This is a genomic window from Candidatus Pelagibacter bacterium nBUS_25, assembly GCF_051200975.1.
GTDB lineage: Bacteria > Pseudomonadota > Alphaproteobacteria > Pelagibacterales > Pelagibacteraceae > Pelagibacter.
On the sequence record NZ_CP172846.1, the window covers coordinates 114,540 to 345,225 of the forward strand.

The following is a 230,686-nucleotide window of genomic DNA, read 5'->3' on the forward strand; positions in this document are numbered from 1 at the left end:
TGCCCTTTGGCCTGGAATAACACGAGGAAACTTGTGCTAATACCGGATAAGTCTTTACGGAGAAAGCTTTATGCACCATTGGATGAGCCTGCACTTGATTAGTTTGTTGGTGGGGTAATGGCCTACCAAGACTGTGATCAATAGCTGATTTGAGAGGATGATCAGCCACATTGGGACTGAGACACGGCCCAAACTCCTACGGGAGGCAGCAGTGGGGAATCTTGCACAATGGAGGAAACTCTGATGCAGCGATGCCGCGTGAGTGAAGAAGGCCTTTGGGTTGTAAAGCTCTTTCGTCGGGGAAGAAAATGACTGTACCCGAATAAGAAGGTCCGGCTAACTTCGTGCCAGCAGCCGCGGTAATACGAAGGGACCTAGCGTAGTTCGGAATTACTGGGCTTAAAGAGTTCGTAGGTGGTTGAAAAAGTTAGTGGTGAAATCCCAGAGCTTAACTCTGGAACTGCCATTAAAACTTTTCAGCTAGAGTATGATAGAGGAAAGCAGAATTTCTAGTGTAGAGGTGAAATTCGTAGATATTAGAAAGAATACCAATTGCGAAGGCAGCTTTCTGGATCATTACTGACACTGAGGAACGAAAGCATGGGTAGCGAAGAGGATTAGATACCCTCGTAGTCCATGCCGTAAACGATGTGTGTTAGACGTTGGAAATTTATTTTCAGTGTCGCAGGGAAACCGATAAACACACCGCCTGGGGAGTACGACCGCAAGGTTAAAACTCAAATGAATTGACGGGGACCCGCACAAGTAGTGGAGCATGTGGTTTAATTCGAAGATACGCGCAGAACCTTACCAACACTTGACATGTTCGTCGCGACTCTAAGAGATTAGAGTTTTCGGTTCGGCCGGACGAAACACAGGTGCTGCATGGCTGTCGTCAGCTCGTGTCGTGAGATGTTGGGTTAAGTCCCGCAACGAGCGCAACCCTCACTTTTAGTTGCCATCATTAAGTTGGGCACTCTGAAAGAACTGCCAGTGATAAGCTGGAGGAAGGTGGGGATGACGTCAAGTCCTCATGGCCCTTACGTGTTGGGCTACACACGTGCTACAATGGTATCTACAACAGGAAGCAAGACTGCGAAGTTAAGCAAATCCCTAAAAGATACCTCAGTTCGGATTGCACTCTGCAACTCGAGTGCATGAAGCTGGAATTACTAGTAATCGTGGATCAGCGTGCCACGGTGAATGCGTTCCCGGGTCTTGTACACACCGCCCGTCACACCATGGGAGTTGGTTCTACCTTAAGGCAAGGTTTCAAACCCTTGACCACGGTATAGTCAGCGACTGGGGTGAAGTCGTAACAAGGTAGCCGTAGGGGAACCTGCGGCTGGATTACCTCCTTTCTAAGGATGAATGAAAGTAAAATTTCATTCTAAATAATATACATCGGTAATGTTGACCGTCCTCATTTCTCTTCTTAAAGTAATGTTTCCTTCTTGTAGGGCCGGTAGCTCAGTTGGTTAGAGCACACCCTTGATAAGGGTGGGGTCGAAAGTTCGAGTCTTTCTCGGCCCACCATACTTAACTGGGGGATTAGCTCAGCTGGGAGAGCGCCTGATTTGCATTCAGGAGGTCAGCGGTTCGATCCCGCTATCCTCCACCAGGAAACATTTAGTTATAAAAACTGTGAATAAATTTAATAATTAATATCAATATCTATATCCGAACATTAGTAATGTTATTAGCTAATGTTCAAAATAAAAATTTGATCACAACATAGATAAATTTTTCTGTAAAAAGAATTTTTTTCTGTGCATAAATCAAGCGTTTAAGGGCGTGTAGTGGATGCCTTGGCACTGAAAGCCGATGAAGGACGTGATATACTGCGATAAGTTTCGGGGAGCTGTATGTAAGTTTTGATCCGAAAATTTCCGAATGGGGAAACCCACCACTTTATGTGGTACTTTAAACTGAATACATAGGTTTAAAGAGACAACCTGGAGAACTGAAACATCTAAGTAACCAGAGGAAAAGAAATCAATTGAGATTCCGTTAGTAGTGGCGAGCGAACGCGGACTAGGCCAGTAGTTTTGTTAAAAAAATTTGAATAGTTTGGAAATGCTAACCATAGAGGGTGATAGTCCCGTATGAGTAATGTTTAACAAAATTCTTGAGTAAAGCGGGACACGTGAAATCCTGCTCGAATATAGGGGGACCACCCTCTAAGCCTAAATACTCTTCAGTGACCGATAGTGAACTAGTACCGTGAGGGAAAGGTGAAAAGAACCCCTATTAGGGGAGTGAAATAGAACCTGAAACTGCATGCCTACAATCAGTCGAAGCTCTTTTTAGAGTGACGGCGTACCTTTTGTATAATGGGTCAGTGACTTAATTTATTAAGCAAGCTTAAGCCATCTAGGTGTAGGCGCAGCGAAAGCAAGTCTTAATAGGGCGATTAGTTTAATGAATTAGACCCGAAAACGAATGAGCTTACCATGAGCAGGTTGAAAGTTGGGTAACACCAACCGGAGGACCGAACCAGTTGACGTTGAAAAGTCTTTGGATGACTTGTGGTAAGGGGTGAAAGGCCAACCAAATTCGTAGATAGCTGGTTTTCCGCGAAAACTATTTAGGTAGTGCGATGAATAAATAGATGCTTAGAGGTAGAGCACTAAATGGGCTAGGGGGAAGAGATTCTTACCAAACCTAATAAAACTCCGAATGCTAAGTATTGTTCTTCATCAGACAGACTGTGGGTGCTAAGGTCCATGGTCGAGAGGGAAAGAGCCCAGACCACCAGATAAGGTCCCCAAATTATGATTAAGTGTGAAAGGATGTGGAAATTCCTTAACAGCCGGGAGGTTGGCTTAGAAGCAGCCATCCTTTAAAGATAGCGTAACAGCTCACCGGTCTAATAGAGTTTCTGCGCCGAAGATGTAACGGGGCTAAAATCATATACCGAATCTGTGGGTTTATAAAACTTTCGAGTTTTATAAGCGGTAGCGGAACGTTCTGTAAGCCTGTGAAGGGATACCCGTGAGGGATCCTGGAGGTATCAGAAGTGCGAATGCTGACATAAGTAACGATAAAAGAAGTGAAAAACTTCTTCGCCGAAAATCCAAGGGTTTCTGCGCAAGGTTAATCCGCGCAGAGTTAGTCGGCACCTAAGGCGAGGGCGAAAGCCGTAGTCGATGGAAATAAGGTTAATATTCCTTAACCAGATGGTAGTGACGGATCTTGTAAGTTGTGTACTCTTAATGGATTGAGTATGCCGCGAAAAGGTTCCAAGAAATAGCTCCATCATTAGACCGTACCCTAAACCGACACAGGTGGATTAATAGAGTATATTTAGGCGCTTGAGAGAATGATGTTGAAGGAACTCGGCAAAATGCTTCCGTAACTTCGGGATAAGGAAGACCTGTTTTTAGGCAACTAGAGATGGGTGGCACAAGCCAGGGAGAAGCGACTGTTTATCAAAAACACAGGGCTCTGCTAACACGTAAGTGGATGTATAGGGTCTGACGCCTGCCCGGTGCTGGAAGGTTAATGCGGTTGGTGCAAGCTAACTTCTGAAGCCCCAGTAAACGGCGGCCGTAACTATAACGGTCCTAAGGTAGCGAAATTCCTTGTCGGGTAAGTTCCGACCTGCATGAATGGCGTAACGATTTCTCCGCTGTCTCCAACATCAACTCAGTGAAATTGAATTCTCCGTGAAGATGCGGAGTTCGCGTAGTTAGACGGAAAGACCCCGTGCACCTTTACTGCAACTTTACATTGGTATTAGGAAAAACATATTTAGTATAGGAGGGAGACATTGAAGCAAAGGCGTTAGCTTTTGTGGAGTCACCAGTGAAATACCTCTTTTGTTTTTCTTGATATCTAACTGATTGCCGTCATCCGGCATCAAGACATTGTATGGTGGGTAGTTTGACTGGGGCGGTCGCCTCCCAAATAGTAACGGAGGCGTGCGAAGGTAGGCTCAGAACGGTCAGAAATCGTTCGTAGAGTGCAATGGCATAAGCCTGCCTGACTGTGAGACTGACAAGTCGAGCAGAGACGAAAGTCGGTCATAGTGATCCGGTGGTTCTGAGTGGAAGGGCCATCGCTCAACGGATAAAAGGTACGCCGGGGATAACAGGCTGATACTGCCCAAGAGCTCATATCGACGGCAGTGTTTGGCACCTCGATGTCGGCTCATCACATCCTGGGGCTGGAGCAGGTCCCAAGGGTTTGGCTGTTCGCCAATTAAAGTGGTACGTGAGCTGGGTTCAGAACGTCGTGAGACAGTTCGGTCCCTATCTGCTATGCGTGTAGAAGAATTGAGAGGAGTTGACCCTAGTACGAGAGGACCGGGTTGAACATACCACTGGTGGACCGGTTGTAGCGCCAGCTGCAGTGCCGGGTAGCTAAGTATGGACGAGATAACTGCTGAAAGCATCTAAGCGGGAAACTCACCTCAAAACTAGTTCTTCCTATAGAGCCGTGGTAGACCACCACGTTGATAGGCCAGATGTGGAAGCGCAGTAATGCGTGCAGCTGACTGGTACTAATAGCTCAATTGGCTTGATTTATGCACTGAAAAAAATTTTAATTTATTTAAGATAGGTGATATTATAATTTCTAACCCCAACCTAACACAGGGTTTTTTTACAAAAATTTATTTTTTAATTAATACAAAGTGATTTGGTATAATTAACAAATCTGCTACTTGATCTCCCTCACTATTGACACGAGTAGATAAAATTTTTTGTTTCTTTTCTATTTTAAGATTTATATTTTTTTTATTATAAAAATTATCTTTAATAAATTTTATTCTTGCTCTTTTTTCATATTTTTTTACTAAACTTTCAAAATAATCTTTTGAATGAACATCAAAATACTCAAAAGCTCTAGGATTTCCTTTTTTATCAAACTCATCTTTTGGATGAACGTTTGTAAACTTAAACCATTTAGAATTAAAAACCATTTGTATCCTGTATGAAATTTTATGAATAGGGGTCCTTATTAAAATAATTTTTCTGGTAACTCTCAATAATTCTTTAATTGGATCTTCTATACTTGGAATATGAGTTAATACATTGCTACAAATACTAATATCGAAGCTATTATTTTTAAAAGGCAATTTTTGGACCCAGCCTTTTTTAAAATTTACATTTTTATCTTTAGACCATATTTTTTTTGCTTCATTAATATGTAATGCCCATGGGTCTATTCCAGTATATTTTAAGTTATGATTTTTAAATTCTCTTAAAAAACTTCTATAAAAATGACCCGTTAGGCAACCAGCATCAAGAATAGCATCATCTTTTTTAATATACTTTTTTAAAATTTTCATGTGAGCTTTAGCAACTTCCATTTCAGGAAATATACCTTTAGATCGCTTTATAGAAGTTTGAAGGTAAGTTTTATTTTTTTCACTTACATCATAGCATTGATTATATTTTTTTTTTATCATTTGACGACTTCTTTTTTATAATTTTGACTTTCTTTAAACCATCTTTTAAAAAATTCTTTAATATCTTTAGCTTTATCAAGTTTTAAATTTTTTTCTTCTATTCTATCAATTTTTTTTGCAATAATTAGTAGATAGTCACTATCTATATATCTATTTATAAATACAGGTCTAAATTTGTTAAGCACAAGTAAATTTGAAAGTGAGTTTTTGGTAAAATGAAATGGGTGAAGGTCTGGGTTATTTTTCCCAAAATACATTTGCAAAGGTTTTTTAAATGGTACTAAAATTCTACTGCTTTCAGCAACTACTATGTACCCATTTTTTTTTATTAAATTTGAGGCATTACTTACAATTTCAAAACAATTAGAAGTATTACATAAGGTCCACATAATTGTACCAACATCAAATTTCTTTTTTTTATTTAACAAATAAAATTCCTCAATAGTCCCATTAAAATTTTTAATTTTATTTTTTGTTAGAAGAGCACAATTCTTTTTTGAGGGCTCAATTCCAAACCCTTTACAATTAATTTTTTTTTTCAACATTGTTAAAAAATCACCTTCTCCAGCCCCAAAGTCACAAACTTCTTTATTTAAAAGGTTTAATTTTGAGAGAATTGTTTCCAAAACATAAGTATGTCTTGCAATAACAGCAGGAATTTTAGCTGTATATTTTGTTTCTGAAAAACTATTGCCAAAAATATTCTTCGACCAATCATCAGCAATTTCTGATGAACTTCTTCTTTTTATGACTGATACTAACCCAGAATATTTTGCAATATTGACTTCTTTGCCTGAGGTAAATTTTTTTGAATATGGAACAACATCATGCTTACCTTTTCCATAAAAATCGTTTATTATTTTTTTTTTATTAATCATATATTTTTTTAGAATCTTTCACCAAAACGCATAATTATTCCAACTCTTGTTTTGTTAGTAACATTTTCTCCAGACTTATGTAAAGTATTTGAGTCAACAAAAATAATGTCACCACTTTTGGATGAAATTTCTTTCTTAGAATATTTTTTTTTAATTTTGCCTAGATTTTTTATATAAATTTCGCCTCTTTTGTTTGGACTAACTTCATATCTTTTACTAAATAAATTTTTATTATGAAAAATATTTTTTTCATTATGTGATTTTGGCATTAAAACCAAAGCTCCATTTCCAGGCCAAGTATCAGTTATTGGTATCCAAGTGAATAAAGAATTATTTTTCTTTAAATATTGAAAATTATTTTCTTTAGGATTTGAATAATAACCAGACTCTTGATGCCAACCAATTGCATTTTTTTTATGATATTTTGTAAATAAAAATAATGAAAATTTAGCTGAAATAATTTGATTTTTTTTTAAATTTAATAGTTTTGATATGACGCTTATTGTTTTATTATAATTTGTTAAATCTCTAAAGATATTTAGTCTGCTTGAAACATCAAAAATATAAGCACCTTTATCTTTGCTATTCTTATAGATCCTAGGTAATATATCATCAATCAAATAGTTAAAATCATTTTTTTTTATATTTAATGACAATGATTTAGCAGTGTCTATTATAATATTTGATAACTCTTCTTTAATTCCAAATATTATTGAATTAGGGATAAAATTTTTTATTTTTATATAACCATCATCAAAATATTTTTTTTTGTTTAAAATCATAAATTACGTTTAAAGATATAATAATTATTACCAAGTCCACCACTTTTTTTAAACAAAATTTTGCAACTATTAATATATTTTTTCATTTCTTTTAAACTATATTTATCAAGATTAAGAATTAGCTTTTCAAGCTCATATATAAATATTTTATGTTCATCAAAAATATAATTGATTAAAGTTATTTTTGAAAATTTTGATTTATATTTTTTTAAATCATATCTAAATTTTTTTAAATCTACCTTCTTACTTTTATTGAAATCTGAAATATTATTAGTTAAATTTAAATTCAAGTTAAAAATTTTTTGCAATTTTTTATTTGCTAAATTATATTTATTCTTAATATGGTCTGAATTACTCATCATTAAAATCTTAGAAACTGCTGTTAGGTTTTGAAACTTAGAAAAAATATTCTCTTTGTAGCTTAATGGACTATCAAAACTTTTAATGATATTTACATCCGGAGCAGAAGAATAATAATCAAATCCTTTTCCAAGACTTTTTAAAATTTCATTAAATGAAATACCTTTAATTTTTGGATTTATGTAGGTGTCATGTATGATTGCTTTTATTGATCTGCCTCCAAATTTTTTACCTCTATACAAGTTTTCACTAAATAGCTCTAAGGCAATTCTTTCAATTTCTTCATGATTATCAAAATCAGCAAATTTACTAATAATAAGTCTTTGAAGATTCCTCTGAAAAAAACCCTCATTTGTTGCACACCCTAATATCAAATATCCATCATTTTTAACAAATTTTGAAATTCTTTTTAAAGCTAATGAAGGATCAGCAGTGTGATGTATAACTCCTATAGATGATACAATATCATATTTTTTATTATTAATTTTATTATCAAAAATTGATGCTTTAACGAATTTATTTTTTGTATTTTTTTTTGATAATTTTTTAAATACTTTCATTGCTCTATTTAAAGCAAGTTGATTCATATCAACCAAGGTGCAATTAGCTCCCCAATTATTATATGAAATGGAAGTATCTCCAGTACCAGCTCCAAAATCTATTAAATCAGATTGTGCAAACATTTTCTTTGGAAACTTTAAATTATTAAATATTAAATTTTCTAAATTCGATTTTCTTTGTTTAAACTTTTTTAAGTCTTCTAAAACGAAATGTATTGAAGGGTTATTTTTTTCATAAACTTTTAAAACATTTTTTTCGATTTTTTTTAATTTTTTCAACATAAGCTATATATATTTTTAAATTTTTATAAAAGCTCAAATGATTTTATTAATTCATTTTTCTTTTTTGTCCAAATTTCGTTATTTCTGTGCATTTCAACTATTTCATTAAACTTAATTAGATTAATATTCAAAAAATTCAAAACTTCATCCAAGTTATCTTCTGGGAATTCTCCATCATATTTATTAACATAGTCAATTGCTTCATTTCTTTTCATGTGATTATTTTGTACCATTCTAGAAACATCTCTTAAACATCTGCCAAAACCGAACTTTATATATTGCATATAGTAGTAGAGGTGATCAATATGATCATCCATGCTATCGTAGTTTTGAAAAGTACCAGTTATTCTTTTTTTACTAGTTTGAAAATTAAAATTTTTTTTACAATATTCAAAATTTTCGAATACATCCCACTTAAAAAAATATGAAAAATAATATGCCTTTATATCTTTTTTTAAGACTTTTTCTGCATCTGGATATCTGTACATATTTAAATCATTAAGTGATATTTTGTCATCAACCCAATTTTCAGGTATATCACCAATTTGATTTTCCAACACTTCATCTAAATCTCTAATTTTATCAGAATCTTTTGTTAGAACATTACCCCCATACTCACTTTCGCCATGTTCTGCAAAAAAAACTAATTTTATATTTTTTTCTGTTGCAACATGAAGAGGCAAAGAATTAACTCCAGCATCCCAAGCAACTTTTGGATTACCTCTTTCAACAAAAAATCTATTAGCAAGATAGCTAGATACATCTCCGTTTGGAGAAAAAAAATAATTATCTAGCCCACATTTTATTAATTTTTGTCTATTAATATACCCTATCTTACTTGGAATTAGTGGCGAGAAAGTTACCAAAAGTGGATTCATTTTATATTTAAATTTAAGTTTGTGAGCTATTGAACTACTATCCTTTCCACCACTCCAAGGTACTATGCAGTCATAATTACCATCTTTTGATCGATTTTGATTACAGATATCTAAGAATTCTTTTTCTCTATCAATCCAATTTATATTTTTTTTATTTGACACATAAATACAAGCATTACATATGCCATCTTTATTAAAGGAAACTCTAGGTCTTGAGTTTGGCATTAAACAAGAATTACAAACTTTAATTTTATCCATTTAACTTCTAATAAATATCGATTTATTTATATGATTCTTCAAACTTATTATACTTTTTTCAGTAAAATGAAAAATGTTAGTTAAAGATGCTGCAGATACATACTCATAAGACAATATTTTTTTAACGTGATCCCAATTGCCTGCTCCACACGAAATAATCAAAGGAATATTAATATGTTCATGAATTTTTTCTAATAGCTCGTTATCGTATCCTGTTAATGATCCATCTTTATTTACTGATTGTAAAAAAATTTCACCTGCATTTTCATCTTGTATTTCTTTAATATAATCAATTAAATTTAAAGAACTTTTTTTTTGACCATATTCTTGCATTAAATGATAATCATTATTTTCAAATTTAGCATCAACACAAACAACTATACATTGAGAACCAAATTCTTTTGCTGCTAAATTTATTATTTTTCTATCAATTATTGAGGCAGTATTTATAATAACTTTATCTGCGCCATTTTTTAAAAGTTTTTCAATATCGCTGAGTTTTCTTATGCCACCTCCAGCAGTAATAGGGATATAAGCATTCTTAGAAATTTTTTTCATTTTATCAAAAAAAATATTTTTTTCTTTATCGTTAAAGCTTAAATTTCTTGAGATATCTAGTATTACAAGTTCATCTACAGACCACATATCTACAAAATTGAGAGTATATCTATAATCTGGAAAAAATTTTTTAGTTCTAAATAGCACCCCATTCTTTAACATTAATGTTGTAACAATCCTTTTGGCAACCATATCAGCTTTCAATAAAATTCTTAATTATTTGCAATCCTTGTCTTTGACTTTTTTCAGGATGAGGTTGAATACCAAAGATATTATCAATTTTTATTGCAGCTATAAATTTTTCACCATAGTCGCATGTCATTAAATCAGATAAATCATTTAATTTGTAATTTTTTATTGCATATGTATGATTAAAATAAAACATTTGGTTATTATTTATATTGTGAAAAAAACTAGAATCATTTTTCATTAGACTTATTCTATTCCATCCAACATGAGGTAACCTTAAATTTTTGTTATTTATTTTTCTTACTTCAAGATCTAGCCACTCAAGACCACTATTTAAACCAAACTCATTACTATTTTTGCACATAAGTTGAAAACCCAAACATATACCTAAAATTTTTTTCTTCTTTACAACAACTTCCTCATTTAAAATTTCAATTAAGTTTAGCTTTTTTAAATTAGAAATACCTTTGTGAAACGATCCAACACCTGGTAAAATTATACAATCAGAATTTGAAATATCTTCTTTCTTGTTTGTAATTTTGCAAATATATCCAAGCTTTTCAACAGCATTTTTGACTGAGAGAGTATTGCCAAGTTCGTAATCAATTATACTTATCATCTTATCTTAATATTTATCTAGAAAAATTTTTAAGCTTATTGCAGAAAAAAGAAATTTACTTGTACTGTTTGTTAATTCATTTTTAAAGTTAATTTTTTTTATTTCCTTCAAGTTAATTAAATTAGCAAGAGTTTTATTTTGATTCAAAAAGTTAAATAAACTGTTTTGATTAAAGTTAGTAATAGACTTAAGATTTGAATTAAATCCAATTTTTTTTCTCTCTAATCTAATATCATCATGTAAAATTCCCTTCATGGCATGTCTTAATGGAAATTTAGTGTAAGAGTTGTTTATATATTGATTAACTGGAATGCTTAGAGCGTATTTAACAAGTTTTTTTGATAAAAATGGAGATCTATTTTCTATTGAGTTGTACATTGAGTTTAGATCATCCTCTTTAAGAATTACAGGTACTGACTCATGAAATAACTCATTTATCATTCTATTTTTTAAAATGTTATTTGAGTATTTCTCTTCATTAAATTTATGAATTTTTAATTTGTATATAAAATTGCTAATAAAATCTTTATCAAAATAAATATGATCTCTAAATTTAGGACTTTTTTCAAAAATTTTTGGGTCTCTTAAATATTTATTTCTAACTAAAGGCTTAATATACTTTTTCCAACTGTTAGTTTCATTTTTAAATATATCTTTTTGTTTTAAGCTACTCAGAAATAATAAAAAATGGTCATAATAGCCTGTAAAAATTTCATCTGCACCTGTACCAGAAAATATTACTTTATAATTAGACTCACTCGCCCTTTTTGAAATTTTTGAGTGAATGTAATAAGAGATAGTTGAAATAGGAGCATTATGATAATTGATCAGTTTTTCTAGGTTACCTAAAAAATCCTCATTTTTTTCTTTTTTAAGTTGAATGAAGTCAACATCACAATTTAAATCCTTTTTTAAAGTATTTATTTTATCTAATTCATTATATCTTTTATCACTATCAATTATTGAATAGCATTTTGGTCTAAGATTAAATTTTTTATAGCATAATGACACCAAACTAGCGGAGTCCACTCCACCACTCAAACAAAAGGCCAAAGGTACGTCTGATCTCAATCTTAATTTCATACTTTCAGTTAAAAGATCTTTAATCTTTTCATAATTTTCTACAGAGTCCTTGGATGTTTTTTGAGAAGTTAATTCATTTATATTAAGATATTTTTTATTTTTTAAATTAAATGAATTTAGATTAAGAGTCAGATTGCTACCTTGCTCTAATTCTTTAATGTTTTTATAGAAAGTATTGCTATCTTTATGCAAAGACTTATAGCCTTTTGCTAAATAATCATAAATTTTATTTTCATTTAAAGATTTTTGAACATTTTTTTTTAAAATCTCATTAATAAATTTTATTTCTGATCCAAAAACTAAATTATTTCCATCATAATAATAGAAAAAAGGTTTTTCACCGAAATTATCTCTTGATAAAAAGATTTTATTTTTTTTTTATCATAAATACAAAACGCCCACATCCCATCAAAATGATTAACACATTTTTCGCCCCAGTATTCGTAGGATTTTATTAAAACTTCAGTATCAGATTTAGTTTTGAATTTAAATTTTTTTTCTATTAAAAATTTTTTGATTTCTAAATAATTATATATTTCACCATTAAAAATTAATATCAAATTTTGTGTTTTAAATGGTTGATTTGATCTTTTATCTAAATCAATAATTCTCAATCTAGATGAAAATAGATTAATGTTTGATTGATTAGTAGTGAATTGAAATGATCCTTGTTGATTGGGACCTCTATTTTTCATTAATTTTTTTAAATTGATTGAAGCTTGATTAAATGAAAAATTTAAATACTTTTTTTTAGTTATATAACCAGCTATACCACACATAATATTCCTATAATTAAATGAAACTAAATTTTAATCAACAAAGAATGGCAATAATAATCTTTGCCCGATTGAATTCAAGAAGATTACCAAAAAAAGTAATGTCAAAAGTTGGATCAAAACCTTTATTATTATTTATTATTGATAGGATAAAAAAAAATTCTAATTTTAAATTACCCATAATTGTAGCAACGTCAAAAAATAAAAGTGACAATGAAATAGAAATATTTTGTAAAAAAAATAAAATAAAAATCTTTCGTGGTGAATTAAATGATGTTTTTAAAAGAAATTTAGATTGTATCAAAAAGTTTAAATTAGAGTCTTTTATCAGGGTTTGTGCTGATAGACCTTTTTTTGATGTAAAACTGATGGATAAAATGATTAAAAAATTTTTGTATTCAAATTTTGATATTATAACTAATCAATATCCAAGGACATACCCCAAAGGATTGGCTTGTGAAATAGCCAAAACAAGTATTTTTCTAAAGAATGAAAAAAATAAGATGTTAAAGAGACATAGAGAGCACATCTTTGAATATTTTTATGAAAATAACAAGAATTATAAAATTTATAATTTTAGGTTAGTTAAAAATTTTAAAAATTTACTTAAAAAAGATTTTAGCATAAATAATAATAATGATTTAATAAAGATTAATAAATTATATAACAAATATATTGATCAAGATTATATAGATATTTTAAAAATATTATGATTATTTTAGGAATTCACGATGGACACAATTCTGGCGCTTCTTTATTTAAGGATGGAAAATTACTAAGTGCCCTATCTGAAGAAAAAATTTCAAGAAAAAAAAATGAGTATGGTTTTCCTATAAAATCAATTAATTCAATCCTGAAGCATAATAATATTTCTAAAAGTCAAATTGATTCAATAGCAGTATCAACAAAAAATTTACCTCCAAAATATTACTTAGTTAAAAGAAACACCTCATTTTCATTACATGATTACATTAAAGAGCAAAATGATTATTGGTATAAAAAAATTTATGAAAATAAAAATGTTAAATATTTAGATGTATTTAAAAAAAAGATTTTAGGTAAAAAAAAATTATTCTATGATTTCTCAAAAATAAAAAATGAAGATGATTTTAGCGGAATGCAGATGGCTAGAAAAAAATTTTATAGCAAATATTTTTCTTTAGATGAAAAGAAAATATTTTTTTTTGATCATCATGAATGCCATGCGTATTATGGTTATTATGGAAGGGGAGTTATTAACAACAAAACTTGTGTAATAACTCTTGATGGAGGTGGAGATGGCTCAAATGCCACCATATGGATTTCAAAAAATGAAATATTAAAAAATGTATATAGAACCAATATTGGAAATCTAGGTAGAATGTATAGATATATAACTTTAATTTTGGGAATGAAGCCAACAGAACACGAGTTTAAAGTTATGGGGCTAGCAGGATATGCTCTTGAAAAAAGTGAATATTACCAAAAATCTTTGAAAATATTTAAAGAAACCCTTGGGCTGAAGGGTATTAAGTTTAAATATAAAAAAAAGATTAAGGATAATTATTTTTACTTTAAAAAAAAATTAAGTGGAGAAAGATTTGACACAATTAGTTATGCAATACAAAAGTATTTAGAGGATATTTTATTAGAGTGGTTTGGCAATATTTCAAAAAAATATAATATAAAAGATTTTATTTTTTCAGGTGGTGTAGCTCAAAATGTAAAAGCAACTAAAAAAATTTTAGAAAGTAAAAATATTTCATCCATATATGTCCCACCTGGTCCAGGGGACGAGTCATTAAGTATAGGTGCTGTTTATTGTTTTCTCTCTAAAAATAGAATTAATCAAAAAATATCCGATATGCAAAATCCATATGTTGGAATAAGTTTTAAAGATAGTGATTTAGATTTTATCAAAAAAATTAAAAATGTTAAAATTAAAAAAACAACTTACAAAGAAGTTGCAAATATTTTAGCAAAAGGAAATCCAATTGCACGCTTTTCTTTAGAGCCAAATGAGTTTGGACCAAGAGCTTTGGGTAATAGATCAATCTTAGCTGATCCTAGAAAGCAGGACATTATAAATTTGATAAACAAAAAGATTAAAGTTAGAGATTTTTGGATGCCATTCGCCCCAAGCATTTTAGAGGGAGATGCTAAAAAAATAATGCATGTTATTAAAAATCATAAAAACCCATACATGACAATTTCTTTTGATGTTAAGCAGAAATATATCGATAAAATTTCAGCTGCAGTTCATCCTTTTGACAAAACATGTAGACCACAATTTGTTTCAAAAAAAATTAATCCTGAATACTATAATTTGATAAAAGAGTTTAAAAAAATTACAAATATAGGAGTTCTTCTCAATACTTCATTCAATCTTCATGGAGAGCCAATAGTTTTTCAGCCAAAAGATGCAATCAAATCGTTTTTAAAAAGTGGTCTCAAATATCTTTATATTGGAAAATACTTAATTAAGAAAACTAACTATAAATAATATTTAAATTATCTTTAAATTTTGTACTTTTAAATTTTCCTCTTGTATCTAAAATAATTTTTGAGTTATTTGCTATAAGGTCATAATCAAAGTTACTGTGATCAGTTAACAAAATAGTTGCATCATAATTTTTTAGATTTTGTTTTGTAAGTTTAATTGAGTATTTAATTTTAGATACATTTCTACCTTTTCTTAATTTAGGAAAATATGGATCACAATAGTCGTATTTAATTTTTTTCTTATTTAAAATTTTAATAAACTCAAAAGATGGTGACTCTCTATCGTCATCTGTATTTTTTTTATATGCAACACCAAGAAGAAGTATCTTAGTTTTTTTTTTAATTTTTATTATTTTATGCAATTGTTTTATTGTCCAATTAGGTATCTGAGAATTGATAATTCCAGCTAATTTTATAAATTTTGGTTCATACCCATTTTTTTTTGAAATCCATGATAAATAAAATGGATCAATTGGTATACAGTGTCCCCCAAGTCCTGGTCCAGGTAGGAATTTTTGAAATCCAAAATTTTTTGTCGAAGCAGCATCAATTGTATTAAAAATATCTATGCCAAGTTTATTACAAATTATTTTCATTTCATTAACTAAGCCAATATTTACTGCTCTATATAAATTTTCTAATAGCTTAGATAATTCCGCCTCTTCTATTTTGTTTACTAATACTGTTCTTTTTACAAATAAGTTGTAAATATTTTTTATTATAATTTTACAATTATCAGAGTACCCACTAATTACTTTGGGAGTCGATTTGTAGCTAAAATTTTTATCACCAGGATTTTCTCTTTCGGGGGAATAACCTAAAAATAAGTTTTTTCCTAAATTAAAATTTTTTTTTATTATTTTATTTCCAAACTCTCTTGTCGCCCCTGGATAAACAGTACTTTCTAAAATAACTACATGATTATCTTTTATAAATCTTTTCAAATTTTTTGCACAATTAAAAACAAAACTCATATCAGGTTTTGTTGAATTAGGTTTTAGAGGTGTGGGTAAACAAACAATAATAACATCACATTTTGAAACAATTTCATAATTAGTGGATAAGTTGTTAGGATTTTTTTTAAAATACTTTGTTATTGATTGATCGCTTGATTGTATGTAGCTTTTTCCCTTTCTTAGTAGATTAATTTTTTTTGAGTCTGTATCTATCCCAAATAATTTAATTTTTTTTTTTAATAATCTGGAAGCTAACGGTAAACCTACATAACCAAGCCCAATTATACATACACTGAATTCTTTTTTTTTTATTTTTAAGATGAAATTTTTTATCATACTTGTATATATGACCTTTATGTTATTTAACTCAAAAGTCAATCCAGTCATGTTTATTGCCGAAGTTGGCTCAAATCATGAAGGTAATTTTTTAGAAGCAAAAAGATTAGTAAAAAATGCATCTAAATCTAAAGCAGATGTTGTTAAGTTACAAATATTTTCTGCAAAAAATATGGTTTCAAAAAAAAATGATGCTCAAAGATATAATCATTTTAAAAAATTAGAACTAACTACAAAACAGAATTTTGAACTTTTGAGAATAATTAAATTTTACAAAAAAAAAACTTCTGCTTCTATTTGGGATGTTGATCAAATAGATATATTCAAAAATTATATTGATATCTTCAAAATCGGATCAGGAGATATTCATAATTTTCAGATAATAAAAAAGGCTATTAAAACAAAGAAACCATTAATTTTATCAACAGGCTTGTGTAATCTTAAAGATATTAAAATAACTCTTGATTTTATTAAAAAAACAGACCGATCCTATATAAATAGGAAAAAATTAGCCATTTTACATTGCAATACAGCATACCCAACCCCCTTTGAAGATAGCAATTTAGGAACAATAAATTTTTTAAAAGAAAAATTAAATCTTACAATTGGATATTCTGATCATACGGTAGGAGATAAAATATTATTTTATTCATATTTAGCAGGCGCTAAAATTATTGAAAAACATTTTTCAAACACTATATCTAAAAAAACATTTAGAGATCATGCGATTTCTTTAAATAAGAAATTAGTAGATGAATTTTTAAAGAATTTAAAAAGAAATTCAATGTGTTATGGAATTAAAAAAAAATTATCAATTAGTGAAATAGAACAAAAAAATTTAATATCATTTAGAAGGTCAATCTATGCAAAAAAAAATATTAAAAAAGGTGAAAAATTTACTGAAAAAAATATAATTTGTTTAAGACCATTTTTGACAAATAGTTCCATGAATTATTATGAATTAATTAACAAAAAATCAAAAAAAGATTATAGCAATGGTGAAATTATATGAAAAAAATAATAGATCCAGTCATAACAGTCTATATTACAAATAAAAATTACGGAAAATATTTAGAAAAAGCAATTAAAAGTGTTCTTAAGCAATCATTTAAATTAAGAGAATTAATCATAATTGATGATGCTTCAACCAACTCTTCGAGGGAGATAATTAATAAATATAGAAAAGATAATTTGTGTAAGGCAATTTTTAATAAAGAATCAAAAGGACTTATAAAGTCTTCTAACATAGCAATAAAAGCTGCAAGAGGTGAATATGTAATTAGATTAGATGCTGATGATTATTTTGATCCAAATGCACTATCAGTACTTTACAATACAATAAGGAAAGAGAAAAATACTGCTTTAGTTTATTCAGATTATTATTTAATTGATGCCAAAGATAATATTTTGTCATTAGAAAAACAACTTTTGAGAAAAAATAATAATTTAGATCATCTACCTGTATTGGCTGCTTGTTGCCTAATAAGAAAAAATGCATTATTTTCTGTTAATTTATATGATGAAAGATTTACAAGACAGGACGGTTATGACCTATGGTATAAATTATTAGAAAATTTTCAATTTAAACATGTATCATTACCACTTTTTTATTATAGAAAACATGGACATAATCTAACTACAAATAAAAAAAAATTATTTACAACAAGAACAAGAATTTTAAATAAATTCTCAAACTTAAAAAAAATTACCAGTAAAATAAAAATTATTTGTGTTATTCCTGTTAGAGGAAAAAAAGCAGATATTAATTGTAATTCATTGGAATTATTCAAGGGACAACCATTATTGTTTCATACGATAAATGAGGCTTTAAAGATTAAACAATTTAAAAAAATAATAATAACGACCTTTGATGATGAATTGATTAAAGTTTTGAAAACAAAATATAAGAAGACGATTTATATTCATAAAAGAAAAGAAATTTTATCTTCAATAAATATGGACTATAAAAAATCTGTTATAAGTGCAATAAATCAATATGAAAAAGTAAATCCAGATATAGTTGTAATTTTGACATTTGAAAATCCCCTTAGGACAAAACATTATATAGAACAAGGTATAAGTAATTTAATCATTCATAATAGTGATCTGGTAATTGGTACTAGTCCAGATTTTGAAAATAATTATTATAAATTTGGTTCAAATGGAATTAAATCTCTCACTAACCAAAAAAATAAAAAACTAAAATTGGAAAAAAATATTATTCACAAAGATGTTGGTGCATTCTCAGTACTAAGATTTATACCTTACCTGAATAATAAAATTAATAAAATTACTAATATTGTTTTAGATAAAGATGATTCATACATAATTAATGATAAACAGGAACTTTTAAATTTAAACAAAATTACAAAAAAATAAATGAAAATTTTAATTACTGGATCAGCTGGATTTATCGGATTTCACTTATCAAATTTTTTACTTAAAAAAAATTATAAAATAATCGGTATTGACACTCTTAATAATTATTATGACAATAAATTAAAAAAAAAAAGACTTTCAATATTAAAAAAAAATAAAAATTTTAAATTTTATAAAATAGATATTAGTAATAAAAAAAAAATTGATAATTTTTTTGATAAATACAAAATAGATATAATTATAAATTTAGCCGCCTACGCTGGTGTGCAGTATTCTTTAAAAAATCCAGATATATATTTTAAAACTAATGAAATTGGTTTTTATAATTTATTAGAAAATGGAAAAAGAAAAAAAATAAAAAAAATAATTTTTGCATCATCATCATCAGTTGCTGGAACAAATGATAAAAAATTTTTTTCAGAAAAAGACAATACCGATACACCAATCTCTCTTTACGGGGCTACAAAAAAAAATAATGAGATTTTGGCTCATTTTTATGCAAGTAACTATCAGTTCCAGATTATTGGTTTAAGATTTTTTACAGTTTACGGCCCATATGGCAGACCCGATTTATCTATTTATAAATTTGCAAAATCAATAGAAGAAAATTCTGGAATAATTATTAATAATTATGGTCAACACTTTAGAGATTTTACCTATATAGATGATGTAGTTAAATGTGTTTTTAGGTTACTAGAGTTGAAAAAATTTAATAAAGTTGACCATAAAGTTAATAAATACTTTCAAATATTTAATTTAGGTGGTGGAAATAAAATTAAAATTACAAAAATAGTTTCACTTTTAGAAAAATATTTAAATAAGAAAACAAAAATTACAATGGGTCCTTTAAAAAAGGGCGATATTATTTTCTCTAGATCAGAAGTTGCAAAATTGAACAGAAATATTAAGTACTTCCCAAATACCTCTATCAAAACAGGTTTAAAATATTTTGTGGATTGGTTCAAAAGTAGAGACACTAACTAAATTTAAGAAATCTTTCGGATTAATCTATTTTTATCTAAAATTTTTGCAATCTTATAAATTTTAGATGGAGAAATAGATAGAATTTGAGCGATATTTGAAATGCTTATCCCATCACCATAATAAAGTAAATTAAACATTATAAATTCATCTTTTGTTAAAAAATTTTTTGAAACATCCCTGTATAAATTTCTTTTTGATAAAAAAGGTTCACATTTTGTTAAACTAAAGATTTTAATCTTATCATATTTTGTTTTTTTCTTTTTTAAATTTTTAAAATTATTAATTTTACTTTTATTAATTACTTTTTTTTTATTTTCAAAATTCACTAACTCAATAATTTTAATTATAAAATCAAAAGATTTCTCTAAATTTTTTGGATTGGTAATACTTAAATTATCTTTAGATGTATGATATTCTTTAAATTTTCCAAATCTAGTTTTTGTTAAAGTTACAACTGGTAAATTTATTCCTGGAAAATTATATTGTCTCTCGTCAGATCCACAATTTTGAAATTTAAATATATTATATTTAGAAAAACTTTTCAAAATTTTTTTTGTAACAAGATCAGAATAACTGTTGTTATATTTAGTTGATATCATTGAAAATTTTCCCTTGTCACCAAAACAAGTTACATGAAATCCTGCTCTAAATTTTTTTTTAATTGTCCTCAAATTTTTATTCAAATAGGCTATTGAACCAATAGTTTCAGGTAAAAATAAAATTCTTAAAGAAAAAAAACTTTCTATTTTTGAAAAATAGTTTGCAACATAAGCTAATATTACTGGAGCACATAATTCATTATTAACCATTGAAGGGTGACAAATATTTGTGCTTAAAAGAATTTCTTTAGTTGATTTTCCTTTTATCAAAATCTCACCTACAGACATGTGACCATTTTTTTTAAAATCTGAGTCAATATATACTTCATAATTTTTAGATTTTTCTAATTTTTGTCTTTTTTGATGCTCCAAACAAAATCCCCATCTTCTTTTATAATAAGATGTTATATATGGAATCGATTTAGGATATTTTTTAATTGAATGAAGATGATTGTTCAATTCTTTAAAAGAAATAGTTTTGTTTACTGGTTCTGAATAAGAAACTAGATGAAGATTATTTTTTTTGAAATCAATAATTTTTTTTCCATTACATTTTACGTAAGCATCCTTTACATTCCACTCACTAGGAATTTTCCAATCAAAAACACTTTGACCAGACTTGTACTCTAAAATTTTAAGTTTTTTTGCAATCTTTTGTAAAATTTTTAATGATTTTCTATTACCATTCCCGGTCAAACTTCTATTTATTGGGAAAAGCTGTTTAATTTTTTTATATATTTTTTCGCCTTGTTGATATTTTCTCATAAATTTTTATAACAGAGTAGGTGTATATAATAGTAATTTTATAAAATGAATAAAAGATTTGAAATAAAAATGAAAATTAATTCCAAGAGTTTTTATGTCGAGGATTGGTGTAAGTCTAAAAAAAGATTGAACAGATTGCATCAAGATAGAGAAATTAATAGTATTTATTTTGATACACACGATTTACAGTCAGCAAGTGATAATATAAATGGTTATGCAAACAGGGTCAAATACAGACTTAGATGGTATGGAAATGATAATAACCATGTAAATTTAGAATTTAAAATAAGATCAAATAGGTTTAATTTTAAAAAGATTTTTCCTTTAGGTAAAAACCTAGAAAATCTTAACCTTTTTGAAACTTTTAATGTTAGCAACAATATCTTTAAAAAAAATTATGAAAATGTTTTCAATTTGATTGGTTATAAAAAACTATTCCCAATACTTAATGTCAAATATTTAAGAAGTTATTATTACTATGAAAATATGATTGTTACTTATGATAGAAACATATCATATGGGCTATTTAATTCTAAAAATGTTGATAGAAAAAATGACTTTGGAAAAGTAATTGAATTAAAAATTCCTGAAAAGGAAATACATCGAACAAGTAAGTTTATTAATGAATTTCCATTTAAAATATCAAGAAATAGTAAATATATTACAGGATTAGCTATGTTGGGTAAAACTAGCTATATATAGAATGTTGTCTTTTTTTAAATCAATTTACTCAATAATTAAAATTAATAAACTTAACTCTATTTGGAAAAAAAGAGTTTTTTTTTCTGAGAATGAAAGTTATTCTTCTCACTTAAGGCCGCTTGTAAATGAATTTTTAAAAAATAGAAAAAAAATATTATATGTAACTAGTCAGATTAATGATCCGATATTTAATATTAAAGATGAAAATTTAACAGCTTTATATATTTCACCTGTATTAGGACAAATTTTATTTTTTAATTTTCTAAATTGTGAAAAATTGTTTTTAACTATGCCTGATATTAATAATTTCCATTTAAAAAAATCAAAAAATTGTAAATCATATATTTATATTTTTCATTCACCTGTAAGCACAAATATGATTTATAGAGACAAAGCATTTTTTAATTATGATGAATATTTATGTGTTGGTAATCATCATATTGAGGAATTAAGTGAATATATTGAAAAATATAGTTTAAAAAACAAAAAATTACACAAAACTGGATATTTTAAACTTGATGAAATTTATAAAAATAAAAATTCAGTTAATATGATTAAAAAAAAAAAAATTTTAATTGCACCTTCCTGGGGTAAAATAAATATCATTAATTTATGTGGAGAAAAGTTAATATCAAAATTGCTAGAGTCTAATTATGAAGTAATATTAAGACCACATATTCAATCATTAAAGTATGATGGCAAATTATTAAAAATTATTGAAAATAATTTCAAAAATTTTCATAAATTTAAAATTCAAAAAGAAAATTTTTCATTTAATGATTTTGAAACTTGTGAATTTTTAATTACAGACTGGTCGGGCATAGGAATGGAGTATGCTTTTGCATTTGAAAGACCTGTGATATACATAAATACTCCAAAAAAAATAATGAATAAAAATTTTAATGACATTTCAACGGTACCTCTGGAAGACAAAATTAGAGATAAAATTGGTCTTATTATTGAGCCCGAACAAATTGAGAACATTACAAGCATTATGAATTGCACAGATGTAAATGACCAGTCATTTAAAAATGCTATTATAAAATGTAGGGAAAAATTTATTTATAACTTTAAGAACTCAGCACTTGAAGCCTATAAATTATTTGCTGGCCAAAACTAATTTAATTATTTTTTTTTTTGATTTTTAAAATTAATCTTTTTATTTTATAAAATATATCTTTAATATAAAAAGTAATTGAAGCTACTATTGCGACTATAAAAGATATTATCATTGATAATGTGCCTGGCTCAATATAAGCATAAGCTGAATTTTGTAATAAAAAATAATAAATAACTACAAAGTAAGTAAGTCTTTTAAATTTCATGGACAAAACATATCAAAATATTTCAAATAAAAAAATACTTATTTCATGCATATCTATTTCAAGTTTAATATTTATTAATTCATGGATAAGATTAAACGTATTTAACATTAATAATAATTATCCTTTAAATGGTTATGATTTAGGATTAATTTTTGTAATTTTTTTTGCTTTTTTAATGTTGGTGACAATAAATTATTCAATAATTTTATACCTAAAAAAGAAAGAGTTTTTATATGTGTTATTTTTATCTTTATTATTAATTTTAGCAATTAATTCTATGCGATCATCTATAAATATGGATTTCATCAGTTTAAAGAATACACGAATACAGATTTTTTTTTTATTAATTATAACAATTATTTTATTCACTATTAAGAAAAATAAAAATTTAATTATAAATTTTTTTGTTAAATTTGGGTTAATTACATTTCCATTTTTTTTAATAATAATTTTTAAAATAATTATTAATTTATTTTTATTAAATCCATATGATAGTCAACTAACCCACAAGTTGTTAATAAATAATGATAACTATTTAATTAAAGAAAAAACTGAAAAAAATAAAATTATTTGGCTTATATTTGATCAATTAGACTCAAGATATTTTACGAATGATGTTTTAAAAAAACATCAATTAGATAATTTTTACAAATTAATATCTAAAAGTAATTATTATAAAGAGTATACTCCTGTTACAGAAGAAACTACGAAAGAAATTCCATCAATATTATCAGAAAAATTTTTCTCTGATTATAGATATTCAATTAAAGATAATAAAGTTAGGTTAGAATTTAAAGAAAAAAATTTAAATGATTATAAATTATGGAATGTTAACGAAACAATATTTAACAAAGTAAAAAATAAAGATTTAAAAATTTATATAAATGGATGGTATCATCCTTATTGTTCTTTATTTAAAGAATTTTATTCCAAGTGTTTTCAATCATTATATGGATATTTTACTACATTACAGTTTAGAGGATTTGTTAGAACATTTCTATATCAATTCATTTCTATTGTGCCCGCTTATGAAACTCTTATTAAAAATTTTAAGATAAATGAATTAAAAATATTTACCCAAGATGGATCGGAATTTTTGGAGAGTAAAATTAATTTTTCAAAATCACGTTTAAACTTTATTAATATATTAAAAGAAAATGATTTAGACTTTTATTTTTTTCATTCCTCTGTTCCTCATGAACCTTTTATCTATAATTCAAATAGTAAAAAATTAATTAATGATTTTTATAGGGAAAAATCATCATATATTGACAACCTTAAGCTTACAGATATCTTTTTAGGTGAAGTCATTAATTCTTTAAAGGATAATAATATTTATGACTCAAGCATAATTATTGTTCAAGGTGATACAGGAATTGGAAAAGATTATATAAATTCAACTTTAAAAGATCGAATAGGGTCCACGCCTTTAATAATAAAAAATAAATACCAGAATAAAAAAAATATTATCCATGATAGATTATACTCAAATGATCTTTACAAAAAAATAAGTGAAATTTATTGAGTCAATTTAATTTTCATAACTAAAATTTATTTTTTTAAATTCTGTGTTATTTAGAATTAATTTGCTGAATTCATCTTTCTGAATTGTTATATCATTTGGTATATAGTTGTTTATCATTGCAGTACCACCTTTTTCATAAAAAGGTTTTTTTAGGTAAAGAGAAATATCATTAATATTATTATTAAATATTACTTCATTTGCACTTAACAAACTATTGTCTTTAACAGCTAAACCAATAAGTGAATTGGAAATTTTTATTTTTTTTACATCAAGCTTGCTTTTTTCACCCACTGATATCGCCTTATCATAAATTTGATCTATCAAACCATTTTCTATATCTACAACTGATCCTGAAGTATCAATGGCATCTCCATTTATACTAAAAAAATTAAAATTTGTGATCTTTCCATTAGAAAAATCTAAATCTAATGCATCAGAAATTGACTTTTCAAACACAACATCATTTAAAAAGAAATTTGAATTTACAATGTTCAACATATCTTCTGCAATAGAGTTTTTAAAATTAACTCCATTTAAATTTACATTACTATTAAAAAAATTTATTGACCCAGTTAAATATATATTGGCAAAAACATCACTATAGTAATCCATATTTTCAAATGAAGTATGTATAATTTTTGATTTTGATGAATTTGAAACTAATATGCCACCCCAGTGATCTTTGAGAGCTTTAAATGTATTAATTTTATTTTTATCCCCTAAACTTATTAAGTTTCCCTCATTGATATAAATAAAAGAATTTTCATTGAAAAAAATTTCTGTTCCATCTTTTATTACCAAATTATGACCTGTAGGTATGATTAAAGGTTTTCTAATTATGTGTGAGCCAATATCAAATATATAATCTTTATTTACTTTTTTTATAAATTGAAGATTATTTAAATAGTTTATGTAATCAATTGAAACATCAGAAAAAATATTTTTTTTATTCAGGAAAGCATTTTCCACATCTATCATATAAGATTCAGTATTTAAATCAGTTTTAATAATCATTTCTAATTGACTTACATCTTTTAAACATAAATTATTATAATTATATTTTTTTAGGTTATGTCTAAATTTATCACCAGGTTTTAATTTTATTTTAATATTAATATTTTTAATACATTCATATTCTAAATTAATTTTATCATTTTTAGTGTTTAATCTAATCTCATCTACAAATATTTCTACTGGAGTAATATTTTCAAAATAAATTTCTCCATCTGAAAAAATTCTATAATAAATTTTTTTTTTTATTTTTGTAAAAGCTTTAATAGCTTGTTTTTGACTATATTTTGAGTTGATTATATTTGAATAATTAAATTTTTTTTTATCAATTAAAATTTTTTGTTTTAAATCCTTAAACAAGTTTTTATTTTTTTTTAAAAAGTGGTAATTATGTAATAAATTATCAAAATTTATTCCTTTATAACATTCATTCGAGTAATTTACACACAATGCTTCTAGGTCTTTGCTCATAAGAGGTAAATCATTTTTAATTTTGGATAAAGCTTGATAAAAAAATTTTATAAAATCTTTGTCATCAAATAAATTTACAAATATTTTATCTAGCCCTTTTAATTTTTCTTTTACATATTCGATATTTTGAATTTTACTAAAATTATTCCAATAATTTGCACCAAGAAAATCAGTTGGTATTGGTTCAATTTTACCCAAATAAGGGTTAAAGTAGTATCTTATGTTAGCATGATTGGTTGAATGCCAATCATTAAACAATGAATTGTATGCTAATAATGTTGCAAATTTTTTTTTGTTATAAAACTTTAATAAATTTTTCTCTTCTATTTCAGTAAGACCCAAATCTTTCGTAAGTAAATTAAATGATCTATAAAAAGAAATAAAATTATTTGAGTTTAATTTTTTTTTATATTTTTTTTTATTATAAATTTTAATGAATTTATTTCCTTGAAGATTTAATAAATCACCAAAATATTCATTTGAATATCGTTCATTCGATAATTCAGATATTATTCGGTCGTTTTCTTGATCAGTAAATCTAGCGATAGGTATTTGTTTAATTTTTCTATCTTCAAAAAAATTTGAGGAAAATTGTTCCTCTACATACATTAGACCCCAGTCATCACCATTAAAAACTACTTTTACTGTTTGAAATTTTGGAGTTATTAATCCTACCCTATTAGTTGAGTTGCTTATAACCTCATTTTGAGGAAAAGACCTTGATTTATGATTTGAAATTGAAAAATTTTTAAATTTAAAAATTGTATTTCCATCTAATAACTCTACGTAGAAGCTAAACCTTTTATTTCTACCCCAATGATCGGCTCTGTCACCTTTTAATCTTATTTTTGATTTGATTTTTTTGTTATCAAATCTTATGTCTGCTTTTACCTTGGTTTTTTTACTTAAATATTGCGAAGTTTGATTTTTGTTCAAAGCCAATTTTCTATCTGATTTAATTTTAAGATAATTATCAAAAGGCATATCAATATATAAAGTCTTATAGTTTGAGGTGTAAATTAGTTTTTGATATATTGATTTAATAATGCCAGTAAGTAAATATTTTTTATCTACATCATTGCTATTGTAAACATGATTAATCAAATAAGGTTGTTTAGTTAATATTATTATTTCATCAATCAAACTTCCTTTAAGACCAGGTGATTTTTGAATTATTTTAACGAAGATAAAAAAAACTATTATTATAAAAAATATAATTAATAATATCTTTCTAGTTTTAATAGTTGAAATTTTCACACCATTCTAAATAAGTGTATTATTTTCAAATAAATTTATGCTATAATTATTTAATTTTTCTTTAATTTTATTCTGAAATTGTTGAACATCTTCTAGTTTTTTTAAAGAAATTTTAAATATCATTACATCTTTCTTGTCTCCAATTTTATCATATTTGATAAAAATTACACTTCCAAAAAATTCATCTAATGTATTCTTAATAAACTCAGAATTTTCTAGAAGGCTCTGATTTTCATCTTCACTTTCAATAATTAAATTGTAATCACTAGATGAATTTACCTTGCTTCTAGATAAGTAGAACCAGATAAAAGCTATTATTGTAAAGTAAATTATTATTGTAATTAATATCTGTCCAGAACCAAAACCAAGACCAAGTGCTATTGATAGAAATAAATAAACTAGCTCCTCAGGATCTTTAATAGGTGTTCTAAATCTTACAATCGATAAAGCTCCAACTAATCCCAAAGACAAAGCTAATGAGGATTTTACAACAGAGATGACTAAAAATGTAGCTATAGATAGAATTGGTATTATGTTAGCTAATTGAGATTTATTTGACAGCGATGTAGACTTTTCTTCATAAACAAACTTCAATATTATTGAGCAAACAATGCATACAAAAAGTGCAATCAATGTATAGATGATATCTATCTCATTTGATACCTCCAATGATTTGCTCAATTTATCCATTTTTAATACTAATTAATAATACGATTGTAATAATTATATCAATTAAAACAATTAATTAATTTCATTATAAATTAATTTATTTAATTTTTGATCTTATTAATGATGAAATATTATCGATCATAAATATAGTTACAAAAATAATTATTATTATTGAAGATACTCTGGTATACTCAAACATTCTGAAAGAAGATTGCAGCTCATAGCCTATACCACCTGCTCCAACAATCCCAAGCATAGTAGCCATCCTGATATTTCTATCCAAAATATAAAGATTATTTGCTACAAATGAGGGTAAAATCTGTGGAATAATTCCAAAAGAAATTATTTGACTTTTTGTTGCTCCTGATGATTTTAGAGCATCTATAGGGCCTTTATTAATATGTTCAATATCTTCTGCATAAAATTTAGCTAGAAAACCCATTGTATGAAGTCCTAATGCTAATACACCTGGCATAGCACCAAATCCCACAGCTATCACTAAAATCATTGCCATAATAAATTCTGGTATTGCTCTAAAAAATATAATTATTATTTTCGATATAAAATATACTAAAAAATTAGGTGTAATATTTTTTGCAGAAAATAAACCAAATGGAATTGATAAGAAAATTGCTATAAACGTTCCTAAGATAGCAATCTCTATTGTCTCAAACATAGCATAAATCAATTCATTAAAATTACTAAAATCGGGGGGTAACATTCTCGATAAGATATCTCCAAAATATTTTGAAGAGTCTGTTATTAATTTAATAAAATCTATTTCTAAATCTTTAATTATAAAGATTAATACTAAACAAAAAAATGATATTGTTAAAACAGTCTTCCAAGACCACTGAGGTTTCAAATATTCTTCTAATTTTTTTTCTTTATTATCAATTTTTAATTTCAAAATATTTTTTTTCATTTTATATGTATATTTTTTTTAAATTATTTTTATTTATATTTTGAGGCTTTTCATCAAAAAATATTTTTCCATCAAGTATACCTACTAATCTATCAGAATATTTTTTTGCTAAATCAACTTGATGTAGATTACATAGAATTGTTGTACCAAATTCTTTATTAATTTTTTTTAATAATGATAAAATTAAATTAGCTGCTTTAGGATCTAAACTTGCTACAGGCTCATCAGCTAACAGTAGTAAAGGTTTTTTAATTATAGCCCTTGCTATTCCTACCCTTTGTCTTTGACCACCAGATAATTCATCTGATCTATTATAAGATTTATTAAGTAGTCCTACTGTTTCTAGAGATTTTAAAGCCTTAATTTTTTGACTTTTTTTGAATAAATAGAATAATGATAAAAATTTATTACTTGAGCTTAAAAGTCCAGTTAATACATTATTTATTGCAGATAAATTGTTAACTAAATTAAATTCTTGGAATATCATCCCAGTTTTTTTTTGAACTTCTAAAATTGAATTATGACCTATTTTTATATTATCAAAATAAATTTCTCCTCCACTAATATTTTCAAGGCCATTGATTGTTCTTAATAATGTTGTTTTTCCAGAACCACTTGGACCTAAAATAGAGACAAATTCTCCCTTATTAATCTTTAAATTAATTCCTTTTAGAGCTGAACTTCCATTTTTAAAAGTTTTTTTTAGGTTAATGATTTCAAGCATTTAAAAATAAAAATTAATTATTATTTTTACTTAGTAGCTTAATAACATCTCTTAAAACATTATAATCTGAGTCTTTAACTTCCATATAATGAGACATCTTTCCACCATAGCCTCCTATTTCACCGTGTAAGTGAGCTTGCAAAACAGCTTTTTTAATTTTCTTTCTATCCTCTTCAGGAATTGATTTTGAATAAGCTAAAGGTGGTGGTGGCACTCTATCAGATTTATGAATAATTCTAACTTCTTCTAATCTAATAGTTCCGTCTTCTATTCTTGCTTCAAAATTCCTTGAGCTCATTCCACAAACATCAGATTGGTTATTTAATACTGCTAGCAAACAAGCATCATGGCTTCCAGAATAAAAAACTTTTTTAAAATGATCTTTGTTTTTAATAGAAAGATTAATTTTATTTAGTTCCACTTGTGGAATTAAATCTCCACTTGTAGATCCAATTGTATTTAAAGATAATATCTTATTTTTTACATCAACAAATTTTTTTAATTTACTATCTTTTTTAACAACAAAATAAGTATAGTAACCAGCATCTTTTTCTCCAGGCCTTACACCTGCGGCAAAAGCTTCTGCATTAGCTATCTCTGCTGCTTTTACATAAGTTTTGCCTCCATACCAAGCTATGTGAGCTCTACCTGCCCTCATGGCTTCAACTGCAGCATTATAATCAGTTACTTTGATCGTTTTGATTGTAAGCCCTGTAAGTTTTTCTGTGATTGAAATTAAGTTAGTATAATCACTTTCATCACCTTTTTCACTAGCGGGAACAAATACCATGCTATAAATTTTCGCTTGGGCATTCATATTCCCAAAAATTAAAATTAGAAACAAAGTAAAAATAGTCTTTTTAATCATCAATATATCCTGTATTTAATTAATTTTGTTCGCTTACAAGTTAATTATTAAACCATTCGTATAGTTTAGTCAATTGCTAAAATACTACTTTTTATTGAATTTTTTGTTAAAACCCACTAAGGCTTTTTTGTAATCTTCAACAGTATCAATCTCTTTCCACCCACTTTCTATAATTACACAATGGACTTTGATACCTATGTCGACAAGTTCTTGTATAAAATCAGTAAGATAAGCTTTTTGAAAAGTTTTTGCTCTTTGGAAAGGTTTGTTCCAATAAATTGTTTTTAATCGATGAAAATGTTGTTTAAAAATATTCGCACCTCGATTTGTTAATTTAATCATACCTATAAATTCGCCATGAACTTCTTCTTTACCAGTGTTAATTTTACCAATTTTTTCTACTTCATTGTTAGAATTAAAAATTACATTTTCAGCCTCTGAAATCGGGTGGTCTTTACGACCCACATAATAACCTCTCCAATCAATATCAACTACTACAGAAATATCATGATTAGATTCAAGCGTTCTTTTTACTACGATTGGCTCAAATAAAATATCTGAATATGAAATTATTATATTTCCATTAATTACTTCCTCAGCATAGAAAATCGAATTTAATATATTGTTATTTTGATAATCTGTATTTTCGAAATATTTTAAACCTTTATAATTAATTTTATTTTTCTTATATCCTCTAATTACAGAAATATCATTAACCCCACATTTTTTATAAACTTCTAATTGTCTTTGAAGTAAAGTTCTTCCACCAAAATCCAACATACATTTAGGTAAATTTTCTGTATGTTTTTTTAGTCTACTTCCAAGACCAGCTGCTATAATTAATGCCTTAGAAGAGTTTTTGTTTATTGTCATTTCAATTTCATTAATTTGGTCATTGCTAAGTTCATTTTTTTTTATAGATCTAATTAAAGAAACTATTTTAGGATTACTCTCTATGTAATCACTAATATCAGGTGCAACAGTTTTTTTTGAAAATCCTGCTAGATCATTTAGGTAATCAATATCAGATTTAAGCAAAAGAGATATTTTTTTAATAATATTTGATTTAGGTGCAGATCGTTTTTCCTTTTCAATATCATTTAAAAAAGAAGCTGCTATTCCAATTTTTTTGGCTAATTCTCTTTGACCAATACCAAGCTGCAGTCTTAATTTTCTTATATAAGACCCAAAACTTTTATTTTTGTCTTCTGATTTTATCACTGATTAATAAAGTCTTTAAAGTATGTTCATTAAAATATTTTAATATTATGGGAATAAAAATATCATATCAATTAAAAAATTCTTAATTTTTAAATAAGCATTATTTTGATAAAATAATTTATATAGTGTTAGTATAAAAATAAAGAGTTAAAAATTAAAAATATGAAAATTTTATGGTTTAGTCCCTATGCAGCAGTTTGGGATTGGAGATATCAAGAGTTTATAATTCAGAAATTTCTTAAAAACCAAAATCATGAAATTCAAACAATCGATTGTTCCAACGCATTAATTAAAAACTGTAATGCAATAAACGCTCACCATGTTGAATATAGTAAAAATAATTACAAATCTAGAATGATATGCAATAGATGTGTTTCTAATAAAAATTTTTTAAATAATAAACTTAGCATTAAAAATCATGATTTAAATAAATTGGTTAGTGAAAAGGATAAGCAAAAAACTAAAAAAATTTTACAAAAAGTAAATAAAAAAAATATCATAGATTACAAATATAAAGGCTTACCAATTGGAAAAATAGCAATGTTTGAAATTATTTTAGAGTTTAAAAAAAGTGACTTAAGTTTAAGCAATCTTGAGTTTAATAAACTCATGAATAATTTAGAAAATTGTATAAATTCTATATGGGCTTTTGAAAAAATAAGTGATCAATTTAAACCAGATTTAGTAATCACATATAACGGAAGTTATGCAATAAATAATTTATTTTTAAAATTTTTTGAACAAAAAAAAGCTACACCTTATTTAATTATAGGATCAACAAATAATTCTGAGAGGTTTTCTAATATTCATTTATTTAAAAAGAGTTATTTTGACTCAATCTTAGAAATAAAAGAGAATTGGAAAAAATTAAAGCACATTCCATTTAATAAGTATCAAGCAACTAGTGTAATTAATCATCTGAAAACATTATTTTTTTCAACTACTTCGCATACTTTTTCTCATTCAATTAAAAATAATTATATAGATGTAAGAAAGTATTTTAAGATTAATAAAAATCAAAAAATTATTCTTGTTTCAATGAGTAGTTATGACGAAGTATTGAGTGCTTATTTGTTATATACTAAAAAAACTTTAGGAGGAATTTTTAAAAATCAAATAGACTGGATTGAAAAGATAATAAAAATTTTTGAAAATAAAAAAAATTATTTTATAATTTTTAGACCCCACCCAAGAGAATTTTCAAAAAAAAATGAAAATGAGTATACAAAAAAAATCAAAAAAATTTTTTCATCTTTGCCAAAAAATATGTGTGTTAATTACCCAGAAGACAAAATATCTATACACAATTTAGGAATGGAAACTTCATTGTTGTTAAATGCATGGTCATCTGCTGGTGAAGATCTTGGTATGCTTGGTATACCTACTATTTCTATTTCTAAAGATTTTATGAATTATCCATCTGATATTGATTTTTACGAAAATAACCAAAAAAAATATTTCGAAAAGATATTGATAATTTTAAAAAAAGATAATTGGTCAATTGAAAGATTAAAATATTTTTATAGATTTAAATCACTAATGTTTCATAAATCTACAATCAATTTAAGTAAATTTATGCCAAAAAATTATTATATATTTAGGTTTATCAAAGCTATTGATAAGATATCTTTATTATTAGGTCTTCCGAGTATAATAAAATATTATTCACACAACTTAAATAAATCAAATAATGACAGAGAATTGAATAGATTTTTAACTACCATAATTAAGAAATTGTCTTCACCAATTAATATTCAACCAGGTTATAGTTCTAAGCATAAGTATAAAAAAGAGAGCTCTAAGGATATTAATTACATAATAGAAGAAATTAAAAATTTACTTTTTTCATCAAATGAGAGTAAAAAAACTTTATTATTTAAAAAATTTACAGAAAATTTAAAAAAATGAAAATTTTAGTAACTGGAGCTGCGGGGTTTATAGGTTCTCATTTATCAAAACTATTAAGTAAAAAAAAACATATTGTATACGGTATTGATAATATTTCAGATTATTATGATAAAAAATTAAAATTAGATAGATTAAAATGGATTAAAGGTAAAAATTTTATTTTCAATCAAATCGATATTCTGGATAAAAAAAGTCTTGATTTATTTATTTCGAAAAATAGTTTTGATTTAGTTATTCACTTAGCTGCTCAACCCGGTGTAGTGTATTCAATAGAAAATCCTTTCGCCTACATTGAAAACAATATAATGGGTTATCTGAATTTGTTAGAAATTTGTAAAAAAAGAAAAATTTTTAATATTATTTATGCTTCTTCTAGTTCAGTTTATGGAAAAAAAAATAAAACACCATTTGAAGAAAATCAAAAAATAGACTCACCTTTGACTATTTATTCCGCAACAAAAATAACAGATGAGTATATTAGTTTTGTTTATTCAAATCTTTTTTCAATGAATTTTGTAGGATTGAGATTTTTTACGGTTTATGGACCATGGGGCCGACCTGATATGAGTCCATATATTTTCTTAAATAAAATAATAAATAATTCTAAAATTACATTATACGATAAAGGTAATGGTATTAGGGATTTTACTTATATAGATGATATTGTAGTTGGAATTTATCAAATTGTTAAAAAATTTAAGAAAGAAAAAAAATTACCCTCACATGAAATCTATAATCTTGGATTAGGTAAACCAATCACCACAAAATATTTTTTATCACAAATAGAAAAAATTTTAAAAAAAAAAGCAAAAATTAAATTAGATAAAAATAGAAAAGCAGATATGAAAGTTACTTATTCAAATAGCTCTAAATTTAAAAAACATTTTAATTATGAGTTTCAAACAAAAACAGATAAAGGCTTAAAAAAATTTTTAAAATGGTATAAAAAATACAAAATTAAATAATGAAAAAAATTAAATTGCTTATACTTGGAGGTGGAATGTATGTATGTGGAAGAGGCACTAATACTGATGGAACCATTATACCAAGCTTGTTATTAAGTGATGTTCAAAAAAAAATTAATTTTTGTCAAATCCTTGGTAATTCAAATATTGGTATTTCACAAACTAGAAAAAAAATTAATAAAATTCTAAAAGAAAATAAAAATACAATTGGATTTAAGTATTCAAAAATAAACAGAATAGATCAAGTATTAAAAAAAACAAAATTTAATTGTGCTATAGTTTGTTTGCCTGATAACTTACATTATAAATATATAAAAATTTTATTAAATAATAAAATTAATGTAATTACCGTTAAACCATTTGTAACAAATTCTAATGAAGCCTTAGAATTAATTAAATTAGCCAAAGATAAGAAAGTGATTTCACAAGTGGACTTTCATAAAAGAAATGATGAGGCAAATTTAATGTTAAAAACTTTGATAGAAGATAACTACTTTGGTAATTTGATTTATTCCACTGTTGAATATAGTCAGCCTAAGATTATACCAGAAAAGTTATTTAAAAATTGGGCAATGAATACTAATGTATTTCAATATCTCGGCATCCATTATGTAGATTTGATATCTTTTTTAACAAATTTTAAACCTATTTCAGTTTACGCTTCAGGAGTAAAGAATTATCTAATTACAAAAAAATTTAAAAATTATGACTCAATTCATGCAATAATTGATTGGAAATCGCAAAACAATTTAATTTTTAAAAGTATAATGAATATAAATTGGATTGACCCAAATAATTCTAATGCATTTTCTGATCAAAGAATAACAATTTTTGGAACTGAAGCAAAATTTAAAAGTGATCAGACAAATAGAGGAATTTCTATATATAAAGATGGAGGTATTCAGAATCCAAATCCATATTTTTCTGGTAAATACAAATTAGATAATAATACTTTTTATAAAGGATATGGAATAAATGTTTACAAAAATTTTATTAATGATGTTTATAAAAAGATCAATGGTATTGCAGTAAATAATGTTGGAAGAGCTACTTTCGAAAGCAGTTTAGATTCAGTACTAGTTTCTGAAGCATTACTTAAAAGTTTAGAAACAGATAAGAAAGTTATAATTGAACAGCCATCTAAACTAAAAGATTATTTGAAATCTTTGCACGCTATTAAAAATTTGAAAAAAGGTAGTGATATAAATTTAAAAAATTTTTATCTCAAGTCAAGTTATTCTGGAATATCAATCAAACAAATTAAAAAATTAAGAGCAAAAAAAATCACAACTAATATTAAAAAAGATGAGCTATTAGACTATTCTAATATTTTTGATTTATAATGATATCTATAATTATAAGAACAAAAAATGAGGAGAAATATTTAAAAAAATGTCTTCTTATATTAAATCAACAAAATTTTAATAACTACGAAATAATTATAATAGATAACAACTCTTCAGATAATACTATTAAAATCGCAAAAAAATTTAAGTGTAAAATAATTTATTATCCAAAAAATCTTAAATTCAATTATTCAAAAGCAATTAACATTGCTATTAATTCATCTAAAGGAAATTTAATATCAATTTTATCGGCTCATTGTATACCATATGATAATTATTGGATGTATAATGCTGTTAAACATTTTGAAAATATAGATGTTGGAGCGGTATATTCTAAACAAATACCAACCAAAAACTCAAAATCATCTGACACTAGAGATTTATTTCAGGTTTTTAGATCGGAAACTATATATCAATCAAAAGATAGTTATTTCAATAATGCAAGTTCTTTCTTTAGAAAAAGTCTTTGGAATTCAAATAAATTTGACGAAAAGATTAATGGTTTGGAGGACTTATGTTGGGCAAGAGAAATTCAAAAAAAAAATTATAAAATTGTTTATGAGCCAAAATCTAAAGTGTACCACTATCATGGCATTAACCAAAACACTGATGAAAAACGTCTTTTAAGACATATTAAAATTCTTAAAGATAGAAAGTTTATATGAAGAATTTGATAGATGTATTAGAAAAAAATTCTAAAGGGAAAAAGGGAGATAAAACTTTTATATTTTATGAATCGAAAGATTATTCATTTAAAGATATTGTAATTCTAATTAACCAAACATGTAATTATTTTGAAAAATCAAACTTAAAATATGGGGATAGAATTGTGTTAATTCTTGAAAATTCTATTGAGTTTGTAATTCTTTATTTTGCATCTATGAAATTTGGACTAATAATCAATTTATCACCAATTTATTTATCACCTTCGGAAGCTTCAAATAATATTAAAGATATTAAACCAAAATTGGTATTTTGTTCAGAAAAATTTAATTCATTAAAAAATATTAAATTTTTTAAAAAAAAAATTCAAATAATTAAGAATAAAAATTTTTTAAATTTTATAATTAAATACAAAAAAGAATATAAAAGAAAAAAAATAAACAATGAAGACATCGCGGTGCTTTACTATTCATCTGGAAGTACTGGTAAATCTAAACTAATTAAAATGTCTCACAGAGCTATATATAACTCTCAAAAGATGCAACTAGACTCTCCTTTAATGGGATCTGGAGACAATCATTTATGCATATTACCTCTTGCACACACCTCATCCTTGAGATCTACACTTAAATTTTGTGCATTTAATCACAGAACGGTTTATTTATATAAAAATTTTTGGTCAATTAGAGGTACAATTCTGGATATCATTGAAAAATATAAAATAACTTTCATCATGACTGTGCCATCGATATTGTCTATGATGAACACTATTTTTTCAAAAGATTTAAATAGACTTCAAAAAATTAAATCTCTTAAATTTGTTGCTTGCGGCTCTTCATATCTTTCTAAGGACGTGGCTGACAAGTTTATTGACACTTTTAATGTAAATATAATAAATATTTATGGCTTATCTGAAACTTGTGCAATATCAATGACAGATTATAAAGACAAAAAGTTTACTTTAAACTCAGTAGGTAAAATACTTAAAAGTATAAAATTTAAAATAATTAATAAAAACAATAAGCTTAGTAAGAATAATGAAGCAGGAGAGCTCTGTGTTAAAACACCTGCAATTTATAGTGGCTACATTAATGATAAAAATCAAATTTTAAACCAACAATACTTTAAGACAGGCGATATATTTACGAGGAGTGATGATGGACATTTGTTTTTTATAGAAAGAAAAAAAAATATTATTATAAAATCTGGAATAAATATATCTGCAAGAGAAATTGATACAACAATTCTAAAATCTAATCGTATAGCTGATACTTTTACAACCTCAACATCTGATATATTTCATGGTGAAGTACCAATTTCATACATAGTTCCATTAAAAAAAAATTTTGATTTATCTAAATTAGAGGTTTTTTGTAAAAAGAGATTAGGAGAATTTAAAGTTCCTACAATATTTAAAATACTAAAAAGTATTCCAAGGTCACCTACTGGAAAAATACGATTTAGTTTATTAGAGAGACAAAATTGAAAATAAAATCAGAAGAAATATTAAAGATTTGTCAAAAATTTCTTAAATCAAAAAAAATTAATTTAAATTCTAAAATTGATGAAATAAGTGACTGGGACTCTATAAGACATGTAACTTTAATTTCAGATTTAGAAAAAAAATATAAGATTAAGATTTCTTTTGAAGATAGTTTATCAATTACTTCTATTAAAGATATTATTAAAGTTGTTAATAAAGTTAAATAACTTCAGGCTTGTGATCAATAATATAATTAGGGTTAACCTTTATTTTTTTTTCTACAAAATTATACAATTTTTTACTTTCACACATTGAAATTGAAAATTTATTATTTGTAATTTTTTTTAATATTTTTGATTTGAGTAGATCTTTTTCAATTTTTGTTGATTTGTTATAATCTAAAAATTTTAATCTTTCTGTTGCTCTGACAAAAAATTCAAAATCTTTATCTTTATAAATTTTATTATTTATTTTTATATTTCCTCTAAAAATTTTAGAGTATCTATAATGTATTCTATTTGATTGTTCAATAAAGTGTAAAAAAGTACATGAATTTATAAATCTTGAACCAAAAAATAAAATTTTACCATCCATAGAAAAAAATTTTTCAAATATAGATCCATTTCCTGTGGCTGAGTTACTATTATTTTCTAAAAAAGTATCTTTGATTTTTCCAAATAATGAAAAAGAAAATATTGGATGATATGACCTTTTAACTTTTACTTGATTCCTAAAATATTCATCAAAAATACCTACTTCACTTTTTGATTTTAAGTTATCAAAATACTGATTTTTGCAAAATGAATATGTGAAAGCAGGAACTAATATGGTTCCATTTTTACCAAAATATTTATCCAAATATTTGTAAAATAATTTACATTTTTCTCCCCAAGAGCCTTTTGAAAAACTTGATAAATCAGTATGAATCATAATTAAATCATTCTGATTAATATTAATTTTTTGTAAAGAATTTTTGAAATTTTTATAATTCATTGTTATTTTATTTTTAAATTTTGATAAGTATAAAGATTATTTTGGTAAATCTTATTATTTATATTTTTTTTTTGAATTTCTTGGGTACTCAGTTCTGTTCCATAATTTGAACTATTAAATTGTATATTAAGAAGACATCTGTAACCTGAATTCAACATAGTTCCTTTGTGCAAACCTCTAGTATCTTCAATTATGAGTGTGCCTCTTTTTTTTGTAAAGTTTTTTACTTTATTATTGTAGTATTTAAATACCAATTCATCTGGTATTCTATCGTATCCATTGGATAGTAAAACTGGTTTTATGCCATTATCTTTGTGTGATCCTTCTACAAATACATGAGGTCCATTATTATAATCAACATCATTAATATATATTAAAAATTTAAGCCATTTGGGCCTGTCTAAATCAAAATGAAATAATTGAGCTGCTTTTTTATCAGGTTGATTAGAAAACGAAGTACTAATACTTAGACTGGTGTGGTCAAATATAGGCATACAACTTAAATATTTTTCACAAATTAACAAAATTTCAGGACTAAATATTAAATTAGATACAATTTTTTCGATAAAAACTTGATCTTTTGGTATTTCATACATTACAGCTTTAATATTTTTTTCATTAAAATATGATTTCTCTAATTCATTATTCCAATTTTCTTTATCATTAGGTCTTATTTCAAATTCTGATTTTAAACAAAAATTCAATATTTTTTCACACTCATCTTGTTGCAGGAAATTTTCATATATAAAATAACCATCTTTTTGAATCTTATTTACAATTTTATTAATTTCATCAACTTTAATATCATTATCTTCTAAATTAAGATTATTTTTTTTTGATGTAAATTTGTTAATGTATTTATTAGAATAACCCCCAGTTACACAGAATAACCTAATCATAGATTGGTAAAAAAAATTATGATTTTTTTTGAAGATTTTAAAATATAAAATTCCAACAAACGTTAAAAAAATATCTAAGGGAAATAAAAATATAAATTTTATTTTTTTATTTTTTATTTTTTGCATATTGCCAATATTGATTTAGTTTGACCTTTTAAAAAATTTGGTATCAATTCAGAAGCATCTCCCCTAAATGGTATTAAACTTCCTAACAAAAAATTATTAGGTATTTTCCAATAAAAGTTTGGTTTTTTAACAAACCATGGCATCACTTGTATCTGATTAAAATTAAACATCTCTAGTATTTTTTTTAAACTATTTTCTGTGTATGGTTTTACATGAGTAGGATCATCGTAAAACTCATCATAAGAAAATCTAAAATTAGGAGTAACTATGATTAAATTTCCATCTTTTTTTAATGTTCTTTTTATTTCACTTAAAAAGATATTTGGATTATAAAGATGCTCAATAACAGAGTTAGTAATAATATGATCTATTGAATTATCATCCAAAGGTAATTTATCTTTTTCAAAATTTATACCATCATCAACATCAAATCCTTTTGTGCTAAGGCCCTTTTCTTCAGCATATTTTATAAAAGATCTGTCACCACAACCAAGATCAATTAATTGCTGATTTTGATTAAAAGAATTAAAATTGAAGTATTTAAGAGCAGAGTTAAAAGTTTCATAAACTCTTTTAGAGTTAATATTTTGTTTAGATGACTTTAAAGACTCGTTTCTTTTTTTAAAGTATTTGGTATATATATTATCTTTCATATTAATAATATTAACATACTTTGATAAAAAAAATTTACAAAACAAAAATTAAGGGCTTAAAGCTGTTCAGCATAAAAAGCTATAAAGATAATAGAGGATTATTTGAAGAGATATTTAATAAAAACGTTTTGAAAAAAAATTTAAACTTCAATTTTGAAAATATGCAAACCTCTGTTTCAATTTCGAAAAAAAATGTTTTTAGAGGATTCCATTTTCAAAGAAAAAAACCTATTGCACAAATTGTGTATGTTTTAAAAGGAAAAATCTTAGACATCATTATAGATATTAGAAAAAATTCTAAAACTTTTGGTAATTATGAGATGTTCACACTATCAGATAAAGACAAAAAAGTTGTATATATGCCAAAAGGGTTTGCTCATGGTTTTTATTCTTTGCATAAAGAAAGTATTATTATTTATCATCAGTCTCAAAATTACATACGCAAATTTGACTCTGGTTTTCATTACACATATAAAAATATTGATAAAAAATTAAAAATAAAAAAGCTAATACTCTCAAAAAAAGATACTAATTTACCTCAATTTAAATATGCAAAATTTTAAAAAAATTTCTTCAAAAAAAAACTTAAAATTTATAATTAATTTTGGAAACATGCCTTTAGGAAATGGTTTTCAAAATAAAAAAAAGAATAGTAAGAGCAAAGAATATAAATTTAAGATGAAATTGGGTTTTAATAAGTTGTTAAGTCTAGTCCAACTATATGAGAATCCTCCACCGAATAAAATGTTTAATAAGAATTATGCCTTTCTTTCTTCAACATCTAATTTTATGAAAGATCATTTTAAGAAATATGCCGAAACAATAAAAAAAATTATAAATAAAAAAAATTTTTCAATTTTAGAAGTTGGTTGTAATGATGGAATACTTTTAGAAAACTTTAAATCTCAGGATCATTTGGGGGTTGAGCCTTCAAAAAATGTATGCGAGATAGCAAAAAAAAAAAAATTGAATGTTATTAATAAATTTTTTAATGAAAAATTGTTGAAAACACCAAGTCTAAAAAAAAAGAAATTTGATGTGATTTGTGGCGCAAATGTTTTTTGTCACATACCAAATCTTGAACAACTTTTTAAAACAGCTGAAACTTTATTAGATAAAAATGGAATTTTTGTAATTGAAGAACCATATTTGGGAGATGTTGTAGAAAAAATTTCTTATGACCAAATTTATGATGAACATATTTATATATTTTCAATTCATTCTATAAATAAAATTGCAAGCTTCTTTAATTTAGAAGCTTTTCATGCTGAAAGACAAAAAACGCATGGTGGATCAATGAGATACTATCTATCAAAAAAAAATATTAGAAAAAAATCTAGTAAATTAAAAAATCTTGTTAAATTAGAAAAAAAACTTGGTTTAAATGATTATGATAAGCTAATTAATTTTAAAAAAAAATGTGAAGAATTTAAACATAATCTTTATAAAAAATTATCAAAACTTTCAAAAGAAAATAACATATATGGATATGGAGCAACCTCTAAAAGCACAACAATACTTAATTATTGTGGTATTGATAAAAATTTTGTTAAGGGGATTTTTGATACATCTAAAACTAAAATAGGCAAACTAACTCCTGGATCGAAAATACCAATATTGGATTATAGTACTAATTTTAAAAAAATTAAGCCAAAGCTATGTATTCTTTTTGCCTGGAATCATTTTAAAGAAATATGTGAAAAAGAAAAAAAAGAATTAAAAAAAGGTCTTAAATTTTTAGTACACATAGATAAAAAGCATATGAAAGGTTATCAAAGATATTTTATATAATTCTTATAATGTGCTAGCTTCAAAGAACTTATGTCCTCGCTAAGTCAATCGACAATATTGCTTACTATATATAATAGATATAATTTCACAAAGAGATGGCTGGATTATGCGAAAGAAAAAAATTTTAAAATAAATATTTTTATTTGTGATGGAGGTAAAGATGGAGAATTTAATAAAATTATAGATCTTAATACTTACAAGTCACTGAACTTAAAATACTATAAAAGTAAATATACAAAAGATTTCGGCCTAATGTTTAATAAGTTTTATGAGGCCGTTAAACAAATCAAGACAAATTTTATTTATTTAGCTGAGGATGATGATTTTATTATTGAAAAAAATATTTTTAAATCAGAAAGATTTTTAATCAAAAATAAGGATTATAGTTCATCTGGTGGTTTAAATGTAAATTTAGAATATTTATTAATAAATAAAAAAAAAGGAAAAATATTTATTAGATTGCCTGAAAAAAATTTAAATATTTTAAGAAATAAACCTGTAGAACGTTTATTAGACGGTTTAAAATTTGTTAACAGCAATTATAACACACTCCATAGAAGAGAAAGTTTAGAAAAAATTTTATTCTTTTTAAAAAACAAAAAATATCAAAATTTATATATTACAGAATTAGTGATTTATCTATATTCACTATTTAATGGCAAATGTAAGCGATTTAATCATTTAGAATATTTAAAATTTGATAATATAAAACATAGTGCAAGTAAAAATTTTTCAAGAGATTTTTTGAATAAAATTGTTCTCAACAAATCTTTTTCTCAAGAAAATTATTATTTTTTAAATTTTTTAAATAAAAAAATAATAAAAGATAAAAATTTTGATAAATTTAAAAAAAGCTATTTCCTACTTTTAGAAGCTGACTTAAAATTTAGACTAAAAAAAAATAATAAACTTGAAACTTTCATAAGAAATAAAATTAAAAATAGTTTTGTAGAAAAATTTGTTAAATTAATTTATAGATATTATAAATTTTATAACTTAAAAGATTATGATATTTATTATGACAAAAGAAATAGTAAAAGTTTATTATTAAATGATATTAAAGATATATCTCAAATATATGAATTTCTAAATGATTACAAAAAATTTTAGATATATTTATAAAGGTATATTTGAGGACTACGAAAGTTGTCTAAAAAAAACAAAGACAAGCTTTTATAACTCTACGGAATATAAAAAAAAACAATTCAAAATTATTGATCAAATAGTTAGATGTTTAAAAGAAAAAAATCCAATACCGGCATTTTATAAACAGCATACCCAATATTTAGCCTTATTAATTTCTATTTTAAAAAAAAAAGAAAATACAAAATTTTAGATTTTGGAGGAGGATGGGGAATTGGATATGCGAATTTGTTGGAAGTTTTTGATAAAAAAACTTTATCAAATATAGATTATCATATCTACGAACTTACAGATTTATGCGACATAGGTGATAAAAAGTTTAAAAAAAAATTGAACTTGAAACATAATCTTAAATATTTTGATAATTTAGAAAGTATTGATAAAAATTATGACATAATTTTTTTTGGATCATCGATCCAATATTTGAAAGATCCATTAGAAACTTTGAAAGAAATTCTACTCAAAAATAGCGAATATATAGTTTTAATTGATCTTTACTTAACAAACTCTAAAACATTTTTTACACGACAACAGCATTATAATTTTGAAGCTCCTCATAGTTTTATAAATTTAAAACAATTTGAAAATATATTCTATAAAAAATATAATATTATCAACAAAAGCTATTCACACACAACTAGATTAAATAAAATTGGAAATCTTGATATGGGAAACTTTGAAAAAAAATTTAGAATAAAGAATAGTTTCAATTATATATTTAAGAGTAAATAAATGTTTTTTAAAAAATTAATTAAAATTTCAAAAAAAGATTTTTTTTTAGATAAAAATTATTCTTATATAAGAAACAATGTTTTAAATGGAAATATTGTAATAATTAAAAACCATTTTAAAGGTAACAATTTAAGAAAACTTTTAATCGACTTAAAAAAAAAACCTAAATTTACAAAAAATACTAAAATGATAGAGGGTATAAAGAATATTTGTTATCGCTCTGTACAAAAAGGAATTGGAGCATATTCTACAAATGATTACTCGTGGTACTTTTTTCCATGGAATAAAGATACAACAGGTTTGATGAAAAAAGTTAAAAAAACTTTTTTTCAGATTGCAAAATTAAATAAATATGATCCTTATAAATTGTATAAAAATACTCCGAAAGATAGATATATTTTGAGAGCTCACTTAATGTTTTATCCTTATAAACGAGGACATATCTCTTTACATTGTGATCCTGTTAAAGTTACAAAAATTACATGTGGTGTTTATATAACCTCAAAATCATTAGATTATGATAAGGGGGGCTTTTATGTTTTAGACAGACAAAAGAAAAAAATTTTTATTGACCATGAGATAAATTCTGGTGATATAATTTTATTTTATAATGGACTTTTTCATGGAGTAGAGCCAACATATTTACTAGATAGCAAGAAGAATAAAGATAAAATTAATGGAAGAGCTTTTTTAAATTTAAGCATCTTGGAGTCGCATGAATTTAAAGATAGACATTACACTCGTGGTATTAAATTAAGTGACATCAAATCAAAATAAAAATTTTTTTAATAAAAAAAAAATATTAATTACAGGTGCTAGTGGCTTTATTGGAAGAAATTTATTAGACCACATATCAAAATATAACTGTAAAATTTTTGCATTGTATAAATCTAGTAAATTAAGATCTTATAAAAAAAATGTCAGTTTAATCAAAAGTGATTTAACAAAAAATATTCCAAAAAGAATATTAAAAATAAAATTTGATATTGTAATTCACTTAGCTGGTTCAAAAGCTGATAGGAAATCTATGATGAAGGAGAAACAGATTTTAAATGGTATCTTAATTGATAGAAATATAATCAATTTTTCAGTAAAAAATGGTGTCACTAATTTTTTTTATGCATCTACTGCAGGTGTTTATGATGTAAATGATAAATTTTATAGTGAAAAAAAAATTTCTATTAATTATGATGCAGATGGAATTTATGGCCTAACAAAATTAATCGGTGAAGATGTTCTTTATAGATCATTTAAAAAAAATGATTTAAATATCTGCCGTTTTTTTTCAATTTATGGAAATGATTCTAAAACGATAATTAATATTTGGGGTAAAAAAATTAAGAATAATCAAAAAGTTAAAATTTGGGGTGATGGAAAAACAATAAGAAGTTGGATACATATAAGTGATGTAATATCAGGTATAATTAAGATACTGATAAATAAAAATAAAAATATTTTTTATAATTTGGGGTCAAATGAAAAATTATCTTTGAACACAATATTTAAAACAATTAAAAAAAGATATCCAAAATCTAAATCTAAAAAGATTTTATACAAAGAAATTAGTAGTGGTCCAAAAAATAGATTTACTAATTCTGAAAATTTAAAAAAGATTGGCTGGAAACAAAAAATTAAATTAAAAGAGGGAATTAAACTTATATAAATAATGATTAATTTTTCATCTCCAAAATTACAAAATACAAAAAACCTGAAAACTTATATAAAAGAAATTCACAAAGTTATAAGTAGTGGTGATTATATTTTAGGAAAAAATGTAAAAAAATTTGAAAAAAATCTTCAAAAATATTTAGGTTCTAAATACGCAATATCAAATAATAGCGGTACAGACTCCTTAATAATGTCACTAATGTGTCTAAATTTAAAAAAAAATGATGAAGTGCTTGTTCCATCTCATACTGCAACAGCTACACTTACTTCACTTCGTTTAATGAATTATAAATATAAGTTTTTAGATGTTGACAACGATTCAATGAACATAAGTTTAAAAGACTTTAAAAAAAAAATAAATAAAAATACTAAAGCAATTATTGTTGTGCACCTTTATGGAAATCCATTTAATGTAAATGAAATAAAATTGATTTGTAAAAAAAAAAGAATACGAATAATTGAAGATTGTGCTCAATCATTTGGAGCTATGATAAATAAAAAAAAAGTCGGCACCATTGGAGATTTTGGATGTTTTAGTTTTTTCCCCACAAAAAATTTGTCTGCAATAGGTGATGCTGGTGCAGTTGTAACAAATAATAATAAATTTTATAAAAAACTTTTAAAAATTAGACAATATGGATGGGATAGAGATAGAATTTCAGAAATTAACGGTATAAATTCTAGATGTGATGAGATTCAAGCAAGCATCCTCAACATAAAAATTAAATCAATAGATATAAATAATAAAATTAGAAATGATATTGCTAATTTTTATAATAGAGAATTAAAAAATTTGCCAATAAGACTTCCAATGTATAAAAAAAATTTTTATCATGTGTATCATCTTTATGTAATTAGAGTCTCAAAATTATTGAGAAATAAAATTATAAAATTTTTTCAATCAAACAATATAAATTTAGGCATACATTATAAAACTCCTTGTCATAAAATGAAAAATTTTTTTTTAAATGATGTAGAATTACCCATTACAGATAAAGTAGTTGATGAAATAATTACATTACCTCTTTATCCTGAGTTAAAAAAAAAATATCAACTTAAAACAGTAAGATTGCTAAAACAATTTTATAAAGAGAATAGTGAAAAATAAAATATTAAAAAAAATTATAATAACAGGAGGATTGGGACATATAGGATCTTATCTATGTGAGAGGTTTTTAAAAACACAAAAAAACCTACATTTAGTAATAATTGATTCACTGCATTCAAAAAGGTACACCTCATTATTTAACTTAAATAAAAAAAAAATAACCGATTAAGTTTTTATGACTTAGATGTTAAGAAATTAGATGATAATGACAAAATTTTTTTTAATGCAAAAATAATAATCCACATGGCCGCAATGGCTGAAGCTGAGAATAGTATAAAATTTCAAAGTGAGTACAGAAAAAATAACTTAGATAGTACAAAAAAGATTATTGGCCTTGCAAAAAAAAATAATTCATTGTTAATTTTTCCGTCTTCAACAAGTGTTTACGGTACTTCAATAAATAATGATATAATTTATGAGTTAGACCAAAAAAAAATATTACCTCAATCACCATATGCTAAAATTAAACTGAGCGAAGAAAATTTAATTAAAAAAAGATTAAAAAATAATAAATTTGTGATATTGAGATTGGGCACCATAATTGGAGTTTCTAAGGGTATGAGATTTGGAACTGCAGTAAACAAATTTTGTTATCAAGCAAGTCTTAACAAAGAAATTACTGTTTGGAAAAATGCTTATTTGCAAATTAGACCATACGCTACTCTTGAGGATGTTTTTAAATCTATTTATATATTTGTGAAATACCCTAAACAAAATATTAATACTGTATATAACATTGTAACAAAAAATCTTAGTGTCAAAAATATAATTGATTTTATTAAGGAAAGAAAAAAAATTAAAGTAAGGTATGTAACTAGTAAAATCATGAATAATATGTCTTATATGATAAGTAATAATAAAGTAATGAGTATTGGTTTCTTACCTCAAAAAAATTTAAAAAATTTAATATTTAAAACCTTAGATTTGTTCAATATTGATAATGAAAGAATTAGATAATATCTTTCTTATCAAAAATATATTCTTTAAGATCAAATTTATAGTTACATAAAACGAGCAAAGAACTTTTTTTATTAATGAACTGTATGTCTACCCAATGATTTTTTGGTACAAATAAGCTCTCATTTTTTTTTAATTTAAAATATTTAATTTTTTTTTTAAAAACAGTAATTTTTGCTGATCCCTCAGTTATAATCATTATCTGGTCACAAATCTTATGTCCGTGACCTCCTCTTTTTGTCAAATTTTTGTTAGCACTAATTGTAAAGAATCTTTTTAGATTAAATTTCTTTTTCTCTAATTTATCAAAAATAATCATTTGACCTTTATTTGTGAATTTTCTTATATTCTTTATTTTTATTGCTTTATTCATAAGTTCATATTATAGAAAACCAATGGAATTACTAGTGACTGGCGGATTAGGATTTATAGGAATTAATTTTATAATTCATGCTTTAAAAAAAAAAATTAAGATAATTAATGTTGATAAAATAACTTATGCTTCAAATAAAGAAAAAAAATTTTTAAAAAATTTTAATAATTACAAATTTTATAAGACAGACATTACAAATAAAAAAAAATTCAAAAATATATTAAAAAAAAATTTACCAGATTTCATAATTAATTTTGCTGCTGAAACTCACGTTGATAGATCAATTGTAAATTCAAAAAGCTTTATAAAAACCAATATTATTGGTGTTCATACAATATTAGAGTGCTGTAAGGAGTTGCAAAGTTTAAAAAAAATAAAACTTATTCAAATATCAACTGATGAAGTCTATGGTTCTCTAAAATATACTGGATCATTTAAAGAGGGTGATATCTATAAACCAAACTCCCCGTATTCTGCAAGTAAAGCTGCGGCAGATCATTTGGTGAGATCTTATAGAATAACTTTTGATGTACCATCTATAATTGTGCATCCTTCAAATAATTTTGGCCCATATCAGAATCCAGAAAAACTAATGCCTAAAACAATTAATAATTGCATTAAAAATAAAATTATACCAGTTTATGGAAAAGGTCTCCAGATTAGAGATTGGTTGTTTGTAAAAGATACTGTAAATGCAATTTATAACATAATCTTGAAGGGTAAAATTGGAGAAAACTATAACATCAGTACCAAAAATGAGTTATCAAATATTAAACTTGTAAATAAAATTTGTGATTATTTTAAAAAAAAACAAATAAAACAAGTTTTTGACAAAAAAAAATTAATTAGATTTGTGCAAGATAGACCAGGGCATGATTTTAGATATAGTTTAAATAATATAAAACTAAAATCTATTGGTTGGAAATATAAAACAAATTTTGAAAAAAAATTATACGAAACAATAGAATGGTATTTAAGTAGATAAAAATGAAAGGCATAATTTTAGCAGGAGGAAATGGCACAAGGTTTAAACCAGCTACATTAAGCATCTCAAAACACTTGTTACAGGTGTATGACAAGCCAATGATTTATTACTCTTTATCATTGTTATTTTTATCAAAAATTCGAGATATACTTTTAATCTGTAAATCAGAAGATCTAATAGCTTTCCAAAATTTACTTGGAGATGGTAGCTATTTTGGAATAAAAATTTCATATGAAGTTCAAGATAAGCCTAATGGAATTGCAGAAGCCTTGATAATTGGTGAAAAATTTATTGGGAAAAACAATTTCTGTTTAATACTAGGAGATAATTTTTTTTTTGGACATCGAGTGCCAATGATTTTGCAGAAAGCTTCCAAAAATATTTTAGGTGCAAATATTTTAACTTTTGAGTCAAATACTCCACAAGATTTTGGTGTGATTTATTTTGATAAAAATCAAAAGCCACTGAAAATCATAGAAAAACCAAAGGATGGAAAGTCAAATTCAGTAATACCAGGAATATATTTTTATACTCCAAAAGCTATTAAGTATGCAAAACAGATGGATAAATCTGCGAGGGGAGAATTAGAAATAAGTGATCTGAATAAGATTATACTTAATAAAAAAAAATTAAAAGTGTTCCAGATGGGAAGGGGTATAGCCTGGCTTGATATGGGTGATCCTGAACGATTGAATGCAGCAAGTAATTTTGTTAGATCTGTTCAAACTAATCAAGGTTTCTTGATTTCATGTTTAGAAGAAATTGCACTAAATAATAAGTGGATCAAACCTAAAAAGTTAAAACAAGATATAGAAAAACTGAAACTTTCTACCGATTATTACAAGTATATAATGAAACTATTAAGTGATAAAAAGTTTAAATAAAATATTTTATATAATAGGAGATAAAAAACTTAAGTTTTTTATTTTGTCTTTGGGCAGTCTTTTGTCTTCATTATTTGACATTGTGGGGATTGGTGTGGTTGGCCCACTTGTTATATCATTCTTAGATATTGACTTGTTATTTAATCTTATAAATGAATATACAAGTTTTGAAACTTCTTCTTTTGAAAAATATGAACATAAAAATATAATTATTTTTTTTTGTATAATTTTACTTCTATCGTTTACTCTAAAATCTTTTATATCTTTTTTGATAACCAGAGAAATAATAAAAACTGGTTTTGTTATTCAAAAAGACTTAAGAAATAAATTTATTAAGATTTTTCAAGACTTAACTTATGAAGAATTTTTAAAAAAAAAGACTAGCGAGCTATTACATGCAATTAATCATTTAACAATTGTTTTTTGTCAAAGTACGATAGTAAAAATATTTGTTTTATTTTCTGAAACTATAATTTTGATTTCAGTAATAATTTTTCTCTTTGCAATTAATGTAAAGATAACATTATTAATATTTCTTACATTAACTCTAATCTATTTATTTTATTTTTATTTTATAAGAAAAAAAATGAGCTTATATGGGACGATTTTAGGTGAAGCAGACCAAAAGTTTTTAGACTATGGAAAGATTACAATGGATGGGTTTAAAGAGATAAGAATTCTACAAAAAGACAATTATTTCTTTGATGAATATAAAAAAGTAAATAAAATTTTTGCTGATATCCATCTAAAATATGACACAAATTTAATTCTACCTAAATTTTTGCTTGAAGTCTTCAATTATTTTTGTAATTATGATTTTAACCATATCAATTGTTATTTTTAGCGGAAACACATCAAACTCAATTGCTCTGATTGGTATATTTACCGTTTCGGCAGCTAGAATAATACCAGTTGTTTATAATATCTTTAATTCAGTCGGTACTATTTTAGGATCAATATATTCAATTAATAAAATTTACCAACTTATTATTAGTAACGAGGTTAAACAAAATTCAAAAAATATAAATATTAATTTAAATGAAATTAATGATTTTAAAAAAATAGAATTTAACAACGTTCGTTTTGGATATGATAATACAGATATAATAAAAGACACTAATTTTAAAATTAACAAAGGTGAAATAATTGGTTTAAGCGGAGATTCTGGATCTGGAAAAACAACATTAATAAATTTAATGATTGGTTTTTTGAAACCTAACAGTGGCAAAATTTTAGTAAATGGATTTGATATTCAAAAAAACTTAATAAGTTGGCAATCAAAAATTTCATATATATCTCAACAAAATTTTGTTTATGGGGCAAGTATCTTAGAAAATATAACTCTTGAAAAAGATATGGATAATATTAATTTCAAAAAATTTGAGCAATCTCTTGTATCAGCACATCTAGATGATTTTATAAATCAGCTAAAAGAAAAAGAAAATACAATAATCTCTGATCAAGTACTTAATATTTCTGGGGGTCAAAGACAGAGAATTGCAATAGCAAGATCATTTTATTTTAGTAGAGATTTTATAATATTGGATGAAAGTTTGAACGCATTACAGGAAAATCTTCAAGAACAAATCATTAATGATTTAAAAAGAAATGATAAAAATTTAACAATAATAATTGTCTCTCATAATAAAAAAAATTTAGATCTTTGTGATTATGTATATGATTTAGATAATGGAATGATAAATAAAAAAATTTAAATTATATAAATTTCTTTAAAATTTTTTTATACAAAGGAAAGTCGTAAACTTTTTTAAATGCATCTTTAATTTCGTTATTCTCTAAAATTAATTTAAATTTTTTTGGAAATTTAGTGTTAACAATTTTATAATGATTAAATTTGTTTGTTCTTAATTTATTATTTGTGGGTTTGGATATAAAACCTTCTTCATTGACCATAGTTTTGAATGGAAAAATACAATATTTATTATTAAGAATATGGTAAATAGTCCATTTAATCGCCCAAGAGTCTATCTTTTTTTGCAATGTATCTCTTAGAATATACGAAAGATCATTTCCGTATTTTGAAATATAGTTTAATTTTGACTTATCTCTATAAATTTTGACGTATGATGAGTCATTAAAGTTAACCTTATTCCATTTTGCTGACCAACTTGCCCAACCCCAAGAATTTGGTCTTTTTGATAAAATAATAGAATTTTTCTTTGTGGCTAGTTTAAATATTTTTTTTGGAAAGGTGTATCCAGTAACTGTGAATATATTTTTATCATTTTCAAATTTATCTAAAATTAATTGTATATAATTTAAATAATATTTTGAAACTCTTAGGTCATCTTCTAGCACAATAAATTTACTATATTTTTTTGTAACGTAATTAATTCCTTTAATTATGTTTTGATTAAGTCCAATATTTTTTTTTCTACAAATAACTTTTATTTTCAAACCGTTTTTAAATTTATTTATAATATTTAATATAGATTTATGTTTTTTTTGGTCTTGAATATTTTTAGGATAATCTACAAAAAAATGATAAGTATATCTTTGATAATCCAAATTTTTTTTTAAATCATTAAGAATATTAGATAAACTTAAATCTCTTTTATAAGCAAATATACATACAGTAGTATCTTTAATTAGTTTCATTAATAAAAATTCTTTTTCTTATTACTATTATGACAAATGTTTTATTAATAAAAGTGATTTATTTTAAAAAAAATATATAAATTTAAAAAATGATTTCAAAAAAAAATATTTTAATTGGATTAATTTTATTTTTAATTTTACTCATAATGTTTTTTCGAGAATATTTGTATACATACAGAATGATGTTGGAAAATTTTGTTCCATACGATTTTTATCAAAATCAAGTTCTATATTTTTCAAACTTCAATGATGACTATAAACTAACTTTACCATCTGCGGTAAGATTAATACCAATTTTATTCTATTTCATAATATACAAAACATTTCCTTGCTTGAAGTTAACTAATATTGAACAAAATTTATCTGAGGAATATGTGTGTGCTACAAATGCTGTCGCTATGGGAAATTATATAATTTTAATAACTATATTAGTTGTTTTCCTTTTTTATCAAATCAAAATTCTCAAGAGGCCAACAGAAGAGGGATATCTTAGTTTGATATTATGTTATGCAGTAATAAAGTACTTAGATCATTTTACAATAGATAGATTTGTTGTTCTATACTTAATTCTCATATTATATTTTATAAATAATATTAAGTTATCAATTATATTAATCTTGTTTTCATTTTTAGTTAGTGAGAAAATTTTTTTTATAACAGGTGTTTTATTTTTTTTGAGGTTTTTTTTCTTTAATGAAAAAAAAAATATATAATTCTTTTTATTACTTCAATTGTTACATGTATTTTTTATTTTATATTAATAAAAATTGGAAAAAGTTATTTTGAATTTTTTGACTTTAGGTTTGATATTATGCAAATGAGTAAAATGTTTTACAATAAATCTGCAATTTCTGGAAGTTTATTACCTCTTTTAATTGCTTTAAGTCCTTATATTTTTTGGAATAATGAAATTAATAAAATTTATAAAAATCAAAGACTAGAATTTTTAATACCATTATCTTTAGTTTTTTTTGGTTTTTTAGGGGGTGTTGAAAATACCGCAAGGTATGTTACTCATAGCTTTCCTATTTGGTTGCCAATTTTAACAAGTAGATTAAACCAGATATTAAAATTTAAAAAATAATTATGAAAATATTAATTCTAGGCGGTGGTATAGCTGCAATATCACTAGCTAAGTTTCTTCAAAACAAAAAAGAGATTGAAGAAATCACAATATTAGAAAAAGATGACAAGATTGGAGGATTATTAAGATCTTATAGGGTTAATAATATATTTTATGATGTGGGCCCTCATATAATTTTTTCAAGAGATAAAAAAATTTTAAATTTAATTTTAAAAACACTTGGAAAAAATAAGAATAAAATTAGAAGATCTAATAAAATACTTTATGATAAAAACACATATATTAAATACCCTTTCGAAAATGAGTTATACAAATTACCAAAAAAGGATTTAAAATTTGCACTTAATAAATTTTTAAATAATAAATTCACTAAATTAAAACCCAAAACAATGAAAGAATTTTTTTTAAAAAATTTTGGGGAAGGTATTTTTAATTTATATTTAGGACCATATAATAACAAAATTTGGAAAATGAATACTGCTAAATTAGACACGCAGATGGTTGAAAGAATTCCAAGACCTCCAGATGAAGATATTATTAACAGTGCAAAAGGAATTATTACCGAGGGATATACGCATCAATTATATTTTCATTATCCCAAAAAAGGTGGAATTCAAAGTTTATTTGATGCTTTTCATAAAAAATTAAATAAGAAGGTTAAAATTTTAACATCAGTCCAATTAGACAAAATTAATTTATCTAATAAAAAATATCTTGTTAAGTCAAATCAAGGAACTTTCGAAAGTGAAAAAATATTTTCAACAATACCATTAAATGAATTTCATTCATATTTTAATAAGAATAAAAAAATAAAAGAAATATCTAAAAAGCTTCAATATAATTCAATAATTATTGCAATGGTTAATATAAAAGGGAATATTGGCGGTAATAACTTTGCATTAATGGTTCCAAATAAAAACATAATATTTCATCGAATATCAAAGCTAGATTTTTTAGGAAAAAATTATTCTGTAAAAAATTCAACAACTTTTCAAATTGAGATTACATATAAAAACAATAGTAAAATTAGTAAAATGAATGATGATCAAATATTTAAAATGATATTTTTGGGATTAAAAGAGTTAAATTTTATTAAAAATCAATCTGATGTTAATTTTAAAGATTTGAAAAAATTTAAGTATGCCTATGTTATTTATAATTTAAGTCATAGAAATAGTGTAGATAAATTATTAAATTTTTATAAAAAAAAAGGTATTGATTTTCTTGGAAGATGGGGAAGTTGGGAGTATTTAAATTCAGACCAAGTTATTTTGCAGGCATACAATATGTCAAAAGATTTTAATCATGAAAAAAAATAAGAAAATAATTTTAATTACCGGAGTTGCTGGAATGATAGGGTCGGAATTAACAAACAAGTTTATTAAAGATAAGAATAATATAATTATTGGAATTGATAATTTTATTTTAGGTACAAAAAATAATATTAAGCAATTTACAAAAAATGATAATTTTAAATTTTTTAAAATTAATTTAGAAAAAAAAATAAAGAATAATAGACTTAATAATTTTTTAGTAAATAAGACTATAAATGAAATTTGGCATTTAGCTGCAAACTCAGACATAAGAAGTGGTGTTTCTAATGCAGATGTAGATTTTAAAAATACATTTTTGACGACATATAATACATTAGAATTAATTAAAAAAAATATTAATCATAATTCAAAATTTATTTTTACATCATCCTCGGCAGTTTTTGGTGATATTAAAATAAACATCAATGAGACAACTCCAGCACTTTATTCATGCAGTAATTACGGATCAATGAAACTTGCCTCAGAAGCAATTATTTCTTCATACTCCTACTTAAATAATATTAAGAGTATAGTTTTTCGATTACCAAATGTTGTTGGAAAAAATTTAACTCATGGAGTTATTTTTGACTTATCAAATAAGATAAAAGATAAAAAAAAAATTATTTGCAGGTTCTTGGAGATGGTAATCAATGCAAGCCTTACTCACATGCAACAGAAATTGTAAATTGTATGATTTTTGTCTCAAAAGTTAAACACAGTAAATTTATAAATTATTACAATATTGGCAATAATGATAAAGGTATTAAGGTAAAAGATATTGTTAATTTGCTTGTTAAAAAATTTGATTTTAATAAAAAAGTTAAGTTTCAAAAACTGATATACGGTTGGAAAGGTGACGTACCAAACTATAAATATTCTACAAAAAAAATTAACAATCTAGGATTTAAATTTTCATTAAACTCATTGGAGACAATAAAAAAAACTATATTAGAATTAAAAAAATAATGCATGCTGTAATTTTAGCTGGAGGTGATGGAAAAAGAATTAAATATTTAACACAAGATAAACAAAAGACTCTTTTAAAAATAAATAACAAGACAATTATAAGAAGACAAATTGATCAATTAAGCAAGATTAATAAAAAAATATTTATATCAATTAAAGAAACTGATACCAGCATCAAAAAAAACCTTAAAAATATTAAAGCGAAAAAATTTATATATTTAAAAGAAAATAAGAAACTAGGAACTGCTGGATGTTTAGAAGTATTATCCAATTATGATATTAATAATTTTTTGGTAATATACAGTGATATACTTTTTAATATAGATTTAGAAAAGTTTATAAAATTTCATAAAAAAAAAAAGTGATTTAACTCTTTTTACCCACCCTAATAATCATCCTCATGATAGTGATTTAATTGAAGTAAATAACTCTTCTCAAGTAGTAAAATTTCATAAAAAACCCCATAAAAAAAAGAATTTTAATAATTTATGTTTATCAGGAATTTACATTATCAATAAAAAATTATTAAAAATTTTAAAAAAAAATAAATATCAAGATTTTAGTAAAGATTTTTTACCAAAAATTATAAAAAATAAATTTAAAGTTTATTCCTACAGAAGTCGTGAATATGTAAAAGATATTGGTACACCAGATAGATTTAAAAGTGGAATAAAAGATTTCAATTCAACAAAATATAAAAAAGGGAATATTAATACAAAGATACCAGCAATTTTTTTAGATAAGGATGGTGTATTAAATACAGATAGATACAACTTTAAGTATCAAAAACCTTTTGAATTTATTGATGGTTACCTTGAGGCTATTAAAAAAATAAATGAAAATGGGTTTCTAGCAATTTTAGTTACAAATCAACCAGCAGTAGCCAAAGGATTTATTACATTAAACCAACTAGAAAATGATTTTAAAAAACTTGAAACAATACTTGGTAAAAATGGTGCATATTTAGATAAAATTTATTTTTGTCCGTGTCATCCAGATAAAGGTTTTAAAGGTGAAGTTAAAAAATTTAAAAGAAAATGTACTTGGCGAAAACCAAATAATGGAATGCTGCTTAGAGCTATTAAAGATCTAAATATAGATAAAAAAAAATCCTTTATGATTGGAGATACAATAAATGATTTTTTAGCAGCAAAAAAGACTGGTATAAAATTTTTAAAGGTTGGTAAAATAGATATAAATAGATCAGCTTTATGTTTTAAGAATTTAAAAACAGCTGTAAATCATATATTTAAAATTTGATTTTTTGTATTTCTTTTAAACTTAGAGCTTTAATTTTGATAAATTGAGATATTATATTAATTAAAGATTGATGATTAGCCTCGATAACACCATAATTTTTTGATTGAATGTGTAAGTTTAATTGTGATATTTTTTTTGCCTGTCCACCATTAAATCCTGTTAAACTGATTGATATCATTTTATTTTTTTTTGCCCATTTTATAGCTTCAATTACATTTTGAGATTTACCAGAAGCACTTATAACTATTAATATATCACCTTTTCTTGCCATTTGTTTTAATTGTTCAGAAAAAATTGATTTATAATTTACGTCATTAGAAATAGCCGTTCCTAAGGCGTGATTAGAAACCAAACTAATGACAAAAGGTCTATATTTTTTTGTTTCATGTAATATTTTTTGATGATCGCAAGCAAAGTGATCAGCTAGGGCTGCAGAACCACCATTACCACATACAAACACTTTGTTATCACCATTTAAATAACTTTTACCTAATACATTAATTATTTTATTTAAATTAGAAAAATTTATAGAAGAAAGACTCAATTTTAGATCTAAAAAATAATCATTAAAATAATCAATTACATTATTATATTTTTTATGCGGAAATTTCATGGTAGTTAGTTATCATTTATTATGATTTTGTCAAAAACACCTTTAAGAATGAGCTTTGTAGGAGGTGGTACTGACTATTTTACTAACTTTGGTATTCCAGGAAAAGTGATTGTCACCTCAATAGATAAATACCTTTATATTTTATTAAATAAAAAACATGATAAAAATATTAGGGTATCTTATTCAGAAACTGAAAATGTAAAAAAAATTAGTCTAATTAAACATGAGTTAATCAGAGAAACTCTTAAATTTTTTGAGATTAGAAATGGCATAGAAGTTGTTACATCTGCAGATATTCCATCATCAGGTAGTGGATTAGGTTCATCTAGCGCTCTTACAGTTGGATTGGTAAATGCAATTAGTAAATTCCACAAAAAAAATTTTAATAAAAATCAACTCGCAAAAATAGCTTGTAAAATTGAAGTTGATAAATGCAAAAAACCTATTGGTATGCAAGATCAATACTCAACATCATTTGGTGGATTAAATAAAATTGAATTTAAAAAAAAAGGAGTTGTTGTATCAAAACTTGAATTGTCAAATCTAAGATTAAATAGTTTTAAAAAAAAAATTATGATATTTTATACGGGTATAAATCGCAAAGCTGATAAAATTTTACTAAAAATTAAAAATAATAAAAATCAATTTAAACATTTTCACAAATTAGTTGATTTAGTTGATGATTTTGAAAAAGAACTTGTTAGTGGAGAGTTACTTAATTTAGGAAATATATTTCATGAAAATTGGACTTTAAAAAAAGATTTGTCATCTAAGGTTTCTAGCTTTCATATAAATGAAATATATGATGAAGCAATAAAAGCTGGAGCATCAGGAGGTAAACTACTGGGGGCAGGCGGTGGAGGTTATTTTATGTTCTTTGTAGAAGAAAAATTTCAAAAAAATGTAAGAAAGAAGCTATCTAAATTAAAACAAATTGAGTTTAATTTTGAAGAAAAAGGATCACAAAGTTTTATAGTTTAGCCTTATCTTAATTAAATTTATTATAGATCCAATAACTATTCCAAATAGTTTATTAGTCGGAATACCTCTTGAATTTCTATTTTTTTTCTCTTTATAGATAATTGGTTGTTGAATAATTTTAAAATTATTTTTTATAAAATACAAAAAAATTTGTGATGTGATTAAGTTTTTATTAAATGAGTTTTCTTTTAAAATTTTTAATAATTTTTTTCGATTAAATATTTTAAATCCACAGTCATAATCTTTATAATTTAAAAAGAATAATATATTTATGAAAATTGTATAAAAATATGTTAATAATTGTCTTAGAATTTTATCTTTTCTTTTAATTCTATAACTAGCAAAGAGATCTGCTTTTTGTTTTTTATATAAGTCATAAAATTTTAAAAATTTTGAGTAATCGTATTTTCCTCCTGTATCAGAAAAAAAAACAACACTACCTTTAGAAAGCTCAACACCTTTTAAAAAGGCATTATAATATCCAAGCCGTTCTTTTTTGTTATACAATATAACTTTTTTTTTAGAAATTTTATTGAGGATTTCATATGTGCCATCTGTGCTCCCATCTTGTACAATTACTAAATTAAATTTTAATTTTTTTTTTAATTCAAAAATTTTTTTAATTTCTTTTTTTATAGTTTTTGATTCATTATTAGCTAGAATTAAAAAAGATATTTTTTCCATTATAATTATTTTTTTATTTTTTTATTGAGATATTCCTTATTTAATTGAATTTTATTTTTACTATCAATTTTAAGCCATTCTTTTAATTTCTTTTCTTTTTTGTTAATAAAAAAACAAAACAGATTTTTTTCTGATGAAAAAATTATAAAATATAATTTTGCTAATATCTCAAGAATATATAATATTGGTTTTATAATACTTGTTTTTTTAACATTCTTATATCCTCCAAAATCGGAGTTATAAAAAAAATTAATTTTATGTGTGTATTGTGGTTCATAACTAGAAATTAGTTTGTAGATTTCTCGTTTGGTCCATCTATATACAAAATTTGGTATAAAAGAGTTATCGACACCTCCTTTATCATGAGAATAATCATCGTTAATAACAGCAGATAGTTCATATTCTTGAGATAAGTTTAAAAAATTAGTTATCTTAATTAAATTACTATCATTGCCTTCTATAACAATAATTCCGTTTTTGGAGACTCTATACATCTCCAATATGGCCTCATGAGGTTTAGATGTGTGATGTATACATGCATTAGCAACAACGTATTCAAAACTTTGGTTTTGATAATTTATTTTTCTAAGATCTTGTAAAGAATGCTTGTGTGGAGAATAATCTGTACTTGAATCAAGGTTGCTAATAGTAACATTTGAAAAACCATTTTTTTGAAATATGTCTGAGTCGTATTTGGTTGCACCTACTACAAGTATTGTTGATTTTTTATCTAAAATAATATCATTTATCATTCTTTCGTAAAAAATTTTTCTATTATTAGACATAAAGATTTAATTGAACATAAATTTAGTTGTAATTTTTAAAATTATTTAGACAAAAATAATTACTATACTTAATTAAATAAATATACTCATTAAATGAAAATTTTATCAATTACTAATATATTTAATTTTTCTGGCACTAGTTTAATTATTATATTTGCTGCTTTTTTAGGATTCGAAGATTTGGCAGCTGAATTGGGTATAATAATAGGATGTTCAATTTTTTTTACACAATTGTTTTCAAGTAATTCAAGAAATTTATTAATAATAAAATTTTCTAAAAAAAATTACAAAAAAAGAATTTTAGTGAGAGTTTTTTTTTCAATATTAATTCTTTTATTAATAAATTTATTTAATTTTTTTTATTTTAAAAGTTTAAATATAATTTCAATAACAATTTCAATTATTATAATATTACAATGGGTGAATGAATTGTACCTACTTAATCTCTGGCAAAATAAAAATGTTATAAAAATTAAACTCTATTTAATTATATGTGCGATTTATTATTTATTTATTCCAATCAATTTTTTGATTGGAAATTTAAAAATTTTTGAAAATATGAATATTTTATTTACAATCATAAATTTAATTTTTCTAAAAGAAATATTTTTTGATATTAAAAATACTAATTTAAAAGAGATAAAAAATTCTGTATTTCGTATTTTTTTTAATGATATCAATAATAGCTCCTTTTATTCTTCATCATCTATAGTTTTGAGCAATTTTGTTTCAAGAATTATTATTTTTGAAAGCATACCTATAAAACTTAGTGGGACACTTTTTGCTTGCTATTCTATTGGTTCAATACCTGGCAGTATTTTTAATAATACTTTTGGTCCATATTTAGTAAAAAATAAAAAGAACCTGCTTTCATTCAAATTTTTTCTAATATTTTTAATGATTGTATTATTTTCTATTTATCTATTGATAGATAAAAGTGAGATTATAGTTTTTTTTCCATCAATTATGATTTTTACATTAGATGCAATTTCTTACAGTTTAATTGGATCTATCTTTATGATAATTGGTTTATATTATAGGCAGCTTGCACTTTTTAAAAATTCTTTAAATATAAAAAATGTATTCAATATAGATATTTTAAATAGTTTAGTTTACATAACCATCGTGTTATCCATAGTTTATGTATCCAAGATTCAGTATTTTGCTTTTATTTTTTTGATTTTTGCAATTTATAATTTTTTTATATTTATTTTATATTTCAATTATTCTAAGGATTATAAAATTAAAAATAGATAGATTTATAATCACGGTAATTTAATGTTAGTAAAGAAAATACTTATAAAATGAAAAAAATTTACGAGTATCTTAACTTTAAGAAAAATTTTTTAACCCATCTTTTTGGGATAATAATTTTTTTGATTTTTGTAAAAGCTTTATTTAACTATGATGGGAGTAAGTTAATTTATATATTATTTTCAATAGTATTTAATTTTACCATTTATAAGATTCTTTTTAAAAAAACATATTTTTTTGAATTAATCTTTGGAGTTTTAATATGGTTGGGATTTTGGCTTAAATTTAGTTTATTTGAAAGTAATATTTTCAGATCAGACCAAATTTTTGATGGTAGGGTTTTATGTAATTTTAATTTAGATAATTTTGATAATGTTTTACTGATATCTAGTATTGGCTGTTTAGGTTTTCTTTTATCAGTCATATTTATAAACTTTTTTCCAAAATTTTTTTTGGAAAAAAAAGAAATTAAATATGAATTAAGAAAAAAAAATCTTTTTTTTATATTATTTATATTATTTGTTTTTTCATATTCGATTCTAGTAATTTCAAACTTAGTATTTGGTATTTATCAAAAAGGATTGTTGACTGATAACAGTATATTTTTTTTTACAAATATTATTTATCCTTATTTTTATAACATTGGATTTGGTGCAGCAATTTGCTTTTTTATTTACAATTTGCATAATTATAATTCAAATTTATTTTTTTATTTAATTGCTGTCATTTTATTAGAAGGATTTTTTACTAACTTTAGCATGCTTAGCAGAAATATGATTTTATATTCTTTATCAATATTTTTAGGTTATTTTGTCTTAATTAATAAATACAAACAATTAAAGATTTTTAAATATAAATTTCTCATTTCTTTTTTTATATCAATTTTGATTTTTTTAACGTCCATCATAGCCACAAACTTTCAAAGAAATATTAAATATGAATTGATCGATAGTGACAAAATTGAAATAGCTACTTACTCTTGCGAAAATAAAGTAAACAAAGGTTATCTTAAAGACGTATTGTTTCTGAAATTGTTAATAACTAGATCTATTGGTATTGAAGGAATTATGGTTACTCAGATGAACAAAAATATTCTTGGATTTGATTTGATTAAACAATCAATTAGTGAAAAATCTAATAATGCTAAAAGTTTCTATGAAAATAAATTTTTAAATAATCAAAAAAGATTAAGACATTTTAAGAATTCTAATCAAGTAATTCTTCCAGGTATATTTGGCTATCTATTTTTTGCTGGTTCAAAAATATTTTTATTTATATCAATATTTTTGATATCAATATTTTGTTTAACTTTTGAAAGAGTTACAATTTTTTTAACAAACAACCAGATACTCGCATCATTTTTGTCTTTTTGTATGGTTTGGAGGTTAGTTAATTTTGGATATCTAGTGTCAAATACCCTGAATTTTATAATATCGTTAATTATTACATTAGCGGTTATTTATGCTATTCAATTATTTTTAAATAAAAATGTCTCTTGAAATTAACTTAAACAAAAAAATTCAATTAATTTCTTTTTCAATATTTATATTTTTTTTTGACTTCTTAAGGGATTATATTGATTTGAGAATATTAATTTTTATTCCCTTTTTTTTTGCAATATATGAGTGTATCGCCAAGTCATTAAGGTTAGATAGTAAAATCATATTAATATTTTTCTTAATATTTGTTTTTTTGATTTGGCAAGGACAATCAAATGAAATGAAGTTTACTGATAGAATTTATAATTTGAAGTCAATAATTTTTTTATTTATTACTATTTTTACAATTTGGCACTTTTCTGATTTAATTTTAGATAATATAGATCTAGTAATAAATTTTTTCCTTATCTTTTTTTTATGCTACTCCTTTTTTTTTGAGTTATATAGATATGAATTGCACGGATATTACAAGCAATGTTACATAGGTTGTTATTCAATTATAGATGATAAATTGGAATTTTTTAAAGAAAATTCGCATATTGGTTTTATATCATCTTTTGTAATTTCTTATCTTATTTTAAAAATAAAAAAGATAGATTTTTATTTCTTTTCTTTTTTGATGTTAATAATTTTTATCTCATTGAATTTTAGTTTAACTATATTTGCAGGAATATTATGTATCTTATCTTATTTTTTATTTTTTTATTTCAAAAAATTTAATTTATATCAAAAATTAGCAATAACATTGGTATTATTAGCTATTCCTCTTGGATTAAGTAATAATTTTAATCAAGTTGATAAATTAGTTAATCTAATTAAGGTTGATAATTGGGATATTCTTGAAAATAAAAAAAAATTGGCAGATGATTCAGTAAAACTAAATAAGCAAAAAAATAAATTTGAAGAGTTAGATTTAATTACCAAAGAAAAAAAGACAGATAAAAAGGAAAGTTTAGTTTTAGATGTTATTTCAACAATAGTAAAACCTTCAGAGAGAAACGGTCAAAAAGAAACAAACATACTAAATATTGTTCCTAACTTGAAACAAAAAATTGATGAAAAAGATTTAATTCTTGATAAAAAATTTAAAGAAAAGACCAAAAAATCCTCTGTAGATACATCAAGGAAACCAAAAAATTTATCAAGTGAAGTATATATTGTATCTTTAAATATAGCTAAATTATCTTTTTTAGAAAATCCATTAGGCTTTGGGTTAAACAATTATCATTTAGCTTTTAGAAATTTTATAAATAAAGTTATTGTAACAAATAAGATGACACAAAAGCTAAATTTTATGGATGGGTCAAACAATTTTTCTAAATTGATTGCAGAATTTGGGATATTTAGCATCATTATTTTTTATATTATTTTCAATTTTTTATTTTCAAAAAAAATTTCTTTTGAGCATAAATTTTTGATTTTTCCTTCATTATTTACACAAACTTTTATCAGAGGTGCAGGATATTTTAATGGTGGATGGATATTATTTTTAGTTTTGGCTTTTTATCTAATCTGCAAATCAAAAGAATAGAAATTTAATTATGCTATATTTTGTTCAATCTTTTTCAATTTTGGCATTAATTTTATCTTTATCAGTTTTTTTGAATAATAATTTGAAGATAAATCACAATATAAAATACATATTATCTATTTTAATTATAATTTTTTTTTCTTTTTCAATTTTAAAATTGATTACCTTTTTGAATTTTCAATTTAAGATTGAACTTAATTATTTATTAATATTCAAAATTTTTTTTTCTATAGCGTTATTATTTTCAATATATCATATTATTTTAAAGAAAAAAAAATTTAACTATCTAGATGTATGTTTTGTAATAACTTACATCACAATAAGTATATTGACATATGATAGATATTTTTTGGATGAAGATGAATTTGCATATTGGGGTCAAAAATTAAAATCGTATTATTATTTTAGTGAAGTTAAAAATTTAAAATTTGACTATTATCATCAACCTCTACTAACTTCATGGCAACTTTTGTTTTCGGTTTATTCTGATTTTTCTGAAAATATAATTATTTTTTCAAATAATGTTATTTTAATTGGTACTTTTTTTTATTTAGTGGAAGATATATTTGAGGATAAAAAAAATAAGTATATTGAAATTTTGATTAGTTTTTCAATATTTTATCTTCTCTTAAATAATTTAAGTTTTGGTTTTGTGTCGATTTATGCTGATCCGATTATCGCTGCTTTATCCGCATGTGCTTTAAAAATAATTGTTCACAATAAATATGATAAAGAAAATATAATTTTATTATTTTTTTTATCTTTTTGCATATATTTCATTCACAGATTAGGTATAATTTTTATAATTCTCCTTTACCCCTATATAGCGTTAAAAAATTATAAATTTTTTTTAAAAAAAAATAAAATTAATTTTATTATAGCATCTCTTTTTTTTGGAGGATTTATACAATTTCTTTTTTTTAAACAATTGACTTATTCAGCAACTGCCTTTGAGTTATTTGACAGAATGGATATTTTATATGAAATTTTTATAAGTTTCATATCAGATCTTCATAAATTACTATTTACTAATATTTATTATTCATCGTTTGGCACTTCAATTAATGTGATTTTAGAATTAATCCTTAATAAAAAAAATGTAATTAATGTTTATGGTATAAATATTATTATTTGGCTATTGATTGTAATTACAATTTTAATTATTCAAAACAAAAAAAAATTAATTATTTATTTTTTAATTTCTACAATTTTTTATTTATTGGTTATTTATATTGAAAAAGCATATTTTCAAAAATTAAGCTTTTTAGTTTTTGGAAGATATTTTTCTATTCTACTTTTAACTTATTTGTTGTTTTTGTCCTTTTATAAAAAAAAAATTTATGTTTTGATTTTATTATTAATTTTTAATGTAGTGATAACACCCTTAAAAAGTTATGGTTTCTTTGTTCCAGATAATATTTATTATGCATATGAGAAAAATCTCAAGTATTTAGAAAGTAGAAAAAAAGTTAAAAAATTTATTAATGATAATCTAAAATGTAATGGTCATAAAAAAGAAATATTTATTTTATACGATAAAAAAAACTTCCCTGAATATCTCTCTGGACATTTTTCACTAATTTTAAACATATTAGATTTTGAATTATCAACATCTAAAACTGTATTTTTAGATGTTGAAGAGTTTTATCTGATGAAGGTAGAACATATTGATTTCAATAATTTTTTTGATTGCATCTATGGAATTAACATAAAGTTAGATAATCAACAACGATATCTAAATTTTGAAAAATCGATTAGAAAAATTAACTTATAGTTATTTATTTCAAATATTTAATACGTATTCCTAAATAAATAAAAAAATAAAAGAAAAAAATTAAAATTGAAACTTCATATAATTCATAATAATTTAAGATTAGTCCATTTAATAGAAAAAAAATTTTTATTAAGCAACAAATAGCAAGAGTGTTTATTTGATTAGTTTTATTATTTAGAATATTAAAGATAAAATTTAAGTCTTTTTCTAAAACATTTTTTCTTTTTTTAATTCTTATTATATTAATTGTTAAAAATTCAAATACATAAAATGACAAGCACCATATAATTATGGAAGGTTCTATATAATTCAAGGTTTGAGTGTAATATATTGAAAATGAAGATAAAATAAAACCTAAACCTAAACTTCCTGTGTCTCCTAGAAATTGTTTTGGTAATATGCCAAAATTAAAAAAAAGAAAAACAATTAAAAAACAAATTATTGGAATTAATGTTATCCATTCATTTTTTGGTATTAATATAAGAATATATGAAAATGATAGTATAGACATCAAGCTAATTAATCCATCCATACCATCCATATAATTTGTTGCATTTATAAGTAGAAGCATACACAGAAAAGTAAAAATAAAACTAAATTTACCTAATATAAGATTGTATTCAAAAAAAATACCAAGACTATCAACAACTGAAATATTTTTTATAAAAAATATTACTGGAACAGAAATTAATATAAGTTTTATTATTGCACTATAATTTTTTATATCATCACTTAATCCTATTATGATTACTGAAATACATAAAATGAATATCAATCTTAATTCATCATTATAATCATAAATAAAAAAAGAAGTTAAAATTAAAAAAATAATTGCTGTTCCACCAATATTTGGAGTTTTAGTTGTGTGAATTTTTTTTTTATCAGGAAAATCAATTAAATTAAATTTTAGAGAGATAAAATAGGCAAGATAGAGACCTATTAAACTGATTAATAAAAAGAAAATTATATTTATATTTATCATATAGTTTACAAAATAATTAATTGAATAAGAACATATTTAATCTATAAAATTAACATTTGAAATAGAAACTACTAATACATAAAAATACTAATATAGATAGAAATTTACTCGTGCAGTATAAAATTCTTTTTTTTTCTGAAATTTTAGGAGCAGGAGGTGGTGGTATAGCATCGGAAAGAATTATAAATAGTTTTAAAAAACATGACATTAAAGTTATTTCAATCTCTAATGAAAAAAGCTTATCATTAAAAATAAAATATTTTATTTTAAGATTATATTATCGGTTACAAAGATTTTTTCTAACAACTTCAGATAAGTTTAATTTTAATTCATTTAATTCAAATATAGGTGTTTATAATAAAAAAAAAATTTACAAAAAAATTGATAAATTTAAACCTGATATAATAGTAATTACTTGGATAGAGTATTTAGTCTCATTAGAAACTATATACGAACTTAAAAAAAAATATAACTGCGAAGTAATTTTTATTGCAATGGATAATCATTTATTTGCTGGAGGATGTAGATATGTAAATGAATGTGAAAATTATATGGATAAGTGCAATAATTGTTTGGCTTTAAAGAAATGGTTTAAATCAACTGCTATTAAAAACTATTCTTATTATAGATTTTATTTTAATAAAATTAAGCCCTTGTTTATGTTACCTTCTCATCATGCAAAATTATTTTATAAAAAATTGAATTTAGATTATAGATTTTTAGAATTTGATTTTTGGCCAATACAATTTGAAAACTTAATAAAAAATAATAATAAAAATAAGAATAAAGATATAAAAAAAAGAATAATTATTTGTCCTATTCAAAAATTTAATGAACCTAGAAAAGGTTGGGAGTATTTATATTATTCTATAATTGACTATCAGAATCAATTAGAGAAAGAAGAAATAAATATTCATTTTATATTTATAGGAAAATTAGAGAACTATCATATTCGATCATTTAAAAATTTTAGAGTTAGTTATGATTATTATAATTACTTGAGTCGAAAAGATTTAGAAAAATTGTACTCAGAGTCTGATTTTGGTGTTATCCCTTCAATTCAAGAGTGGGCATCAATATCAACGAATGAAATGATGACATTTGGATTGCCAGTTATAAATTTTATGACTGGTTCATCCAAGAATATTATAATTGAAGGCAAAAATGGTTTTATTGTAAATCTTAAAAACGTATATGAACTATCAAACAAACTTAAAACAATTAATAATATGGACAGTAGAAATATGCATGAAATGAAGATATTTACGAAAAATTATGCTGAAAAAAATTTTAAAGATGAAAGTTTTGAAAAAAAATTAATAAGTTTTTATGAGTATAAAAAAAGACACATGATTAGTAAGAGAGATTTGATTGTATAAATATTTACATGTCACAAAAAACACTAAATAAAATTAATAGCTTTTTTGTATTTTCTACAGATAATATAATTTTTATTCTAATTTTACTGCTACCACTCAGTTTTTTTTTTGGTTCACTAATCACAAACTTTATTGTTTTATTTATTTTTTTTATATTTTTTTTTAAAATTAAAAAATTTAGACAATTTAGTTTTTTTCATTCTAATGAATTAAAAGTTATAATTTTTTTTTGCTTATATTTAACCATTAATACTATTTATAATGGCGGAAATATTGAAAAAATTATCAAATCTATCTTTTATTTAAGGTTTCCTATATTGACTCTTGTTTTTTTCTATTGCTTTAAATTTATCTCAAAAGAAAAAAAATTTTTTTGGATTAATTTCAACATTCTTTGTTTAGCTTTAATTTCTTTAGATTTATTGGTTCAATATTTTAATGGTACAAACATTTTTGGTTTTTCTGCCGGTATGTGTGGTGAGAGATACCTTAATGACAAATTGATTTGTACTAGGTACGCAGGTTTTTTTAATGATGAATTAATTTTAGGTGGATATTATTCAATAATTTCTCTTTCGATAATTTTATTTATTAATTCAATTAAAAAAAACTGGACTTTAATAACACTATTTATGATTTTCATTTTATATCTATTAATTATGATAACTGGAGAAAGATCAGCAACAATTACAATCTTACTCACATTTTTTTTTATTTTTTTACAGTATAAAATTAAATTTAAAATAAAATTAATGTCAGTTTCGATATTAATAATTCTTACAACTTTAATGATAACTTTAAATCCACATATAAAAGGAAGATATATAGATTTTTTCTCTCATGATATGAATAAAAATAATCAATTGTCAAAATATCAAAAAATTTTAACCACTCCTTGGGGTCTACACGCACAAAAATCGTTAAAATTATTTTTAAACAAGCCATTAACAGGACATGGACTAAAATCTTTTAGAAATAAGTGTGATCATGTATCACTATATTTTGATAGGAGTGAAAAAAAGCATAGAGCTTGCTCAACACACCCTCATAATTTAATTTTAGAACTGCTTGTTGAACAAGGAATAATAGGTTTTACCCTTTTCATTTTATTTTTTTTAATGTTATTTAAAAAATCATTTTTAACTAATGGTTTTTTTAGTAGTAATTTATCTTTAATTGGACTGAGGTCACTAGTTTTTGTATTAATTTTTGTTCCAAAACCATCAGGTTCAATTTTTTCAACTGTTAATGCAACAATGATTTGGTTTTGTATTAGTCTACTTATATATCAAATTTATTCAAAAAAAAAAATGAAATATAATTTTACAATAATCACCGTAGTTAAAAATGATAAGAATGGAATTATTAAAACAATTAGAAGTGTTATGAGTCAAAGTTTTAAAGACTTTGAATATATTGTTGTAGATGGAAATTCCTCTGACGGGACTTTATTTCAGATAAGAAATTTAAGAAAAGATAAAAAAAATTTTAAATTTATAAAGAGAAATGATGTCAGTTATTATGATAGTTTAAATTATGCAATAGGAAAGAGCAAAGGCAAATTTATTGGTGTATTAAATAGTGGAGATGTTTTTGTAAATAATATTATACTAAAAAAAATTAACAAATATGTTAATAAAAATACAAAGCTGTTCTATAATAATTTAGTTTTTACTAAAAACAAAAATATCATTAGATCCTGGTCACATAAAATTTCAAAAATTACAAATTTCAATTTATTTAAGATTCCACATTCGACATTGTTTATAAAAAGAGATATTTATAAAAAAGTTGGGCTATATAATTTAAATTATAAGATTGCAGCTGATTTAGATTTAATCATAAGATTAAACAAAAATTATAGTGAAATTAAACACTTAAATTTTAACAGCATATTAATGGAATATGGTGGTTTAAGTACAAATTTTTCTAATTTCAAACTAAAGCTAAAGGAAGATCTGAGTATTCTTATAAATCATTATAAGTACTATTTTATAATTTTTTATTTCTTTAAAATATATTTCAAAGTAACTGATTTTAAATTTAAAAATTTGATAAAAGATAAATAATTTTTATGATTATACTAGGATTAAATCTATTTCATGCTGATAGTTCAGTATGTTTAATTAAGGATGGTAAAATCGTCCATTCTATGGAAGAAGAACGTTTTAAAAGGATTAAACATTATTCAGGTTTTCCTTTTGAATCTTTAAACCAAATTTTAAAAATTAGTGGAACGCGCATTGAGGATATTGATTATATCACAACTAACAAATCTAGTTATTATAATATTTTAGGTAAGATTAGATTTAATTTTTCAAATCTGGGATATACTTTTATTAATAATTATCTCAGAGAAAAAAGTAACAGAAAAAAAAGTATGATTTCACAACTCAATAAATTTGGTGATCTTAAAAATTTAAAAAAAATAATTGATATACCCCACCATCTATCTCATATTTCTTATTCATATTTTTTGTCTGGTTTTGAGGATTGCTTTGGCTTAACTGTCGATGGGTCTGGAGATTTCTCAACTTCAGAAAGTTTTAAAATTAAATCAGGAAAAATAAAGATGTTAGATAAAATACTTTTTCCTAATTCTTTAGGTATTTTTTATCAAGCATTTACACAATTTTTAGGATTTAGAAGATATGGTGATGAGTATAAAGTAATGTCTTTAGCAAGTTATGGCAAACCTAAATTTACAACCAAAATTAGAGAAATGATTGAAATAGATGGTCAATTTAATTTTAAATTAAATCTTAAATATTTTAATCATCATAAAATTGGATTTAATCTATTTAATGCAACAGGGTATCCTATTTTTAATGATCTATTTACAAGAGAAATTGAAAAAAAATTAGGCATTTCAACAAGATATAAAAATCAAGAATTAAAAGATACTCATTATGATATAGCAGCATCTATGCAATCTGTTTTTGAAGAGACTGTTTTTGATAAGATAAATTTTATTAAAAAAAAAACAAATTTAAATAAAGCATGTTTTTCAGGAGGTTGTTTTTTTAATTCGAAAATGGCGGGTAAAATAAAAGATAATACAGATTTAGAGGATATTTATATAGGCTCTAATCCTGGTGATGCTGGTGGTGCTATTGGATCTGCATTATATTTATCAAACAAACTATCAAAAAATTTTAATTCTTTAAAAAAAGATAAGATTTCTTATGCATTTAATTATGATGAATTATCGACAAATGAAATATTTAAAAAATATGATAATTTAATTACCGTTAAAATTGCAGAAAATAATGATGAACTTGTTGATAAGACAAGTGAACTATTAAAATCTAATAAAATTATTGCATGGTTTCAATCTGGTAGTGAATGGGGACCTAGAGCTTTAGGTTTTAGATCAATATTAGCCAATCCGGCAATGAAAGAAGTTGTAGAAGAGATAAACTTAAGACTTAAAAAAAGAGAAAATTTCAGACCTTTCGCTCCATCTATTTGTGTTGATGATTATAGTCAGTATTTTGAAGATAATTATGACTGCTCATTTATGAATTATGTTGTAAAAGTTAAAGATAATGCAAAAAATAAGGTACCTGCTATAGTTCATGTTGATGGAACAAGTAGAGTTCAATCTGTTTCTGTAAATGATAATAAGCTTTTTTATGATTTGATAAAATCATTTAAAAATAAAACTGGGATTTATTGTTTATTAAATACTTCATTTAACATTGACGAACCTATATGTGAGTCACCTGATGACGCTATCAGCACGTTTTTACGTTCAAATCTTGAATATTTAATAATTAATAAAAATATACTTACTAAAAAGAAAATTTAGTCAAAATCATAAATTTACAGATATCTTATTTTATTTTTTTAAAGTAAGAAATGAATAGCCTAATTTTATTGAGTGATTAATATTTTTTTTCACCGAATACGATGTACAAGGTGATAGACTATACATACATAAATTATCACCATTAATAGATTGATAATAATAAAAATTTTCTTCAATTTCTATTTTGTTTTTTTTATTAATTATTTTGTTTTTGTTAAGAGTATAGATATTTGGCCATTTATCATTTTCATAATTATCATATATTTTTTGCAGTTGTTTTGATAAAAATATAATTAATGAAAATATAAAAAAAAATTTAAATAAATTTACCTTTTTTTTAGATAAAAAATTATCTTTGATTATAAAAATGAAAAATAAACAAATTAAAGTAATTATAAATGAATAACCATAACGATAAATTGGAAATATAAGAAAAAATGAAACAGATCCTAAAAAACTAGTTGAAATTAAAAGTAAAAAACGTTTGTTGAAATCTCTATTTTTTTTTGAACTATTAATTAAATTTTGTTTTAATGAAAAAGTTATAATCGTCAAAATAATAATATAAGGAATTATTATTTTTAATATATAATTTAAATGTTTGTTGTTCCAAGCTTCAATCCAATTAAAATTTTCGTTAAACTCTTCCATACTAATATTTTTATTAGTTCTATCTGGCCAACCTTTAGACCATGCTTGGCTTTCTGTATAAGCTTTGACAACTTTAGTATTGTCCATCCAAGGAAGACTGTTAATACAAGTAAATTTCATTGGGAATATAATACAACCGCTAATGATAATATTTTTTAATAACCATAAGTACAATAGAATAGCTGGAAATGAAAAAGTTACTTTGAGTATTTTTACAAGATTAAAATTTTCTTTAATGAAAAAAGTTATTATTGTTATTATGAAAACTAATCCTAAAGTTGTTTTATTAATGAAAATGAATACTGAAATTAATAGTACTTTATTGAAATTTATTTCTTTAAATTTTTTTTTTAAAAAATATGAAATCAAATAAAAAAAGGTTAAATGAGGTACCGCATCATTTCCAAAACTACTATATCTATTAACTTTATAGGAAATGTAGATTAAAATAAATAATGAAAAAACTTTACTTATATCTATCTCATCCTTTTTTTTAATTACACGCCAAACATCATAAAAAAAATAAATATAAAAAATAGAAACTATGCTTGCTAATGGAATACTAATACCATTTTCCTTAAATAATAAATTATTATTAATTGCTGACAAATATTGGAGTATTGAAGTGTGTCCAAATCTAAAATGAATATTACTAATTCCGAAAATAATCTTATGTTCATTAATTATCGAAATAAACGGTAAATGATACAAACCTGCATCTGGACGATTGACATTACTAAAAATAATTAACAAAAAAGTAATTATTGAAGTAATTAGTAAAAATTTTACATCATCTCTACTAAAGTTAAATTTTTTTTTAAATAAAAAAATTGCAATTATTAATAAATAAACAAAAGAATTTATAGCTGGGCTTAATTTTGTAAAAAAATTTAATGACAAAGAAATAAATGAAACGAATATTAAGCCAAGGAGATATACATAAAACTGACTATTAAAATCTGATTTATTAGTTGATAATACAAGCTTACCTGAACAGTAATATAAGAAATTTGTAAATATTGAAAAAAATAGTATATCCATTTATTACATATGCATGATTTAATACTTTCTATAATTATACCTGTATATAATGAAAAAAATACAATCAATAAAATTTTAAGTAAAGTTATCAAGTTAAAAAATCTTAAAAAAGAAATTATTGTGGTTGATGATGGTTCTACTGACGGAACACGTAAAATTTTACAAAAAAATAAAGACAAAATTGATAGATTAATATTTCATAAAAAAAATGTCGGCAAAGGCGGTGCCATTAAAACTGCAAAAAAATTTATAAACGGTAATGTTGTTATTATCCAAGATGCAGATTTGGAATATGATCCTAGTGACTATTTTAAGATGTTAAAATTTATTAAAAAGGGACATAAGGTTGTATATGGTTCTAGAGTTCTAGGTAAAAAAAGATATTTTTTAAAAAATTTTTCTTCTTTTCTAAGGATATTTTATAATCATGTATTAACTATATTATCTAATGTTTTAAATAACCAAAAATTAACTGATGCACATACATGCTATAAAATGTTTAGGAGTGATGTTTTTAAAAGAATTAAACTCGATGAAAATGATTTTAGTTTTTGTCCTGAAATTACAACAAAAATAGGTATAAAAAAAATTGAGATCAAAGAAGTTTCAATTAAATACTTTGGTAGAAAGTATAGTGAAGGAAAAAAAATTACTTTCATTGATGGTTTTAAGGCAATAAAAACACTTTTTAAATATAGATTTTATAATTAATTTAATTGTTAGTATATTACTTGAAAATATTTTATACGTAGCTTATGAAAAAAATTGCATTAATCTTTGGTGTTACGGGGCAAGATGGAGCATATTTATCTAAACTTTTATTAAAAAAGAATTACGTTGTTCATGGTATTAAAAGAAGAAGTTCTTCTTTAAACACGCAAAGAATTGATGATATTTATTTAGATCCACATAAAAAAACTAATTTTTATTTACATTATGGAGATCTCACAAACTCCTTATCTGTTTTAAAGATTATTGAAAAAATAAAACCAAATGAAATTTATAATTTAGGAGCCCAATCACATGTAGGAGTATCATTTGATGTACCAGAATATACTGCCAATGTAACTGCCTTAGGTACTCTTAGAATTCTAGATGCAATATTAACATTGAAAATGCAAAAAAAAATTAAATTTTATCAAGCAGGTACATCGGAGATGTTTGGAGCATCAAAACCTCCCCAAAGTGAAAAAACTTTATTTTATCCCAGAAGTCCTTATGGTGTTGCAAAAGTTTATTCGCACTGGATTACCATAAATTATAGAGAAGCCTACAATATATTTGCATGCAATGGAATTTTGTTTAACCATGAGAGTCCATTTAGAGGTGAGACATTTGTAACAAAAAAAATAGTTACGGGTCTTTGTGAAATTTTCTTAAAAGGCTCAGGTAAACTTTATTTAGGAAATTTATACGCTAAAAGAGATTGGGGTCATGCTGAAGATTATGTTTTAGCAATGTGGAAGATGCTTCAAAAAAAGAAGCCTATGGATTACGTGATATCTTCTGGAAAACAATATACTGTTAAATATTTCATTCATATTGTTTGTAAAAAACTTGGTATGAAAATTACTTGGAAAGGAAAAGGATTAAATGAGAGAGCATATTGGAAAAATAAAATTATTATATCAATAGATAAAAGATATTTTAGACCGACAGAAGTAACTTCATTAAGAGGTGACTCAAGAAAAGCCAGAAAAGAATTGAAATGGAAGCCAAGACATAATATTTACTCACTAGCAAGTGAGATGATAGATGAAGAATTAAAAAGAATAAAAACTTAAATGCTAAGAAAAAATACTAAGATATTTGTTTCTGGACATAATGGTTTAGTTGGATCGGCAGTTATAAGAAGATTAATAAACAAAGGATTTAAAAATTTATTAACTGTAAGTAAAAGAAATCTAGATCTTAGAGATCAAAAAAAGGTATTTAGTTTTTTCAAAAAAGAAAAGATTGAAGCTGTTATTAATACTGCTGCGACTGTAGGAGGAATTCTTGCAAATGATAAATTCAAAGCAGATTTTATATATAACAATTTAGCTATACAAAATAACATTATTCACGCTTGTTATCAAAATAATGTAAAAACATTGATTTTTCTGGGATCAAGTTGCATTTATCCAAAAAAATCTAAACTTCCTATTAAAGAAAAATATCTATTAACAGGGGAATTAGAAAAAACTAATGAGCCCTATGCTATTGCAAAAATTGCAGGAATAAAAATGTGTGAAAGTTATAATTTTCAATACAACACAAATTATAAATGTTTAATGCCATGTAATATTTATGGTCCAAAAGATAATTACGATCCTAAAACATCTCATTTTTTTCCTGCTTTAATTTCAAAAATTATTAAAGCTAAAAAAAACAATAAAGATAAAATTATCATATGGGGTTCTGGAAAAGTTAAAAGAGAATTGATGTATGTAGATGATTTAGCAGATGCATGTATTTTTTTCTTAGAAAAAAAAACAAAGGAATCATTAATAAATGTGGGCACAGGACATGAAATGAGTATAAGTGATTATGCAAAATTTATATTAAATGAATTAAATTTTAAATGCAAAATAACCTTAGATAAAAAAAAACCAGATGGAACTAAAAGAAAAGTTATTGATAGCAAGTTAGCTTTAAAATACGGCTGGAAACCAAAAATAAGCTTACAAAAAGGTTTGCAGATTACAATAAAAGAATATCTCTATAATTCAAGTAAATGAAAAAAAAATATATTGTAGTAACTGGTGGAGCTGGTTTTGTAGGAACAAATCTTATTGAGTTATTTTTAAAAAGAACAAATTTTTTTATAATTAGTATTGATAATTATTCTAGTGGTTTTAAAAAAAATCATCTTAAACATTCACGAATTAAATATATTAACGGAAATACTTGCAATATAAATATTTTATTAAAAAGATATAAATCAAAGATATTATCACTTTTTCATTTTGGAGAGTTTTCAAGAATTTATCAAAGTTTTAAAAAATTTTCAGATTGTCTAGAGTCAAATACCATAGGGACAAATGAAGTTTTTAAATTTTGTTTAACCAATAATATAAAGTTAGTTTATTCAGCAACCTCAGCAACTCTTGGAAATAGAGGTAACGATAAAAATTTATCTCCTTATGCGTTTACAAAAGCTAAAAATTTAGAATTTTTAAAAAACCTTAAAGAATGGTTTGATTTTAAGTATGAAGTAATTTTTTTTTATAATGTCTTTGGACCTAGACAAATTTGTGAAGGTCAAATGGCAACAGTAATTGGAATTTTTGAGGACCATTATCTCAAAAAAAAACCTTTGCCAGTTGTAAAGCCTGGAACTCAATCAAGAAGATTTACCCACATAGAAGATACAATAAATATTTGCTTTAAAGCTTGGAAAAAAAATAAGTGTAATTATTATAGTATTTCAAGTAAAAAATCTTACACTATAAATCAAGTTGCTAAAATGTTTGGATCTACAATAGATTATAAAAAAGCTAGAAAAGGCGAGAGATACGCATCTGCATTAACTAATATGAGTTTATCAAAAAAAGTTATAAGAAATTATGGTCATATTGACCTCAAAGATTATATTAAGGATTTCATTAAAAGTTCAGAAATTAGCGTAAAAAAGTAGTTAAAAGATTGTTTACAATATTATTATTTTAGGTATAAATCATCCGCCGGTGATTATTGCAAAGGTGTTATACCCGATCCCATTCCGAACTCGGAAGTCAAGACCTTTAGCGCCAATGGTACTTTGTCTTAAGGCACGGAAGAGTAGGACGTTGCCGGCATTTAAAATGAAATTATGAAAATTAAAAGTTCACTAAAGTCTATTAAAAAAAGAGATCTTAACTCCAAACTTGTTAGAAGGAGAGGTAGGGTTTACGTAATTAATAAAACTAATCCAAAATTTAAAGCAAGACAAAAGTAATTTTTATGGATAATGAAAACCATAAAAGTACCTGGAACAATTTTACAAAATTTGTGTTGTGGGGAACTGTCGCGGTTATCAGTGTTCTGGTTTTAATGGCAATATTCTTGTTGTAAGATCAATGTATGAAAATTGCTTCTATCTCAGAAAACCAAAATATTGAAAAAAGAATAGCAATTACTCCTGAGATTGCAAAAAAATATATCTCTCTTGGTATTGAGGTTTCTTTGCCCGAAAATTATGCAAATCATTTAGGGTTTAAGGATGAAGAGTATAAAGCATTTGGAGTTTCTATTTTAAAAGATGAAAATGAAATTATAAAAAATGCTGATGTTATTGTTCAATTAGGCTTCTTAAATAATGACAAAATTTCTTTATTAAAAGAAAATCAAACATTCATAGGGGTGTTAAGCCCATATGATAATAAAGATAAAATTAATAGTTTAGTTGAAAAAAATATTAATACTTTTTCACTAGATTTGCTACCAAGAATAACAAGAGCGCAATCAATGGATATATTATCCTCACAAGCAAATCTTGCGGGCTATAAAGCAGTAGTAGAGTCGTTTGCTAAATTTGAAAAAGCAATTCCAATGATGATGACTGCAGCAGGAACAATTCCTGCAGCAAAAGTATTAGTTGTTGGTGCAGGGGTTGCAGGATTACAATCAATTGCAACAGCAAAACGAATGGGTGCAATAGTATTTGCAACAGATGTCAGGATGGCCTCAAAAGAACAAGTTGAAAGTTTAGGTGGAAAATTTTTAACAATTGAGGATGCAGAAAATTTAGAGACTGAAGGAGGATATGCTAAAGAAGCATCAGATGATTTTAAAAAAAAACAAGAAGAGCTGTTGTCAGAAACATTAAAAAAAATTGATATTGTAATTTGTACAGCTTTAATTCCAGGAAAAAAAGCACCTTTGATTATTAAAGAAAAAATGATTAATAACATGAAGGCTGGCTCAATAATTTATGATTTAGCAGCTATCCAAGGTGGAAACACAGCTCATACTGAAGTTGATAAAGTTGTAGATAAAAATGGAGTTAAAATAATGGGGGAAACCAATATTTTAAATAAACTCCCAACCTCTGCATCAAATTTATATGCAAAAAATGTATTCAATTTTGTTTCAAATTTATACGATAAAGAAAATAAAAAAATGAATATTAATTTAGAAGATGAAATAATTGAGAAAACTTTAATAAAATAAAAAACTATGGAAATAGATCCTTTTATATTCAGATTAAGTATTTTTATCCTTTCAATTTTTATAGGATATTATGTAGTTTGGAGTGTAACTCCATCATTACACACACCTTTAATGTCTGTTACTAATGCAATTTCATCAGTCATAATTGTAGGCGCAATTATTGCAGGTTTAGCTGGAAATTCTGATACTATATTTAACACATCAAGCATCTTTGGGTTTTTAGCAATATCATTAGCAGCAATTAATATTTTTGGGGGCTTTCTAGTAACTCAAAGAATGCTTGCAATGTATAAAAAAAAGAAAAAGGATAAATAATGTTATCAGCAAATTTATCAGCAATATTTTATTTAGTTTCAGGAGTATTATTTATTTTAGCTTTAAGAGGACTTTCTTCACCAGAAACGTCTAGACAAGGAAATTTCTTTGGAGTTTTAGGAATGATTATTGCAATTACAGTTACCTTCTTATCAATCGATAATTTTTCAAATGGATTTGTGGTTGTTTTAATTTTTCTTTTGATAGGTGGATTAGTTGGAGCAATTATTGCATATAAAATTCCAATGACTGCAATGCCAGAATTAGTTGCTGGCTTTCACAGTTTGGTTGGACTTGCAGCAGTATTTGTTGCAATTGCTGCTTTTTTAAATCCAGAAGCTTTTAATTTAGGTTCTCCTGGAAATATTAAACTTGGAAGTTTAATTGAAATGTCAATTGGTGCAGCAGTCGGTGCTATAACTTTTTCAGGTTCAATTATTGCTTTTTTAAAACTTCAAGGGATAATGTCAGGTTCACCTATAACTTTTAAAGGCCAACATCTACTGAATGCTTTGATCTTAATTTCAATAATTTTTATTACTTATTTTCTTTGTTCAACTCAATCTTCTAATTTGTTTTGGATCTTGCTAGCTGTATCTTTTTTAATTGGATTTTTATTGATAATACCAATTGGTGGTGCAGATATGCCCGTAGTTATTTCAATGTTAAATTCCTACTCCGGTTGGGCCGCTGCTGGAATTGGTTTTACCTTAGAAAATACTGCATTAATAATTACAGGTGCATTGGTAGGATCATCTGGGGCAATATTATCTTATATAATGTGTAAAGGAATGAATAGATCTTTCTTTAATGTAATTTTAGGTGGATTTGGTGCAAAAGAACAATCGTCAACATCTCAAAATAAAGAACAAAGACCGGTTAAAAGTGGAAATGCAGATGATGCTGCCTTTCTTATGAAAAATGCTTCATCAGTAATTATTGTACCAGGATATGGTATGGCTGTTGCTCAAGCACAACATGCTTTAAGAGAGATGGTTGATACTTTAAAAAAAAATGACATTAAAGTTTCTTATGCAATTCACCCAGTTGCAGGACGTATGCCAGGTCATATGAATGTTTTGTTGGCTGAAGCAAATGTGCCATATGATGAAGTATTTGAACTTGAAGAGATTAATAATGACTTTGCAAACGCAGATGTAGCTTTTGTTATAGGTGCTAATGACGTAACAAACCCAGTTGCAAAAACAGACCCACAAAGCCCAATTTATGGTATGCCAGTTCTTGATGTTGAAAAATGTAAATCAGTGTTATTTGTTAAAAGAAGTTTGTCTCCTGGCTACGCAGGCATAGATAATGATCTATTTTACAAAGAAAATACCCTAATGTTGTTTGCAGATGCAAAAAAAATGACAGAAGATATCACTAAAAATCTATAGGTATAAATTTGAGTACTAGAATATTTTGTGACATTGCCGAATTAGATCAAATAAAAAGATTTAATAAAAAAAAAATTGTTAAAGGATTTACAACCAATCCAAGTTTAATGAGAAAAGCTGGAGCAAAAGACTATAAATCTTATTCAAAAAAAATTCTTAAAATTTGCAATAACAAACCAGTATCCCTTGAAGTGTTTGCTGATGAATATGAGTCAATGAAAATTCAAGCAATGAAAATTAATACTTGGGGAAAAAATGTATATGTAAAAGTGCCAGTTGTTAACTCTAAAGGAAAATTTATGGGTCGAATTATTAAAGAGTTGAATAATCAGAATGTGAAACTTAACATAACAGCTGTTTATAGTGCCAAACAAACTGAAAAAATTTTAAAACTAATTAATAAAAAAACAAAAGTAATTATTTCTATTTTTGCTGGAAGAGCAGGAGATACAGGTAAAGATCCTGTGCCAGAATTTGTTAAGAGTATTAAATTAGCTAAAAGATTTAAGAATGTTAAGATACTGTGGGCTAGTGTTCGGGAGCCTTATAATTATCTGCAAGCAAAGCAATTAGGTTGTCATATTATAACTATTCCGCCAGTCATTATTGAAAAGATAGAAAACTTTGGAAAATCATTTGATCAACTTACAAAAGAAACAGTTAAAGCATTTCTAGTAGATAGTAAAAAATCTAATTTTAAAATATAGTCTGGAATTGGTTGCGGGGGACGGATTTGAACCGCCGACCTTCAGGTTATGAGCCTGACGAGCTACCAGACTGCTCCACCCCGCGGTATACTTAAATTCTATTTTTAAGTTTATTTAACTTTTTAACTCTCTTAATATTTTCCTGTAGAATTCTTTTTTTCTTCTCAGAAGGTTTTTCGTAAGTATTTTTTAATTTTATTACTTTAAAAAAACCATCGCGTTGTAGTTTTCTTTTAAGAACCCTAAGCGCTTGTTCAATGTTATTATCTTTAACTTCTATTTTCATAAATATTTTTAATGCGTGTAATTATCACTATAAAATTTTGATGTCTATTAAATTTATTCAATGTTTGAAATTTCTTTTGCTTGTTTTGCTTTTTCCTTTTCTTTTTTTTCCCTTTTTATTCTTCTCTCAGCTTTTTCTAGTGCATCTACCAGATCTTTTTGACTGAATAGGTTTAAAGCAACCGGGTCTTTTGGATTTAAGTTATTATAGTTCCAATAGCTTTTATTTCTTATCGAAGTAACTGAATTTTTTGTTATTCCAACTAGCTTTGCAATTTGGGAATCTTTTAGCATATTATGCTGTCTGATTAACCATAGCGCAGAATCTGGTTTATCTTGTCTTTTAGATAAAGGTACATATTTTTTAATTTTTTTTTCACTATTAGAAATTTCAATATCAGTACTCTTGATAAGTAGAGGTCTGTTCTCATCATTTGATGATAATTCAATTTCTTCCCTAGAAAGTTGCCCTGAAATTATAGGATTATAAGCTTTGATTCCTTTTGCAACCTCACCATCAGCAATTCCTTGAATCTCAACTTCATGCAAATTACAAAAATTTGCAATTTGTTTAAAAGTAAGTGTTGTATTTTCAACCAACCAGACAGCTGTAGCCATTGGCATCAAAGGTGCGTTTGACATCTAATTTTTTTTATCTGATTTAAAGTTTTGAAATTTTTTATTAAATTTACTTATTCTACCTTTATCCATTAACTTTTGTTTGCCACCTGTCCATGCAGAATGAGATTTTGGATCAATTTCTAATTTAAGTAAATCACCTTCAGCACCCCAAGTAGATTTTGTTTCAAATTGAGCTCCATCAGTCATTTCAACTTTAATTGTATGGTAGTTTGGGTGTATGTCTTTTTTCATACGGAGACTTATAGCAAAAGAATATTATAACACAATTAAAAGTTAGCTAAATTTTCCAACATTTTATCATTAATTGCAGCACTTGAAGCCTTAATATCAATCTTATTTACATCAAATTTATGAATATCGTTTACTATTCCTCCTGCTTCTCTTACCAATATCTCTCCAGCTGCGATATCCCAAAGGTTAATTTTATTATGAAAAAAACCATCAAGTCTGCCAGATGCAACGTAAGCTAAATCTAATGCAGCACATCCGCTATACCTCATGTTTAAATTGCTAAATTTAACACCCTCATGATTACTTGAGAATAGACAATCATCAATTGAGTTTTTTTTTGAAACCCTCAGTCTTTGATTATTTAAAAAAGCTCCCTTATCTTTTTCAGCAAAAAACATTTCATCTTTAATTGGGTCAAAGATTAAACCACTTATAATTTCTTGCTTGTATTTAAGAGCTATGCAGATGGCAAAGTGGGGTATTCCATGTAAGAAGTTTGTTGTTCCATCTATTGGATCGATAATCCAAATATTATCTTTGTCATTGTTTTTAATTATTCCAGTTTCTTCTGTTATGAAAGAATAGTTTTTTTTTATTTTTGATAATTCTTCAATTAAAATTTTTTCTACATGTTTGTCAGTTTTTGTAACAAAATCATAAGGTCCTTTTTTAGATACCTGTAATTTTTCAACCTCACCAAAATCTCTTATAACAGACTTAGATGCTTTTTCTGCAGCTTTGATCATTATGTTGAGATTTGCTGATATAGAAATCATTTAAATTATATCTTTTTTATATATTCAAGTGTTCTAGTATCAACGATAACTTCATCACCAGAGTCTATAAAAGGCGGAACTTGAATATTTAAACCATTATCTAGTGTAGCAGGTTTATACGATGACGAAACTGTTTGACCTTTAAGAGCTACATCTGTTGTTTCAATTTTACATTTTACTTGATTTGGCAATTCAACTGAAATTGGACTGTCATTATAAAAACTTACTGAGACCTCAAGATTTTCAGTCATTAACTTTCCTTTTTCTCCGATAATATTTTTTTTTAATTCAATTTGTTCAAATGTTTTAGGATCCATAAAAAAATAATTATTTTCATCATCATACAAATAATTAAATATTGTCTCTTCTAGTGATGCTTTTTCAACAGTTTCACTAGATCTAAATCTCTCATTTAATTTTGTGTTTTTACCTACACTTTTCATTTCTACTTGAGCAAATGCTCCACCTTTACCTGGTTTCACATGTTGAGTCTTTAGGACTTGCCATAAATCATTTTTATATTCTAAAAGCATTCCTACTCTTATTTCTCCTGCATTAATTTTCATTTAAGTTTTTCTATAGTTTCTAAAGGTTTATATTTTTTATTATTCCAAACGTAACCTGAGATAGCTAATAAATTAGCATTGTTCAATAACAGTTTTTTATAATTATTAAAATTTATTCCTCCAATAGCAACTACAGGGGTTTTGGTTAACTTTTTTACTTTATTTAAAATCTTTGTTGAAGCCTTAAACTCCACTTTTTTCGTTGTAGTGGAAAAAAAAGCACCAAAGGCAATATAACTAGCCTTTTCTTTGATAGCTACTTTAGCTAATTTAATAGAGTTATGACAAGTAATTCCTATAATTTTATTTCCAACTATTTTTCTTGCCTCACTTAAACTCATATCTTTTTGCCCTAAATGACAACCATCAGCATTAAGTTTTTTTGAAAGTATGGGGTCATCATTTACTAAAAATTTTACCCCATTCTTTTTACAAATTTGATTGATTTTTTTCCCAATTATAATTTTTTGTTTGAATGAATATTTTTTAAGCCTCAATTGAAATAGACTTACCTTGCCAGTTTTTAATACTTTTTTTAAATCCTGATAAAAGTGAGGGTACACTTTGTTTGGGGAAATAAGATAAATAAATTTTTTTTTACTTATTCTCAAGTTCGCTAGACCATTTACCTTGGGCTGCTAAAGTATTCATTTTTGCTCTATGATTAAAAATATTTTGAGTTCCTTTGATATCTTTAATATCTTTTGACCAAAATTTTAGCGCACTTTGTTGTAGAGCTCTTCCATAAGAGTAAGTCATTATAAAATTAGTATCATTATTTTTATTGATTAGGTTTAAGTTTTCTGTTGCCTCTATTTCAGATTGACCTCCTGATAAAAAAGCAATTCCAGGTACTTCATTTGGAACAGATTTTTTAAGGCATTCAAGTGTTTTAAAAGAAACTTCTTCATTCGAGATTTTATTTTTTGATTTATTTCCTGCCAGAATCATATTTGGTTTTAAAATTATTCCTGTTAGATCAATTTTGTGAACAATAAGTTCTTCAAAACATTTTTGAATTACTTCAGATGTTTTTGTTAAACAGTCTTCTGCTGAGTGTTCACCATCCATTAAGACTTCTGGTTCAACAATTGGAACCATTCCACTCTCTTGGACTAAAGCTGAATATCTTGCCAGAGCATGTGCATTCGAGATAATTGCAAGTTTACTGGGTCTTTTTTCTTCAATATTATAAACACCTCTCCACTTTGTAAATCTTGCTCCAAGTTCATAATATTTTTTTAATCTTTCTCTTAGACCATCTAAACCCTCGGTAACTTTTTCATCTAATGAATTTGCCAAAACTTTTGCACCAGTGTCTACTTTAATTCCTGGAACAGCTCCTGTGTCTGAGATAATAGAGGGGATTGTTTTTCCTTCATTTGATATTTGATTGATTGTTTCATCATATAAAATAACACCACCAATGCAGTTTTTCATGCTGTTTGCTGTAAAAAGTGTTTCTCTGAAAAGAAGTCTGTTTTCTGGTGTTGATTGAATGTTTACGGACTCTAATCTTTTAGTCATAGTTCCGTTACTTTCATCTGCAGCTAGTATGCCTTTATCGTTTGAAAGAATTTTTAGAGCGATTTTATTAAGTTCTGACATTTTAGTTTAAAGCTTTTATACCAGGAAGTTCTTGTCCTTCAAGATATTCTAAGAAGGCTCCACCAGCAGTTGAAACAAAATTAAAATCGTTTATCGAATTTAAACCATTTAATAATGAAACTGTATCTCCACCTCCTGCAACTGAATAAATTTTATTAGACTTGTTATTTTCAATAATTTTTTTAGCAATTTTAATACTACCATTAGCAAAGTTTGGGTTTTCAAAATATCCCGCAGGGCCATTCCATAAAATAGTACTACTTTCATCAATAATATTATTAATACTATTAATAGTTTTTGGACCAATATCTAAAATCATTTCATCTGATAAAATTTCATTTAATTCTTTTATCTGAGAGTTTCCATTTAAATCCTTTCCTACCATAACGTCTTCTGGATATACTATTTTACAATCCTCTGTTTCTGAAAGTGAAAAAATTTCTTTAATAATTTGATCAGAGTTTTCTTCTTGTAAGGATTTTCCAATATTGTTACCCATATATTTAATAATATTATTAGCCATTCCACCTACAATTATAATATTATCAAATTTAGGTATTAAATTTTTAATTATATTAATTTTAGTTGAGATTTTTGAGCCTCCAATTATGCAGGTTATAGGTTTTTTAATTTCAGAAGTAATTTTTTTTAAAGCATCAACTTCCAAATTAAGTTGTAATCCAGAATAAGAAGGTAAGAAATTAGTTATCCCATGAATTGATGCATGCGCTCTATGAGAACAGGAAAAGGCATCATTAACATAAATGTCAGCTAAAGTTGAGAGATGTTTTGCAAATTGTTGGTTATTTTTTTCTTCTTCAGGACAAAATCTTATATTTTCTAACATAACTATTTTTTCATTATCACTATGAAATAAATCTTTAGAGGCTATCTCGTTTACATCTTTTGAAATGAGTTTTATATTTTGACTTAACTTTATCTCTAAATCTTTACATATTGGTCTAAGTGAAAGTTCGTTTACAACTTTCCCTTTTGGTCTTCCTATATGAGAAATAATTATTATTTTTGCATTTTGGGAGATTAAGAATTTTAAAGTAGGTAAAATTTTATCAATTCTTGTTGTATCAGTGATTCTGCCACCATCTAAAGGAACATTTAAATCTAATCTTAATAATATCTTTTTATCATTAAGATTTGTTTCCTCTTTTATACTTTTCATCAAGTGATTTTGTGGACATATTCTGCTATGTCACACATTCTATTTGAAAATCCCCATTCATTGTCATACCAGGCTGAAATTTTTCCCATATTTTTACCAACAACACTAGTAAGAGATGCGTCTACAATTGCTGATGATGAATTATGATTAAAATCAATAGATACTAGTTTTTCTGAAGTTATTTCTAGCACTTTTCTAGATTGATTTTTTGTTACTTCTGTAAAAGCATCATTAATTTTTTCTTTGCTTATCTCTTTTTTAGTACAAAAAACTAATTCAATAAGAGATACGTTGGGAGTTGGAACTCTCATAGCGACACCTTCCAGCTTACCTTTCAATGAAGGGATTATTTCTCCGATAGCTTTTGAAGCTCCTGTAGATGTTGGAACAATCGATTGGCTTGCTGATCTTGCTCTTCTTGGATCTTTATGAGAATTGTCCAAAATTCTTTGGTCGCTCGTAAAAGCATGAATCGTCGTCATAAAACCTTTTTCAATTTCAAAATTTTGATGAAGTGCGTTTGCTACAGGTGCTAAACAATTTGTAGTGCAAGATGCAGCAGAAATTATTTCATCATTTTTAGTAAGCTCACCTTCATTTACGCCAAAAACAATAGTTTTATCAGCGTTTTTACATGGAGCAGAAACTATAACTTTTTTTGCACCATTATTAATGTGTGCTAGTAGTTTTTCTTTTGAATTAAATTTTCCAGTACACTCAAAAACATAATCAACACCAAGTTTCTTCCAATTAATATCTTCAATTTTTGACTCTTGGGAAAAAGTAATCTTATTTTTATTAATAATTAAATGATTTTCATCGCAATCAAGGTCTGCATTAAATTTTCCATGTACAGAATCGTATTTAATTAGAGCATAACTTGCTTCAGAATTAGATCTGTTATTGATGTGTTTTATTTTTATATTTTTGTTTTGACTTTCAATGATCGCTCTAATAACCATCCGTCCAATTCTTCCCATTCCATTAATTCCAACATTTATAGTCATATTTTTTTTCTAACTAGTTTTTTTGATTTGTTTGTAATGTTTGCTGCTGTTAAACCAAAATGTTTATAAATTTCTTTGTATGGTGCACTTTTGCCAAATGTATCAATTCCAAAAGTTAAACCATTATCACCAACATACTTTTTCCAGCAATCTGTTGATGCCGCTTCTATAGAAATTTTTATTTTTGTTTCATTAATAATTTTTTTTTTGTATGAATTGGCTTGTAAGTCAAAAAGATCTTGGCAGGGCATCGATATTACTTTTGAATATATCTTATCTTTGGCCAATTTATGACTAGTCTCGATCGCCAAATTAACTTCAGAGCCACTTGCAAGTATTGTTAAATCAATCTTTTTATTTGTTCGTAATACTTCATAGGCTCCAAAAGAACACTTATTGATGTTTGAATATTTTATTCTTATTGGATCAAGGTTTTGCCTAGTCAAAGATAAAACACTTGGTGTTTTTGAGCTTTTTAGCGCATGTTCCCAACACTCAATAGTTTCCATTCTATCTGCAGGTCTAAAAACATTAAGATTTGGAATAGAACGTAAGCCTGACAATTGTTCTATTGGTTGATGAGTTGGGCCATCCTCACCAAGACCAATTGAGTCGTGTGTCATAACATAAATAACTCTTTGCTCCATTAGTGCTGATAATCTTATTGATGGCTTACAATAATCTGAAAATATTAAAAATGTTCCACCATAAGGAATAAAGTTACTATGAAGGGCAAGTCCGTTCATTATTCCACTCATTGCATGTTCTCTCACACCATAGTGAATGTAATCACTATTAAAGTCACCTGGTTTTACTATTTTATGATGTTTTGTTTTAGTATTGTTTGATCCTGCCAAATCAGCAGAACCTCCAATTAAATTATTACTAACGCTAGTCAATGCATTCAAAGTAAGTTCTGAGGATTTTCTTGTTGCTAAACTTTTAAGTTCTTTAATTGTTTTTTGTTTTTCTGTTTTTAAAATTTTTGTAAAATTATTTTTTAGTAAATTATTTACTATTACTTTTTTCTTTTTATAAATTTTGTTCCAATTATTCTCAAGTTTTTGTCCTTTTTTACCAATTTTTTTCCACTCATTTAAAATTTTATTTGGAATTTCAAAAGGTTTGTAATTCCAATTAAGAGCATTTCTTACTAATTTAATTTCATCTAAACCTAGAGGACTTCCATGAGACGATGATTTACCCGATTTATTTGGTGAACCATAACCAATTCTAGTCTTACATGAAATAACAGTTGGTTTTTTTGCATTTTGGACTTTTTTTAGAGCCTTAAAAATTTCTTTTTCATTATGACCATTGATAAGAATGTATTCCCATCCATAACTTTCAAATCTTTTTTTAAAGTTATCTGAAACTGCTAAACTAGTTGGTCCGTCAATCGATATTGAATTATTATCAAAAAGCATTACTAGATTTTTTAGCTTCAAGTGTCCTGCCAAACTCATTGCTTCGTGACTTATTCCTTCCATTAGACAACCGTCTCCTGCAAGAACATAAGTTTTATGATTTATAATTTCCTTACCAAGTTTCTTTTTTAAAACTTCCTCAGCAATTGCAAACCCAACAGCATTTGCAATTCCCTGACCAAGAGGACCAGTTGTAGTCTCAATACCAGTTTTGGAGTGATACTCCGGATGACCTGCACAAATTGAATTAAGCTGTCTAAATTTTTTTATACTACTAAGTGAAATACTTTTATATCCAGTCAAGTATAACAGAGAATAAAGTAGCATGGAGCCATGACCTGCAGATAAAACAAATCTGTCTCTATTAAGCCAATTTGGATTTTTAGGATTAAATCTTAAAAAATTTTTAAATAGAACAGTTGCAACATCTGCCATACCCATCGGCATACCAGGGTGACCAGAATTTGCTTTCTGCACAGCATCAATTGAAAGAAATCTGATGCAATTAGCTAAATCATTATGTAGTTTATTCAAAAATATCCTGACTAGACCTAGAAGAATCTATTTAATAATATAAACATATATATATGAATTCTATAATCGAAAAAGAAAAAAAATTAAACGAGGCCTTATCAAAGTTAAAAAATTTAGATCTAACTAATCCTGATTTGAGAAATAATATTGATGATTTAAATTCTCAAAAAACTCAATTAGAAATTGAAAAATCTCAATTAGAGGATAAGTATAAATCTTTATTGGATGAACACACAAATTTAACAAAAAAACTTGAAGAAATTCAAAATAATGAAAAATTAGAAGAGAAAAAACAGACTGAGTTCTCTGAAAAAATTGATGAATTAAACCAAGAAACAGATACTTTGTTGGAAGAAATAGACAAATGGCAAATGTAAGTATTAAATTTAACAATAAGGAATTTTTATTGTCATGTGAGGATGGTCAAGAGGAGCATCTTGAAGAATTATTAATCCATATTAATCAAAAGTTTAATGATTTAAAAAACAATCTTGGAAATTTAGGAGAAAATAAATTGCTTTTAATTACAGCTGTTAAAATTATGGATGAGTATTATGAAACTAAAAAAAGGGTTGATCAAAAAAAAAATGAATTAAAAGATCTTTCTAATAAATTTAGAGAATTAAAATCACTTATTTATGACTACAGAGATAAAAAGGAGGAAGAGGTTAAAAAGTTAAATGCCAATCATTCAAATTTTAAAAACGAAATTGAGGCAAATCATAAAAAATATGAACAATTAATTGATGAAGCAGCAGATGAAATATCAAATTTTGTTGAAAAAACTAAATTAGAAAATATTTCTCAATAAATTTTTGTGAATAAATCCCAAATTAGAAAAAAGATTTTAAAAATCAGAAAAAAAAAATTTGATAAAAAATTTGAAATTAATTCAGGTAAGTTAATTTCTTATTTAGAAACAAATATATCAAATCTTAAAAATATTGGTGGTTATTATCCATCTAACTATGAAATTGATGATTTAGAAATTTTAGATTTATTAGAAAAAAAAGATTTTAATGCATCATTGCCAAGGATAACAAAAAATAATCAGATGAATTTTTATAAATGGTCAAATAACGATTTATTAAAGATAAATAAATTTGGTATCCCTGAACCTTTGTCATCTAGGGTTTTTTATCCAGATGTTTTGTTAATCCCATTAGTTGCTTATGATAGTAATTTAAATCGATTAGGCTATGGTGGTGGTTTTTATGATCGTTATATTGAAAAAATTGAAAAAATTAAAAAGATAATAAAAATTGGTTTAGCTTTTTCTTTCCAAAAAACTTCATCAATACCTATAAATCAACATGATAAAAGATTAGATTTTATAATTACAGAAAAAGAAATTTTAAGATGAAAATATTATTTTTAGGTGATGTGGTTGGAATTTCAGGTTGTTCAAAACTGATGAACAATCTTATGAATGAAATTAAATCAAAAAAAATAGATTTTGTAATTGTAAATGGGGAGAATGCAGCTTCTCAAGGTGTAGGTTTAACCAAAGAAATATGTAATGATTTTTTTAATTGTGGAGTTGATGTAATTACAACTGGCAATCATGTGTGGGACCAAAAAGAAATAATGGAATTTATAGACAAAGAGCACAAATTGTTACGTCCTAAAAATCTTTTTGAACCAGCTCCAGGTAAAGGCTTTAATATTTATAATACTAAAAATAATATTAAGATCGGCGTGTTAAACCTAATGGGCAATGTCTTTATGAAAAAAAGTGACGACGTTTTTGAAGTTTCAGAAAAATTTATGAAACAGCACAAGTTAAAAGAAGACTATGATTTGCTTATAGTTGATTTTCATGGTGAAATAACTAGTGAAAAAAATGCAATAGGACATTTTTTTGATGGTAAAGCTACATTAGTTGTTGGAACTCACACTCATATTCCGACTAATGACGCAAGAATACTAGAGGGTGGCACAGCATATCAAACAGATGCTGGAATGTGTGGAGATTATAATTCTGTTATTGGCATGAATACTGAAAATTCATTGAATAGATTTTTAAAAAAAAATTCAACTAAACATTTTCCAGCTATAGGTGATGCTACTTTGTGTGGTGTAATTGTTGATTGTAATATAGAAAATGGATTAGCAAATAACATTGAAAGTTACATTTTTGGAGGTCAGTTAAAAAATACTTAGAATAAATTATGTCAGGTCATTCAAAGTGGGCAAGTATTAAACACTCAAAGGGAAAAGCAGATAAGCAAAGATCTAAAATTTTCTCAAAATTGTCTAAAGAGATAAGTGTAGCTGCAAAACTTGGTGATAAAGATCCAGCAATGAATCCAAGATTAAGATCTGCAATTCAAGCTGCAAGATCTGCCAATATGCCAAAAGATAATATTGAGAGAGCTATTGATAAATCTTCTGCAAACGCAGAGTCTAATTTTGAAAATTTAAGATATGAGGGATTTGGCCCAGATAAAATTGCAGTAATTGTAGAGACTTTAACAGACAATAAAAATAGAACTGCATCAAACATAAGAACTATATTTCAAAAAAATGGTGGTAGTTTGGGAACACAAGGTTCTGCATCTCATAATTTCAATCAATTAGGTATCATTAAAATTGATAAAAAAGAAATATCTGAGGAAAACATTTTTGAATTAGCAATAAACTCAGGGGCAGACGAATGTATTTCCAATAATGAATTTCACGAAATTCAATGTGAGTTGAGTGAAATTTATAATGTAAAAAAAAAATTAGAAAAAATTATTTCAAATTTTATTTCAACAGAGATTGAATGGATTCCCTTAAATAGTGTTAATATTGAGAAAGATAAAGAAGAGACTGTGATTAATTTTTTAGAAACATTAGAAGATGATGATGATGTGCAAAATGTTTTTTCAAATGTTAACTTTGGTAATAATTAATGTTGGTAATTGGCATCGATCCAGGTATTTCTGGATCAATTTGTTTTTTTCAAGAAGGTAAAATTATCGATGTGGTAGAAATGCCAACAATGGCTGAAGGGAAAAAAAATAAAAAACAGGTAAATGGATCTCAAATTTTTAATGAAATTTCTGATAGAATTAAAAAGTTTGAAAAAGAAGACATTAAAGTAGTCATAGAGCAGGTATCAGCTATGCCAGGTCAAGGTGTAACTAGTATGTTTAATTTTGGACAGTCATTTGGAGTTTTAAAAGGTATTTGTTCTGCGATGCAATTACCTGTGTATTTTGTAAGACCTGCAAAATGGAAAAAATATTTTAATCTTATTAATTCTGAAAAAGATGCAAGCAGAACAAAGGCAATTGAAATTTTTCCATATTTTTCAGGTCAATTATCAAGAAAAAAAGACTCTAATAAAGCTGACGCTATTTTGATAGCAAGTTTTTATTATGAAACTTACAAAAATAAATAATAGTCAAAAATTTAAGACAAATTCATGACACATTTAAGTGTGAAGAATAACTATGGAAGCTGATATCGCATCACAAGCAGTAGGATTGGGGACTAATACTGATTTTTCTTTAATAAGCCTATTTTCAAGAGCTGATATAGTTGTTAAATCAGTAATTATTATTTTGATAGTTTGCTCAATTTATTCATGGGCAGTTATCATAGAAAAATTTAGATTATTTAAAAGAATAAATAAATCTTCAGAAGAGTTTGAAGAAAATTTTTGGAACTCAAAATCAGCAGAAACATTTTACAATAGTTTGCCAACAAAAGTTGATGATCCAACGGCAGTAGTTTTTCAGGAAGCAATGGAGAGTCTTTTGAAAAAAAAATCCAAAAATAATTTAAGTGAAAAAATGAGTACTTTTTTAGAAGTTGGGATTGAAAAACAAATGTCTAAAATTGATAAGGGTTTTACATTCCTAGCAACAGTTGGATCGACCGCACCTTTTATTGGTTTATTTGGAACAGTATGGGGGATAATGAATTCATTCCAATCTATTGCAATTTCTAGAAACACTAGTTTAGCAATTGTAGCTCCAGGAATAGCAGAGGCATTATTTGCTACTGCCCTAGGACTATTAGCTGCAATTCCTGCTGTTGTTGCGTATAATAAGTTTAACACTGACTTACAAAAATATTCTCAAAAATTAGAAAACTTTTCAAAAAGATTTTTAACAATAATTTAGATGGCATTTAAATTAAATCGTTCATCAAAAGGACCTATTAGTGAGATTAATGTGACACCATTTGTAGATGTCATGCTAGTATTATTAATTATTTTTATGGTAACTGCACCATTGCTTACAGTAGGTGTACAAGTAGATCTTCCAGAGACATCTGCAGACTCCCTTCCAGAGGAAGCTGAGCCATTAACACTTTCAATAAATGCAAAAGGTGAAATTTTTATTCAAGAAGCAAAAGTAGAATATGAAAAAATTATTGCTAAAGTTTTAGCAGTTTCAAAAAACAGAACTGATACAAGGATTTATGTAAGAGGAGACAAGACAATTAACTATGGTAGAGTATTAGAGATAATGGGCTTATTATCTGGATCAGGTTTTACTAAGGTTGCCCTGATATCTGAGCCATATAAACAAAGGTAGATCTGTATGAATAGAAGTATAATTATATCTTCTGTTTTACATACAGTATTAATATTTATCACCGCTATGAGCTTACCATTTTTAACTAAAAAACCCCTAGATATTCCACCAATTGTTTCTGTGGAATTAATTCAGATTGCAGAAAAAACAAATATCCCATTTGCCCCTAAGGCAAAAAAAATAATTGAGAAGGTAAAAGAAAAAGAAAAAAAATTAGTATCAGAACAAGCACCACCTAAAAAGGTAAAGAAAACGAAAACGAAAACAGTTGTTTCAGTTGATCAAAATGAAAAAATTGACAATAAAACACCAGAAGCAATCCCACTCCCAGAAAAAACTGTAAAAAAAATTGAAACAAAAAAGGAAAATAAACAAAATCCAGATAAATTAGATGAAGAGGTAAAACAGGTCTCAGAATTTGAAAAAAAGGAATTTGTTGATTTAGATAATATCGCAAAACTAATTGACAAAGCAAAAGTTGATAGCGCAGAAGTAATAAAAAAAAATAATGATATTACTCAAGATCAGGATAGAAACATTGAAACCACTGGACTAACTTTAAGTGAAGAAGATGCCTTAAAAGCTCAAATCTTTGGGTGTTGGAGTATTCCACTTGGATTACCTTACAATGAAAATTTGTTAGTTAGAATTAAATTAATGCTTGAGCCAGATGGTTCGGTGGCAAAAACTGAAATTTTAGATCATGCAAGAATGAATAAACCAGGCCAAGGTTTTTACAAAGTATTAGCGGAAAGTGCACTAAGAGCTGTAAAATTATGCCAACCATTAAGAGTTCCAACAACAGGCTATGAAAGGTGGAAGGAATTACAATTAAATTTTGATGCAAGAGAAATGCTAGAAGGTTAAGATAAAAGATGAAAAAAATATTTATAATTTTACTTTTTACAGTTTTAGCTCCAATTAAGGCTTTTGCTTTAATTGAGGTAGATATTACTAGGGGAAATTTAAATCCACTCCCATTAGCAGTTTCACCATTGTCAATTGATGATAAATCCAGAAAAAGTTTTGAAAAAATTCTTAAAAATCAAAATATTGCGTCTGAAATTTCAAGTATAGTCGAAACTAATTTAAGAACATCTGGTTTATTTAATCCCTTGAGTAAAGATGCGTTTTTACAATCACCAGATATTGCAAATTTAAAACCTAGATTTGAAGACTGGAATTTAATCAAAGCTCAAGCACTGATTACTGGCAAAGTGACATATGTTGATGAAAAATTAAGGGTTGAATTTAGGTTGTGGGATGTCTTAGCAGCTAAAGAAATGATGGCATTAGCATTTACTACGGTGCCTAATAATTGGAGAAGGGTAGGACATATTATATCTGATAAAGTTTATGAAAGATTGACAGGAGAAAAAGGATATTTTGATACTAGAATAATTTATGTTGCTGAAGAAGGTCCAAAAACACAAAGAAAAAAAAGATTAGCAATTATGGATCAAGATGGTGCAAATAATAAATTTTTAACACTTGGTAATGAACTTGTATTAACTCCAAGATTTAATCCAACAAGTCAAATGGTTACATACTTGTCATACTTCAAAAATTTACCTAGAGTATACCTGCTAGATATTGAAACAGGAACTCAAGAAGTTGTAGGTGATTTTCCTGGAATGACTTTTGCACCAAGATTTTCACCTGATGGTAAAAAAATAATAATGAGTTTTGCTAAAGATGGAAAATCAGACATATACACGATGGATTTAGAAAATAGATTGGTTGAAAAAATTACAAATCATCCTTCGATTGATACTTCGCCATCTTATTCTCCAAATGGAAAATTTATTGCTTTTAATTCTGACAGAAGTGGATACCAACAAATTTATATTATGAAAAGCAATGGAAATGATGTTAAAAGAATTTCATTTGGAAACGGTATTTATGGAACACCTGTGTGGTCACCAAGAGGAGATTTAATTGCTTTCACCAAATTACATAAAGGAAAATTTTATATTGGAGTAATGAGAACAGATGGTAAGGGTGAAAGATTGCTTACTGAAAATTACTACCAGGAAGCACCATCATGGTCTCCAAATGGTAGAGTTTTAATTTTTTATAGAGAAACAAAAACTAACGCAGAAGGTGAAGGTTTTACTGCTAAGTTATGGTCAATAGATTTAACTGGCTACAATGAGCGTTTAGTTGAAACTCAGACTGATGCCTCTGACCCATCATGGTCATCTTTATTGAGTAATTAGGTTAAATAACTTGATTTTTTGACTTGAAACCTCTAATTAGTTGTGAAAAAGTATGAAATTGAAATTAGCAGCAAGGAGCAATTTAATGAATTTAAGCAAAATTTATAAAAATACACTTTTAATATTTGCAGCATGCTTAGTATTAACCGCATGTGCAACAAAAAAAGAAGTAGCAACAACTGAAACACAAGGCCAAATGCAAAGTGATGTTTATACTGGAGATGAAACAGTTAAATATTTAGCTGACGGTGTTCCTGATAGAGTTTTCTTTGCAACAAACGAAACTATTTTAACAACAGCTTCAAGAGAGACATTAAGAGCTCAAGCGGCTTGGTTAAGAAAAAACTCTAGCATCAATGTTGTTCTAGAAGGGCACGCAGATGAAAGAGGAACAAGAGAATATAACTTAGCACTTGGAGAAAGAAGAGCTAATTCAGCAAAAGATTATTTAATGACCTACGGTATATCTTCTGACAGAATTTCTGTATTAAGTTATGGAAAAGAAAGACCAGTTGATGCTGGATCTAACCCATTGGCATGGTCAAAAAATAGAAGATCTGTAACTGTTAAAGCAAATTAAAGAATTAAATTTAAAGACCCTAAAGCGTAAAAGTTTTAGGGTCTTTTTTTTGCCATTTTTATAACCATAAATCTAAATACTAATGAGATTTACATTTAAATTAATATTACTAATTTTACTTAATTTATGTTTTTTACAAAATTCTTTTTCAGATAATCATAATATTTATGAAACTTTAGAAATAATCAAGAATGACCTCAAAACTCTTGAAAGAGCAGTTTATTCTGGTTCAATTGAAATCAATACCTCGTCAAAAGAACAGTCAAATATTGAGCTAGATAGCAATTCAGAAGATGTACTGACGAGACATTTATTAAAATTATCTGAAGTTGAAGATCAATTTCGACAATTAACTAATAAATTTGAAGAAATTAATTTTAAACTTGATAAATTATCAAATAGATTATCAAAAATTCAGGCTGACAATCAGATAAGGTTTCAAGATTTAGAGTCCGCAATAAGTTCTGGTGATAATACAACACAATTGTCCTCTAAACCAAAAACAGACACAACAAAAAGTGAAATATTACCAGGGAGTTCGCAGCCACAAGATCTTGGCACAATATCCTATAAAGATACTGAGACTTCTGAAACATCTCAACAAATTCAATCTGTAGATACAACTGCGTCTGTAGTAACAGAAACTTTTCAAGCAGAAGAAAAAATACTACCACAAGATTTATCTCCAAAAAAACAATATGAATTTGCAACAAGTTTTTTAAAAGTTGGCGATTACAACACGGCCGAAAGAGCTTTTAAAGAATTTGTTGTATCTAATAGTAATCATGAATTAGCGGGCAGTGCTCAATATTGGTATGCTGAAACGTTTAGAATAAGACAGCTTTACACTGATGCTGCATCCGCTTATTTGGAAGGTTATCAAAAATACCCAAAAGGTAATAAGGCACCTATAAATCTATTAAAACTTGGTGTATCAATGGTACAAATTGGAGAAAAAGATCAAGGTTGTAAAATGATTAATGGTGTAGTGTTACAATACCCCAAGGCAAATCAATCAGTAATTCAAAAAGCAAAATATGAGTTTAAAAAATTTGAATGTATCAAAGAAGACTCATAAGCTTTTATTAGATAAATTAAAAGATAGTCGAACTCTTCAAATTTACAAAAAATTTGAAAGTAATTTGCCTGCTACAAAAAATTTTGTAGTAGCAGTTTCAGGTGGTCCAGATAGTCTTGCATTAACTTTTTTAGCAAAAATTTATTCAATTAAAAAATCTAAAAATATTAAATATTTAATAGTCGATCATAAGTTGAGAAATAACTCTACTTTAGAAGCCAGAACTGTTCAAAAAAAATTAAAAAACTTTTCTATAAAATTAAATATCTTAACCTGGAAGGGTATAAAGCCTAGAAAAAATATTCAATCGATTGCTAGAGACAAAAGATACAAGCTATTAACAGACGCAGCAAAAAAGTATCGAGTACAAAATATTCTCCTTGGCCATCACCTAGACGATTTATTTGAAAATTTTTTTATAAGAATTTTAAGAGGTAGTGGTCTAAAGGGATTAATTTCATTAGATAGAGAGACACATAAAAATCAGGTCAATTTGATTAGACCTTTAATTAAAATAAATAAAAAGGACCTGATATATGTAAGTAATTATATATTTGGATCATATATTAAAGATCCTTCAAATGAAGATGATAATTTTAAAAGAGTAAAAATTAGAAATTTTTTAAAACAATTAAGTTTAGAGGGTTTTGATAGAAAAAAGTTTTTTTTAACAATTAAAAACCTAAAATTTGCAAATGAGAATATAGAGTTTTACACTAAAAAAAATTTACAGGACAATGTAACAATTTTAAGTCAAAAAAATAATGTTATTCTAAAAGAAAATTTTTTTTCTCAGTCAAATGAAGTTGTATTTAGGTCTTTAACCGAGGTAATAAAAATTGTAGGTAAAAAGTATTATGCCGTCAGAGGAAAAAAAATTGATAAAATTATTCACTTAATAAATTTTAAATCCTCCTTCAAAGTTACTTTAGGTGGTTGTGTTATTAAAAAGGTTAATGAAACTGTAATTTTGTCTAAAGAGTAACAAAACGTAAATATTTAATGATATTTTGTCACTTGTTAATCTTGTAATAATTCTTATCTTACTATTATGAATTTAAAAAATCTTGCTATGTGGGGAATTATAGTATTCCTAACTATTGGCCTATATAACATGTTTAAGAATCCTCAAGCAAACGTAAGAGGAGGAAATCAAATTATATTTTCAGAATTTTTAACCTCAGTTGAAAACGGAGAGGTTTTAAAAGTTGAGATCCAAGGGAATAATATTAAAGGAGTTTTTTCTAATGGTAACTCTTTTTCTACATACTCTCCAAATGACCCTAACTTAATCGAAAAACTATCTGATAAAGGAGTTAGTATTTCAGCTGCACCTTTAGATGAAAAAATGCCTTCACTGTTTGGAGTTCTTTTATCTTGGTTCCCAATGTTGCTATTAATTGCAGTTTGGATTTTTTTTATGAGGCAAATGCAAGGTGGCAAGGGTGGTGCAATGGGATTTGGAAAATCTAAAGCTAAAATGATGAATGAACTTAAAGGTAAAGTTACATTTAATGACGTTGCTGGGGTAGAGGAAGCTAAAGAAGAAGTAGAAGAAATTGTAGAATTTTTAAAAGATCCAAAAAAATTTAGTAGATTAGGAGGAAAAATTCCTAGAGGAGCTCTATTAGTTGGCCCTCCTGGGACTGGAAAAACATTGCTGGCAAGAGCAATCGCTGGTGAAGCTGGCGTTCCGTTTTTTACTATTTCAGGTTCAGACTTTGTTGAAATGTTTGTTGGAGTAGGTGCCTCAAGAGTTAGAGACATGTTTGAGCAGGGTAAAAAAAATTCACCATGTATTATTTTTATAGATGAGATAGATGCAGTTGGCAGAAGTAGAGGCGCTGGATTAGGAGGTGGAAATGATGAAAGAGAGCAAACCCTAAACCAATTATTAGTTGAAATGGATGGATTTGAAACAAATGAAGGTGTTATTATTATTGCAGCAACGAATAGACCTGATGTACTTGATCCAGCTTTATTAAGACCTGGAAGATTTGATAGACAGGTGGTTGTTTCGAACCCAGATATTATAGGAAGAGAAAAAATTTTAAAGGTTCATGTTAAAAAAATTAAGATGGCGCCAGATGTAAATTTAAGAACTATAGCTAGAGGGACACCTGGTTTTTCAGGTGCAGATTTAGCCAATCTAGTTAATGAGTCAGCTTTACTGGCAGCAAGAAAAAACAAAAGAATTGTGACTTTAATTGAGTTTGAAGAAGCTAAAGATAAAGTAATGATGGGATCTGAAAGACGATCAATGGTAATGACAGAAGACGAAAAAAAATTGACAGCATATCATGAGGGAGGTCATGCTTTGGTGTCATTTAACATGCCAATTTATGACCCAATACACAAAGCAACTATAATTCCAAGAGGTAGGGCGCTAGGAATGGTTATGAATCTACCAGAGAGAGACAAACATGGGTATTCAATTAAATATTTGAAAGCAAGGATGGCTGTATGTTTTGGTGGAAGAGTTGCTGAAGAATTAATCTTTGGAAAAGACAATATATCTACAGGTGCTGGTGGTGGTAGTGGATCAGATATAAACCAAGCTACCCAACTTGCAAGAGCTATGGTAACAAAATATGGAATGAGTGAAGAAATGGGCCCGATAGAATATGGAGAAAATCAAGAAGAAGTATTTTTAGGTAGATCAGTTACTCAAACACAATCGGTCTCAGAAGAAGTAGCTAAAAAAATAGATAAAGAAATCAGAAAATTAGTTGATGAAGGTTATAACGAGGCTACAAAAATATTAACAGAAAAAATTGATGATTTACACAAAATTGCTAAAGCTCTTATTACTTATGAAACTTTAACTGGTGAAGAAATTGAAAATATAATTAATAAAAATTTATACCCAAAAGATAAAGTGACTGAAGAACCCAAAGAAAATGATGATCAAAGCTCAGCTTTAGGTGCCATGGGTTTAAAACCAAAAATAGTTCATTAACATAAAGAAATGAGAAGATATTACACTAGAGCGTGTAATTTCTATTATGGTAGTGAGTCAAAGCTATTAGTAAATAATAATAAAACAATTCCTCTGAATGGAAATAAAAAAATTTCGTTCGATCATATTGAGATAATATCAAGAACTTCTAAAAAAAAAATTTCCATAAATAAAATAAACGATTTAAAAAAATCATTAAAAGAACAAATCAAATTTGATTTAAAAAAAATTAAATCAAAAAAAAAGAATTTTTCAAATTTAAATTTTTTAAAAATACCAAATATAATGGGGGTATTAAACATTACACCAGATAGTTTTTCTGATGGAGGAAAATTTAATAAAGACAATAAAGGATTAAAGCATGCATTAGAGATGTTTGGTTTAGGAGCAAATATTATTGATATTGGTGGAGAGTCAACAAGACCTGGATCAAAAGCAATAAATAATAAAATAGAATGGAAGAGAATAGAAAAACTTATTAAGTTGATAAGTAAAAAAATTCCAATTTCATTAGATACAAGAAAATCTGAAGTTATGAAAAAAGGAATTAAACATGGTGTTAAAATTATTAATGATGTGTCTGGGCTAAATTATGATTTTGAAACTGTTAATGTTTTAAAAAAATATAAAACCCCTTTTGTTGTTCAACATTCACAAGGGACACCTGAAAAAATGCAAAATAAGCCACAATATAAAAATGAATTATTAGATATCTATGATTTTTTTGAACAAAAAATAAAATTTTTAAAAACAATTGGAATAAAACACAATAATATTATTATTGACCCAGGTATAGGCTTTGGAAAAAATTTAAAACACAATATTAGTCTTTTAAGTAATATTTCTATTTTTCACTCCCTAGGATTTCCTATACTGGTAGGTAACTCGAGAAAAAGATTTATTAAAGAAATAGCAGGTAAAAATGACACCAAAAGCAGAATTGGAGGAACAGTTGCTTCGTCAATTTATCTAATGATGCAAGGAGTGCAAATTTTAAGAATTCATGATGTAAATGAATTGCTTCAAAGCATAAAAGTCTTTAAAGAAATAACAAAATACAAATGACAAAAAAATATTTTGGAACTGATGGAATAAGAGGTGCAATTAATAGCAAATATATTAATGGTGATATGTTCTTTAAGTTTGGCCTCGCCTCAGGTACATTTTTTAAATCTCAAAAAAAAATAAAACAAACAGCAATAATAGCTAAAGACACAAGACTGTCTGGCTATACTCTTGAACCAGCGTTAGTTTCAGGACTGACATCAGCTGGAATGCATGTTTACACACTTGGACCCTTGCCAACAAATGGTTTGGCAATGTTAACAAAGGCAATGAAAGCTAATATGGGTATTATGATAACTGCTTCTCATAATCCACATTATGATAATGGTTTAAAATTATTTGGCCCTGACGGCATGAAGTTATCTGATAAAATTGAAAAAAAAATAGAAAATTTGATTGATAAAGGAATTATAAAAAATCTCTCAAGACCAGAAAAATTAGGCAGAGTAAAAAGGTTAGAAAATGGAACAAAAAAATATCTAAAAATTTTAAAAAAAAATTTTCCAAAGGAATTTAATTTAAGAGGATTAAGAATAGTAATTGATTGTGCAAATGGTGCGGGCTACAAAGCAGGACCAGAACTGTTAAAGTCTTTGGGGGCAAAAGTAATAGCAATTGGCATAAATCCAAATGGTATGAATATTAATCAAAATTGTGGCTCTACATATCCAAATAAGATTAAACTTGCAGTAAAAAGACATAGAGCTCACCTTGGCATTTCTTTAGATGGTGACGCTGATAGAATTATAATGAGTGATGAATTAGGAAATATAATTGACGGAGATCAAATAATTGCAGCTTTAGCTACAAGATGGAAGAATAAAAAAATGTTAAGAGGAGGTGTTGTGGGTACTCTGATGTCAAACTATGGTTTAGAAAAATTTTTTAAATCTGAGAAGATAAAATTTATAAGAGCAAATGTTGGTGATAGGTATGTAAAAGAAAATATGAAAAAAAATAATTTTAATCTAGGTGGTGAACAATCTGGTCATATTATTTTAGGCAAGTTTGCAACAACTGGAGATGGACTGCTGGTTGCGTTAGAAGTATTATTTGCATTAAGAAAAGGAAGAAAAGCTAGTTCTTTTTTTAATAAGTTTAAAAAAACTCCTCAAATTTTGGAAAATATTTCAGTAAAGAATAAATCTATAATTAAAAACCTAGAAGTAAAAAAATCTGTAAAAAAAGCAGAAAAACTAATGAAAGGTCATGGAAGAATTTTAGTTAGAGAATCGGGCACAGAGTCAAAAATAAGAGTTATGGGTGAAAGTGAAAACAAACATCTTTTAGATAAGTGCATAAATATTATTTTAAAACAAATAAAGTGAAGCCTAATTCCAAAGTATTAATTATTGCAGGATCTGACTCTTCAGGTGGAGCTGGAATTCAGGCTGACATCAAAACTATTACAGCACTTGGCTCATATGCGATGACAGCGATTACTGCTATTACATCCCAAAATACAACTGGAGTTAAATCAATTGTTCCAGTTCCACCAAAAGAAATTTCAAATCAAATTTTATTTACTTCGAAAGATATTAATCCTGATGCGATTAAGATTGGCATGCTACATTCTACCAAAGTAATTGAATCTGTTATTAATTCTTTAAAGATAATTAAAGTAAAAAGAATAGTACTTGATCCTGTTATGATTGCAAAAGGTGGAACTAAATTAATAGCCGATGATGCAATTAAACTATTAAAAAATAAATTAATAAAAATAGTTACATTGATCACACCCAATATTCCAGAAGCAGAAATATTAACTAATACAAAAATTAAATGTAAAGAAGATATGATCTTTGCCGCATATAAATTAATAGAAATTGGTGCGAAAAATGTGTTAATTAAAGGAGGTCATTTAAATTCAGAAATTGTTGAAGATATATTTGTTTCAAAATCTGATATTAAAATTTTTAAGAGTAAAAGATTTCAAACCAAAAATTCCCACGGAACAGGATGCACTTTATCTAGCGCAATAACTACATTTTTATCTTGTGGAAAACCAATAAAGAAATCTTGTGAGCTTGGCATTAACTATGTAAGTTCTGCTATTAGAACTAATCCCAAATATGGAGAAGGTCATGGTCCAATTAATCATCTTCACACAATTAATATAGAAAGAAAATTTAGATAATGAAAAATATAGTTGTAGTTGGATCCCAGTGGGGTGATGAAGGAAAAGGTAAAATTGTTGATTGGCTTTCAGAACAAGCTGACGTTGTAATTAGATTTCAAGGAGGACACAATGCAGGTCACACCCTAGTAATTGATGGAGTGACTTATAAATTAAGATTATTGCCATCCGGTATTGTGCGAAAAAATAAAATTTCAATTATTGGAAATGGAGTAGTTGTCGACCCATGGGCGTTACTGGAAGAAATTGAAGAAATAAAATCCAAAGGTGTCAATGTAGATGTAAATAATTTCATTATTTCAGAAGCTGCAAATTTAATTTTGCCATTTCATAGAGAAATGGATGAAATAAGAGAAGATGCAGCAGGTAAAAGCAAAATTGGAACAACTAGAAGAGGAATTGGCCCTGCATACGAAGACAAAGTTGGAAGAAGATCAATCAGAGTAATGGATCTCAGGTCTGAAAAAAATTTGGACCAAAGGTTAGAATCTGTTTTAGTTCATCATAATGCAATCAGAAAAGGTCTTGGAAAGAAAATTTTTGAAAAAGAACAACTTAAATCAGATTTATTAAAAATCGCACCTCAAATATTAAAGTTTTCACAGCCAGTTTGGCTCAAAATTGATGAGTTCAAAAAACAAAAAAAGAAAATTTTATTTGAAGGTGCTCAGGGAATTTTATTAGATGTAGATCATGGAACATATCCTTATGTAACTTCTTCTAACACTGTTGCATCAAGTGCTGCAACTGGTACAGGATGTGGTCCAAATTCAATTAATTATGTTTTAGGAATTACAAAAGCCTACACAACAAGAGTTGGCGAAGGTCCCTTTCCAACAGAATTAACAGATGATATTGGAGAATTGCTGGGTACTCGAGGAAAAGAATTTGGTACAGTGACTAGTAGAAAAAGAAGATGTGGATGGTTTGATGGTGTTTTGGTTAGACAGACTATTAAAATTTCAGGTATAGATGGTATTGCGCTTACCAAACTTGATGTTCTTGATGAGTTGGATGAAATTAAAATGTGTGTTGAGTATCAACTTGATGGAAAAAAAATAGATTATTTGCCTGCAGCAGTTGAGGATCAGTTAAAAATAAAACCAGTTTATAAAACCTTTCCTGGATGGAAAACATCTACAAATGGAATCAAGGATATGGATGCTTTACCTGAAAATGCAATAAAATATATTTATGCAATAGAAAATTTTATAGGTGCGAAAGTTTCCAGTGTATCTACTAGTCCTGAAAGAGATGATACCATTTTAGTTGAAAATCCTTTTGATATTTAATTTACAGGTAGTAAATTTTTAGATTTTGCCATAAGTAGCATTTGTTTTTGTAATTTCTCAAATGCTTTATTCTCAATTTGTCTTACTCTTTCTCTACTAATTTTATGTTTTTTGCTCAAATCCTCTAAAGTTGTAGGATTATCATTTAACCTTCTAGAATATAAAATTTCTTTTTCTCTTTCATTTAGAATTTTGATTGAATTTTTTAATAAATCTTTTCTTTGCTCCATTTCTTCTTGATGAGCAAATTTTAGATCATGGTCAAGTTCTTTATCAACTAACCAATCTTGCCATTCATCTCCGTCTTCACCAACTTGAGCATTTAATGAAAACTCTTTACCAGAAAGTCTTCTATTCATTGAGACAACTTCATCTTTACTTACATCTAATTTATTAGCTATTTCATTAACATGTTCGTCTCTTAAATCCCCTTCTGTCTGTGGTGCTATTTGATTTTTTATTTTTTTGAGATTAAAAAATAATTTTTTTTGAGCTGTAGTTGTACCTATTTTGACCAAACTCCAAGATCTTAATATATATTCTTGGATAGAAGCTTTGATCCACCACATCGCATATGTTGCCAATCTAAAACCTTTTTCAGGTTCAAATTTTTTAACAGCTTGCATAAGACCAACGTTTCCTTCAGAAATCATTTCATTTACAGGTAATCCATAACCCTTGTATCCCATTGCAATTTTAGCCACTAATCTTAGATGACTGGTTACTAATTTTTCAGCTGCTTTGATATTGCCTGTAGTTTTCCAATTTTTTGCTAACATGTATTCTTCCTCTGCAGCTAGCATTGGAAATTTTTTAATTTGATCTAAATATGCTGACAGACCTCCTTCATTTGAAAGAGCTGGCACATTGCTATTAAAAGTTGCGTTCATGGAAGTATTTATTTAATTAACTATATTAAATTTTCAATCGTTTATTCGCTAGTATTTTTAAGCATTTTTAATAAATTATTCAGTTCTTGTGGCAAAATCGAGGAAAAAATCATTTCTTCATTAGTTTTTGGATGAATAAAACCCAGAGTTTTTGCATGTAAAAATTGTCTATTTAATTTAGAGATTAAACTTTCTAATCCCATATCAATATTTTTTAGCTTCTTATATTTTTTTTTATATTTATCATCCCCAACAATACTGTTTCCCATATGAGTCATATGAACACGAATTTGATGAGTTCTTCCAGTTTCTAATTTACACTCAACTAAACTTAATGTTGGTGTTTTATCGTTTTCAAAAATTTCTATAGTTTTATAATTGGTTATTGCATGCTTACCTTTAGATCTGCTAACCTCCATTAATTGTCTGTTCTTTGAGCTTCGAGTTATAAACGTATCAATTCTACCAGATGAAGGTCTTAGTTTGCCCCAAATTAATAGCTGATAAACTCTTGTGATTGTATGATCGCTAAATTGTTTCGATAAGTTTTCATGTGTTTCATTATTTTTTGCAATAACTACCAAACCTGATGTGTTTTTATCAATCCTATGTACTATCCCTGGTCTAAGCTCATCTCCAATAGTTGATAGAGAGTTATTATCATAATGCATTAACGCGTTGACAATTGTTTTGTCATAATTTCCAGCCCCAGGATGCATAATTATTCCAGCTGGTTTGTTGATTACTAACAAATTTTCATCTTCGTGAATTATTTCTAGTTTAAAGTCATAGGGTTTCAGTGACGCCACTTCAGGTTCTGGGATATTGAGGCTTAATTTATCACCAGTTAAAACTTTTTTTGAAGGACTTTTAATAATTTCATCATTTAATTTTAGTTTTTCTTTTAAGATTAAGTTTTTAATTCTTGTCCTGCTAATCAACTCTTCTCTTTTGTTGATTAATACATCTACTCTTAGATTGTTTTCATTTTCTTTGACTATAAAATTAATGTTTTTTTTCATAAAATGTAATATTAATACTATATGCGCTTGTAGCTCAACTGGATAGAGCGCCTGACTTCGGATCAGGAGGTTCTGGGTTCGACTCCTAGCAGGCGCACCAATTTATTTGCTAAAATTGATTTAAATACCTTTCTTTCTCTGGTAAATTTATTACTTCACTTGATTTTGTCATTTAATATCTTGAAGCTCTTTTCAATCTATCATTAATTGTTTTGCCAATTCCTTTATTTTGAATTTTTTCAACTGCAATCATTTTATAGCCATCTTTTTTAATTTTTCTTAATAATGAGTATAGATTTTTAGCAGATTGCTTAAGATTATTTTTTTTACTTAAATAGTAGTAATTTTTAAATGTAGTTTTTCTTTTTTTTATCAATACAAAAGCTTCATCTTCTTTTGGTTTTTTTGCATTTGTTCTTAAAGGAATTCCAGGAGAGTAATGTAAAGAAAATTGTCCAGGCGCAACCTTTTTTTTTGAATTAGTTTTGATTAAAACCTTTTTTTTTAATATTTTTTCTATTTTTGAAACATCTAATCCTCCAAATCTAAGTATTGTTGGTTTGCCTAAAAGATTAATAATTGTTGATTCTAAACCAATCTGACATTTGCCTCCATCCAAGACATATTTAATTCTTGCCCCAAACTCTTCTGTAACATCAGACGCTTTAACAGAGCTTAATTTAGTTGATATATTTGCACTTGGGGCAGCTAATGGATAGTTCAAACTTTTAAGTAGTTTTTTAAATAATGTATGTTTGGGAAAACGCACTGCTAGGCTTTTTTGTTTGTTGGTTACAAATTTAGAAATTTTGGAACCTTTTTTCAATTTTAAGATAAATGTAATTGGTCCAGGAGAGAATTCATTATACAGCTTGACAAAATTATCATTAATAACACAATCATCTTTAATCCTATCAATATCTGAATAATGAACAATTAAAGGGTTATTCATCGGTCTTTTCTTCAACTTAAATATCCTTTTTACAGATAAGCTTGAATAAGCATTTCCAGCTAATCCATAGACAGTCTCAGTAGGCACAGCTACACAATGATTCTTATCTAAAAATTTTTTAGCTTTTTTGATATTTGATTGAATAGATTTCATGTATTAATAATTATTATTATATGAAAGATAAAAATTTACTACCTGATAATAATACAAGTTCGCTTGAAGAATTAACAGATCAAGCAAATCAAATAATTGAATCTTTAGAAAATGAAAAAGATCTAAATAATTCTGTAGAAACCTATCAGCAATTATTAAAATTGAACAATATTATTGAAAAAAAATTTCATAAAAATTTTAAATCTATAGGTGAAGAAACCAATAAAAAAGTTAAAGAAATCATTAAAAAAAAATGAAAACTAAGCTTGATAGGATTGCAAAAGAAACAAACCTTTTTTTAGATAGATTTCTTGATAAGCAAAATAATTCTAAATTAATTCCAGCCATGAAGTATGGTTTGTTTCCTGGTGGAAAAAAAATCAGATCTAAAATTTTAATCGATGTTGGTTCATTATTAGCAATAGATCATAAAAAATTAATTGCTATTGGTGCTGCTGTAGAATGTATTCATGCTTATTCACTAATTCATGATGATTTACCATGTATGGATAACGACAAAATAAGAAGAGGAAAACCATCTACACACATTAAATTTGGAGAGTCCACGGCAGTCCTTGCTGGAAACTCATTGCTCACAATGGCATTTGAAATTTTAGCAAGTCCTACTTTAAAAATAAGTGAAAAAATTAAAATTGATTTAATTAAGAAACTGTCTGAATGCTCAGGTCACTTGGGTATAGCTGGTGGTCAATATCTAGACCTTAGTTATGAAAAAAAAAAGATCTCTCAAAGCAAGATTATAGAAATGGAAATTAAAAAAACAGGAAAATTATTTAGTTTCTGCTGTGCTGCTCCTGCAATTATTAAGAAAAAAAATATTAAAGAAATAAAATTTTTTGAAAATATTGGTTCTGAAATAGGTTTATTATTTCAAATAGCTGATGATTTAATTGATTTTAAAGGTAACTCTAAAAAAGCTGGAAAAAAAACAGGAAAAGATCAAAAGAAAGGTAAGGCTACACTAATAGGCTTACTTGGCTATATGAATGCAATTAAATATTGTGATAGGATTATTTTAAAAACAAATAAGAATTTAAAAAAATATGGTTCAAATTCTAAAAATATTAGAGAAACATTGAATTATATTTTACACAGAGAAAAATAATGAAAAATTATAGTTTTTTAAATAATATAAATTTTCCATCTGACTTAAGAAAGTTATCAGAACATGATTTGCAAAAAGTATCTGAGGAGGTTAGGGAAGAGATGATTGGTGCAGTGTCCGAAACTGGTGGTCATTTAGGGGCAGGCCTAGGTGTTGTTGAATTGACTGTTGCTCTTCATTACATTTTTGACACCCCTAATGATAAATTGATTTGGGATGTGGGTCATCAGTCTTATCCACATAAAATTTTAACTGGAAGAAAAAATAAGATAAGATCATTAAGGCAAGGAAATGGACTATCAGGATTTACAAAAAGATCTGAGAGTGAGTATGATCCCTTCGGTGCCGCTCATAGCTCAACATCTATATCATCAGCACTAGGAATTGCTGAAGCAAATAAATTAGCAAATAAATCCTCAAATGTAATAGCTGTAATTGGTGATGGTGCAATAAGTGCAGGCATGGCTTATGAGGCTATGAATAATGCTGGAGCATCAAAAACAAAAATGATTGTTATTTTGAATGATAACGATATGTCAATTGCAAAACCAGTGGGTGCAATGAGAACTTACCTAGCAAAGTTATTAACTGGAAAAATTTATTTTAGTCTAAGAGAAACAATTAAATTGATAATGTCTTCGTTTTCAAAACGGTTTAGCGCAAAAGCAGGCAAAGCTGAAGATTTTCTGCGATCTGCAGTTACAGGAGGCACGTTATTTAACTCATTAGGCTTTTATTATGCTGGTCCAATTGATGGTCATGATCTAACAAGTCTTGTTCCAATTCTTAAAAATGCAAGGGATTTGAAACATGAAGGTCCAATCATGATCCATATTAAAACACAAAAAGGAAAAGGTTATTCATATGCGGAAAAAGCTACCGATCATTATCATGGTGTGTCAAAATTTAATGTTGAAACAGGTGAACAAGTAAAAAGTGGTAGCAATCTACCAGCTTATACAAAAGTATTTGCTAACACTTTAGTCAAGCATGCTCAAAAAGATAGCAAAATTGTTGGTATAACTGCTGCAATGCCTGGAGGAACAGGTATGGATATTTTTGGAAAAGAATTTCCAAAAAGAATGTTTGATGTTGGTATAGCTGAGCAACATGCGGTAACTTTTGCTGCTGGTTTAGCTACAGAAGGTTATAAACCTTATGTTGCAATTTATTCTACTTTTTTACAAAGAGCTTATGATCAGGTTGTTCACGATGTGGCTATTCAAAGTTTGCCAGTAAGATTTGCAATAGATAGAGCTGGGCTAGTAGGTGCAGATGGATCTACGCACGCTGGTTCATTTGATATTACTTATTTATCAACTCTTCCTAATTTTATTGTGATGGCTGCAAGTGATGAGGTCGAGTTAGTAAAAATGATAAACACCTCAATTGATATTAATGATAAACCAAGCGCGATTAGATATCCACGAGGGACAGGAGTGGGTCTTGAATTACCTTCAATTGATGAAAAAATTGAAATTGGTAAAGGAAAAATTGTTCAAGAAGGAAACCAAGTATGTATTTTAAGTTTGGGAACAAGACTTGAAGAATGTAAATTAGCATCTGAGGAATTAAAGAGCAAAGGTGTGTCTGTAACAATTATTGATGCAAGATTTGCCAAACCTTTAGATCAAGAACTTATTTTAAAATGTGCTCAACAACATGAAGTAATGATAACTATAGAAGAAGGATCGATAGGTGGTTTTGGCTCTCATGTTAAAAATCTACTAGCTGAGAGAGGTATATTTGATAAAGGATTAAAGTTTAGATCAATGACATTGCCTGACACTTTTATCGAACAAGACAATCCTAAAAAAATGTACGATGTTGCTGGACTAAATGCTTCTCAAATTTCAAAGAAAATTTTAGATGTTTTATTTACAAAAGACTCAATTAAAGTAGTTAAAAATTAAAAATAGATTTAACCACACTGTGCTTTGTTCATTAAATAATGATCTAATAAAACACAATTCATCATAGCTTCACCAACAGGAACTGCTCTTATTCCCACGCAAGGATCATGTCGTCCTTTAACTGATATAGTGGTATTTTTTCCAAATTTATTAATTGTTTTTCTTGCTGTTAAAATTGATGATGTTGGTTTTACAGCAAATGAAGCAATAATTTCTTGACCACTTGATATACCACCCAAGATACCTCCAGCATTATTAGAATCAAATTTTAACTTTTTACCTTTTTGGGAAATCTCATCTGAGTTTTGTTCTCCAGTTAATTGTGCTGAATTCATTCCTGATCCAATATTTACTCCTTTAACAGCATTTATACTCATCAAACCAGAAGCAATGTCCGAATCTAGTTTTGAATATATTGGTGCACCAAGCCCAGCAGGTATACCTCTTGCTCTCAGTTCAATAACAGCTCCACAGGAAGATCCATTTTTTCTAATATCTAGTAAATATTTTTCCCAGAGTTTGATCATTGATTTATCTGGACAAAAAAATGGATTTTTTGAAATTACCTTATCATTCCATTGATTTTTGTCACATCCCAATATTCCTAGTTGAGTAACTGCGCCTATGACTTTAAATTTCTTACCTAATTTTTTTTGTAAAACAACCTTTGCTATTGCTCCTACCGCAACTCTAGCTGCAGTCTCTCTTGCAGAAGATCTTCCACCGCCTCTATAATCTCTTATACCGTATTTTTTAAAATAGGTTAAATCAGCATGTCCTGGTCTAAATTTATCTTTTATATTACCATAATCTTTGGATCTCATATCTTTGTTAAAAATTATAAGTGATATAGGGGTTCCAGTGGTTTTTCCTTCGAACACACCTGATAAAATTTGAACTTTATCGTCTTCTTTACGTTGAGTAGTAAACTTTGATTGTCCTGGTTTTCTTCGATCCAGTTCTATTTGTATATCTTGTTCATTTATACTTATGTTTGGCGGACAACCATCAACTATACAGCCTATAGCAGAGCCGTGAGACTCACCCCAAGTCGAGAAACGAAATAGCTTTCCAAAAGTATTAAATGACATTATTTATAATATATAGATTATTTTGTTTAAATTATGAATCAAAAAAACTTACTTGGCCTTAATAACTGTTTTTTAGATCTAGATGATCCAATTCAGTTATTTAAAGTATGGATGGATGAAGCCAAAAAACTGGAACCCAATGACCCTAATGCGCTTTCTTTGGCAACTTCTAATAAGGACAATCTACCTTCAGTTAGAGTGGTTTTGTTAAAAGAGTTTAATCAAAATGGATTTGTATTTTATACTAATTTAAACAGTCAGAAAGGAAATGAACTTAAAGAAAATCCTAATGCTGCAATGTGTTTTCATTGGAAAAGCCTTTTAAGGCAAGTAAGAATTAGTGGAGCGATAACGCAGGTAGAAGACAAGGTAGCTGATCAATATTACAATTCAAGAGGATATGATAGTAGAATTGGTGCCTGGGCATCAAAACAAAGTAAAGAACTAAATAGTAGAGAGGAACTTACAAAGTCAATTAAAGAATATAAGCAAAAATTTAATGATGAAAATAATGTACCAAGACCTAATCATTGGTCTGGTTGGAATTTATCACCCACAAGGATAGAATTTTGGCTAGATGGAGATAGTAGAATTCATGAAAGATTAAATTATACTATTGATAAAAATGGAAATTGGATAAAATCTTTATTAAACCCTTAAAAATTTCTCGCCAAACTAAATGAAGTAAGATTTTTAAGAATATCTTTTTCTTTTGAGTCTTTAAATATAGTTAAAGAATTTGAAGCAAGATTAATGTAATGTTGGGCTTTTTGATAGCATTCTTCAATAATATTATATTTTTTTATTAAAGAAACTATTTCATTAAAGTCATATTTGTCTCTTATATCTTTTTTAAAAAGATTAATTAATAATTTTTTTTCATCAAAGTCTATTTTTTGAAAAAGTAAAATGATAGGTAAAGTAATTTTTCCTTCAAAAAAATCTTGACCAATTTTTTTTCCAAATAATTTGAGATCAGAATTATAATCTAGAGTGTCATCTGCAATTTGAAAGGTGAGACCAAGATTTCTTCCGTAAAATTCAAGAGCATCCTTTTTTTTTGAGTCTACATTTGATAAAATTGCTCCTACTTTTGTTGCGGCTGCAAATAGTTCTGCAGTTTTTGCTGAAATAATTTTCAAGTAAGTTTCTTCTAACATGTCAACCTCACCTTTGTGTTGAAGTTGCAAAACTTCTCCTTGAGCAATCTTCGAAGAAGTCGATGATAATAACTTTAAAATTTCTAAATTTCCATCCTCAACCATCATTTCGAAACATCTGCTCAACAAGTAATCCCCAATCAACACTGAAGAATGATTATCCCAAACTTTATTCAGAGTTTCTTTTCCTCTTCTTAAAACACCTTCATCTATTACATCATCATGCATTAATGTTGCGCTATGAATTAATTCTACACACGCTGCTAGATTGACGTCTCTTGATCCTCTGGAATATTCACATAATTTTGCAGCACCTAAAGTTAAAAGGGCTCGTAATCTTTTTCCGCCAGTTTTAATATGATAGCCTGTCATTTTTTCCACCAACTCAACATCACTGGCTAATTTTGATTTAATTTTTTCCTCAGTTAAAATCAGCTTATCCTCAACAGAATCTTTGAGCTGAAAGTAAGAGTCGTTTATTTGTTTTTTAAGTTGTACTACAGTTCCCATAATCAATTTAAGTTAGTATAATTGAGTTTTATATATTACTTATCAATTGACGCACCCAATTCTTCAATTATAAGTAGCCTATATATATTCAATTAATAATTCTATAAGGAATAAAAATGTTCTCTTTTTTTAAAAAGAAAAAGACTGTAGCCCATATAAAACTTAGTGGTGTTATTGGAAATGCAGGAAAATTTAAACAAGGGATTGATTTTGCGGGTCAAGAAGAGATCATAAAAAAAGCTTTTTCCCTTAAAAAAGCTACTTGTGTAGCTATTACTATAAACTCACCTGGAGGGTCACCAGTACAATCACACTTAATTTATAGCTTCATTAGAGAAGAAGCTAAAAAAAATAAAAAAAAAGTTATTGTATTTGCTGAAGATGTAGCTGCATCTGGAGGATATCTTATTTCATGTGCTGGAGATGAAATTTATGCAAACTCAAGCTCAATCATTGGATCCATTGGGGTGATCTATTCTTCATTTGGATTTACAGAGTTGATAAAAAAAATTGGTGTAGAAAGAAGAGTTCACACAGCAGGAAAAAACAAAAGTACATTAGATCCTTTTCTTGAAGAAAAAAATGAAGATATTGAGAGATTAAAAAAAATCCAATTAGATCTGCATAAAGATTTTATTGATGTAGTGGAGAAAAGTAGAGGATCTAAGCTTAACAAGTCTGAGATTGAACTTTTTTCAGGAGAATTTTGGTCTGGTAGTAAGGCAAAAGATCTAGGATTGATAGATGGAATAGGAGATGCGCATAAAATTTTAAAAGATAAATTTGGTGATGATGTTATAATTAAAAAATTTGAAAAATCTAAAGGATGGTTGAGTCAAAAATTATCTTCTTCAAGTAATCAAGTAGATCAATTAGCTAACATCTTAGATGAAAGGTCAATCTGGCAAAGATATGGTTTCTAAAATAAAAAAACCACAAAATAAATTCCAATCATTTCAAGAGACAATTCTTAATCTTCAAAAATTTTGGAGTAAAAAGGGATGCATCGTTTTACAACCATACGATATGGAGGTTGGTGCTGGCACATTTCATCCTGCTACTACACTTAGATCGCTTGGACCAAAACCTTGGAAAGCTGCTTATGTTCAGCCATCAAGAAGACCAACTGATGGAAGGTATGGTGATAATCCCAATAGACTACAACATTATTATCAGTTTCAAGTTTTAATAAAACCTTCTCCAGATAATATAAAGAAACTATATCTTAATAGTTTATCAGTTATTGGAATTGATCATAATGAGCATGATATTAGATTTGTTGAAGACGACTGGGAAAGTCCAACATTAGGAGCCGCTGGTTTAGGCTGGGAAGTTTGGTGTGATGGTATGGAGATAACACAATTTACATACTTTCAACAAATGGCAGGGTTTGAATGTAAACCAGTTTCAGTTGAAATTACATATGGATTAGAGAGAATATGTATGTTTACACAGCAACAGAAAAATGTTTATGATTTAATCTGGAATGATGACGGCGTAAAGTATCATGATGTCTTTCACCAAGCTGAAAAAGAATTTTCTGCATATAACTTCGAATACGCAAATATAGAAAATTTATTTAAAATGTTTGATATGCACGAGTTAGAAGCAAAATCTCTTGTAGAAAAAAAATTATCATTGCCAGCATACGATCAATGTTTGAAAGCAAGTCATGTATTTAACATATTGGATGCTAGAGGAGCAATAAGTGTGGCTCAAAGAGCTGGATACATAGGTAGAATTCGAGACATAACTAAAGCAGCTGCAGGTATTTGGCTAAATAGTCAAAGCTAGATGTCAGAATTTTTTTTAGAATTATTTAGTGAGGAAATACCTTCGTCTCTTCAGCAGAATTTAAGACAAGAATTGTTAAATAGTTTTAATAAACTATTTACTGAGAAATTTATTTCTTTCAAAAAAAGCACTTCATACTCTACTCCAAATAGATTGATAATTGTATTTGAAAACGTACAAAAACAAGTAGTTTTAAAGTCTGAAGAAATAAAAGGACCAAATATAACAGCACCAGAAATTGCACTGGAAGGTTTTGTAAGGTCAAATAATATCTCTAAAAAAGATCTATTTAAAAAAGTAACAGAAAAAGGGGAGTTTTATTTTTTTAAAACAAAATCTAAAAAACTTGATACCCAAGATTTGTTAGAAGAGTTTGTGCCACTAGTATTACAAAAAATCCAATGGAAAAAATCAATGAGATGGGGTGATTTTGAGTTAAATTGGGGTAGACCACTAAAATCAATACTGGCATTATTTGACAAAAAAAAATTAACTTTTAATTTCCATCACCTAACTTCATCAAACTCAACTTTTATTGATAAAGAATACGAAGAAAATAAAAAAACATTTATTGATTTTAAGGAATACAGCAATTTTTTTAAAAAATTTAATATTATTATTAATCACAAACAAAGAAAAGAATTAATAGAAAAAAAATTGAATGAGATTTCAAATAAAAAAAATATAAAGATTGAAAGCAACCCAAAACTACTCGATGAAGTTGTAGATCTAACAGATCAACCAAATGTTATATTGTGTGAATTTGATAGAAAATTTCTTAATATTCCAAAAGAAATTTTGATTATAACAATGCAATATCATCAAAAATATTTTCCAACTTTTGATAAGAGGGGAAATATCACCAATGAATTTTTAGTTGTAACAAATAAAAAAGACTCAAAAGGTTTTATAAAATTAGGAAATGAAAGAGTTGTAGAGGCCAGGTTAAGTGATGCTGAGTTTTTTTGGCAAAAAGATAAATCACAAAATTTAGTTAAAAGAGTTTCAAGACTAAAATCTATGAATTATTTTAAAGGTCTTGGAACATATTTTGACAAAGTTCAAAGAATGAGAAAACTTGGGGGGATGCTTTCAGATGAATTGTTAATCAGTAAAGATATGGTTGAATTATCCGCATCTATTTGCAAAGTAGATTTGGTTTCTGAACTTGTTGGAGAGTTTCCAGAACTTCAAGGAATTATGGGGGGTTATTTTGCAGAGGCACAGGGCTTTGATAAAGATATTTGCAAAGCTATTAGTGAACAATATTTACCAGCGGGATTAAATTCAAAAATACCAAAAAAACCTTACAGTATTGCACTATCGTTAGCCGATAAAATAGATACGCTAGTTGGTTTTTTTGGAATAAATCAAAAACCGACAAGCTCTAAAGATCCATTTGCCCTAAGAAGATTGGCTTTAGGAGTAATTAAAACAATAGTTGAGAATAAAAAAGATTTTAAAATAAGAGACTTAATTATTTATTCATCCAGTTTATATATGGACCAAGGTTTTGAATTTGAAAATAAGTCTATGCAAAATGAGTTAGTTGATTTTTTTATGGATAGATTGAAATTTTATATGAAAGATGAGAAAATTCGTCATGATATTATTCAGGCCTCAACAAGCTTGGGTAGTTTAGATCAATCCGTAGTTATTTTTGGTAAAGCTAAAACTTTAAACAAAATTATTAATAAACCAAATGGAATTGATCTTATTTCATGCTACAAAAGAGCATCAAGCATACTACATAGTGAATTAAAAGATGATAAACTTGATCTATCAAATACAACTGATCCTGGTATTTTTAAAACAGAACTTGAAAAAAATTTGTTTAAAAAAATTAATGAATTAAGAAAATACTTTCAAAGCATCAATAAAGACGAGAATTTTGAGCAATCGCTTGCTAATTTAGCAGAGTCTAAAAAAGTAGTTTTTGATTTCTTTGACAATGTAATCGTAAATGAGGAGGACTCTGCGATTAAGAAAAACAGACTGGAACTAATTCAAATGTTATGTAAAACGTTTGATTATTATGTTAATTTTTCTCTAATAGATTCCCATTAATGAAAAAACTAATTTTAAATTTTAAATCTAAAGATAGTAAAAAGATAAAAAACCCTAAAAATTTTTTAGGGGGTAAAGGTGCCAATTTATCTGAAATGGGAAGAATGGGTCTTCCAGTTCCTCCAGGGTTTACGATTTCAACTAAAGTATGTGAACTTTTTTATAAAGATAAAAAAAAATTGAATAAAAATTTAGTATCACAAATCAAAAAAGAATTAAAAGTAATTGAAAAAGATGTTGGTAAAAAATTTGGTGACTTGAAGAATCCTTTACTTCTTTCTGTAAGATCGGGAGCTAGAGTATCAATGCCTGGTATGATGGATACAATTTTAAACCTTGGCTTAAATGATAAAACGGTAAATGCATTATCTGCAAAAACTTCTAATGGAAGATTTGCTAAAGACAGTTATAGAAGATTTATTCAAATGTATGGTAACGTAGTGATGGGAGTTGAAGGTTATCATTTTGAAGAATTAATTGAAAATTACAAGCTTACTAAAGGAGTACTTTTAGACACTGACTTAGACGAAAATGATTGGGATGGATTAATCGTAGATTTCAAAAGAACTGTTAAGGAAAAAGCTAAGAAAGATTTTCCGCAAGATGTATATGAACAATTATTGGGAGCAATCAGTGCGGTATTTTTATCTTGGGAAAGTAATAGAGCTAAAGTTTATAGAAAATTAAATCAAATCCCAGCTGAATGGGGAACAGCAGTAAATGTTCAATCAATGGTTTTTGGTAACATGGGCGAAGATTGTGCAACAGGTGTAGTATTTACAAGAAATCCATCAGATGGTTTAAATGAAATATATGGTGAATATTTAATTAATGCACAGGGTGAAGATGTGGTGGCCGGCACAAGGACCCCTCAATACATTACCAAAAAAGCAAGACAACAAGCAAAAGTAAAAGCTCCATCAATGGAAGAGGTGATGCCTCGTGTTTATAATCAACTTTATAAAATCTTAAAAAAATTAGAAAAACATTATAAAGACATGCAAGATGTCGAATTTACAGTTGAAAATAAAAAACTATGGATGCTTCAAACAAGATCTGGAAAAAGAACAGCTAAGTCAGCTGTAAAGATTGCTGTTGATATGGTTAAAGAAAAATTAATTTCTAAAAAAGAAGCTGTTTTAAGAATTGATCCTAATTCTTTAGACACTTTACTTCATCCCACTTTAGATGAAAAAAGTTCAGTCAATGTTATTGCAAATGGTTTGCCAGCATCTCCTGGTGCTGCAAGTGGAAAGGTAGTTTTTACTTCAGAAGAAGCCGAAAGATTAACGGGGATGATGCAAGATACAATTTTAGTTAGGGTGGAAACGTCTCCAGAAGATATTCAGGGAATGCACGCTGCCAAAGGTATTTTAACTGCAAGAGGAGGAATGACAAGTCATGCTGCAGTTGTTGCTAGAGGAATGGGTAGACCATGTGTTTCTGGCTCAAGTGAAATTGATATAAATTATGAGAGTAAATCTTTTAAAACTCCATCAATGGAAATTAAGGAAGGTGAAGTTATAACTATAGATGGTTCTACAGGTCGAATTATTTCAGGAAGTGTTGCAACTGTAAAACCAGAAATTTCTGGTGATTTTTCAAAATTAATGTCATGGGCTGATAGTTTTAGAAAATTAAATATTAGAACAAATTCAGAAACAACAAAAGATACAAAAACAGCAAAAGATTTTGGAGCAGAAGGCATTGGTCTTTGTAGAACAGAACATATGTTTTTTGATGAAGAAAGAATTTTATCTGTTCGCGAAATGATTTTATCTAAAACTAAAGAAGATAGAGCTAAAGCACTTGATAAACTTTTACCTCATCAAAAAAGAGATTTTGTAGAGATTTTCAAAATTATGAGTGGGCTACCTGTTACAGTTAGATTGCTTGATCCTCCTTTACATGAATTTTTACCTCAAACGGAAAAAGAAATTAGTGAAGTTGCAAATGTAGTCAGTCTTTCAATTAAAGAGGTAGAATCTAGAATAGAAGAACTCCATGAACAAAATCCAATGTTGGGTCATAGAGGTTGTAGACTTGGTATATCATTTCCAGAAATTTACGAGATGCAATGCAGAGCTATTTTTGAAGCGTTAGTAGAACTTAAAAAGAAAAAAATTAAATCAGCTTTTCCAGAAATTATGATTCCTCTAGTTTCAACAGAAGCTGAAATTCAAATAATGAAAGATTTAGTAATTAACATTGCCAGCAAAGTTCAAAAAGAACATAAAATTAAAATAGCATTTATGGTTGGCACAATGATTGAGCTTCCAAGGGCTGCGATAAAAGCAAAAGAAATAGCAAAACATGCTGAGTTTTTTAGTTTTGGTACTAATGATTTAACTCAAACTACTTTTGGAATTAGTAGAGATGACAGTGGAAAATTCTTAAATGATTATTTGGATAATAAAATATTTTCAATTGATCCATTTGTTTCGATAGATGACGGGGTTGCTGATTTAGTTGAGATCGCTGTTGAAAAAGGAAAAAGCCAAAACAAAAAATTAAAACTTGGAATTTGTGGTGAACACGGTGGTGATCCTAAAAGTATTGAGTTTTGTTCTAAAGCAGGTTTAAACTATGTTTCTTGCTCACCTTATAGAGTTCCAATTGCAAGATTAGCTGCTGCTCAAGCAGAATTAAAAAAATAAGTAAATATTTAAGAATTGTTAGGGACGTTCTGTTGTCCGTCCTCAACCAATTTATATGAAAATAAATACGTTTTTAAAGGCACATAGTTGGGTGCATAGTCTTTTGGGATTTTTCTTGTAATAGATTTGTGATTAGGTTTAAAATTCATCTATCTGATGCATAAATTAACAGCATTTTTATTCTGCTTCATATTTTTTATAAATTTTGCAAATGCCAAATCAAATGTTTGTAAGAAAGAGAAAAAATATAGTCAGATTTGGTATTATAATAATTGTGATGGTAAAAAATTAGAAATTAAAAAAGAAGAAAAAAAAGAAACAACTAAAAAAAAATCTCAAAAAAGTAAATTATATATAAGTACATCTAAAAACGAATTACCTGAATGGGCAAATCCAACAGATAAAGTATTGAAATACTATGCAAATAGATACTCAAAACACTCTAATACAAGAAAAGGTTTTAAATTTAAAGTAAAGGCAGACGGCGATTATAAAAAATTTAATTCAAATTTAATTACAGATGATTTTGTAACAGAACAATTAAGTACTACAGCATTGTTGAGTTTTATTATGTATGCCAATGGTGAGATTATAATAGATCAGAAAACAGAGACGTACAGTAAATATTTTAATGACAAAACTAAATGGCAATCTATGTCAATGGGCAAGTCTATTATATCTTATATGATAGGTCATGCTATCTGTAGAGGCTATATATCAGGTATTAATGAAACTATGAATTGGGATATATTTGATAATACTTATTATGAAAATGCTAAATTAATTAATGTATTAAACATGGCAAGTGGCAATCCTCTTAATCATAATAAAGATTATAAGAGATGGGTTAATAATATTACAATTAAAAGTGCTATGAAAAGAGAACTCAAAAATACTGTCGCAGGAAAAAAAGTATTTAACTATAGTAATATGGATACCAACGTTGTTGCTAGTTATCTATTATATAAAATGGGTCATAAAGATTTTAGAAAATTATTAAACGAAATATTTAATGATAAAATTAACGTACAGCATGATGTATTATTATTTAAACAAGAAGACGCTTCAAGTAAAACTGAATCATTAACTTATTCTTTCTATATTACAAGATATGATTATTTAAGAATCGCAGTTGCGATATTAGATGATTGGAATCTTAACACATGTGAAGGTCAGTATTTAAAATCTTTGCATGAAAACAGAATTGAAAAAGGTAAAACAAATAATAGAAATACCACAGATGCATTTTCACACCCTAAACATTATGGTGGTCAATTCCACATGGGTATCTCTGGTAAGAGAGATAAACCAATATTCATCATGGATGGTTATGGAGGTCAAACAATTACAATTGATTTTGAAAATAATAAAATAATTACCACTCATGCCATACATAGAAATTACAATTGGATGGAGTTAGTTCATAAAAAATTATAATATTTTAAGTACATAGTTAATATCTTTAAAATTTTTGTTGGGAATAAAAGGTTATTCAATTTTTAGGGGCGTTCTGTTGCCAGGTGCCCCGGACCCCGTCTACTTAATTAACAAAGTTAATTAGGCAGCAAGTGCGTAACTTTCGTTAGCAATTATAAATTAGCCCGTTACGGTGGAACAATTCCGAACAAAAGAATAGCCTTTAGTCATCCGTCGAATCTAGTTCACCCCCATAAGTTGTAATGGTGGAGGTGGTGGGTACTGCCCCCACGTCCGCAATGGTTATTACGAAATTCGTTTATCGTCATAGTTGGAAAACCAACATTATTAATATAAAAGCAATTACAAGAGATTCAATAAAAATCATGAAATTAACTAGCGAACAGTCACAAGAAATTAAGGAACAACAGTCTCAACAGAATCAAACTAAGAGAGTTACAGCTCCTGCACTTGAAAATATTCTATATGAGGCAATTCCTGCGTTAGATCATGGTTTTGTAAGAGTTATTGATTATATGGGTGATGACACATCAATTGTTCAATCAGCTAGAGTTTCTTATGGTAAAGGAACCAAAAAGGTTTCAACAGATGCAGGCCTGATTAAATATTTAATGAGGCATTGGCATAGTACTCCATTTGAAATGTGTGAAATTAAATACCATGTTAAGCTACCAATTTTTATTGCTCGTCAATGGATTAGACATAGAACAGCAAATGTAAATGAATATTCAGCTAGATATTCTATTTTAGATAAAGAGTTTTATTTACCAAGCTCAGAAAATTTAGCAGCACAATCTACAAGCAACAGACAAGGTAGGGGAGATGTTCTGGAAGGTGAACAGGCAAAAGAAGTTTTGGAACTTTTAAAAAATGATGCTGAAAGAACTTATGATAATTATGAAACTATGTTGAATGAAAGATTTGACGGCTCAACTATAGATGAAAATAAAAAAGGTTTGGCTAGAGAGCTTGCAAGAATGAATTTAACTTTAAATACTTACACGCAGTGGTACTGGAAAACTGATTTATTAAATTTAATGAATTTTTTAAGATTAAGAGCCGATAGTCATGCACAATATGAAATAAGAGTGTACGCAGATATTATGTTGGATACTGTTAAAAAATGGGTTCCAATAACTTATGATGCATTTATGGATTATAGAGTTGGTGGAACTGAAGTTTCAGCCAAAGGTAAAACAATTATTCAAAAACTCATTAAAGGTGAAAATGTTGATGTAGATAGTTCAGGACTTTCAAAAAGAGAATGGAATGAACTTATGATTGCTTTTGATCTTAAAGATAAGTTGATTTAATATTATTAGCAAAATCTAAATATATTTTTGAAATTTCATGCTCAGGATTAGCTTCAACTATAGGCTTTCCTTCATCTCCGTTCTTTCCAACTTCAGGATTAATTGGGATCTCTCCTAAAAATTCTTTTTCAAATTCTTCTGCAGTTTTTCTAACACCACCTTCGCCAAAAATTTTATATTTTTTTCCATCATCTCCTTTAAAGTAGCTCATATTATCGACTAACCCTAAAATTTTTACTCCAAGTTTATCAAACATTTTGATACCTCTTTTAACGTCTAATAAAGCTACTTCTTGAGGGGTAGAGACAATTATGGCTCCATCCATCTTAATTTCTTGTGAAAAAGTTAACTGAGTATCTCCAGTTCCTGGAGGCATATCAACAACAATGAAATCCAAATCTTTCCAATTCACTTTTTGAGTAAAAGTTTTAATAGCACTGGTTACCATAGGACCACGCCAAATCATTGGAGTTTGTTGATCTGCTAAAAAGCCGATGGACATACATTGAATATCATATTTAACGATTGGCTCTAATTTTTGACCATCACTTTTTGGCTTTTCATTAATACCAAACATTTTTGGAATAGATGGGCCATAAATATCAGCGTCAAGTAAACCAACTTTACAACCAACTTGTTTTAAGGCTAATGCGAGATTAGTTGCGAATGTAGATTTTCCAACCCCTCCCTTTGCACTTGAAATTGCAATCGTAAATTTTGTTCCTAAGATAGGATTTTTAGTGAATTTCCTAGGCTCCAGCTTCTTTTTCATTGCGTCACTTAGTTCTGGTTTTTTATCAGTCATATTTTCATGATTACTTGTTTTTTAGAATAAAGACACTATATACTTTGTCATATGTCAGATGATTTTAAAGGCAGAGGTGGAAGCCCTTGGGGATCTCCCCCAGGCGGAGGAGGTAATGGTTCGGGTAAAGGACCAACGCCACCAGATATAGATGCAATCATTAGAGATATTCAAAACAAAATTAATAAATTTTTACCTGGTGGAAGTAAATCGGGCGGAAAGCCAATTGGTTTAATCTTAATTATTTTACTTTTTGTGTGGCTTGCAAGTGGACTATATAGAGTGCTACCTGATGAACAGGGTGTTGTTTTAAGATTTGGTAAATTTATAAAAACAACTCAACCTGGTCTTAATTATCACATACCTTTTCCAGTGGAGACAGTTGAAACTCCAAAAGTTACTAAAGTAAATAGAATGGACATTGGTTTTAGATCTGAAAGGGATAGTGGTTTTTCTTCAGGCGGAGGTGTAGCAGATGTTCCTCAAGAAAGTTTAATGTTAACAGGGGATGAGAATATTGTGAATATTGACTTTTCAGTATTCTGGGTAATTAAAGATGCTGGTAAATTTTTATTCGAAATTCAAGACCCTCAAGGAACTGTTAAAGCAGCAGCAGAAACGGCTATGAGAGAAGTAATTGCCAAAAGCGATATTCAGCCAATTTTAACTGAAGGAAGAGCAAAAATTGAGATAGAAACTCAAGAAATTATTCAATCAATTTTAGATGAATACAATAGTGGAATTCAAATTACACAAGTGCAAACTCAAAAAGCCGATCCACCGGATCAAGTAATTGATGCGTTTAGAGATGTTCAAGCTGCTAGAGCAGACATGGAAAGATCTAAAAATGAGGCGGAAGCCTATGCTAACGATGTGATACCAAGAGCAAGAGGGGAAGCTGCAAAAATTTTACAAGCAGCTGAAGCTTACAAACAAAAAGTTGTAGCATCAGCCGAAGGTGAAGCTAGCAGATTTATCTCAATTTATGATGAGTATGCAAAGGCTAAAGAGGTTACTCAAGAAAGAATGTATTTAGAGACTATGGAGAAAGTTTTAGCAGATATTGAAAAAGTGATTATTGAAAAAAATGCAGGATCAGGAGTAGTTCCTTATCTTCCATTACCCGAATTAGGTAAATCGAAAGCGAGCAATTAAATGAAAGCACAAAAAATATTATTTCCTATAGTTGCGATATTAGGTGCTTTAGTTTTCTTTTCAGTGTTTATTGTAAAAGAAGTTAATCAAGCAATTGTTCTACAATTTGGTGACCCTAAAAAAATTATTGTTGAACCAGGCATAAATTTTAAATTACCTTTTATTCAAAACGTTGTTTTTTTAGACAGCAGGATTTTAAATTTAGATACACCACCAGCAGAAGTTATTGCATCTGACCAAAAAAGATTAATTGTGGATGCATTCGCAAGATTTCAAATTACAGACCCTTTAAAATTTTATATTTCAGTTGGAAATGAAAGAGTTGCAAGATCAAGATTGGCAACAATCATTAACTCAAGAATTAGAAATGTTTTAGGACAACAAGAATTACAAACCTTACTTTCTAAAGACAGATCTAAACAAATGTCTTTAATTCAAGAGGGTGTAAATACAGAAGCCAAAAAATTTGGTATTAAAATTGTTGATGTGAGAATTAAAAGAGCAGACCTTCCTCAAGCAAACAGTGATGCAATTTATAGAAGAATGCAGACTGAAAGAGAAAGAGAAGCTAAAGAATTTAGAGCAAGAGGTGCTGAGATGGCAGTTACTATTACCTCAACTGCAGATAAAAAAGTTTCAGTAATTCTAGCAAATGCCAATAAAGACTCTGAGATTATGAAAGGTGAAGGTGACGGGGAAAGAAATAAAATCTTTGCTGAAGCCTTTGGAAGAGATCCAGAATTTTTTGCATTTTACAGAGCGATGCAAGCATATGAAACAGCTCTAATTGGCGGAGATACATCATTAATATTATCTCCTGATAGTGAATTTTTTAAGTTTTTTGGAAATATAAAACCTAAATCAGAATAACCTATTTAATATGAAAGAATTGATCATAGCATTTGGTCTTTTACTTTTTATTGAAGGAATTTTGTATGCCATATTTCCATCAAAAATGAAAAGTATGTTGAGAAAATTAGAATTTGTAAAAGATAGTCAGTTGAGATCAGGTGGGCTAATTTTTGCAGTTTTAGGATTTGTAATTATTTATTATATTAAAGGTTAATATGAAAAAAATTAAATTAATATTTTTAACACTTATTTTTACATTTAGTTATTCAATACAATCTAATTCAAAATCAGTGCCAGCATCTTTTGCAGATCTTGCAGAAAGATTGATGCCATCAGTAGTTAATATTTCAACTACTCAAACTGTAACCACAACAACAAATCCATTTCCATTTCAATTCCCCCCAGGTTCACCATTTGAAGATATGTTTAAAGAATTTGGTAAACCGCAAGAAAGAAAATCATCTGCCCTAGGATCTGGATTTATAATTGATGCAAAAGGGATAGTGGTTACGAATAATCACGTCATTCAAGATGCAGAAGACATTATAGTAAGAGTTAATGGGGATGAAGAATATAAAGCAAAAGTAATTGGTGCTGATCCTTTATCTGATATAGCAGTACTTCAGCTAGAAACTGGTGACAAATTTACTCCAGTTGCTTTTGGAGACTCAGATAAAGCAAGAATTGGTGATTGGGTGATTGCTATCGGAAATCCATTTGGTTTAGGTGGAACAGTAACATCGGGAATTATTTCTGCAAGAAATCGATCAATTGGATTATCTAGATACGAAGATTACATACAAACAGATGCATCAATTAATTCAGGAAACTCAGGAGGCCCATTGTTTGATATGGATGGGAATGTAATTGGAATTAATACGGCAATTCTTGGAAGAAATGGATCAATTGGAATAGGTTTTTCAATTCCGTCAAACAGCGCAAAGATTGTGATAGATCAACTGATAGAGTTTGGTGAAACTAAAAGAGGTTGGTTAGGAGTTAGAATTCAAGATGTAACACAAGAAATTGCTGATGTTGAAAAACTAGATGAGCCCAGAGGAGCATTGGTTGCAAGTGTTGCAGAAAATAGTCCATCAGACAAAGGTGGAATTAAAGCTGGAGATATTATTTTAGAGTTTAATGGAGTTAAAATAAACCAAATGAAAGAATTACCAGCAATTGTTGCAAAAACAAAAGTTGGAACGAATGTTAAAGTTAAAGTTTGGAGAAATAAAAAAGAGTTAATTAAGAATATTCTTTTAGGAAGATTGGAGACATCAGATGATTTTAAAGTAAGTGAAAAAAAATCTGAATCACCCAAAGATATAATAATAGAAGACTTAAAAATTACTGTCAGAAAATTGACTAAAGAAGATATCAAAACTAGAAAACTTCCTAATCAAACTTCAGGATTAGTTGTTACTAAAATAGGAAACACTAGCCCATTACTTAAATCAATTGAGGCCAATAGTATTATAGTTGAGGCGCAAAAAATAAAAGTTAAGAACGCAAAAGACTTAGAAAGAATTGTTAAAGATGTTTTAAATTCTAATCAAAAGACAATTTTACTAGCAATATATAACAATCAAAATCAAAGAAGATACATTGGTGTTAAACTAGATTAATCATGGATTTTAAATCCAAGATTATTTTAATTTCTGGACCAACTGCTTCTGGAAAATCTACTTTTTCAGTTAAACTTGCTAAAAAAATTAATGGTGAAATCATTAACGCGGATAGTATGCAGGTTTACAAGGAATTAAAAATTTTATCTGCCAGACCTAATCCCAAAGATTATCAAAAAATAAAACACCATCTGTATGGTTTTCATAGTGTTAAAAAAAACTTTTCAACAGGAGATTGGCTTAAAATTTCAATTAAAAAGATTAATGAAATAAAAAAAAGAAAAAGAATACCAATTTTTGTTGGAGGAACAGGATTATATTTTAAAGCTTTAACAGATGGATTAGTAAATATTCCAAATATTCCAATAAGATTTAGAAACAAAGTAAGGGCTATACATAATGATCTAGGCCAAGAGAATTTTTATAAAAAACTTATTAAGCTTGACCCAAACTCAAAAGAAAAAATTAATCCAACTGATGCTCAAAGATCAATCAGAGCTTATGAGGTGAAACAATTTACCAAAAAATCTCTTCATGATTGGTTTCAAAATACAAAATCATATTTTGAAAAAGATGATTTTTTAAAAATCTATATTGACTATCCACGTGAAGAACTTGTACGAAGAATTGTTAAAAGATCCAAAAAAATGATTAAGTTTGGTGCAATTCAAGAAGTTAAAAAATTTATTAAATTAAAAGTTAGAAAAGATAAGAGCGTCAATAAAGCCATCGGCATCAATGAGATCAAAGAATATCTAGAAAGAAAAGATATGACTGATGTTATTGAAAAAATATCAATAAAGACCAGACAATACGCTAAAAGACAAAGCACTTGGGCGCGAGGTAACATGATGAGTTGGCTAAAATTGCACCCTCAGGATTTAAATAAATTTTTAAAAAAAATTAAATAATTCATTCTATAACTTGACCAATCAGTACAACTTCAGCTAGATTGCAAAATGCCAAAATTATATAGTGGAGCAGAAATTGTATTTAAGTGCCTTGAAGAGCAAAAGGTAAGCCATATTTTTGGTTACCCTGGTGGAGCAGTTCTTCCAATTTATGATGAACTTAAAAACCATTCTTCAGTAAAACATATTTTAGTAAGACACGAACAAGGAGCCGGTCATGCAGCAGAGGGTTACGCAAGATCTTCTGGTAAGCCTGGAGTTGTTTTAGTTACCTCTGGACCAGGTGCAACAAATGTTGTTACCGCACTAACAGATGCATACATGGACTCTGTACCATTAGTTTGCATCTCTGGACAAGTACCCACTCATTTAATAGGAACTGATGCATTTCAAGAATGTGATACAACTGGAATTACAAGACCATGCACAAAACATAATTGGTTAGTAAAAAATATTAATGATCTTCAAAGAGTAATGCATGAAGCATTTGAAGTTGCAACGACTGGAAGACCTGGACCTGTACTAGTAGACATTCCAAAAGATATTCAGTTTGCAAAAACTAAATATGTTTCATTAAAAAAAGAAAAAAAAATAGAAATTAAAAATAATAATAGATTTAAGCAAAAAGACATTGATCAATTAATTGAGTTAATGAATAAAGCTTCAAAACCAATTTTTTATACAGGTGGTGGAGTTGTTAACTCTGGACCGAAAGCAAGCGAACTTTTAAGAGAGCTGGTTGCGTTAACTGGCTTTCCAATAACTACAACATTACAAGGATTAGGTTCTTATCCAGGGGATGATAATCAATTTTTAGGAATGCTTGGAATGCATGGAACTTATGAGGCTAATAATGCTATGCATGATTGTGATTTATTAATTAATATTGGTGCTAGATTTGATGATCGTATCACTGGTAAAATTGATGAGTTTTCACCTAAATCAAAAAAAGTACATATTGATATTGATCCTTCATCAATAAATAAGATTATAAAAGTAGACTTAGCAATTGTTGGTGATGTTAAAGATGTTATTAGATCAACAACCAAAACTCTAAAAAAGAAAAATTTAAATTTAGAAAAATCAAATAAACAAAAAATTTCAAAATGGTGGCAGCAAATTCAAAAATGGAGAACGAAGCAATCTCTAAACTTTATTAATAGTGACAAAATAATTAAGCCTCAACATGCTGTTCAAAGACTTTATGAATTAACTAAAAATCAAGATACATTTATCACAACAGAGGTTGGTCAACATCAAATGTGGGCTGCGCAACACTATAAATTCAATAAGCCTAATAGATGGATGACTTCTGGAGGTTTGGGTACTATGGGTTATGGTTTACCTGCTGCAATAGGTGTTCAAGTTGCAAATCCCAAGAAATTAGTAGTTGATATTGCTGGTGAGGCTTCAATTTTAATGACCATGCAAGAGATATCGACTGCAATACAGTACAATTTGCCAATAAAAATATTTATTTTAAATAATCAATATATGGGAATGGTAAGACAGTGGCAGGAATTACTTCATGAAAAAAATTATTCAGAAAGTTATTCTGAGGCATTGCCAGATTTTGTAAAATTAGCTGAAGCTTATGGATGTGTTGGTATAAGAGCCGAACATCCAGATGAATTAGATGAAAAAATTAAGGAAATGATTAGTGTTAATAAACCAGTTATCTTTGATTGTCATGTTGACCAAGCTGAGAATTGTTTTCCAATGATTCCATCAGGAAAACCACATAATCAAATGTTATTAGGTCCAAAAGACCAGGAAGAAAACAAAATTACAGGCAAAGGAAAAGCGTTAGTTTAAATGGTAAAATCAAAATCAGCATACAGCTCGCCAAGCAAACTTAGTAAATTAGAAACACATATAATTGTAGTTTGGGTAGATAATGAAGCAAGTGTCTTATCTAGAGTGGTTGGTCTTTTTTCTGGAAGAGGGTACAACATCGAGTCACTGGCAGTGGCTGAGGTTGACCAAAAAAACAATCTTTCAAGAATTACAATTGTAACAACAGGAACACCCGAGGTAATTGAACAAATTGTTCTACAATTAAAAAAATTAGTTCCAGTTCACAAAGTAGGTAATTTCAAAAGAGAAGATAAAAATATAATTTTTAAAGAAATGGCGTTATTTAAAGTAATTGGAAATTCAGCTAAGATTAAAAAGGCTTTAAATGCTTGTAAAAAATTTAATCCAGTTATATTAGATCAGACAAATAAGTCTGCAGTAATTCAAATAACTGCGTTGAGAAGAGAAATAGATAAAATGACAAAAAATTTAAAATCGCACGGTCTTATAAGTGTCTCAAGAACTGGAGCGGTTGCAATGACTAGAGGCGCTGAAATATTTAACTAATTAATTAAGGAGAAAAAAAATGAAAATGTTTTATGAAAAAGATGCAGATGTTGATCTAATTAAAGGAAAAAAAATTGCAATTTTTGGCTATGGTAGCCAAGGACATGCTCATGCTTTAAACTTAAAAGATAGTGGTGTTAAAGAAATAGTTGTAGCACTTAGAGAAGGATCTTCAAGTGTAGCAAAAGCTGAGTCTAAAGGTTTAAAAGTTATGAATTTATCTGATGCAGCTGCTTGGGCGGATGTAGTGATGATTTTAACACCTGATGAATTACAAGCTGAGATTTACAAAAACCACATTGAACAAAGAGTTAAAGAAGGAACAAGTATCGCATTTGCTCATGGATTAAATGTTCACTATGATTTAATCAAAGCGAGAAAAGATTTAGATGTATTTATGGTTGCCCCAAAAGGTCCTGGTCATTTAGTTAGAAGTGAATATGAAAAAGGTGGTGGAGTACCATGTTTGTTTGCTGTTCATCAAGATGGCTCAGGTAAAGCTAGAGATCTTGCGTTATCATACGCGTCTGCAGTTGGTGGTGGAAGATCTGGAATTATTGAAACTACATTTAAGGACGAAGTTGAAACAGATTTATTTGGAGAGCAAACAGTTTTATGTGGTGGCCTAGTTGAGTTGATTAAAAATGGTTATGAAACTCTAACAGAAGCAGGTTATGAGCCTGAGATGGCTTACTTTGAAACTGTTCATGAAGTTAAATTAATTGTTGATTTAATTTATGAAGGTGGAATTGCAAACATGAACTATTCTATTTCTAATACGGCTGAGTATGGTGAATATGTTTCGGGTCCTAGAATAGTTAATAAAGAAGAAACCAAAAAAAGAATGAAAGAAGTTTTGACTGATATCCAATCAGGAAAATTCACAAAAGAATGGATGGATGAATGTAAAAATGGTCAAAAGAACTTCCTTGCAACTAGAGCAAAATTAGCTGAGCACTCGGTAGAAAAAGTTGGTGCAGAACTAAGAGCTATGATGCCTTGGATTGGTAAAAAGAAATTGGTTGATAGTGATAAAAGTTAATTATTATTTAAAATTTTATCTGTAATAATTTAGTTATTTCACTTATACTTTTCTTAAATAAATTTAAGGAAAAGAGGGAAATAATGAAAATAAAAAATTTTATTAGAGTTTTACTATCTGTAGTTCTAGTATTTGGATTTTCTTCAGCATGGGCTAAAACTATCAAATGGTCAATGCAAGGAGATAGTCTAACTTTAGATCCACACGCACAAAACGAGGGTCCAACCACTCAAGTTTCAAGACAAATTTATGAGGCGCTTGTTCAGAGAGGCTTAGACATGAAAATTGGTCCTGCGTTAGCAAAAAGTTGGAAAACAACTGACCCTAACACATGGGTTTTTACATTAAGAGAAGATGTTAAATTTTCTAATGGATCTAAAATGACTTCTAAAGATGTTGTGTTTAGTGTTTTAAGAGCTAAACAAAGAACATCTGATTTTAAGGAATATATCAGTACAATTTCAGGAGTTGAAGCTGCTGGTGATTATTCAGTTAAAATTACCACTAGTAAGCCTAATCCAATTTTATTAAACCAATTATCTAATATTTTTATAATGTCAAAAGCGTGGTCTGAAAAGAATTTTGCTATGTCCCCACAAAACTGGGATGCTGGACAAGAAACTTATTCTGCGACAAATGCTTTAGGAACTGGACCCTTTAAAATTACTTTGAGGGAACCAAACACCAAAACAGTTTTTAAAAGAAATATGCATTGGTGGGGTGAGATGAAAGATAAAGATGTAACACAAATTGAATTACTTCCGATTAAAAATGCAGCAACAAGAGTTGCAGCATTATTATCTGGAGAAATTGATATAGTTACAGATGCGCCAGTTCAAGATTTAGCAAGAATTGGATCTTCATCTACACACAAAGTTGAAAGTACTGCACAAATGCGTACGATTTTCTTAGGTATGGATCAAGCTGCTGATCAGTTAAGAACTGGTAATACAGGTGACAACCCATTTAAGAAAAAAGAGGTAAGGCAAGCTCTTTATCAAGCAATTGATATTGAAGCGATCAAGAAAAAAGTTATGAGAGGTTTAAGTGAACCAGCAGGAATTATAACTTTTCCAGGTGTAAATGGTTACACCACAGATCTTGATAGAAGATTACCGTACGATGTTGACGCTGCAAAAAAACTATTAGCGGATGCAGGTTATCCAAATGGTTTTGATGTTGAGCTAAGATGTCCAAATGACAGATATGTAAATGATGAAGCAATTTGTACTGCTGTTGTTGGTATGTTTGGTAAAATTGGTGTTAATGTGAATTTATTTGCACAAACTAAAAGTAAACACTTTAAAGAACTAAAAGATGATCAGGGTGATTTCTATATGCTTGGTTGGGGTGTTCCTACTCTAGATAGTCACTATGTATTTCATTATTTATACGAAAGTGGTGCTAGCTGGAACAAAGTTAACTTTAGTAACTCTGAAGTGGATGCTGCTATAAGAGTTATGGAAGGTGAAGTTGATTTAGATAAAAGGAATGCTGCAATAGCTAATGCTTGGAAAATTGTGAAAGATGATATTTCTTATCTTCCTCTTCACCACCAAGTAATTTCTTGGGCATCTAAAAGTGGAGTTAATGTACCTATCAGACCGAATAACGAACCGTTATTCAGAACTGCTAGCTTTAACTAAAAAATTATTACAAGTCCTCTATATTTGCATAGAGGGCTTGTAACTTAAAGATCTTCTCAAATTGATAAAATATTTTTTTAAACGGTTGTTTCAATCTGCTTTGGTTATGCTAGTTGTTGCCTTTGTATCGTTCTCTTTATTTAATTTTGTTGGTGACCCAATAAACAATATGGTTGGTGAAGAAACCTCAGATGAAGAGAGAGCTGAATTAAGAGAAACACTAGGTTTAATGGACCCAATTCCTGTTCAATTTTCAAGATTTGTTGTAAACGCTTCTAAAGGAGAGTTTGGAATTTCTTATCAATTAAGAAGACCAGTATCTGATTTAATTGTTGAAAGGTTACCCGCAACAATTGAGCTTGTAGTAGTTTCAGCTTTAATTGCTCTAATAACCGGAACATTATTAGGAGTTTACACAGGTATCTATAGAGAGGGTTTTTTAAGCGACATTATTCTAGCAGTGTCTTTGCTTGGAGTTTCGCTTCCCACATTTGTAATTGGAATATTATTTATCTATTTATTTTCAGTAATCTTAGGAATTTTACCATCATTTGGTCGAGGTGAGGTAGTAGATCTTGGATTTTGGAGTACAGGATTTTTAACAATCTCAGGATTAAAGGCAATTATACTCCCGTCAGTTACACTAAGTCTATTTCAAATGACTTATATAATCAGACTAGTAAGAGCTGAGATGATGGAGATTTTGCAAACAGATTATATTAAGTTCGCGCGTGCGCGTGGAATTAGTGAAAATAGTATAAAGTATAAACACGCATTAAAAAATGGATTGATCCCAGTAATTACAATTGCTGGAATTAATATAGGAACATTAATTGCATTTTCTATTATTACTGAAACAGTTTTTCAATGGCCAGGGATGGGATTTTTATTTATTCAAGCAGTTCAATTTGTTGATATTCCAATTATGTCTGCCTATTTAGTATTTATTGCTTTTGTTTTTGTAATGATAAATTTTATTGTAGATATTCTATACTATTTTATAGATCCAAGAATTAGAGTTAAAGGAGATGTTTCAAGTGGATAAGACTATAAGTACTTGGGAAAGAATTAAAGATAGTGATATTTATCATAGTTTTATAAAGTCTCCCACTGCAATTATATCATCAGTAATTTTATTTATAATTTTCTTTTGTTCTTTTTTTGTAGAATTTATTACCCCTTATAATCCATTTGATCCTTCATCTCTATCACTGATGGAAGCTTTTACTCCACCATCTTGGACCGAGGATGGTCTTGCAAAATTTATTTTAGGAACCGATGGTCAGGGTAGAGATATGTTATCAACAATTCTTTATGGCTCTAGAATTTCTTTAATTGTTGGTTTTTCAGCAATCATATTTAGTTTGATACTTGGTGTTGGGCTAGGATTAACAGCAGGATATTTTGGTGGTAAATATGAAATGGTAATAATGAGATTAACGGATGTTCAACTTACGGTGCCAAGTATTTTAATGGCACTTTTAGTTGATGGAATTGCAAGGGGATTGATTACAAGAGAGATGCATGATGAGATGGCAATTTATGTTTTAATCTTTGCAATTGGAATTTCAGAGTGGCCTCAGTTTGCAAGAGTTTCAAGAGCAGCAACTTTGGTAGAAAAAAACAAAGATTATGTTTCAGCTTCAACTATAATTGGAGTTTCAAATTTAATTATTATGTTTAAACATATTTTACCAAATATTTTAAGACCAGTATTAGTTATAGGAACTATTGGTCTTGCACTTGCAATCATAGCTGAGTCAACTTTAAGTTTTTTAGGTGTGGGTGTTCCTCCAACAACTCCATCTTTAGGAACACTAATAAGATTAGGAAATGATTTTTTATTTTCTGGTGAATGGTGGATTACTTTTTTTCCAGCAATATTTTTAGTAATTTTAGCTTTCTCAATTAATCTTTTAGGTGATTGGATGAGAGACACTTTAAACCCAAGGTTAAAAAAATGAGTTTCTTAAAGATAAAGAATTTGAGCGTAGATTATCCAATGAGAAAGGAAACGGTTTATGCCGCCAAAGATGTAAATATTGAGGTTAATAAAGGAGAAATACTTGGATTAGTAGGAGAGTTTGGATCAGGCAAAAGTACTGTCGGAAATGCAATTATTAATTTGATTGATGCACCTGGCAAAGTGTCAAGCGGGTCAGTAATGTTAGGTGATTTCAATATTCATGAAGATCCAAAAAATATTGTAAAATATAGAGGTAAAAAAATTGGACTTATATTTCAAGATCCTCAAACCTCTTTAAATCCAATATTAACAATTGGTGAACAATTAATAGAAACGATCCAAACACATCTTGATTTAACAAAAGAAGAAGCAAAAATTAAATCAATCAATTTATTGAAAGAAGTTGGAATTAAGGATGCGGATACAAGATTTAATAATTATCCCCATCAGTTTTCAGGAGGAATGAGGCAAAGAGTAGTTATTTCACTTGCATTATGTTGTGAGCCAGAACTTTTAATTGCAGATGAACCCACTACAGCTTTAGATGTTTCAATTCAATCCCAAATTCTTGATTTAATTAAAAGATTAACAAAAGAAAGAAATCTTGCAGTAATTTTAATTACACACGACATGGGAGTAATTGCTGAGACAGTAGATAGGGTAGCTGTGATGAAAAATGGGAATTTAGTTGAAATTGGTGAAACAAAAGAAATTTTAACAAAACCAAAAGAGACATATACAAAAAGTTTAATTAGTTCAGTACCCCCCACCAATAAAAAAATTTCAAGATTTGTTATAATTGAAAAAGAAAACAAAAATAACCAATATAGTAATATTAAAATTTTAAACAGATGGAATAAAAAAGAAATTATAGAACAAGATTTAGTTAAAATTGAGAATCTTAGTAAAAGTTTTGATGATAACTTTTTTACAGAAAGTTCTAAAAATTCAGTAATGGCTGTAGATAATGTTTCATTTGAAATTAAAGAAGGTGAGTCCTTTGGTTTAGTTGGTGAAAGTGGAAGTGGAAAATCTACAATTGCTAAAATGATTGTAAATTTATTTAAATCATCTGCTGGAGATATTTTTTTTGATAATGTTTGTATTACAAAAATTAAGACTAGATCAGAAATGATGAAATTTAGAAAACAAATTCAAATGATTTTTCAAGATCCATATTCTTCTTTAAATGGAAGGTTGAAGGTTAAGGATATAATCTCAGAGCCAATTAAACTTCACAATCCCTTGATATCAAGTACTGATTTAAATAATTATATTTATGATTTATTAGAGTCTGTAGAACTTTCGCAGAAATCTGCAGATCGTTATCCACATGAATTTTCTGGAGGTCAAAGACAAAGAATTTCTATTGCAAGAGCATTAGCCACCCAACCGAGACTTCTTGTGTGTGATGAGCCAACCTCTGCTTTAGATGTTAGTATTCAAGCACAAATTTTAAACTTGTTAAAAGATCTTCAAGAACAATTAAATTTAACCATTTTATTTATTAGCCATGATTTACCAGTAGTTAGACAAATGTGTGATAGAATTGGAGTATTAAAAGACGGTAAATTGTGTGAGGTAGCTAAAACAGAGGAACTTTTTTTGAAGCCCAAACAAGATTACACAAAAAAACTTTTACACTTAATGCCTAAAATTGAGTCTATTTATAATTAGTTTTAGGTGGCCTAAAATGAGCTAATATTAAGAGTAATTTAAGTTATTATTTTGCATTCTCTCTTATAGATTGTATTATACATTTTCAAAAAAATTTTGTTATGAGCGACAAAGATAAAGTATTTATATTTGATACTACTATGCGTGATGGTGAGCAATCACCAGGTGCGTCTATGAGTTTAGAGGAAAAAATTCAAATTTCTAGAATTTTTGATGAGCTTGGCATTGATATCATTGAAGCTGGCTTTCCAATAGCATCGCCCGGTGATTTTGAAGCTGTAAAAGCAATAAGTAAAATTGTAAAAAACTCAATTCCTTGTGGATTATCGAGAGCTAGTAAAAAAGATATTGATGCGTGCCACGAAGCGTTAAAAGCAGCTCCAAGATTCAGAATTCATACTTTTATTTCAACAAGTCCGTTACACATGAAACATAAGTTGAATAAAACTCCAGAACAAGTTTTGGAAGCCATTAAAGAAAGTGTGACCTATGCAAGAAATTTAACTGATGATGTTGAATGGTCATGTGAAGATGGCACAAGAACTGATATGGATTTTATGTGTAAAATAGTTGAGCTTGCAATAAGTAGTGGTGCTAAAACAATTAATATTCCAGATACAGTTGGTTATACAATTCCATCAGAGTTTACAAAAATTATTTCAATATTAAAAAATAAAGTTCCAAATATTGATAAAGCAATTCTATCTGTTCATTGTCACAATGATCTAGGATTAGCAGTAGCAAATTCTTTGGCTGGTGTTGAGGCAGGGGCTAGACAAGTAGAATGTACAATAAATGGAATCGGTGAGAGAGCGGGTAACGCAGCTCTTGAAGAAATAGTTATGGCTATTAGAACAAGAAATGATCTGATGCCATACTCAACTGGAATAAAAACTGAATTATTAAGCAAAGCTTCAAAAATAGTTTCGAATGCAACCTTCCCAGTTCAATTTAACAAAGCGATTGTTGGAAAAAATGCATTTGCTCATGAGGCGGGTATTCACCAAGATGGAATGCTAAAGAATAGAGAAACTTATGAAATTATGACACCAGAAAGTGTAGGTGTTAAAAAAACATCTTTAGTGATGGGCAAGCATTCTGGAAGACATGCTTTTAAAGAAAAACTTAATGATCTTGGTTATGCTGATGTAACTGATGATGTGATTCAAACTGCTTTTGGAAAATTCAAAGTTTTAGCAGATAAAAAGAAACATGTTTATGACGATGATATAATGGCATTGGTCGATGATAGTCTTATTACTGATAACCAGATAAATGCAATTAATTTAAAATCTTTGAAAGTTTTTGCAGGAACAGGTGAACCTCAAAGAGCTGAAATGACTTTGGATGTTTATGGTGAAGTTAAAAAAACCTCAGAAACGGGTGATGGTCCTGTTGATGCAATATTTAAATGTATAAAAGTTTTGTACCCTCATGACGTAAAATTACAATTGTATCAAGTTCATGCAGTAACAGAGGGAACGGATGCTCAAGCAACAGTAAGTGTTAGAATTGAAGAAAAAGGAAAAACAACAGTTGGGCAAGCAGCAGATACAGACACATTAGTTGCATCTGCCAACGCATATTTAAGCGCATTAAATAAAATGATTATTAAACGAGATAAAACAGCTCCAATGGAGCAAGAAAATGAAAAAGTGAGAGGTATATAAAATGGGACTATTCGATAGAGTTAAAAAAATTTGGAGTCAAGATATGGCAATTGATCTTGGAACTGCTAACACATTAGTTGTTTTAAAAGGTCAAGGGGTAGTTTTAAATGAACCCTCTGTTGTTGCGATAGTCGATCAAAATGGAAAAAAAAATGTATTGGCAGTTGGTGATGAAGCAAAAACAATGCTTGGAAGAACACCTGGAAATATAAGTGCAATCAGACCTTTAAGAGACGGTGTAATCGCTGATTTTATCGTTACTGAAGAAATGATAAAACATTTTATTAAAAAAGTTCATAAGGGAAGTACATTTGCAAATCCAAGAATTTTAATTTGTGTTCCAACAGGCTCAACACCGGTTGAAAGAAAAGCAATTCAAGATAGTGCACTTGCTGCAGGTGCCAGAAGAGTTCAATTAATTGAAGAACCTATCGCTGCTGCTATTGGTGCTGGACTCCCAATTTCTGAGGCAACAGGTTCTATGGTTGTAGATATAGGTGGTGGAACAAGTGAGATAGCTGTTATGTCTTTAGGTGGGTTGGTTTACTCTAAATCTTTAAGAGTCGCTGGTGACGCTATGGATACTGCAATTGTTAATTACATGCGAAAAGAATACAATCTTTTAATTGGAGATGGCACCGCTGAAAAAATTAAAAAAGAAATGGGTACTGCATTAGCGTCAGGTAAAAATACATACCCAGTTAAAGGTAGAGATCTTAGATCTGGTACACCAAAAGAAGTAAATATTACAGAAGAAGATACTGCAGAAGCATTAAATGACATAATGAAAGAAATGATTAATGCTATTAAACAAGCCTTGGAAAATACACCTCCGGAATTATCTGCTGACTTAGTTGATATGGGATTAACATTAACAGGTGGTGGAGCACTATTGAAAAATATTGATAAAAGGTTTGCAAAAGAAACAGGTTTACCAGTCCATGTTGCGGATGATCCATTATCTTGTGTTGCAGTTGGTACTGGAAAAGCGTTAGATCAAGAAGAAACATTTTCCACCATGTTATCTGAATATTAAGATCTATGGCTTCAAGCAGAGATGATTTTGTAATTGCAATTAGATCTGCTTTTTTAAAAAAAAGTTATCAGCAAAAATTTTCATTACTAACTTATATATTTTTATCCTTTGTTATAATAATATTAGGAAGTTTAAATTTTAAAGCTGTTCAATATATAAAAATAGGTATTAATGAAGTTGTTTATCGCTCATCTTTTATTGCCTCTTCTCCAGAAAATTATTTTAAAGATGTTAAAATTAAAATAGAGGAACATTTTAACTTTTATAATCAGTATAAAAAAAATGAAATTGAATTAAAAAAATTAAAGGAAAATAAACTATCTAACGATTTTTTAGTTTTAGAAAATAATAAATTAAGAGAACTAATTAACGAAACAGTACAGTCAGAAGATGTGTATGCGAAGGTTTTAGTCGACAAAGACAGTCCTTATTTAAAATCAATTATTTTAAACAAAGGTTCAAAAGACAATGTCAAAATTGGTATGGCAATTGTAGATGGTATCTATTTAGTGGGTAAAATAATTGAAGTAAATTACACCAATTCTAGAGCGTTACTCTTATCTGATTTAAATAGTAAAATTCCAGTTTTATTAGAACCAATAGATATTCATGCTGTGGTTTCTGGAACAGGAAAAAATCATGGTGTCATTGAATACACTAAAGATGAATATAATCAAAAAATAGATGGCAAAGAAATGATTGTTTATACCTCTGGATATGGTGGTTTATTTAAATCAGGCTTACCAGTAGGCAAAATATTCTCTGATAATATAAATAAAGAAAATAAAGTAAATTTTTTTTCTGATTTTAGACAATTAGATTATGTAAAAATCGTTTCTTATGACATCGGGAGCGGTAATTAATGTCGTCACTTAATAAATATAATCTCACAAAATCATTATTATTTTATCTTCCTGTATTTTTTTTATTTTTATCTGTATTAAATAAAATTGATTTTAATTACTTAGAAGTAAAATATTTTTCATTAAACATAGCTCATATTTTAATATTTTATTGGACATTGAAAAATCCAAGATATTTAAATTATGGGTCAATATTTCTAGCAGGTTTAGTTAATGATGTAGTGGTTGGTTTACCGGTAGGTATTAGCAGTTTTTGTTATCTGTTAATCTGTGCAGTAACAGCATATTTGAGAAATATTACCATTACACCAAAATTTATAAATGATTGGATATCATTATTATTTACCATTTCATTAGTTAACTCTATCCAAATTATAACTTTAGATTTTATATTCTCAATTGAAGTAAACTATTTAAGGTACATGATAAATTCAGGTTTCACTTTTATTTTTTATCCAATCTTTTTGTTTTTATTTAGTATTTTAGAAAAAAAAATCACAATTCAGAAAAATGATTAAAACAAATTTTGGTATAAGAAAATCAGATATTATAAATCGACGAATGTTTATAATTGGTGCAGCTAAGTTGATTATCTTTAGTGGATTAATTGCTCGTTTATTTTCATTGCAAATTAATGATAACAAAAAATATTTAACACTATCTGACAAAAATAGAATTAGAGAGTGGAAACTGCCTCCTACACGAGGAAATATAATTGATTATTTTGGAAATATAATTGCTGGAAATTTAAAAGTATATCAATTGCACATTATTCCTGAGCAGGTTGAAAATTTTAATTATCTTCTTTCAAGATTAAAAGTAATTTTAAACTTAAGTTCAAAAAAAATTGAAAAAATAAAAAAAAAAGAAAACAATTGAAGCCATGGGAAAGTTTAATTATTTCAGAAAATTTAAGTTGGGACGAATTTTCAAAAATTAACTATTATCTATATGAATTGGCAGGAGTAAAACCTGTCATGACTATTTCAAGAGATTATCCGTTTGACGACATTTATACCCATGTATTAGGGTATGTAAGTCAACCTGATGAAGATGATATTTTAGCAAATAAAGTGATTCAAGAAAAATTTGTTCCAGGAATAAAGATTGGAAAGTTGGGATTAGAAAAAACTTTAGAAAATGATTTAATTGGTGTGAATGGTATACAAAGATATGAGGTCAATGCTTATGGTAAAAGAATAAATCATCTTGAGTATCAAAAAGGTAAACCAGGCTCAAAAATAAGGATTACAATCGATACAGAAGTGCAAAAATTATCTGCTAAATTATTGGCTGGTAAAGCTGGTTCAATAAGTGTGATGGATATTTATACAGGTGAAGTAATTGCGATGTATTCATCTCCCTCATACAACCCAAATTCTTTTTTATTTGGCATTAGTCAAGATGAGTGGCAATTGATTAGAAACAACCCATTAAAGCCATTAATTAACAAAACTATTTCAGGACTTTATTCACCAGGCTCAACTATCAAACCAATTGTTGCTTTATCAGCTTTAGAAAATGGAATAATCGACACTAAATTTAAGGTTAATTGTAAAGGTAAAATGGAATTATATGGCCAAACTTTTCACTGTTGGAAAGAAAGAGGTCATGGTTATGTTTCCTTAAAAAATGCTATGAAACAATCATGTGATACCTATTTTTATGAAGTAGCAAGAAAACTTGGTGTAGATCGATTAAAAATTACTGCTGATAAATTTGGTTTAGGAAAAAAAGTTTTAGGAGAATATTTTGAAAATGAAAAAACAGGTCAGTTCCCTGATACAAAATGGAAAATAAATAATCTTAGTAAAGGTTGGGTATTAGGTGAAACTTTAATCACTGGTATTGGTCAAGGATATACTCAAACAACTCCTATTCAACTTTGCTTAATGACAGCTCAAATTGCCAATGGTGGTTATAAAATTAAGCCTAAAATTTTAACTGACGATAATCAACTAACATCTGAACAAGTTAAAAAAGATATGCAGGATAGTAAACTGAATAATTCTTATGATCCATTATATGATAATCAAAAAAATATTAAGATTATTCAAGAGGCAATGTTTAGTTCAACCAATGAATTAAGAGGAACTTCGTACAAGTCGCGAATAGAAGATCCAAAATATCAATTTGCAGGTAAAACTGGAACTGCTCAGGTTAAGTCAATAAGTAAAAGAGAGCGAGAGCTTGATCTTAAAACTTTTCAAATACCATATGAAGAGAGGGATCACGCTTTATATGTTGCTTTTGGTCCATATAAAAATCCAAGATATGCAGTTAGTATTATTGTAGAGCATGGTGGGTCAGGAAGTTCAGCTGCAGCACCAATAGCAAAAGAATTATTTAAATTAATAGTTGATCGTCATGAATATAGAAAAAAACTTCCAGACTACAAAGAGTTTAATATTTAAATGTACCAGTATAAACGATTAAATTCAGATCAAAATTTTTTTCAAAAAATTAAAAATTTAGATTTTATTTTATTGTTTTGTATAATTATCTTATCAGCATTAAGTGTTTTTATAATGTATTCTACTGATGGGGGTGAATTTCTTTACCATACAAAAAGTCATTTAATAAAATTAATAGTTTTTTTTATTCTGATGTTAGTGATTTCTTTTTTTAATATTAAGTTTTGGCATCTATGTTCTTATTTTTTATATGTAGCAATCATTTTGTTACTTATTTGGGTTTCTTTATATGGGGTAAAAGTATCAGGATCACAAAGGTGGATTAATTTATATTTTTTAGTTTTACAACCATCAGAATTAATGAAAATAGGAATTATTTTATGCCTTGCAAAATATTATCATCGTGTGAGCATTGAAAAAGTAAATTCATTCACTAGTATCTCTGTTTCACTGGCTATAATTGTAATACCAATAATGTTTGTATTATCTCAGCCTGATTTAGGAACATCTATATTAATAGCAACTAGTGGGCTAATCGTAATATGGTTGGGTGGTGTAAAAATAAAGTACTTTGTTGTGTCATTTGTAGCTTTTTTGATTTCATTACCATTCATAATTACTTATTTAGAGCCTTATCAAAAACTAAGAATTTTAACTTTTCTAGATCCTGATCGAGATCCATTAGGAGCTGGTTATCAAATTATCCAATCTAAAATTGCTATAGGTTCTGGGGGATTCTCAGGAAAAGGTTTTCTGCAAGGTACCCAAAGTTATTTAGAATTTCTTCCAGAAAAACACACAGACTTTATTTTTACTTTATTTTCAGAAGAATTTGGTTTTATAGGCTCGTTAGGGCTTTTATTGCTATACACAATTATTATTCTGAGAATAATTCAAATAGGTGCCATCTCAAAAAATAGTTTTGCAAGACTGTTTTGTTTTGGTTTTGCATTTGCTATTTTTATTTATATTACTGTCAATTTATCAATGGTGCTAGGGCTGCTGCCTATAGTTGGCTCACCTCTACCAATAATGTCATATGGGGGATCTTCAATGCTTGCAACAATGATTGGTTTTGGCATCGTAATGAGTGCTAAAGTTCATAGCCAACAAACTATAGCTTAAAAAATTCTAATATAAATAAAGTATAATTTGTCACTACCAAATATTAAAATTTGATTATAAAAAGCATTTGTGGAAAAAAATATTAAAGTTGGAATCGTAGGCGCAGGAATACAAGGTGTATCAAATGCTTTGTTTCTACAAAAAAAAGGTTTTGACGTAACTATTTTTGACAGAGACAATCCTGGTACTCAAGCCGCCTCCTATGGAAACGCAGGACATTTTTCACCTTATGCTTCAGTTCCTTTAAATCGCCCAGATGTTTTAGCAGATGTACCTTCAATGTTATTAAGTTCATCAGGACCTTTAGCTTTGAAATGGAACTATGTACCAAAGATGATTCCATGGTTTTTAAAATTCATAATGAATTCTACAACAAAAAATATGATGCACACTGCTAAAAATATGCATCAAATTTTAGATTTAGCATTACCTGCTTATGATGAGCTATTTGATGAAATTGATTTAGAGGGTTTAGTTGAAAATAAAGGAATTCTATATATTTGGAATGATCAAGATCTAAAAAGCAGAGAATTAGAAATTAAGATAAGAGACGAGCTAGGTGTTGAGCAGCAATTAGTTAATAAATCTGAAATTCATGATCTTGAACCACACATTAAACCTTTTTATCACGCAGGTGTTTATTATCCGTATGCAAGACATGCAAGAAATCCAAGAAAGATCCTTTTAAAACTTTTTGATCTATTCTTAAAGAAAGGTGGAAAATTTAATAAGGTAAATATTAAAGATATTAATTTTGATGGAGAAAAACCAGTTTTTAAAACTGAAAATCAAAGTTTTATTTTTAATAAAGTGATAATTGCTTGTGGTGCTTTTTCTAAAAAGTTAACAGATAATTTAGGTGAAAGAATACCTCTAGATACTGAAAGAGGTTATCATGTTCACTTTAAAGGCTGTGATCATTTATTAAATAGACCAGTTATTTTTTCAAATAGAGGTTTTGGAATTACTCCAATGGAACAAGGTTTAAGAGTAGTTGGAACTGTTGAATTTGGTGGATTAGATAATCCGATATCAAAATCTAGAGTTAAAAACTTAATTAATAATGCTAAATATATGCTTGGAGATTTACCTGAACATGAAGATGAGTGGTTAGGGTTTAGACCTTCATTACCAGATTTCCTTCCAGTTATGGGTCCATCAAAAAATCATAAAAATGTTTTTTATTGTTTTGGGCACCATCATTTAGGTTGGACATTAGGGCCGATTTCTGGAAAGATTGTTTCTGGAATGATCGCAAATGAAAATACAAATTTAAATTTAGATCCTTATAGCTCATTAAGATTTAGTTAATTTATGCAAAATGTAAGAGCGTACATAATGCTAGTGTGCGCCACACTATTTTGGGCAGGCAATTTCATGGTAGGAAAATTTGCATCTTTAGAAAACATTCCACCAATGTCACTTGTATTCTTTAGATGGTCTCTTGTTTGGTTAATTCTTTTACCTTTTACTTGTAAAGAAATAATTAAAAATAAACTTATAATTATAAATAATTTACCTTTGTTATTTTTTTTAGCTTTTACAAGTGTTGGATTATTTAATACTTTTACATATTTATCATTAGTTCACACTCAAGTAATTAATGCTTCTCTTTTTAATACAGCTATTCCTGCAGCTATAATTTTTTTATGTTTTTTATTCAAAATTGAAAAAACTAACAAATTTCAAATACTTGGATTGATATTATCTGTATTTGGAATTTTATCGATAATTACAAAACTTGATTTAAATGTTTTGTTAACTTTAAATTTTAATAAAGGAGATCTTATAATGATTGGTGGAGTTATTACCTGGGGTTTGTATTCTGCTTTTTTAAAAAATAAAAAATTTACTTTACCACTTTTAACTCTGGTTCATGTTTTATGTACTTTTGGATTAATATTTATATTTCCACAATTTCTTTATGAGTATTCTCAAGGACTAAGAGTTAGTTTTAACTCCAATCTTTACTACACTTTAATATATCTGGCATTATTCCCAAGCATAGGTTCTTATTATTGTTGGGCAGGAGCAGTTTCAATCATAGGAGCTAATAGAGCGGGTATTTTTTTATCATTAATCCCTTTTTTTAGTACAATAATGGCAATAATTTTTTTTAGTGAACAATTTAAATTTTTTCATTTAATTGGATCAATTTTAATTATATTAGGTTTATTTTTATCAAATAAGAAAGTTCAAAATGCTTAAAGTTGCAATATTAGATGACTATCAAGATGTTTCACAAGAATTTGTGGATTTAAAAAAATTATCTGGAAAATATGAGTTTAAAATTTTTAGTGAACCTTTTTTGGATGAGGCTGATGCCATCGAGCAACTAGCTGATTTTGAAGCACTGCTAATTATGCGTGAGCGAACACCAATAACAAAAAATATAATCGATAATCTAAATGATTTAAAATATATCATCACAAGTGGCTCAAGAAATAAAGCGATTGATTTAGAGGCTGCTAAAAAAAGAAAAATTATAGTTTGTGGCACTGAGATTAACTTTAATCCCACATGTGAATTAACATGGGCTTTAATATTGGGGTTATCAAAAAATCTTAAAACTGAAATTGATAATATGTACCAAGGTTATTGGCAAACAACGATAGGCTTTGAACTTAAAGGAAAAATTATTGGTTTAATTGGTCTTGGAAGAGTGGGTTCACAAGTTGCTAAAATTGCAAAAGCATTTGGTATGCAGGTTATGGCTTGGAGTGAGAATTTAGATTTAGATAAATGTAAAGAATTAGATGTGCTTCCATGTACTAAGGAAGATTTAATTAAAACATCAGATTATATCTCAATTCATGTTCAAGGTGGAGAGCGTTATAAAGATTGCATAACAATTAAAGAATTTGATCAAATGAAAAAAACAGCTTTTTTAATTAATACTTCTAGAGGTTTAATTGTAAATGAAGATGATTTAATAATTGCTTTATCAACTAATGTTATTCTTGGTGCAGGATTAGATGTTTATGAAAAAGAACCTTTGCCAGAAGGAAATAAATTAAGATTTTTGCCAAATGCGTTACTCACACCACACATTGGCTATGTAACTGCTGAAAATTATAGTATTTTTTATACTCAGATGATTGAAGATCTTGAAGCTTGTGTTGAAGGGAAACCTTTAAGAGTTATAGAATAAATAATGACAAAAAAAATTAATCCTAATCTTACTGCAGAACAACAATCAGTTTTATTTGAAGAGGGAACTGAACTAGCAGGCACAAGTGAGCTTAACCATGAGAAAAGAGAAGGAAGTTTTCATTGTGCCAATTGTGGAGAAAAATTATTTGACTCAAACACAAAATATGAAAGTGGATCTGGTTGGCCTTCATTTTATCAATCATTACCTGATGTATTTGAAACTAAAACTGATCATCATTTAGGTTACGCTAGAACCGAATACCACTGTAAAAAATGTGGTGGACATCATGGACATATATTTGAAGACGGACCAGAGCCAACTGGAAAAAGATACTGTAACAACGGTATTTGTTTGGTTTTTAGGCCAAAATAACTCAATTTTATTTTAATAATATTATTTTTTATTTTAAAAGATCTTGTAACTTGTTCTCTTTTTCTAAAGTTCTAACATCATCGTAGCCACCCATGTGTTGATCATCAAAGAAAATTTGAGGAATAGTTCTTTTACCATTTGCTTTTGTAATCATCTCATCCATGGCACCATCAACTGTTGCAATATTAATTTCTTTAAATTCAACGTTATTTCTAGTTAATAATTTCTTAGCAGCTTCACAGTAATTACAAAGTGGCCCTGTATAAATGGTAACTGATTTCATATATTATAAATAATCATTCTTTTTAATTTTACTAGTAATTTCTTTTCTAGAGTATTCAAATTTTTTCCTATGTTTTATACTTTTTTGATTAACTCTTTTTCTCCATAATCTAAAGGAGGTAGGTTTCACTGATCTTCGCATAATCTTAATAACCTCAGATTCTGTCTTACCAGTCTTTTTTTCTATTTCTTCAAAAGTGATCCTATCTGCCCAGGCAGCCCAAACGATCCAATCTGGATCATCCACTTTTGGCTCTGGATTTTTAACTCTAGTTATGGGGGTGTGACCTTTTTTTTTCATAAATCCTTTATATTTGAAAAAAATGATTAATGCATTTTTTTTAGGGTATGATATTATGCTGTTTGATAGTCCATCTTAGCCATCTTTAGCTCCCGGTTTTTTTGGACTATCTATCCTTAAAATGTTTCCCTTAAATTATTTCCTATTTTTACAAATAATCCTGTTTTTATTTATTACACCTGGTACTCCTCGAATTGTAATCATTTCATACTCAATGAATTATGGAGTTCAAAAATGTATTTGGACTGCATTGGGAGATATCACTGCAAATTTTATACAAGCTACTTTAGTAATTTTTGTTATAGGATCTTTTTTTTCAGATAATCCAAACTTTTTAAATATTTTTAAATGGGTTGGTGTAACTTATATTTTATATCTTGCTTATGATCTTTATAAATCAAAACCAAAAAATGTAAGCTCAGATAATAATTCATCAAAAACTATATTTTCATTTTTTAGAGATGGTTTTTTAGTTGCAGGAACAAGTCCAAAGGCGTGGATGTTCTTTCCATTAATATTTCCACAATTTATTGACTTTAATGGAAATTATGTTGTTCAATTTTTTATTTTAATCACAACTTATATTGTTTTAGATTTTTTATCTTTAATAGCTTACGCTGTACTTGCTAGAAAACTAATTGTTTGGATTAAAGCTAACCCTAAAGTCATAAATACAATTTCAGCGTGCGTTTTAGTTATTATTGCTTTTATTATTGTATTTATGCAAAAGTATTAAGTCGCAACCTGTTATTACCGTCTTGTTTGTTATAAAATTAAAGGCTTTAATCAGTTTTTAAATTTAAAAAAATAAATAGAGGAAAATAAAATGAAAATCAGAAATATAATTATTACATTGGTTTCTGCAATCGCACTTTTAATTTCAGCTTCAACAGTATCTTTCGCGAAGGTTGTTGGAGATAAAATTGTTTTAGGTGCAGCTGTTTCATTAACTGGAAAATATTCATCAAATGGTGTTCATACTCAAAACGGTTACAATTTAGCTGTTGAGAGAATTAATAGCATGGGTGGAGTTACAGTTGGTGGAAAATCTTACAAGTTTGAAATCATTTATTACGATGATGAGTCAAACTCTGGTAGAGCAGCTCAACTTGCAGAAAGATTAATCAAACAAGATGGTGTTCAGTTCATGCTTGGTCCATACAGCTCAGGTTTAACTAAAGCTATGGCACCTGTAACTGAAAAATATGGAATACCTATGGTAGAAGCTAACGGTGCATCTAGATCGTTGTTTACCAAAGGTTATAAATATTTATTTGCAGTGCTTGCGCCAGCAAACTTATATCTTGATGTAGCAATTGACCTTGCAGTTGAAAAAAATGGCGGTAAGCCAGTTAAGATTGCAATGGCGTTTGAACAAGATGCTTTCTCACAAGACGTGAGATTAGGTATCGTAGATGCTGCAAAAAGAACAAAGTCAAAAATCATTATTGATGACAAGTTACCAAAAGAGTTAAATGATATGGCTGCTACTTTATCTAAAGTAAAAGCAGTTAAACCAGATGTTCTTGTGGTTTCAGGTCACACTAAAGGTGCTTTAACAGCAGTTAGACAAATTTCAGAAATGAAAGTTGACGTACCAATGTTAGCAATGACTTACTGTGATGCTGCTAAATTATCTAAACAACATGGTAAAGCTTCTGAGTATGCACTTTGTGCTTCTCAATGGCATAAATCTCTATCATACAAAGACAAGTTCTTTGGCGGTGGTATGAAATATGCTGGAGACTTTAATGCTAAGTTTGGATATGAGCCTCCTTACCAAGCTGCTGAGTCATCAGCTGCTTTATTGGTTTTCAAAGATGCGTTCGAAAGAGCAAATTCTTTTGATACTAAAAAAGTAAGAGATGCTTTAGCTGCTACTGATATGCAAACTTTTTATGGAAACATAAAATTTGCTGAAGGTGGTCAAAACGTATCTAAGCCAATGGTACTTTTCCAAGTATCATGTAACGATGATGGAAGTAAATGTGAAAACAAAGTTGTTGCTCCTACAAAATGGGCATCTGCTGAATTAGTACACCCAATTCCATCTTGGTCTAAAAGATAATATCTAATATGCAAAATGCTCCCTAGTAATAGGGGGCATTTTTAAATAAAACACATTAAGAATTTATGGACTTTCTAATTTTCCAAGCACCAATGTTAATGGTTCAAGCGTCAATGGACGGAATACTATTAGGTATTTTGTTTGCATTAATTGCTTATGGAATGGCATTGCAATGGGGAGTAATGAATATAATTAACATTGCTCAAGGGGAATTAGTAATCATGGGTGGTTACATCGCTTACTTTATGTATTTGTCAGGAATACACCCAGCATTTGGAATAATTGTGTCACCAATCATTATGTATTGTGTTGGTTGGGGAATGTACAAACTTGTTATTAACAAAGTAGTAGATAAAGATTTATTTACATCAATACTTGCAACATTTGGAATAAGTATTCTAGCACAACAGTTAATGAATTTTGCATTTGGTGCAGATGTTGTGGTTGCTCAGTCAAATTTTGGAACAACTATGTTGTTTGACAATATGGTTACAATTCCTAATGCCAAGATATTTTCAGGAGCAGTTTGTGTAATATCAGCAATCATTCTTGTTGTTTACATGAGAAAATCTAAGTTAGGCCGTGCAATTAGAGCAACAGCTCAAAATGCAAGAGCAGCAAAGATTTTAGGTGTAGATACTGAAAAAGTTTATGCAGCAACTTTTGGAATTAACGCAGCTTTATGTGGAATAGCAGGAGCATGTATAGCAATTACATTTACACTTCATCCATACACAGGCTTGCCTTACACTGTCAGATCATTCATGATTGTAATTATTGCTGGATTAGGAAATTTACCGGCAGTAGCAATATCTGGAATGGGATTAGGAGTATTTGAAGAGTGGGCAGATTACCTACTTGGAACAGAATTTAGAATAGCAGCAGTATTTTCGTTATTAGTAATCATACTGGTTTATAGAAGATTTAAATTATCAAGAAAAAGAGAGTATTTAAAATGATAAATAAAAATACTCTTTTATATCTGGGACTATTAATTTTTGGATTAATTGGAGCATTTATTTTTCCCGCTTATAAGCTGCAGTTGTCATTTCTTTATATTCTAATCGTATTAGCTATGACATGGGATGTTCAAGGTGGTCAAATGGGATACAACACATTTGGAAACATATTATTTTTTGGTATTGGAATGTATGTTGCATCAAGCACTCAAATTGCAATGTTCTTTTCTTTAGCTGAATGGACAGACGCTGGAGGTGAAAAAACTTTTGTTCATACCATCCCACAATTCTTTCAGGGTTTTGGAGTTGGAATATTATTATCAGGTATAATTCCAATGATTATAGCTGGAGTTATAGGTTATGGAATTTTAGGTTTAAGAGGTCACTATTTTGCTATTTGCACCTTAGCATTAGGAATTGCTGCTGGAGAAATAGCTGGGGGAATAGAAATCATTGGAGCTGGTCAAGGTATGACAGTTCCTGTTTGGCCAAAAGGGTTTGGTTCTAACGAGTCTTCGTCACAATTTTTATATTACTTAAGTTTTGCTTTAGCAGTTGTAACTTTTATTACTTTAAAGTGGGCATACAGCACAAGGTTTGGATTAGTTCTAAATGCAATAAGAGACAATGAAGACAAAGCAGAAGCAATGGGAATTCATACAATGAGATATAAAATTATTGGCTGGATGGTTTCAGCATTTTTTGTTGGAATAGCTGGTGGGCTAATGGGTCATATCAATGGTTACATTGAGCCAACAGAAATAGCATTTGCTGGACCAACTTTTGGAGTGTTCATGGTATTAATGGCAATCCTTGGTGGAAAAGGAACTTTATGGGGACCACTTGTTGGCGCAACTGTTTTTCATTTATTTAAAGAAGGTTTTTGGACATACTTTTTAGGTTGGCAGTATGTTGCTTTAGGAGTTTTAATTGTAGTAATCGTTGTTTACTTTCCTGAGGGAATAATGGGATGGCTAAGAGAAAAATACCCAGAAAAATTTGGTGAAACAATTGATGAAGCAGATCGAAAGGCGCAGGTAGAATTAAAATAATGTCTATATTGGATGTAACAGGAGTTAGTAAATCTTTTGGTGGTGTAAAGGCTAACGTTGACATTTCAATGTCTGTTGAACAAGGATCAATTGTTGGGTTAATTGGACCAAATGGATCAGGAAAAACAACATTATTTAATTCAATTGTTGGAACTTATCCAATTGACAAGGGTTCGATTAAATTTGATGGAACAGAAGTTTCTGAATTACCTGTACCAGTTGTTGCAAAATTGGGATTGTTAAGAACTTTTCAACAAACAAGAATCTATGGAAAATTAAACTGTATTGAAAATATGTTAATTAGCCATAAGCCTGTAAATGATGGAATTCTTACTGTATTTCAAAAAATACCACCTGATTTAACTGATAAAGCTGAAACTTTATTGAAATTTGTTGGTCTTCACCAAAAAAGAAAGCTTAGAGCAGGAGACCTTTCTTTTGGTCAGCAAAAATTATTAGAACTTGCTATGGCACTAATGAATGAGCCTAAAATGCTTTTATTAGATGAGCCAACAGCAGGAATTAATCCAACATTAATAAATGGAATTATTGATCGTTTGATCAAAGTAAATAAAGAATATGGAATTACTTTATTGGTTATTGAACACAATATGAAAGTGATTATGAATTTAGCTCAAAAAGTTTTCTGTTTAGCTCATGGTCAAATGTTAGCTGATGGAACACCTGAAGAGATTAGAAATGATAAGCGTGTGTTAGATGCTTACTTGGGGGCCCAATAATGTCTAATCAATATGATGTATTAGGAAAACCACCAGGTGTAGAGGAGTTACAAAAATTATCTCCTGATAATAATCATGTAACTATTAATAAGCTATCTGCTGGTTATGGAAAAATGGAAATTCTTCATGATTTTGATTTGCGAGTTAGCAAAGCTCAATCTTTATGTTTGATTGGACCAAATGGCGCAGGAAAATCTACAATTCTTCATTCAATTTATGGTTTTACAAATATTTTTTCAGGACAAATAGAAATTGATGAAAAAGAAATTACAAACTTAACTCCAGCAGAAAAATTAAAGTCATGTGGTATCGCCTATATCTTGCAAGACAATTCTGTTTTTCCAGACATGACAGTGGAAGAGAATTTATTGATGGGTGGTTATATAAAAGAAAATACAGATGAATCTTATCAAGAAGCAGAAAGAATTTTTGAAAAATATGAACGATTAAGAAACAGAAGAAACCAACCAGCAAAAGTTTTATCTGGTGGTGAAAGAAGATTATTGGAAATTTCAAGAGCACTCGTAATGAAACCATCTGTTTTATTAGTTGATGAGCCTTCAATTGGATTGGAGCCAAGATATATTGATATGGTTTTTGAAATTTTAAGAGACCTTCAGATAACAGAAAAAAAAACAATCATATTAGTGGAACAAAATGCTAAAAAGGGATTAGAGTTTGCTGACATTGGATACGTTTTAGTATCAGGGCAAACTGCTATTGCTGGCAAAGGGGATGACTTGTTAAATAATCCTGATGTCGGTAGATTATTCCTTGGAGGCTAATGATTAATAAAGATTTTTTCTTTAGAGGCTTTAAATCTATTATAAAACCTGACAGCCCAGCACTTGCACTTGGTTGCTGCTTCATAGCAATTGGAGCTTTACTTAAAAATTTAGGGTTTAATATTCAAGAAAGTATTTTTTCAACAATGTTGACTTATGCTTTACCTGGATCACTAGTAATGGCTGAGTCATTATTAGTTGGTGCTTCGTTATTAAATATTTTTCTAGCTGTTTGGTTTGTTAATGCTCGATTATATCCAATGGCTGTTTCTTTATTTCCATTAATGATGCACAAAAGTCAGCCAAAGTGGAAGTATTACTTCTCATGTCATTTCATTGCTGTGTCAGCATGGCTAATAATGAAAAGTAATTATAAAGATATTGAAAAAAAACACAGAATAGACTTTTGGATTGGAATTGGCTGTGCAACATGGACTACTGCTGTAGTAGGCACATTTATTGGGTTTTTTGCATCAGATTATTTAGATAAAAATATGATGATGGGGTTAGCGATTTTAAATCCTATTTATTTTTTATGTATGATGGTAGGTGCAATGAAAACTATCCAAATAGGTGCGTCAGTAATATTAGGTTTGCTGTTGGGGCCAATATTTTATTTTTTATCTCCAGAATGGTCAATTTTACTTGGTGGCGTTGTTGGTGGAACCATTGCTTATTTTGTAGGAGAACTTAATGTCAACTAGTGTAGTTCTTGCAATCTTAGTCACTTCACTTGCAACTTTTTCTTCAAGATTATTAGGTGTGATTTCATCAGAAGGAATAAAAGAAACTTCGAAATTATTTAGATGGTTTAATTGTTTGGCCTATTCAACTTTAGCAGCCTTGATAGCTAGAACAATTATTTTTCCTGTAGGAGTATTATCTGATGCAAGTTATTTAAGTAGAATAACAGTGGTATTATTTTGCTTATTTATTTTTTTTCTATCTAAAAGAAATTTTGTTTATCCGACTGTAATTTCTGCTATCATGATGGCATTATTAAGTGAGTATTTATAATGGAAAAAATTTCTGGTTTAACAATTTCAGAACATAATAATTCAAAAAGAATAATTAATATTGATCTTGAAAATGAAATTATTGAAAAACTAATATTCCCTTTCAATAAATTTGATTTAACAGCGTTAGAACTTAGACCCTTTACGCGATTCACTATTGCAAAAAGCTTAGATGATTTAACAAATAATAAGTTAAGCAAATTAATGAATTCCATCATTAGAGATAGATCTACAGGTTGTTTTGTAATTGGTCCTAAAAATATTACAGCAAAAATTAATGATAAATTTCTAGTTAAGCTATCTACTGCTATTGCCCACTTAATAGGAACACCCAATCATGACTCGATGGCTGGTAAGTATTATGCGAGATTTGTTGTGAAGCATGAAGATAAAAGTGACTCGTATTTAAGAAAAGCATACAGAAATATGGATCTACACACAGATGGAACTTATGTTAAAGAGGTTACAGATTGGCTGTTAATGTCCAAAATTGATGAACAAAATGTAGAAGGTGGAGAGACTGCAATGTTACACCTCGATGATTGGGAACATTGTGATGATTTATACAACGATCCTGTTGGAAAACAGAATTTCGTTTGGGGCTCACCTAAAAGTAAAAATGTAGATTATAAGGTAGAACATCCAGTTTTTTCATCAGATGAAAATGGAAAACCTAATATTTCTTATATAGATCAGTTTCCAGAGCCTAAGAATATGGAACAAGGTAATTTTTTACAAAGATTATCAGACGCTTTAGAAGAAAGTAAAAATAAAACTATAACTAAATTGCCTGTTGGATCTTCAATAATTGCTAATAATTACTTTTGGTTACACGGAAGAAAACCTTTTAAAGAAAATGAAGAATTAAGTAGAGAATTATTAAGAATTAGAGGCTCTTTTTTTATTAATTAATTCAATATAATCAATATAAAGTATTCAAATTTATGAATTTAGGATTTATAGGCACGGGCAAAATATCATCTTCAGTAATTACTGGTATTTGTACATCCAAAATTTCATTTAATAAAATTTTAATCTCAGCAAGAAATAAAAAGATTGCTAGAAGTTTAAAACAAAAATTTAAAGAAATAATTATTGCTAAAGATAATCAGCAAATAGTTGATAAATGTGATTGGGTATTTTTAGCTGTTACACCTATTGTTGGTGAGAATATAATTAAAGATCTAAAATTTAAATCAAAACAAACAATAATAAGTTTTATTTCTACAATTACTTTGTCTCAATTAAAAAAAGCAATAAAAGTTAAAGCTAAGATTATAAGAGCCATACCATTGCCGCCAATATCATTGAAAAAAGGACCAGTCCCGATATGCCCTCCTGATAAAAAAGTAAAAGCTTTCTTTGATAAAATTGGAACTACTGTCGAAGTTAAAAATGAAAAATCATCTATTAACTTTTGGTCTACCTCAGGAATGATGGCACCTTTTTATCAACTATTAAGTAGTATGACTAATTGGCTAGTTAAAAGAGGAGTCAAAAGAAATAATGCTCAAAAATATATAACATCATTATTCTTAGCATTATCAGAAGATGCAGTTGTAAACTCAAAAAAAGATTTAAAGTATTTAGTAAAAGAGTCACAAACACCAAAAGGCCTTAATGAGCAAGGTGTTAAAGAACTTACTAAAGCTGGATTTTTCAATTCATTAGACAAAACATTAAATAGTATTCATAAAAGACTTAGTAAATAAAAATGTCAGAAAATATTTTAGAAATTAACAATCTATCTAAATACTTTGGGGGTTTAGCAGCTGTGTCTGATTGTTCTTTAAAAGTTAAGAAAGGAACAATAACAGGAATTATTGGCCCAAATGGATCTGGCAAAACCACTTTATTTAACTTAATTGCAGGTAATTTAAAATCATCATCTGGCTCAGTTACTTTTGATCAGGAAAATATTACAGATGTTCCATCATATGAATTATTTTCAAAAGGATTACTAAGAACTTTTCAAATTGCTCATGAGTTTTCAAATTTATCTGTATTAGAAAATTTAATGATGGTTCCAGGAAATCAATCTGGAGAAAAATTAATGACTGCATTATTAAAACCAAAGCTAGTTGAAGAGGAAGAAGCATTAGTTAAAGACAAAGCTAAAGAAGTTGTAGATTTTTTAAACCTAGGTCATTTAACAAACGAACTTGCTGGAAATTTATCAGGAGGTCAAAAAAAATTATTAGAACTAGGTAGAACTATGATGGTAGATGCTAAATTAGTTTTACTTGATGAAGTAGGGGCTGGTGTTAATAGAACTTTACTAAAAGATCTTGGAACAGCTATTGAAAAGTTAAATAAAGAGAAGGGTTATACATTCTGCATGATTGAGCATGATATGGATTTTATTGGTAGATTGTGTGATCCCGTAATAGTCATGGCAGAAGGCTCAGTTTTATTTGAGGGAACAGTTGAAGATGCTAAAAAAGATGAAAAAGTAATAGAAAGTTACCTTGGTAGAGGTTCAAAACTTAAGGATCAAAATTAATGGCATATTTTGAAGGAAATGGAATGACAGGTGGATATGGTAATGGACCAGATATCATTAATTCTTGTACCGTGAATGTGAACCAAGGTGAGATTGTTTCAATTCTTGGGCCAAATGGAGCTGGCAAATCAACAGCCATGAAAGCTATGCTTGGTTTGCTTAATCTAAAATCTGGATCAGTAATTATAGATGGTAAAGATATTTCAAAATTATCTCCTCAAGATAGAGTAAAAAAAGGAATTTCTTTTGTGCCGCAAACTAAAAATGTTTTTGCAGGAATGACTGTTGAAGAAAATTTAGAAATGGGTGCTTTTTTAGTTAATGATGAGATCAAAGATACTATAGATGAAATTTATAATTTATTTCCTATTCTTAAAGAAAAAAGAAACCAATTAGTTGGAGAGTTATCTGGTGGGCAGAGACAACAAGTGGCTCTTGGTCGTGCATTAATGATCAAGCCAACAGTTTTAATGTTGGACGAACCAACAGCAGGTGTTTCTCCAATTGTTATGGATGAGTTATTTGACCATATAGTAAAAGTTAAAAGAACTAATGTTGCAATATTAATGGTAGAACAAAATGCTAAACAAGCTTTAAATATTTCAGACAGAGGCTATGTCTTAGTAACTGGAGAAAATCGTTATTCAGGAACTGGTCAAGAATTATTAAACGATCAAAGAGTAAGAAGCTCTTTTCTAGGTGGATGATATGGATATTCTGAATTCAATTATACTTTTATTAAATTATATATTTATTCCTGCGCTATCTTATGGTTCTCAATTAGCGCTTGGTGCAATTTTTGTTACATTAATTTATGGAATTTTAAGATTTGCTAACTTTGCAACAGGAGACATGATGTCATTTGGAACAATGGTTACGATTTTATTTACGTGGTATCTGCAATCACTAGGTTTTTCATTGGGAGTTTTGCCGACAGCACTAGTAGCAATTCCATTTGCTATAATGTTTATGATTGCCTACATGCTTTTCATTGATAAATTTGTTTTTAGATATTACAGAGTAAACAAAAGCCCTCCAGTTCAACTTGCCATGGTAAGTATTGGTGTAATGTTTGTCACTCAAGCAGTTGTAAGAATTATTATTGGACCAGCAGACCAAAGGTTTTTTGATGGACAAAAATTTATTATCAAAGCAGGAGAATTTAAAGAAATGACTGGTCTTAATGAAGGTTTGGCCATTAAGTCTACTCAAGTACTAACTATATTTGTAACTATTGTTTTAGTTTCATTATTATTTTGGTTTTTAAATAAAACGAAGACTGGAAAAAGCATGAAAGCTTATTCTGACAATGAAGATCTGGCATTACTTTCTGGAATTGATCCAAAAAGAATTGTTATGATTACCTGGATAATTGCTGGAATTTTAGCAACAATTGGGGGAGTTTTATATGGTTTAGATAAAAGTTTTAAGCCATTTACTTACTTTAATAACATGCTTCCAATATTTGCTGCTGCAATAGTGGGGGGAATAGGAAACCCATTTGGGGCATTTTTAGGGGGTTATGTTATTGCTTTTTCAGAAATATTTTTAACTTATGCTTATAAAAAATTCTTTATGTATATTTTACCTGAGAGTATGGAGCCTGAGAGTTTGGTTCAGCTTTTATCAACAGATTATAAATTTGCAGTTTCGTTCTCAATATTAGTTATAGTACTATTGTATCGACCCTCGGGAATATTTAAAGGGAAAGTCTTGTGAGAAAAAATTTAAATGTAATTGCTGCTTACAGCATCATGATGGGTTTGATAATTCTAGTTGGAATTTTTCAATCATGGAACATAGCTTTATCAATATTTAATATGTGCTTAATTTCAGCAGTGATGACAATGGGTGCCAATATTCAATGGGGCTATGCTGGGTTAATCAACTTTGGAATTATGGGGTACACTGCCCTAGGTGGACTAGCAGCAGTTTTGATATCTGTAGATCCTGTTCAAGAAGCATGGCGTGCAGGAGGTTTTGATATATTAATGTGCTTATGGTTAATTATAGTAATGGTATTAGCCATTCGATTTATTTTAAAAAATTTTGAAAAATCTAAATTAAGAACTTATGGAATTGCTGGAATTATTGTTGCTGGAATTGTAATTATCAGAATAACTGCTGAACCAGGAATTGAAGCTATTGAGGCAGTTAACCCTGCTAAAACAGGATTTCTCGGTGGTTTTGGATTGCCTATTATTTTTTCATGGATAGTTGGAGCTTTCTTTGCAGCGGGTTTAGCTTTTATAGTTGGAAAAGTTGCCTTAGGTTTAAGAGCTGACTATTTAGCAATTGCCACATTGCTTATTTCTGAAATTGTAATTGCAATAATTAAACATGAAGACTGGTTAACTAGAGGTGTTAAAAATGTAATTGGCCTTAAAAGACCGGCACCATACGAAGTAGATCTTCAAACGACTGATTGGTTTATTAATTTAGTTGAAAAATTTAATTCTGGAAAATTAGCCTTAATTTCTGATTTGGCAGATCGACAGGCTGCACTTAATCAACTTGTTATAGAGGGATCATCAGTATTTGTTAAACTTTGTTATTCTGGACTATTTTTAGTTGTTGTTATTGTCCTTTTAATTTTAACACAAAAAGCTCTTTACTCTCCATGGGGTAGAATGATGAGAGCTATTAGAGACAATGAAGAAGCTGCAAATGCAATGGGAAAAAATGTTGTTAAACAACATTTGTTGATTTTTATTTTAGGTTCAGCAATCGTTGGAATAGCTGGTGCTATGTTGGTCACTCAAGATGGACTATTCACACCAGGAAGTTATAGACCCATGAGATATACTTTTCTTATTTGGGTTATGGTAATTGTAGGTGGAAGTGGTAATAACTTTGGAGCAATATTAGGTGGATTTGCTGTATGGTTTTTATGGATAGAAGCTGCACCAATTGCATTGTTTTTAATCAATTTATTTACTTCTGGAATGGCAGATACGCACGTTTTAAAAATTCATTTAATAGAAAGTGTTCCTTATTTTAGATATTTAATGATGGGTCTAGGTTTGTTATTGATAATGAGATATCGACCTAAAGGTATACTTCCAGAGAAAATAGAAATAAAATAACCTATATATGAAATATATTATATTAGGTGCTGCAATAGCTTGGGCCATGTACATGGCAGACAAGTATATGTTTTAATTATTAAAGTTAAGACTAACATTTTAACAAAACTCTAATCAAAATGATTTTATTAAATTATTTAAACTTCAGTCTATTTGATCTTTTTGTAATAAGCTTGACTATATTGGTTGCATCTACAATTAGAGGGTTTAATGGCTTTGGCTTTTCGGCCACTTCTGTTTCAGGACTGGCATTTATATTGCCGGCTATAGAAATTGTTCCAATTATTCTGATACTTGAAGTGGCAATTAGTATTTTTATGATTCCTTACATTTGGAATAGGATTAATTGGAAATTTGTCTTTCAAATTCTAATAGGTATTGCTATTGGCTCACCAATTGGACTCTATTTTTTAAAAATTTTTTCCCCAAGTTTTACTCACTTATTGATTTGTATTATCATAATATTTTTTTCAATTATTTTAATGAAAGGTTATACAAATAAGAAAATTGATAATAATTTTATAAAAATTTTAACTGGTACTATTTCTGGTGCATTGAATGGGCTATCGACTTTGGGTGGTTTGCCGGTAGCTTTATTTTTACTTATCACAAGTATGCAACCAATCTTTATAAGGGGTTCTTTAGCAGCATTATTTTTCATAACTGATACTTATGCATTTTCTCTAAGTTATTTTGGAGGAATTGTTGATATGACTACTTTGTATAGATCTATTCCACTTATAATTATTTTACCGTTAGGTGTTTTTATTGGTAATAAATTTTTTGTTAAAAGTAGAGAAGAAACTTACAGAAAAGTAGTCTTTTATTTTTTGATAACCATCTCAATGATTGGTATTTTAAGAATATTGTATAATTTTTAGATAAAAAAAACCCCCAGCAATTTTCATTGCTGAGGGCTTTTAAACTAAGATATTAATTATCTTTGTTTTTTAGTTTTGAATTTTCCACCTTTAATTTCTTGCTCTAAGAAAGAACCTTCAGCTTCACCAACATTAGTAAAAGTTACTCCAGTTGCACCTTCGTAATTTATCTTTTTACCTTTTGCTAATAAATCTAGTCCTTTTTTAAGCTCACCTGGATAAATTTTTGTTCCAGGAGCGTTAGCAACACCCATTACATTTTTTGCAATTGATGCTCTGTCAGCAGAGTTACCCGCTTGCATTGCTAAAACTATTAAAGCAGCTGCGTCGTATGACTCACCTGTGTATGGACCAGAAGAATCAATACCACCAGCTTTTGCTACTTCAGCAAATACTCCAGCACCTTTTCCAGTTGATCCAGGCATAGTTCCAAAAGATTTATTTAAACCTTTTCCAAATGCATCAACAAGTGATTGTCCAATCATACCATCTGATAAAACAAAAGTATCAAAAGCACCTGAGTCTAATGCAGCTTGAATCATACCTTTTCCACCTTGGTCAAGGTAACCTATTACAGCCATAGCATCACCACCAGCAGAAGCTAATGTTGCAACTTCAGATGAGTAGTCAGCCTTACCATCTTCGTGAGCAGTAACGGCTGTAACTTTAATACCATGAGCTTCAGCAGCAGCTTTATAAACATCTGCCAAACCTTTTCCGTAGTCATTATTAGTATAAGTAATAGCTACACTTTTAACTTTTCTATCATTAGTTACGTCAGCTAAAATTTGTCCACCTCTAGCATCAGAAGGAGCTGTTCTAAAAAAGAACCCATTGTCATCTAGAGTTGTTAATCCTGGTGAAGTTGCAGAAGGTGAAATCATTACTACACCATTTGGTACAGCAACATTTGATGCAATCGCACCTGTTACACCTGAACAGTCAGCTCCCATAATTGCTGCTACACCTTGTGAAATAACACCTTCAGCTGCTGCCGTTGCTGCTGCTGAGTCAACACAAGTTGAGTCTGCTCTTACTACTTCAATTTTTTTTCCACCTAATAGTGAACCTGAGTCAGAAGCTTCTTTAAAAGCAAGTTCTGCAGATCCAGCCATAGCTGGCGTTAGCGATTCAATAGGACCCGTAAATCCTAAAATAATCCCCATCTTAATCGCATGTCCGTCTGCCATTACATTTGTTCCTAAACTTGAAACAAGCATAAATGCAGCAATAAATAGTTTTTTCATTATCTTCCTCTTTAATTGTTAACAATTTATAAAAAGGTAATTAAATTACGATTATTGTTATTTTACAATGATTAAATTATCTCGTTTTATGAAGTAAAAATACAGAAGTTAAGACAATTATGCTTCCAATAAGAAAAAGAAGCGTAGGTACTTCACCAAAAATCAAGAAAGATAACCCAATACCAAAGATTGGGAATAATGAATATGAAGGAAAAATTTGTCCAACAGTATAAAATTTATATAGATAAAACATTAATAGGTGTGCACCCAAAGAAACAACAACAGCTTGATAAAGTATGAAAACCCAAGTGTTAATATTTATTGATTTAATATTTAAAATTATATGACCTTCAATAAAATAAGATAAGACCATTAATATAACAAAACCAAACAGACCAGTAAACGCATTGGTTAAGCTGACATCTAAATTCTTTAATCGCCTAGAATAAACTTGGGCCAGACCAAAAAACAATGCCATTAAGCCTGCATAAAACAAACCCAGAAAATTGTCAACTAACGCAGGGTCAAAGAATATTATTAATATCCCAAAAAAAGCACAAAAAATTAAAATCCACTTTTTTGAACTAATATTTTCACCTAGCATTACTGCACTTAACAATATCCCAAAAGGTATAGCTAATTGTGAACCAACAATTACAGGTGAAATAATTGATGAATAATAAAGTGACAAAGTCATAAACACATAAACCATTACCCCCATAGAAATTGAAAAAGCAATTAACGATGTGAGATATTTTCTTTCTGGTATTTTAAATCGCCAATATGGAACTAATATTATAAGTACAATTCCCATTCTAAGTGACGCCATAAGGATAGGGGGCACTGAATTGTTTAATGCTAATTTTGTAACTGGAAATGCACTTCCATAAGCAATTGCAATAAATATTAAAATAAGCAAATGTTTTAGAGGCAATCTATTATCCCATTGTGAATGGGTCATCCATAGGCTCTTCTGATGAATTAAACCAAGTAGTTTTTATTCGTGTATATTCTTTAATAGACTCTATTCCTGCTTCCTTGCCGTATCCACTATCTTTAATTCCTCCAAATGGTGCTGATGGTGATATCAATCTGTATGTATTTACAAATACTATCCCAGCTCTAACAGCTTTTGATACCCTCATAGCTCTGCCTAGATTGGTAGTATAAATTCCTGAAGACAAGCCATACTGGTTATCATTCATTTGATTTATTGCTTCCTCTTCATTTTCAAATTTCATTACTGATAATACAGGACCAAATAATTCATTTTCTGCTGTAGGTAAATTATGGTTTTCACATTCAATTATAGTTGCAGGAAAATAATAACCTTCATTTGAAATCGATGATCTTTTTCCTCCACATCTAACCTTTCCACCTTGTTCAACTGTAGCTTTGATATTTTTTTCAATATTTTCTAATTGTTTAAAGCTATTTAAGGGCCCCATTTGGGTATCTGGATCCATAGGTGATCCTAATTTTATACCTTCTGCTTTTTTAACAAGTTTATCTAAAAATTCGTCATAAATTTTAGACTGAATATACAATCTTGATCCAGCAATACAGCTTTGACCACTTGCCGCAAAAATACCTGCAGTAATTCCATTTAAAGCATTTTCTTGATCGGCATCATTAAATAAAACTACCGGACTCTTTCCACCTAATTCTAAACTTACTTGAGATAAATTTTCTGCAGAATTTTTTACAATATGACGAGCTGTTTCAGGACCTCCAGTAAAAGCAATCTTCTCAACAAGATCATGAGTAGTTAAAGCTTTACCACATGGTTCCCCTAATCCAGTAATTACATTAACCACACCTTTGGGTAAGCCTGCGCTTTCAATTAACTTTGCAAATTCTAAAAGTGTGACAGGAGCTAATTCTGAGGCTTTGATTACAACAGTATTTCCCATCGCAAGTGCTGGTGCTAGCTTCACAGCAGTTAATAGCATTTGTGAATTCCAGGGAATTATTGCAGCTATCACACCAATAGGAATCCGTGTTGTTGTAACTTGCATATTAGGCTTATCAATAGGTACAACTGTTCCTTCAACTTTATCAGCTAATCCTGCATAATAATCATAGTATTCAGCAATATAGCTTGCTTGAGTTTTTATTTCTTTAAATAATTTTCCAGTATCTATTGTTTCTATTTTACCTAAATGCTCAGCATTAGTTCTTAATTGATCAGCAATGTTTCTTAAAAATTTTGCTCTTTCTTTTGGATGAAGGTTGGACCAAGAACTATTAAAAGCATCTTGGGCAGCTTTGACTGCTTTATCAACATCAACCTCACTAGCCTCTGGTACAGTAGCCCACACCTTATTGGTTTCTGGATTTAAAGTCTCAATCTTTTTACCTGATGAAGATTCAACCCATTCACCATTAATATACATTTTAAAATTTTTTATTTCAGACATTTAATTATAAATAAAATTCTTAAGATTTATATTTACATCATCTGCACACTCGATACTACAAAGATGTTTTCCATTTTTTACTTCAACAAATTTAGAGTTTACAAGGTCTTTCGACAAAGATTCAGACATTGCAACGGTTGACCCTGGGTCATCTGATCCTGTCATAATGAGCGTTTTGGTTTCAATTTTTTTAATTAACTCAATATCATCTCTATGGTTTGCAAATAATTTATAAGCTTTTAAAAAATTATTATGATCCTTAGGTTCCTTTTTTAAAATATTCATGAATTCATTATAAATCTCAGGATTTTCATCTAAATACTTTTCACTAAACCATCTTTTTAATGCTTGTCTTGATATGGGTTTATTTAATTTAGCTTGTTCAAATCTATCCAAAACTCTTGATCTTTCCTCATCAGTTCTTTGATAAGTTGTCCCCATTAAAGTTAATGTATTTAAGTATTCTTTAAATTTTGTTGTAAAATCTATAGCTATTAATGATCCTAAAGAAAAACCAATAAGGTTAATTTCTTTAATATTTAAAAAATCTAATAGTGACTTAAGTTGATTAGAAAAGTCATCTAAAGATACCTCATTATCTATTAATTCAGATTTTCCATGTCCCAATAAATCATAAGTTAACGTTGAAAACTCATTTAATGAATTTATTTGAGGTTTCCACATTTGATGATCAAGACCAACGCCATGAACAAATACTGATGGAATTGTTTCTTTGTTTCTATAAGAGTAATAGCTACCCTTCAGGTCAAAACCTTGAGACATTTTATTTAGGATCTAGTCCCATTTCCTTCATATCTTGATAACGGTCTCCAGTTCTTGCGTGGGCTCTACCTGATGAAGCACCACCTATAGCAATTACAATCTCATCATCAAACGGCGCGTCATGAATGGTGAATTCGTGTGTTAAATAATAAGGTCTTAAACCAGAGTCTGTTTTATGCATCATTGGAATTGACATTTTAGATCCCGCAGGTCCTCTTGTGTTTGTAAAACTTAGGTAAGAAGTTCCACCAACTGCATCCCTAAATTTATTTCCAAATCTTAAAGTATGAATAAATGCTGATGCATGCTCAATTTCTCCATTAAGACCAACAGTTCCAGCTTTACCGTAGGCTAAAATTTTATCAGGTGAGCCAATTTCTTTTATCAATTCTGGAACTAGAATGTCTCCTAACTTTGGAGCAAGATCTAAAATGATTGGTTTTAAATCCTCAACAAAACCTTGATCAGCCCATGGGTTTTTAAAAACAGCTGCAACCGATACTAACAACACAGGTTCTTTTGCTTCCTTGCCACCTTCGATAAAAGTTTTATCTACAAACTTTGTAAATTTTCTTAATTCAAGTTTCATTAACTAGCTTTCTCCACATCATCATTATTAAAATTAATTTTTGGTATCACTTCATCATTAAACAGTTTTATACTTCTCATACAAGCCTCATGATCTATACCAGGAAAATTAGACCATACTTGTAAATTTTGAAGATTTAACTCTGATTTAAGTTCATTAATTTTATTAACAACATATTCAGGAGTTCCAAATAATAAATTTCTTTTGTGAAGAAAATTATAATTTAATAAATCCAGTTTGTGTTTAGTCTCTGGTAATTCTTCACCTGGATCCATATGATTTCCTAAACCTCTCCAATGACATACCCATTTCATATAATTAACAATATGTTCACCAGCCATTTTTTCTGCTTCTTCCATTGTTTCAGCAACAAACATATCCCTAACTAATGATATACCTTCACCTAAAGGAACATCTCTATTCTCAGCTTTAGATTTTGCTTCCTGATAAATTTCAAATCTCTTCTTTAATGCTTTAACTGTTGGGATCCACATAATGGTATTTAATCCATTTTGTGCTGCCCATTCAATTGATCTAGCACCATCGACAACTTGCCATATTGGCGGATGAGGACTTTGTTTAGGTTTTGGAACAATACTTATTTTTTTAATTTCATTTGTTTTTGTATCTAAAAATTCCTCACTGGGCGGGCTCATGTCATGTTGCCATGTAAAATTTGGAGAAGGGTAGGTATAAAACTCACCTTGATGACTAAAAAACTTTTCAGTCCAAGCTTTTTTCATTATGGTTAAACTTTCTTCAAACAATCTAAAGTTTTTTGCTTGATCTTTAAGATCAGCCTCTTTGTTCATGTTAATAGCTTCCCTCCCATAAATTCCTCGACCAATTCCAACATCAACTCTTCCATTTGATAATTGATCAAGTAAAGCAATATCTTCTGCTAATCGGATAGGGTTGTGAAATGTAATTACATTACAAGCTTGTCCAATTCTAATTTGTTTTGTTCTTGCCGCCGCATCAACGCCCATCATTAGGGGATTTGTACAAGACTCCATTCCTTCATGATTAAAATGATGTTCTGTATACCAAATTGAGTTCCAATTATTTTTATCACAATAAGTGGTGATCTCTTTTACCTCGTCTAATAATTGATTGTATGGTTTATGACTCCAATTAGTCGTATTACAAAAATATCCAAATTTCATTCAAACCTCCTAAATAATTAAATTTAAGACGATCGATCCCACTTTCGTACAGCTTTGAAGTCTTACGACGAGTTATGTATCGCTATTAATGAAACCCTAATTTAACTAGACAATTTTAGCAATATATATTTAATCTCTTTGACGTATGAAACTTGATAAAATTGACCCAAAATACCTTAAAAAACCTAATCCTAGAATTGGTTTAATTACCCTTGCAAGTGATTTTAGAATTGAAAAAGATTTCAACAATGTAATTTATGGAAAGGAAATCGATTTATTTTCTAATCGAATTCATTGTTACAATCCATTGACTAACGAAACATTAAAAAAGATGGCTGATGATATCACTGATGTCACAAAAGAAATATTACCAGATCAAAAATTAGATTGTGTTGCTTATGGCTGTACATCGGGAACAATAGCTGCTGGATATTCTTCAATTTACGAAAAAGTAAATCTTGCAAAACCCAATACCAAAGTCACAACTCCAATCACATCAGCTATTAAAGCTTTAAAAAAATTTAACGTTAACAAAATTTCTGTGTTCACACCTTATACCAATGAAATTAACCAGTCTGTTGCAGAATATTTTAAAAAAGAAAATATTGACGTTGTTTCGTTATCTTTCTTTGATATTGCATCTGATCTTGATATTGGAAAAGTAGATCAAGATTATCTATTTGAAGTATTATCTAAAATTGATCTATCTGAAAGTGATGCTTTATTTGTTTCTTGCACTGCTCTTCCTGTTTTATCACTAATACATAAGTTAGAAAAAAAATTAGGTAAGATTGTTCTTTCAAGCAACCAAACATTGATCTGGGATACATTAAAAGAGATTAATTATAATAAAAATATTGACGGTTTCGGACAATTATTTAAAGATTAGAAATATGGATTTTACAAAAGAAGAATACAAACAAAGATTAACAAAAGTTCAAAAAATGATGCAAAAAAAAGGTATCGAACTATTAATCTCACATGATACTAATAATCTAAATTATTTAACAGGTTATGATGCGTGGTCTTTTTATTATGCTCAATGTGCAATAGTCCATGTTGATGCTGAAGAACCATTATGTTTTGTCAGAGCACAAGACTCTGGTGGAGCATATATTAAAACATATTTAAAAGATGAAAATATTATTGTTTATGAAGAAAATTATATTCATACGTGGCCAAAACATCCTTATGATTATTTAGTTCAAGTAATCAAAGAGAGAAAGTGGGGTAAACTTTCTGTGGGTGTCGAAATGGATGCTCATTATTATACGGCATTCTGTCATGAAAAAATTAAACAAGGTCTACCAAATGCTAAAATTGTAGATAGTGATAGACTAGTTAACTGGGCAAGATTAGTAAAATCTGATGCTGAAATTGGTTTTATGAAATCAGCTGCTTTAATTTCTCAAAAAGGAATGAAGACTGCAATGGAAGTGATAAACCCTGGCGTTAGACAATGCGATGCCGTAGGTGAAATTCAAAAATCATTATTTTATGGAACAAAGGAATTTGGGGGAGAGTATTCAAGTATCGCAACTTTACTTCCAACTGGTAAGGGTACCTCAGCATCACATTTAACTGCTACTCAAGATAAATTTGTAGAGGGTGAGGCGACTATTATTGAATTGTCAGGTGTTTATAAAAGATATCATGCGCCAATGGCTAGAACAGTATTACTTGGAAAACCTGATCAGTTAAAAATTGATACAATGAAAAAAACTATTGAGGCGTTAGAAACTGGAATTAGTGCTGTAAAACCTGGAAATACTGCAAATGATGTAGCGCAAGCGTTCTGGAAAATATTAGATAAATATGGGATTGATAAAAAATCAAGAACTGGGTACTCAATTGGAATTGGTTATCCACCAGACTGGGGAGAGCACACTCTTAATATATATAAAGGGGACATGACTGTTTTAGAGCCAAATGTTTGTTTTCATATGATAGCAGTTATGCAATTCGGTGATTGGGGCGTTGAAGCATCTGAAGCTATTAGAGTAACAGAAAATGGCAGTGAATTGTTTTGTAATATGAGTAAAGAGTTACATATTAAATAAATTACTTGATTATCAATCTAACAAATGTTTTAAAGTCGTATGGGTAATGATCACTTTGTAAGATTCGAGAATGTAGATAAAAGTTACGACGGTAAGCAACTAGTCGTAAAAGGTTTAGATCTAGATATTGCAGAAGGTGAATTTGTGACAATGCTTGGACCCTCTGGTTCTGGAAAAACAACTTGTTTGATGATGTTGGCTGGATTTGAAACTCCAACGAATGGACAAATTTACTTAGATAACAAAGTTATCTCAGATATTCCTCCACACAAGAGAGGAATTGGAATGGTATTTCAAAACTATGCATTGTTTCCACATATGACTGTTTATGAAAATTTAGCATTCCCATTAAGAGTAAGAAAAATTCCAAAAGATGAAGCTGACAAAAAAGTTGATAAAGCATTATCAATGGTATCTCTTCAAGGTTTTGAATCTAGAATGCCCATGCAATTATCAGGTGGTCAACAACAAAGGGTTGCTGTTGCAAGATCACTAGTGTTTGATCCACAGCTAGTTTTAATGGATGAACCACTTGGCGCTTTAGATAAAAATTTAAGAGAGAGTATGCAATATGAAATTAAACATATTCATGAGAGCATTGGTGTAACAGTTGTATACGTTACACACGATCAAACCGAAGCTTTGACTATGTCTAATAGAATTGCGGTTTTTAATGACGGTAAAGTTCAGCAACTTTCAAGTCCAGATGAATTATATGAAAGACCTGTTAATTCTTTTGTTGCAGAGTTCATTGGAGAAAACAATACTTTTGCAGGAGAGGTATCTGATGTTTCAGGTGATAAATGCAAAGTTAAATTGACTTCAGGTAAAGAAATTTTAGCAAATCCTATTGTTGCAAAAGCAAAAGGTGAAAAAACCACAGTATCTTTGAGACCTGAAAGAGCATTGATTGATCCAGAAACTAAAATGGATAACAATCACAAAGGTAAAATTGAAGAAGTAATATATCACGGTGACCACACAAGATTAAGAGTAGATCTATTAGGTAATAATCAATTTATTCTAAAAGTTCCAAATAGTTCAAACAGAATGGATATTAAAGAAGGTAAAGAAATAAATATCGGTTGGAACAGTGTCGATTGCAGAGCTTTAGATCCAAAGTAATCAGTATAAATTATTCCCAATAAATATAAGACAAAATAGCCATAATCAGCTGTTGACTAAGCTATTCTATATTGTTTTAGTATCACTTTATAAAATAAAAACGTTTAACGTTAAATAGGAGAATACATGAAAAAAATAAGTAAATTATTACTTGCTCTTTCTTTTGTACTTTCTGTAACAACTTCAGCATTTGCAGTTACTGTAGTGTCTTGGGGTGGAGCTTACACAGAGTCACAAAAATTGGGTTACGGTGATCCTACAGCAGCGAAACTTGGAATACCTGTAAACTGGGTAGACTACACTGGTGGATTATCAGAAATTAAAGCTCAAAAAGAAGCTGGAAAAATAACTTGGGACATTATCGATGTATACGCAAAAGATACTATCGTTGGATGTGACGAAGGTATTTTCCATGAATTCGATTTTGATAAAGACTTCGCACCTGCTCCAGATGGAACACCTGCAAGTCAAGACTTCTTTACTAGTATGCCTTCAAAATGTGCAGTTGGAAACATTCTGTACTCTTGGAACTATGCTTACAATGACGCAACAATTGGTGATAAAAAACCAAGCACATTGAAAGACTTTTTTAATACTAAAAAGTTCCCTGGTAAGAGAGCTCTTTACAAAGGTGCAATGTCTAACTTAGAAATTGCTATCACTGCAGACGGTGTTAACCCTGGTAAAGGTTCTGACTTAACTTACAGAAAACTTGATGCTGATGGTGGAATTGATAGAGCTATGAACAAACTAAAAGCTTTATGTGAAGATCCAAATGGCGGATGTGTATTCTGGAATGCTGGAGCTCAACCACCAGAACTACTTGCTAATGGTGAAGTAGTAATGGCCACTGGTTGGAATGGTAGATTCTTTAATGCGCAAATGGAAGGAACTCCACTTGTACAAGTATGGGATGGACAAATTCTTGACTATGAATACTTTGCATTAGTTAAAGACGGTCCAGGTTACGCTGACGGTTCAGCTCTAAAAGTACTTAGAGAAATGACTAGCTCAGAAGGTTTAGCTGGAAGTGCTAAGTACATTGCATATGCGCCTTGGAGAAAATCTTCAATCGCAGTTATGGAAGCTGGAGAGCCTTGGTTTAAAGATGGTAAGACTAACATGGTACCACATATGCCAACAGCACCTGCTAACACAAAAAGATACATCCTTATGAACCCTGAGTTTTGGGCAGATAACCAAGACGAAATTGGTGAAAAATGGGAAGCTATGAAAGCTGGTCTATAATAATTTAGTTTTATAGATTAGTATTTTATACTATATTGAAAGGGCAGTTATTTATAACTGCCCTTTTTTATTATGAACAAAGAACAAATATTATCATCTGACGGATTACCTTTAGAGGTTAGCTTAAAAAAAGCTGAACGAAAAAATAAACTCAAAGCTGTTGCGCTCGTTGCTCCATTGTTTTTATTTATTTTAATTATTTATATATTTCCAATTGGAGATATGCTTTTTAGAAGTGTTGATGATCGAATGATCACTAAAATGCTTCCTAAGACATTTGCTGCGATGGAAAAATGGGATGGCCAAGATTTGCCAGAAGAACCAGTTTACAAAGGTCTTTATGAAGATTTATCTTATTTAAAGAAAACTAAAACCTACGGTAAAATTATAGCTAGATTAAATTATGAAAAAGGTGGCTTTAGTAGCTTAATTAAAAAGACAGTTAGAAAAATTAATAAATTTGAAGAAGGTAATTATAAAGAGCAATTTATCAAAGTTCATAAAAGGTGGGGTCAAAGTGAATATTTGGTAGCTTTGAAAAATACAGCTCCTAAATGGTCTTATGCTAAATATTTAAAAGGAATAGATAGAAAATTTGATCAAGATAGAAATATAATTCAAGTTCCAGAAGATAGAAGAATACACAAAACGTTATGGCTAAGAACGTTAAATGTAGCTTTTTGGGTTACCATATTCTGCTTTATTCTTGCTTACCCAATCTCACATTTATTAGCAACACTACCTATGAAATATAGTAATTTGCTTATGATTTGTGTCTTACTTCCTTTTTGGACCTCATTGTTAGTTAGAACTTCAAGTTGGATGGTTTTGCTTCAGCAACAGGGACCCATAAATGATTTAATTGTTTGGATCGGTTTAGCTGCCGACGATAATAGGCCAGAGCTGATGTATAATGTAGTTGGGACATTTGTTGCGATGACACAAATATTATTACCTTTCATGGTTTTACCTCTTTATAGTGTGATGAAGACTATATCTCCTAGTTTGATGAGAGCTGGAAAATCATTAGGTGGAACTCCTCTTGTATCTTTTGTTAAGATTTATTTTCCATTAACCATTCCTGGAATTGGTGCTGGATGTTTATTGGTATTTATTTTAGCGATAGGATATTACATCACCCCTGCATTAGTGGGTGGAGCAAGTGGATCATTAATTAGTAATACAATTGCTTATCATATGAAGAGCTCTTTAGACTGGGCGTTTGCATCTGCTCTTGGAACTATGTTGTTAGTTGGAGTACTAACTATTTATTGGATTTATAATAAACTTGTAGGAATAGATAATATTAAATTAGGATAATTATGGCATTACCAAATCACACACCTTTAAATTATAGAATTTGGCATTACACATACCTGTTCTTTTGTGGTCTAGTTTTTTTCTTTTTGATAGCACCTTTGTTTGTAATATTGCCATTGTCATTTAATGCCGAGCAATACATTCACTTTTCTGCAAAAATGTTAGCATTAGATCCTGAAGGGTTTTCTTTAAGATGGTATGAAGATATGATTTATGGAACTAAGAACCCATGGGGACTTGCTACTAAAAATAGTTTAATCATAGCTTTCTTTGCAACAATAGGATCAACCATCCTTGGAACTGTTGCTGCATTAGGTTTAAGCAGTAGATACATGCCATATAAAGCTGCATTCATGGCTTTACTAATTTCACCCATGATTGTTCCTTTAATTATTTCAGGTACAGCAATATTTTTCTTTATGGCAAAAGTTGGCTTAGCCGCAACTCACACAGGAATTGTATTATCACATATAATCTTGGGAACTCCATTTGTAGTAATCACGGTTACCGCAACATTAACTGGTTTTGATCATAGTGTAACACGTGCTGCAGCAAGTTTAGGAAGTAATCCAGTAAACACATTCATGAAAATTACATTACCATTAATAATGCCAGGCGTAATATCAGGAGCCTTGTTTGCTTTTGTGACTTCATTTGATGAAGTTGTAGTTGTGCTATTCTTAGCTGGATTAGAGAACACTACTATTCCAATTCAAATGTGGGTAGGATTAAGAGAGCAATTAAGTCCAACTATTATGGCTGTTGCAACATGTTTGATTATTATGTCTACTTTAATCTTGGTTAGTGCAGAGCTTTTAAGAAGAAGATCTGAAAGACTAAGAGGAATTAATAGATAATTAATTTACTTAATTATATTTTTTCAATATAAATTTCTTTTCAAAATTAAATTATGGATATTAAAAAAGTTGTAGTAATTGGATCAGGAACTATGGGAAGTGGAATTGCAGCACACTTATGCAATGCAAATGTGCCAGTTACATTGTTGGATCTTACAACAGAAATATCGGAAAAAGCGAGAGATAGAATATTCAAATCAAAACCACCGTTACTGTTAGATAAATCACAAATTGAAAATATTAAAGTAGGTAATATTAATGATAATTTTGATGTAGTTAAAGAAGCTGATTGGGTCGTTGAAGCGGTAGTTGAGAGAATTGATATCAAGCATAATATTTACGAAAAAATTTTCAAAAATAGAAAAGAGGGAGCAATTGTTTCATCAAATACATCTTCTATTCCTATTAAAGTTTTATCTGAAAAATTAACACCAGAACAAAAAAAAGATTTTTGTATTACTCACTTTTTTAATCCTGTGAGGTATATGGGATTATTAGAAATAGTTAAAAATGAAAATAATGATTTAGCTAAAATAAACTCATTAAAGAAGTTTTGTGAGGTGGAGCTTGGAAAAGGAGCAATCGTTTGTAATGATACTCCAGGATTTTTAGGAAATCGAATAGGTGTTTTCGCAATGCAAGTTGCAATGACCGAAGCTTTTAAAATGAAATTAAGTATTGAGGAAGCGGATGCAATATTTGGAAGACCGATGGGAATTCCAAAGACAGGGGTTTTTGGTCTTTATGACTTAATTGGTATTGATTTAATGGCTGATGTTCTAAAAAGTTTTATAAAAGAATTGCCAGCAAACGATCCTTTTCAGGAAGTTGCTAAAGAAATCCCTCTTGTTAAAAAACTAATAGAAACAGGTTATACTGGTCGAAAAGGTAAGGGTGGTTTTTACCGAATGAATAAAACTAGTGCAACGAAGGTTATGGAAGCAATTAACCTTGAAACTGGTGAGTATTCTACAAGTCAAAAAATTAATATTGGTTCTGATAAAGTTGATTTAAAATCTTTAATCTCAAGAGAGGATAAATTTGGTAAGTATGCCTGGTCAGTTATCTTACAAATTATAAAATATTCATCTTCATTAGTTCCTGGAATTACTAAAGATTTTAATGACATTGATGAAGCAATGAGACTAGGCTTTAACTGGACTAAAGGCCCATTTGAAATGTTAGAAGAAATTGGTGTTGAGGATTTTTTTAATAAAATTGATAAGCTTGAAGGAAATGAGTTTTTAGAAAATTTATCTAAAACTAAAAACCAAGATTTTTATGGTTCTAGACAAAAATATACTGAAATTGAAACATTAGGAAAAGTTAAAAAGAAAGCTGTGAGTATTGATGGGAATAATTCAGCTCAAGTTTATCGTTTCAATGATTATAATATTGTTGAATTTACAACCAAAGCTAATGCACTTGATTATGACTCAATGGATGCACTTAAAAAAGCAACCGACAAACCTCTAATTATCATTAATGAAAGTATGCAATTTTCTGCTGGAGTAAATTTAACATATACAATGGATTTTGCAGATAAAGGTGATTTCAAATCTATTGAAAAATTTATTAAATATTTTCAAGAAACATGTAAGCATTTAAAATATTCTAAACATCCAGTAATTTCAGCACCCTCAGGTTTGACACTTGGTGGAGGGTTTGAGGTAATGGTTCAAAGTAATTTTGTAGCTTCTCACACAAACATTGTTGTTGGTTTAGTTGAAACTATTGTTGGATTAATCCCAGCAGGAGGAGGATGTAAAGAAATGTTGGCAAGATGGCTAGATACAAATGAGGCTAAAAATGATCCTAATTATGCACCTCTTAAAGTATTTGATATTATTGGCTATGGTAAAACTGCAACTTCACCAGTTGAGGCCGAGCCAATGAAATACTTAAAACCTGAAGACAAAAAAATTATGAATAGAAATAGTTTGCTTGAGGTTTCAAAAGAAATTTTAAATAATAATAAAGACTTCAAAGCTCCATTAGAGACAAAATTTAATCTTCCAGGAAAAACCGTTCTTCCTGAAATGAATAAGATTTTAGATAAATTATATAATGACAAAGTAATTCTAGATCATGGTTTAAAAGTAGCACAAGAACTAGCCCATGTATTAAGTGGTGGAGATACAACAATTGATAAAACTTTAACTGAGGATGACTTATATAAATTGGAATTAGATGCTTTTATGAGGCTAATTGAGACTAAGGAAACTCAAGATAGAATTAAACACACGCTTGCAACTGGTAAACCTTTGGTAAATTAATTATTTTTTTAATTTATCAGCAATCACTAAATTATTACTTTCAAATTGATCTTTATTGGTTGCTATAAATTTATCCATAATATCTATTTTTTCTTGCTCAAACTCAGCAACTTTCCGTTTCTTAAGATCGATATATAAAGATAACATTTCAAGTGTAGCAGATAATTTTTTTGAAGATTTTTCAATCATTTCCATTTTAAAGTGTAATCTTTTTTTATCATGATCAAAAAAAGTTAGATTAATTTCAACTTCATCTCCTAATTTAACTTCACTATTGTATGTTGTGTGAGTTTCAACAACCATGGTGCTCATGTTAGTTGATTTAGCTGAGCTTTCCCCCATTTTAAATCTTTTTAAAATAATTTCCCAAATATCATCAAAAACCAAAACATAGTATGCCATGTTCATGTGGTTATTGTAATCTATCCACTCTTTCTTAATTATTTGGTCTGATATATGAACTGACATCTTAAAAATATATCATAAATTTATTATTAAATTAATAACAAGTAGATAATTATTTTATTTAAACATTCTTACAGTATTAATAAAATCTGGTCTTAATATGTATTCTGATCGATGAGAGTATTTAATTTTTTTTAATACCTGAATTCCATAGATTACCTTTCCTATAGGAGTGTATTCACCCTCAAATAATGGTTCATCATCTAGTATTATAAAAAATTGACTATCCTCTGTATTATATTTTAGTGATCTTGCTAGACCAACACTGCCCTTATCAAAATTAAATTCAGCATCTATTTCTGATTTAATAGTGCCAAGACCAGATTTACCAGTTCCAATTTTTCCATAATCTATTTGATCTTTTTTACCAAACTGAATATCTCCAGTTTGAACAAGTTTATCTTTGATCACTCTATGAAAAGCTACATTGTCATATGATTTTGAATTAATTAATTTTTTAAATCTTTCAACCCCGTTTGGAGATATCTCAGGATAAAGTTCAATGATAACATTTCCACACTCAGCATTAAGTACAACAATGTTATTTGGTTTTGAATAGTTAATTTTTTGGGGATCAAAATTTTTTACAAATAAACATTTATTTTTGATTAAAATGGTAAAACTTAAAGCAAAAACTCCCAATAGTATTAGAAATATTAAAATTAACTTTTCATGCAGTGAGGCTTTAACTTTTTTAATCATAACTAAAATACAAAAGTATTATCAATTTCATTCAATTTATCTTTTATAAATTTAATTTTTTTTTTAAGAATTTTATCATCTAAATTTTTATAATTACCCATTATTAAATGTGAATATACTTCTGCCATATCTTCAGATGGAATTGTCATTGAGTATTCAGTAAAAAAACCATTAGTATTTTTATAAGTATCAAGCCCTAATTTTTTTGAACAAGTAGAGCAATCTGCATATTCAAAATTTGGTTCATTAAATTTTTTCCATTCATCCTCATTAAATAAATCTTTAAAACCATCGTTTATAATATGAAATAGCTCATGGTGAATTACACGTTCAAAATATTTTTCATTAAATTTTAGATCTATAATTAATGTTTTCATTACATGATCTGGAATTCCAGCTGTATTTATTCCTGAAATAGATAGGTTTTCACACATTACAATATATTTAAGATTAATTTTTTTTAGAAATTCTTTTGAATATCTACTCAAATTTTTAGATATAGTTTGATATTTTTTATCATAAGTTTTTTTGTCAGAATTAATGCAAGAAATGTTTTTCTGAACCCCAAGTCTAAAGGGTTTGGTTGCATAAAAATATTTCAGTTTATTGGCAGTTTTTAATTCATAGATTTCTAAATTTGGGATTTTGATTAGATTATAAATTGAATTAGAATTTGCAGGTGTTATTAAAAAAAATGATATTAAAAGTAGCTTAAAAATCCTCATATGCATAATTTAGATGATATTCGATATTTAGATGATATTCGATTTAAAAAGAATGTGGTACATTTTGTTTATAAATGAAAAAAGAACGTAATAAAAATCCAGTTCAGCCTGTTAGTGGAACAAAGGTCCCAAGATTTGCAGGTCCATCAACATTTGCAAGATTACCAGAATTAAGAGATGTTGAAAGTTGTGATGTTGCAATTGTAGGAGTTCCATTTGATGCTGGCACGAGTTATAGACCAGGTGCAAGATTTGGTCCACAAAGTATTCGACAAGCCTCAAGACATTTAAGAACCAACTATCATCCTAGTTATGATGTGGAACCTTTTAAAGTTCAACAAGTAGCGGATGCAGGTGACATTACTTGCAACCCTTTTAGTATCGATGAAGCCATAAAACAAATTGAAGTGGGAGCCACAGATTTATTAAATAAAGTAGGGGGTATAATTAGTTTAGGCGGCGATCACACAATAGCAGTACCACTTCTTAGAGCGATTAATAAAAAATGTAATGGACCAGTTGCATTAGTACATTTTGATGCTCATCTAGATACTTGGGACACTTATTTTGGAGCGCCTTACACTCATGGAACTCCTTTTAGAAGAGCGAGAGAAGAAGGTTTATTTTTAGATGATGCATCTATGCATGTGGGTATTAGAGGCCCTTTATATAGTAGAGATGATATTAAAAATGATGAAAGTTTTGGATTTAAGATAATTCATTGTGATGAATTTCAAACTGAGGGAACAGATAAAATTGCAGAGAGAATTAAAAAGAGAGTAGGTGATAATCCTTTATATTTATCAATAGATATTGATGTACTTGATCCTGCTTTTGCACCAGGTACTGGAACACCTGAGATTGCAGGCATGACCACAAGAGAAATGGTCAATGTTTTAAGAGGCCTTTCAGGATTAAATCTAGTTTCTGCTGATGTAGTAGAAGTCTCACCAGCATACGATCATGCTGAAGTTACATCATTGGCGGCTGCAACAATTGTTTACGAATTAACAAATTTATTTGCAAAATCATAAAGAAAGGATAGTTTCTCAAAATGTTAGATAAGAAAAAATTTTATATAAATGGTGAATGGGTTTCTCCAAAAAAACCTAACGACATAAAAGTAATAGATCCTTCAACAGAAGAAGAATGTGCAGTAATATCTTTAGGTGGAGCCGAGGATGTTAATGATGCGGTAAGTGCAGCAAAAAAAGCGTTTGAGACTTGGGCATTTTCTTCAAAAGAAGAAAGATTAAAATATTTAGAAGCTTTGTACGATGTGTATAAAAAGAGATGGGCAGATATGGCTCAAGCAATTTCTCTTGAAATGGGAGCACCAATAGATTTTTCAACTCAGCTTCAAGCTGGTACAGGAGCAAGTCATATCAAAACATTTATTCAGGTATTAAAAGATTATAATTTTGAAGAAAATCTTGGAGAACATGCGCCCAACTGTAAGATTTTACATGAACCAAAAGGAGTTTGTGCACTAATTACTCCATGGAATTGGCCAATGAACCAAACATGTTTAAAAGTAATTCCTGCAATAGCGAGTGGATGCACTATGGTTCTTAAACCATCTGAAATTTCACCTCTATCTTCTATAATATTAGCTGAAATGATAGATGAAATTAAATTACCAAAAGGTGTGTTTAATTTAGTAAATGGGGATGGAGCAGTTACAGGTAATACTTTAACAAGTCATCCAGATGTAGATATGATTTCTTTTACTGGGTCTACTAGAGCTGGAGCTTTAATTTCTGAAAACGCATCAAAAGATTTTAAGAGAGTAAGTCTAGAGCTTGGAGGAAAAGGGGCAAATATTATTTTTAAAGACGCAGATGCCGAAGCAGTTGAGAGAGGAGCTTTAAGATGCTTTAGAAATACAGGTCAATCTTGTAATGCACCAACAAGAATGCTAGTTGAAAAATCAATGTATGATGAGGCAGTTGAGAGAGTTAAAAATTTTGCTAATTCAATGAAAGTTGATGTTGCAACAAAAGAAGGAGATCACATTGGACCAGTGGTTTCTAAAACTCAATTTGATAAAATTCAATCATTAATCCAAGTTGGAATTGATGAAGGGGCAAAACTAGTTGCGGGTGGAACAGGTAAGCCAGATGGTTTAGATAAAGGATACTTTGTTAAACCTACAGCTTTTGCGGATGTTAATAATCAAATGCAAATTGCAAGAACTGAAATTTTTGGACCTGTGCTATCTATTATACCTTTTGAAACAGAGGAAGAAGCAATAACAATAGCAAATGACACTCCGTACGGACTTTTAAATTTTATACAAACTCAAGATAAAGAAAAAGCTAATCGTGTGGCTAAAAAATTAAGATCAGGAATGGTTGATATTAATGGTGCAGGTCCTGCACCTGATGCACCTTTTGGTGGTTATAAACATTCTGGGATCGGTAGAGAAGCTGGAAAATATGGTCTTGAAGAATTTCTTGAAGTTAAATCAGTTAGTGGTTGGAGCGATTAATTAGGAATAGAATTTTTTTTTATCCCATCCAATAAATCTAAACACTTTTTAAGCTCATCTAAAACGATAAACTCATCAATTTTGTGAGCTTGCTCTATTGATCCAGGACCACAGACCACCGTACTAATTCCAATTTCTTGAAATAAACCTGCCTCAGTTCCAAATGACACAACTTGTCTAGAATTATCACCAGTTAAACTTGAGATTAATTCACAGGCATCTGATTTATCCTCTCTATCAAATCCAACTATTTCACCAATAATATTTTTTTCAATTGAAGCATTAGGAAAAATTTTTTTCATATCTGGAAGCAAGACTTCATTTGCATATTTGTCTATTTCTTGATTTAAAAATACACCGTCTTCTTTTACAACGGGTCTTGTTTCCCAATTAACATGACACTTATCAGCTATTACATTGTGAGCTATCCCACCAAAGATACCACCAATAGAAAGAGTAGAATGGGGTGGATCAAAAATAGAGTCTTTTGGCGCTCTTTCTCTAAGTTTTTCTCTTAATTCAATTAATTTATTTACATATCTTGAAGCATACTCAACAGCGCTTACTCCTTTGTGGGGAGCTGAACTATGACCCGCTAAACCTTTAAAGTAAGTTGTGTATTCATAACAACCTTTATGAGCATCAATGATTTTCATATTAGTTGGTTCACCAATAATACAAATGCCATCTTGAATATTTCTTTTTTTTAATTCTTCAATTAATATTGGGGCTCCCTGACAAGCGGTCTCTTCATCAAAGGTAAAAGAAAAATGGATGTCTCTGTTTAAATTTGATTTAGAAAAAATAGGAGCATAAGCTAAAGCGCAAGCAATAAATCCTTTCATATCACATGAGCCTCTTCCATATAACTTGTCGCCCTTAACTGTAGCTGTAAAAGGATCAGAGCTCCAACCTTTCGAAACAGGTACAACATCTGTATGGCCTGATAAAATTATTGATTTTTTTGTGTTAGAATTCTTAGATTTAAGTGTCGCAAATAGATTTGCTCTTTTTTTTTCATCATCATACGTTCTAAAAGAAGTTGCACCAAGTTTTTTTAAAATATCATCACAGTAGTCAATTAAAGAACTATTATCTTCTCCTGAAATAGTTTTAAAACCTATTAAGTCTGTTAAAATTTTAACTGAATTATCAAACAATAGCTCTGAATTATTTTCTGTACTCATATTTAGGTTCTATTATATATTAAATATATGAAAGAACAAATTACCTTTGATGACTTTGATAAAATAGACATTCGTGTAGGGACTGTCATTTCAGTTAAAAAAAATGAAAAAGCAAGAAAACCATCTTTAGTAGTTGAGGTTGATTTTGGACACAAAATAGGAATTAAGCAATCTTCAGCTCAAATTACCCATTATTACAATGAAGAAAATCTAAAAGGCAAACAAGTAATTGGTGTATGTAATTTTGCTGAAAAAAATATCGCAGGTGTGGTATCTCAAGTGCTTATCTTAGGATCAATAGACAAAGAAGGAAAAGTTATTTTAGTTCATCCGTCTCAAAAATCTGAGAACGGTCTACCTATAGCATAAGAATGCATCCAGAAATTCTATCACTTTCTTTGTTTATGTTTGTAACTAGTTGTTCACCTGGCCCCAATAATGTTGTTGCATCTCATTCTGGATTTAATCATGGAATAAAAAAATCAGTTCCACTGATGCTGGGTGTTATATTTGGGTTTACAACAATGTTGGCAATAGTTAATTTTGGATTAATTAATATTTTCAATATATATCCAATTATACAAAAAATTTTAATTGGAACGGGAACAATTTTTTTAATTTATCTTGCATATAAAATTTCATTTTCAAAATCATCTGATAAAAAAAATAATCTTGAACCTGTTAGTTTTGTTGAAACTTTTTTTTATCAATTTTTAAATCCAAAAGGTGTGATTGTTGCTGTAATAGCAGCATCAACCTATACAGAATCAGGAATTAATTTTATTAAATATTCATTATGGATGCTGGGAGTTGCTTTTTTATTTGCAATCATAAGCATTATTTTTTGGACTTTTTTAGGTAAATTTATGAGGAAATTCGCGACAAATGAGAAATTTATTAAATGGTTTAATTATGTTATGTCAACTCTCCTAATAAGTTGTATAGCAACTTTTTATTACTAAAGAAATTATGAAACCAGGAACAAAAAATTCTTACAAATCTCTTGCTGATATATCAATCAGTGACAAAAACTATAAATTTTATTCACTTAAAAAAGCTGAAGAAAATGGTCTTAATGGTATTTCGAAATTACCAAAATCTTTAAAGGTTCTTTTAGAAAATCTATTAAGATATGAAGATGATTTATCAGTAAATGAAAATCAAATTAATTCAATTAAAGAGTGGTTAAAATCAAAAAAATCAAATACTGAAATAGCATACCGACCAGCTAGAGTTTTACTTCAAGATTACACAGGTATTCCTGCTGTTGCTGATTTAGCTGCCATGAGAGAAGCAGTAAAAGATAAAAATAAAGATCCAAATACTATTAATCCATTATCTGCGGTAGACCTTGTTATTGATCACTCTGTTCAAGTAGATCAGTCTGCTAAATCAGATTCTTTTGAAAATAATGTTGATATAGAATTTGAAAGAAATGGAGAAAGATACTCTTTTTTAAAATGGGGCCAACAAGCATTTAATAATTTTAGAATAGTTCCACCAGGAACTGGTATTTGTCATCAGGTAAATTTAGAATATTTATCTAAAGTAGTTTGGTCTGAAGAGTTCCAAGGAGATAAGTATTTATTTCCAGATACTTTAGTTGGCACCGATAGTCATACCACCATGGTCAATGGATTGTCTGTACTGGGTTGGGGCGTTGGAGGGATTGAGGCTGAAGCAGGAATGTTAGGTCAGCCAATTTCTATGTTAATTCCCGAGGTAATAGGCTTTGAAGTTAAAAACAAAATGCCCGAAGGCACAACGGCAACTGATTTAGTTTTAACAGTAGTTAAAATGTTAAGAGACAAAGGTGTAGTTGGAAAATTTGTAGAATTTTATGGAGAGGGTTTAAAAAATTTAACTCTTGCTGATAGAGCAACAATTGCGAACATGGCTCCAGAGTATGGCGCAACATGTGGCTTTTTTCCAATTGATGATGAAACATTAAAATATTTAAAATTTTCTGGACGAGATCAGCACACAGTCGATGTAGTTGAGCAATATGCAAAAGAACAAGGTTTATGGGCAAGTGATGAAATAGAATTTACAGATACAATCTCATTAGACATGTCTACAATAGTTCCAACAATTTCTGGACCTAAAAGACCTCAAGATAAAGTGTTGTTAACAGATGCACCCACTTCATTTAAAAAAGTTCTAGAAGATGCAACAAATAAAAAAGATCACTCTATTTCAAAAGTTTCTAATACTGATTATGAAATTAAAGATGGTTCAATTTTAATTGCAGCAATAACTTCATGTACCAATACTTCAAACCCAAATGTTTTAATTGGTGCTGGATTACTTGCCAAGAAGGCTGTTGAATTAGGACTAGAAGTAAAACCCTGGGTTAAAACTTCTTTAGCACCGGGTTCTCAAGTAGTAACTGATTACTTAGCAAAAGCTGGATTAAACACTTATTTAGACAAACTAGGCTTTAATCTCGTAGGTTATGGCTGCACAACTTGTATTGGTAACTCAGGTCCATTACCTGAAAATATAGTGGATGCGATCCAAAAGGAAAATATTTACTCAGTTTCTGTTTTATCTGGAAATAGAAATTTTGAAGGAAGAATTTCCCCTCATATCAAGGCTAATTATTTAGCATCTCCTCCATTGGTTGTTGCTTACGCAATTGCTGGCCATATGGAAGTTGATTTATATAAGGATGCACTTGGTAATGATAAAGAAGGTAATGATGTTTACTTAAAAGATATCTGGCCATCAAATAAAGAAATTGAAGATACTTTAAAACACTCGTTAAACGCAGAAATGTTTATTCAAAGATATTCAAATGTTTCAGAAGGACCTAGTCAATGGCAAAAAATTAAAACAGAAGAAAGTAGTATTTACAGTTGGGATGAGGGATCAACTTATGTAAAAAAACCCCCTTTCTTTGATAATTTACCAGATGAGCCAGAAGGATTTAAAGAAATCAAAGACGCAAGACCATTGTTGATTTTAGGAGATATGGTTACAACGGATCATATTTCACCAGCAGGAAACATCCAAAAAGAAAGCCCAACTGGAGAATATTTTATGGAACACCAAATTCTTCCAAAAGATTATAATTCTTATGGATCAAGAAGAGGAAATCATGAAGTAATGATGAGAGGCACTTTTGCAAATATTAGAATTAGAAATGAAATGGCACCGGGAACCGAAGGTGGTTTTACAAAAATTTATCCAGAAGAAAAAGTATTACCTGTTTATGATGCGGTCGTTGAGTATAAAAAAAGAGGCACAGATTTAGTTGTAATAGGTGGCAAAGAGTATGGAACTGGTTCTTCGAGAGACTGGGCGGCAAAAGGAACAAAATTATTAGGTGTTAAGGCAGTTATTGCTGAAAGTTTTGAGCGTATTCATAGATCAAATTTAATAGGTATGGGAATTTTACCTTTACAATTTACGAATGATATAAATAGAAAAAATTTAAATCTAATTGGATCAGAATTGATAAGTGTTCTTGATGTTGAAAAAGGCATTAATCCATCTGATGAAGTGACTGTTGAGATAAAATATGCCTCAGGAGATATCAAAAAAGTTAAAACATTATGCAGAATTGATACTAAAAATGAATTAGAATATTATAAAAATGGAGGCATACTTCAATATGTTTTAAGGAATATGATTTAATTATGGAAGAAGATATTTCAATTATAAATAGCAATACTAGAAATGAAAAAGTTAGAAACTTTTTTATTAATAATAAAAATAAAATCATCTCAACAGTGGTAATTTTGATTATTATTCTAATAGGAGCTTACAGTTTTGATAAATATAAAACTAATAAAAAAAGAGAAATATCAAATAAATTTAATTCAACTACTTTAGCCTACTCAGAAAATACTAAAGATAAAACAGTTCAAAATTTAACTGAAATTATTAATGAACAAGATCCAACTTATTCTCCTTTATCTTTGTATTTTATAATCGATAATGAATTAGTTTCTAATCAAAGTGATATAAATAGCTATTTTGATATTCTGATTGAAAAGACATCTTTAGATAATGAAATAAAGAATTTAATTATTTATAAAAAAGCTTTATTTAACGCTGACCAAACTCAAGAAAGCGATCTATTAAATATTTTAAACCCATTGATTAATTCTAAAAGTGTATGGAAATCACATGCTTTGTACTTAATGGCTGAGTATTTTTATTCAAAAGATCAAAAACAAAAATCAAAAGAATTTTTCAATCAAATTGCTATTTTAGAAAATGCCAATCCAGACATAAAGCTTCAGGCACAAAAAAGATTGAACCGAGATTTAAGTGATTAAATTAATTTTCTCAATTTTAATATTATTTTTTTTATCCAATTGCTCTATTAGTGAAACTGCCCGTATTTGGGATAATAAAGATGAAAAAGTAGATAATCAAAAAAATATAAAAAAACTATTTGCTAAAGAAAAAAAAATAATCACTGAGTTAAATCCTGAGTTAAAGATAGATTTATCTAAGATTGAGATCAACTCTTACATTATAGATAATCAAAATAATTATGGTTCACAAAATTATAGTGGTTTAAATGATAAAATTGGATCTTATAAATTTTCAAAAATAGAAGATGCTAACCAATTAAATTATAAACCAATATTTTTAAATGATGGGCTTATATTTTTTGATAAAAAGGGAACTATCACTAGATACAATAAAAATAGTAAAGCTATTTGGAAAAAAAATCATTACTCAAAGTCAGAAAAAAAACTAAGTCCAAAATTATATTTTGCATTAGATGATCAAAATTTATTTGTTACAGACAGTATTGCAAAATATTATTCTATTAACATTAAATCTGGTGAACTAAATTGGTCAATTAATGGAAATTATTCCTTTAATTCAGATGTAAAAAAAAGAGGAAATAAATTTTTTGTAATTGATTATAAAAATACTTTAAGATCATTTAGTGGGTATGATGGTTCTGAATTATGGAATTTTCAAACAGAAGATTCTTTTGCAAAGTCTGATTCAAAAAATTCTCTTATTATTGTTGGTGATTTAGTTATTTTTAATAATTCTATTGGCGATATTACTGCTGTAAATATAGAAACGGGCCTGATCACTTGGCAACTACCAACTCAAAGTAGCAATATAATTAATGAGTCTTATAATTTTAAAACTTCAAAATTAGTTTCTGATGGAAAATCTATTTATTTTTCTAATAATAAAGACGAATTTTATTCAGTAGATATTAAAACTGGTATTGCAAATTGGATTAATGAGGTTAATTCTAGCATAATGCCGTCAATTATTGGGAATCTGATTTTTACTGTATCTGATAATGGTTACTTATTTGTATTAGAAAAAAATAATGGAAATATTATTCGTGTAACAAATCTTTATAATATTTATAAAGAAAAAAAGCGCTCACATATAAAACCAATTGGTTTTGTCATAGGTAAAACAAACTTATATTTAACAAATAGTGATGGTAAAATGATTGTGGTAGATTTAATAACTGGAAAAACGATTAATATTGTTAAAGTTTCTAGTAACCTGATGTCTGAACCTTTTATTTTTAATAAAAACTTATTTGTAATTAAAAATGGTTCTGTTGTTCAGTATAATTAAGAATGTTCTTAAAATTTTTAGATAAAATTGGAAGAAAAAAAATTGTTTTAGACCGAGGACCCTCCCACCCAAGATATAACGAGGCTAAACCTTGGTTAAATAGATATTATGTTTTGTTTAGATACAGACCTAAATGGTTTCCATTTAACATTTTAATTCATGAAATGCTTGCAGACGACCATGGTGAAGGTGTTCATAATCATCTATGTCCTTACATTACTATTATTTTAAGAGGAGGATATTGGGAAACTACCAAAAAAGGTAAGTTTTGGAGAAGACCTGGCTACATAGGATTTCGTTCAGCAAATGCTCATCATAGAGTAGACTTAAAAGAAGATACAAAACCGATGACAATTTTTATTCCTGGTCCTTTTGGTTTACGAAGAGGTTCTAGATCAGAATATGGTATCGATTTTAAAACTAAAAAAAATTAATGGTAAAAAAATTTCAAAAAGAATTTATATCGTATTGCAACAATCAACAATTAGAAGTTAATTCAAATCAAATAGAAGTTGTTAAGAAATTAGAGCAATACTACCAAGGGAATTTTCAATCTTATTTTTCAAAATTATTTTCAAAAAAATCGTCTAAAAAAGGTTTTTATTTATATGGTGATGTTGGTGTAGGTAAAACTATGATTTTAAATTTTTTTTTTAATCATTCAAAAGAAAAAAAGTTAAGACTGCACTTCAATGAGTTTATGTTAAGTTTTCATGACTTTGTTTATCAAAAAAAAGAAAAAGAGGAAAATATAATCAATCAATTTGTAAAAAATTTAAAATTAAAGTCTTCATTAATTTATTTTGATGAATTTCAAGTCACAAATATAGTTGATGCTATGATTTTAGGAAAATTGTTTGATCAAATTTTTAAAGAAGATATAAAAATTATTGTAACTTCTAATACTAAAATCTCTGAATTATATAAAGACGGTCTTCAAAGGGATCAATTTAAACCATTCATTAAGATTATGGAGCAAAAGTCTAGAGAATGTGAGCTTAAGATTGAAGATGATTATAGAAAATCAAACAATAATCAAAAACAAAGATATTTTTATCCTCTTAATCAGGAAACTAATTTTAAAATAAATAAATTTTTTAGAACTATTACAAAAGATAAAAAACACTTGTTAAAAATAATCAATGTCAAAGGTAGGGATTTTAAAATAGAAAATTTTTATGAAGGAGTTGTAAGATTTAACTTTAATGAGTTATGTGATAAAAATTTAGGCGCAGAAGATTATTTAGAAATCATAAAAAATTGTAAATTTATTGTAATAGATCAAATACCGCAATTTAATGATACTAATTCAAATCAACAACAACGTTTCATTACTTTATTAGATGTAATTTATGACAAAAATATTCCAATTTCAGTTACAGCAAACCAAAAACTTGATGAATTTACCTCATCAAAATTATTAGAAAAACCATTTAAACGTACTATTAGCCGGTTGTATGAGCTAACATCAATTATCAAAAATCAATGAAACAAGAATTTAACAATCTTCAAATAGATACTAGTGGTCAAAAATTATATGAATTTACCAATCAAACAATTGAATGGATTAGCAAAAATAATTTCAAAAATGGTATACTTAATTTAAGTATTCAACACACCAGTGCATCTTTAATTGTGCAAGAAAATGCTGACCCAGATGTTCAAACAGATTTAATTAATTATTTTGATAAATTAGCTCCTATGGATAGCAAACTATATGTCCATACCACTGAAGGAAAGGATGATATGCCTGCGCATATCAAGTCTGCATTAACCAATAATCAAATCTCATTAAGTATTAGAGAGGGCGAATTATTACTAGGTACATGGCAGGGACTTTATCTATTTGAACATCGTTTAAACCCTCAAAATAGAACTATAATTCATCATTTTATTGGGAATTAATCTATTTAAATGCTTATTTTTTTAAGGTCTTAAAGGCCTCTAGGGCAGAGGCTCTAGCTTTTTCATGGATCACAATTGGTTGAGGATAATCTTTGCCAATTATAGTTTTAATAGCTTGTTGGTATTTTAATTCCATCTCCCATGGTTTATGAACAAATTTACTTGGTACTTTATCTAATTCTGGTACCCATTTTTTTACATAAAGTCCTTCTTTATCAAATTTTTCTCCCTGTAAAATAGGATTAAAAATTCTAAAATAAGGTGCGGCATCTGCACCACAACCAGCAACCCATTGCCACTGCGCAACATTATTTGCTTTATTAAAATCTAACAAACAATTTCTGAAATGTTTTTCTCCTTCGATCCAATTAATTCTCAAATGTTTAACCAAAAAAGATCCAACTACCATACGAACTCTATTATGCATCCAGCCAGTTTCGTATAATTCTCTCATACCTGCATCAACTATTGGATAACCAGTCATTCCTGTTTTCCATGCTCTAAGATATTTGTCATTTTTGACCCAAGGAAATTTATCAAAATCTTTCCTATAATTACCTTTCAAAAATTCTGGAAAATAATTAATTAAACTATGTGAAAATTCTCTCCATCCAAGTTCATTAATATATTTTCTGTAACCAATTCCTTTAGATTTGATTTCACTACATTTTTTCCAAATACTTGCTACATGAATTTGACCGTGTTTAATATAAGGTGAAAGTTTTGAAGTTCCTTCAACTGATGGAATGTCTCTTGTAGTTCCATAGTCTTTAATTTTACTCTCTATTAAATCATTTAAGATTTTTTTTGAATTACTCTCAGAAATTTTCCAGTATTTATCAAATTTTTTATACCAATTATTTTTAGGTAAAATATTTTTTGGTTCAATGCAGTTTTTAAAAAAAGTTTTTTCTTTAGTCTTTTTTTTAACAATATAATTTTTAGCAGGAGCTAAACTTAAATATTTTTGCTCAGCAGTTCGCCAAAAGGGAGTAAATACTTTGAAGGGTGTTCCATCATTTTTAGTTACTTCCTGAAATTCATTTAAAATATTTCCTTTGAAATATTTGAAGTTTATTTCATTTTTAATAAAAACATCTCTAATTTTTTTTCCTTTAGTAATTACATCTGGTTCGTAAACTTTATTCCAATATACTGTAAGATTGTCCTTTTTTTTGATCTTAGAGAAAACATCCAATTCATCACCCTTAACTATTTGAAGATTGATATTATATTTTGATAAGTCTGTTTTAAAAACTTCTAATGATTTTGAGACCCACCATTTTTGAGCTTCAGTTTGATTATCAAAATTTTTATTATTATAGATAAATAAAGCAATTACATTGTCATGATTTTGAGTTGCAAATGACAATGCGGGATTATTTTCTATTCTAAAATCATCTCTTATCCAAAAAATCCCTGTATCAGACATACAATTAATTTTGATTAACTAATTTTTGGTACATTTCTTGATCTGTATCACCCTCACAACCAATTACTAAAACATTTGAATTTTGATCTAATTTTAAATTTTGTTTTAAATTTTGATCCTCACAACTAGCAATTAAGCTAATCACTCCTGGTGCAGAATTTTCTCCGGCTATAATAGGTTCATCACTAAAACCTGAGTTTCCAAGTAATTTCATAGTTTTTGCAATATCATCATCGGGTAAACTGATGCAATGTTTAACTGAATTTTTTAGAATTTCCCACGGGACTAATGACACTTCTCCACATGACATACCACCCATAAGACTTTCTCTTTTAATATCAATTTTTTCTATTTTTCCTGTTTTAATACTTTCTAAAACACAAGCTGCACTATCAGGTTCAACAACTAATGTAACAGGAACGTTATCTAAGTATCTTGCAATACCCGCAACCATTGCGCCAGCCATTCCACCAACACCTGCCTGTAAAATCATATGAGAAATTTTTTCATTATTAATTTGATCAATAATTTCTTTCATCATAACTGTGTAACCAGCCATCGTGTATGTTGGGACTTGCATATAATCTTTCCAAGCAACATCTTGCACTATTTGCCAATTATTTTCTGTGGATTGCTTAATGCATTCTATTAGTGATTTTTCGTAATTACCTTTTACTTTAATTACATCTGCACCAAGGTCTGCCATAGCTTGACCTCTAGCATCACTAACAAACTCACTAATAAAGATTTTACACTTAAGTCCTAATCTTCTAGCACCCCATGCAACAGATCTTCCATGATTTCCAGCAGTTGCAGTTGCAACAGTGATATTTTTATTTCCTTGGGTTACTTTTTCAACAGCATAGGCACCTCCCAGTGCTTTAAATGATTTTAAATCAAATCTTTTACTTTCATCTTTGTAATAAATTTTATTTAAATTTAACTCATTAGATAATTTATTAAGAGATATTAATGGAGTAGGGGCATACCCTTCCCATTTTGAAATACTAGAATAAGCATCATCAATTTCTTTTTCGGATAGTGAATTGAAAATTTGTTTTTTATCAAATGAATAATTTTTATTCTCTAAAAATTCAGAATATTTCCACTGATGACCGTTAGATAAAGTTGCCATAATCTAACAGTCTAAAGTATTATCTTTTTCCCACTTAGTGACTGGTTTTTTCTTATTAAATGAAAACTTGCTCTTAAAGTCTTTTATCTCAGAATTTTTAAGTTTTATGTAGCTTTCAATTACATCTTTTCCAAAGGCATCAGCAAGAGATTTACTTTTTTGAAGCATAGAAATTGCTTGATTAACATCATTAGGTAATTTTTTTAGTTTTGGATATTTTTTATAATCCTTGTACATGTTGCAATGCAATGGTTTTCCAGGATTTAATTTTTTATTAATTCCTTCAAGACCTGCAGCAATTATTCCTGCTTGAAGTAAATATGGGTTGGCAGCACCATCCATTAATCTTAATTCAAATCTTCCTTTATCTGGAATTCTAATCATGTGCGTTCTGTTATTTCCTGTATAAGAAATACTACTTGGCGACCAAGTTGCACCTGACTTTGTCGGTGGAGCATTAATTCTTCTGTAACTATTAATTGTTGGATTAAAAAAAGCAGATAATGCTTGAGTGTTATTCATCACACCACCTAAGAAATTGTAAGCCAATTTACTTAAACCAAGTGTGTCTTTTTTATCTAAAAATTTATTATCTTTACCATTCCATACTGAAACGTGAGCATGACAACCATTTCCAGTTAGATTATGAAAGGGTTTTGGCATGAAGGTTGCTCTTAAACCATGTTTTTCAGCTAAACTTTTAACCATATATTTAAAGAATACATGTCTATCAGCTGTAATTAATGAGTCTGTATAATCCCAATTCATCTCAAATTGACCATTGGCGTCCTCATGATCATTTTGATAAGGCTTCCAACCCATTGTAATCATGCAGTCACATATCTCTTTAATTAAATCATATCTTCTCATTAAAGCTGATTGATCATAACAAGGCTTAGATTGAATATCTCTTTGATCAGCAATTGACGATCCATCTTCTGAAATTAAAAAATATTCACATTCAACTCCAGACTTCATCTGTAATTTTTTTTGAGACATCTTTTTAATTTGCTCTTTAAGCATCACTCTTGGTGAAGCCATTACAGGTTTTCCGTCCATGTATAAATCTGATGCCAGCCAACCAATTTCTTTATTCCATGGTAATTGAATTAAACTATCAGGATCAGGCACTCCAAACATATCACTGTCTGCAGGGGTCATGTCTAACCATGTAGCAAACCCAGCAAACCCAGCTCCATTTTTTTGCATCTCACCTATGGCTTGAGCTGGAACTAATTTAGATCTTAAAACTCCAAAAAGATCAACAAAACTTATTAGAAAATATTTTATTTTTTTTTGTTTGGCAATTTGTGAAAGATTTTTTGGCATGATTAATCCTACTTGTTTAAAAAGTTTTATTCAATTATTTTTTTCCAGGTACCCAATCTGTGCCAGCTAGAGGAACTCTTGCCATAGCAGCAGCTTCAACTGTTAGGGCAGCTAGATCTTCAGGTTCTAAGTTTCTAACATCTGATTTACCATTAGCTCTAGCTAACGTTTGCAACTCTAGGGTTAAAGTTGTTAAATAATTTTTAATTCTTTTACCAGCTTCAATTGGGTTTAATCTTTTTTCTAGTTTAGGATCTTGTGTTGCAACACCTACTGGACATCTTCCTGTATGACAGTGATGACAATAACCAGGTTCGGTTCCAAGTTTTTTATAATCTTCAACATATAGGTCGGCATTACAGTTTAAAGCCATCATTGCAGCAGAACCGATTGATACAGCATCTGCACCCATTGCCATTGCTTTTGCAACATCTGCACCAGTTCTAATACCACCTGAAACAACAAGCTGAACTTTTCTATGCATATTTAATTCTTTTAAAGCATCAACGGCTTCTCTTAATGCGCCTAAGGTTGGAATTCCAACATGTTCAATAAAAACATCTTGAGTAGCAGCTGTTCCACCTTGCATTCCATCAAGTACAACCACATCTGCACCAGCTTTTACAGCTAATGTAGTATCGTAAAAAGGTCTTGCAGCTCCAACTTTTATATAAATTGGTTTTTCCCAATTTGTAATTTCTCTAAGTTCTTGAATTTTAATTTCCAAATCATCTGGGCCAGTCCAGTCAGGGTGTCTGCAAGCACTTCTTTGATCAATTCCTTCTGGTAAGGTTCTCATTCCCGCAACTCTTTTATTAATTTTTTGACCAAGCAACATTCCACCACCACCAGGTTTTGCACCTTGTCCAACTACAACTTCAATAGCGTCTGCTTTTCTTAAATCATCAGGATTCATGCCATATCTAGAAGGTAGTAATTGATAAACTAAATATTTTGAAGAACCTCTCTCTTCTTGTGTCATACCACCATCACCAGTAGTTGTTGAGGTTCCCATTGCAGATGCTCCTCTTCCTAAAGCTTCTTTTGCATTAGCACCGAGTGCTCCAAAACTCATCCCAGCAATTGTAATTGGAATATCTAGTTTGATCGGTTTTTTTGCAAATCGATCTCCTAAAATAACTGAAGTGTTACATGTTTCTCTATAACCTTCTAATGGATACCTGGACATCGATGCGCCTAAAAAAACAAGATCATCAAAATCAGGAACTTTTCGTTTAGCACCCAATCCTCTTATTTGATAAATCCCTTCGTTTGCTGCTCTTTGAATTTCTTTTATTGTAGAGCTTGGAAATGTTTTAAATTCTTTAAGATCTTTTTTCATATTTAGTATGCACCCACATTATCAATTTTAAAATTATATAAATTTCTAGCAGAACCATATCTTTTAAATTTTTTAGGATCTTCTGAAATATTGAGTTTTTTAAATAGTTTTGTTAATTCATCTATATTCTTTTTATCCATTTTCTTTTCCACACAATCTGCACCTAAGCTCTTAACTTTACCTTTTACAAATATCTTGGCTTCATAAATAGAGTCTCCAAGATCTGCATCTGCATCACCCATTACAACTAAATTACCTTTTTGTGCCATAAAAGCTGACATATGGCCAACAGAACCTTTAACTACTATATCAATTCCTTTCATTGATATCCCACATCTAGAGCTTGCATCTCCTTCTATAATTAAAGCACCCCCATGACCTGTCGCACCAGCTGATTGAGAGGCGTTACCTTTAACAACAATTTTACCTGACATCATATTTTCAGCGACACCAGTTCCAACGTTTCCATGAACTGTAACAGTTGCTTTTTGATTCATACCTGCACAGTAATATCCTGTATGACCTTTGACTGTTACATCAATATCGTCTTTCAAACCTGCACATATAGCGTGTTGTCCTTGAGGGTTTAAAATTTCGAATTTTCTAGTATTTTTTTTTCTATCAACGTTTTGTAGATGTTGATTTACTTCTCTTAAAGTTTTTTTGTTTAAATCAAAGTTCATAAATTACCAGTGATATACTACACCAGGTTTTGGTTCAAAAATTTTTGCTGAATTTACATTTGGAAGATGCGCCATAGCTTGAAACTCAGATGCAACTGCAACATAATCTTTAGTCTCAGCAACAACAGCTGGCTTACAAGCAATTTCATCTCTTAACAATGCAAAGCCATCTTTTGTGCCTGCAATAAAAGTATAAAAACCATCTAAATCTTTTAAACTATTCTTTAATGTTTTTTCTAAGCCTTTACCTTTTGATATTTGATTTGAAATATATCCAGCTGCAACTTCAGTATCATTTTCAGAATTAAAGCTTTGACCATCTTTTACAAGAGATCTTCTTACATTGTTATGATTTGATAAGGAGCCATTATGAACTAAACATTCATCTTCCGATGTAGAGTAAGGATGTGAACCTTGTGTAGTTATTGCACTTTCGGTTGCCATTCTTGTGTGACCAATTCCATGCGTACCTGAAAAAGAGGATAATTTAAATTTTTTAACAACATCTTTTGGGTTACCAGTTTGTTTGAAAATATTTATACTTTTTCCGTAACCTACTAACGATACTTCTGAAGTCTCTTTTTTTAATAAATCTAATATTTTAGAGGGTTTTTCGTTAGTTTCTAAAATAACATGATCCGCATAACTAGTTAACTTAATCTTCTTTATAAATTTTGATATTTTCTTTTTGAAATCTTTTTCTTTTATTTCATTAAGACAGATAGAATATTTAAAAGTATTTTTATTTTCTTTCGTGTAAATCGCAAAACCTGCACTATCAGGTCCTCTTGTTGCCATACCATCTAACATTCCAGATAAAAATTTACCTAAATGTTTTTCATATTTTTTTGTTTTTAAATAAATGCCAACAATCCCACACATAAGTTTTGGTTTAGTTTATTAAAGAAATTATAAAATCCTTATAGTAGATTAGATTAACTACTACAATGATGATAATGGCCGCTATCACTCCATATTTAGCTTTAGGGAAAGCTACCCCTCTCATTTTGCTAGGTCGAAGTTCTTCGTTATTTTTATCTGTCATATTTTTATCAAAAAAAAAGGGCGCCACAATTAAGTAGCGCCCAGATTTTTATATTATTTTACCAATCGGTAATATTACTTTTATAGTCATTTCCACCACGTCTTTTTCTAGCTTGTTTGGCGAGTTTCTCACTCTCCGAATTGCCAGTTAAAACGTGCCAGCCTATCCACAAAACAATACCAAGTACAACTAGTAAAGTTTCGCTAGAACCAGCTCCCGGATAAACTGCTCCGACAACCTCTTTAGCACTTAAATGATCTATCCAGTTTGTTACTGTAGCCATATTTTTCTCCTTTACCTAGTTGAAGAGGAGACCGCTTTTTCAGCTTCTTTGTCATCCTCCATCATTTCATAGTCTAGTCCAGCTATTTCTACTTCACGTGGTATTCTTAATTTACCAAAAGCGCTTAGTATTTTAGCTATGACATAGCCTGGTATTAGTCCAAGAACTACGAACATTATTATTGCTCCTAGAAATTGTCCTAATGGGTTAATAGATGCGTAAGTTGATCCGTCCCACATAGCGCCAACACTGTATCCAGATGATGGGTAACCATTTAAAACAAATCCACAAATCACAAGACCAACAAAACCAGCATAACCATGTACTGCTACAGCACCAACTGCATCATCGATTTTGAACTTACGTTCAACCCAGTAATGTAGTTTGTATGCAATAACAACACCGATCATACCAATGATCATTGCTTGAATTGGATGATATAAATCATTTCCAGCTGAAGCACAGATGACACCTGCTAGTCCACTTGAGTAAGTCCAGAAAGGATCACCTTTAGCAATCCAGTATCCAGCTAATAACCCACCTGATAATGACATCAAGAAGTTAAAAGTAATACCACTAAGTGTAGTAGGGGTTACATATATATTTGTAGCTGTCCAGTATGTTACACCTTCCATTCCATATTCAGGTCCAAGATCAAATATCGGTATATTACATGCCGCATAAAATCCCCAGAAACCAGTATAGATTAAGAATAATCCAACTGTAACTAACCAAGGGTTTCTTGGCCCTATATTTCTTGGCTCACCACTTGATGAGAATTTTCCAATTCTTGGTCCTAAAACCATAAGAACACCTAAAGCAAATCCACCCGCAATTGCGTGAATTACTCCTGATGCATAAGCATCGTGATATCCTAAAATTTTTAGCATCCAGCCATCAAAGTGCCATCCCCAAGCAGCATCAATTACCCAGAAACACGAACCTATTGCAATTGCTAAAATTCCAAATGCAAAAGTTGTAATTCTTTCAATGATTGCTCCTGAAACAATAGAAGCAGCTGTCCATGAAAATAGTAAGAACGCAGCCCAGAATACACCACTTATGTGGTCACCTAAATTAATAGCCATGAATTCTGAGTTAGCCAAATACCATTTAGCACTAAAAGTACTTTCATCGGTTATCAATGCAGCACTTTCATTCATTATTGAAGGTGCAATTCCAGGTCCTGTTGGAAATGCCCAGTAAATCCACCAACCAAAGAAAAACCAAGTTACTGTTACCAAAGGTATCAGCATTGTATTTTTCATAAGAGTATGTTGGTGATGTTTGTATCGAGAAGCTCCAACTTCATACATACAGAAACCGACGTGAATTAAAAACATCAGTACCACTGTTACCCAGTAGTAAAATTCTGTAAATATGGTTGTAAGAGCACCTAACTGATCAGTCATAATCTCTCTCCCATATTAGTTTATTGAACCCTATAAAATTTTGTAAGGTGTGACAAACAAAACAATGCTTAAAAACCTAGCGTGAACACTAGGTTTTTAATTAAATATCAACTTAAGATTGTTTTATTAGAATTTTAAGTAAGCTTTTTTCAAATCAACAAGAGGATGTTTTGGAGACATTTGAAACTTAACCAAAAGTTCTCTTGCAATCATATCTCTATCTTGTTGGTTGTTAGGAAGTTTAATAGATTTTGGAATAGTAACCCAGCCATTTGCGTTTCTACAAAATACAGCTGGTTTTCCTTCTTCATAACCCATATGAACATCTTCTAACCAGTTAAGATCATCCCAACCCATAGCTTCTACATATTTTTTAAGAAATGGAGTAATTCTTTTATAATCAGGAAGTAAGTTTACATCATATCTATAACCAATATGTTGGCCAATTAGTTTTTCTCTTGCTGTTTCTTTAAAAGTACCAAGCTTTAGTTTTTTCTCTTTTTTAACTTTGCTTTTTGCTTTAGTTTTTTTTGTTTTTTTCTTAGCCATAGTTACCTCTATATTTTGTGATAGTTATCAACACCAACTGTATAGTTTGTTCCAGCTAATGGAACTTTTGCTAAAGCAGATGCTTCCGTAGTTAATGCAGCTAAATCTTCAGGCTCTAAAGAGTGAATATTAGTTTTACCACATGCTCTTGCTAAAAGTTGAGCTTCTAACGTCATTGAATGAAGATAGTTGTAAACTCTAAGTGCAGCATCATCAGGATTTAATCTTGCTCTTAGTTTAGGGTCTTGTGTTGCAACACCAACTGGACAACGACCAGTATGACAGTGATAACATTCACCAGCTTTTACACCCATTTCTTTTTCAAAGTTAGCTTCTGGGATATCTTTATTACAGTTTAAGGCGATCATTGATCCAGTACCTATTGCAATTGCATCAGCACCTAACGCTAAAGCTTTTGCCATATCAGCACCATCTCTTACACCACCCGCATAAATTAAAGTAACTTTTCCAGTTTTACCTACATCGTCGATTGCTCTTCTTGCTTCTCTGATAGCAGCTATTCCTGGAATACCAGTATTTGCAGCTGCGATATGAGGTCCTGCACCAGTTGAACCTTCCATTCCATCTAAGTAGATAGAATCTGGATCACATTTTGCAGCCATACGAACATCATCATAAACTTTTGATGCACCAAGTTTTAACTGAATTGGCACTTTGTTTTTTGTTAATTGTCTTAATTCTTCAACTTTTAAAGCTAAATCATCTGGACCTAACCAGTCAGGGTGTCTAGCAGGTGATCTTTGATCGATACCTGAAGGTAATGATCTCATCTCAGCTACTTGGTCAGTTACTTTTTGACCCATTAAGTGTCCACCCATTCCAACTTTTTGACCTTGACCAATGAAAACTTCAATTCCATCTGCAAGTTGAGCGTGATGTGGATTAAAACCGTATCTTGATTGAATACATTGGTAGTACCATTTTTCAGAATATCTTCTTTCATCAGGTATCATTCCACCTTCTCCTGAACAAGTTGCACTACCAGCCATAGTAGCTCCTCTTGCTAAAGCAGTTTTTGCTTCATAAGAAAGTGCTCCAAAACTCATACCAGTAATGTAAACAGGTATATCAAGTTCAATTGGGTTTTCACATCTTGGTCCAATTACAGTCTTAGTTTCACATTTTTCTCTGTAACCTTCGATTACAAATCTTGTAAGTGTTCCAGGTAGAAAAACTAGATCATCAAATGTTGGAATTTTTTTCATTAATGCCATTCCACGCATTCGGTATCTGCCTAACTGAGATTTGATATGAATATCGTCTATTACCTCAGGAGTAAAAATAGCATTATGACCTAATAAACTTTTATTTCTTTTCCCATCTTCATATGCATGAACGTCTGCTTTTCCACCAACGCCCTTACCATTTTTTTTTGTTTTTTTCTTAGGCATTAAATTGCTCCTTTCTTCTCTGTAGGTTCTAAATTATCGTAATTCCAAAGTTTTTTACCAGCTACAATTTTTTTCATTTTACTTACATCAAAATTTTCACCGATTTCTGCAACTTTTAATTTTCGTTTTAACCAGTCTTGGTCACTTTTTGAAAGATCAGCATCAACAGCATCACTACCATATGAGCCAATACTTCCGCCAACAAAAATAGTACCATCATACATAGAGTCACCTAAATTTATTCCAACATCCCCAAGAATAATTATTCTACCTCTTTGCATCATGAAACCTGTAAATGCACCAGCGTCACCACCAACAATAATAGTTCCACCTTTCATATCAATACCAGTTCTAGCACCAACACTACCTTTGCAAATTAAGTCTCCACCTCTGATAGCTGCTCCAAAACATGATCCTGCATTTTTTTCGATTACAACTTTACCAGCCATTAAGTTTTCAGCACAAGACCAACCAACTCTACCATTAATTCTAACAGTAGGGCCATCACATGAACCCATACCAAAATAACCTAAACTTCCTTCAAAAATTAAGTTTAATTTATTCAAAATTCCAACACCTAAACTATGTTTTCCTTGTGGGTTTTTAATAACAATAGTTCCATAACCTTGACTCATTAAATTATCGATTTCCTTATTAGCTTCTGGAGCCGACATATCTTTTACATCAAGATCTGTTCTTTTATTGAAATCAACATCATAAGTACCAAAGTAATAAAAGTTTTCAGCTTCATCAGGGTTAAAAAACTTTTGTTGAGTTCTTCCTGTTAAAACTTCGCTGTGCATACCCATTGACTGGGCTTTTGATTTTTTCTCGCTTGTTTTTAGATTTGCCATACTTTTACCTCTCCATCAAATGGATCATATGTATCAATTTCTTGCGGTAAAACTGATCTGATCGCTATTTCTTCTGAACCCATTGCAACTAAATCATCTGACTCGTAGAGCACTAGTGGCTTTGCTGCCATAGTATCTTTTGCCATTCCTAACGAGTCGCTTGTTGCAACAAAATAAGTGAATACTCCATCAAGTCCTGTTAAAGAGTCTCTCATACCTTCTTCAAGACTTGCTCCTTCTCTCATTTTTTGAGCAATATAAACTGCGATTAATTCTGAGTCACACTCAGACATAAATCTCATGCCTTTATTCTCTAATGCTCTTCTATTGTTCCAATAATTTGTAAGCTGTCCGTTATGAACCACTGATACATCGCTAAAAGGATAACCCCAAAAAGGGTGTGCTGATTTAATATCAACACCAGATTCTGTTGCCATTCTAGCATGACCAATTGCATGAGTTCCAACAAGTTTATCTAATGAATATCTATCACAAACTGCTTTAGCATTTCCAAGATCTTTAATTACTTCCAACGATTTTCCCATTGAAAGAATTTCAACTCCTGGGATACTTTCAATTTTTTGAGAAAAATCTAATAGATCTTTTTTATCATAAGAAATTTCATATCTTAGTGAATAGGGTAGAGTTCTTTCCTCTTTAAGAACTTTAGCCCCTAACTCTGCTAAATATTGATCTACTATCTTTTTTCTTTCATCGTAAACTGAAACATCTTCCATAATTGATGAACTTCCTTCACCAACATTTTCTCCAACTTTGAAACGCATGATAAAATTTTTACCATCTGTATCACCGTATAGAGCGTAACCTGTTGAGTCTTCACCTCTATGCTTTAATGCTTGAAGCATGCCTTGTAATTCACTTCCAACATTTGAGGATTTTCCTCTATGAATTAAACCTGCAATTCCACACATATATTTTACCCCTTTTATTTATTTTTAAGACCTACGGTAGACAATCAAGATAAGTGTCCAGATCCCATTGAGTTGTTGCACCTAAAAATCTTTCCCATTCATCATTTTTATACCAATGAAATACTTTGTACATTTCATCTGGCATAGCTGATTTAATAACCTCATCCTCAGCTAAACGGTCAAGTGCTTGACCAAGACTTAAAGGTAATTTTTTAACTTCTTTACCAGCTGCTTGAGCTTCGTACATACTTCTAGACTTTGGTTTTCCTGGATCAATGTTGTTTGATATCCCATCTTCGAAACATTTTAATAATCCTGAACCCATCAAGTAAGGATTATGCATCGAGTCAACTGAACGATATTCAAATCTTCCTGGTGCTGATACTCTTAATCCACAAGTTCTATTTTGATATCCCCAGTCTGCATAAACTGGTGCCCAAAAACCTGTATCCCATAATCTTCTATAAGAGTTTACTGTTGATGATCCGATAGCAGTCAAAGCACCCAAGTGCTTCATAACACCACCAATAGCTTTTAATCCAACTTTACCTGGTAACTGGACATCTTTAGTATCTGGCATAAAAGTATTTGTTCCACCCTCAACATAAGTAAATACTTCGTCCATTGCAGGGATAGATTTATGAGATAATTTATTAACTTTATCTTTTCCACCTTTCCACAAAGACATGTTGGTGTGACAACCACTTGCAGACACACCCATAAAAGGTTTTGTCATAAAGCAAGCAATCAAATTAAATTCTCTAGCAACTTGAGCACAAATTTGCCTATAAGTTGAAAGTCTGTCTGCATTTCTTAAAACATCATCGTACATCCAGTTTAATTCTAATTGACCTGGTGCATCTTCATGGTCACCTTGAATCATATCAAGACCCATGGCTCTTGCATATTTCATTACTTGCATGAAAACAGGCCTTAAAGACTCAAATTGATCTATGTGATAACAATAGGGTTTAGAAAAACCTTTGCCAGTTGGCGTTCCATCCTCATTTTTAGTTAGCCACATCATTTCTGGTTCAGTTCCAACTCTTAACTGATATCCATGTTTTTTCTTAAATTCTTGAGCGTGAATTCTTAGGTTTCCACGGCAATCTGAGGTTAAATGAGCACCTGGATTATCTCTTTCTTCTCTGTTTCTAAAACAAGTAACAAATACTCTTGCAACTTTTTTATCCCAAGGCAACTGACAAAAAGTTTCTGGATCTGGAATTCCAACTAATTCTTTTGCTTCTGGACCATACCCAATATAATTTCCGTGACGATCAACAAATAAGTTTGCTGTTGCACCATAAACTAATTGAAATCCTTTTTCACAAGTTCTTTCCCAGTGATCAGTAGGAATACCTTTACCTACAACTCTTCCAGTAACAGAAATAAATTGAAAAAAAATATATTCAATACCAAGTTCATTAATCTTAGCTCTAACTTGCTTTACTAACTTTGCTCTACCTGGTTGATTAACGTGTTTGTCTAGATCAGTCATTATTTTCATCCCCCAATGAATTTTATTTATTCAAAGTTAGCTGAAAAACTTATTAGTGTCTAGGCTTGAAGTTTAACTCCAAGGGAACGGACTGTTCGATGTAGGGTGAAGTTCACCTTTCTCGTAACGGTTGAATCTAAACGGTTTCAATAAATCACTCTCAGTACCAAGAATTTCTTTTGCAACAAGTTCACCCACACCAATCATTTTATAACCGTGATTAGCATCAGCAATCATGTAAACGTTTTCTAAAAATCTATCAAAGATTGGAAATGAGTTCTGGCGTCATACATCCAAGACCACCAGATGGTCCTTTTCTATAAAGATCTGATTTACCTTCAAATCTTTTTTGGCAATGAGCTAATGCAGAACACCACATATCATTAAATGCTTCAGTAGTTTGAAATTCTGGTGAGTTTAAACCGTATGGATCTACATTAACTTTATCAAAATGTTTATCAACTATGTATGGAGAAGTTCCACCTTGAACTCCCAAACCTTCAATATCAGGTTTATAATAAATTCCCCAAATTTCTTCTGTAATTAATTTTTTTGTTTTGTCTGAGTACAATGGCGCAGTAGAGTCAACGTGGATTACTGGTGGTTGTTTTCCATTATTCATCTTTAAAAAATCTGGCTCAACACCAATTACACCTTCTTGAAGCATCCAATATGTCCACATATCAGTTTCGTGAAACTTACCATCTTTGTCTTTAATATTAGCTTTCTTAGGAAGTTCTAACATGTTCCAAAAGTCTCTAGCCCATGGACCTGCTCCAACAACTACTTGTTCACACTCTATTGTACCTTTGTCAGTTTCAACTCCTGTAACTGCTTTACTATTACTACCTCTTTTAAATCCTTTAACTGTTACACCCTTCATAACCTGGACTCCATTTGAAGTAGACTTGTCTTCAAGTGCTCTAATTGAGTCTTTATTAAATGCGTACCCACCTTTTTTTTCATGAAGAACTGAAGTAATGCCTTGAGCTTGCCAATCATCAAACATACCTTTCATGTAATCCATGCAATCTTTTTCACCTTCAATAAATTCTGATTCGTAACCAATTGCTTTTTGTTGTTCATAGATAGTTGCAACATCTTCGTGCATTACTTCTGGTGAAATTTGTAAATAACCTACTGGGTTATATTTAAATGCTTTAGGATCGCTCTCCCAAACAGAAACAGAGTGAGCCATTAATTCTCTCATAGCTGGTTGGAAGTAATTATTTCTAACAACTCCACAAGCAATACCACTTGCTCCAGCTGCAATATCTTTTTTTTCAAGAACTACAATGTCGCCAGGATTTTTATAAGTCTCTGAAAGTTTCCAGGCTGTACTTAAACCGTGGATACCACCGCCTATAATTACTACTTTTGCTTTTGATGGTAATGTTGACATAACAAAACACTATTTTTTGAAACAAGTAATTAATATAATTTTTTATAGAACTAAAAATTATATATAAAATTTATATATTTTAAAAAATTTCAAAAAAAACTGGCTAATAACTTATGTTTTTTAAGGTGGTTAAATAATCATTAAACTCATTAATAAAGGACTCGCTTGGCATAATATTTTTTATTCTCTGATCAGTTGAAGTTTTTTCTAATCTAAAGAATCCTTTTTCACAAGCTTCGGTAATTATAAGAGCTGATTTTGGCCGAGAGGTTTTAAATAGTTTTGTTTTAAGTTCCTCAACAGATAATTTTTTATTTTCTTTGTATGCCGACATTACTAATAGCATCATATGATAGTGAGAAGGTGATTTTCTAAAAAAATAGTTGCTTGATGTATGGGATTGTTTCATCTGATCTTCCCAAAAGTTTAATAGAGTTTTTTTATCCTTAGGCATTAAATTTATGCTCTTACTCTAGATTTTGTTGGATCGTAGAATGGAAAAGCAATAACCTTAGCACCAATTCTTTTTTGATGACCATCTAGTTTCCCTATTTCAACTTCAGTTCCAATTTCAGAATATTTTACATCTATTCTACAAAGAGCAATATTCTTTCCAAGTTTTGGAGAAAGCATAGCACTAGTTATGACGCCAATTTGTGCACGACCTATGTGAACGCAGTCTCCGTGAACCGCTGGTTCGTGGCCGACTAACTCTAGTCCTACTAATTTTTTTTGTGGATTTGCTTTTCTCTTAATTAATTCTTCTTTGCCGATAAAATCATCTTCTTTTGTTTTAAGTGGAACGGTAAAACCAATTCCAGCTTCAAAAGGATCTGTTTGATCATCAAATTCATAGCCATAAAAGATTAGTCCAGCTTCAATACGAACCATGTCTAAAGCCTCTAAACCAAGCGGTGTGATATCAAACTCTTTTCCTGCTTCCCAAACTTTATCCCAAACTTCAGCGGCATCTTTTGGATGGCACCAGATTTCGTATCCAAGTTCACCAGTGTAACCTGTTCTTGAAATAACAATTGGTGTTCCAGTTTCATGATCTATTCGTGCAATATTAAATCTAAACCACCCAAGTTCAGTTATTGATGGCTGAATTGGAGCTGTCCAAACAAATTTTTCTAAAATTTTTCTGCTATTAGGTCCTTGAACAGCAATATTATGAATATGATCCGTAGCTGATTTGATCCAAACTTTATAGTTTTTCTTTTTAGCTTGTTCTTTTAACCATTCACCACTGTACTCATCTCCACCAATCCATCTAAAGTTATCCTGTCCAAATTTAAATAAAGTACCATCATCTAACATGCATCCATTTTCATAACACATAGCAGTGTAAACAACTTGTCCAACTGATAGTTTTTTAACATTTCTTGTTAAAGTATATTGCATTAGGTTTTCAGCATCTGGTCCTAAAATTTCAAATTTTCTTAATGGCGAAAGATCTGTTGCTATCGCACTTTCTCTACATGCGTTATATTCTTTTATCGTTCCAGAATTTGTAAAATTATTAGCTAGCCAAAAACCTTTATATTCAACAAAGTTTCTAGTTAGTTCAGATGTTTTTTTATGAAAACCTGTCTCTTGAGTAAGTTTTGGTTCAGCGTCTGTTTTCATTCTAAATGCAATTGCTTTTGAGTATTTTTCATTCTTTGCATAAGTTCTAACAAATATATCTGTAGGGTTCCAGCCATTTGCAGCATCAACATCACAAGGACAAGCGGATGAAACACATGTTAAATCTTTCAGAGCTCTGAACAAAACATAATCACCAGGTCTTGACCAGGGTTCATCAAATGTTGCAACATTATTTGCATCTATTGCTGTATTAAAAAAAAGATTTATAGCTGACCAACTTTTTCTAGCATTAACATCATATTTTTCTAATTCCTTATTAAAATTATCAGTACAATTAATATGACCCATGTAACCCAAATCTTCGTAGTATTTTGAAGTACAGGCTAGATTAAAAGTATCATGTCTTCCAACAGTATCTCTAACCACTTCAACCATTGCCTCATGATCACCATCATAAAATTTTGAAAATAAACCTGGACCAGGGTAAGCGCTACCCATAAAAGTTCTAGTTGCTTTATCATCAATAATACTTTCAACACCATCATTTAATTTATGAGTATCAAAAGCTAAAAAATCAGAGCATTGCCTTCCTCCTGTATCAATTATTTGAATATACTCCCCAGCTTTAACTTCATAAGTTTCTGCAGTTCTTCTTTTAACAAGTTGCTCAACTAATGGATCACTTAAAGGATCAGGTAAAATAAATTGCTCTTCTGTTTCTGAAAATTGGGCTTTATTTAAAAAGATTGTTAGATCAGTTGGTGGATTTTGTTCGTGAACATTGAGAGGATTACCAGGTGCTGCAATCAAAACAAAACATTTATCTTTTGCTAATAAAGTTATTTTTTCTCCCATTACACAATCTTCATTAAAAATAATTGAAGACTTGGCTTTATTTAATTCAAAGCTCTTTTTTTTGAATATTTTCGAAATTTTTTCATCATTAGCTATAGCTCTTTTTGAAAAATCTGCGTTTGAATTTTCTTTTAAATTTAATATTGATAAATCTGATTTCCCCTTGGAATTAAAAACAATTATTTCACAAACTTGTTTTCCTTCATCATTAATAATTTCGATTTTATCTTCTTGAGAAACTTCAATTACAGATAAACCGCCACCCTTAACATAATATCTTTCAACTCCTGGTGGTAAAACTCTTAATCCAGGATTTTTGATATTATAGCTAGTTCCTAACATCTACAGTGCTTTTTTAATATTTTATTAACCATAATATAATCATAGGGGATTGACTATAAATTTAATAAGTGAGAACATACTTTATTAAACTTAATATTAAGGGAGATAGAATATGAAGAAGAATCAATTGCCGATAATAATCGGTGCGGTCGTAATAGTTGTTGCCGCAATTTTTTTCATGCAAGGTGGAGACAAAACTGCCAAAAAAGGTGGTGATAGTGCTCAACCAATAATTATTGCTACTCATAACTGGTCAAGTCAAATTGTAATGGCTCATGTTATTGGTGGAATTTTTGAAAGCATGGGTAACAATGTAAGTTACGTAAATACAGACTCACAAGCTGTTTACGAATCAATTCGTATTGGTGATGTAACTCTAGCACATGAAGTATGGGAATCTGCTTTTGGTAAATCATTCACTACAGCACTAGACAAAGGTGGAATTGTTGATTGGGGTGATCACGAAGCAAGAACTCTTGAAGATATGGGATATCCTAACTGGGTTACGGATAAGGATTTATGCCCTGGGTTACCAGATTGGACTGCTTTAAAGAATCCAGACTGTGCTGCAAACTTTGCAACACCGGATTCAGGTGGAAAAGGAAGAATGTTAGAAGGTCCACAAACTTGGCACGGAGATTTAATACCTCAGAGGGTTGATGCTCTTGGGTTAGGAGATCTTTGGACAGTTAAATTTGCTGGAAGTGCAGATGCACTTTGGGCAGAACTTAAGGCTGCTGAGAAAGAAGGAAGAGGAACTATAATATTCAACTGGACTCCAAACTTTACGGATGGAAAAGGTTTCACATTTATTGACTTTCCTCCATATTCTGCTGGTTGTAGACCAGAAGATGGTGGTGATGGAAAATGTGGATCTCCAGATGGTTATTTGAAAAAAGCTGTAAATGAGGATTTTCCTAATACTCATCCAGGTGCAGCTGCAGTTTTCAAAAAAATGTCATTTTCAACAAGTCACATCGGAGCAATGGCTGCTTTAGTTGATGAAGATAAAATGACACATGAAGATGCTGCAAAAAAATGGTTAGCAGACAATAAAAGTGTTTGGGAACCATTTACTAAATAAAGTAAAAAAATAATTGTAAAATCTCCCCCAACAAATTTGGGGGGGATTTTTTTATGTAAGTAAATCTAGTGAAGTTTCAAATTATAAATTTTATTAAAAAAATGACGAAGTGCTCTATTTATATATTTTTAAGCCTGTTTATTTTTAATTTATCCTTAGCAAAAAATATCGACATACAAGAAGATATTGAAATTGGTTATGTATGCGAGCTAGAAAAAAAAATACTTAAGAACTCAGAGTATAATTATAAAACTTTTTTAGCAAAAGATTTAAATGAAAAAAATTTAGATCAATTAAAGATTGATGCAAAGCAACCTGAAAAACTTTCGATTAATGGATTATCAGTATTTCTCTCTGAAAATACAAAGTTTGATGTAAAGGTTGTTAATAAGGATATAGTTTTATTTAAAGCTTTTGATAATGACAAAAATTACTCCGAGTCTGGTATAATTAATAGAAAATCGGGTGAATTAGTTCATGAAATTACAAAAGATTTAAAAAGTGAAAATTTTGAAAAGGATATTTTTTTTTATGTATGTAGCTAAAATGAAAAAATATATTTTTTATATAACTTTGAGTTTTTTAATCGCAACTTTAGCATCAGCTCGAAAAACAGGCTGTGAAGGAGACTGTGAAAATGGTTTTGGTAAATGGACCTATACAGACAAAACAACTTATGAAGGAAATTGGGTAGGAACACAAAAACATGGACAGGGTGTTGAAACTTGGCCCAATGGATACATTTATAAAGGTGAATTTAAAAATAGTGAATGGAGTGGTCAGGGAGTTTTAACTTTTCCAGACGGCTCTATCTACGAAGGGGAATGGGCCAACGGCTTTATGAATGGAAGGGGTAAATTTATTTGGTCTGATGGAAAAGAAAAAGTAGGAATTTGGAAAAATGGCAAAATACAAGAATAATTATGATTGATAGATATTTGAATAAATTTAAAGGACTGTTGCCTGAGCCTATTCAACAATTTGGTGGTCTTGTTTTATTAACATTTATTGTAATTTTTTCTTTTGGTATTTTAAATATTTTTTTTGGTCAAGGTGAAGAACTGGTAGAAAAAATGAAAAAGGAAGAAGCAAGAATTGCTGAGGCAAACAAACTAAGTAAAATAATCTCCACACTACCATCTGGTATTTTAACTTTTTATGAAGGAAGTGATCATTACAAATTATCTAAAGAGCAATATGAAACAGTATGCAAAATAACAAAAATTATCCCCCAACGAGCTGTTATGGGTGCGAATTTAATAAATTTTAAAGCAAAGCAAATATATACTACCAATGGCAATCAAATAGCCAAAACATTTGTAAATTGGGATAAAGAAAACAGCAAGTGTATTGCTGGTTTTGTTTTAAGTGGAAGCATGAATGGTGGGGAAAAAGAGAAAATTACTGTTAGTGGAGAAGTTTTAAATTTTTTAAGCACAGGAATTGATACCAGAGTTTATTTTATTAAAAATTTTTAAAGGAGGAAAACAATAAATTGAAATAATATAAAAAGTGTATTTTATTTTTATTTCGTATAACTTATTAAAACAATATGACCAATACTGTTATCAAATGTGAGTCTGTTTACAAAATTTTTGGAGCAAATGCAGAAAAGATGCTTCAAGAAGCAAATGGAAACGTTAATGCAAAAACATTTCAAGAAAATGGATGTATAGTTGGAGTAAATAATGCTTCCTTTGAAGTCTCAAAAGGAGAAATGTTAGTTGTAATGGGTTTATCAGGCTCTGGAAAATCAACTTTATTAAGATGTATTTCAAGATTAACAGACGCAACAGGTGGAAAAATTTTTATTGAAGGTCAAGATTTACTTTCATTAAATAATAAAGAGCTAATAGATATTAGAAGAAATAAAATGGGGATGGTATTCCAAAGTTTCGCATTACTTCCACATAAAACAGTTTTAGAAAACATTGCATTTCCTCTTCAAATAAAAGGAATTGAAGATCAAGAAAGCATAAATAAAGCTATGGACATGGTTAAACTTGTTGGCCTTGATGGAAGGGAAAATTATTTTCCAAGAGAACTTTCTGGTGGGCAACAGCAAAGAGTAGGAATCGCTCGGTCTTTAGCTGTTGAACCTGATATCTGGTTTTTAGATGAACCGTTTTCAGCATTAGATCCATTAATTAGAAAAGAAATGCAAGATGAGTTTTTAAGGCTTCAAGAAAAATTACAAAAAACAATTATGTTTATTACTCATGATTTTGATGAAGCATTAAAGCTTGCCGATCGAATTGCAATTATGAAAGATGGAATAATAGAGCAGCTTGATACACCAGCAAATATTGTTTTAAATCCAGCAACTGAGTATGTCAGAAAATTTACCGAAGAAGTTCCTAGAGAAAAAGTATTAAAGATAGAAGATATTATGGATAAACCCCATAATGAAAATTTAAGTGAATTAAAAGTTTCAAAAGATGAAATAATTGAAAATGTTGCTGAAAAGATTTTAAACCAAGAAAGATCTGTTGGTGTAATAGATAAAAATAATCAAATTGTTGGAACTGTTCATCCTTCAAAAATAATTAATACTGTGTTTGGTGGAAAAAAAAATAATGATTAAAATATGGAATTATTAAAAAAATATCCAAAGTTATTTCAATGGCTATTTTTGTTGATTGTATTTTTTTCACTATGCTTTGCAATTGACGTCCCAGAAACTTACAAATTTATAAGAGGCCAAGCAGAATTTATTAAAGACCCAAATCAAAGTACCTACACACTGTTTGGTGCAGAAGTAAGATATTATGCATTTGATGTTTTTTGGAGATTACCACCTCTTTTGGGATGGTTGCCTATTTGGATAAATGACTCTTTATTTTTTTTGATGAATGAGTGGATGCCAATGGAGTTTTGGAATGAAAATACTCAATCATACAAAACTAGGCCTTTAGTTCTTCAATTAACACGAAATATAACAGCGTTTATGACATTTCTAATTGAACTAATTAGAGAAGTTATATTAGGAGGAGTTCAAACAGTTGTAGCATTTACTAGTTGGGATTGGATAGGAGCAAATCCATGGGCAAAATTACCAGGTTTACCTTGGACCATTGTTGCAGCGGGAGCAGTAATACTTGGTTATAATTTGAGTGGAAAAGGCTTAGCTTTATTTGCTGGTATAGTCATGATTTATATTTCCATATTTGGCCAATGGAAACCATCAATGCAAACTCTCTCTTTTATATTGGTTGCAGCACCACTATCTTTTATTTTTGGTTTGGGTCTAGGTATTGCAGCATTTAAAAGTAAACGAGTTGAAAAAGCTTTGTATCCAATACTTTTAGTTATGCAAACTATGCCTCAATATGCTGTATTAGTTCCTGCAATTGTTTTATTTGGTGTAGGCGATCATGCGGCTGTAATCATAACGATGGTTGTAGCAGTTCCACCAATGATATTATTAACTTTACTAGGCCTTAGAGGTATACCTCCTGAAGTTATTGAAGCTGGTAGAATGAGTGGATGCACAAATTCTCAACTCATGTTCAAAGTATTAATTCCAACTGCAAGAAGAGATATTTTAATAGGAGTAAACCAAGTGATTATGGTGTGTTTCTCTATGGCTGTTATTTCAGCTTTTATCGGTGCGAAAGGTTTAGGGTTTAATTTGTTACTTGCGCTAAACCAATTAAATATTGGATTAGCACTTGAGGCGGGTTTGTGTATTAGTTTGATTGCAATATTATTAGATAAATTATCTTTAGCTTGGGCAAATAAACAAATCGATTATTTTGGTAATCTAACTTTTTTCGAGCAACACAAAAATAGTATTTTTTTTGGTGGCGCAGTATTAATTGGAATTATACTTGCTTTTGTGGGTTCTTTTTTCTTTAAAGAGGGTTTTAATTATCTATATGAAATTCCACACAACAAAGGAATATCAACAGCAGATTTTTGGAACAAAGGTGTTGATTGGGTTTGGGATACTTTCTTTCAAACTTTAAAAATATTTAATACCTGGTTAATTACAGAAGTTCTTCAGCCAATGAGAGCTTTATATTTAAGGATGCCAGCTGTTGCTACTTTAGTTTTAGTTATTGGTGCTGGTTATATAATTGGTGGAATACGTTCAGCTTTCGTAGTGGGTGGATTAACATTATTTATAGCACTTAGTCCTTGGTGGGATAGAGCTTTAGTAACCACTTATATGGCAACATTTGGCGTAATTATTTCTTGTGCTATTGGCTTCACAGTTGGAACTTTATGTTTTCAAAACAAATATACTACTAATTTTATGTTGGGGGTTTGTGATATTTTTCAAACTTTTCCTTCATTTGTATATTTGATTCCGGTAATGATGCTTTTTGGTGTTACCGATACATCGGTATTAATCGCAGTAATCGTCTATGCAACGATACCCGCAACAAGGTACACAATTGAGGGATTAAGAAGTGTTCCAGCTTCATTGCATGACGCCGGCTCAATGTCAGGTGTAACGAAACTACAAAGATTGATGAAAATAGAATTTCCATTAGCTTTTCCTCATATGATGCTTGGTTTAAACCAAACAATTGTATTTGCTTTATTTATGGTAATTATTGGGGCATTTATTGGAACAGAGGATTTAGGACAATATATCTTAAAAGCCCTATCTGATAAAAAGGGTGCTGGAATAGGATTAACGCTTGGTGTTTGTGTAGCTTTTATAGGTTTGGTGTTTGATCATTTAATTCGAACATGGGTAGATCAACGAAAAAAACACTTGGGCATCAACTAGGATAAATACTCGACCTCAGAAAAACGATCTGTTGGAAAAATCCAATAAAATTCTAAAGTTTCTTTTCCGTTATTTTTTAAAGCATGTTTTGCATTCCCGGCTATATAAACTACATCACCTTTCTTAATTTCTTCTAGCTCACCAGACTTATTTAATGTTCCACTACCATTAGTCACCACATATATCTCTGCGGGCGAATGATAATGTAGAGTTAAATCTCCTCCTGGGGCTATTTCAGCAAAACCAAGAGAAAGTCCAGAACTTTCTGTATAGTCTGCATCTATTAAGAATTTCCATCTTACACCTGGATATTTCTCAGTTGTTTGCCATTTTTGATCAGAAATTGATTTAAGATTTTTTACAAACAACATATCTTTAAAATAATAGTGATAAAAAATTATTTTATGTATGCCTTCATGGAATCATCTAACTCATCTAGCCATTCTGTATGATGTAAAGGAGATTTATTTCCAGTAATTAGAGATTTATAACTATTATTTCTAAAAGTCATAATATCTTCATGTTTATGATGCTCCCACTCCATAAAAGTTTTATTTACTCCCTCTATATCAAAATCAGGATAATCTGTAGCCTCAATAAGTTCTTTTGTATAATCACCTTGGAACCAAATCTTTTGCTCATCGTCTTGTAACGAATCTTCTCTTTTTTTCCATTCAAGACTATTTTTTGTCATTTCATCTTTTGAAGGTAATGAAATTTTTCCAAGAATAAAATCTCTTGCATACCAAGCTTGAGCATCAAACATATTAAAAGTATAAAATTGATCCTGCATACCTAAATACATCATCTTAGGGTTAGATTCCCAAAATATTCCTTTATATAAATTAAGAGGCCATAATAAATTGCTGGTTTTTAATTTAAGCTCTTCTTCAAGAAAAGGAAAATGATGCAAATATCCAGTACATAAAATTATGGCATCCACCTTTTTTTTTGATCCATCTTTAAAGTGAACAGTGTTATCTGGATCAGCTTTTATTAACAAAGGTGCTTGAGTAATTTTATCAGGCCAATGATAATTCATTGGTGCAGTTCTGTGACTAATTGTTATAGATTTGCATCCATATTTGTAACATTGAGATGCAATATCTTCTGAGGAATAACTTGTACCTACAATCAAAATATCTTTGTTTTTAAATTCTAACGCATCTCTAAAATCATGTGCGTGCATTACTCTTCCTCCAAAAGTAGAAAGTCCTTCAAACTCAGGCACATTGGGAGTGCTAAAGTGTCCTGAAGCACACACAACATAATCAAATTCTTCGCTATAGGTTTCTTTTTTGACTAAATCTTCAACTGAAACAGTGAATAGTTTACTGTCTTTGTTGTAACTAACCCAACGAACAGAAGTTCTAAATCTTACTTGTTTTTTAAAATCTGATTTAGCAAGTCTGCCACGTATATAATCCAATATTACTTCTCTTGGAGGATAAGATCCAATAGGTTTTCCAAAATGTTCATCGAAAGAATAATCTGAAAACTCAAGGCATTCTTTTGGCCCATTGGACCAAAGATATCTATACATACTACAATGTACAGGTTCTCCATACTCATCAGTTCCAGTTCTCCAGCTATAATTCCATAACCCTCCCCAATCTTCTTGTTTTTCAAAGCAAACTACTTCAGGAATTTTTTCACCTTTTTTTTGAGCTGACTCAAAAGCTCGTAGTTGAGCTAAACCAGAAGGTCCTGCACCGATAATTGCAACTTTTGTCATGAAATTTCTCCAACTTTGTTAATTTTATAAGATTAGTTTACTAACAAAATGATAAAAATTGCAATAAAATAAATTTCTATAAATAAATAAAATCTTGTAACGGTTGTATTAATTAATTGGTAAACTTTAGTTTAATTTAGCTTATGAAAAAAATAGTTATAATTGGTGCTGGTGCAATGGGGTCTGCTTTTGCGGTCCCATGTCTGGATAATAAAAATGATGTTACAATTGTTGGAACACATTTGGAAGACAACCTAATTAAAAGTATCAATTCTAACAACCATATCCACCCAGCACTAAAAACACAATTACCAAAAGAAATTAAATTTGAGCAATTTGAAAAATTACAAAATATTTTAAAACAAAATATTGATATTATAGTTTGCGGAGTAAGTTCAGTAGGTATTGAATGGTTTGTTCAACAAATTTCAAAAGATTATAAAAAGAAAATACCAATTGTATTATTGACCAAGGGTTTATCCATAGTAGACAATGAACTTTCTACACTTTCAGACAAAATTAAAAATCTTTTAGAAAGAGAAGGTCATTCTGAAATAAATATTTCAGCCATCAAAGGACCATGTTTAGCTGCAGGATTAGCAAATAAAATGAGAACAGGAACAGTTATTGCAAATAAAAACTTAAAAGAAAGTCAGTTCCTAAAAGAAACAATCTCAACAAACTATTACTCTACTGAAATCTCAGAAGATATAAATGGTGTTGAATTATCAGGAGCAATAAAGAATATTTACTCAATGCTAATTGGAGCATCTGAAGGCTTGAGCAATCCCAAAGCATCAAAAGATATTCAGTCAAAATATTTTTTAAATACTGCAGCGTCTTTGATACATAGATCAATTTCTGAAATGGTAGAGTTTGTTTCTAATTATGGAGGTAAAGCAGAAACAGTTTATGGTTTAGCGGGTTTAGGAGACTTATATGTTAGTGCAATAGGAGGAAGAAATAGTTTGATGGGAAAGTATTTGGGTGAAGGACATCTGTATAATGATGCTAAAGAAAAATTTATGAAAGATATTACTGTAGAAGGTGCTCAATTAGCTTTAGAAATTGGACCAAAAATTTTACAAGATTTAAATCCTCAGCATTTCCCACTAATGTTCAGTATGCTGCAAACTATTTGTGAAAATAAAAAATTACAAATTGACTGGTAAAAATTTTAAAATAGACCTTCTATTTCACCATCTTTATTAAGCTTGATTGAGTCAGCCGCAGGCACTCTTGGTAAACCTGGCATTGTCATAATAGCCCCACAAACAACAACTATAAATTCTGCACCAGAAGAAAGCCTTATTTCTCTAACTGGTAATGCGTGACCTGTTGGTGAACCTTTAAGACTAGGATCAGTTGAAAAACTATATTGAGTTTTTGCAATACAAATTGGTAATTCACCATAACCAGCTTCTTCAAAACTTTTAAGTTGATCTCTAATTTTTGTATCAGCGATAACTTCATCTGCTCTGTAAATCTCTTTTGCAATTGTCTCTATCTTTTTAAATAAAGGTGTTTTGCTCTCGTATAAAAACTTAAATTTAGCTTCATTTTTTTCACATAAATCAGCAACATGAGCTGCTAGTTCCTTTGTTCCTTCACCACCGTTTGCCCAGTGAGTACAAAGACTTGCCTTAACTCCCAATCCATCACAAAATTCAATTAAAGCTTTTACTTCATTATCAGTATCTTTAATAAAATGGTTAACTGCAACAGCAACAGGTAACCCAAATTTTTTTACATTTTCAATATGTCTTTCAAGATTAATCAATCCTTTTTTTAGAGCTTCTACATTTTCATTTTTCAGATCATCTTTGACAACCCCACCATGCATTTTTAATGCTCTAATTGTTGCAACAATTACTACACAGCTCGGTTTAAGATTTGATTTTCTACATTTTATATCAAGAAATTTTTCTGCACCAAGATCAGCACCAAACCCTGCTTCAGTCACCACATAGTCAGCAAGCTTTAGTCCTGTTTTTGTAGCAATTACAGAGTTGCATCCATGAGCAATATTTGCAAATGGACCACCATGAATAATCGCAGGATTATTTTCTAAAGTTTGAGTTACATTAGGTCTAATAGCATCTTTTAATAATACAGTCATCGGACCTTGAGCTTTTAAATCTTTTGCATAAACAGGTTTTCTATCTCTCGTGTACGCTATTGTAATATTCCCTATTCTTTTTTCTAGATCTTCTAAATCATTTGATAAACAAAAGATCGCCATGATCTCTGATGCAACAGTTATATCAAATCCATCTTCCCGAGGAAATCCATTTGCGATACCACCTAAATTAATATTTATTTCTCTCAAAGAACGATCGTTCATATCCATCACTCTTTTCCAAACAATTCTTCTTACATCTATATCTAATTTATTTCCCCAATAGATATGATTATCGATTAAAGCAGATAATAAATTATGTGCAGAAGTTATTGCATGGAAGTCTCCAGTGAAATGTAAATTAATTTGTTCCATTGGAACTACTTGTGCGTATCCACCGCCAGCTGCTCCACCTTTCATACCAAATGAAGGGCCAAGACTTGGCTCTCTTAAACATACAATAGATTTTTTTCCAATTTTATTCAGACCATCGTTAAGTCCAACTGAAGTAGTGGTCTTACCTTCACCTGCTGGAGTAGGAGTGATTGCGGTAACTAAAATTAATTTTCCGTCTGGTTTATCTTTTAAGGTATCTAAATATTCTAAATTAATTTTTGCAATGTGTCTGCCCATTGGACTGAAAGCAGCACTTTCGTCAGGTACATTTATTTTTGCTAGAATATCATTTATAGGTTGCATTTTAGCTTCTCTAGCTATTTGAATATCTGACTTAACTTCGCTCATATAGAATCCTACAAGTTATAAATTTCTTTGATGACTTCTTACCCCTTTTTGACATCTTTGGAAACTTCTAAAAAATATATATAAAAAAAATAAGAACTATTTATATTCATTGAGATAAAAATATCTGATGCAAAAATATTCAATTTTCAATCTAATTAAAAATGCTTTTTCTGGGCACCAAAACTGGGATTTGGCATGGAAAGATCCAACACCTAAGAAAGAATATGATGTTGTAATCATTGGAGGTGGTGGTCATGGTTTAGCGACTGCATATTATTTAGCAAAAGAACACAACATTACTAATGTTGCAATCATTGAAAAGGGTTGGATTGGTGGTGGAAATGTTGGCCGTAATACTACAATTATTAGATCAAATTATATGCATGATGATAATGCACTTTTTAGTGAATTTGGAATGGATCTATGGAGAAAGATGAGCCAAGATTTAAACTACAACGTAATGTTTTCACCAAGAGGAATTATTAATCTTGCTCACTCAGATGCCCAAATGAATGTTTATGCGAGAAGAGGAAATTCAATGAGACTGAATGGAATAGATGCAGTTTTATTAAATAGAGAGCAAGTTAAAGAAATTATTCCAATGGCAGATTTTTCTGAAAATGTGAGGTTTCCAATTTTTGGGGGATTGATGCAACCAAGTGCTGGAACAGCAAGACATGATGCTGTTGCTTGGGGGTATGCAAGACAAGCAGACTCAATGGGAGTTGATATAATTCAAAATTGTGAGGTAACAGGATTTGACGTTGTTGGCGGAAAGATTAATGGAGTAAGAACTTCAAGAGGTGACATCAAGGTTAAGAAAATCGGATTATGCGTTGCTGGAAGTACAAATATTTTAGCAGAGAAATTAAATATGACATTACCTGTAGAAACTCATTTACTTCAAGCTTGTGTTTCAGAGCCTGTAAAACCAATTTTAGATAGAGTAGTTACTTTTGGAGCTGGACACTTTTATATTAGTCAATCTGACAAAGGTGAAATGGTAATGGGTGGGGATCTTGATGGATATAATAGTTATGCACAAAGAGGTAACCTACCAACTTTACAACATGTGTTAACAGAAGGAATAGCAATGATGCCGTTCTTAAGTAAATTAAAAATGTTGAGAACTTGGGGTGGAATAATGGATATGTCTATGGATGGTTCTCCAATAATTGATAAAACACATATTGAAGGTTTATATTTAAATTGTGGTTGGTGCTACGGTGGATTTAAAGCAACTCCTGCATCGGGTTGGACATTCGCTCATACAATTGCTCAAGACAGGGTTCATAAATTAAATGCTGGTTATAGTTTAAATAGATTTAACACAGGTCACTTACTTGATGAAAAAGGACTTGGAACAAAAACTTGGATTTCATAAATGCTTCATATTAAATGTCCACACTGTGGAATGAGATCACAAAATGAATTTTCTTATGGTGGTGATGCAACTGTTAAAAGACCAGAACTTAATAAAGAGGTAACAGATCAAGATTGGGATAACTTTGTCTATAATAGAAAAAGTTTAAGGGGAAAACATTTAGAGTTATGGCAACATTTATCAGGGTGCAGACAATGGATAAAAGTTGAAAGAGACACTGCAACTCATGAAATATTTAGAACACTAAAAGCTAATGAGGATAATTCATAATGGATCAAAGTTATCGATTATCAGATGTTGGTTTAATAAATAGAGATAAGAAATTATCTTTTAAGTTTAATGGTAAAACTTATTATGGTTATGAGGGAGACACTTTAGCCTCAGCTTTAATAGCTAATGGTGTTCATTTAATTGGTAGAAGCTTTAAATACCATAGACCAAGAGGTTTTTTTGGTGCAGGAGTTGATGAACCTTATGCAATTGTTCAATTATATAGAAATGGTGAAACTGAACCGAATATTAAAGCCACAGAACAAGAGCTTTTTGAAGGGTTAGAGGCAACAAGTGTAAATTGCTGGCCAAGTGTAAACTTTGATATTGGAGCAATAAATAATTTCTTTAAAATGTTTTTACCTGCTGGGTTTTATTACAAAACTTTTATGTGGCCAAAAAGCTTTTGGTACAAAGTTTATGAACCATTTATTAGGAAAGCAGCAGGCCTTGGTGTTGCATCTACTAAACATGATAAAGAGAGATATGAACATAAATATGAATATTGTGATTTATTAATAGCTGGTTCAGGCCCATCAGGTTTAGCGAGTGCATACGCTGCAGCAAAAAATGGAGCAAGAGTTATTTTAGCTGAAGATAAAGCTAGACATGGAGGAACTTTATTAACTAGTGATGCTAATATAGGAAATCAATCAGGCAAAGAGTGGGCTGATGGAATAATTTCAGAACTTAAAGAAATGCCTAACGTTGTTGTTAAAAACAGATCACAGGTTTTTGGATATTATGATCATAACATGCTGGTAATGTCTGAAAGAATTAGTGATCACCTTCCGCAGACAAAAAAATACCATCCAAAACAAAGACTTTGGTACATTAGAGCAAAAGAGGTTTTAATTTCTTCAGGATCAATTGAAAGACCAATTGTTTTTGGAAACAATGATACACCAGGAGTAATGCTTTCATCAGCAGCAAAAGAATACCTTAAAGTTTATGGAGTATTAGTCGGAAGAAATCCTTTAATATTTACGAATAACGATAGTGGTTATGAAACTGCAATTGAATTTAAAAAAAATGGTGTTGAACCAATTATTTTAGATACAAGAAAAGATCCTCAATCGGAAGTAGTCGATGAAGCAAAAAATTTAGGAATTAATATTAAGTTTTCTTATGTGGTAGTCGCCGCTCAAGGTTATAAAAAAGTAAAATCAGCAGATATTGCAAAAATTTCAGATGATAAAGAGCAGCTTGGTACGGTAGAAAATATTAAATGTGATTGTATATGTGTTTCAGGTTTTTGGACACCAACAATTCATTTAGCTTCACAATCTGGAAATAAAACAAAATTCAATGAAGATATTGATGCATTTGTTCCAGGAACATCAAAACAAAACGAAACAACTTTAGGCGCTGCAAATGGAACTTATACTTTAGAGGAAACTTTGAAAAGTTCTTTTGAAACTGGTCATGAGTTATCAAAAAAAATTACTAACAATAATAATGAAATTTCATTTCCAAATGTAGTCGAAAAAAAATCAACAACTCACGACAAGTTTTGGTGTGTGCCATTACCTGAGGGAAAAAATTATAAAAGATTTTTAGATTTTCAAAATGATGTTGCGGTTTCTGATGTAGAGATAGCGCTTAAAGAGGGTTATCGATCAATTGAACATGTAAAAAGATATACAACGCTTGGTATGGCAACTGACCAAGGCAAGACGAGTAATTTAAATGGCTTACAATTAGTATCAAATATTGAAAATAAAGTAGTACCAAATGTTGGTCACACTACTTTTAGACCTCCATATACGCCAGTTTCTATAGGAGCAATTGTTGGAAGAGAGGTTGGTAAACACTCAAAACCAACACGAAAATCACCAATGCACTCTTGGCATGAAAAAAACAATGCAGTTTTTGTTGATGCAGGTGTGTGGTTGAGACCTAGATACTATAAGCAGGGAAATGAAAATTTATTTGAGGGATCAAAAAGGGAAGCAAAAAATGTAAGAACAAATGTAGGCGTTTGTGATGTAACTACATTAGGTAAAATAGATATTAAAGGATCAGATGCAGCAGAACTTTTAAATAGAGTTTATACAAATGCATGGTTAAAGTTACCAGTTGGTAAAGCAAGATATGGTGTAATGTTAAGAGAAGATGGGATTGTTATGGACGATGGAACAACTACAAGAATTTCAGAAAACCATTATCATATGACAACTACTACCGCACAAGCTGCAAACGTTCTTTCACATTTAGAATATTATTTACAACTAGTATGGCCCGAATTAAATGTGAATGTAGTTTCAACTACAGAGCAATGGGCAGGAGCTGCAGTTGCTGGACCTAAATCTAGAGATTTATTACAAAAACTATTTCCAAATTCTGATGTATCAAATGAAGGATTGCCTTTTATGGGTTACATGGAGGGAGATTTGTTTGGAGTTAAGGCTAGAATTTTTAGAATTTCATTTTCTGGTGAGCTTGCATATGAAATAAATGTTGAGTCTGATAACGGAAACTTTATGTGGAAAAAAATTATGGAAGTTGGTCAACAATTTAAAATTCAACCATATGGAACAGAGGCATTATCAACTCTTAGAATTGAAATGGGACACGTTGCAGGATCTGAGCTTGATGGAAGAACAATACCTTATGACAATTCTTTAGAAGGATTATTAAGTAAAAAGAAAGATTTTATAGGCAAAAGATCTTTAACTAGAGAAGCATTTGTAGCTGAAGATAGGCAAAAAGTTGTTGGAGTTGTTCCTTTAGATAAAAAAACAAGTATTCCTGAAGGATCGCATTTAGTTAAAGATTCAAATGCACCATTACCAAATCCAAAATTAGGTTATATTTCAGCTTCATGTTGGAGTGTTGAGCATGATAATCCATTTTCTTTAGCAATATTGAAAGATGGAAAAAACATGATTGGTGAAAAGTTATTTGTAATGTCTCCAGTTAAAAATAAGGTAATCCCAGTTGAAATAGTCTCATCACACTATGTTGATCCAAAAGGTGAAAGGGTTAGATCGTGAGTTTAATATCAGCTTTAGCAAATGTTCATTCAAAAGGTCAATTTGGTGATCATGAAGGTAAAAATGAAGATAATCTTTTAAAAATTTCTGAGATAAAGAATTTATTAATAGTTCAAATAGTTCAGTATAAAAGTTCTACAGTTTCAATTGAAAGTGTTGATATTGATGGTTTAAAATTAAAAGATGAGCCATTAAATGTATCAAATAATAATGATACAAGAATTTTATGGAATGGGCCAAAAAATTGGCTTTTAGTTTCAACAAAAAAAGATTTACTTAAAAATATTTCACAAAATTTAAATGAAACAGATTTTGCTGTAACTGATTTATCTCACTCAAAAGCGATAATTGAAATAGAAGGTCAGGATGCTAAAGAAGTTTTAAAGAAAGGCTGTCCTTTTAATTTTAATACTTTAGAAAAAAATAATTCAATAAATTCTACTTATAATGGAATAGCTTTCACGGTTGATATGCTAGACGACAATTCAGATAAAGTAAGATTATTTGCTCTTAGAAGCTTTGGTGAATCTTTGTATCACTCTATTACAGATGCTTCTTTAGAATTTGGTTTTAAATCTTTGTAAGGTTTAAAACATTCTATCTAAATATTTTTAATCTCTTGTAGCAATGTAAACACCTATTGTGGTTATTAAAAACCCTAATAAATCTAGATTAGTTAAACTTTCGTTTAAAAACAACCAAGCCATGAGAGCTGATGTTGTTGGTATTAAAAAAAATATAGAAACAGTTTTACTTGCTGAGTTATTTTTAATTAAATACATCAATATTGTAAAAGCACCAAATGACACTAAAAATATTTGGTGACTCATAGCAATTAAAAATGTTTGTGAAAAATCAATATATGGCTTTGCAAAAAATATTATAACCAATAGATGAAAAGTAAAACCACCTATAGCTTGATACATGTTACTTACTGATAGAGGTAAATTATTACTAAGTTTCTTTTGCCAAATAGTCGAAGATGTTATTGCAATTAAAGCTATTATGGTTGCAACCAAACCAGCTATTGGAATTTCTGAACCAATATCTAAACCTAAAACTAAGGTTGCGCCAACAAACCCAAGCAAAACTCCAATCCATTGTTTAATTGACACTTTTTCATTTAAAATTGGTCCACTTAGAGCATTTGTTAAAATTGGTTGAAGAGTAACTATTAAAGCAGCGGTTCCTGTAGGCATTCCTTTTGAAATTGAATAAAAAACCCCACCTAAATAAAATCCATGAAAAAGAACCCCACTAAAAAAAGACTCAATAAAGTTTTTTTTATTTATTAAAATTTTTTGTTTTGAATAGATAGAAAATAAAAAAAAACCAATAGCAACAATTGAAAATCTAAACGCAAGTGCTGAAAATGGATCACTGTTATCTATTATTGGTTTTGTAGTAATGAAGGCTGATGACCACAATAAAATAAAAATAAACGGAAAAATTTTGACCATTTTTGTTTTATAGATGAATATTATTCTTATTCTCTTAAATTATACTCAAATTGAACTTATTCTATCTTGAGTTGAATCTTAAATTATGTATCATTTCAATATATCTTATGAAATTTTCAAAAATATCAATAATACTTGTAACTCTTATCGTCTTAAGCGGATGCGTTCAATCTACAGCATTGCTTGGTTCCGGAATTACAGTAGTAACATCAGGTAACATCCTGCAAGCTGGATTTCAATATGGAGCCAATACAGCAATTAAAAATGAGACTGGCAAAGATCCATTTAATCACATGTTAGATGCAGTTGATAACATTGAAAATGATAGTGAAAAAAAAAGATCTCTTAAAGATTTAAAAGAATGGGCAGAAAATAAAGCTTTGTTAGTCAGAAAAAAATTAACAAACTAGTCTAATATATTTAATTGAATTAATTCTTTTTGTTTTGTTTCTTTGCACCACATTTCATAACTTTCACAAACTCTCCACAAATGATCAAAAGCTCTTTGAGATATTTCTAAGGGAAAGTGACTTTTTGTATAATAAAGTTTTGGAATTTTCATCAAAAATTTAACCATCGAGTCTTTCTGAATCTCTAAAAGTCTCATTGTCTCTTCGTTAATTTTTTTACCAGTCTGCTTGTCTATAAAATCATTTTTTTTTAATTCTAAAAACCATTGATTATGAAATTCTCCAGAACTTATTAAATCATAATCTTTTGTTGTCATAAAAACTTCAAATGCTTGAATGTTAGTCATTTCAGAGTTTTCTTTTTTAATATTTACTACTTTAGAGTAAATTAATTCTGCAACTCTTAGAACGTAAGGCTTGTCGTTATCAATTGGCATGAATTAACTTTTGTGTTTAGCCATTGCAGAAGTTGCAAGTATTAAATTAGGGTCTAAAAAAATTTTAGATGATTTTACATTACTGAATGATTTAAAAGCAAAAATTGCTATTGGAAGCTCTGTGCAGCCTAATATTATTTTTTTACATTTCATTTTGATTAATTCATTAATTGCAGGTTTTATTGCTTTTGCAGCAGCTTTGACGTCACCCATTTTCACAAATTTTATGGCTTTATTTACAGATTTTTTTTGAAGATTTTGAGAGGGTTGTATTAAATTATAATCTTTATTAAAAATTTTATTATATACACCAGTTTTTAGTGTTCCTTCAGTAGCTAATAAGCCAACTTTTGAATTTTTCTTACAATTTTTTTTTGTAAATTTAAAAACTTCTTTTGGCATATTTATAATAGGAATATTTATTTTTTTTTGCAAATCATCAAACCAATAATGAGCCGTGTTGCATGGAATAACAATAAATTTACATTTATTTTTTTCAAGTAATTTACATCCATGGAGTAAACTTTTTAAAACATTGTTATATTTCTTTTTACTAGCATTATTTGAGGATTTATTTGATAAATTACCCGTTTGAACTCCAATAGACTCTGGTCTACCAGGTATGTTAGATTTGTTATAAAGGATAAATAAAGGATACTCTTGATCAATTTTTCCTCTATTTAAAATTGCAAGTTTATTACAAAAGTCCAAACCTGCTTGCGTTCCCATTCCACCTAAGATACCGATCATAATATATTTTTGAAATTAATTTAATTAGATTGCTTTATTAATTCCTCTCATAAAAACTAGAACCAAGCAACCATTTATTGTGTGTGATGAGTGTTTTGAACCTGGCTTAAAAGATATAAAGTCACCTTTTTTAAAAATCTTACCATCAGGATCAATTAATTCTCCATCTAACATTAAAAATTCTTCAAACCCAGTGTGTTCATGAGGTAAGCTTTTTGAACCTGGCTCCATCTTAAGAACATATGTACCCTGACCACCATTTTCTCTATTATAGCTTATCTTATGCCAACTCATACCAGGCACAACAACACCGTAATTATCAAAAGGCTCAAATTTAAGATTGTTAAAATTTATTATTTGTCTTTTTTCCATACTTTATAGTAATAACAATTAATGATTATTTACAATCTGTTTATGATAAATTTAAGGCATATAAAATTTTTAGTAATAATTATCTTTAGTTTACTGCTATCTAACCAATCCTTTAAAGACAATTTTAATAGTCCAAAAGATTATTCTATGTTTGAAAATCATAATGAAGTTAAATTTGTCAATCTCACATCTTCAAAATGTAAGAAGAAAGTAACTCTCGGAGGTTTTCACGGAATAGCATTAACTAAATGTTTTGCAAATGAGGATCCGAGAAGTAAAGAAATTACTAAATATCTTGAGGGAATATTTTAATTTTTATTTGGAGGGACTAATTGGTATTGGCTGAAATATTTAGCTAAATAATTAAAAAATTAATTTAATTAAAAAATCTCAGCCAATAGGAAGTGTGAATTATGCAGTTTTTAAGTTAACTGCTGAAGGACCTTTAGGACCATCTTCAACATCGAAAGTCAAAGCTTGACCCTCATCTAAACCGTTCATACCAGCATCTCTTACTGCTGAAACGTGTACAAACACATCTTTTTCTTTGTCTTCTCTTTCAATAAAACCAAAACCTTTAGTTGGATTGAACCATTTTACTTTTCCTTGTAGACTCATATTTATCTTCTTACTTTTCGTTGTATTAATTTATTACTTATAATTAAGTAATTCTGGCTTTGTTTAGATTAATTAGGGTTTTGTCAACAAAATTGATTAAATTTTGATTTTTTTTATAAGCTCTTAGTTAGATAAACAGAGTTTACATCCTCTTTATAATGAGCAAATGGGTCACATATTTCAAAACCACATTGTTTAAATAATCTTCTAGCAGGCTTGAAGAAAACACCGGCACCAGTTTCTATACTTAACTTTTTAATATCTAGCTTTTTAGCTTCATTAATTAAATGATTAATTACGTTAATACCATTTCCCATTCTTCTAAAATTATCATGAATTCTAATTGATTTGAATTCTCCATGCTCTTTATCCAAAAACTTTAAAGCACCACAGCCCATCAACATATCTTCTTGCCATAAACTCCAAAATTTTATTGATGAAACTTTTAATCCAGGAATATCTAAAACGTGAGCACTCCCTTCGGGTGAGGCTGCTCTTAATTCAATAAAATGCCTTGTAAGCAGCTCATGTACTTTAGGATCATCAAAATTACCTTCTATTGATTTTAACATTTATACTAAAGTTGTTAGGTGACCCATTTTTCTTTTTTCTTTAATCTCCTTTTTAAGATAATCAAAAAAGAACTCATTTTCTTTAAATTTAGATAATTTTCTATATTCAGATATTTGATCTCCAATTAAATTAACCATTGTTGCATTAGATAATTTTTTTAACGGTAGTTGTTCTAAACCACATACTGCTCTAATATGGTTTTCAAATTGACTTACGTTATATGCGTTAATTGTGAGATGGCCAGAATTGTGAACTCTTGGAGCAATTTCATTAACATATAAATTGTCATTTCTATCAATAAAAAATTCTACACATAATGTTCCGACATATTTTAGCTCTTCAGCTATAGACATCGCCCAATCTTTAGATTGATTGTAAATTTTTTTATCAATATCTGCAGGAATTTTTGAAAATTTTAATATTTGATCTTCATGCTTGTTTTCTATTGGTTCATAAATTTCATATTTTTGGATGTTAAATCTAGTAATAATAATTGAAATCTCTTTTTTTAATTTAACTAACTTCTCTAAAATATAACCTTTTGAAAAATCAATGTTTAGTGAATTAAATTCTTCAATTGAATTAATAGGATATTGTCCTTTTCCATCATATCCAAGAGTAGTTGTTTTTAAAATACCTGGCAAAAGATCATCAAGAGCTTCAATTTCAGACTCGTTTTCAACAGATGCATATCTTGTTGTTCTGATATTTAAATTATTTACAAAATCTTTTTCTGCTAATCTATGCTGAATAAGTCTGTTTACAGATGGTTTGGGTAAAACAGGTTTCAATTTATTTATTTCACTTAATGTTTCAAAAGGAATATTTTCAAATTCATAAGTGACATAATTAACTAAATTTACAAATTCAATAATCTTTTCCTTATCGTTGTAGGTACCTGAAATAAATTTATTACAAAAATTTTGTGCAGGTGCGTCAGGATCATCACAATAAATAACAGTTTTGATATTTAATTTTTTTGCTGATATCGCAAGCATACTGCCAAGTTGGCCACCACCAATAATACCAAGTGTTATTTCTGACATCTTACTTAGGTTTTTTTTTAATAGATTTTGTTTGTGATAATCTCAAATTATTTAAATTTTTTTTTATAGTTGGATTATTATTTGCAATAATTGAAGCAGCTAATAAAGCAGCATTTATTGCACCATCTTCACCTATTGCTAGTGTACCAACAGGTATACCTTTTGGCATTTGTGCAATTGATAGCAAGCTGTCTAATCCTTTAAGTTTTTTACTCTCTATTGGAACACCTAAAACGGGCAAAGGAGTTAAAGCAGCAATCATTCCTGGTAAATGGGCGGATCCACCTGCACCGGCAATAATAACACCAATATTATTTTTCTCAGTAGCAAAAGCGTATTCATACATTCTTTTAGGAGTTCTGTGTGCTGATATAATTTTTGTTTCAAAAGAAACTCCAATTTTTTTAAGAGTTTTTTCAGTAAGTTGCATGGTTTTATAGTCAGATTGACTACCCATTATTATTGAAACTTTTAAAGGTTTATTTTTTTTCATGAAGAATACTAAAAGTCTTATTTCAAAATTAGCTTAAAATTTCAATAAAATTAATAGTATTTAAAAACCATTTTGATTAAAGTTACTTATAATATGAATTTTAGAATTGATAATTTACAATACTGTAATTGGTCCAGAAAAATTTTTGAATTTAATAGATCTGCTGGACTAGATGCGGTCCACGTAACAATTGTTTATCACGAAGATTATCATGAGCTTTTAGAGGAAATTAAAAAATGGGAAATACTTTTTTCAGAAAACTCAGATTTAATATTCCTTGGAAGAGACTATAAAGATATTGAAAAAGCAAATTCTGAAAAAAAAACAGCAATTTTTTTTGGTTTTCAAAATTGTTCCCCAATTGAAGATGATATTAGTTTAGTAGAAAAAGTTCATAATTTAGGATGTAGATTTATGCAACTCACCTATA

General features: G+C 28.8%; 224 protein-coding genes, 4 tRNA genes, 3 rRNA genes, 1 other RNA gene and 5 pseudogenes (2 of these 237 only partly in view). 152 read left to right on the forward strand and 85 right to left on the reverse strand.

Annotated elements, in window-relative coordinates; all coding sequences use genetic code 11:
* The 4 genes from ACIJYH_RS00590 to ACIJYH_RS00605 form a co-directional block, all read left to right on the forward strand.
* Positions 1 to 1,361: ribosomal RNA gene (locus ACIJYH_RS00590) — 16S ribosomal RNA — on the forward strand (it extends 114 nt beyond the left edge of the window).
* 98 nt (positions 1,362 to 1,459) lie between these two features.
* Positions 1,460 to 1,536: transfer RNA gene (locus ACIJYH_RS00595), tRNA-Ile, on the forward strand.
* A 9-nt stretch (positions 1,537 to 1,545) separates the two neighbouring features.
* Positions 1,546 to 1,621, forward strand: a tRNA-Ala gene (locus tag ACIJYH_RS00600).
* Between the two features lie 155 nt (positions 1,622 to 1,776).
* Positions 1,777 to 4,529, forward strand: a 23S ribosomal RNA gene (locus tag ACIJYH_RS00605).
* The 16S and 23S rRNA genes sit together here with 2 tRNA genes alongside, the layout of an rRNA operon.
* Positions 4,530 to 4,615: 86 nt before the next feature.
* Here ACIJYH_RS00605 and ACIJYH_RS00610 read toward each other — a convergent pair.
* The 9 genes and pseudogenes from ACIJYH_RS00610 to ACIJYH_RS00650 form a co-directional block, all read right to left on the reverse strand.
* A complete protein-coding gene (locus tag ACIJYH_RS00610; RefSeq protein ID WP_435163186.1) occupies positions 4,616 to 5,413 on the reverse strand; it encodes a class I SAM-dependent methyltransferase in 798 nt (265 codons plus the stop codon).
* Positions 5,410 to 6,291 (reverse strand): methyltransferase domain-containing protein, encoded by an 882-nt coding sequence (locus ACIJYH_RS00615; RefSeq protein ID WP_435163187.1) that lies wholly within the window; start codon positions 6,289 to 6,291, stop codon positions 5,410 to 5,412. Before ACIJYH_RS00615 ends, ACIJYH_RS00610 begins: the two co-directional genes overlap by 4 nt.
* 8 nt (positions 6,292 to 6,299) lie before the next feature.
* Positions 6,300 to 7,073 carry a phytanoyl-CoA dioxygenase family protein gene (locus ACIJYH_RS00620; protein ID WP_435163188.1) on the reverse strand — a complete coding sequence of 258 codons (774 nt, stop codon included), beginning with the start codon at positions 7,071 to 7,073 and terminating at the stop codon, positions 6,300 to 6,302.
* Positions 7,070 to 8,275, reverse strand: a complete 1,206-nt coding sequence (locus ACIJYH_RS00625) for a class I SAM-dependent methyltransferase (RefSeq protein ID WP_435163190.1) — start codon at positions 8,273 to 8,275, stop codon at positions 7,070 to 7,072. The genes ACIJYH_RS00620 and ACIJYH_RS00625 overlap by 4 nt, the downstream gene beginning before the upstream one ends.
* A 23-nt stretch (positions 8,276 to 8,298) precedes the next feature.
* Positions 8,299 to 9,411, reverse strand: coding sequence for an N-acetyl sugar amidotransferase (locus ACIJYH_RS00630; RefSeq protein ID WP_435163192.1), 1,113 nt, complete (start codon positions 9,409 to 9,411; stop codon positions 8,299 to 8,301).
* A complete protein-coding gene (locus tag ACIJYH_RS00635; protein WP_435163194.1) occupies positions 9,412 to 10,173 on the reverse strand; it encodes a HisA/HisF-related TIM barrel protein in 762 nt (253 codons plus the stop codon).
* Positions 10,163 to 10,777, reverse strand: a complete 615-nt coding sequence (gene hisH, locus ACIJYH_RS00640) for an imidazole glycerol phosphate synthase subunit HisH (RefSeq protein ID WP_435163196.1) — start codon at positions 10,775 to 10,777, stop codon at positions 10,163 to 10,165. Before hisH ends, ACIJYH_RS00635 begins: the two co-directional genes overlap by 11 nt.
* Before the next feature lie 6 nt (positions 10,778 to 10,783).
* Positions 10,784 to 12,052, reverse strand: coding sequence for an asparagine synthase-related protein (locus ACIJYH_RS00645; protein ID WP_435164208.1), 1,269 nt, complete (start codon positions 12,050 to 12,052; stop codon positions 10,784 to 10,786).
* Between the two features lie 141 nt (positions 12,053 to 12,193).
* Positions 12,194 to 12,639 (reverse strand): annotated as a pseudogene (locus ACIJYH_RS00650) (asparagine synthase (glutamine-hydrolyzing)); the annotation flags it as partial.
* A gap of 17 nt (positions 12,640 to 12,656) precedes the next feature.
* Here ACIJYH_RS00650 and ACIJYH_RS00655 point away from each other — a divergent pair.
* Positions 12,657 to 13,349 carry a cytidylyltransferase domain-containing protein gene (locus ACIJYH_RS00655; protein WP_435163198.1) on the forward strand — a complete coding sequence of 231 codons (693 nt, stop codon included), beginning with the start codon at positions 12,657 to 12,659 and terminating at the stop codon, positions 13,347 to 13,349.
* Entirely contained in the window at positions 13,346 to 15,118 is a 1,773-nt protein-coding gene (locus ACIJYH_RS00660; RefSeq protein WP_435163200.1) for a carbamoyltransferase C-terminal domain-containing protein, read from the forward strand. Before ACIJYH_RS00655 ends, ACIJYH_RS00660 begins: the two co-directional genes overlap by 4 nt.
* On the opposite strand, the gene ACIJYH_RS00665 is transcribed toward ACIJYH_RS00660, so the two are convergent.
* Entirely contained in the window at positions 15,105 to 16,409 is a 1,305-nt protein-coding gene (locus ACIJYH_RS00665) for a nucleotide sugar dehydrogenase (RefSeq protein ID WP_435163202.1), read from the reverse strand. The two genes, ACIJYH_RS00660 and ACIJYH_RS00665, sit on opposite strands and share 14 nt — an antisense overlap.
* Before the next feature lie 49 nt (positions 16,410 to 16,458).
* On the opposite strand from ACIJYH_RS00665, the gene ACIJYH_RS00670 reads away from it, so the two are divergent.
* Genes ACIJYH_RS00670 through ACIJYH_RS00680 form a run of 3 tightly spaced genes read left to right on the forward strand, consistent with a single transcriptional unit; the run spans position 16,459 to position 19,772 of the window.
* Positions 16,459 to 17,421: an N-acetylneuraminate synthase family protein gene (locus ACIJYH_RS00670; RefSeq protein WP_435163204.1), complete on the forward strand. Its 963-nt coding sequence runs from the start codon at positions 16,459 to 16,461 to the stop codon at positions 17,419 to 17,421.
* Positions 17,418 to 18,788, forward strand: coding sequence for a glycosyltransferase family 2 protein (locus ACIJYH_RS00675; RefSeq protein WP_435163205.1), 1,371 nt, complete (start codon positions 17,418 to 17,420; stop codon positions 18,786 to 18,788). Before ACIJYH_RS00670 ends, ACIJYH_RS00675 begins: the two co-directional genes overlap by 4 nt.
* On the forward strand, positions 18,789 to 19,772 hold the full coding sequence (locus ACIJYH_RS00680; protein ID WP_435163207.1) for an NAD-dependent epimerase/dehydratase family protein: 984 nt from the start codon (positions 18,789 to 18,791) through the stop codon (positions 19,770 to 19,772). It begins immediately after the preceding gene.
* 2 nt (positions 19,773 to 19,774) lie between these two features.
* Here ACIJYH_RS00680 and ACIJYH_RS00685 read toward each other — a convergent pair whose 3' ends face one another.
* The gene (locus ACIJYH_RS00685; RefSeq protein ID WP_435163208.1) at positions 19,775 to 21,136 is read right to left on the reverse strand and encodes a DUF4910 domain-containing protein; all 1,362 of its coding nucleotides are present in this window, start codon (positions 21,134 to 21,136) and stop codon (positions 19,775 to 19,777) included.
* 45 nt (positions 21,137 to 21,181) lie between these two features.
* On the opposite strand from ACIJYH_RS00685, the gene ACIJYH_RS00690 reads away from it, so the two are divergent.
* Positions 21,182 to 21,838 carry a VTC domain-containing protein gene (locus tag ACIJYH_RS00690; RefSeq protein ID WP_435163210.1) on the forward strand — a complete coding sequence of 219 codons (657 nt, stop codon included), beginning with the start codon at positions 21,182 to 21,184 and terminating at the stop codon, positions 21,836 to 21,838.
* A 1-nt stretch (position 21,839) separates the two neighbouring features.
* On the forward strand, positions 21,840 to 22,958 hold the full coding sequence (locus ACIJYH_RS00695; RefSeq protein ID WP_435163211.1) for a hypothetical protein: 1,119 nt from the start codon (positions 21,840 to 21,842) through the stop codon (positions 22,956 to 22,958).
* Position 22,959: 1 nt separating this feature from the next.
* Here ACIJYH_RS00695 and ACIJYH_RS00700 read toward each other — a convergent pair whose 3' ends face one another.
* Complete coding sequence (locus ACIJYH_RS00700) at positions 22,960 to 23,163, reverse strand: hypothetical protein (protein WP_435163213.1); 204 nt, start codon at positions 23,161 to 23,163, stop codon at positions 22,960 to 22,962.
* Here ACIJYH_RS00700 and ACIJYH_RS00705 point away from each other — a divergent pair.
* Entirely contained in the window at positions 23,162 to 24,688 is a 1,527-nt protein-coding gene (locus tag ACIJYH_RS00705) for a sulfatase-like hydrolase/transferase (protein ID WP_435163214.1), read from the forward strand. The genes ACIJYH_RS00700 and ACIJYH_RS00705 overlap by 2 nt on opposite strands.
* 6 nt (positions 24,689 to 24,694) lie before the next feature.
* On the opposite strand, the gene ACIJYH_RS00710 is transcribed toward ACIJYH_RS00705, so the two are convergent.
* The 6 genes from ACIJYH_RS00710 to ACIJYH_RS00735 form a co-directional block, all read right to left on the reverse strand.
* Complete coding sequence (locus ACIJYH_RS00710; protein WP_435163215.1) at positions 24,695 to 27,427, reverse strand: hypothetical protein; 2,733 nt, start codon at positions 27,425 to 27,427, stop codon at positions 24,695 to 24,697.
* Positions 27,428 to 27,433: 6 nt separating this feature from the next.
* Positions 27,434 to 28,117 carry a DUF4956 domain-containing protein gene (locus ACIJYH_RS00715; RefSeq protein WP_435163217.1) on the reverse strand — a complete coding sequence of 228 codons (684 nt, stop codon included), beginning with the start codon at positions 28,115 to 28,117 and terminating at the stop codon, positions 27,434 to 27,436.
* Positions 28,118 to 28,193: 76 nt separating this feature from the next.
* Complete coding sequence (phnE, locus tag ACIJYH_RS00720) at positions 28,194 to 29,021, reverse strand: phosphonate ABC transporter, permease protein PhnE (protein ID WP_435163219.1); 828 nt, start codon at positions 29,019 to 29,021, stop codon at positions 28,194 to 28,196.
* Between the two features lies 1 nt (position 29,022).
* Positions 29,023 to 29,745, reverse strand: coding sequence for a phosphonate ABC transporter ATP-binding protein (gene phnC, locus ACIJYH_RS00725; protein ID WP_435163221.1), 723 nt, complete (start codon positions 29,743 to 29,745; stop codon positions 29,023 to 29,025).
* Positions 29,746 to 29,758: 13 nt separating this feature from the next.
* Positions 29,759 to 30,535, reverse strand: coding sequence for a phosphate/phosphite/phosphonate ABC transporter substrate-binding protein (gene phnD / locus ACIJYH_RS00730; protein ID WP_435163222.1), 777 nt, complete (start codon positions 30,533 to 30,535; stop codon positions 29,759 to 29,761).
* A gap of 162 nt (positions 30,536 to 30,697) precedes the next feature.
* The gene (locus ACIJYH_RS00735; RefSeq protein WP_435163223.1) at positions 30,698 to 31,834 is read right to left on the reverse strand and encodes an NTP transferase domain-containing protein; all 1,137 of its coding nucleotides are present in this window, start codon (positions 31,832 to 31,834) and stop codon (positions 30,698 to 30,700) included.
* Between the two features lie 162 nt (positions 31,835 to 31,996).
* Here ACIJYH_RS00735 and ACIJYH_RS00740 point away from each other — a divergent pair, with 162 nt between their 5' ends.
* From ACIJYH_RS00740 to ACIJYH_RS00765, 6 genes are read left to right on the forward strand one after another with little or no spacing between them, the layout of a single operon-like run.
* Positions 31,997 to 33,742 carry a hypothetical protein gene (locus ACIJYH_RS00740; protein WP_435163224.1) on the forward strand — a complete coding sequence of 582 codons (1,746 nt, stop codon included), beginning with the start codon at positions 31,997 to 31,999 and terminating at the stop codon, positions 33,740 to 33,742.
* Entirely contained in the window at positions 33,739 to 34,707 is a 969-nt protein-coding gene (locus tag ACIJYH_RS00745; protein ID WP_435163226.1) for an NAD-dependent epimerase/dehydratase family protein, read from the forward strand. Before ACIJYH_RS00740 ends, ACIJYH_RS00745 begins: the two co-directional genes overlap by 4 nt.
* On the forward strand, positions 34,707 to 36,050 hold the full coding sequence (locus ACIJYH_RS00750; RefSeq protein WP_435163227.1) for a Gfo/Idh/MocA family oxidoreductase: 1,344 nt from the start codon (positions 34,707 to 34,709) through the stop codon (positions 36,048 to 36,050). The genes ACIJYH_RS00745 and ACIJYH_RS00750 overlap by 1 nt, the downstream gene beginning before the upstream one ends.
* Entirely contained in the window at positions 36,050 to 36,718 is a 669-nt protein-coding gene (locus ACIJYH_RS00755; RefSeq protein WP_435163229.1) for a glycosyltransferase, read from the forward strand. The genes ACIJYH_RS00750 and ACIJYH_RS00755 overlap by 1 nt, the downstream gene beginning before the upstream one ends.
* Positions 36,715 to 38,202 carry a class I adenylate-forming enzyme family protein gene (locus ACIJYH_RS00760; RefSeq protein ID WP_435163231.1) on the forward strand — a complete coding sequence of 496 codons (1,488 nt, stop codon included), beginning with the start codon at positions 36,715 to 36,717 and terminating at the stop codon, positions 38,200 to 38,202. The genes ACIJYH_RS00755 and ACIJYH_RS00760 overlap by 4 nt, the downstream gene beginning before the upstream one ends.
* Entirely contained in the window at positions 38,199 to 38,426 is a 228-nt protein-coding gene (locus ACIJYH_RS00765) for an acyl carrier protein (RefSeq protein ID WP_435163233.1), read from the forward strand. Before ACIJYH_RS00760 ends, ACIJYH_RS00765 begins: the two co-directional genes overlap by 4 nt.
* Here ACIJYH_RS00765 and ACIJYH_RS00770 read toward each other — a convergent pair.
* From ACIJYH_RS00770 to ACIJYH_RS00780, 3 genes are all read right to left on the reverse strand, one after another.
* A complete protein-coding gene (locus ACIJYH_RS00770; protein ID WP_435163235.1) occupies positions 38,419 to 39,192 on the reverse strand; it encodes an AAC(3) family N-acetyltransferase in 774 nt (257 codons plus the stop codon). The genes ACIJYH_RS00765 and ACIJYH_RS00770 overlap by 8 nt on opposite strands.
* 2 nt (positions 39,193 to 39,194) lie before the next feature.
* Positions 39,195 to 40,091 (reverse strand): phytanoyl-CoA dioxygenase family protein, encoded by an 897-nt coding sequence (locus tag ACIJYH_RS00775; RefSeq protein WP_435163237.1) that lies wholly within the window; start codon positions 40,089 to 40,091, stop codon positions 39,195 to 39,197.
* 113 nt (positions 40,092 to 40,204) lie between these two features.
* Entirely contained in the window at positions 40,205 to 40,870 is a 666-nt protein-coding gene (locus ACIJYH_RS00780; protein ID WP_435163239.1) for a methyltransferase domain-containing protein, read from the reverse strand.
* Positions 40,871 to 40,890: 20 nt separating this feature from the next.
* Here ACIJYH_RS00780 and ACIJYH_RS00785 point away from each other — a divergent pair, with 20 nt between their 5' ends.
* From ACIJYH_RS00785 to ACIJYH_RS00820, 8 genes and pseudogenes are all read left to right on the forward strand, one after another.
* Positions 40,891 to 41,433, forward strand: coding sequence for a dTDP-4-dehydrorhamnose 3,5-epimerase family protein (locus tag ACIJYH_RS00785; protein ID WP_435163241.1), 543 nt, complete (start codon positions 40,891 to 40,893; stop codon positions 41,431 to 41,433).
* Positions 41,420 to 42,661, forward strand: coding sequence for a class I SAM-dependent methyltransferase (locus ACIJYH_RS00790; RefSeq protein ID WP_435163242.1), 1,242 nt, complete (start codon positions 41,420 to 41,422; stop codon positions 42,659 to 42,661). Before ACIJYH_RS00785 ends, ACIJYH_RS00790 begins: the two co-directional genes overlap by 14 nt.
* 30 nt (positions 42,662 to 42,691) lie before the next feature.
* Positions 42,692 to 43,771, forward strand: coding sequence for a TIGR00180 family glycosyltransferase (locus ACIJYH_RS00795; RefSeq protein WP_435163244.1), 1,080 nt, complete (start codon positions 42,692 to 42,694; stop codon positions 43,769 to 43,771).
* Between the two features lie 171 nt (positions 43,772 to 43,942).
* On the forward strand, positions 43,943 to 44,536 hold the full coding sequence (locus ACIJYH_RS00800; RefSeq protein WP_435164211.1) for a methyltransferase, TIGR04325 family: 594 nt from the start codon (positions 43,943 to 43,945) through the stop codon (positions 44,534 to 44,536).
* Entirely contained in the window at positions 44,537 to 45,313 is a 777-nt protein-coding gene (locus ACIJYH_RS00805) for a hypothetical protein (protein ID WP_435163246.1), read from the forward strand.
* On the forward strand, positions 45,294 to 46,199 hold the full coding sequence (locus tag ACIJYH_RS00810; protein WP_435163247.1) for an NAD-dependent epimerase/dehydratase family protein: 906 nt from the start codon (positions 45,294 to 45,296) through the stop codon (positions 46,197 to 46,199). The genes ACIJYH_RS00805 and ACIJYH_RS00810 overlap by 20 nt, the downstream gene beginning before the upstream one ends.
* Before the next feature lie 3 nt (positions 46,200 to 46,202).
* A complete protein-coding gene (locus ACIJYH_RS00815) occupies positions 46,203 to 47,312 on the forward strand; it encodes a DegT/DnrJ/EryC1/StrS family aminotransferase (RefSeq protein WP_435163248.1) in 1,110 nt (369 codons plus the stop codon).
* Between the two features lie 168 nt (positions 47,313 to 47,480).
* Positions 47,481 to 48,269 (forward strand): annotated as a pseudogene (locus ACIJYH_RS00820) (SDR family oxidoreductase); the annotation flags it as partial.
* Here the strand turns inward: ACIJYH_RS00820 and ACIJYH_RS00825 are convergent.
* Positions 48,262 to 48,642 (reverse strand): WxcM-like domain-containing protein, encoded by a 381-nt coding sequence (locus tag ACIJYH_RS00825; protein WP_435163250.1) that lies wholly within the window; start codon positions 48,640 to 48,642, stop codon positions 48,262 to 48,264. The pseudogene ACIJYH_RS00820 and the gene ACIJYH_RS00825 sit on opposite strands and share 8 nt — an antisense overlap.
* 22 nt (positions 48,643 to 48,664) lie before the next feature.
* On the opposite strand from ACIJYH_RS00825, the gene rfbB reads away from it, so the two are divergent.
* The 4 genes from rfbB to ACIJYH_RS00845 all read left to right on the forward strand — a co-directional run bounded on the left by rfbB (position 48,665) and on the right by ACIJYH_RS00845 (position 52,226).
* Positions 48,665 to 49,627 carry a dTDP-glucose 4,6-dehydratase gene (gene rfbB / locus ACIJYH_RS00830; protein WP_435163252.1) on the forward strand — a complete coding sequence of 321 codons (963 nt, stop codon included), beginning with the start codon at positions 48,665 to 48,667 and terminating at the stop codon, positions 49,625 to 49,627.
* A gap of 2 nt (positions 49,628 to 49,629) precedes the next feature.
* Entirely contained in the window at positions 49,630 to 50,511 is an 882-nt protein-coding gene (locus tag ACIJYH_RS00835) for a sugar nucleotidyltransferase (protein WP_435163254.1), read from the forward strand.
* A 61-nt stretch (positions 50,512 to 50,572) separates the two neighbouring features.
* A complete protein-coding gene (locus ACIJYH_RS00840) occupies positions 50,573 to 51,355 on the forward strand; it encodes an ABC transporter transmembrane domain-containing protein (RefSeq protein WP_435163255.1) in 783 nt (260 codons plus the stop codon).
* Positions 51,324 to 52,226, forward strand: coding sequence for an ATP-binding cassette domain-containing protein (locus ACIJYH_RS00845; protein ID WP_435163257.1), 903 nt, complete (start codon positions 51,324 to 51,326; stop codon positions 52,224 to 52,226). The genes ACIJYH_RS00840 and ACIJYH_RS00845 overlap by 32 nt, the downstream gene beginning before the upstream one ends.
* A gap of 1 nt (position 52,227) precedes the next feature.
* Here ACIJYH_RS00845 and ACIJYH_RS00850 read toward each other — a convergent pair whose 3' ends face one another.
* A complete protein-coding gene (locus ACIJYH_RS00850) occupies positions 52,228 to 53,130 on the reverse strand; it encodes a hypothetical protein (RefSeq protein WP_435163259.1) in 903 nt (300 codons plus the stop codon).
* Between the two features lie 89 nt (positions 53,131 to 53,219).
* On the opposite strand from ACIJYH_RS00850, the gene ACIJYH_RS00855 reads away from it, so the two are divergent.
* The 6 genes and pseudogenes from ACIJYH_RS00855 to ACIJYH_RS00880 all read left to right on the forward strand — a co-directional run.
* Positions 53,220 to 53,843, forward strand: a complete 624-nt coding sequence (locus ACIJYH_RS00855; RefSeq protein WP_435163260.1) for a hypothetical protein — start codon at positions 53,220 to 53,222, stop codon at positions 53,841 to 53,843.
* A gap of 104 nt (positions 53,844 to 53,947) precedes the next feature.
* A complete protein-coding gene (locus tag ACIJYH_RS00860) occupies positions 53,948 to 54,214 on the forward strand; it encodes a hypothetical protein (protein WP_435163262.1) in 267 nt (88 codons plus the stop codon).
* A gap of 2 nt (positions 54,215 to 54,216) precedes the next feature.
* Positions 54,217 to 55,533, forward strand: coding sequence for a protoporphyrinogen/coproporphyrinogen oxidase (locus tag ACIJYH_RS00865; RefSeq protein ID WP_435163264.1), 1,317 nt, complete (start codon positions 54,217 to 54,219; stop codon positions 55,531 to 55,533).
* Positions 55,520 to 56,212 carry an NAD-dependent epimerase/dehydratase family protein gene (locus ACIJYH_RS00870; RefSeq protein WP_435163266.1) on the forward strand — a complete coding sequence of 231 codons (693 nt, stop codon included), beginning with the start codon at positions 55,520 to 55,522 and terminating at the stop codon, positions 56,210 to 56,212. Before ACIJYH_RS00865 ends, ACIJYH_RS00870 begins: the two co-directional genes overlap by 14 nt.
* 5 nt (positions 56,213 to 56,217) lie before the next feature.
* Positions 56,218 to 56,493: a hypothetical protein gene (locus tag ACIJYH_RS00875; RefSeq protein ID WP_435163267.1), complete on the forward strand. Its 276-nt coding sequence runs from the start codon at positions 56,218 to 56,220 to the stop codon at positions 56,491 to 56,493.
* A 17-nt stretch (positions 56,494 to 56,510) separates the two neighbouring features.
* Positions 56,511 to 57,750 (forward strand): annotated as a pseudogene (locus tag ACIJYH_RS00880) (sugar phosphate nucleotidyltransferase); the annotation flags it as partial.
* Here ACIJYH_RS00880 and ACIJYH_RS00885 read toward each other — a convergent pair.
* A complete protein-coding gene (locus tag ACIJYH_RS00885; protein WP_435164214.1) occupies positions 57,743 to 58,366 on the reverse strand; it encodes a D-sedoheptulose-7-phosphate isomerase in 624 nt (207 codons plus the stop codon). The pseudogene ACIJYH_RS00880 and the gene ACIJYH_RS00885 sit on opposite strands and share 8 nt — an antisense overlap.
* 21 nt (positions 58,367 to 58,387) lie before the next feature.
* On the opposite strand from ACIJYH_RS00885, the gene ACIJYH_RS00890 reads away from it, so the two are divergent.
* On the forward strand, positions 58,388 to 59,347 hold the full coding sequence (locus tag ACIJYH_RS00890; RefSeq protein ID WP_435163269.1) for a GHMP family kinase ATP-binding protein: 960 nt from the start codon (positions 58,388 to 58,390) through the stop codon (positions 59,345 to 59,347).
* On the opposite strand, the gene ACIJYH_RS00895 is transcribed toward ACIJYH_RS00890, so the two are convergent.
* A complete protein-coding gene (locus ACIJYH_RS00895) occupies positions 59,327 to 60,031 on the reverse strand; it encodes a glycosyltransferase family 2 protein (RefSeq protein WP_435163271.1) in 705 nt (234 codons plus the stop codon). The two genes, ACIJYH_RS00890 and ACIJYH_RS00895, sit on opposite strands and share 21 nt — an antisense overlap.
* 5 nt (positions 60,032 to 60,036) lie before the next feature.
* Complete coding sequence (locus ACIJYH_RS00900) at positions 60,037 to 60,816, reverse strand: class I SAM-dependent methyltransferase (RefSeq protein ID WP_435163273.1); 780 nt, start codon at positions 60,814 to 60,816, stop codon at positions 60,037 to 60,039.
* Between the two features lie 93 nt (positions 60,817 to 60,909).
* On the opposite strand from ACIJYH_RS00900, the gene ACIJYH_RS00905 reads away from it, so the two are divergent.
* The 4 genes from ACIJYH_RS00905 to ACIJYH_RS00920 all read left to right on the forward strand — a co-directional run bounded on the left by ACIJYH_RS00905 (position 60,910) and on the right by ACIJYH_RS00920 (position 66,814).
* Positions 60,910 to 62,073 (forward strand): hypothetical protein, encoded by a 1,164-nt coding sequence (locus ACIJYH_RS00905; RefSeq protein WP_435163275.1) that lies wholly within the window; start codon positions 60,910 to 60,912, stop codon positions 62,071 to 62,073.
* A gap of 47 nt (positions 62,074 to 62,120) precedes the next feature.
* A complete protein-coding gene (locus tag ACIJYH_RS00910) occupies positions 62,121 to 63,569 on the forward strand; it encodes an O-antigen polymerase (protein WP_435163277.1) in 1,449 nt (482 codons plus the stop codon).
* A 451-nt stretch (positions 63,570 to 64,020) separates the two neighbouring features.
* Positions 64,021 to 65,040: a hypothetical protein gene (locus ACIJYH_RS00915; RefSeq protein WP_435163278.1), complete on the forward strand. Its 1,020-nt coding sequence runs from the start codon at positions 64,021 to 64,023 to the stop codon at positions 65,038 to 65,040.
* Between the two features lie 169 nt (positions 65,041 to 65,209).
* The gene (locus tag ACIJYH_RS00920; protein WP_435163280.1) at positions 65,210 to 66,814 is read left to right on the forward strand and encodes a hypothetical protein; all 1,605 of its coding nucleotides are present in this window, start codon (positions 65,210 to 65,212) and stop codon (positions 66,812 to 66,814) included.
* Between the two features lie 4 nt (positions 66,815 to 66,818).
* Here ACIJYH_RS00920 and ACIJYH_RS00925 read toward each other — a convergent pair whose 3' ends face one another.
* Positions 66,819 to 67,796 carry a glycosyltransferase family 4 protein gene (locus ACIJYH_RS00925; RefSeq protein WP_435163281.1) on the reverse strand — a complete coding sequence of 326 codons (978 nt, stop codon included), beginning with the start codon at positions 67,794 to 67,796 and terminating at the stop codon, positions 66,819 to 66,821.
* Positions 67,797 to 67,906: 110 nt separating this feature from the next.
* Here ACIJYH_RS00925 and ACIJYH_RS00930 point away from each other — a divergent pair, with 110 nt between their 5' ends.
* The 3 genes from ACIJYH_RS00930 to ACIJYH_RS00940 all read left to right on the forward strand — a co-directional run bounded on the left by ACIJYH_RS00930 (position 67,907) and on the right by ACIJYH_RS00940 (position 72,986).
* Positions 67,907 to 69,175, forward strand: coding sequence for a glycosyltransferase (locus ACIJYH_RS00930; protein ID WP_435163283.1), 1,269 nt, complete (start codon positions 67,907 to 67,909; stop codon positions 69,173 to 69,175).
* Between the two features lie 317 nt (positions 69,176 to 69,492).
* The gene (locus tag ACIJYH_RS00935) at positions 69,493 to 71,244 is read left to right on the forward strand and encodes an O-antigen ligase family protein (RefSeq protein ID WP_435163285.1); all 1,752 of its coding nucleotides are present in this window, start codon (positions 69,493 to 69,495) and stop codon (positions 71,242 to 71,244) included.
* Positions 71,245 to 71,249: 5 nt separating this feature from the next.
* A complete protein-coding gene (locus ACIJYH_RS00940) occupies positions 71,250 to 72,986 on the forward strand; it encodes a carbamoyltransferase family protein (protein WP_435163287.1) in 1,737 nt (578 codons plus the stop codon).
* Between the two features lie 30 nt (positions 72,987 to 73,016).
* Here ACIJYH_RS00940 and ACIJYH_RS00945 read toward each other — a convergent pair whose 3' ends face one another.
* Entirely contained in the window at positions 73,017 to 74,678 is a 1,662-nt protein-coding gene (locus ACIJYH_RS00945; RefSeq protein WP_435163289.1) for an LIC_10190 family membrane protein, read from the reverse strand.
* A 9-nt stretch (positions 74,679 to 74,687) separates the two neighbouring features.
* Here ACIJYH_RS00945 and ACIJYH_RS00950 point away from each other — a divergent pair, with 9 nt between their 5' ends.
* The 11 genes from ACIJYH_RS00950 to ACIJYH_RS01000 all read left to right on the forward strand — a co-directional run bounded on the left by ACIJYH_RS00950 (position 74,688) and on the right by ACIJYH_RS01000 (position 82,230).
* Positions 74,688 to 75,389: a glycosyltransferase family 2 protein gene (locus ACIJYH_RS00950; protein WP_435163291.1), complete on the forward strand. Its 702-nt coding sequence runs from the start codon at positions 74,688 to 74,690 to the stop codon at positions 75,387 to 75,389.
* Positions 75,390 to 75,433: 44 nt separating this feature from the next.
* A complete protein-coding gene (gmd, locus tag ACIJYH_RS00955; RefSeq protein WP_435163293.1) occupies positions 75,434 to 76,462 on the forward strand; it encodes a GDP-mannose 4,6-dehydratase in 1,029 nt (342 codons plus the stop codon).
* Positions 76,463 to 77,398 carry a GDP-L-fucose synthase family protein gene (locus tag ACIJYH_RS00960; RefSeq protein WP_435163295.1) on the forward strand — a complete coding sequence of 312 codons (936 nt, stop codon included), beginning with the start codon at positions 76,463 to 76,465 and terminating at the stop codon, positions 77,396 to 77,398.
* Complete coding sequence (locus ACIJYH_RS00965) at positions 77,395 to 78,297, forward strand: NAD-dependent epimerase/dehydratase family protein (protein WP_435163297.1); 903 nt, start codon at positions 77,395 to 77,397, stop codon at positions 78,295 to 78,297. The genes ACIJYH_RS00960 and ACIJYH_RS00965 overlap by 4 nt, the downstream gene beginning before the upstream one ends.
* Positions 78,298 to 78,342: 45 nt before the next feature.
* Positions 78,343 to 78,457 (forward strand): 5S ribosomal RNA (gene rrf / locus ACIJYH_RS00970).
* Positions 78,458 to 78,471: 14 nt separating this feature from the next.
* Positions 78,472 to 78,597 (forward strand): type B 50S ribosomal protein L36, encoded by a 126-nt coding sequence (ykgO, locus tag ACIJYH_RS00975; protein ID WP_008545413.1) that lies wholly within the window; start codon positions 78,472 to 78,474, stop codon positions 78,595 to 78,597.
* 5 nt (positions 78,598 to 78,602) lie between these two features.
* Positions 78,603 to 78,713 carry an aa3-type cytochrome c oxidase subunit IV gene (locus tag ACIJYH_RS00980; protein WP_435163299.1) on the forward strand — a complete coding sequence of 37 codons (111 nt, stop codon included), beginning with the start codon at positions 78,603 to 78,605 and terminating at the stop codon, positions 78,711 to 78,713.
* Between the two features lie 9 nt (positions 78,714 to 78,722).
* On the forward strand, positions 78,723 to 79,811 hold the full coding sequence (locus ACIJYH_RS00985; RefSeq protein WP_435163301.1) for an NAD(P) transhydrogenase subunit alpha: 1,089 nt from the start codon (positions 78,723 to 78,725) through the stop codon (positions 79,809 to 79,811).
* A gap of 6 nt (positions 79,812 to 79,817) precedes the next feature.
* Complete coding sequence (locus tag ACIJYH_RS00990; protein ID WP_028036301.1) at positions 79,818 to 80,126, forward strand: proton-translocating transhydrogenase family protein; 309 nt, start codon at positions 79,818 to 79,820, stop codon at positions 80,124 to 80,126.
* Positions 80,126 to 81,523, forward strand: a complete 1,398-nt coding sequence (locus ACIJYH_RS00995; protein WP_435163303.1) for an NAD(P)(+) transhydrogenase (Re/Si-specific) subunit beta — start codon at positions 80,126 to 80,128, stop codon at positions 81,521 to 81,523. Before ACIJYH_RS00990 ends, ACIJYH_RS00995 begins: the two co-directional genes overlap by 1 nt.
* 8 nt (positions 81,524 to 81,531) lie before the next feature.
* Positions 81,532 to 82,230 (forward strand): transaldolase family protein, encoded by a 699-nt coding sequence (locus ACIJYH_RS01000; RefSeq protein WP_435163305.1) that lies wholly within the window; start codon positions 81,532 to 81,534, stop codon positions 82,228 to 82,230.
* An 8-nt stretch (positions 82,231 to 82,238) separates the two neighbouring features.
* Here ACIJYH_RS01000 and ACIJYH_RS01005 read toward each other — a convergent pair.
* The 11 genes from ACIJYH_RS01005 to tkt form a co-directional block, all read right to left on the reverse strand.
* Positions 82,239 to 82,315, reverse strand: a tRNA-Met gene (locus ACIJYH_RS01005).
* Between the two features lie 6 nt (positions 82,316 to 82,321).
* Positions 82,322 to 82,516 (reverse strand): 30S ribosomal protein S21, encoded by a 195-nt coding sequence (gene rpsU / locus ACIJYH_RS01010; RefSeq protein ID WP_008544401.1) that lies wholly within the window; start codon positions 82,514 to 82,516, stop codon positions 82,322 to 82,324.
* A gap of 53 nt (positions 82,517 to 82,569) precedes the next feature.
* On the reverse strand, positions 82,570 to 83,157 hold the full coding sequence (locus ACIJYH_RS01015; protein ID WP_435163307.1) for a cell cycle transcriptional regulator TrcR: 588 nt from the start codon (positions 83,155 to 83,157) through the stop codon (positions 82,570 to 82,572).
* Complete coding sequence (rpmE, locus tag ACIJYH_RS01020; RefSeq protein ID WP_435163309.1) at positions 83,158 to 83,388, reverse strand: 50S ribosomal protein L31; 231 nt, start codon at positions 83,386 to 83,388, stop codon at positions 83,158 to 83,160.
* Between the two features lie 35 nt (positions 83,389 to 83,423).
* The gene (locus ACIJYH_RS01025) at positions 83,424 to 84,164 is read right to left on the reverse strand and encodes an inositol monophosphatase family protein (protein WP_435163310.1); all 741 of its coding nucleotides are present in this window, start codon (positions 84,162 to 84,164) and stop codon (positions 83,424 to 83,426) included.
* Between the two features lie 5 nt (positions 84,165 to 84,169).
* Positions 84,170 to 84,730 (reverse strand): elongation factor P, encoded by a 561-nt coding sequence (efp, locus tag ACIJYH_RS01030; RefSeq protein ID WP_435163312.1) that lies wholly within the window; start codon positions 84,728 to 84,730, stop codon positions 84,170 to 84,172.
* Positions 84,727 to 85,341 carry a thiamine phosphate synthase gene (gene thiE, locus ACIJYH_RS01035; RefSeq protein ID WP_435163313.1) on the reverse strand — a complete coding sequence of 205 codons (615 nt, stop codon included), beginning with the start codon at positions 85,339 to 85,341 and terminating at the stop codon, positions 84,727 to 84,729. Before thiE ends, efp begins: the two co-directional genes overlap by 4 nt.
* Positions 85,328 to 86,338 (reverse strand): class I fructose-bisphosphate aldolase, encoded by a 1,011-nt coding sequence (locus tag ACIJYH_RS01040; RefSeq protein WP_435163315.1) that lies wholly within the window; start codon positions 86,336 to 86,338, stop codon positions 85,328 to 85,330. Before ACIJYH_RS01040 ends, thiE begins: the two co-directional genes overlap by 14 nt.
* A gap of 1 nt (position 86,339) precedes the next feature.
* Complete coding sequence (locus ACIJYH_RS01045; RefSeq protein WP_435163317.1) at positions 86,340 to 87,518, reverse strand: phosphoglycerate kinase; 1,179 nt, start codon at positions 87,516 to 87,518, stop codon at positions 86,340 to 86,342.
* Entirely contained in the window at positions 87,518 to 88,525 is a 1,008-nt protein-coding gene (gap, locus tag ACIJYH_RS01050; protein ID WP_435163319.1) for a type I glyceraldehyde-3-phosphate dehydrogenase, read from the reverse strand. Before gap ends, ACIJYH_RS01045 begins: the two co-directional genes overlap by 1 nt.
* On the reverse strand, positions 88,522 to 90,486 hold the full coding sequence (tkt, locus tag ACIJYH_RS01055) for a transketolase (protein WP_435163321.1): 1,965 nt from the start codon (positions 90,484 to 90,486) through the stop codon (positions 88,522 to 88,524). Before tkt ends, gap begins: the two co-directional genes overlap by 4 nt.
* A 53-nt stretch (positions 90,487 to 90,539) precedes the next feature.
* On the opposite strand from tkt, the gene ACIJYH_RS01060 reads away from it, so the two are divergent.
* From ACIJYH_RS01060 to ACIJYH_RS01145, 18 genes are all read left to right on the forward strand, one after another.
* Complete coding sequence (locus ACIJYH_RS01060) at positions 90,540 to 90,863, forward strand: 5-formyltetrahydrofolate cyclo-ligase (protein WP_435088608.1); 324 nt, start codon at positions 90,540 to 90,542, stop codon at positions 90,861 to 90,863.
* Positions 90,851 to 91,297: a cell division protein ZapA gene (gene zapA, locus ACIJYH_RS01065; protein WP_435163323.1), complete on the forward strand. Its 447-nt coding sequence runs from the start codon at positions 90,851 to 90,853 to the stop codon at positions 91,295 to 91,297. Before ACIJYH_RS01060 ends, zapA begins: the two co-directional genes overlap by 13 nt.
* A gap of 6 nt (positions 91,298 to 91,303) precedes the next feature.
* On the forward strand, positions 91,304 to 91,849 hold the full coding sequence (locus tag ACIJYH_RS01070; RefSeq protein WP_435163325.1) for a 5-formyltetrahydrofolate cyclo-ligase: 546 nt from the start codon (positions 91,304 to 91,306) through the stop codon (positions 91,847 to 91,849).
* Positions 91,846 to 92,649, forward strand: a complete 804-nt coding sequence (locus ACIJYH_RS01075; protein ID WP_435163327.1) for a TIGR00282 family metallophosphoesterase — start codon at positions 91,846 to 91,848, stop codon at positions 92,647 to 92,649. The genes ACIJYH_RS01070 and ACIJYH_RS01075 overlap by 4 nt, the downstream gene beginning before the upstream one ends.
* An 8-nt stretch (positions 92,650 to 92,657) precedes the next feature.
* Positions 92,658 to 93,383: a YebC/PmpR family DNA-binding transcriptional regulator gene (locus tag ACIJYH_RS01080; protein WP_435163329.1), complete on the forward strand. Its 726-nt coding sequence runs from the start codon at positions 92,658 to 92,660 to the stop codon at positions 93,381 to 93,383.
* Positions 93,383 to 93,874: a crossover junction endodeoxyribonuclease gene (locus ACIJYH_RS01085; RefSeq protein WP_435163330.1), complete on the forward strand. Its 492-nt coding sequence runs from the start codon at positions 93,383 to 93,385 to the stop codon at positions 93,872 to 93,874. Before ACIJYH_RS01080 ends, ACIJYH_RS01085 begins: the two co-directional genes overlap by 1 nt.
* Before the next feature lie 52 nt (positions 93,875 to 93,926).
* A complete protein-coding gene (gene tolQ / locus ACIJYH_RS01090; RefSeq protein ID WP_435163332.1) occupies positions 93,927 to 94,601 on the forward strand; it encodes a protein TolQ in 675 nt (224 codons plus the stop codon).
* Positions 94,602 to 95,018 (forward strand): protein TolR, encoded by a 417-nt coding sequence (gene tolR, locus ACIJYH_RS01095; RefSeq protein WP_435088615.1) that lies wholly within the window; start codon positions 94,602 to 94,604, stop codon positions 95,016 to 95,018.
* A 6-nt stretch (positions 95,019 to 95,024) separates the two neighbouring features.
* On the forward strand, positions 95,025 to 95,885 hold the full coding sequence (locus ACIJYH_RS01100; RefSeq protein WP_435163334.1) for a cell envelope biogenesis protein TolA: 861 nt from the start codon (positions 95,025 to 95,027) through the stop codon (positions 95,883 to 95,885).
* Between the two features lie 8 nt (positions 95,886 to 95,893).
* Positions 95,894 to 97,237, forward strand: coding sequence for a Tol-Pal system beta propeller repeat protein TolB (tolB, locus tag ACIJYH_RS01105; protein ID WP_435163336.1), 1,344 nt, complete (start codon positions 95,894 to 95,896; stop codon positions 97,235 to 97,237).
* A gap of 85 nt (positions 97,238 to 97,322) precedes the next feature.
* Entirely contained in the window at positions 97,323 to 97,817 is a 495-nt protein-coding gene (gene pal / locus ACIJYH_RS01110) for a peptidoglycan-associated lipoprotein Pal (RefSeq protein ID WP_435163338.1), read from the forward strand.
* 82 nt (positions 97,818 to 97,899) lie between these two features.
* The gene (gene ybgF / locus ACIJYH_RS01115; RefSeq protein ID WP_435163340.1) at positions 97,900 to 98,895 is read left to right on the forward strand and encodes a tol-pal system protein YbgF; all 996 of its coding nucleotides are present in this window, start codon (positions 97,900 to 97,902) and stop codon (positions 98,893 to 98,895) included.
* On the forward strand, positions 98,855 to 99,880 hold the full coding sequence (gene tilS / locus ACIJYH_RS01120; RefSeq protein WP_435163342.1) for a tRNA lysidine(34) synthetase TilS: 1,026 nt from the start codon (positions 98,855 to 98,857) through the stop codon (positions 99,878 to 99,880). The genes ybgF and tilS overlap by 41 nt, the downstream gene beginning before the upstream one ends.
* Before the next feature lie 66 nt (positions 99,881 to 99,946).
* Positions 99,947 to 101,854: an ATP-dependent zinc metalloprotease FtsH gene (ftsH, locus tag ACIJYH_RS01125; protein ID WP_435163344.1), complete on the forward strand. Its 1,908-nt coding sequence runs from the start codon at positions 99,947 to 99,949 to the stop codon at positions 101,852 to 101,854.
* 9 nt (positions 101,855 to 101,863) lie between these two features.
* On the forward strand, positions 101,864 to 102,919 hold the full coding sequence (gene folP / locus ACIJYH_RS01130) for a dihydropteroate synthase (RefSeq protein WP_435163346.1): 1,056 nt from the start codon (positions 101,864 to 101,866) through the stop codon (positions 102,917 to 102,919).
* The gene (gene glmM / locus ACIJYH_RS01135; protein ID WP_435163348.1) at positions 102,916 to 104,247 is read left to right on the forward strand and encodes a phosphoglucosamine mutase; all 1,332 of its coding nucleotides are present in this window, start codon (positions 102,916 to 102,918) and stop codon (positions 104,245 to 104,247) included. Before folP ends, glmM begins: the two co-directional genes overlap by 4 nt.
* The gene (gene thiD, locus ACIJYH_RS01140; RefSeq protein ID WP_435163349.1) at positions 104,244 to 105,056 is read left to right on the forward strand and encodes a bifunctional hydroxymethylpyrimidine kinase/phosphomethylpyrimidine kinase; all 813 of its coding nucleotides are present in this window, start codon (positions 104,244 to 104,246) and stop codon (positions 105,054 to 105,056) included. Before glmM ends, thiD begins: the two co-directional genes overlap by 4 nt.
* Positions 105,056 to 106,348, forward strand: coding sequence for an adenylosuccinate synthase (locus ACIJYH_RS01145; protein ID WP_435163351.1), 1,293 nt, complete (start codon positions 105,056 to 105,058; stop codon positions 106,346 to 106,348). The genes thiD and ACIJYH_RS01145 overlap by 1 nt, the downstream gene beginning before the upstream one ends.
* On the opposite strand, the gene rpoH is transcribed toward ACIJYH_RS01145, so the two are convergent.
* A complete protein-coding gene (gene rpoH, locus ACIJYH_RS01150; protein ID WP_435163353.1) occupies positions 106,345 to 107,238 on the reverse strand; it encodes an RNA polymerase sigma factor RpoH in 894 nt (297 codons plus the stop codon). The two genes, ACIJYH_RS01145 and rpoH, sit on opposite strands and share 4 nt — an antisense overlap.
* A gap of 41 nt (positions 107,239 to 107,279) precedes the next feature.
* Positions 107,280 to 108,260 (reverse strand): RluA family pseudouridine synthase, encoded by a 981-nt coding sequence (locus tag ACIJYH_RS01155; RefSeq protein ID WP_435163355.1) that lies wholly within the window; start codon positions 108,258 to 108,260, stop codon positions 107,280 to 107,282.
* 23 nt (positions 108,261 to 108,283) lie between these two features.
* On the opposite strand from ACIJYH_RS01155, the gene ACIJYH_RS01160 reads away from it, so the two are divergent.
* Positions 108,284 to 108,360: transfer RNA gene (locus ACIJYH_RS01160), tRNA-Arg, on the forward strand.
* Positions 108,361 to 108,432: 72 nt separating this feature from the next.
* On the opposite strand, the gene ACIJYH_RS01165 is transcribed toward ACIJYH_RS01160, so the two are convergent.
* Complete coding sequence (locus ACIJYH_RS01165) at positions 108,433 to 109,365, reverse strand: L-threonylcarbamoyladenylate synthase (protein ID WP_435163357.1); 933 nt, start codon at positions 109,363 to 109,365, stop codon at positions 108,433 to 108,435.
* A gap of 20 nt (positions 109,366 to 109,385) precedes the next feature.
* Between ACIJYH_RS01165 and ACIJYH_RS01170 the strand changes: the two genes are divergently transcribed.
* From ACIJYH_RS01170 to dxs, 3 genes are read left to right on the forward strand one after another with little or no spacing between them, the layout of a single operon-like run.
* A complete protein-coding gene (locus tag ACIJYH_RS01170; RefSeq protein WP_435163359.1) occupies positions 109,386 to 109,622 on the forward strand; it encodes an exonuclease VII small subunit in 237 nt (78 codons plus the stop codon).
* Complete coding sequence (locus ACIJYH_RS01175) at positions 109,619 to 110,491, forward strand: polyprenyl synthetase family protein (protein ID WP_435163360.1); 873 nt, start codon at positions 109,619 to 109,621, stop codon at positions 110,489 to 110,491. The genes ACIJYH_RS01170 and ACIJYH_RS01175 overlap by 4 nt, the downstream gene beginning before the upstream one ends.
* Positions 110,491 to 112,404, forward strand: coding sequence for a 1-deoxy-D-xylulose-5-phosphate synthase (gene dxs / locus ACIJYH_RS01180; protein WP_435163362.1), 1,914 nt, complete (start codon positions 110,491 to 110,493; stop codon positions 112,402 to 112,404). The genes ACIJYH_RS01175 and dxs overlap by 1 nt, the downstream gene beginning before the upstream one ends.
* 8 nt (positions 112,405 to 112,412) lie before the next feature.
* On the opposite strand, the gene aroC is transcribed toward dxs, so the two are convergent.
* Complete coding sequence (gene aroC, locus ACIJYH_RS01185; protein WP_435163364.1) at positions 112,413 to 113,495, reverse strand: chorismate synthase; 1,083 nt, start codon at positions 113,493 to 113,495, stop codon at positions 112,413 to 112,415.
* A 33-nt stretch (positions 113,496 to 113,528) separates the two neighbouring features.
* Between aroC and pdxH the strand changes: the two genes are divergently transcribed.
* Positions 113,529 to 114,155 (forward strand): pyridoxamine 5'-phosphate oxidase, encoded by a 627-nt coding sequence (pdxH, locus tag ACIJYH_RS01190; RefSeq protein ID WP_435163366.1) that lies wholly within the window; start codon positions 113,529 to 113,531, stop codon positions 114,153 to 114,155.
* On the opposite strand, the gene ACIJYH_RS01195 is transcribed toward pdxH, so the two are convergent.
* Complete coding sequence (locus ACIJYH_RS01195; protein WP_435163368.1) at positions 114,152 to 115,165, reverse strand: polyprenyl synthetase family protein; 1,014 nt, start codon at positions 115,163 to 115,165, stop codon at positions 114,152 to 114,154. The two genes, pdxH and ACIJYH_RS01195, sit on opposite strands and share 4 nt — an antisense overlap.
* 116 nt (positions 115,166 to 115,281) lie before the next feature.
* On the opposite strand from ACIJYH_RS01195, the gene ACIJYH_RS01200 reads away from it, so the two are divergent.
* The 5 genes from ACIJYH_RS01200 to ACIJYH_RS01220 all read left to right on the forward strand — a co-directional run bounded on the left by ACIJYH_RS01200 (position 115,282) and on the right by ACIJYH_RS01220 (position 123,120).
* Entirely contained in the window at positions 115,282 to 116,088 is an 807-nt protein-coding gene (locus ACIJYH_RS01200; RefSeq protein WP_435163370.1) for a S49 family peptidase, read from the forward strand.
* Positions 116,078 to 116,959 carry a glycine--tRNA ligase subunit alpha gene (locus ACIJYH_RS01205; RefSeq protein WP_435164217.1) on the forward strand — a complete coding sequence of 294 codons (882 nt, stop codon included), beginning with the start codon at positions 116,078 to 116,080 and terminating at the stop codon, positions 116,957 to 116,959. The genes ACIJYH_RS01200 and ACIJYH_RS01205 overlap by 11 nt, the downstream gene beginning before the upstream one ends.
* Positions 116,960 to 119,026: a glycine--tRNA ligase subunit beta gene (gene glyS, locus ACIJYH_RS01210; RefSeq protein WP_435163372.1), complete on the forward strand. Its 2,067-nt coding sequence runs from the start codon at positions 116,960 to 116,962 to the stop codon at positions 119,024 to 119,026.
* Positions 119,026 to 121,683: a pyruvate, phosphate dikinase gene (gene ppdK / locus ACIJYH_RS01215; protein ID WP_435163374.1), complete on the forward strand. Its 2,658-nt coding sequence runs from the start codon at positions 119,026 to 119,028 to the stop codon at positions 121,681 to 121,683. The genes glyS and ppdK overlap by 1 nt, the downstream gene beginning before the upstream one ends.
* 156 nt (positions 121,684 to 121,839) lie before the next feature.
* Positions 121,840 to 123,120, forward strand: coding sequence for a hypothetical protein (locus ACIJYH_RS01220; protein ID WP_435163376.1), 1,281 nt, complete (start codon positions 121,840 to 121,842; stop codon positions 123,118 to 123,120).
* Positions 123,121 to 123,181: 61 nt separating this feature from the next.
* Here the strand turns inward: ACIJYH_RS01220 and ssrA are convergent.
* Positions 123,182 to 123,481, reverse strand: a transfer-messenger RNA (tmRNA) gene (gene ssrA / locus ACIJYH_RS01225).
* A 4-nt stretch (positions 123,482 to 123,485) separates the two neighbouring features.
* Between ssrA and thyX the strand changes: the two genes are divergently transcribed.
* Positions 123,486 to 124,433, forward strand: a complete 948-nt coding sequence (gene thyX, locus ACIJYH_RS01230) for an FAD-dependent thymidylate synthase (RefSeq protein WP_435163378.1) — start codon at positions 123,486 to 123,488, stop codon at positions 124,431 to 124,433.
* Here thyX and ACIJYH_RS01235 read toward each other — a convergent pair.
* Positions 124,414 to 125,238 carry an Mrp/NBP35 family ATP-binding protein gene (locus ACIJYH_RS01235; protein ID WP_435163380.1) on the reverse strand — a complete coding sequence of 275 codons (825 nt, stop codon included), beginning with the start codon at positions 125,236 to 125,238 and terminating at the stop codon, positions 124,414 to 124,416. The genes thyX and ACIJYH_RS01235 overlap by 20 nt on opposite strands.
* Before the next feature lie 51 nt (positions 125,239 to 125,289).
* Here ACIJYH_RS01235 and hflK point away from each other — a divergent pair, with 51 nt between their 5' ends.
* From hflK to msrB, 22 genes and pseudogenes are all read left to right on the forward strand, one after another.
* Positions 125,290 to 126,393: an FtsH protease activity modulator HflK gene (gene hflK / locus ACIJYH_RS01240; RefSeq protein WP_435163382.1), complete on the forward strand. Its 1,104-nt coding sequence runs from the start codon at positions 125,290 to 125,292 to the stop codon at positions 126,391 to 126,393.
* Positions 126,394 to 127,263: a protease modulator HflC gene (gene hflC, locus ACIJYH_RS01245; RefSeq protein ID WP_435163384.1), complete on the forward strand. Its 870-nt coding sequence runs from the start codon at positions 126,394 to 126,396 to the stop codon at positions 127,261 to 127,263. It abuts the gene before it with no gap.
* A 10-nt stretch (positions 127,264 to 127,273) separates the two neighbouring features.
* Complete coding sequence (locus ACIJYH_RS01250) at positions 127,274 to 127,459, forward strand: DUF2065 domain-containing protein (RefSeq protein WP_435163386.1); 186 nt, start codon at positions 127,274 to 127,276, stop codon at positions 127,457 to 127,459.
* 1 nt (position 127,460) lies between these two features.
* Positions 127,461 to 128,870, forward strand: coding sequence for a Do family serine endopeptidase (locus ACIJYH_RS01255; protein ID WP_435163388.1), 1,410 nt, complete (start codon positions 127,461 to 127,463; stop codon positions 128,868 to 128,870).
* Between the two features lie 2 nt (positions 128,871 to 128,872).
* Positions 128,873 to 129,781 carry a tRNA (adenosine(37)-N6)-dimethylallyltransferase MiaA gene (miaA, locus tag ACIJYH_RS01260; protein WP_435163390.1) on the forward strand — a complete coding sequence of 303 codons (909 nt, stop codon included), beginning with the start codon at positions 128,873 to 128,875 and terminating at the stop codon, positions 129,779 to 129,781.
* Positions 129,782 to 129,829: 48 nt separating this feature from the next.
* Positions 129,830 to 131,596, forward strand: a complete 1,767-nt coding sequence (locus ACIJYH_RS01265) for an acetolactate synthase 3 large subunit (RefSeq protein WP_435163392.1) — start codon at positions 129,830 to 129,832, stop codon at positions 131,594 to 131,596.
* A complete protein-coding gene (gene ilvN / locus ACIJYH_RS01270) occupies positions 131,597 to 132,145 on the forward strand; it encodes an acetolactate synthase small subunit (RefSeq protein WP_435163394.1) in 549 nt (182 codons plus the stop codon).
* Positions 132,146 to 132,164: 19 nt separating this feature from the next.
* Positions 132,165 to 133,187, forward strand: a complete 1,023-nt coding sequence (gene ilvC, locus ACIJYH_RS01275) for a ketol-acid reductoisomerase (protein WP_435097572.1) — start codon at positions 132,165 to 132,167, stop codon at positions 133,185 to 133,187.
* 83 nt (positions 133,188 to 133,270) lie between these two features.
* Entirely contained in the window at positions 133,271 to 134,833 is a 1,563-nt protein-coding gene (locus tag ACIJYH_RS01280; RefSeq protein ID WP_435163396.1) for an ABC transporter substrate-binding protein, read from the forward strand.
* 61 nt (positions 134,834 to 134,894) lie between these two features.
* Positions 134,895 to 135,878, forward strand: coding sequence for an ABC transporter permease (locus ACIJYH_RS01285; protein WP_435163398.1), 984 nt, complete (start codon positions 134,895 to 134,897; stop codon positions 135,876 to 135,878).
* Positions 135,862 to 136,797 carry an ABC transporter permease gene (locus tag ACIJYH_RS01290; RefSeq protein ID WP_435163400.1) on the forward strand — a complete coding sequence of 312 codons (936 nt, stop codon included), beginning with the start codon at positions 135,862 to 135,864 and terminating at the stop codon, positions 136,795 to 136,797. Before ACIJYH_RS01285 ends, ACIJYH_RS01290 begins: the two co-directional genes overlap by 17 nt.
* The gene (locus ACIJYH_RS01295; RefSeq protein ID WP_435163401.1) at positions 136,794 to 138,476 is read left to right on the forward strand and encodes a dipeptide ABC transporter ATP-binding protein; all 1,683 of its coding nucleotides are present in this window, start codon (positions 136,794 to 136,796) and stop codon (positions 138,474 to 138,476) included. The genes ACIJYH_RS01290 and ACIJYH_RS01295 overlap by 4 nt, the downstream gene beginning before the upstream one ends.
* 101 nt (positions 138,477 to 138,577) lie before the next feature.
* On the forward strand, positions 138,578 to 140,146 hold the full coding sequence (locus ACIJYH_RS01300) for a 2-isopropylmalate synthase (protein ID WP_435163403.1): 1,569 nt from the start codon (positions 138,578 to 138,580) through the stop codon (positions 140,144 to 140,146).
* Position 140,147: 1 nt separating this feature from the next.
* A complete protein-coding gene (locus ACIJYH_RS01305; protein ID WP_435097589.1) occupies positions 140,148 to 141,182 on the forward strand; it encodes a rod shape-determining protein in 1,035 nt (344 codons plus the stop codon).
* A 5-nt stretch (positions 141,183 to 141,187) separates the two neighbouring features.
* Entirely contained in the window at positions 141,188 to 142,045 is an 858-nt protein-coding gene (gene mreC, locus ACIJYH_RS01310) for a rod shape-determining protein MreC (protein WP_435163405.1), read from the forward strand.
* The gene (locus tag ACIJYH_RS01315) at positions 142,045 to 142,563 is read left to right on the forward strand and encodes a rod shape-determining protein MreD (RefSeq protein WP_435163407.1); all 519 of its coding nucleotides are present in this window, start codon (positions 142,045 to 142,047) and stop codon (positions 142,561 to 142,563) included. The genes mreC and ACIJYH_RS01315 overlap by 1 nt, the downstream gene beginning before the upstream one ends.
* Before the next feature lie 43 nt (positions 142,564 to 142,606).
* Positions 142,607 to 144,459, forward strand: a pseudogene (gene mrdA / locus ACIJYH_RS01320) (penicillin-binding protein 2).
* A complete protein-coding gene (rodA, locus tag ACIJYH_RS01325) occupies positions 144,460 to 145,584 on the forward strand; it encodes a rod shape-determining protein RodA (protein WP_435163409.1) in 1,125 nt (374 codons plus the stop codon). It abuts the pseudogene before it with no gap.
* A gap of 69 nt (positions 145,585 to 145,653) precedes the next feature.
* On the forward strand, positions 145,654 to 146,895 hold the full coding sequence (locus ACIJYH_RS01330; protein ID WP_435163411.1) for an NAD(P)/FAD-dependent oxidoreductase: 1,242 nt from the start codon (positions 145,654 to 145,656) through the stop codon (positions 146,893 to 146,895).
* 3 nt (positions 146,896 to 146,898) lie between these two features.
* Positions 146,899 to 147,792: a DMT family transporter gene (locus ACIJYH_RS01335; protein ID WP_435163413.1), complete on the forward strand. Its 894-nt coding sequence runs from the start codon at positions 146,899 to 146,901 to the stop codon at positions 147,790 to 147,792.
* Entirely contained in the window at positions 147,785 to 148,735 is a 951-nt protein-coding gene (locus ACIJYH_RS01340) for a D-2-hydroxyacid dehydrogenase family protein (RefSeq protein WP_435163415.1), read from the forward strand. Before ACIJYH_RS01335 ends, ACIJYH_RS01340 begins: the two co-directional genes overlap by 8 nt.
* A 3-nt stretch (positions 148,736 to 148,738) precedes the next feature.
* On the forward strand, positions 148,739 to 149,110 hold the full coding sequence (gene msrB / locus ACIJYH_RS01345) for a peptide-methionine (R)-S-oxide reductase MsrB (protein WP_435163417.1): 372 nt from the start codon (positions 148,739 to 148,741) through the stop codon (positions 149,108 to 149,110).
* 28 nt (positions 149,111 to 149,138) lie between these two features.
* Here msrB and grxC read toward each other — a convergent pair whose 3' ends face one another.
* Together grxC and ACIJYH_RS01355 are read right to left on the reverse strand one after the other, a co-directional pair.
* On the reverse strand, positions 149,139 to 149,393 hold the full coding sequence (grxC, locus tag ACIJYH_RS01350) for a glutaredoxin 3 (protein WP_435163419.1): 255 nt from the start codon (positions 149,391 to 149,393) through the stop codon (positions 149,139 to 149,141).
* A 3-nt stretch (positions 149,394 to 149,396) separates the two neighbouring features.
* Positions 149,397 to 149,693 (reverse strand): TIGR03643 family protein, encoded by a 297-nt coding sequence (locus ACIJYH_RS01355; RefSeq protein WP_435088661.1) that lies wholly within the window; start codon positions 149,691 to 149,693, stop codon positions 149,397 to 149,399.
* A 121-nt stretch (positions 149,694 to 149,814) separates the two neighbouring features.
* Here ACIJYH_RS01355 and ACIJYH_RS01360 point away from each other — a divergent pair, with 121 nt between their 5' ends.
* From ACIJYH_RS01360 to ACIJYH_RS01430, 15 genes are all read left to right on the forward strand, one after another.
* A complete protein-coding gene (locus tag ACIJYH_RS01360) occupies positions 149,815 to 150,429 on the forward strand; it encodes a LysE family translocator (protein ID WP_435163421.1) in 615 nt (204 codons plus the stop codon).
* Positions 150,430 to 150,519: 90 nt separating this feature from the next.
* The gene (locus ACIJYH_RS01365) at positions 150,520 to 151,761 is read left to right on the forward strand and encodes an amino acid ABC transporter substrate-binding protein (RefSeq protein ID WP_435163423.1); all 1,242 of its coding nucleotides are present in this window, start codon (positions 150,520 to 150,522) and stop codon (positions 151,759 to 151,761) included.
* A 65-nt stretch (positions 151,762 to 151,826) separates the two neighbouring features.
* Positions 151,827 to 152,720, forward strand: coding sequence for a branched-chain amino acid ABC transporter permease (locus tag ACIJYH_RS01370; protein WP_435097615.1), 894 nt, complete (start codon positions 151,827 to 151,829; stop codon positions 152,718 to 152,720).
* The gene (locus ACIJYH_RS01375; protein WP_435164220.1) at positions 152,720 to 153,772 is read left to right on the forward strand and encodes a branched-chain amino acid ABC transporter permease; all 1,053 of its coding nucleotides are present in this window, start codon (positions 152,720 to 152,722) and stop codon (positions 153,770 to 153,772) included. The genes ACIJYH_RS01370 and ACIJYH_RS01375 overlap by 1 nt, the downstream gene beginning before the upstream one ends.
* Positions 153,772 to 154,512, forward strand: a complete 741-nt coding sequence (locus ACIJYH_RS01380; RefSeq protein WP_435163425.1) for an ABC transporter ATP-binding protein — start codon at positions 153,772 to 153,774, stop codon at positions 154,510 to 154,512. Before ACIJYH_RS01375 ends, ACIJYH_RS01380 begins: the two co-directional genes overlap by 1 nt.
* Entirely contained in the window at positions 154,512 to 155,297 is a 786-nt protein-coding gene (locus ACIJYH_RS01385) for an ABC transporter ATP-binding protein (protein ID WP_435163427.1), read from the forward strand. Before ACIJYH_RS01380 ends, ACIJYH_RS01385 begins: the two co-directional genes overlap by 1 nt.
* Positions 155,297 to 156,001 (forward strand): AzlC family ABC transporter permease, encoded by a 705-nt coding sequence (locus tag ACIJYH_RS01390; RefSeq protein ID WP_435097624.1) that lies wholly within the window; start codon positions 155,297 to 155,299, stop codon positions 155,999 to 156,001. The genes ACIJYH_RS01385 and ACIJYH_RS01390 overlap by 1 nt, the downstream gene beginning before the upstream one ends.
* A complete protein-coding gene (locus ACIJYH_RS01395) occupies positions 155,991 to 156,314 on the forward strand; it encodes an AzlD domain-containing protein (protein WP_435163429.1) in 324 nt (107 codons plus the stop codon). The genes ACIJYH_RS01390 and ACIJYH_RS01395 overlap by 11 nt, the downstream gene beginning before the upstream one ends.
* On the forward strand, positions 156,314 to 157,225 hold the full coding sequence (glaH, locus tag ACIJYH_RS01400) for a glutarate dioxygenase GlaH (protein WP_435163431.1): 912 nt from the start codon (positions 156,314 to 156,316) through the stop codon (positions 157,223 to 157,225). Before ACIJYH_RS01395 ends, glaH begins: the two co-directional genes overlap by 1 nt.
* A 32-nt stretch (positions 157,226 to 157,257) precedes the next feature.
* Complete coding sequence (locus tag ACIJYH_RS01405) at positions 157,258 to 158,025, forward strand: pyrroline-5-carboxylate reductase (protein ID WP_435163433.1); 768 nt, start codon at positions 157,258 to 157,260, stop codon at positions 158,023 to 158,025.
* Positions 158,026 to 158,027: 2 nt separating this feature from the next.
* A complete protein-coding gene (locus ACIJYH_RS01410) occupies positions 158,028 to 158,816 on the forward strand; it encodes an ABC transporter ATP-binding protein (protein WP_435163435.1) in 789 nt (262 codons plus the stop codon).
* Positions 158,816 to 159,523: an ABC transporter ATP-binding protein gene (locus tag ACIJYH_RS01415; RefSeq protein ID WP_435163437.1), complete on the forward strand. Its 708-nt coding sequence runs from the start codon at positions 158,816 to 158,818 to the stop codon at positions 159,521 to 159,523. The genes ACIJYH_RS01410 and ACIJYH_RS01415 overlap by 1 nt, the downstream gene beginning before the upstream one ends.
* Position 159,524: 1 nt before the next feature.
* Positions 159,525 to 160,535 (forward strand): branched-chain amino acid ABC transporter permease, encoded by a 1,011-nt coding sequence (locus ACIJYH_RS01420; protein WP_435086468.1) that lies wholly within the window; start codon positions 159,525 to 159,527, stop codon positions 160,533 to 160,535.
* A gap of 35 nt (positions 160,536 to 160,570) precedes the next feature.
* Complete coding sequence (locus tag ACIJYH_RS01425; protein WP_435164223.1) at positions 160,571 to 161,902, forward strand: branched-chain amino acid ABC transporter permease; 1,332 nt, start codon at positions 160,571 to 160,573, stop codon at positions 161,900 to 161,902.
* Between the two features lie 119 nt (positions 161,903 to 162,021).
* On the forward strand, positions 162,022 to 162,783 hold the full coding sequence (locus tag ACIJYH_RS01430) for a sulfite exporter TauE/SafE family protein (protein WP_435163439.1): 762 nt from the start codon (positions 162,022 to 162,024) through the stop codon (positions 162,781 to 162,783).
* Between the two features lie 56 nt (positions 162,784 to 162,839).
* On the opposite strand, the gene ACIJYH_RS01435 is transcribed toward ACIJYH_RS01430, so the two are convergent.
* From ACIJYH_RS01435 to ACIJYH_RS01460, 6 genes are all read right to left on the reverse strand, one after another.
* A complete protein-coding gene (locus ACIJYH_RS01435; RefSeq protein WP_435163441.1) occupies positions 162,840 to 164,030 on the reverse strand; it encodes an ABC transporter substrate-binding protein in 1,191 nt (396 codons plus the stop codon).
* A gap of 76 nt (positions 164,031 to 164,106) precedes the next feature.
* On the reverse strand, positions 164,107 to 164,991 hold the full coding sequence (locus tag ACIJYH_RS01440; protein ID WP_435163443.1) for a DMT family transporter: 885 nt from the start codon (positions 164,989 to 164,991) through the stop codon (positions 164,107 to 164,109).
* Positions 164,969 to 166,450: an aldehyde dehydrogenase gene (locus ACIJYH_RS01445; RefSeq protein WP_435163445.1), complete on the reverse strand. Its 1,482-nt coding sequence runs from the start codon at positions 166,448 to 166,450 to the stop codon at positions 164,969 to 164,971. The genes ACIJYH_RS01440 and ACIJYH_RS01445 overlap by 23 nt, the downstream gene beginning before the upstream one ends.
* On the reverse strand, positions 166,451 to 167,233 hold the full coding sequence (locus tag ACIJYH_RS01450) for an alpha/beta fold hydrolase (RefSeq protein WP_435163447.1): 783 nt from the start codon (positions 167,231 to 167,233) through the stop codon (positions 166,451 to 166,453). It lies immediately after the preceding gene.
* Between the two features lies 1 nt (position 167,234).
* A complete protein-coding gene (locus tag ACIJYH_RS01455; protein WP_435088679.1) occupies positions 167,235 to 167,822 on the reverse strand; it encodes an amino acid synthesis family protein in 588 nt (195 codons plus the stop codon).
* Positions 167,822 to 168,988 (reverse strand): LLM class flavin-dependent oxidoreductase, encoded by a 1,167-nt coding sequence (locus tag ACIJYH_RS01460; protein ID WP_435163449.1) that lies wholly within the window; start codon positions 168,986 to 168,988, stop codon positions 167,822 to 167,824. Before ACIJYH_RS01460 ends, ACIJYH_RS01455 begins: the two co-directional genes overlap by 1 nt.
* A gap of 145 nt (positions 168,989 to 169,133) precedes the next feature.
* On the opposite strand from ACIJYH_RS01460, the gene ACIJYH_RS01465 reads away from it, so the two are divergent.
* The 7 genes from ACIJYH_RS01465 to ACIJYH_RS01495 all read left to right on the forward strand — a co-directional run bounded on the left by ACIJYH_RS01465 (position 169,134) and on the right by ACIJYH_RS01495 (position 177,874).
* Positions 169,134 to 169,877 (forward strand): maleate cis-trans isomerase family protein, encoded by a 744-nt coding sequence (locus ACIJYH_RS01465; RefSeq protein ID WP_435163451.1) that lies wholly within the window; start codon positions 169,134 to 169,136, stop codon positions 169,875 to 169,877.
* Positions 169,878 to 169,881: 4 nt separating this feature from the next.
* On the forward strand, positions 169,882 to 171,048 hold the full coding sequence (locus ACIJYH_RS01470) for a M24 family metallopeptidase (RefSeq protein ID WP_435163453.1): 1,167 nt from the start codon (positions 169,882 to 169,884) through the stop codon (positions 171,046 to 171,048).
* 39 nt (positions 171,049 to 171,087) lie between these two features.
* Positions 171,088 to 172,173, forward strand: coding sequence for an ABC transporter ATP-binding protein (locus ACIJYH_RS01475; RefSeq protein WP_435163455.1), 1,086 nt, complete (start codon positions 171,088 to 171,090; stop codon positions 172,171 to 172,173).
* Positions 172,174 to 172,299: 126 nt separating this feature from the next.
* On the forward strand, positions 172,300 to 173,421 hold the full coding sequence (locus ACIJYH_RS01480) for an extracellular solute-binding protein (RefSeq protein ID WP_435086533.1): 1,122 nt from the start codon (positions 172,300 to 172,302) through the stop codon (positions 173,419 to 173,421).
* 72 nt (positions 173,422 to 173,493) lie between these two features.
* A complete protein-coding gene (locus ACIJYH_RS01485) occupies positions 173,494 to 174,741 on the forward strand; it encodes an ABC transporter permease (protein ID WP_435163457.1) in 1,248 nt (415 codons plus the stop codon).
* Positions 174,742 to 174,743: 2 nt separating this feature from the next.
* Positions 174,744 to 175,598, forward strand: coding sequence for an ABC transporter permease (locus tag ACIJYH_RS01490; protein WP_435163459.1), 855 nt, complete (start codon positions 174,744 to 174,746; stop codon positions 175,596 to 175,598).
* Positions 175,599 to 175,651: 53 nt separating this feature from the next.
* Positions 175,652 to 177,874 carry a 3-hydroxyacyl-CoA dehydrogenase NAD-binding domain-containing protein gene (locus ACIJYH_RS01495; protein ID WP_435163461.1) on the forward strand — a complete coding sequence of 741 codons (2,223 nt, stop codon included), beginning with the start codon at positions 175,652 to 175,654 and terminating at the stop codon, positions 177,872 to 177,874.
* On the opposite strand, the gene ACIJYH_RS01500 is transcribed toward ACIJYH_RS01495, so the two are convergent.
* Genes ACIJYH_RS01500 through ACIJYH_RS01510 form a run of 3 tightly spaced genes read right to left on the reverse strand, consistent with a single transcriptional unit; the run spans position 177,875 to position 179,766 of the window.
* Positions 177,875 to 178,342, reverse strand: coding sequence for a thioesterase family protein (locus ACIJYH_RS01500; protein ID WP_435163462.1), 468 nt, complete (start codon positions 178,340 to 178,342; stop codon positions 177,875 to 177,877).
* Positions 178,343 to 178,396: 54 nt separating this feature from the next.
* Positions 178,397 to 179,041, reverse strand: a complete 645-nt coding sequence (locus tag ACIJYH_RS01505; RefSeq protein ID WP_435163464.1) for a peptidylprolyl isomerase — start codon at positions 179,039 to 179,041, stop codon at positions 178,397 to 178,399.
* Positions 179,042 to 179,043: 2 nt separating this feature from the next.
* A complete protein-coding gene (locus ACIJYH_RS01510; protein WP_435163466.1) occupies positions 179,044 to 179,766 on the reverse strand; it encodes a putative zinc-binding metallopeptidase in 723 nt (240 codons plus the stop codon).
* 74 nt (positions 179,767 to 179,840) lie between these two features.
* Between ACIJYH_RS01510 and speB the strand changes: the two genes are divergently transcribed.
* Entirely contained in the window at positions 179,841 to 180,800 is a 960-nt protein-coding gene (gene speB, locus ACIJYH_RS01515; RefSeq protein WP_297681595.1) for an agmatinase, read from the forward strand.
* Positions 180,801 to 180,820: 20 nt separating this feature from the next.
* Positions 180,821 to 182,257: an aldehyde dehydrogenase family protein gene (locus ACIJYH_RS01520; protein ID WP_435163467.1), complete on the forward strand. Its 1,437-nt coding sequence runs from the start codon at positions 180,821 to 180,823 to the stop codon at positions 182,255 to 182,257.
* Here the strand turns inward: ACIJYH_RS01520 and argE are convergent.
* A complete protein-coding gene (gene argE, locus ACIJYH_RS01525) occupies positions 182,254 to 183,444 on the reverse strand; it encodes an acetylornithine deacetylase (RefSeq protein ID WP_435163469.1) in 1,191 nt (396 codons plus the stop codon). The genes ACIJYH_RS01520 and argE overlap by 4 nt on opposite strands.
* Before the next feature lie 27 nt (positions 183,445 to 183,471).
* Here argE and ACIJYH_RS01530 point away from each other — a divergent pair, with 27 nt between their 5' ends.
* From ACIJYH_RS01530 to ACIJYH_RS01565, 8 genes are read left to right on the forward strand one after another with little or no spacing between them, the layout of a single operon-like run.
* Positions 183,472 to 183,813, forward strand: a complete 342-nt coding sequence (locus ACIJYH_RS01530; RefSeq protein ID WP_435163471.1) for a tRNA-binding protein — start codon at positions 183,472 to 183,474, stop codon at positions 183,811 to 183,813.
* 2 nt (positions 183,814 to 183,815) lie between these two features.
* A complete protein-coding gene (locus ACIJYH_RS01535; RefSeq protein WP_435088722.1) occupies positions 183,816 to 184,406 on the forward strand; it encodes a LysE family translocator in 591 nt (196 codons plus the stop codon).
* 7 nt (positions 184,407 to 184,413) lie between these two features.
* Positions 184,414 to 187,083, forward strand: a complete 2,670-nt coding sequence (gene acnA / locus ACIJYH_RS01540; RefSeq protein ID WP_435163473.1) for an aconitate hydratase AcnA — start codon at positions 184,414 to 184,416, stop codon at positions 187,081 to 187,083.
* Between the two features lie 2 nt (positions 187,084 to 187,085).
* A complete protein-coding gene (locus tag ACIJYH_RS01545) occupies positions 187,086 to 187,730 on the forward strand; it encodes a hypothetical protein (RefSeq protein ID WP_435163475.1) in 645 nt (214 codons plus the stop codon).
* A complete protein-coding gene (locus ACIJYH_RS01550; protein WP_435163477.1) occupies positions 187,723 to 189,021 on the forward strand; it encodes a PQQ-binding-like beta-propeller repeat protein in 1,299 nt (432 codons plus the stop codon). The genes ACIJYH_RS01545 and ACIJYH_RS01550 overlap by 8 nt, the downstream gene beginning before the upstream one ends.
* 2 nt (positions 189,022 to 189,023) lie before the next feature.
* Complete coding sequence (locus ACIJYH_RS01555) at positions 189,024 to 189,455, forward strand: hypothetical protein (protein WP_435163479.1); 432 nt, start codon at positions 189,024 to 189,026, stop codon at positions 189,453 to 189,455.
* Positions 189,455 to 190,510 carry a cell division protein ZapE gene (gene zapE, locus ACIJYH_RS01560; RefSeq protein WP_435163481.1) on the forward strand — a complete coding sequence of 352 codons (1,056 nt, stop codon included), beginning with the start codon at positions 189,455 to 189,457 and terminating at the stop codon, positions 190,508 to 190,510. Before ACIJYH_RS01555 ends, zapE begins: the two co-directional genes overlap by 1 nt.
* The gene (locus ACIJYH_RS01565; protein ID WP_435163483.1) at positions 190,507 to 190,926 is read left to right on the forward strand and encodes a secondary thiamine-phosphate synthase enzyme YjbQ; all 420 of its coding nucleotides are present in this window, start codon (positions 190,507 to 190,509) and stop codon (positions 190,924 to 190,926) included. Before zapE ends, ACIJYH_RS01565 begins: the two co-directional genes overlap by 4 nt.
* A 13-nt stretch (positions 190,927 to 190,939) precedes the next feature.
* Here ACIJYH_RS01565 and ACIJYH_RS01570 read toward each other — a convergent pair whose 3' ends face one another.
* The 16 genes and pseudogenes from ACIJYH_RS01570 to ACIJYH_RS01645 form a co-directional block, all read right to left on the reverse strand.
* The gene (locus ACIJYH_RS01570) at positions 190,940 to 192,358 is read right to left on the reverse strand and encodes a cryptochrome/photolyase family protein (RefSeq protein WP_435163485.1); all 1,419 of its coding nucleotides are present in this window, start codon (positions 192,356 to 192,358) and stop codon (positions 190,940 to 190,942) included.
* A 4-nt stretch (positions 192,359 to 192,362) separates the two neighbouring features.
* Positions 192,363 to 193,493: a diaminopropionate ammonia-lyase gene (locus tag ACIJYH_RS01575; RefSeq protein WP_435163487.1), complete on the reverse strand. Its 1,131-nt coding sequence runs from the start codon at positions 193,491 to 193,493 to the stop codon at positions 192,363 to 192,365.
* A gap of 3 nt (positions 193,494 to 193,496) precedes the next feature.
* Positions 193,497 to 194,822 carry a type III glutamate--ammonia ligase gene (gene glnT / locus ACIJYH_RS01580; protein ID WP_435163489.1) on the reverse strand — a complete coding sequence of 442 codons (1,326 nt, stop codon included), beginning with the start codon at positions 194,820 to 194,822 and terminating at the stop codon, positions 193,497 to 193,499.
* 34 nt (positions 194,823 to 194,856) lie between these two features.
* On the reverse strand, positions 194,857 to 196,164 hold the full coding sequence (locus ACIJYH_RS01585) for an FMN-binding glutamate synthase family protein (RefSeq protein ID WP_435163491.1): 1,308 nt from the start codon (positions 196,162 to 196,164) through the stop codon (positions 194,857 to 194,859).
* Between the two features lie 2 nt (positions 196,165 to 196,166).
* A complete protein-coding gene (locus ACIJYH_RS01590) occupies positions 196,167 to 196,847 on the reverse strand; it encodes a protein glxC (RefSeq protein ID WP_435163493.1) in 681 nt (226 codons plus the stop codon).
* A gap of 3 nt (positions 196,848 to 196,850) precedes the next feature.
* Positions 196,851 to 197,729 (reverse strand): class II glutamine amidotransferase, encoded by an 879-nt coding sequence (locus ACIJYH_RS01595; protein WP_435163494.1) that lies wholly within the window; start codon positions 197,727 to 197,729, stop codon positions 196,851 to 196,853.
* A 221-nt stretch (positions 197,730 to 197,950) separates the two neighbouring features.
* Positions 197,951 to 198,175 carry a hypothetical protein gene (locus ACIJYH_RS01600; protein WP_435086582.1) on the reverse strand — a complete coding sequence of 75 codons (225 nt, stop codon included), beginning with the start codon at positions 198,173 to 198,175 and terminating at the stop codon, positions 197,951 to 197,953.
* An 11-nt stretch (positions 198,176 to 198,186) separates the two neighbouring features.
* Positions 198,187 to 199,587, reverse strand: coding sequence for an ammonium transporter (locus tag ACIJYH_RS01605; protein ID WP_435114365.1), 1,401 nt, complete (start codon positions 199,585 to 199,587; stop codon positions 198,187 to 198,189).
* 126 nt (positions 199,588 to 199,713) lie between these two features.
* Positions 199,714 to 200,136 carry a hypothetical protein gene (locus ACIJYH_RS01610; RefSeq protein ID WP_435097812.1) on the reverse strand — a complete coding sequence of 141 codons (423 nt, stop codon included), beginning with the start codon at positions 200,134 to 200,136 and terminating at the stop codon, positions 199,714 to 199,716.
* An 8-nt stretch (positions 200,137 to 200,144) separates the two neighbouring features.
* Positions 200,145 to 201,548, reverse strand: coding sequence for an FMN-binding glutamate synthase family protein (locus ACIJYH_RS01615; RefSeq protein WP_435097815.1), 1,404 nt, complete (start codon positions 201,546 to 201,548; stop codon positions 200,145 to 200,147).
* Positions 201,548 to 202,402, reverse strand: coding sequence for a GXGXG motif-containing protein (locus ACIJYH_RS01620; protein ID WP_435090767.1), 855 nt, complete (start codon positions 202,400 to 202,402; stop codon positions 201,548 to 201,550). Before ACIJYH_RS01620 ends, ACIJYH_RS01615 begins: the two co-directional genes overlap by 1 nt.
* Positions 202,390 to 203,334 (reverse strand): glutamine amidotransferase, encoded by a 945-nt coding sequence (locus ACIJYH_RS01625; protein ID WP_435097818.1) that lies wholly within the window; start codon positions 203,332 to 203,334, stop codon positions 202,390 to 202,392. Before ACIJYH_RS01625 ends, ACIJYH_RS01620 begins: the two co-directional genes overlap by 13 nt.
* A 31-nt stretch (positions 203,335 to 203,365) precedes the next feature.
* The gene (locus ACIJYH_RS01630; protein ID WP_435163496.1) at positions 203,366 to 204,835 is read right to left on the reverse strand and encodes a glutamine synthetase family protein; all 1,470 of its coding nucleotides are present in this window, start codon (positions 204,833 to 204,835) and stop codon (positions 203,366 to 203,368) included.
* A 72-nt stretch (positions 204,836 to 204,907) separates the two neighbouring features.
* A pseudogene (locus tag ACIJYH_RS01635) lies at positions 204,908 to 206,237 on the reverse strand (NAD(P)/FAD-dependent oxidoreductase).
* Between the two features lie 103 nt (positions 206,238 to 206,340).
* Positions 206,341 to 206,691: a hypothetical protein gene (locus tag ACIJYH_RS01640; protein WP_435163498.1), complete on the reverse strand. Its 351-nt coding sequence runs from the start codon at positions 206,689 to 206,691 to the stop codon at positions 206,341 to 206,343.
* A gap of 5 nt (positions 206,692 to 206,696) precedes the next feature.
* Entirely contained in the window at positions 206,697 to 209,024 is a 2,328-nt protein-coding gene (locus tag ACIJYH_RS01645; protein ID WP_435163500.1) for a DUF1989 domain-containing protein, read from the reverse strand.
* Positions 209,025 to 209,202: 178 nt separating this feature from the next.
* Here ACIJYH_RS01645 and ACIJYH_RS01650 point away from each other — a divergent pair, with 178 nt between their 5' ends.
* The 6 genes from ACIJYH_RS01650 to ACIJYH_RS01675 all read left to right on the forward strand — a co-directional run bounded on the left by ACIJYH_RS01650 (position 209,203) and on the right by ACIJYH_RS01675 (position 214,849).
* Complete coding sequence (locus ACIJYH_RS01650) at positions 209,203 to 210,108, forward strand: ABC transporter substrate-binding protein (RefSeq protein WP_435164226.1); 906 nt, start codon at positions 209,203 to 209,205, stop codon at positions 210,106 to 210,108.
* Positions 210,109 to 210,209: 101 nt separating this feature from the next.
* Positions 210,210 to 210,653: a hypothetical protein gene (locus ACIJYH_RS01655; protein ID WP_435163501.1), complete on the forward strand. Its 444-nt coding sequence runs from the start codon at positions 210,210 to 210,212 to the stop codon at positions 210,651 to 210,653.
* A gap of 1 nt (position 210,654) precedes the next feature.
* Complete coding sequence (locus tag ACIJYH_RS01660; RefSeq protein WP_435163503.1) at positions 210,655 to 211,029, forward strand: MORN repeat-containing protein; 375 nt, start codon at positions 210,655 to 210,657, stop codon at positions 211,027 to 211,029.
* 2 nt (positions 211,030 to 211,031) lie between these two features.
* A complete protein-coding gene (locus tag ACIJYH_RS01665) occupies positions 211,032 to 211,586 on the forward strand; it encodes a hypothetical protein (protein ID WP_435163505.1) in 555 nt (184 codons plus the stop codon).
* A 74-nt stretch (positions 211,587 to 211,660) separates the two neighbouring features.
* A complete protein-coding gene (locus ACIJYH_RS01670; RefSeq protein WP_435163506.1) occupies positions 211,661 to 212,692 on the forward strand; it encodes a quaternary amine ABC transporter ATP-binding protein in 1,032 nt (343 codons plus the stop codon).
* A 3-nt stretch (positions 212,693 to 212,695) separates the two neighbouring features.
* A complete protein-coding gene (locus ACIJYH_RS01675) occupies positions 212,696 to 214,849 on the forward strand; it encodes an ABC transporter permease (RefSeq protein ID WP_435163508.1) in 2,154 nt (717 codons plus the stop codon).
* Here ACIJYH_RS01675 and ACIJYH_RS01680 read toward each other — a convergent pair.
* Both ACIJYH_RS01680 and ACIJYH_RS01685 read right to left on the reverse strand, forming a co-directional pair.
* Positions 214,846 to 215,220 carry a cupin domain-containing protein gene (locus tag ACIJYH_RS01680; protein WP_435097842.1) on the reverse strand — a complete coding sequence of 125 codons (375 nt, stop codon included), beginning with the start codon at positions 215,218 to 215,220 and terminating at the stop codon, positions 214,846 to 214,848. The two genes, ACIJYH_RS01675 and ACIJYH_RS01680, sit on opposite strands and share 4 nt — an antisense overlap.
* Before the next feature lie 26 nt (positions 215,221 to 215,246).
* The gene (locus tag ACIJYH_RS01685; RefSeq protein ID WP_435163510.1) at positions 215,247 to 216,584 is read right to left on the reverse strand and encodes an NAD(P)-binding domain-containing protein; all 1,338 of its coding nucleotides are present in this window, start codon (positions 216,582 to 216,584) and stop codon (positions 215,247 to 215,249) included.
* 143 nt (positions 216,585 to 216,727) lie between these two features.
* Here ACIJYH_RS01685 and ACIJYH_RS01690 point away from each other — a divergent pair, with 143 nt between their 5' ends.
* Positions 216,728 to 217,756 carry a glycerol-3-phosphate dehydrogenase gene (locus ACIJYH_RS01690; RefSeq protein WP_435163512.1) on the forward strand — a complete coding sequence of 343 codons (1,029 nt, stop codon included), beginning with the start codon at positions 216,728 to 216,730 and terminating at the stop codon, positions 217,754 to 217,756.
* A gap of 5 nt (positions 217,757 to 217,761) precedes the next feature.
* Here the strand turns inward: ACIJYH_RS01690 and ACIJYH_RS01695 are convergent, their stop codons facing one another.
* Positions 217,762 to 219,447, reverse strand: a complete 1,686-nt coding sequence (locus ACIJYH_RS01695) for a formate--tetrahydrofolate ligase (protein WP_435163514.1) — start codon at positions 219,445 to 219,447, stop codon at positions 217,762 to 217,764.
* A gap of 127 nt (positions 219,448 to 219,574) precedes the next feature.
* Here ACIJYH_RS01695 and ACIJYH_RS01700 point away from each other — a divergent pair, with 127 nt between their 5' ends.
* From ACIJYH_RS01700 to ACIJYH_RS01715, 4 genes are read left to right on the forward strand one after another with little or no spacing between them, the layout of a single operon-like run.
* Positions 219,575 to 220,831, forward strand: a complete 1,257-nt coding sequence (locus tag ACIJYH_RS01700; RefSeq protein WP_435086620.1) for a sarcosine oxidase subunit beta family protein — start codon at positions 219,575 to 219,577, stop codon at positions 220,829 to 220,831.
* Positions 220,832 to 221,101 carry a sarcosine oxidase subunit delta gene (locus tag ACIJYH_RS01705; protein ID WP_435090786.1) on the forward strand — a complete coding sequence of 90 codons (270 nt, stop codon included), beginning with the start codon at positions 220,832 to 220,834 and terminating at the stop codon, positions 221,099 to 221,101. It begins immediately after the preceding gene.
* Positions 221,101 to 224,097, forward strand: coding sequence for a sarcosine oxidase subunit alpha family protein (locus ACIJYH_RS01710; RefSeq protein ID WP_435163516.1), 2,997 nt, complete (start codon positions 221,101 to 221,103; stop codon positions 224,095 to 224,097). The genes ACIJYH_RS01705 and ACIJYH_RS01710 overlap by 1 nt, the downstream gene beginning before the upstream one ends.
* Positions 224,094 to 224,681, forward strand: coding sequence for a sarcosine oxidase (locus ACIJYH_RS01715; RefSeq protein ID WP_435163518.1), 588 nt, complete (start codon positions 224,094 to 224,096; stop codon positions 224,679 to 224,681). The genes ACIJYH_RS01710 and ACIJYH_RS01715 overlap by 4 nt, the downstream gene beginning before the upstream one ends.
* A 27-nt stretch (positions 224,682 to 224,708) precedes the next feature.
* On the opposite strand, the gene ACIJYH_RS01720 is transcribed toward ACIJYH_RS01715, so the two are convergent.
* Positions 224,709 to 225,557 carry a DMT family transporter gene (locus ACIJYH_RS01720; protein ID WP_435163520.1) on the reverse strand — a complete coding sequence of 283 codons (849 nt, stop codon included), beginning with the start codon at positions 225,555 to 225,557 and terminating at the stop codon, positions 224,709 to 224,711.
* 107 nt (positions 225,558 to 225,664) lie between these two features.
* Here ACIJYH_RS01720 and ACIJYH_RS01725 point away from each other — a divergent pair, with 107 nt between their 5' ends.
* Positions 225,665 to 225,967: a hypothetical protein gene (locus tag ACIJYH_RS01725; RefSeq protein WP_435163522.1), complete on the forward strand. Its 303-nt coding sequence runs from the start codon at positions 225,665 to 225,667 to the stop codon at positions 225,965 to 225,967.
* On the opposite strand, the gene ACIJYH_RS01730 is transcribed toward ACIJYH_RS01725, so the two are convergent.
* From ACIJYH_RS01730 to ACIJYH_RS01740, 3 genes are read right to left on the reverse strand one after another with little or no spacing between them, the layout of a single operon-like run.
* The gene (locus ACIJYH_RS01730; protein WP_435163524.1) at positions 225,964 to 226,404 is read right to left on the reverse strand and encodes a hypothetical protein; all 441 of its coding nucleotides are present in this window, start codon (positions 226,402 to 226,404) and stop codon (positions 225,964 to 225,966) included. The genes ACIJYH_RS01725 and ACIJYH_RS01730 overlap by 4 nt on opposite strands.
* Positions 226,405 to 226,407: 3 nt before the next feature.
* Complete coding sequence (locus tag ACIJYH_RS01735) at positions 226,408 to 227,154, reverse strand: aspartate/glutamate racemase family protein (protein ID WP_435088761.1); 747 nt, start codon at positions 227,152 to 227,154, stop codon at positions 226,408 to 226,410.
* A gap of 24 nt (positions 227,155 to 227,178) precedes the next feature.
* Positions 227,179 to 227,526 carry a cupin domain-containing protein gene (locus ACIJYH_RS01740; protein ID WP_435163526.1) on the reverse strand — a complete coding sequence of 116 codons (348 nt, stop codon included), beginning with the start codon at positions 227,524 to 227,526 and terminating at the stop codon, positions 227,179 to 227,181.
* A gap of 147 nt (positions 227,527 to 227,673) precedes the next feature.
* Here ACIJYH_RS01740 and ACIJYH_RS01745 point away from each other — a divergent pair, with 147 nt between their 5' ends.
* Positions 227,674 to 227,838 carry a hypothetical protein gene (locus ACIJYH_RS01745; protein ID WP_435163530.1) on the forward strand — a complete coding sequence of 55 codons (165 nt, stop codon included), beginning with the start codon at positions 227,674 to 227,676 and terminating at the stop codon, positions 227,836 to 227,838.
* Positions 227,839 to 227,937: 99 nt separating this feature from the next.
* On the opposite strand, the gene ACIJYH_RS01750 is transcribed toward ACIJYH_RS01745, so the two are convergent.
* The 4 genes from ACIJYH_RS01750 to purE form a co-directional block, all read right to left on the reverse strand.
* On the reverse strand, positions 227,938 to 228,144 hold the full coding sequence (locus tag ACIJYH_RS01750; protein ID WP_008545539.1) for a cold-shock protein: 207 nt from the start codon (positions 228,142 to 228,144) through the stop codon (positions 227,938 to 227,940).
* A 113-nt stretch (positions 228,145 to 228,257) separates the two neighbouring features.
* On the reverse strand, positions 228,258 to 228,716 hold the full coding sequence (locus tag ACIJYH_RS01755; RefSeq protein ID WP_435163532.1) for a GNAT family N-acetyltransferase: 459 nt from the start codon (positions 228,714 to 228,716) through the stop codon (positions 228,258 to 228,260).
* Positions 228,717 to 229,763 carry a 5-(carboxyamino)imidazole ribonucleotide synthase gene (locus ACIJYH_RS01760; RefSeq protein WP_435097878.1) on the reverse strand — a complete coding sequence of 349 codons (1,047 nt, stop codon included), beginning with the start codon at positions 229,761 to 229,763 and terminating at the stop codon, positions 228,717 to 228,719.
* Between the two features lies 1 nt (position 229,764).
* Positions 229,765 to 230,256, reverse strand: coding sequence for a 5-(carboxyamino)imidazole ribonucleotide mutase (gene purE, locus ACIJYH_RS01765; RefSeq protein WP_435163534.1), 492 nt, complete (start codon positions 230,254 to 230,256; stop codon positions 229,765 to 229,767).
* A gap of 93 nt (positions 230,257 to 230,349) precedes the next feature.
* Here purE and ACIJYH_RS01770 point away from each other — a divergent pair, with 93 nt between their 5' ends.
* Positions 230,350 to 230,686 carry the 5' end (the start) of a membrane dipeptidase gene (locus ACIJYH_RS01770; RefSeq protein WP_435163536.1) on the forward strand. Its footprint extends 629 nt past the window's final position, so the window shows 337 of its 966 coding nt (coding positions 1–337); it begins with the start codon at positions 230,350 to 230,352; the stop codon falls past the right edge of the window.

Excerpts from the sequence above, each read along its gene's own strand:
- ACIJYH_RS01445 (WP_435163445.1), bottom strand. The coding sequence starts at position 166,450 with ATGTCTGAAATAAAAAATTTTAAAATGTATATTAATGGTGAATGGGTT.
- ACIJYH_RS00700 (WP_435163213.1), bottom strand. The coding sequence starts at position 23,163 with ATGAAATTTAAAAGACTTACTTACTTTGTAGTTATTTATTATTTTTTA.
- ACIJYH_RS01530 (WP_435163471.1), top strand. The coding sequence starts at position 183,472 with ATGAAAGAACAAATTACCTTTGATGACTTTGATAAAATAGACATTCGT.
- pdxH (WP_435163366.1), top strand. The coding sequence starts at position 113,529 with ATGAATCAAAAAAACTTACTTGGCCTTAATAACTGTTTTTTAGATCTA.
- ACIJYH_RS01760 (WP_435097878.1), bottom strand. The coding sequence starts at position 229,763 with ATGTCAGAAATAACACTTGGTATTATTGGTGGTGGCCAACTTGGCAGT.
- ACIJYH_RS00715 (WP_435163217.1), bottom strand. The coding sequence starts at position 28,117 with ATGGATAAATTGAGCAAATCATTGGAGGTATCAAATGAGATAGATATC.
- glaH (WP_435163431.1), top strand. The coding sequence starts at position 156,314 with ATGGAAAAAATTTCTGGTTTAACAATTTCAGAACATAATAATTCAAAA.
- ACIJYH_RS01625 (WP_435097818.1), bottom strand. The coding sequence starts at position 203,334 with ATGTGTGGAATTGCAGGTTTAATTCATAGAGGAAAATCCTCAAATGTT.
- ACIJYH_RS01300 (WP_435163403.1), top strand. The coding sequence starts at position 138,578 with ATGAGCGACAAAGATAAAGTATTTATATTTGATACTACTATGCGTGAT.
- ACIJYH_RS01620 (WP_435090767.1), bottom strand. The coding sequence starts at position 202,402 with ATGGCAAATCTAAAAACAAGCGAGAAAAAATCAAAAGCCCAGTCAATG.
- ACIJYH_RS00690 (WP_435163210.1), top strand. The coding sequence starts at position 21,182 with ATGAATAAAAGATTTGAAATAAAAATGAAAATTAATTCCAAGAGTTTT.
- ACIJYH_RS01430 (WP_435163439.1), top strand. The coding sequence starts at position 162,022 with ATGATTTTATTAAATTATTTAAACTTCAGTCTATTTGATCTTTTTGTA.
- hisH (WP_435163196.1), bottom strand. The coding sequence starts at position 10,777 with ATGATAAGTATAATTGATTACGAACTTGGCAATACTCTCTCAGTCAAA.
- ACIJYH_RS01295 (WP_435163401.1), top strand. The coding sequence starts at position 136,794 with ATGAGTTTCTTAAAGATAAAGAATTTGAGCGTAGATTATCCAATGAGA.
- ACIJYH_RS00855 (WP_435163260.1), top strand. The coding sequence starts at position 53,220 with ATGATTTCAAAAAAAAATATTTTAATTGGATTAATTTTATTTTTAATT.
- ACIJYH_RS01155 (WP_435163355.1), bottom strand. The coding sequence starts at position 108,260 with ATGAAAAAAAACATTAATTTTATAGTCAAAGAAAATGAAAACAATCTA.
- hflK (WP_435163382.1), top strand. The coding sequence starts at position 125,290 with ATGTCAGATGATTTTAAAGGCAGAGGTGGAAGCCCTTGGGGATCTCCC.
- ACIJYH_RS01390 (WP_435097624.1), top strand. The coding sequence starts at position 155,297 with ATGATTAATAAAGATTTTTTCTTTAGAGGCTTTAAATCTATTATAAAA.
- ACIJYH_RS00795 (WP_435163244.1), top strand. The coding sequence starts at position 42,692 with ATGTCCTCGCTAAGTCAATCGACAATATTGCTTACTATATATAATAGA.
- ACIJYH_RS01670 (WP_435163506.1), top strand. The coding sequence starts at position 211,661 with ATGACCAATACTGTTATCAAATGTGAGTCTGTTTACAAAATTTTTGGA.
- ACIJYH_RS01480 (WP_435086533.1), top strand. The coding sequence starts at position 172,300 with ATGAAAAAAATAAGTAAATTATTACTTGCTCTTTCTTTTGTACTTTCT.
- rfbB (WP_435163252.1), top strand. The coding sequence starts at position 48,665 with ATGGAATTACTAGTGACTGGCGGATTAGGATTTATAGGAATTAATTTT.
- ACIJYH_RS00745 (WP_435163226.1), top strand. The coding sequence starts at position 33,739 with ATGAAAATTTTAGTAACTGGAGCTGCGGGGTTTATAGGTTCTCATTTA.
- ACIJYH_RS01730 (WP_435163524.1), bottom strand. The coding sequence starts at position 226,404 with ATGCCAATTGATAACGACAAGCCTTACGTTCTAAGAGTTGCAGAATTA.
- ACIJYH_RS01355 (WP_435088661.1), bottom strand. The coding sequence starts at position 149,693 with ATGAAAAAAAAAGGTCACACCCCCATAACTAGAGTTAAAAATCCAGAG.
- ACIJYH_RS00740 (WP_435163224.1), top strand. The coding sequence starts at position 31,997 with ATGAAAATTTTATGGTTTAGTCCCTATGCAGCAGTTTGGGATTGGAGA.
- ACIJYH_RS01080 (WP_435163329.1), top strand. The coding sequence starts at position 92,658 with ATGTCAGGTCATTCAAAGTGGGCAAGTATTAAACACTCAAAGGGAAAA.
- ACIJYH_RS00750 (WP_435163227.1), top strand. The coding sequence starts at position 34,707 with ATGAAAAAAATTAAATTGCTTATACTTGGAGGTGGAATGTATGTATGT.
- ACIJYH_RS01360 (WP_435163421.1), top strand. The coding sequence starts at position 149,815 with ATGTTTCCCTTAAATTATTTCCTATTTTTACAAATAATCCTGTTTTTA.
- glmM (WP_435163348.1), top strand. The coding sequence starts at position 102,916 with ATGACAAAAAAATATTTTGGAACTGATGGAATAAGAGGTGCAATTAAT.
- ACIJYH_RS01420 (WP_435086468.1), top strand. The coding sequence starts at position 159,525 with ATGGATATTCTGAATTCAATTATACTTTTATTAAATTATATATTTATT.
- tilS (WP_435163342.1), top strand. The coding sequence starts at position 98,855 with ATGAGTTTAAAAAATTTGAATGTATCAAAGAAGACTCATAAGCTTTTA.
- ACIJYH_RS01380 (WP_435163425.1), top strand. The coding sequence starts at position 153,772 with ATGTCTATATTGGATGTAACAGGAGTTAGTAAATCTTTTGGTGGTGTA.
- ACIJYH_RS01520 (WP_435163467.1), top strand. The coding sequence starts at position 180,821 with ATGTTAGATAAGAAAAAATTTTATATAAATGGTGAATGGGTTTCTCCA.
- rpoH (WP_435163353.1), bottom strand. The coding sequence starts at position 107,238 with ATGAACGCAACTTTTAATAGCAATGTGCCAGCTCTTTCAAATGAAGGA.
- ACIJYH_RS01740 (WP_435163526.1), bottom strand. The coding sequence starts at position 227,526 with ATGGAAAAAAGACAAATAATAAATTTTAACAATCTTAAATTTGAGCCT.
- ACIJYH_RS01575 (WP_435163487.1), bottom strand. The coding sequence starts at position 193,493 with ATGGCAACTTTATCTAACGGTCATCAGTGGAAATATTCTGAATTTTTA.
- ACIJYH_RS01290 (WP_435163400.1), top strand. The coding sequence starts at position 135,862 with ATGTTTCAAGTGGATAAGACTATAAGTACTTGGGAAAGAATTAAAGAT.
- ACIJYH_RS01405 (WP_435163433.1), top strand. The coding sequence starts at position 157,258 with ATGAATTTAGGATTTATAGGCACGGGCAAAATATCATCTTCAGTAATT.
- ACIJYH_RS01505 (WP_435163464.1), bottom strand. The coding sequence starts at position 179,041 with ATGATTAAAAAAGTTAAAGCCTCACTGCATGAAAAGTTAATTTTAATA.
- ACIJYH_RS01040 (WP_435163315.1), bottom strand. The coding sequence starts at position 86,338 with ATGTCAGAACTTAATAAAATCGCTCTAAAAATTCTTTCAAACGATAAA.
- ACIJYH_RS01385 (WP_435163427.1), top strand. The coding sequence starts at position 154,512 with ATGTCTAATCAATATGATGTATTAGGAAAACCACCAGGTGTAGAGGAG.
- ACIJYH_RS00890 (WP_435163269.1), top strand. The coding sequence starts at position 58,388 with ATGATTTTGTCAAAAACACCTTTAAGAATGAGCTTTGTAGGAGGTGGT.
- ACIJYH_RS01280 (WP_435163396.1), top strand. The coding sequence starts at position 133,271 with ATGAAAATAAAAAATTTTATTAGAGTTTTACTATCTGTAGTTCTAGTA.
- ACIJYH_RS00895 (WP_435163271.1), bottom strand. The coding sequence starts at position 60,031 with ATGGAAAAAATATCTTTTTTAATTCTAGCTAATAATGAATCAAAAACT.
- ACIJYH_RS00705 (WP_435163214.1), top strand. The coding sequence starts at position 23,162 with ATGGACAAAACATATCAAAATATTTCAAATAAAAAAATACTTATTTCA.
- ACIJYH_RS00925 (WP_435163281.1), bottom strand. The coding sequence starts at position 67,796 with ATGATAAATATAAATATAATTTTCTTTTTATTAATCAGTTTAATAGGT.
- ACIJYH_RS01695 (WP_435163514.1), bottom strand. The coding sequence starts at position 219,447 with ATGAGCGAAGTTAAGTCAGATATTCAAATAGCTAGAGAAGCTAAAATG.
- phnE (WP_435163219.1), bottom strand. The coding sequence starts at position 29,021 with ATGAAAAAAAATATTTTGAAATTAAAAATTGATAATAAAGAAAAAAAA.
- ACIJYH_RS00775 (WP_435163237.1), bottom strand. The coding sequence starts at position 40,091 with ATGATTAGGTTATTCTGTGTAACTGGGGGTTATTCTAATAAATACATT.
- ACIJYH_RS01610 (WP_435097812.1), bottom strand. The coding sequence starts at position 200,136 with ATGGCTAAGAAAAAAACAAAAAAAACTAAAGCAAAAAGCAAAGTTAAA.
- ACIJYH_RS01255 (WP_435163388.1), top strand. The coding sequence starts at position 127,461 with ATGAAAAAAATTAAATTAATATTTTTAACACTTATTTTTACATTTAGT.
- ACIJYH_RS01555 (WP_435163479.1), top strand. The coding sequence starts at position 189,024 with ATGTTCTTAAAATTTTTAGATAAAATTGGAAGAAAAAAAATTGTTTTA.
- ACIJYH_RS01645 (WP_435163500.1), bottom strand. The coding sequence starts at position 209,024 with ATGTTAGGAACTAGCTATAATATCAAAAATCCTGGATTAAGAGTTTTA.
- ACIJYH_RS01680 (WP_435097842.1), bottom strand. The coding sequence starts at position 215,220 with ATGTTGTTTGTAAAAAATCTTAAATCAATTTCTGATCAAAAATGGCAA.
- ACIJYH_RS01630 (WP_435163496.1), bottom strand. The coding sequence starts at position 204,835 with ATGACTGATCTAGACAAACACGTTAATCAACCAGGTAGAGCAAAGTTA.
- ilvC (WP_435097572.1), top strand. The coding sequence starts at position 132,165 with ATGAAAATGTTTTATGAAAAAGATGCAGATGTTGATCTAATTAAAGGA.
- pal (WP_435163338.1), top strand. The coding sequence starts at position 97,323 with ATGAATTTAAGCAAAATTTATAAAAATACACTTTTAATATTTGCAGCA.
- efp (WP_435163312.1), bottom strand. The coding sequence starts at position 84,730 with ATGAAAATTAATGCAGGAGAAATAAGAGTAGGAATGCTTTTAGAATAT.
- ACIJYH_RS00780 (WP_435163239.1), bottom strand. The coding sequence starts at position 40,870 with ATGAAAGATAATATATATACCAAATACTTTAAAAAAAGAAACGAGTCT.
- ACIJYH_RS01650 (WP_435164226.1), top strand. The coding sequence starts at position 209,203 with ATGCAAGGTGGAGACAAAACTGCCAAAAAAGGTGGTGATAGTGCTCAA.
- ACIJYH_RS01585 (WP_435163491.1), bottom strand. The coding sequence starts at position 196,164 with ATGAAAAAAGATCTTAAAGAATTTAAAACATTTCCAAGCTCTACAATA.
- ACIJYH_RS01565 (WP_435163483.1), top strand. The coding sequence starts at position 190,507 with ATGAAACAAGAATTTAACAATCTTCAAATAGATACTAGTGGTCAAAAA.
- ACIJYH_RS00670 (WP_435163204.1), top strand. The coding sequence starts at position 16,459 with ATGTTTATTGCCGAAGTTGGCTCAAATCATGAAGGTAATTTTTTAGAA.
- ACIJYH_RS00655 (WP_435163198.1), top strand. The coding sequence starts at position 12,657 with ATGAAACTAAATTTTAATCAACAAAGAATGGCAATAATAATCTTTGCC.
- zapA (WP_435163323.1), top strand. The coding sequence starts at position 90,851 with ATGGCAAATGTAAGTATTAAATTTAACAATAAGGAATTTTTATTGTCA.
- ACIJYH_RS00630 (WP_435163192.1), bottom strand. The coding sequence starts at position 9,411 with ATGGATAAAATTAAAGTTTGTAATTCTTGTTTAATGCCAAACTCAAGA.
- ACIJYH_RS00620 (WP_435163188.1), bottom strand. The coding sequence starts at position 7,073 with ATGATTTTAAACAAAAAAAAATATTTTGATGATGGTTATATAAAAATA.
- phnD (WP_435163222.1), bottom strand. The coding sequence starts at position 30,535 with ATGGTATTTGTTCCCGCTAGTGAAAAAGGTGATGAAAGTGATTATACT.
- ACIJYH_RS00870 (WP_435163266.1), top strand. The coding sequence starts at position 55,520 with ATGAAAAAAAATAAGAAAATAATTTTAATTACCGGAGTTGCTGGAATG.
- ACIJYH_RS00905 (WP_435163275.1), top strand. The coding sequence starts at position 60,910 with ATGAAAATTTTATCAATTACTAATATATTTAATTTTTCTGGCACTAGT.
- ACIJYH_RS01600 (WP_435086582.1), bottom strand. The coding sequence starts at position 198,175 with ATGGCTACAGTAACAAACTGGATAGATCATTTAAGTGCTAAAGAGGTT.
- ACIJYH_RS00950 (WP_435163291.1), top strand. The coding sequence starts at position 74,688 with ATGCATGATTTAATACTTTCTATAATTATACCTGTATATAATGAAAAA.
- ACIJYH_RS00760 (WP_435163231.1), top strand. The coding sequence starts at position 36,715 with ATGAAGAATTTGATAGATGTATTAGAAAAAAATTCTAAAGGGAAAAAG.
- gap (WP_435163319.1), bottom strand. The coding sequence starts at position 88,525 with ATGACTATAAATGTTGGAATTAATGGAATGGGAAGAATTGGACGGATG.
- ybgF (WP_435163340.1), top strand. The coding sequence starts at position 97,900 with ATGAGATTTACATTTAAATTAATATTACTAATTTTACTTAATTTATGT.
- ACIJYH_RS01410 (WP_435163435.1), top strand. The coding sequence starts at position 158,028 with ATGTCAGAAAATATTTTAGAAATTAACAATCTATCTAAATACTTTGGG.
- ACIJYH_RS01235 (WP_435163380.1), bottom strand. The coding sequence starts at position 125,238 with ATGACTGATAAAAAACCAGAACTAAGTGACGCAATGAAAAAGAAGCTG.
- ACIJYH_RS01435 (WP_435163441.1), bottom strand. The coding sequence starts at position 164,030 with ATGAAAAAACTATTTATTGCTGCATTTATGCTTGTTTCAAGTTTAGGA.
- ACIJYH_RS01085 (WP_435163330.1), top strand. The coding sequence starts at position 93,383 with ATGTTGGTAATTGGCATCGATCCAGGTATTTCTGGATCAATTTGTTTT.
- zapE (WP_435163481.1), top strand. The coding sequence starts at position 189,455 with ATGGTAAAAAAATTTCAAAAAGAATTTATATCGTATTGCAACAATCAA.
- ACIJYH_RS01195 (WP_435163368.1), bottom strand. The coding sequence starts at position 115,165 with ATGGGAACTGTAGTACAACTTAAAAAACAAATAAACGACTCTTACTTT.
- ACIJYH_RS01365 (WP_435163423.1), top strand. The coding sequence starts at position 150,520 with ATGAAAATCAGAAATATAATTATTACATTGGTTTCTGCAATCGCACTT.
- ACIJYH_RS00885 (WP_435164214.1), bottom strand. The coding sequence starts at position 58,366 with ATGAAATTTCCGCATAAAAAATATAATAATGTAATTGATTATTTTAAT.
- ACIJYH_RS01755 (WP_435163532.1), bottom strand. The coding sequence starts at position 228,716 with ATGTTAAAATCAATAGAAGGTAATTTTGATGATCCTAAAGTACATGAG.
- ACIJYH_RS01220 (WP_435163376.1), top strand. The coding sequence starts at position 121,840 with ATGCATAAATTAACAGCATTTTTATTCTGCTTCATATTTTTTATAAAT.
- ACIJYH_RS01700 (WP_435086620.1), top strand. The coding sequence starts at position 219,575 with ATGCAAAAATATTCAATTTTCAATCTAATTAAAAATGCTTTTTCTGGG.
- ACIJYH_RS01205 (WP_435164217.1), top strand. The coding sequence starts at position 116,078 with ATGGTTTCTAAAATAAAAAAACCACAAAATAAATTCCAATCATTTCAA.
- ilvN (WP_435163394.1), top strand. The coding sequence starts at position 131,597 with ATGGTAAAATCAAAATCAGCATACAGCTCGCCAAGCAAACTTAGTAAA.
- ACIJYH_RS01605 (WP_435114365.1), bottom strand. The coding sequence starts at position 199,587 with ATGACTGATCAGTTAGGTGCTCTTACAACCATATTTACAGAATTTTAC.
- ACIJYH_RS01545 (WP_435163475.1), top strand. The coding sequence starts at position 187,086 with ATGGAAGAAGATATTTCAATTATAAATAGCAATACTAGAAATGAAAAA.
- ACIJYH_RS01485 (WP_435163457.1), top strand. The coding sequence starts at position 173,494 with ATGAACAAAGAACAAATATTATCATCTGACGGATTACCTTTAGAGGTT.
- ACIJYH_RS01660 (WP_435163503.1), top strand. The coding sequence starts at position 210,655 with ATGAAAAAATATATTTTTTATATAACTTTGAGTTTTTTAATCGCAACT.
- ACIJYH_RS01265 (WP_435163392.1), top strand. The coding sequence starts at position 129,830 with ATGCCAAAATTATATAGTGGAGCAGAAATTGTATTTAAGTGCCTTGAA.
- ACIJYH_RS00845 (WP_435163257.1), top strand. The coding sequence starts at position 51,324 with ATGATTTTAACCATATCAATTGTTATTTTTAGCGGAAACACATCAAAC.
- ACIJYH_RS00985 (WP_435163301.1), top strand. The coding sequence starts at position 78,723 with ATGAAAATTGCTTCTATCTCAGAAAACCAAAATATTGAAAAAAGAATA.
- rpsU (WP_008544401.1), bottom strand. The coding sequence starts at position 82,516 with ATGAAAATAGAAGTTAAAGATAATAACATTGAACAAGCGCTTAGGGTT.
- ACIJYH_RS00625 (WP_435163190.1), bottom strand. The coding sequence starts at position 8,275 with ATGTTGAAAAAATTAAAAAAAATCGAAAAAAATGTTTTAAAAGTTTAT.
- ACIJYH_RS01510 (WP_435163466.1), bottom strand. The coding sequence starts at position 179,766 with ATGAGGATTTTTAAGCTACTTTTAATATCATTTTTTTTAATAACACCT.
- ACIJYH_RS00615 (WP_435163187.1), bottom strand. The coding sequence starts at position 6,291 with ATGATTAATAAAAAAAAAATAATAAACGATTTTTATGGAAAAGGTAAG.
- ACIJYH_RS00835 (WP_435163254.1), top strand. The coding sequence starts at position 49,630 with ATGAAAGGCATAATTTTAGCAGGAGGAAATGGCACAAGGTTTAAACCA.
- phnC (WP_435163221.1), bottom strand. The coding sequence starts at position 29,745 with ATGCTTGAAATCATTAACCTAAAAAAAACTTTTAAAAATGGAAGTTCA.
- ACIJYH_RS00680 (WP_435163207.1), top strand. The coding sequence starts at position 18,789 with ATGAAAATTTTAATTACTGGATCAGCTGGATTTATCGGATTTCACTTA.
- ACIJYH_RS01665 (WP_435163505.1), top strand. The coding sequence starts at position 211,032 with ATGATTGATAGATATTTGAATAAATTTAAAGGACTGTTGCCTGAGCCT.
- ACIJYH_RS01750 (WP_008545539.1), bottom strand. The coding sequence starts at position 228,144 with ATGAGTCTACAAGGAAAAGTAAAATGGTTCAATCCAACTAAAGGTTTT.
- ACIJYH_RS01475 (WP_435163455.1), top strand. The coding sequence starts at position 171,088 with ATGGGTAATGATCACTTTGTAAGATTCGAGAATGTAGATAAAAGTTAC.
- ACIJYH_RS01675 (WP_435163508.1), top strand. The coding sequence starts at position 212,696 with ATGGAATTATTAAAAAAATATCCAAAGTTATTTCAATGGCTATTTTTG.
- ACIJYH_RS01465 (WP_435163451.1), top strand. The coding sequence starts at position 169,134 with ATGAAACTTGATAAAATTGACCCAAAATACCTTAAAAAACCTAATCCT.
- ACIJYH_RS01705 (WP_435090786.1), top strand. The coding sequence starts at position 220,832 with ATGCTTCATATTAAATGTCCACACTGTGGAATGAGATCACAAAATGAA.
- hflC (WP_435163384.1), top strand. The coding sequence starts at position 126,394 with ATGAAAGCACAAAAAATATTATTTCCTATAGTTGCGATATTAGGTGCT.
- ACIJYH_RS01720 (WP_435163520.1), bottom strand. The coding sequence starts at position 225,557 with ATGGTCAAAATTTTTCCGTTTATTTTTATTTTATTGTGGTCATCAGCC.
- dxs (WP_435163362.1), top strand. The coding sequence starts at position 110,491 with ATGAAAAATTATAGTTTTTTAAATAATATAAATTTTCCATCTGACTTA.
- glnT (WP_435163489.1), bottom strand. The coding sequence starts at position 194,822 with ATGCCAAAAAATCTTTCACAAATTGCCAAACAAAAAAAAATAAAATAT.
- speB (WP_297681595.1), top strand. The coding sequence starts at position 179,841 with ATGAAAAAAGAACGTAATAAAAATCCAGTTCAGCCTGTTAGTGGAACA.
- ACIJYH_RS00910 (WP_435163277.1), top strand. The coding sequence starts at position 62,121 with ATGAAAAAAATTTACGAGTATCTTAACTTTAAGAAAAATTTTTTAACC.
- ACIJYH_RS01340 (WP_435163415.1), top strand. The coding sequence starts at position 147,785 with ATGCTTAAAGTTGCAATATTAGATGACTATCAAGATGTTTCACAAGAA.
- ACIJYH_RS00900 (WP_435163273.1), bottom strand. The coding sequence starts at position 60,816 with ATGTCTAATAATAGAAAAATTTTTTACGAAAGAATGATAAATGATATT.
- ACIJYH_RS00805 (WP_435163246.1), top strand. The coding sequence starts at position 44,537 with ATGTTTTTTAAAAAATTAATTAAAATTTCAAAAAAAGATTTTTTTTTA.
- ACIJYH_RS00960 (WP_435163295.1), top strand. The coding sequence starts at position 76,463 with ATGCTAAGAAAAAATACTAAGATATTTGTTTCTGGACATAATGGTTTA.
- ACIJYH_RS01170 (WP_435163359.1), top strand. The coding sequence starts at position 109,386 with ATGAAAGATAAAAATTTACTACCTGATAATAATACAAGTTCGCTTGAA.
- acnA (WP_435163473.1), top strand. The coding sequence starts at position 184,414 with ATGAAACCAGGAACAAAAAATTCTTACAAATCTCTTGCTGATATATCA.
- ACIJYH_RS00675 (WP_435163205.1), top strand. The coding sequence starts at position 17,418 with ATGAAAAAAATAATAGATCCAGTCATAACAGTCTATATTACAAATAAA.
- ACIJYH_RS00770 (WP_435163235.1), bottom strand. The coding sequence starts at position 39,192 with ATGAATTATAAAAATTTCAAAAATTCTTTACAAAAAATTAATATTAAT.
- ACIJYH_RS01490 (WP_435163459.1), top strand. The coding sequence starts at position 174,744 with ATGGCATTACCAAATCACACACCTTTAAATTATAGAATTTGGCATTAC.
- glyS (WP_435163372.1), top strand. The coding sequence starts at position 116,960 with ATGTCAGAATTTTTTTTAGAATTATTTAGTGAGGAAATACCTTCGTCT.
- ACIJYH_RS00980 (WP_435163299.1), top strand. The coding sequence starts at position 78,603 with ATGGATAATGAAAACCATAAAAGTACCTGGAACAATTTTACAAAATTT.
- ACIJYH_RS01535 (WP_435088722.1), top strand. The coding sequence starts at position 183,816 with ATGCATCCAGAAATTCTATCACTTTCTTTGTTTATGTTTGTAACTAGT.
- ACIJYH_RS01175 (WP_435163360.1), top strand. The coding sequence starts at position 109,619 with ATGAAAACTAAGCTTGATAGGATTGCAAAAGAAACAAACCTTTTTTTA.
- ftsH (WP_435163344.1), top strand. The coding sequence starts at position 99,947 with ATGAATTTAAAAAATCTTGCTATGTGGGGAATTATAGTATTCCTAACT.
- ACIJYH_RS00945 (WP_435163289.1), bottom strand. The coding sequence starts at position 74,678 with ATGGATATACTATTTTTTTCAATATTTACAAATTTCTTATATTACTGT.
- ACIJYH_RS01685 (WP_435163510.1), bottom strand. The coding sequence starts at position 216,584 with ATGACAAAAGTTGCAATTATCGGTGCAGGACCTTCTGGTTTAGCTCAA.
- gmd (WP_435163293.1), top strand. The coding sequence starts at position 75,434 with ATGAAAAAAATTGCATTAATCTTTGGTGTTACGGGGCAAGATGGAGCA.
- ACIJYH_RS01710 (WP_435163516.1), top strand. The coding sequence starts at position 221,101 with ATGGATCAAAGTTATCGATTATCAGATGTTGGTTTAATAAATAGAGAT.
- ACIJYH_RS01200 (WP_435163370.1), top strand. The coding sequence starts at position 115,282 with ATGTTCTCTTTTTTTAAAAAGAAAAAGACTGTAGCCCATATAAAACTT.
- ACIJYH_RS01595 (WP_435163494.1), bottom strand. The coding sequence starts at position 197,729 with ATGTGTGGGATTGTTGGCATTTATTTAAAAACAAAAAAATATGAAAAA.
- ACIJYH_RS00610 (WP_435163186.1), bottom strand. The coding sequence starts at position 5,413 with ATGATAAAAAAAAAATATAATCAATGCTATGATGTAAGTGAAAAAAAT.
- ACIJYH_RS01500 (WP_435163462.1), bottom strand. The coding sequence starts at position 178,342 with ATGTCAGTTCATATATCAGACCAAATAATTAAGAAAGAGTGGATAGAT.
- ACIJYH_RS00790 (WP_435163242.1), top strand. The coding sequence starts at position 41,420 with ATGCAAAATTTTAAAAAAATTTCTTCAAAAAAAAACTTAAAATTTATA.
- ACIJYH_RS00850 (WP_435163259.1), bottom strand. The coding sequence starts at position 53,130 with ATGAAACTAATTAAAGATACTACTGTATGTATATTTGCTTATAAAAGA.
- rodA (WP_435163409.1), top strand. The coding sequence starts at position 144,460 with ATGTACCAGTATAAACGATTAAATTCAGATCAAAATTTTTTTCAAAAA.
- ACIJYH_RS01075 (WP_435163327.1), top strand. The coding sequence starts at position 91,846 with ATGAAAATATTATTTTTAGGTGATGTGGTTGGAATTTCAGGTTGTTCA.
- ACIJYH_RS01455 (WP_435088679.1), bottom strand. The coding sequence starts at position 167,822 with ATGAAACTTGAATTAAGAAAATTTACAAAGTTTGTAGATAAAACTTTT.
- ACIJYH_RS01305 (WP_435097589.1), top strand. The coding sequence starts at position 140,148 with ATGGGACTATTCGATAGAGTTAAAAAAATTTGGAGTCAAGATATGGCA.
- ACIJYH_RS00865 (WP_435163264.1), top strand. The coding sequence starts at position 54,217 with ATGAAAATATTAATTCTAGGCGGTGGTATAGCTGCAATATCACTAGCT.
- ACIJYH_RS00965 (WP_435163297.1), top strand. The coding sequence starts at position 77,395 with ATGAAAAAAAAATATATTGTAGTAACTGGTGGAGCTGGTTTTGTAGGA.
- ACIJYH_RS01725 (WP_435163522.1), top strand. The coding sequence starts at position 225,665 with ATGAAATTTTCAAAAATATCAATAATACTTGTAACTCTTATCGTCTTA.
- ACIJYH_RS00825 (WP_435163250.1), bottom strand. The coding sequence starts at position 48,642 with ATGAATAAAGCAATAAAAATAAAGAATATAAGAAAATTCACAAATAAA.
- ACIJYH_RS00755 (WP_435163229.1), top strand. The coding sequence starts at position 36,050 with ATGATATCTATAATTATAAGAACAAAAAATGAGGAGAAATATTTAAAA.
- ACIJYH_RS01615 (WP_435097815.1), bottom strand. The coding sequence starts at position 201,548 with ATGCCTAAGAAAAAAACAAAAAAAAATGGTAAGGGCGTTGGTGGAAAA.
- ACIJYH_RS00990 (WP_028036301.1), top strand. The coding sequence starts at position 79,818 with ATGGAAATAGATCCTTTTATATTCAGATTAAGTATTTTTATCCTTTCA.
- miaA (WP_435163390.1), top strand. The coding sequence starts at position 128,873 with ATGGATTTTAAATCCAAGATTATTTTAATTTCTGGACCAACTGCTTCT.
- ACIJYH_RS01590 (WP_435163493.1), bottom strand. The coding sequence starts at position 196,847 with ATGAACTTTGATTTAAACAAAAAAACTTTAAGAGAAGTAAATCAACAT.
- ACIJYH_RS00695 (WP_435163211.1), top strand. The coding sequence starts at position 21,840 with ATGTTGTCTTTTTTTAAATCAATTTACTCAATAATTAAAATTAATAAA.
- ACIJYH_RS01735 (WP_435088761.1), bottom strand. The coding sequence starts at position 227,154 with ATGATCGGTATCTTAGGTGGAATGGGAACGCAAGCAGGTTTGGACTTT.
- ACIJYH_RS01640 (WP_435163498.1), bottom strand. The coding sequence starts at position 206,691 with ATGCCTAAGGATAAAAAAACTCTATTAAACTTTTGGGAAGATCAGATG.
- ACIJYH_RS01015 (WP_435163307.1), bottom strand. The coding sequence starts at position 83,157 with ATGTCAAACGCACCTTTGATGCCAATGGCTACAGCTGTCTGGTTGGTT.
- ACIJYH_RS01470 (WP_435163453.1), top strand. The coding sequence starts at position 169,882 with ATGGATTTTACAAAAGAAGAATACAAACAAAGATTAACAAAAGTTCAA.
- ACIJYH_RS01440 (WP_435163443.1), bottom strand. The coding sequence starts at position 164,991 with ATGACCCATTCACAATGGGATAATAGATTGCCTCTAAAACATTTGCTT.
- argE (WP_435163469.1), bottom strand. The coding sequence starts at position 183,444 with ATGAGTACAGAAAATAATTCAGAGCTATTGTTTGATAATTCAGTTAAA.
- grxC (WP_435163419.1), bottom strand. The coding sequence starts at position 149,393 with ATGAAATCAGTTACCATTTATACAGGGCCACTTTGTAATTACTGTGAA.
- tolQ (WP_435163332.1), top strand. The coding sequence starts at position 93,927 with ATGGAAGCTGATATCGCATCACAAGCAGTAGGATTGGGGACTAATACT.
- ACIJYH_RS01655 (WP_435163501.1), top strand. The coding sequence starts at position 210,210 with ATGACGAAGTGCTCTATTTATATATTTTTAAGCCTGTTTATTTTTAAT.
- ACIJYH_RS01745 (WP_435163530.1), top strand. The coding sequence starts at position 227,674 with ATGTTTGAAAATCATAATGAAGTTAAATTTGTCAATCTCACATCTTCA.
- ppdK (WP_435163374.1), top strand. The coding sequence starts at position 119,026 with ATGAAAAAACTAATTTTAAATTTTAAATCTAAAGATAGTAAAAAGATA.
- ACIJYH_RS01250 (WP_435163386.1), top strand. The coding sequence starts at position 127,274 with ATGAAAGAATTGATCATAGCATTTGGTCTTTTACTTTTTATTGAAGGA.
- ykgO (WP_008545413.1), top strand. The coding sequence starts at position 78,472 with ATGAAAATTAAAAGTTCACTAAAGTCTATTAAAAAAAGAGATCTTAAC.
- ACIJYH_RS00685 (WP_435163208.1), bottom strand. The coding sequence starts at position 21,136 with ATGAGAAAATATCAACAAGGCGAAAAAATATATAAAAAAATTAAACAG.
- ACIJYH_RS00875 (WP_435163267.1), top strand. The coding sequence starts at position 56,218 with ATGATTTTTGTCTCAAAAGTTAAACACAGTAAATTTATAAATTATTAC.
- ACIJYH_RS01370 (WP_435097615.1), top strand. The coding sequence starts at position 151,827 with ATGGACTTTCTAATTTTCCAAGCACCAATGTTAATGGTTCAAGCGTCA.
- ACIJYH_RS01415 (WP_435163437.1), top strand. The coding sequence starts at position 158,816 with ATGGCATATTTTGAAGGAAATGGAATGACAGGTGGATATGGTAATGGA.
- ACIJYH_RS00995 (WP_435163303.1), top strand. The coding sequence starts at position 80,126 with ATGTTATCAGCAAATTTATCAGCAATATTTTATTTAGTTTCAGGAGTA.
- thyX (WP_435163378.1), top strand. The coding sequence starts at position 123,486 with ATGAAATTAACTAGCGAACAGTCACAAGAAATTAAGGAACAACAGTCT.
- ACIJYH_RS01060 (WP_435088608.1), top strand. The coding sequence starts at position 90,540 with ATGAATTCTATAATCGAAAAAGAAAAAAAATTAAACGAGGCCTTATCA.
- ACIJYH_RS01450 (WP_435163447.1), bottom strand. The coding sequence starts at position 167,233 with ATGTCTCAAGGTTTTGACCTGAAGGGTAGCTATTACTCTTATAGAAAC.
- ACIJYH_RS01425 (WP_435164223.1), top strand. The coding sequence starts at position 160,571 with ATGATGGGTTTGATAATTCTAGTTGGAATTTTTCAATCATGGAACATA.
- tolR (WP_435088615.1), top strand. The coding sequence starts at position 94,602 with ATGGCATTTAAATTAAATCGTTCATCAAAAGGACCTATTAGTGAGATT.
- ACIJYH_RS01570 (WP_435163485.1), bottom strand. The coding sequence starts at position 192,358 with ATGTCTGATACAGGGATTTTTTGGATAAGAGATGATTTTAGAATAGAA.
- ACIJYH_RS01145 (WP_435163351.1), top strand. The coding sequence starts at position 105,056 with ATGAAAAATATAGTTGTAGTTGGATCCCAGTGGGGTGATGAAGGAAAA.
- msrB (WP_435163417.1), top strand. The coding sequence starts at position 148,739 with ATGACAAAAAAAATTAATCCTAATCTTACTGCAGAACAACAATCAGTT.
- ACIJYH_RS01690 (WP_435163512.1), top strand. The coding sequence starts at position 216,728 with ATGAAAAAAATAGTTATAATTGGTGCTGGTGCAATGGGGTCTGCTTTT.
- ACIJYH_RS00860 (WP_435163262.1), top strand. The coding sequence starts at position 53,948 with ATGAGTAAAATGTTTTACAATAAATCTGCAATTTCTGGAAGTTTATTA.
- ACIJYH_RS01335 (WP_435163413.1), top strand. The coding sequence starts at position 146,899 with ATGCAAAATGTAAGAGCGTACATAATGCTAGTGTGCGCCACACTATTT.
- mreC (WP_435163405.1), top strand. The coding sequence starts at position 141,188 with ATGGCTTCAAGCAGAGATGATTTTGTAATTGCAATTAGATCTGCTTTT.
- ACIJYH_RS01165 (WP_435163357.1), bottom strand. The coding sequence starts at position 109,365 with ATGAAATCTATTCAATCAAATATCAAAAAAGCTAAAAAATTTTTAGAT.
- rpmE (WP_435163309.1), bottom strand. The coding sequence starts at position 83,388 with ATGAAAAAAGACATACACCCAAACTACCATACAATTAAAGTTGAAATG.
- ACIJYH_RS00815 (WP_435163248.1), top strand. The coding sequence starts at position 46,203 with ATGATTAATTTTTCATCTCCAAAATTACAAAATACAAAAAACCTGAAA.
- ACIJYH_RS00940 (WP_435163287.1), top strand. The coding sequence starts at position 71,250 with ATGATTATACTAGGATTAAATCTATTTCATGCTGATAGTTCAGTATGT.
- ACIJYH_RS01315 (WP_435163407.1), top strand. The coding sequence starts at position 142,045 with ATGTCGTCACTTAATAAATATAATCTCACAAAATCATTATTATTTTAT.
- ACIJYH_RS01395 (WP_435163429.1), top strand. The coding sequence starts at position 155,991 with ATGTCAACTAGTGTAGTTCTTGCAATCTTAGTCACTTCACTTGCAACT.
- ACIJYH_RS00660 (WP_435163200.1), top strand. The coding sequence starts at position 13,346 with ATGATTATTTTAGGAATTCACGATGGACACAATTCTGGCGCTTCTTTA.
- folP (WP_435163346.1), top strand. The coding sequence starts at position 101,864 with ATGAGAAGATATTACACTAGAGCGTGTAATTTCTATTATGGTAGTGAG.
- aroC (WP_435163364.1), bottom strand. The coding sequence starts at position 113,495 with ATGTCATTTAATACTTTTGGAAAGCTATTTCGTTTCTCGACTTGGGGT.
- ACIJYH_RS01460 (WP_435163449.1), bottom strand. The coding sequence starts at position 168,988 with ATGAAATTTGGATATTTTTGTAATACGACTAATTGGAGTCATAAACCA.
- ACIJYH_RS00665 (WP_435163202.1), bottom strand. The coding sequence starts at position 16,409 with ATGATAAAAAATTTCATCTTAAAAATAAAAAAAAAAGAATTCAGTGTA.
- purE (WP_435163534.1), bottom strand. The coding sequence starts at position 230,256 with ATGAAAAAAAATAAACCTTTAAAAGTTTCAATAATAATGGGTAGTCAA.
- ACIJYH_RS01025 (WP_435163310.1), bottom strand. The coding sequence starts at position 84,164 with ATGATTTCTATATCAGCAAATCTCAACATAATGATCAAAGCTGCAGAA.
- ACIJYH_RS01045 (WP_435163317.1), bottom strand. The coding sequence starts at position 87,518 with ATGAAAAGTATAAAAGAGGAAACAAATCTTAATGATAAAAAGATATTA.
- ACIJYH_RS01495 (WP_435163461.1), top strand. The coding sequence starts at position 175,652 with ATGGATATTAAAAAAGTTGTAGTAATTGGATCAGGAACTATGGGAAGT.
- tolB (WP_435163336.1), top strand. The coding sequence starts at position 95,894 with ATGAAAAAAATATTTATAATTTTACTTTTTACAGTTTTAGCTCCAATT.
- ACIJYH_RS01100 (WP_435163334.1), top strand. The coding sequence starts at position 95,025 with ATGAATAGAAGTATAATTATATCTTCTGTTTTACATACAGTATTAATA.